194 protein-coding genes and 3 pseudogenes (2 of these 197 only partly in view) are annotated in these 230,686 nt (G+C 59.9%); 124 read left to right on the top strand and 73 right to left on the bottom strand.

All coding sequences use genetic code 11. The annotated features are described in order from the left end of the window. The 5 genes from BFP92_RS15400 to BFP92_RS15380 form a co-directional block, all read left to right on the top strand. Positions 1–1,875 carry the 3' portion of a DUF262 domain-containing protein gene (locus BFP92_RS15400; protein ID WP_065930174.1) on the top strand. The gene continues 90 nt to the left of window position 1, outside the view, so 1,875 of the gene's 1,965 nt are visible here — the last part of the coding sequence; its start codon lies off the left edge, out of view; the stop codon is at positions 1,873–1,875. A 100-nt stretch (positions 1,876–1,975) separates the two neighbouring features. Then, a complete protein-coding gene (locus tag BFP92_RS15395; RefSeq protein ID WP_065930173.1) occupies positions 1,976–2,899 on the top strand; it encodes a hypothetical protein in 924 nt (307 codons plus the stop codon). Positions 2,900–3,090: 191 nt separating this feature from the next. Then, entirely contained in the window at positions 3,091–3,987 is an 897-nt protein-coding gene (gene gcvA, locus BFP92_RS15390; protein ID WP_065930172.1) for a transcriptional regulator GcvA, read from the top strand. An 82-nt stretch (positions 3,988–4,069) separates the two neighbouring features. Then, positions 4,070–4,897, top strand: coding sequence for a DMT family transporter (locus BFP92_RS15385; RefSeq protein ID WP_065930171.1), 828 nt, complete (start codon positions 4,070–4,072; stop codon positions 4,895–4,897). A gap of 29 nt (positions 4,898–4,926) precedes the next feature. After that, on the top strand, positions 4,927–5,688 hold the full coding sequence (locus BFP92_RS15380) for an SDR family oxidoreductase (RefSeq protein WP_065930170.1): 762 nt from the start codon (positions 4,927–4,929) through the stop codon (positions 5,686–5,688). 36 nt (positions 5,689–5,724) lie between these two features. Here the strand turns inward: BFP92_RS15380 and BFP92_RS15375 are convergent, their stop codons facing one another. Then, positions 5,725–6,693: an AraC family transcriptional regulator gene (locus tag BFP92_RS15375; protein ID WP_065930169.1), complete on the bottom strand. Its 969-nt coding sequence runs from the start codon at positions 6,691–6,693 to the stop codon at positions 5,725–5,727. Positions 6,694–6,795: 102 nt separating this feature from the next. Between BFP92_RS15375 and BFP92_RS15370 the strand changes: the two genes are divergently transcribed. Then, complete coding sequence (locus tag BFP92_RS15370; protein ID WP_065930168.1) at positions 6,796–8,046, top strand: MFS transporter; 1,251 nt, start codon at positions 6,796–6,798, stop codon at positions 8,044–8,046. A gap of 96 nt (positions 8,047–8,142) precedes the next feature. On the opposite strand, the gene BFP92_RS15365 is transcribed toward BFP92_RS15370, so the two are convergent. The 3 genes from BFP92_RS15365 to BFP92_RS15355 are packed head-to-tail and all read right to left on the bottom strand — an operon-like array spanning position 8,143 to position 10,928. Continuing rightward, complete coding sequence (locus BFP92_RS15365; protein ID WP_065930167.1) at positions 8,143–9,144, bottom strand: NAD(P)H-quinone oxidoreductase; 1,002 nt, start codon at positions 9,142–9,144, stop codon at positions 8,143–8,145. Positions 9,145–9,146: 2 nt separating this feature from the next. Further along, positions 9,147–9,479: a carboxymuconolactone decarboxylase family protein gene (locus tag BFP92_RS15360; RefSeq protein ID WP_065930166.1), complete on the bottom strand. Its 333-nt coding sequence runs from the start codon at positions 9,477–9,479 to the stop codon at positions 9,147–9,149. Positions 9,480–9,491: 12 nt separating this feature from the next. Beyond that, a complete protein-coding gene (locus tag BFP92_RS15355) occupies positions 9,492–10,928 on the bottom strand; it encodes an NAD-dependent succinate-semialdehyde dehydrogenase (protein ID WP_065930202.1) in 1,437 nt (478 codons plus the stop codon). A 242-nt stretch (positions 10,929–11,170) separates the two neighbouring features. On the opposite strand from BFP92_RS15355, the gene BFP92_RS15350 reads away from it, so the two are divergent. Continuing rightward, the gene (locus tag BFP92_RS15350) at positions 11,171–12,097 is read left to right on the top strand and encodes a LysR family transcriptional regulator (RefSeq protein WP_065930165.1); all 927 of its coding nucleotides are present in this window, start codon (positions 11,171–11,173) and stop codon (positions 12,095–12,097) included. A gap of 168 nt (positions 12,098–12,265) precedes the next feature. Here BFP92_RS15350 and BFP92_RS15345 read toward each other — a convergent pair whose 3' ends face one another. After that, the gene (locus BFP92_RS15345; protein ID WP_065930164.1) at positions 12,266–12,532 is read right to left on the bottom strand and encodes a DUF2790 domain-containing protein; all 267 of its coding nucleotides are present in this window, start codon (positions 12,530–12,532) and stop codon (positions 12,266–12,268) included. Between the two features lie 456 nt (positions 12,533–12,988). Beyond that, the gene (locus tag BFP92_RS30455) at positions 12,989–13,252 is read right to left on the bottom strand and encodes a hypothetical protein (RefSeq protein WP_074854430.1); all 264 of its coding nucleotides are present in this window, start codon (positions 13,250–13,252) and stop codon (positions 12,989–12,991) included. Between the two features lie 386 nt (positions 13,253–13,638). On the opposite strand from BFP92_RS30455, the gene BFP92_RS15340 reads away from it, so the two are divergent. The 3 genes from BFP92_RS15340 to BFP92_RS15330 all read left to right on the top strand — a co-directional run bounded on the left by BFP92_RS15340 (position 13,639) and on the right by BFP92_RS15330 (position 16,107). After that, complete coding sequence (locus tag BFP92_RS15340) at positions 13,639–15,078, top strand: ATPase domain-containing protein (protein WP_065930163.1); 1,440 nt, start codon at positions 13,639–13,641, stop codon at positions 15,076–15,078. 24 nt (positions 15,079–15,102) lie between these two features. After that, a complete protein-coding gene (locus BFP92_RS15335; protein WP_065930162.1) occupies positions 15,103–15,468 on the top strand; it encodes a response regulator in 366 nt (121 codons plus the stop codon). A gap of 180 nt (positions 15,469–15,648) precedes the next feature. Further along, on the top strand, positions 15,649–16,107 hold the full coding sequence (locus BFP92_RS15330) for an Hsp20 family protein (RefSeq protein WP_056859925.1): 459 nt from the start codon (positions 15,649–15,651) through the stop codon (positions 16,105–16,107). Positions 16,108–16,223: 116 nt separating this feature from the next. Here the strand turns inward: BFP92_RS15330 and BFP92_RS15325 are convergent, their stop codons facing one another. Beyond that, positions 16,224–17,639, bottom strand: coding sequence for an amino acid permease (locus BFP92_RS15325; protein WP_065930161.1), 1,416 nt, complete (start codon positions 17,637–17,639; stop codon positions 16,224–16,226). 216 nt (positions 17,640–17,855) lie between these two features. Continuing rightward, a complete protein-coding gene (locus BFP92_RS15320) occupies positions 17,856–18,890 on the bottom strand; it encodes a histone deacetylase family protein (protein WP_056859927.1) in 1,035 nt (344 codons plus the stop codon). 119 nt (positions 18,891–19,009) lie between these two features. Here BFP92_RS15320 and BFP92_RS15315 point away from each other — a divergent pair, with 119 nt between their 5' ends. Continuing rightward, positions 19,010–19,510, top strand: a complete 501-nt coding sequence (locus tag BFP92_RS15315; protein WP_056859928.1) for an Lrp/AsnC family transcriptional regulator — start codon at positions 19,010–19,012, stop codon at positions 19,508–19,510. Between the two features lie 138 nt (positions 19,511–19,648). Here the strand turns inward: BFP92_RS15315 and BFP92_RS15310 are convergent, their stop codons facing one another. The 8 genes from BFP92_RS15310 to BFP92_RS15275 form a co-directional block, all read right to left on the bottom strand. Then, the gene (locus tag BFP92_RS15310; RefSeq protein ID WP_065930160.1) at positions 19,649–21,289 is read right to left on the bottom strand and encodes an AMP-binding protein; all 1,641 of its coding nucleotides are present in this window, start codon (positions 21,287–21,289) and stop codon (positions 19,649–19,651) included. 69 nt (positions 21,290–21,358) lie between these two features. Beyond that, positions 21,359–22,651 (bottom strand): methyl-accepting chemotaxis protein, encoded by a 1,293-nt coding sequence (locus BFP92_RS32295; RefSeq protein ID WP_065930159.1) that lies wholly within the window; start codon positions 22,649–22,651, stop codon positions 21,359–21,361. An 18-nt stretch (positions 22,652–22,669) separates the two neighbouring features. Next, the gene (locus BFP92_RS15300; RefSeq protein WP_065930158.1) at positions 22,670–23,926 is read right to left on the bottom strand and encodes a GTP-binding protein; all 1,257 of its coding nucleotides are present in this window, start codon (positions 23,924–23,926) and stop codon (positions 22,670–22,672) included. Continuing rightward, positions 23,923–24,579 (bottom strand): nitrile hydratase subunit beta, encoded by a 657-nt coding sequence (gene nthB / locus BFP92_RS15295; protein WP_065930157.1) that lies wholly within the window; start codon positions 24,577–24,579, stop codon positions 23,923–23,925. The genes BFP92_RS15300 and nthB overlap by 4 nt, the downstream gene beginning before the upstream one ends. A gap of 41 nt (positions 24,580–24,620) precedes the next feature. Beyond that, a complete protein-coding gene (nthA, locus tag BFP92_RS15290) occupies positions 24,621–25,214 on the bottom strand; it encodes a nitrile hydratase subunit alpha (RefSeq protein ID WP_065930156.1) in 594 nt (197 codons plus the stop codon). 78 nt (positions 25,215–25,292) lie between these two features. After that, complete coding sequence (locus BFP92_RS15285; RefSeq protein WP_065930155.1) at positions 25,293–26,807, bottom strand: amidase; 1,515 nt, start codon at positions 26,805–26,807, stop codon at positions 25,293–25,295. Between the two features lie 180 nt (positions 26,808–26,987). Then, positions 26,988–27,854: a transporter gene (locus tag BFP92_RS15280; protein WP_065930154.1), complete on the bottom strand. Its 867-nt coding sequence runs from the start codon at positions 27,852–27,854 to the stop codon at positions 26,988–26,990. An 84-nt stretch (positions 27,855–27,938) separates the two neighbouring features. Further along, positions 27,939–28,997 (bottom strand): aliphatic aldoxime dehydratase, encoded by a 1,059-nt coding sequence (locus BFP92_RS15275; RefSeq protein ID WP_065930153.1) that lies wholly within the window; start codon positions 28,995–28,997, stop codon positions 27,939–27,941. A gap of 566 nt (positions 28,998–29,563) precedes the next feature. Here BFP92_RS15275 and BFP92_RS15270 point away from each other — a divergent pair. The 6 genes and pseudogenes from BFP92_RS15270 (at position 29,564) to BFP92_RS15245 (ending at position 36,016) form a co-directional block, all read left to right on the top strand. Then, on the top strand, positions 29,564–30,499 hold the full coding sequence (locus BFP92_RS15270) for an AraC-like ligand-binding domain-containing protein (RefSeq protein WP_065930152.1): 936 nt from the start codon (positions 29,564–29,566) through the stop codon (positions 30,497–30,499). A gap of 385 nt (positions 30,500–30,884) precedes the next feature. Beyond that, positions 30,885–31,121 (top strand): annotated as a pseudogene (locus tag BFP92_RS31270) (type II secretion system protein GspD); the annotation flags it as partial. A 190-nt stretch (positions 31,122–31,311) separates the two neighbouring features. Then, complete coding sequence (locus tag BFP92_RS15260; RefSeq protein ID WP_065930150.1) at positions 31,312–32,304, top strand: helix-turn-helix domain-containing protein; 993 nt, start codon at positions 31,312–31,314, stop codon at positions 32,302–32,304. A 68-nt stretch (positions 32,305–32,372) separates the two neighbouring features. Then, positions 32,373–33,305, top strand: coding sequence for a SphA family protein (locus tag BFP92_RS15255; RefSeq protein WP_065930149.1), 933 nt, complete (start codon positions 32,373–32,375; stop codon positions 33,303–33,305). Positions 33,306–33,315: 10 nt separating this feature from the next. Continuing rightward, complete coding sequence (locus BFP92_RS15250) at positions 33,316–34,548, top strand: MFS transporter (protein WP_065930148.1); 1,233 nt, start codon at positions 33,316–33,318, stop codon at positions 34,546–34,548. 16 nt (positions 34,549–34,564) lie between these two features. After that, on the top strand, positions 34,565–36,016 hold the full coding sequence (locus BFP92_RS15245; RefSeq protein WP_065930147.1) for an amidase: 1,452 nt from the start codon (positions 34,565–34,567) through the stop codon (positions 36,014–36,016). 388 nt (positions 36,017–36,404) lie between these two features. Here the strand turns inward: BFP92_RS15245 and BFP92_RS15240 are convergent, their stop codons facing one another. From BFP92_RS15240 to BFP92_RS15230, 3 genes are all read right to left on the bottom strand, one after another. Next, positions 36,405–36,968 (bottom strand): cytochrome b, encoded by a 564-nt coding sequence (locus BFP92_RS15240; RefSeq protein WP_065930146.1) that lies wholly within the window; start codon positions 36,966–36,968, stop codon positions 36,405–36,407. An 82-nt stretch (positions 36,969–37,050) separates the two neighbouring features. Beyond that, entirely contained in the window at positions 37,051–38,505 is a 1,455-nt protein-coding gene (locus tag BFP92_RS15235; RefSeq protein ID WP_065930145.1) for an aldehyde dehydrogenase family protein, read from the bottom strand. Between the two features lie 27 nt (positions 38,506–38,532). Next, entirely contained in the window at positions 38,533–39,909 is a 1,377-nt protein-coding gene (locus BFP92_RS15230; protein WP_065930144.1) for an aspartate aminotransferase family protein, read from the bottom strand. A gap of 210 nt (positions 39,910–40,119) precedes the next feature. Between BFP92_RS15230 and BFP92_RS15225 the strand changes: the two genes are divergently transcribed. Further along, a complete protein-coding gene (locus BFP92_RS15225; RefSeq protein ID WP_065930143.1) occupies positions 40,120–41,136 on the top strand; it encodes a helix-turn-helix domain-containing protein in 1,017 nt (338 codons plus the stop codon). Here BFP92_RS15225 and BFP92_RS15220 read toward each other — a convergent pair. After that, positions 41,084–43,222 (bottom strand): methyl-accepting chemotaxis protein, encoded by a 2,139-nt coding sequence (locus BFP92_RS15220; RefSeq protein WP_065930201.1) that lies wholly within the window; start codon positions 43,220–43,222, stop codon positions 41,084–41,086. The two genes, BFP92_RS15225 and BFP92_RS15220, sit on opposite strands and share 53 nt — an antisense overlap. A gap of 328 nt (positions 43,223–43,550) precedes the next feature. Next, a pseudogene (locus BFP92_RS15215) lies at positions 43,551–43,838 on the bottom strand (MFS transporter); the annotation flags it as partial. 308 nt (positions 43,839–44,146) lie between these two features. Between BFP92_RS15215 and BFP92_RS15210 the strand changes: the two are divergent. The 3 genes from BFP92_RS15210 to BFP92_RS15200 all read left to right on the top strand — a co-directional run bounded on the left by BFP92_RS15210 (position 44,147) and on the right by BFP92_RS15200 (position 48,474). After that, positions 44,147–45,595, top strand: coding sequence for an APC family permease (locus BFP92_RS15210; protein WP_065930141.1), 1,449 nt, complete (start codon positions 44,147–44,149; stop codon positions 45,593–45,595). Positions 45,596–45,676: 81 nt separating this feature from the next. Further along, positions 45,677–47,098 carry an aldehyde dehydrogenase family protein gene (locus tag BFP92_RS15205; RefSeq protein WP_065930140.1) on the top strand — a complete coding sequence of 474 codons (1,422 nt, stop codon included), beginning with the start codon at positions 45,677–45,679 and terminating at the stop codon, positions 47,096–47,098. A gap of 53 nt (positions 47,099–47,151) precedes the next feature. Further along, positions 47,152–48,474, top strand: coding sequence for an alginate export family protein (locus BFP92_RS15200; protein WP_170875841.1), 1,323 nt, complete (start codon positions 47,152–47,154; stop codon positions 48,472–48,474). Between the two features lie 26 nt (positions 48,475–48,500). Here BFP92_RS15200 and BFP92_RS15195 read toward each other — a convergent pair whose 3' ends face one another. After that, positions 48,501–49,259: an IclR family transcriptional regulator gene (locus BFP92_RS15195; RefSeq protein ID WP_065930139.1), complete on the bottom strand. Its 759-nt coding sequence runs from the start codon at positions 49,257–49,259 to the stop codon at positions 48,501–48,503. A gap of 288 nt (positions 49,260–49,547) precedes the next feature. Between BFP92_RS15195 and BFP92_RS15190 the strand changes: the two genes are divergently transcribed. The 9 genes from BFP92_RS15190 to BFP92_RS15150 all read left to right on the top strand — a co-directional run bounded on the left by BFP92_RS15190 (position 49,548) and on the right by BFP92_RS15150 (position 59,018). After that, positions 49,548–51,089: an acetolactate synthase large subunit gene (locus BFP92_RS15190; protein WP_056858418.1), complete on the top strand. Its 1,542-nt coding sequence runs from the start codon at positions 49,548–49,550 to the stop codon at positions 51,087–51,089. Between the two features lie 11 nt (positions 51,090–51,100). Continuing rightward, positions 51,101–52,591, top strand: a complete 1,491-nt coding sequence (locus BFP92_RS15185; RefSeq protein ID WP_065930138.1) for an aldehyde dehydrogenase family protein — start codon at positions 51,101–51,103, stop codon at positions 52,589–52,591. A 27-nt stretch (positions 52,592–52,618) separates the two neighbouring features. Then, entirely contained in the window at positions 52,619–53,413 is a 795-nt protein-coding gene (locus BFP92_RS15180) for an SDR family NAD(P)-dependent oxidoreductase (protein ID WP_065930137.1), read from the top strand. Positions 53,414–53,425: 12 nt separating this feature from the next. After that, complete coding sequence (locus BFP92_RS15175) at positions 53,426–54,466, top strand: VPS10 domain-containing protein (protein WP_065930136.1); 1,041 nt, start codon at positions 53,426–53,428, stop codon at positions 54,464–54,466. A gap of 11 nt (positions 54,467–54,477) precedes the next feature. Further along, positions 54,478–54,936: a VOC family protein gene (locus tag BFP92_RS15170; protein WP_065930135.1), complete on the top strand. Its 459-nt coding sequence runs from the start codon at positions 54,478–54,480 to the stop codon at positions 54,934–54,936. A 15-nt stretch (positions 54,937–54,951) separates the two neighbouring features. Continuing rightward, entirely contained in the window at positions 54,952–55,554 is a 603-nt protein-coding gene (locus BFP92_RS15165; protein WP_065930134.1) for an amino acid synthesis family protein, read from the top strand. Between the two features lie 61 nt (positions 55,555–55,615). After that, positions 55,616–57,223: a bifunctional 3-(3-hydroxy-phenyl)propionate/3-hydroxycinnamic acid hydroxylase gene (locus BFP92_RS15160; protein ID WP_065930133.1), complete on the top strand. Its 1,608-nt coding sequence runs from the start codon at positions 55,616–55,618 to the stop codon at positions 57,221–57,223. After that, positions 57,220–58,026 carry a 2-keto-4-pentenoate hydratase gene (locus tag BFP92_RS15155; protein ID WP_065930132.1) on the top strand — a complete coding sequence of 269 codons (807 nt, stop codon included), beginning with the start codon at positions 57,220–57,222 and terminating at the stop codon, positions 58,024–58,026. Before BFP92_RS15160 ends, BFP92_RS15155 begins: the two co-directional genes overlap by 4 nt. A 50-nt stretch (positions 58,027–58,076) precedes the next feature. Beyond that, entirely contained in the window at positions 58,077–59,018 is a 942-nt protein-coding gene (locus BFP92_RS15150; RefSeq protein WP_065930131.1) for a helix-turn-helix domain-containing protein, read from the top strand. A 101-nt stretch (positions 59,019–59,119) separates the two neighbouring features. On the opposite strand, the gene BFP92_RS15145 is transcribed toward BFP92_RS15150, so the two are convergent. The 3 genes from BFP92_RS15145 to BFP92_RS15135 form a co-directional block, all read right to left on the bottom strand. Then, on the bottom strand, positions 59,120–60,028 hold the full coding sequence (locus tag BFP92_RS15145) for an ABC transporter six-transmembrane domain-containing protein (protein ID WP_065930130.1): 909 nt from the start codon (positions 60,026–60,028) through the stop codon (positions 59,120–59,122). After that, entirely contained in the window at positions 60,016–60,321 is a 306-nt protein-coding gene (locus BFP92_RS15140) for a hypothetical protein (RefSeq protein WP_065930129.1), read from the bottom strand. Before BFP92_RS15140 ends, BFP92_RS15145 begins: the two co-directional genes overlap by 13 nt. 134 nt (positions 60,322–60,455) lie before the next feature. Then, on the bottom strand, positions 60,456–61,280 hold the full coding sequence (locus BFP92_RS15135) for an AraC family transcriptional regulator (RefSeq protein ID WP_065930128.1): 825 nt from the start codon (positions 61,278–61,280) through the stop codon (positions 60,456–60,458). A 183-nt stretch (positions 61,281–61,463) separates the two neighbouring features. Here BFP92_RS15135 and BFP92_RS15130 point away from each other — a divergent pair, with 183 nt between their 5' ends. The 7 genes from BFP92_RS15130 to feaR all read left to right on the top strand — a co-directional run bounded on the left by BFP92_RS15130 (position 61,464) and on the right by feaR (position 68,696). Further along, positions 61,464–62,603, top strand: a complete 1,140-nt coding sequence (locus BFP92_RS15130; protein WP_065930127.1) for an ornithine cyclodeaminase family protein — start codon at positions 61,464–61,466, stop codon at positions 62,601–62,603. A 33-nt stretch (positions 62,604–62,636) separates the two neighbouring features. After that, entirely contained in the window at positions 62,637–63,059 is a 423-nt protein-coding gene (locus BFP92_RS15125) for a RidA family protein (RefSeq protein ID WP_017846980.1), read from the top strand. Between the two features lie 58 nt (positions 63,060–63,117). Next, on the top strand, positions 63,118–64,410 hold the full coding sequence (locus BFP92_RS15120; protein WP_065930126.1) for an NAD(P)/FAD-dependent oxidoreductase: 1,293 nt from the start codon (positions 63,118–63,120) through the stop codon (positions 64,408–64,410). A 66-nt stretch (positions 64,411–64,476) separates the two neighbouring features. Beyond that, on the top strand, positions 64,477–65,325 hold the full coding sequence (locus BFP92_RS15115; RefSeq protein WP_065930125.1) for an alpha/beta fold hydrolase: 849 nt from the start codon (positions 64,477–64,479) through the stop codon (positions 65,323–65,325). Beyond that, positions 65,322–66,533: a Bcr/CflA family multidrug efflux MFS transporter gene (locus BFP92_RS15110; protein ID WP_065930124.1), complete on the top strand. Its 1,212-nt coding sequence runs from the start codon at positions 65,322–65,324 to the stop codon at positions 66,531–66,533. Before BFP92_RS15115 ends, BFP92_RS15110 begins: the two co-directional genes overlap by 4 nt. 118 nt (positions 66,534–66,651) lie before the next feature. Then, complete coding sequence (locus BFP92_RS15105; protein WP_239694276.1) at positions 66,652–67,773, top strand: MFS transporter; 1,122 nt, start codon at positions 66,652–66,654, stop codon at positions 67,771–67,773. Positions 67,774–67,796: 23 nt separating this feature from the next. Then, positions 67,797–68,696: a transcriptional regulator FeaR gene (gene feaR / locus BFP92_RS15100; protein ID WP_065930122.1), complete on the top strand. Its 900-nt coding sequence runs from the start codon at positions 67,797–67,799 to the stop codon at positions 68,694–68,696. A gap of 49 nt (positions 68,697–68,745) precedes the next feature. Here the strand turns inward: feaR and BFP92_RS15095 are convergent, their stop codons facing one another. Together BFP92_RS15095 and BFP92_RS15090 are read right to left on the bottom strand one after the other, a co-directional pair. Further along, positions 68,746–70,230, bottom strand: a complete 1,485-nt coding sequence (locus tag BFP92_RS15095; protein WP_065930121.1) for an aldehyde dehydrogenase family protein — start codon at positions 70,228–70,230, stop codon at positions 68,746–68,748. Between the two features lie 137 nt (positions 70,231–70,367). Beyond that, on the bottom strand, positions 70,368–70,844 hold the full coding sequence (locus BFP92_RS15090; protein WP_065930120.1) for a MarR family winged helix-turn-helix transcriptional regulator: 477 nt from the start codon (positions 70,842–70,844) through the stop codon (positions 70,368–70,370). 194 nt (positions 70,845–71,038) lie between these two features. Here BFP92_RS15090 and BFP92_RS15085 point away from each other — a divergent pair, with 194 nt between their 5' ends. From BFP92_RS15085 to BFP92_RS15040, 10 genes are all read left to right on the top strand, one after another. Next, a complete protein-coding gene (locus BFP92_RS15085) occupies positions 71,039–72,163 on the top strand; it encodes an amidase (RefSeq protein WP_065930119.1) in 1,125 nt (374 codons plus the stop codon). A gap of 1 nt (position 72,164) precedes the next feature. Continuing rightward, the gene (locus tag BFP92_RS15080; RefSeq protein ID WP_065930118.1) at positions 72,165–72,686 is read left to right on the top strand and encodes a nuclear transport factor 2 family protein; all 522 of its coding nucleotides are present in this window, start codon (positions 72,165–72,167) and stop codon (positions 72,684–72,686) included. Between the two features lie 89 nt (positions 72,687–72,775). After that, a complete protein-coding gene (locus BFP92_RS15075) occupies positions 72,776–73,399 on the top strand; it encodes an NIPSNAP family protein (RefSeq protein ID WP_065930117.1) in 624 nt (207 codons plus the stop codon). Positions 73,400–73,742: 343 nt separating this feature from the next. Beyond that, complete coding sequence (gene iacA / locus BFP92_RS15070; RefSeq protein WP_065930116.1) at positions 73,743–74,915, top strand: indole-3-acetate monooxygenase; 1,173 nt, start codon at positions 73,743–73,745, stop codon at positions 74,913–74,915. 16 nt (positions 74,916–74,931) lie between these two features. Further along, positions 74,932–75,294, top strand: a complete 363-nt coding sequence (locus tag BFP92_RS15065; RefSeq protein ID WP_065930115.1) for an IacB protein — start codon at positions 74,932–74,934, stop codon at positions 75,292–75,294. A gap of 19 nt (positions 75,295–75,313) precedes the next feature. Further along, complete coding sequence (locus tag BFP92_RS15060; RefSeq protein WP_065930114.1) at positions 75,314–76,588, top strand: aromatic ring-hydroxylating oxygenase subunit alpha; 1,275 nt, start codon at positions 75,314–75,316, stop codon at positions 76,586–76,588. Between the two features lie 15 nt (positions 76,589–76,603). After that, positions 76,604–77,080 (top strand): aromatic-ring-hydroxylating dioxygenase subunit beta, encoded by a 477-nt coding sequence (locus BFP92_RS15055; protein ID WP_065930113.1) that lies wholly within the window; start codon positions 76,604–76,606, stop codon positions 77,078–77,080. 11 nt (positions 77,081–77,091) lie between these two features. Continuing rightward, on the top strand, positions 77,092–77,832 hold the full coding sequence (locus tag BFP92_RS15050) for an SDR family NAD(P)-dependent oxidoreductase (protein WP_065930112.1): 741 nt from the start codon (positions 77,092–77,094) through the stop codon (positions 77,830–77,832). A gap of 50 nt (positions 77,833–77,882) precedes the next feature. Then, positions 77,883–78,842, top strand: a complete 960-nt coding sequence (locus tag BFP92_RS15045; RefSeq protein WP_065930111.1) for a PDR/VanB family oxidoreductase — start codon at positions 77,883–77,885, stop codon at positions 78,840–78,842. An 11-nt stretch (positions 78,843–78,853) separates the two neighbouring features. Continuing rightward, complete coding sequence (locus BFP92_RS15040) at positions 78,854–79,351, top strand: flavin reductase (RefSeq protein WP_065930110.1); 498 nt, start codon at positions 78,854–78,856, stop codon at positions 79,349–79,351. Between the two features lie 281 nt (positions 79,352–79,632). Here the strand turns inward: BFP92_RS15040 and BFP92_RS15035 are convergent, their stop codons facing one another. After that, entirely contained in the window at positions 79,633–80,547 is a 915-nt protein-coding gene (locus BFP92_RS15035; protein ID WP_065930109.1) for a LysR family transcriptional regulator, read from the bottom strand. Positions 80,548–80,794: 247 nt separating this feature from the next. Between BFP92_RS15035 and BFP92_RS15030 the strand changes: the two genes are divergently transcribed. The 4 genes from BFP92_RS15030 (at position 80,795) to pgm (ending at position 87,120) form a co-directional block, all read left to right on the top strand. Next, positions 80,795–81,817: a zinc-dependent alcohol dehydrogenase family protein gene (locus tag BFP92_RS15030; protein ID WP_065930108.1), complete on the top strand. Its 1,023-nt coding sequence runs from the start codon at positions 80,795–80,797 to the stop codon at positions 81,815–81,817. 719 nt (positions 81,818–82,536) lie between these two features. After that, positions 82,537–83,967 (top strand): hypothetical protein, encoded by a 1,431-nt coding sequence (locus BFP92_RS15025; RefSeq protein ID WP_065930107.1) that lies wholly within the window; start codon positions 82,537–82,539, stop codon positions 83,965–83,967. Beyond that, entirely contained in the window at positions 83,964–85,370 is a 1,407-nt protein-coding gene (locus tag BFP92_RS15020; RefSeq protein WP_065930106.1) for a GntR family transcriptional regulator, read from the top strand. The genes BFP92_RS15025 and BFP92_RS15020 overlap by 4 nt, the downstream gene beginning before the upstream one ends. 106 nt (positions 85,371–85,476) lie before the next feature. Continuing rightward, on the top strand, positions 85,477–87,120 hold the full coding sequence (gene pgm / locus BFP92_RS15015; RefSeq protein ID WP_065930105.1) for a phosphoglucomutase (alpha-D-glucose-1,6-bisphosphate-dependent): 1,644 nt from the start codon (positions 85,477–85,479) through the stop codon (positions 87,118–87,120). Positions 87,121–87,237: 117 nt separating this feature from the next. Here the strand turns inward: pgm and BFP92_RS15010 are convergent, their stop codons facing one another. Next, positions 87,238–87,933: a pirin family protein gene (locus BFP92_RS15010; protein WP_065930104.1), complete on the bottom strand. Its 696-nt coding sequence runs from the start codon at positions 87,931–87,933 to the stop codon at positions 87,238–87,240. Between the two features lie 220 nt (positions 87,934–88,153). Here BFP92_RS15010 and BFP92_RS15005 point away from each other — a divergent pair, with 220 nt between their 5' ends. After that, positions 88,154–90,601 carry a UvrD-helicase domain-containing protein gene (locus tag BFP92_RS15005; RefSeq protein WP_065930103.1) on the top strand — a complete coding sequence of 816 codons (2,448 nt, stop codon included), beginning with the start codon at positions 88,154–88,156 and terminating at the stop codon, positions 90,599–90,601. Positions 90,602–90,739: 138 nt separating this feature from the next. Here the strand turns inward: BFP92_RS15005 and BFP92_RS15000 are convergent, their stop codons facing one another. Next, a complete protein-coding gene (locus BFP92_RS15000; RefSeq protein ID WP_026013572.1) occupies positions 90,740–91,012 on the bottom strand; it encodes a DUF1652 domain-containing protein in 273 nt (90 codons plus the stop codon). A gap of 256 nt (positions 91,013–91,268) precedes the next feature. Between BFP92_RS15000 and BFP92_RS14995 the strand changes: the two genes are divergently transcribed. The 4 genes from BFP92_RS14995 to BFP92_RS14980 are packed head-to-tail and all read left to right on the top strand — an operon-like array spanning position 91,269 to position 95,039. Beyond that, complete coding sequence (locus BFP92_RS14995) at positions 91,269–92,075, top strand: helix-turn-helix transcriptional regulator (RefSeq protein WP_065930102.1); 807 nt, start codon at positions 91,269–91,271, stop codon at positions 92,073–92,075. Between the two features lie 49 nt (positions 92,076–92,124). Then, the gene (locus tag BFP92_RS14990; RefSeq protein WP_065930101.1) at positions 92,125–93,531 is read left to right on the top strand and encodes an NAD(P)/FAD-dependent oxidoreductase; all 1,407 of its coding nucleotides are present in this window, start codon (positions 92,125–92,127) and stop codon (positions 93,529–93,531) included. 26 nt (positions 93,532–93,557) lie between these two features. Beyond that, entirely contained in the window at positions 93,558–93,899 is a 342-nt protein-coding gene (locus BFP92_RS14985) for a cupin domain-containing protein (RefSeq protein WP_065930100.1), read from the top strand. A 60-nt stretch (positions 93,900–93,959) separates the two neighbouring features. After that, positions 93,960–95,039 (top strand): polyamine ABC transporter substrate-binding protein, encoded by a 1,080-nt coding sequence (locus BFP92_RS14980; protein WP_065930099.1) that lies wholly within the window; start codon positions 93,960–93,962, stop codon positions 95,037–95,039. A gap of 90 nt (positions 95,040–95,129) precedes the next feature. On the opposite strand, the gene BFP92_RS14975 is transcribed toward BFP92_RS14980, so the two are convergent. After that, positions 95,130–95,915: a helix-turn-helix transcriptional regulator gene (locus BFP92_RS14975; protein WP_065930098.1), complete on the bottom strand. Its 786-nt coding sequence runs from the start codon at positions 95,913–95,915 to the stop codon at positions 95,130–95,132. Between the two features lie 200 nt (positions 95,916–96,115). On the opposite strand from BFP92_RS14975, the gene BFP92_RS14970 reads away from it, so the two are divergent. The 10 genes from BFP92_RS14970 (at position 96,116) to BFP92_RS14925 (ending at position 113,259) form a co-directional block, all read left to right on the top strand. Further along, on the top strand, positions 96,116–97,480 hold the full coding sequence (locus BFP92_RS14970) for an APC family permease (protein WP_065930097.1): 1,365 nt from the start codon (positions 96,116–96,118) through the stop codon (positions 97,478–97,480). Positions 97,481–97,489: 9 nt separating this feature from the next. Beyond that, entirely contained in the window at positions 97,490–98,593 is a 1,104-nt protein-coding gene (locus tag BFP92_RS14965) for a DmpA family aminopeptidase (protein ID WP_065930096.1), read from the top strand. 368 nt (positions 98,594–98,961) lie between these two features. After that, on the top strand, positions 98,962–100,410 hold the full coding sequence (locus tag BFP92_RS14960) for a serralysin family metalloprotease (protein ID WP_058420241.1): 1,449 nt from the start codon (positions 98,962–98,964) through the stop codon (positions 100,408–100,410). 49 nt (positions 100,411–100,459) lie between these two features. Then, positions 100,460–100,828 (top strand): protease inhibitor Inh/omp19 family protein, encoded by a 369-nt coding sequence (locus tag BFP92_RS14955; protein ID WP_065930095.1) that lies wholly within the window; start codon positions 100,460–100,462, stop codon positions 100,826–100,828. A 102-nt stretch (positions 100,829–100,930) separates the two neighbouring features. After that, on the top strand, positions 100,931–102,685 hold the full coding sequence (locus BFP92_RS14950; protein WP_065930094.1) for a type I secretion system permease/ATPase: 1,755 nt from the start codon (positions 100,931–100,933) through the stop codon (positions 102,683–102,685). Beyond that, positions 102,682–103,995: an HlyD family type I secretion periplasmic adaptor subunit gene (locus tag BFP92_RS14945; protein ID WP_065930093.1), complete on the top strand. Its 1,314-nt coding sequence runs from the start codon at positions 102,682–102,684 to the stop codon at positions 103,993–103,995. The genes BFP92_RS14950 and BFP92_RS14945 overlap by 4 nt, the downstream gene beginning before the upstream one ends. A 2-nt stretch (positions 103,996–103,997) precedes the next feature. Further along, positions 103,998–105,332, top strand: a complete 1,335-nt coding sequence (locus BFP92_RS14940; RefSeq protein WP_065930092.1) for a TolC family outer membrane protein — start codon at positions 103,998–104,000, stop codon at positions 105,330–105,332. A 30-nt stretch (positions 105,333–105,362) separates the two neighbouring features. Further along, positions 105,363–108,320, top strand: coding sequence for an autotransporter serine peptidase EprS (locus BFP92_RS14935; protein WP_065930091.1), 2,958 nt, complete (start codon positions 105,363–105,365; stop codon positions 108,318–108,320). Between the two features lie 169 nt (positions 108,321–108,489). Then, entirely contained in the window at positions 108,490–111,597 is a 3,108-nt protein-coding gene (locus BFP92_RS14930; RefSeq protein WP_065930090.1) for an autotransporter outer membrane beta-barrel domain-containing protein, read from the top strand. A gap of 231 nt (positions 111,598–111,828) precedes the next feature. Continuing rightward, positions 111,829–113,259, top strand: coding sequence for a polyurethane esterase (locus BFP92_RS14925; RefSeq protein WP_065930089.1), 1,431 nt, complete (start codon positions 111,829–111,831; stop codon positions 113,257–113,259). Here the strand turns inward: BFP92_RS14925 and BFP92_RS30450 are convergent, their stop codons facing one another. Both BFP92_RS30450 and BFP92_RS14920 read right to left on the bottom strand, forming a co-directional pair. Continuing rightward, complete coding sequence (locus BFP92_RS30450; RefSeq protein WP_239694269.1) at positions 113,260–113,523, bottom strand: hypothetical protein; 264 nt, start codon at positions 113,521–113,523, stop codon at positions 113,260–113,262. A gap of 316 nt (positions 113,524–113,839) precedes the next feature. Continuing rightward, the gene (locus BFP92_RS14920; protein ID WP_017135598.1) at positions 113,840–114,064 is read right to left on the bottom strand and encodes a YgdI/YgdR family lipoprotein; all 225 of its coding nucleotides are present in this window, start codon (positions 114,062–114,064) and stop codon (positions 113,840–113,842) included. A 187-nt stretch (positions 114,065–114,251) separates the two neighbouring features. Here BFP92_RS14920 and BFP92_RS14915 point away from each other — a divergent pair, with 187 nt between their 5' ends. Together BFP92_RS14915 and BFP92_RS14910 are read left to right on the top strand one after the other, a co-directional pair. Continuing rightward, complete coding sequence (locus tag BFP92_RS14915; RefSeq protein ID WP_065930088.1) at positions 114,252–115,895, top strand: VRR-NUC domain-containing protein; 1,644 nt, start codon at positions 114,252–114,254, stop codon at positions 115,893–115,895. Beyond that, entirely contained in the window at positions 115,892–118,141 is a 2,250-nt protein-coding gene (locus BFP92_RS14910; RefSeq protein ID WP_065930087.1) for an ATP-dependent DNA helicase, read from the top strand. Before BFP92_RS14915 ends, BFP92_RS14910 begins: the two co-directional genes overlap by 4 nt. A gap of 144 nt (positions 118,142–118,285) precedes the next feature. On the opposite strand, the gene BFP92_RS14905 is transcribed toward BFP92_RS14910, so the two are convergent. Then, complete coding sequence (locus BFP92_RS14905) at positions 118,286–119,752, bottom strand: sensor histidine kinase (protein ID WP_065930086.1); 1,467 nt, start codon at positions 119,750–119,752, stop codon at positions 118,286–118,288. Next, complete coding sequence (locus BFP92_RS14900) at positions 119,749–120,459, bottom strand: response regulator transcription factor (protein ID WP_065930085.1); 711 nt, start codon at positions 120,457–120,459, stop codon at positions 119,749–119,751. Before BFP92_RS14900 ends, BFP92_RS14905 begins: the two co-directional genes overlap by 4 nt. 140 nt (positions 120,460–120,599) lie before the next feature. On the opposite strand from BFP92_RS14900, the gene msrB reads away from it, so the two are divergent. The 3 genes from msrB (at position 120,600) to msrA (ending at position 123,751) form a co-directional block, all read left to right on the top strand. Beyond that, positions 120,600–121,100, top strand: a complete 501-nt coding sequence (gene msrB / locus BFP92_RS14895) for a peptide-methionine (R)-S-oxide reductase MsrB (RefSeq protein ID WP_065930084.1) — start codon at positions 120,600–120,602, stop codon at positions 121,098–121,100. Positions 121,101–121,138: 38 nt separating this feature from the next. After that, the gene (locus BFP92_RS14890; RefSeq protein WP_065930083.1) at positions 121,139–122,899 is read left to right on the top strand and encodes a cytochrome c biogenesis protein DipZ; all 1,761 of its coding nucleotides are present in this window, start codon (positions 121,139–121,141) and stop codon (positions 122,897–122,899) included. A gap of 156 nt (positions 122,900–123,055) precedes the next feature. Continuing rightward, positions 123,056–123,751, top strand: coding sequence for a peptide-methionine (S)-S-oxide reductase MsrA (gene msrA, locus BFP92_RS14885; RefSeq protein ID WP_065930082.1), 696 nt, complete (start codon positions 123,056–123,058; stop codon positions 123,749–123,751). Positions 123,752–123,873: 122 nt separating this feature from the next. Here the strand turns inward: msrA and BFP92_RS14880 are convergent, their stop codons facing one another. The 3 genes from BFP92_RS14880 to BFP92_RS14870 all read right to left on the bottom strand — a co-directional run bounded on the left by BFP92_RS14880 (position 123,874) and on the right by BFP92_RS14870 (position 126,773). Continuing rightward, positions 123,874–124,302 (bottom strand): nuclear transport factor 2 family protein, encoded by a 429-nt coding sequence (locus BFP92_RS14880; protein ID WP_065930081.1) that lies wholly within the window; start codon positions 124,300–124,302, stop codon positions 123,874–123,876. A gap of 108 nt (positions 124,303–124,410) precedes the next feature. After that, positions 124,411–125,361: an alpha-E domain-containing protein gene (locus BFP92_RS14875; protein ID WP_065930080.1), complete on the bottom strand. Its 951-nt coding sequence runs from the start codon at positions 125,359–125,361 to the stop codon at positions 124,411–124,413. Between the two features lie 2 nt (positions 125,362–125,363). Then, positions 125,364–126,773, bottom strand: coding sequence for a circularly permuted type 2 ATP-grasp protein (locus tag BFP92_RS14870; protein ID WP_065930079.1), 1,410 nt, complete (start codon positions 126,771–126,773; stop codon positions 125,364–125,366). 374 nt (positions 126,774–127,147) lie between these two features. Between BFP92_RS14870 and BFP92_RS14865 the strand changes: the two genes are divergently transcribed. From BFP92_RS14865 to BFP92_RS31725, 3 genes are all read left to right on the top strand, one after another. Beyond that, positions 127,148–127,693, top strand: a complete 546-nt coding sequence (locus BFP92_RS14865; RefSeq protein WP_058420258.1) for a hypothetical protein — start codon at positions 127,148–127,150, stop codon at positions 127,691–127,693. Between the two features lie 71 nt (positions 127,694–127,764). Next, positions 127,765–127,977, top strand: coding sequence for a hypothetical protein (locus tag BFP92_RS14860; protein ID WP_065930078.1), 213 nt, complete (start codon positions 127,765–127,767; stop codon positions 127,975–127,977). Positions 127,978–127,988: 11 nt separating this feature from the next. Beyond that, entirely contained in the window at positions 127,989–128,129 is a 141-nt protein-coding gene (locus tag BFP92_RS31725; protein WP_163005441.1) for a hypothetical protein, read from the top strand. Here the strand turns inward: BFP92_RS31725 and BFP92_RS14855 are convergent. The 3 genes from BFP92_RS14855 to BFP92_RS31720 form a co-directional block, all read right to left on the bottom strand. Then, positions 128,120–129,472: a cation:proton antiporter gene (locus BFP92_RS14855; RefSeq protein ID WP_065930077.1), complete on the bottom strand. Its 1,353-nt coding sequence runs from the start codon at positions 129,470–129,472 to the stop codon at positions 128,120–128,122. The two genes, BFP92_RS31725 and BFP92_RS14855, sit on opposite strands and share 10 nt — an antisense overlap. 71 nt (positions 129,473–129,543) lie before the next feature. Continuing rightward, positions 129,544–134,448: a glycosyltransferase family 32 protein gene (locus BFP92_RS14850; protein WP_239694268.1), complete on the bottom strand. Its 4,905-nt coding sequence runs from the start codon at positions 134,446–134,448 to the stop codon at positions 129,544–129,546. Positions 134,449–134,606: 158 nt separating this feature from the next. After that, complete coding sequence (locus BFP92_RS31720; RefSeq protein ID WP_163005437.1) at positions 134,607–134,822, bottom strand: hypothetical protein; 216 nt, start codon at positions 134,820–134,822, stop codon at positions 134,607–134,609. A 33-nt stretch (positions 134,823–134,855) separates the two neighbouring features. Between BFP92_RS31720 and BFP92_RS14845 the strand changes: the two genes are divergently transcribed. The 6 genes from BFP92_RS14845 to BFP92_RS32060 all read left to right on the top strand — a co-directional run bounded on the left by BFP92_RS14845 (position 134,856) and on the right by BFP92_RS32060 (position 141,176). Beyond that, complete coding sequence (locus BFP92_RS14845; RefSeq protein ID WP_065930075.1) at positions 134,856–135,611, top strand: CDP-diacylglycerol diphosphatase; 756 nt, start codon at positions 134,856–134,858, stop codon at positions 135,609–135,611. Positions 135,612–135,897: 286 nt separating this feature from the next. Next, positions 135,898–137,892: an aminotransferase class I/II-fold pyridoxal phosphate-dependent enzyme gene (locus BFP92_RS32290; RefSeq protein WP_065930074.1), complete on the top strand. Its 1,995-nt coding sequence runs from the start codon at positions 135,898–135,900 to the stop codon at positions 137,890–137,892. Between the two features lie 24 nt (positions 137,893–137,916). After that, positions 137,917–138,771, top strand: coding sequence for a transporter substrate-binding domain-containing protein (locus tag BFP92_RS14835; RefSeq protein ID WP_065930073.1), 855 nt, complete (start codon positions 137,917–137,919; stop codon positions 138,769–138,771). Next, positions 138,771–139,475 (top strand): ABC transporter permease, encoded by a 705-nt coding sequence (locus tag BFP92_RS14830; RefSeq protein ID WP_056859985.1) that lies wholly within the window; start codon positions 138,771–138,773, stop codon positions 139,473–139,475. The genes BFP92_RS14835 and BFP92_RS14830 overlap by 1 nt, the downstream gene beginning before the upstream one ends. Before the next feature lie 7 nt (positions 139,476–139,482). Beyond that, positions 139,483–140,181, top strand: a complete 699-nt coding sequence (locus tag BFP92_RS14825; RefSeq protein ID WP_065930072.1) for an ABC transporter permease — start codon at positions 139,483–139,485, stop codon at positions 140,179–140,181. Continuing rightward, on the top strand, positions 140,178–141,176 hold the full coding sequence (locus BFP92_RS32060; RefSeq protein ID WP_065930071.1) for a DMT family transporter: 999 nt from the start codon (positions 140,178–140,180) through the stop codon (positions 141,174–141,176). The genes BFP92_RS14825 and BFP92_RS32060 overlap by 4 nt, the downstream gene beginning before the upstream one ends. Here BFP92_RS32060 and BFP92_RS30440 read toward each other — a convergent pair. Next, positions 141,132–141,560, bottom strand: a pseudogene (locus BFP92_RS30440) (TetR family transcriptional regulator C-terminal domain-containing protein); the annotation flags it as partial. The gene BFP92_RS32060 and the pseudogene BFP92_RS30440 sit on opposite strands and share 45 nt — an antisense overlap. 201 nt (positions 141,561–141,761) lie before the next feature. On the opposite strand from BFP92_RS30440, the gene BFP92_RS14810 reads away from it, so the two are divergent. Further along, complete coding sequence (locus tag BFP92_RS14810) at positions 141,762–142,760, top strand: M14 family metallopeptidase (RefSeq protein ID WP_065930070.1); 999 nt, start codon at positions 141,762–141,764, stop codon at positions 142,758–142,760. Between the two features lie 188 nt (positions 142,761–142,948). Here BFP92_RS14810 and BFP92_RS14805 read toward each other — a convergent pair whose 3' ends face one another. The 3 genes from BFP92_RS14805 to BFP92_RS14795 are packed head-to-tail and all read right to left on the bottom strand — an operon-like array spanning position 142,949 to position 145,920. Next, positions 142,949–144,199, bottom strand: a complete 1,251-nt coding sequence (locus tag BFP92_RS14805; protein ID WP_065930069.1) for an EAL domain-containing response regulator — start codon at positions 144,197–144,199, stop codon at positions 142,949–142,951. 9 nt (positions 144,200–144,208) lie between these two features. Continuing rightward, entirely contained in the window at positions 144,209–144,592 is a 384-nt protein-coding gene (locus BFP92_RS14800) for a response regulator (RefSeq protein ID WP_065930068.1), read from the bottom strand. Further along, entirely contained in the window at positions 144,589–145,920 is a 1,332-nt protein-coding gene (locus BFP92_RS14795; RefSeq protein WP_065930067.1) for a sensor histidine kinase, read from the bottom strand. Before BFP92_RS14795 ends, BFP92_RS14800 begins: the two co-directional genes overlap by 4 nt. Positions 145,921–146,376: 456 nt before the next feature. On the opposite strand from BFP92_RS14795, the gene BFP92_RS14785 reads away from it, so the two are divergent. The 5 genes from BFP92_RS14785 to xylB are packed head-to-tail and all read left to right on the top strand — an operon-like array spanning position 146,377 to position 152,327. Continuing rightward, positions 146,377–147,909: a sugar ABC transporter ATP-binding protein gene (locus BFP92_RS14785; protein WP_065930065.1), complete on the top strand. Its 1,533-nt coding sequence runs from the start codon at positions 146,377–146,379 to the stop codon at positions 147,907–147,909. Beyond that, complete coding sequence (locus BFP92_RS14780; protein WP_017135608.1) at positions 147,902–148,879, top strand: ABC transporter permease subunit; 978 nt, start codon at positions 147,902–147,904, stop codon at positions 148,877–148,879. The genes BFP92_RS14785 and BFP92_RS14780 overlap by 8 nt, the downstream gene beginning before the upstream one ends. A 33-nt stretch (positions 148,880–148,912) precedes the next feature. Next, entirely contained in the window at positions 148,913–149,845 is a 933-nt protein-coding gene (locus BFP92_RS14775; protein ID WP_065930064.1) for an ABC transporter substrate-binding protein, read from the top strand. An 18-nt stretch (positions 149,846–149,863) separates the two neighbouring features. Further along, the gene (locus tag BFP92_RS14770; protein ID WP_058420329.1) at positions 149,864–150,865 is read left to right on the top strand and encodes a LacI family DNA-binding transcriptional regulator; all 1,002 of its coding nucleotides are present in this window, start codon (positions 149,864–149,866) and stop codon (positions 150,863–150,865) included. Between the two features lie 7 nt (positions 150,866–150,872). Further along, complete coding sequence (gene xylB, locus BFP92_RS14765) at positions 150,873–152,327, top strand: xylulokinase (RefSeq protein ID WP_065930063.1); 1,455 nt, start codon at positions 150,873–150,875, stop codon at positions 152,325–152,327. Positions 152,328–152,560: 233 nt separating this feature from the next. Here the strand turns inward: xylB and BFP92_RS14760 are convergent, their stop codons facing one another. The 3 genes from BFP92_RS14760 to BFP92_RS14750 form a co-directional block, all read right to left on the bottom strand. Then, a complete protein-coding gene (locus BFP92_RS14760; protein WP_065930062.1) occupies positions 152,561–153,019 on the bottom strand; it encodes an REP-associated tyrosine transposase in 459 nt (152 codons plus the stop codon). 288 nt (positions 153,020–153,307) lie between these two features. Then, positions 153,308–154,165: an NmrA family NAD(P)-binding protein gene (locus BFP92_RS14755; RefSeq protein WP_065930061.1), complete on the bottom strand. Its 858-nt coding sequence runs from the start codon at positions 154,163–154,165 to the stop codon at positions 153,308–153,310. A gap of 101 nt (positions 154,166–154,266) precedes the next feature. After that, a complete protein-coding gene (locus tag BFP92_RS14750; protein WP_065930060.1) occupies positions 154,267–154,707 on the bottom strand; it encodes an Lrp/AsnC family transcriptional regulator in 441 nt (146 codons plus the stop codon). Between the two features lie 109 nt (positions 154,708–154,816). On the opposite strand from BFP92_RS14750, the gene BFP92_RS14745 reads away from it, so the two are divergent. Continuing rightward, positions 154,817–155,722: a DMT family transporter gene (locus tag BFP92_RS14745; protein WP_065930059.1), complete on the top strand. Its 906-nt coding sequence runs from the start codon at positions 154,817–154,819 to the stop codon at positions 155,720–155,722. Here the strand turns inward: BFP92_RS14745 and BFP92_RS14740 are convergent. Together BFP92_RS14740 and BFP92_RS14735 are read right to left on the bottom strand one after the other, a co-directional pair. Then, positions 155,700–157,679, bottom strand: coding sequence for a peptidase U32 family protein (locus BFP92_RS14740; RefSeq protein ID WP_065930058.1), 1,980 nt, complete (start codon positions 157,677–157,679; stop codon positions 155,700–155,702). The genes BFP92_RS14745 and BFP92_RS14740 overlap by 23 nt on opposite strands. A 238-nt stretch (positions 157,680–157,917) precedes the next feature. Then, positions 157,918–158,298 carry a RidA family protein gene (locus BFP92_RS14735; protein ID WP_065930057.1) on the bottom strand — a complete coding sequence of 127 codons (381 nt, stop codon included), beginning with the start codon at positions 158,296–158,298 and terminating at the stop codon, positions 157,918–157,920. Positions 158,299–158,448: 150 nt separating this feature from the next. On the opposite strand from BFP92_RS14735, the gene BFP92_RS31250 reads away from it, so the two are divergent. Next, the gene (locus BFP92_RS31250) at positions 158,449–159,246 is read left to right on the top strand and encodes a hypothetical protein (RefSeq protein WP_139114069.1); all 798 of its coding nucleotides are present in this window, start codon (positions 158,449–158,451) and stop codon (positions 159,244–159,246) included. Positions 159,247–159,319: 73 nt separating this feature from the next. Here BFP92_RS31250 and BFP92_RS14725 read toward each other — a convergent pair whose 3' ends face one another. Both BFP92_RS14725 and BFP92_RS14720 read right to left on the bottom strand, forming a co-directional pair. Beyond that, positions 159,320–160,642, bottom strand: coding sequence for an OprD family porin (locus BFP92_RS14725; protein ID WP_065930055.1), 1,323 nt, complete (start codon positions 160,640–160,642; stop codon positions 159,320–159,322). A gap of 470 nt (positions 160,643–161,112) precedes the next feature. Further along, a complete protein-coding gene (locus tag BFP92_RS14720) occupies positions 161,113–161,982 on the bottom strand; it encodes an isocitrate lyase/PEP mutase family protein (protein WP_065930054.1) in 870 nt (289 codons plus the stop codon). Between the two features lie 279 nt (positions 161,983–162,261). Here BFP92_RS14720 and BFP92_RS14715 point away from each other — a divergent pair, with 279 nt between their 5' ends. Then, positions 162,262–163,203 (top strand): cupin domain-containing protein, encoded by a 942-nt coding sequence (locus BFP92_RS14715; RefSeq protein WP_065930053.1) that lies wholly within the window; start codon positions 162,262–162,264, stop codon positions 163,201–163,203. Positions 163,204–163,315: 112 nt separating this feature from the next. Here BFP92_RS14715 and BFP92_RS14710 read toward each other — a convergent pair whose 3' ends face one another. After that, on the bottom strand, positions 163,316–164,212 hold the full coding sequence (locus BFP92_RS14710) for a LysR family transcriptional regulator (protein WP_065930052.1): 897 nt from the start codon (positions 164,210–164,212) through the stop codon (positions 163,316–163,318). Positions 164,213–164,429: 217 nt separating this feature from the next. On the opposite strand from BFP92_RS14710, the gene BFP92_RS14705 reads away from it, so the two are divergent. The 6 genes from BFP92_RS14705 to BFP92_RS14680 all read left to right on the top strand — a co-directional run bounded on the left by BFP92_RS14705 (position 164,430) and on the right by BFP92_RS14680 (position 171,690). Beyond that, positions 164,430–164,828, top strand: coding sequence for a cytidine deaminase (locus BFP92_RS14705; protein WP_065930051.1), 399 nt, complete (start codon positions 164,430–164,432; stop codon positions 164,826–164,828). Positions 164,829–164,882: 54 nt separating this feature from the next. After that, complete coding sequence (locus BFP92_RS14700; protein ID WP_017135630.1) at positions 164,883–166,148, top strand: NupC/NupG family nucleoside CNT transporter; 1,266 nt, start codon at positions 164,883–164,885, stop codon at positions 166,146–166,148. Positions 166,149–166,158: 10 nt separating this feature from the next. Continuing rightward, positions 166,159–167,466 carry a thymidine phosphorylase gene (gene deoA, locus BFP92_RS14695; protein ID WP_065930050.1) on the top strand — a complete coding sequence of 436 codons (1,308 nt, stop codon included), beginning with the start codon at positions 166,159–166,161 and terminating at the stop codon, positions 167,464–167,466. After that, a complete protein-coding gene (locus BFP92_RS14690; RefSeq protein WP_065930049.1) occupies positions 167,463–168,692 on the top strand; it encodes a phosphopentomutase in 1,230 nt (409 codons plus the stop codon). Before deoA ends, BFP92_RS14690 begins: the two co-directional genes overlap by 4 nt. Before the next feature lie 68 nt (positions 168,693–168,760). Continuing rightward, positions 168,761–169,387, top strand: coding sequence for a dTMP kinase (locus BFP92_RS14685; protein WP_065930048.1), 627 nt, complete (start codon positions 168,761–168,763; stop codon positions 169,385–169,387). A gap of 167 nt (positions 169,388–169,554) precedes the next feature. Next, positions 169,555–171,690 carry a TonB-dependent siderophore receptor gene (locus BFP92_RS14680; RefSeq protein ID WP_065930047.1) on the top strand — a complete coding sequence of 712 codons (2,136 nt, stop codon included), beginning with the start codon at positions 169,555–169,557 and terminating at the stop codon, positions 171,688–171,690. Positions 171,691–171,839: 149 nt separating this feature from the next. Here BFP92_RS14680 and BFP92_RS14675 read toward each other — a convergent pair whose 3' ends face one another. From BFP92_RS14675 to BFP92_RS14665, 3 genes are read right to left on the bottom strand one after another with little or no spacing between them, the layout of a single operon-like run. Then, the gene (locus tag BFP92_RS14675) at positions 171,840–172,730 is read right to left on the bottom strand and encodes an SMP-30/gluconolactonase/LRE family protein (protein WP_065930046.1); all 891 of its coding nucleotides are present in this window, start codon (positions 172,728–172,730) and stop codon (positions 171,840–171,842) included. Between the two features lie 33 nt (positions 172,731–172,763). Next, on the bottom strand, positions 172,764–173,936 hold the full coding sequence (locus tag BFP92_RS14670) for an MFS transporter (RefSeq protein ID WP_239694267.1): 1,173 nt from the start codon (positions 173,934–173,936) through the stop codon (positions 172,764–172,766). Further along, positions 173,933–175,183, bottom strand: a complete 1,251-nt coding sequence (locus BFP92_RS14665; RefSeq protein WP_065930045.1) for an NAD(P)/FAD-dependent oxidoreductase — start codon at positions 175,181–175,183, stop codon at positions 173,933–173,935. The genes BFP92_RS14670 and BFP92_RS14665 overlap by 4 nt, the downstream gene beginning before the upstream one ends. A gap of 789 nt (positions 175,184–175,972) precedes the next feature. Here BFP92_RS14665 and BFP92_RS14660 point away from each other — a divergent pair. Next, on the top strand, positions 175,973–176,791 hold the full coding sequence (locus BFP92_RS14660; protein ID WP_065930044.1) for an SDR family oxidoreductase: 819 nt from the start codon (positions 175,973–175,975) through the stop codon (positions 176,789–176,791). Positions 176,792–176,929: 138 nt separating this feature from the next. On the opposite strand, the gene BFP92_RS14655 is transcribed toward BFP92_RS14660, so the two are convergent. Continuing rightward, positions 176,930–177,946 (bottom strand): AraC family transcriptional regulator, encoded by a 1,017-nt coding sequence (locus BFP92_RS14655; RefSeq protein ID WP_065930043.1) that lies wholly within the window; start codon positions 177,944–177,946, stop codon positions 176,930–176,932. A 960-nt stretch (positions 177,947–178,906) separates the two neighbouring features. Between BFP92_RS14655 and BFP92_RS14650 the strand changes: the two genes are divergently transcribed. The 6 genes from BFP92_RS14650 (at position 178,907) to BFP92_RS14625 (ending at position 187,785) form a co-directional block, all read left to right on the top strand. Next, positions 178,907–180,835, top strand: coding sequence for a DUF1302 domain-containing protein (locus BFP92_RS14650; RefSeq protein ID WP_065930042.1), 1,929 nt, complete (start codon positions 178,907–178,909; stop codon positions 180,833–180,835). Between the two features lie 37 nt (positions 180,836–180,872). Further along, complete coding sequence (locus tag BFP92_RS14645; protein WP_065930041.1) at positions 180,873–182,237, top strand: DUF1329 domain-containing protein; 1,365 nt, start codon at positions 180,873–180,875, stop codon at positions 182,235–182,237. Positions 182,238–182,658: 421 nt separating this feature from the next. Further along, on the top strand, positions 182,659–183,642 hold the full coding sequence (locus BFP92_RS14640; protein ID WP_239694274.1) for a WD40/YVTN/BNR-like repeat-containing protein: 984 nt from the start codon (positions 182,659–182,661) through the stop codon (positions 183,640–183,642). Positions 183,643–183,656: 14 nt separating this feature from the next. After that, positions 183,657–186,032, top strand: a complete 2,376-nt coding sequence (locus BFP92_RS14635; protein WP_065930039.1) for an efflux RND transporter permease subunit — start codon at positions 183,657–183,659, stop codon at positions 186,030–186,032. A 599-nt stretch (positions 186,033–186,631) separates the two neighbouring features. Further along, entirely contained in the window at positions 186,632–187,387 is a 756-nt protein-coding gene (locus BFP92_RS14630) for a class II aldolase/adducin family protein (RefSeq protein WP_065930038.1), read from the top strand. Between the two features lie 101 nt (positions 187,388–187,488). After that, positions 187,489–187,785: an SCP2 sterol-binding domain-containing protein gene (locus BFP92_RS14625; RefSeq protein WP_065930037.1), complete on the top strand. Its 297-nt coding sequence runs from the start codon at positions 187,489–187,491 to the stop codon at positions 187,783–187,785. A gap of 348 nt (positions 187,786–188,133) precedes the next feature. Here the strand turns inward: BFP92_RS14625 and BFP92_RS14620 are convergent, their stop codons facing one another. Both BFP92_RS14620 and BFP92_RS14615 read right to left on the bottom strand, forming a co-directional pair. Next, positions 188,134–189,570 (bottom strand): coniferyl aldehyde dehydrogenase, encoded by a 1,437-nt coding sequence (locus BFP92_RS14620; protein WP_065930036.1) that lies wholly within the window; start codon positions 189,568–189,570, stop codon positions 188,134–188,136. Between the two features lie 54 nt (positions 189,571–189,624). Next, positions 189,625–190,857: an amino acid deaminase/aldolase gene (locus tag BFP92_RS14615; RefSeq protein ID WP_065930035.1), complete on the bottom strand. Its 1,233-nt coding sequence runs from the start codon at positions 190,855–190,857 to the stop codon at positions 189,625–189,627. Positions 190,858–191,119: 262 nt separating this feature from the next. Here BFP92_RS14615 and BFP92_RS14610 point away from each other — a divergent pair, with 262 nt between their 5' ends. Both BFP92_RS14610 and BFP92_RS14605 read left to right on the top strand, forming a co-directional pair. Then, positions 191,120–191,917, top strand: a complete 798-nt coding sequence (locus BFP92_RS14610) for an SDR family NAD(P)-dependent oxidoreductase (RefSeq protein ID WP_065930034.1) — start codon at positions 191,120–191,122, stop codon at positions 191,915–191,917. Between the two features lie 1,175 nt (positions 191,918–193,092). Next, positions 193,093–193,929 (top strand): hypothetical protein, encoded by an 837-nt coding sequence (locus tag BFP92_RS14605; protein WP_065930033.1) that lies wholly within the window; start codon positions 193,093–193,095, stop codon positions 193,927–193,929. A 242-nt stretch (positions 193,930–194,171) separates the two neighbouring features. On the opposite strand, the gene BFP92_RS14600 is transcribed toward BFP92_RS14605, so the two are convergent. Next, a complete protein-coding gene (locus BFP92_RS14600; RefSeq protein WP_139114068.1) occupies positions 194,172–194,879 on the bottom strand; it encodes a hypothetical protein in 708 nt (235 codons plus the stop codon). Between the two features lie 587 nt (positions 194,880–195,466). Between BFP92_RS14600 and BFP92_RS14595 the strand changes: the two genes are divergently transcribed. Further along, a complete protein-coding gene (locus BFP92_RS14595; protein WP_065930031.1) occupies positions 195,467–195,955 on the top strand; it encodes a DUF4019 domain-containing protein in 489 nt (162 codons plus the stop codon). 121 nt (positions 195,956–196,076) lie between these two features. On the opposite strand, the gene deoC is transcribed toward BFP92_RS14595, so the two are convergent. Further along, the gene (gene deoC, locus BFP92_RS14590) at positions 196,077–196,760 is read right to left on the bottom strand and encodes a deoxyribose-phosphate aldolase (protein ID WP_065930030.1); all 684 of its coding nucleotides are present in this window, start codon (positions 196,758–196,760) and stop codon (positions 196,077–196,079) included. A 127-nt stretch (positions 196,761–196,887) separates the two neighbouring features. Between deoC and deoR the strand changes: the two genes are divergently transcribed. Continuing rightward, positions 196,888–197,646 carry a DNA-binding transcriptional repressor DeoR gene (gene deoR / locus BFP92_RS14585; protein WP_065930029.1) on the top strand — a complete coding sequence of 253 codons (759 nt, stop codon included), beginning with the start codon at positions 196,888–196,890 and terminating at the stop codon, positions 197,644–197,646. Here deoR and BFP92_RS14580 read toward each other — a convergent pair. Genes BFP92_RS14580 through rbsK form a run of 3 tightly spaced genes read right to left on the bottom strand, consistent with a single transcriptional unit; the run spans position 197,643 to position 200,963 of the window. Further along, positions 197,643–198,689, bottom strand: coding sequence for an aldose 1-epimerase family protein (locus tag BFP92_RS14580; RefSeq protein WP_065930028.1), 1,047 nt, complete (start codon positions 198,687–198,689; stop codon positions 197,643–197,645). The two genes, deoR and BFP92_RS14580, sit on opposite strands and share 4 nt — an antisense overlap. After that, the gene (gene fucP, locus BFP92_RS14575; protein WP_017135709.1) at positions 198,686–200,014 is read right to left on the bottom strand and encodes an L-fucose:H+ symporter permease; all 1,329 of its coding nucleotides are present in this window, start codon (positions 200,012–200,014) and stop codon (positions 198,686–198,688) included. The genes BFP92_RS14580 and fucP overlap by 4 nt, the downstream gene beginning before the upstream one ends. Before the next feature lie 28 nt (positions 200,015–200,042). Next, a complete protein-coding gene (gene rbsK / locus BFP92_RS14570; RefSeq protein WP_065930027.1) occupies positions 200,043–200,963 on the bottom strand; it encodes a ribokinase in 921 nt (306 codons plus the stop codon). Positions 200,964–201,170: 207 nt separating this feature from the next. Here rbsK and BFP92_RS14565 point away from each other — a divergent pair, with 207 nt between their 5' ends. Together BFP92_RS14565 and BFP92_RS14560 are read left to right on the top strand one after the other, a co-directional pair. Beyond that, the gene (locus BFP92_RS14565; RefSeq protein WP_065930026.1) at positions 201,171–202,367 is read left to right on the top strand and encodes a multidrug effflux MFS transporter; all 1,197 of its coding nucleotides are present in this window, start codon (positions 201,171–201,173) and stop codon (positions 202,365–202,367) included. 104 nt (positions 202,368–202,471) lie between these two features. Next, the gene (locus BFP92_RS14560; protein WP_065930025.1) at positions 202,472–203,329 is read left to right on the top strand and encodes an SDR family oxidoreductase; all 858 of its coding nucleotides are present in this window, start codon (positions 202,472–202,474) and stop codon (positions 203,327–203,329) included. 84 nt (positions 203,330–203,413) lie between these two features. On the opposite strand, the gene BFP92_RS14555 is transcribed toward BFP92_RS14560, so the two are convergent. After that, positions 203,414–204,328, bottom strand: coding sequence for a site-specific integrase (locus tag BFP92_RS14555; RefSeq protein ID WP_065930024.1), 915 nt, complete (start codon positions 204,326–204,328; stop codon positions 203,414–203,416). 120 nt (positions 204,329–204,448) lie between these two features. Continuing rightward, positions 204,449–205,267: a M949_RS01915 family surface polysaccharide biosynthesis protein gene (locus BFP92_RS14550; RefSeq protein WP_065930023.1), complete on the bottom strand. Its 819-nt coding sequence runs from the start codon at positions 205,265–205,267 to the stop codon at positions 204,449–204,451. Positions 205,268–205,739: 472 nt separating this feature from the next. Between BFP92_RS14550 and arnC the strand changes: the two genes are divergently transcribed. The 12 genes from arnC to BFP92_RS14495 all read left to right on the top strand — a co-directional run bounded on the left by arnC (position 205,740) and on the right by BFP92_RS14495 (position 218,762). Continuing rightward, positions 205,740–206,774: an undecaprenyl-phosphate 4-deoxy-4-formamido-L-arabinose transferase gene (gene arnC, locus BFP92_RS14545; RefSeq protein ID WP_056860018.1), complete on the top strand. Its 1,035-nt coding sequence runs from the start codon at positions 205,740–205,742 to the stop codon at positions 206,772–206,774. After that, positions 206,771–208,762 (top strand): bifunctional UDP-4-amino-4-deoxy-L-arabinose formyltransferase/UDP-glucuronic acid oxidase ArnA, encoded by a 1,992-nt coding sequence (gene arnA / locus BFP92_RS14540; protein ID WP_065930022.1) that lies wholly within the window; start codon positions 206,771–206,773, stop codon positions 208,760–208,762. The genes arnC and arnA overlap by 4 nt, the downstream gene beginning before the upstream one ends. Then, positions 208,762–209,646 carry a 4-deoxy-4-formamido-L-arabinose-phosphoundecaprenol deformylase gene (gene arnD, locus BFP92_RS14535; protein WP_065930021.1) on the top strand — a complete coding sequence of 295 codons (885 nt, stop codon included), beginning with the start codon at positions 208,762–208,764 and terminating at the stop codon, positions 209,644–209,646. Before arnA ends, arnD begins: the two co-directional genes overlap by 1 nt. After that, a complete protein-coding gene (gene arnT / locus BFP92_RS14530) occupies positions 209,643–211,298 on the top strand; it encodes a lipid IV(A) 4-amino-4-deoxy-L-arabinosyltransferase (protein WP_065930020.1) in 1,656 nt (551 codons plus the stop codon). The genes arnD and arnT overlap by 4 nt, the downstream gene beginning before the upstream one ends. After that, on the top strand, positions 211,295–211,642 hold the full coding sequence (gene arnE / locus BFP92_RS14525; RefSeq protein WP_056860014.1) for a 4-amino-4-deoxy-L-arabinose-phosphoundecaprenol flippase subunit ArnE: 348 nt from the start codon (positions 211,295–211,297) through the stop codon (positions 211,640–211,642). The genes arnT and arnE overlap by 4 nt, the downstream gene beginning before the upstream one ends. Beyond that, positions 211,639–212,052 (top strand): 4-amino-4-deoxy-L-arabinose-phosphoundecaprenol flippase subunit ArnF, encoded by a 414-nt coding sequence (gene arnF / locus BFP92_RS14520; protein ID WP_065930019.1) that lies wholly within the window; start codon positions 211,639–211,641, stop codon positions 212,050–212,052. Before arnE ends, arnF begins: the two co-directional genes overlap by 4 nt. Then, positions 212,049–213,428: a UDP-glucose dehydrogenase family protein gene (locus BFP92_RS14515; RefSeq protein ID WP_065930018.1), complete on the top strand. Its 1,380-nt coding sequence runs from the start codon at positions 212,049–212,051 to the stop codon at positions 213,426–213,428. Before arnF ends, BFP92_RS14515 begins: the two co-directional genes overlap by 4 nt. A gap of 4 nt (positions 213,429–213,432) precedes the next feature. Then, complete coding sequence (locus tag BFP92_RS14510) at positions 213,433–215,055, top strand: ArnT family glycosyltransferase (protein ID WP_065930017.1); 1,623 nt, start codon at positions 213,433–213,435, stop codon at positions 215,053–215,055. Positions 215,056–215,334: 279 nt separating this feature from the next. Then, positions 215,335–215,511: a hypothetical protein gene (locus BFP92_RS31245; protein ID WP_122527087.1), complete on the top strand. Its 177-nt coding sequence runs from the start codon at positions 215,335–215,337 to the stop codon at positions 215,509–215,511. Positions 215,512–215,672: 161 nt separating this feature from the next. Further along, positions 215,673–216,386, top strand: coding sequence for an HPP family protein (locus BFP92_RS14505; RefSeq protein WP_065930016.1), 714 nt, complete (start codon positions 215,673–215,675; stop codon positions 216,384–216,386). A 117-nt stretch (positions 216,387–216,503) separates the two neighbouring features. Next, positions 216,504–217,607 carry an enoyl-CoA hydratase/isomerase family protein gene (locus BFP92_RS14500; RefSeq protein WP_065930015.1) on the top strand — a complete coding sequence of 368 codons (1,104 nt, stop codon included), beginning with the start codon at positions 216,504–216,506 and terminating at the stop codon, positions 217,605–217,607. Between the two features lie 3 nt (positions 217,608–217,610). Then, entirely contained in the window at positions 217,611–218,762 is a 1,152-nt protein-coding gene (locus BFP92_RS14495; RefSeq protein ID WP_056860008.1) for an acyl-CoA dehydrogenase family protein, read from the top strand. Between the two features lie 139 nt (positions 218,763–218,901). Here BFP92_RS14495 and BFP92_RS14490 read toward each other — a convergent pair whose 3' ends face one another. The 5 genes from BFP92_RS14490 to BFP92_RS14470 are packed head-to-tail and all read right to left on the bottom strand — an operon-like array spanning position 218,902 to position 224,455. After that, positions 218,902–219,675, bottom strand: coding sequence for an enoyl-CoA hydratase (locus tag BFP92_RS14490; RefSeq protein WP_065930014.1), 774 nt, complete (start codon positions 219,673–219,675; stop codon positions 218,902–218,904). Between the two features lie 10 nt (positions 219,676–219,685). Then, positions 219,686–220,813, bottom strand: coding sequence for an acyl-CoA dehydrogenase (locus BFP92_RS14485; protein WP_065930013.1), 1,128 nt, complete (start codon positions 220,811–220,813; stop codon positions 219,686–219,688). A gap of 9 nt (positions 220,814–220,822) precedes the next feature. Further along, on the bottom strand, positions 220,823–222,007 hold the full coding sequence (locus tag BFP92_RS14480) for an acetyl-CoA C-acyltransferase (RefSeq protein ID WP_065930012.1): 1,185 nt from the start codon (positions 222,005–222,007) through the stop codon (positions 220,823–220,825). A gap of 12 nt (positions 222,008–222,019) precedes the next feature. Continuing rightward, the gene (locus BFP92_RS14475; RefSeq protein ID WP_065930011.1) at positions 222,020–222,787 is read right to left on the bottom strand and encodes an SDR family NAD(P)-dependent oxidoreductase; all 768 of its coding nucleotides are present in this window, start codon (positions 222,785–222,787) and stop codon (positions 222,020–222,022) included. A gap of 21 nt (positions 222,788–222,808) precedes the next feature. Next, positions 222,809–224,455 carry an AMP-binding protein gene (locus tag BFP92_RS14470; RefSeq protein ID WP_065930010.1) on the bottom strand — a complete coding sequence of 549 codons (1,647 nt, stop codon included), beginning with the start codon at positions 224,453–224,455 and terminating at the stop codon, positions 222,809–222,811. A gap of 226 nt (positions 224,456–224,681) precedes the next feature. Between BFP92_RS14470 and BFP92_RS14465 the strand changes: the two genes are divergently transcribed. The 4 genes from BFP92_RS14465 to BFP92_RS14450 all read left to right on the top strand — a co-directional run bounded on the left by BFP92_RS14465 (position 224,682) and on the right by BFP92_RS14450 (position 230,032). Then, positions 224,682–225,575: a bestrophin family protein gene (locus tag BFP92_RS14465; RefSeq protein WP_065930009.1), complete on the top strand. Its 894-nt coding sequence runs from the start codon at positions 224,682–224,684 to the stop codon at positions 225,573–225,575. 77 nt (positions 225,576–225,652) lie between these two features. Continuing rightward, a complete protein-coding gene (locus BFP92_RS14460) occupies positions 225,653–226,711 on the top strand; it encodes a HEAT repeat domain-containing protein (protein WP_065930008.1) in 1,059 nt (352 codons plus the stop codon). A 151-nt stretch (positions 226,712–226,862) separates the two neighbouring features. After that, a complete protein-coding gene (locus tag BFP92_RS14455) occupies positions 226,863–228,365 on the top strand; it encodes an ATPase domain-containing protein (RefSeq protein WP_065930198.1) in 1,503 nt (500 codons plus the stop codon). Then, a complete protein-coding gene (locus BFP92_RS14450) occupies positions 228,362–230,032 on the top strand; it encodes an ATP-binding protein (protein ID WP_065930007.1) in 1,671 nt (556 codons plus the stop codon). The genes BFP92_RS14455 and BFP92_RS14450 overlap by 4 nt, the downstream gene beginning before the upstream one ends. A gap of 26 nt (positions 230,033–230,058) precedes the next feature. Here the strand turns inward: BFP92_RS14450 and BFP92_RS14445 are convergent, their stop codons facing one another. Further along, positions 230,059–230,436: a response regulator gene (locus BFP92_RS14445; RefSeq protein ID WP_017738124.1), complete on the bottom strand. Its 378-nt coding sequence runs from the start codon at positions 230,434–230,436 to the stop codon at positions 230,059–230,061. 78 nt (positions 230,437–230,514) lie between these two features. Beyond that, a protein-coding gene (locus BFP92_RS14440) for a hybrid sensor histidine kinase/response regulator (RefSeq protein WP_065930006.1) crosses the window boundary here: on the bottom strand, positions 230,515–230,686 show its 3' portion. The gene runs 1,022 nt beyond the window's last position; 172 of the gene's 1,194 nt are visible here — the last part of the coding sequence; its start codon lies off the right edge, out of view — the gene reads right to left on this strand; the stop codon is at positions 230,515–230,517.

The raw sequence follows: 230,686 nt of genomic DNA, 5'->3' as shown, positions 1-230,686 counted from the left end.
TATGTATGGCCCAGCGAGGATGTGGAGGTACTGTTGGAACAGATCATCCTGGCGAGCGAACTCGATGCGAACGGTCAACCCGCGCAGGCGCATTACTTCATAGGCACGGTGCTGACCAGCGAAGTCACTTCGCCGACCTCTGATGCATTCATGACCTATGAAATTATCGACGGCCAGCAACGCATGACGACATTGATGGTGTTGGCGCTAGCGTTCTGTGCGCTGATGCCCTCATCGCTACTGCGATCGCTTGTGGTCTTGGGCAATGCGCCGAGACTCACTTTCAATATTCGTGAAGAGGTTCAGTCACGGTTGAGCGCGTGGGCAGGATTGACGGCGGACACACATTCGGACGAAAAGGAGGCTTCGAATCCCTATCTCATACACTTGATTGGTGCTCGAAAGGTCGCATGCGACAGGCTGAAGAGATTGCAGGCAAAAGGTGGGGATCAAGCCCTTGAACGGGTTGCTGACTATTTGTTCAACCAGGTCACCTGGGTCAACAATGTCATGCCCATGGGCATGGACCTGAACAAACTGTTTGCGACGCTGAACACCAGTGGCGTGCAGCTTGAACAGACCGATATCCTCAAAGCCCGCCTGATGAAATGTATCAAGCAGAACCGTGCCACGTATGAAGGCATTTGGCAGGCATGCGAAGATATGGGGAATTACTTCGAGAAGAACCTGCGTGATGTCTTCGCGGGTGCCCATTGGGGTGGCTTGAAATTCAACGACCTCACAGATCACTCCTTCGAGCACTTTTCCCTGGATCGCCCCGCAGCCGGTTACGCGAAAGGCCGCACGATCAGCGAAATAATGTCAATGAGAGTGACTGACGACGCCACGATTGAGGCGCTTGGGGAGAAAGATGAGGCGCGTTATCAGTCGATCGCAAGCTTCGGTTTGCTGCTCATGCATGCTTTTCGAATCTACCGATTCGCTCAGAACTGGCGTGACATCGGCTCGCGGCTCAACGACAGCAACCTCAATGATTGTTTCTTCCAGTTCGCCGAAAACGCTACTGCAGCGCAAGCCAAAGGGTTTATGGAATGCCTCTGGAACGTAAGGTTTCAGTTCGACCGCTGGGTCGTCAAGTGGGTGCGCCTGGGCGAGGAGGATGAACGAACCCTGCGCTTGAGTTCCATCAACAATCGAAGCAAAGGCAATGGCCCTGATTGGCGCTCCATCACTCAGGAGACTGGCGATCTTAGCCAGCTACAGAGCATGCGCTACCTTACTGGCGAGCGCAGTGCCCAGTATTGGTTAACGCCCTTTCTTGGCAGGCTGGTCAATTCGCCAGGCATGGCGGAGCATGAGGTGCTGGCGCTGCTCGAACATATCGATAACCAACTCTCGCTTACGGCAATGACGCAGAAGGAGGCGAGTTATCGGCTCTTGTACAGTGACAACGCTGAACCTGAACCCATCGCCGCGAAAATCGCTTACCTCAAGGAATCTCACGGCACCAGCTTTGAACACTACTGGTTCCAGAAACTGGAATACATTCTTTGGCGTGAACGTCGCACGTCCAACTGGTTGGATCCTGACAAGCTGCAGCTATACAGGATTACTTCGAAGAATTCAGTCGAACATGTGCACCCTCAAAATGAAGAGTTCGGCAGGACATTATCAGACGATCTACTCCACGGATTTGGTAATTTGGTATTGCTCAGCCCGGGTGAGAACTCCTCCTATAGCAACCTGGCGGTCATCAAAAAACAAGCAGCATTTCGCACCAAACCCAAGTACGACTCGTTGAAACTGGCTCATATGTTTCATGTACTGGGCAAAGGCGACGACTGGGGGCAGCATCAGATTAATGAACATGCGCAAGTGATGCTCTCACTCCTTGAGACGCACTACGACGCCTAAGCAGTTGCCTGTCAGGGGCGGCCTGTAAAAACCAGACGGGCCGCGACAGATTCAGTGACGCTCGTAACGATCCACTTCAAGTCAAAGGAAGGAACATAGTATGGCCGGTGCTTCGCATTTTGCACGTGCTGTTGAAGCGTATTACACGTGCGACCAGAATATTATTGAATTCTATTCAAATCTTTATAATGAAATGCATGAAAATAAACTGCTGGATGAAAACTTTATCTCGCAAATGAGTGACGCGGACAAGACCATGCAGCGGCTGTCGGAGCTGGTTGTTCTTAAATATTGCACCCGGCGTATCAAGGGTATTTCCAGCGAGAAAAAAGGTCCTGATATTACGTTTAGCTTTGAAAGTAAAAGAATAAATATTGAAGTGATAACACCTGTTCAGGTGGTACAGAAAAAAACTCAGTACGCCCAATACTTCTTTCCTCGCCGACCGGAAGACCCCGCGCCAGGAAGCTCAGTAGACGCCTACACCCCCGAAATGGACAGCTTGCATGCAAGAATAACGTCGGCGCTTAAAGAAAAAGCAGGAAAGTATGAGGCTTACCTCAACAATGAAACCACCCAGTCCGACGATATAAATATCATCTGTATTAATGTTGGATTTATTCAGGGAAATGAACTTATTGACTATGCCTATTTAAAAAATCTTTTCATCCGGCAGGCGACGATCTATATAGATATTGACGAGCAGAAAAAAATCTCACCAAAAATCGTGGATATCGACTTTCAGGTCACCAAGGAAAACAGCACAATCCTCACCACAAGCTATTTCGATAACTCAGCGTACGCGCACATTGACGGTGCTTGGATTATCAGTTGCAACGAAAAAAACTTCGATAGCCTGGCGCAAGTATCTCACCCCGCTAACATGGACAGGAACGTGATGCATCAAAATATGAACTCTAGAATCCCGTCTTCTCTGCTGTCAGCTTTACACATAAATAGCCCGCAGCAAGAGGAGAGTTTTGTTCAGCATATCAGGACGCATGGTCAACTCCCAAACGCCTAGCAGCGAGCCCACGATGGTGAGGGTTGGGGGCGGAGTAGGGCAAGCGAACGAATACCCTGGATGCTAGTGGGTTATCAACCGCTACTGAGCTACTGTCCCGCCAGCGAGGCGACGTTTACAGTGAACTTCGCCGCTGCATGAGCTAACGTTCATACACGTGCTTTTGCGAAAACTCGCTGGATACCGCCCCTATGAGAGATCTGCCGCCCACCGCGACCTTGCGCGCTTTTGAAGTTGCGACCCGCCACCCGACGTTTACAGCCGCTGCACAGGAGTTGCATGTGACTCAAAGCGCGGTCAGTCACCAGCTCAAGCACCTGGAGGCGCTTTGGGGCGTGCCGTTGTTTGAGCGTGGCAAGGCGTTACGCCTCACGGCAGCGGGGGCTACGCTGGCGCCCATCGTGCGGGAGTTTTTCATCAGTCTGGAGGCGACGTTGGGTGACTTGCGCGAGCAAAAGGGCAGGGTGCGGCTCAGCGTCAGCACCACCTATTCCTTCGCGCTCAAATGGTTGCTGCCACGCTTGCCACGCCTGGCTCGTCAGCACCCCGAGCTGTTGGTGTCGCTGGACACCACGGATAAAATTATCCATTTCTCGCACGGCCAGGCGGATGTTGCGATCAGGCTCGGCAAGGGCAATTACCCAGGTCTGCATTCGGAGTTCCTGTTTGGGGAGCAGGTATTTCCTGTGGCCAGCCCCGAACTGCTGCGACGGGTGGGGACGCCGCAGAGCCCCGCAGACTTGTTGCACTTCCCGCTGCTGACGCGCGATGGCGCCGAGCTGGTGCCAAAGTGGGAGGCGTGGTTTCAAACCGTCGGCCTGGCCTATTTGCCGCTCAAGGAGAGCGTCAGGTTTGGCGATACCAACATGACGGTCGAGGCCGCCTTGCTCGGCCAGGGCGTTGCATTGGTGCGCAGCGGGCATGTCGAGAATGAAATCAGCGACGGCCGTTTGGTACGGCTGTTCGACATACCGTTGCCATCGCCGCTGGCTTACTACTTCGTCTGCCCCAAGGGCATCGAATCGCAGCCGCACATCGCCAGCTTTCGCCAATGGCTGGTCAGCGAGGCGCTGAAAGTACAGGCATAGACCCTCAAATTATGAGTATTTGCTCATGGCCCAATGAGGAGACTTCGCTTTAGCCCCGGCGCCGCATTGCCTAAAGTGGCGCATGCCTATTCATCTCGTGTTCCTTGTGCTGTTCGCCGCGCTCCTGCATGCCAGTTGGAACGCGCTGCTGCGTAGCGGCGCCGATCGGCTGTGGTCGATGACGGTGATGTGCGTCGCCATCGCCATTACCAGTGTGGTTGCTGCGACATTCATGGCGCCCCCGGCGATTGAAAGCTGGGGCTACGCGGTGGTCTCGGGGTTGCTGCATGTGGGCTACAACCTGTTTCTGGTGCGCAGTTACCGGGTCGGCGATCTGGGGCAGGTCTATCCGATCTCACGTGGATCGTCGCCGGTGCTGATCACCTTCGGTGCCGCCGTGTTCGCCGGAGAGAGCATCACCCCTGGCGAGCTCGTCGGTATTGCGCTGGTGTCGGGCGGGATTATTTCGTTGGCCTTCAGAGGGCGCAGTCTGTCGGTTCCCAGCTTGCCCTATGCGCTGGGAACGGGCGGCTTTATCGCGGCCTACAGCGTGGTCGACGGCATCGGTGCGAGGCTCTCCGGTGCGCCGCTTGCCTACACGGTATGGATGTGCGCCCTGTGGGGCGTGCTGATGCCGGTGGTCTACATCGGCCTGCGCGACAGCCGCAGCTTGTTCTGCGTCCGGCCCGGAACAGTGACCGCGCTGGTCGGCGGCCTGGTCTCATTGCTCGCGTATGGAATGATCATCTACGCCATGAACGAAGCGCCCCTGGGCGCGGTATCGGCACTGCGCGAAACCAGCGTGCTGTTCGCGGCGTTGATCGGCTATGCGTTTCTCGGCGAGACGCTCACTGCACGCCGGATACTGGCGTGCGTGGTGATCGCCGGCGGTACTCTTATCATCGGCTGATACAGCCAACAGCTCAGGAGCTATGTTCAATGGTCAATGTCTCGCAGGCACCGCTGATTCTAATCACGGGTGGCAGTCGTGGAGTGGGGGCCGCCACCGCCCGGTTGGCCGCTGAAAGGGGTTACGACGTGGCTATCAGCTACGTTGCCAACGAATCCGCAGCGCTGGCCGTGGCTGCGGATGTAGAAGCGTTGGGGCGCCGGGCGTTGGCGATGCGGGCCGACAGTGCGGACCCCCAACAGGTGGCCGATTTGTTCGCGGCCATCGACCGCAGGTTCGGACGTATCGACGTGCTGGTCAATAACGCCGGGATGCTGGGGCCTCAGTCTCGCCTGGAAGACCTTGGCGTGGAGCGGATGCAGCGCATCTTTGCGGTCAATGCCATTGGGCCAATACTCTGTGCCCAGCAGGCGGTGAAACGCATGGCTTACCGCCACAACGGCCCGGGCGGTGTGGTGATCAATGTCTCTTCGGCCTCGGCGCGCCTCGGCAGCCCCAATGAGTACGTCGACTATGCGGCGTCAAAGGGCGCGTTGGAGACGTTCACCATTGGGTTTGCAAAGGAGGTGGCGCGCGAAGGCATACGCGTCAACTGTATTCGCCCCGGGCATATCTATACCGACATGCACGCCAGTGGCGGTGAGCCGGGGCGGGTCGACCGGGTCAAGGATTCGATCCCCATGGGGCGCGGTGGTCAGCCCGAGGAGGTGGCGCGCGCGATTCTATGGCTGGCGAGCGCGGAGGCATCCTTCGTTACCGGTACATTCCTCGACGTGACGGGTGGTAAATGAGCCGGCGCCACGGATCATCGGCTGCTTACGCTCGGTTCAAGTCAGCGCGGGCTGCCTGACCTTGCGACTCAATCCCGGTGTCTGCCCCGTAATGCGCTTGAATGCACGACTGAAGGCGGCCTGGGAGGTATAGCCCAAGCGCTGCGCCACCTCTTCAATCGGCAGCCTTTCGAGGGTCAGCCACTGGCTTGCAAGGCGCATTCGCAGTTCGGTGACATAGCGCAGCGGGGTCATGCCGATAGTCACTTGAAAGCGCTCGGCGAACACCGAGCGCGAGGTATTACAGTGCTCGGCCAACTGCGCAACGGTCCATTCGCGACCCGGTTGTTGGTGGAGCGCAAGCAGCGCACCGGCCAGGCGTGGATCGCGCAAGGCGGCGACCAGCCCAGAGGCGTTGCCGCAGGCGCACTCCGCCCAGCCGCGAACGACCATGGCCGCCACCACGTCGGCCAGCCGCGCGAGGATACCGGCGAAGCCGACACGGGCGGCGCTGACCTCGCGTTCCATGGTGGTCAGGATCGGCACCAGTCCGGGGTAACGCTGGCCACCGGCATCAATCAGCATCAGGCCCGGCATCAGCCGACCAAGCCCATGGATGCTGCCCAGTTCAAACTCCATGCAGCCACTGAACACGATAGTGCTTGGGGTGGGGCTGCCATCGGTCCCGGTATCCAACGCGCTGACGGTGTCGCCCAGAGGGGCGCCGTCTAAACGGTCGATGTCTTGAACCGGCACGTCCGTATGGGAAAACAGTTGATGGGCCGCGCCATGGGAAATAAACACGGCGTTGCCGGCAGACAGCGCGTAAGTGGTGCCGTCCTCCATTTTCAACACTGCAGTGCCGACGGCCATGAAATGGAACCAGGCGTGCCCGGGTTTTTCCGCGAAGCCCAAACCAAAGGTCGGGCCCGTTTGGATACGCCGGTATTCGACCCCACGCAGGCGCATGCCGCGTAACAGCTCGTTGATGAGATCTGAGGAAAGCGCAAACTGATCTGTAGGCATCGTTCAGGTGTTTTGATCAAAAAGTAGAGACTTAAGATCATAGATCATCCGGATTCCCGCGCCTAGACTGCGGCTCGCAATGAAGATTGGGAGATCCGTGCAATGACTGACTGTGTGTGTAATACCGTTTCCGATAGCCCGTACGGCGTCGACTCGGACCTAGAACCTGCAACCCCCGCGTGGATGGCAGTATTTTCCCTGGCCATGGGGGTGTTCGGATTACTGACCGCTGAGTACCTTCCAGCCAGTTTGTTGACGCTGATGGCGACTGACCTGGGCGTGTCCGAAGCGCTGGCTGGCCAGGCAGTCACTGTGACGGCCGTGGTGGCGCTGTTCGCCGGCTTGTTGGTACCAGGCCTGACCCGTGGCATCGACCGACGGTGGGTGTTGCTGGGTTTTTCCACGTTGATGGTTGCCTCCAATCTGTTGGTCGCCGTTTCCTCCAGCTTCGCGGTGCTGTTGTTGATGCGCATCTTGCTGGGCATTGCCCTTGGCGGGTTCTGGAGCATGGCGGCGGCGGTAGCGATGCGCCTGGTACCGAGTGCCTTGTTGCCCCGGGCGCTGTCGATCATTTTCAGCGGCATCGCCATCGGCACGGTCGTTGCGGTACCGCTGGGCAGCTACTTGGGTGGGCTCTATGGCTGGCGCAGCGCGTTCTTTGCGGCGGCAGCGGTAGGCATGGCGACCCTGGCTTTCCAGGCGTTCACGCTGCCGCGCCTTGCGCCGCGCCGGCCGGCACGCCTGCGTACGGTACTTGAGGTGTTGCTGCGCCCGGGCATCGCCATGGGCATGTTCGGTTGTGTGCTGGTGCACAGCGGGCACTTCGCGATGTTCACCTATGTTCGGCCCTTCCTCGAGGGGACTACGGGTATCGGCGCCCAAGGGCTGTCACTGATGCTGCTGGGGTTCGGTGTCGCAAACTTCGTCGGCACGCTGTTGGCCGGGAGGCTGCTGGAGCGCCACCCGCTGGCCACACTGGTGTTGATGCCCGCACTGGTCGGCGTCGCCGCACTGGCGTTGGTGCTGTTGCCGGCCTCGGTGCCGGGGCAGGCGGTCCTGCTGGCGATCTGGGGCCTGGCCTTTGGTGGCGTGCCGGTGGCATGGTCGAACTGGGTCGCCAGCGCGGTGCCTGACCAGGCGGAAAGCGCCGGGGGCATGGTGGTGGCCTCGGTGCAGTCCGCCATCGCAACGGGCGCCGCCGCAGGCGGTGCGGTATTCAGCCTCGGTGGCAGTGCAGGCGTATTCGTCGCCGCGGCCGTGCTGATGCTGCTGGCCGCGTTGCTGATTGCGCTGCGTGTTCGCGTCCCCTCCGCCCATGGCATCCGCCAGTCCAAGCCCGCGTTGCATCTTTGATCCGGTTAGCCAAATGAACAATAAGACGTCTCACGCAGGACGCCAAGGTGCACACAAAGAGCACCTTGTCGGTGTATTGGCAATCTACAGCCGAACTCAAACAATATCCTCAGGCTGCATCGTTAAAATGATTTTCCCAACGTTTTCGGACGATTCCATTCGGCGATGGGCATCGGCAGCTCGTGAAAGCGGGAACGTGCTGTCAACCACCGGCTCCAGACTTCCGGCGCCTTCAAACCGATCAAGCCAATGCTCGCGGAAGCGCTTGATCATGCCGTGCTTCTCTGGCTGTGTGCGGGACTTCATGACAGTACCGATGATCTGCAAGTGACGGTAAAGGATATGCTCCAGCTCTACGTTCACCTTACCGCCTCCGCCCAGGATGCCGACCTGAATAAGCCGGCCTCCCTTGGCCAGGCAGGCGATATTGCGGGCAAAGTAGGGCTCGCCAACGAAATCGATGACGATATCCACACCTGTACCCTTGGTTTTGTCTGCGATGACTTCGGCAAAATCCTGGGTCTTGTAGTCAATGGCGATATCGGCGCCTAAATGCTCGACACGCGCCAGCTTGCTGGCGTCGGTGGTCGCGTACACCGTGGCGCCGGTGGCGTATGCCAACTGGACGGCAGCAGAACCCACACCTCCCGCGGCCGCATGGATTAATACCGAGTCGCCGGCCTTGAGCCGAGCCAGATGCATCATTGCTTCATGGGCGGTGACGAAGACTTCGGGAATTGCCGCTGCATGCACATAGTCCAACTGCGCGGGGACAGGCATGGCCATGCGGTAGTCGATGCGTGCAAGCTCGGCATAGGCCCCACCTCCGACGACGCCCATCACTCGATCACCAATCTCAAAACCCTCGACCCTATCACCTTTGCCAATGACCTCGCCGGCGATCTCCAACCCCATGATCAGTGAATCACCAAAATTAGGCTGACCGTAGCCGCCGGTTCGGTGGGTCAGATCTGCTCGGTTCACACCCGCGGCATAAACCCGTACCAGCAGGTCAGTCGGGCGCACTTCGGGATCGGCAACATCTGCTAGCTCGAGTACGTCCGCCGCGCCGAATTCTCTAATATTGATGGCTTTCATGATCAGTTTTTCTCCGGTTCGCTAAACGTGGCATTGGCGATGGCAGACGCGGTGATGGCGCCTGGGAAGCCTACGTAGAACGCCAGATGAGTGATCGCGGCGGCAATTTCTTCATGGGTCAGCCCATTGCTGACCGCCCGCCGCAGATGCGCAGGCAGCTCTTCAGAGTGACCGTCGGCAATCAACGCGGCCACTGTGATCAGGCTACGGTCGCGTGGGGACAATGTTGGATCACTCCAGATTTGCGGGTACAGCGTCGAATCAACGAACTGCGACAGCTTCGGTGTAAACGCCCGAGCCGCTTCACGAGGGCTGCTGAAATTGAGAGTGGACATGATGATGCCTCCTTAAGCCTGGCTGATGAATTTATTGGTGAGGTAGTGTTCGATGCCTTCAATGCCACCTTCCGAACCATGGCCGCTTTCTTTCACGCCGCCGAAGGGGAGTTCGGTGGCGACGATGCGGTATTGGTTGATACCGATCATCCCGGCCTCTAACCCGTCAGCAACGTCAATGGCCGTTCGAGCGCTAGCAGTGAATGCATAGGCTGACAGCCCGTAGGGCAGGCGATTAGCCTCCTTCAAGCCATCCGGCAAATGATCGAATGGCATCAGCACGGCGATGGGCCCGAAGGGTTCTTCATGCATGACTCGGGCGTTCATCGGCACATCCGCCAACACCGTCGGCTCAAAAAAGTAGCCGCTGCATTTCAGGCGCTTACCACCGGCCAACACCCTTGCACCTTTGGCGACGGCATCAGCCACCAGCTCTTGCATCTTGGCGAGCTGCCTTGGATTGGCGAGCGGCCCGACCTGGGTGCCAGGCGTGCGGCCATCGCCTATTTTCAGCGCGAGTGTGGCCCTCACAAAATGATCTACAAATCGTTGATAGGCGCCACGCTGAACAAGAAACCGCGTTGACGAGATGCAGACCTGGCCCGTCCCGCGAAACCGATTGGCAACACCTTCGACGGCTGCTTTTTCGATGTCTGCGTCATCAAATACCAACACCGGCCCATGGCCTCCCAATTCAAGGGTGATGGGTTTGACGCCCTCGGCCGCGCGGGCTGAAAGCAGGCGACCGATAGGTACCGAACCCGTAAAGGTCACCTTGCGGATGATGGGGGACGCGATCAGGTGGCTGGACACTTGATCCGGTACGCCGAAAACCACCTGCAACACGCCTTTGGGCAACCCTGCATCGTCGAGTGCCCGCGCCAGGGCCAGCGCTGTGGAGGGGCTTTCTTCCCCGGGTTTGAGAATGACACTGCAACCGGCGGCCAGTGCCGCCGAGAGTTTGCGAGCTGGGGTAATGGCCGGGAAATTCCAGGGCGTGAACGCAGCCACTGGGCCGATGGCTTGACGTTTGACCATTTGCAGCACACCGGGGCGGTTGGCCGGGACTACACGGCCATCGATACGGCGTGCGCTTTCGGCAAACCACTCGAAGTATTCAGCTGCACGCGTTACTTCATCCAGGCTTTCTCCAAGCGGTTTGCCTTCTTCAAGCGTCATTTGTTCGGCAATGTGTGGCGCCCGTTCGAGGATGAGATCGGCAGCGCGCTTGAGAATTTTTGCGCGCTGGTCAGGGACAGTCTGGCGCCATTGTTCAAAGCTCACTTGAGCCACTGCGAGTGCGTGATCAAGGTCGCCTGCGGTGGCGAGTGGCACGCGGCCTATCTCAAGTGCGGTTGCGGGGTTAACGACAGCGGCGGTTGCGCGGCCCTCGGCACTGATCCATTCACCACCGATAAAAAGATAAAGCGGGTCGTAAGACGTGTTCATGGGGTTGCCCTTCGGTTGGTTTATCAAAAGTTCGTACAAAGCTCGGCGCCTGAAGTACCAGGGGTAGTGCCTGGGGAACTGCGTGGGTAGTTCAGGCGCCCTGTGCAACCGAGTCTATGGAGTACGAGCGGTTTGATTTAGCCGGCCAGGAGGGAATCATTGTTGTGCGGGGAGGTAATATCGAGGACAGGCCGGAGCGTGTAGCATCGAACGCCTGGAATCAGATCGACAGGTAGCGTTGGATGGATAAACTTACGAACATGTCCGTGTACGTCAAAGTTGTTGAGATGGGCAGTTTTACTGCGGTGGCGAACCATCTGGACTCTACGGTCGGCAATGTTTCGCGTGCGGTTTCCGCGCTTGAAAACGTGCTCGATGCCCGTCTGTTGCAGCGCTCGACCCGGCGCCTTTCAGTGACAGACGCTGGCCGGCGCTTCTATGAGCGCTGTACCAAAATTCTGGCAGACCTTGAAAATGCAGAAGCCGAAGCGAGCAATGCGGCGTTGAACCCCAGGGGGACATTGCGTGTGCATTGTGTGCCGGGGCTGGCGCGGCAGTTGGTCACCTCAGCCGTGCTGGAATACCGCAGGGAATTCCCCGATGTTACCGTGGATTTAATGCTTTCTCAGCGAATGCCTAACCTTCTGGAAGACCAATTGGATGTCTCGATTCTGATTGCCCGAACGCTGCCGGATTCAGCGTATGTCAGCCAAAAGATCGGCGTTAGCCATTGTGTGCTGGTTGCTTCTCCTGAGTATCTGGAGCTGCACGCGGCCCCCGTGACGCCGGAAGATCTCCATGATCATCAGTGTTTGCTGTTGGGCACTGTCGATTATGTGCGGGATGAATGGCAATTGAAGAGCAAGACGGGGGATGCCACGTTTGCTCCGAAAGGCCCGAGTTTCAGCGTCAATGATATGGAAGCAATGGCGGTTGCCGTTCGAGAAGGGGCAGGCATAGGTTTGCTGGCCGGTTTTTCAGCCATAGAGGACTTGCGGTCAGGCAAGCTCGTCCGAGTTCTGCCCGAGTACCATACCTACGAGCGTAACGTTTACGCCGTCTACACATCGCGCCAGTTTATCGATGCAAAAATTACTCGCTTCATCGATACGCTGAAAAAGCGGGTAGGTACTGAGCTTATGATGACCGCTGAGGAACTCATCGCTTGAAGGACGCCGAGTGACGCTTTGCCGGGGGAAAGTAGCAGGTCTGGTGGAAGTTCAAGGATGTCAGGAGTAAATCGTTTTGCCGAAGCCGGTGCAAACGTTGCAAGTCTCTAATGTAATTAGCGCCTCAGTTTAACCCGCTGAGGCGCAATTGTTTTTAGGGACCATTAATCAACCATTGCTGCAACCGGTGCCCATCACTTCGTATGCCAGGATATGCCGCTTGCCTTGTGAATCTTCATAGGTCATGCGCATCGGTACAACACCGCACACATCGGCGACTTCAGTTTGAGAAATCACCTTGGCGACATCAAGATGCGTGGAGTAGCTGTATTGCTCAACAGGCACGTGTTGATCTTGAACTGGAGCAGTGCCTTCCTGCGCCATTACCATCGTACTAAAGCCGAAGAGTGCGAGTATTGCGATGGACATTTTCATGGAGACTATCCTTTAATTGAATTTCAATTTTTCAAATTAATAGTTTGGTTTTCCAGGCGCACAGAATCGCCGATCGCTATAAGCAAAATGTGTTGCTTACTGAAGATTTCGAGCGACTTGCCTGCCAACTGAAAAGCTGCTGGCTATCGGCGGGTTGCTGCGCTGACAGGACAAACTTTATGCCCGTCGCCCCCACGGAAATAGGCGCGAATCTGGTAAAGACTGTTTTGCATTCAGGCAATAATCGCGGGATAAGCCACTACAGGCGATGAAATGGCGGTCGCCCGCAGAGACCCTGACGTTCTCTCGGGCGATGGCATCAGTACGTCAGACTCGCGGCCTGGGGGTAGCAACAAGGGGGCGGCTGCACGCAATCGTTCAGCCGCAGGCTGCCGCGTTTTTTGCTCTCGCGTGTTCCAAGCTCAAGACGTGATGCCCAGACGGATATTCGGCTGGTTACTTACCCAGGTTTTGATTCATCAAGTTATCAAGAACAGGTGATTTGTTGGCAACCTGCCATTCGTGTAAATGCTTGCAGCCCGCCTCATTAAGCTCGGCGAGATTGCTACGCAAGTCGCATGTCGTGAACCAGTGCTGTCGAAGAGAAGGGTATTTTGAAAAGTCTTCGCGTGTAGGCGGTTGGAGGGTGGATAAGCGCGATGCTGCCAGCACTAAAAGAACAGCTGCCCCAATGCCAATAGAGTAGTCTTTATAATTCATTTGGATTTCCATGAATGAGGATTTATAACGCTTTGGCTGAGTGAATAGACTCTGGTGCTGCCCAGGGTAGGGGCTTACGATAGTTGATAAATGGTTCGATAAAAGATCCACTTTCGAGGTGTTTCATAGTGCCATTGAGTACGATGTGCCCTGACTGGCGCACCTCGGTAAACTCGGGAGGCTGTAGGGCCGAACTTTTCGCGACTCCAGCCGCCTTTCAGCATGAGGTGCTGATGAAGGTCGCGCACGGGATACACGATCTGGGACTTCATTCCTCGTTGATTGACCCACCGCGCTCCAGGTCTGAATGGCTCTAAAGCGTAAATGGCGTTAGCATTCCCATCATTGGGCTTAAACAGCCTGTTTTTTCAGATCAGGGTCGCATTGTGGAAAAGCTAAAACGCCTCCAAAGTGGAATCGAAGGGCTCGACGCTCTGCTCAAGGGAGGGCTGGTCGCGGGCGCCTCCTACATAATCCAGGGGCGGCCAGGGTCTGGCAAAACGATCCTGGCCAACCAACTTGGGTTCCATCATGCGAACAATGGAGGCCGGGTTCTGGTCGCCACACTGCTGGCCGAGTCACACGACCGCCTGTTTCAGTTTCTTTCTACTCTGAGCTTTTTCGACGCATCCAAAGTGGGCGCCGACATTCAGTTTGTCAGCGCGTTTGACACGTTGGAAAACGAAGGGCTGGACGAGGTGGTGAAACTGCTTCGGCGCGAAATAAGTCGCCAAAAAGCTACAGTGATGGTGGTCGATGGCTTGCTCAATGCTCGCTCAAAAGCCGACTCGCACATCGACACCAAGAAATTCATTTCCGAGTTGCAAGGGCACGCCGCTTTCGCGGGTTGCACGGTGCTATTTCTGACCAGCTCCCGTCTCGACGACGGCAGCCCTGAGCACACCATGGTTGATGGCGTCATTGAAATGGGCGAAGAGCTGTTTGGCACCCGCTCGGTACGTCGTATTCAACTGCGTAAAACTCGCGGCAGTGGAGCCATGACAGGCCTTCATGAGTGTGAAATTACCGACAATGGTTTGGTGGTTTACCCTCGGCTCGAAAGCCTTTATAGCCACCCGTCCGCCCCCGACAGCGCCGACATGACGCGTATCGCCAGTGGTATTGGTTCGCTGGACGGCATATTGGGGGGAGGCCTTTACAGTTCCAGCGTGTCTCTGGTCATGGGCCCCTCCGGCATTGGTAAAACGACGCTGGGCCTGAAGTTTCTGGCCGAGTCGACGGTGGAGGCTCCAGGACTGCATTTTGGCTTTTATGAGAGCCCACAACGGTTACGACTCAAAGGCCAATCACTGGGTATCGATATCCAGGGCATGGAGGACAGCGGCGCCCTGAGCATTGCCTGGCAGCCGACGACTGAGGGGTTACTGGATGGGTTGGGCGCTCGCCTGTTGAGTCTTGTAGAAGAAAAGGGCATCAAGCGCCTGTTCATCGATAGCCTCAGCGGTATGACCCGAGTCTCTACAAACCCGGCGCGAACTACTGACTTCTTCAGTGCGCTGATGAATGAGCTTCGATCCAGGGGCGTAACCGTATTCGCATCCTGGGAAATGCGTGATCTATTTGGCTCCGAGGTCAGCGCGCCGAACTCTGACCTGTCCAGCATCGTCGATAACTTGATGCTGATGCGTTTCTCTGAGAATCACTCTGAACTAAGCAGGACGCTTTCCATTCTTAAGGTACGAGATAGCTCTTATGACCCCTCCAGATTTGAGGTTGTCATCCAAGAACGCGATGTTTTCCTGAAAAAGGCTTCGAGACATGAACCTTCAGCCCCCACTGAGACATCGCCCGGTTCACTTTCTTAAGCTTTTTGAGTGGGTTGAATTAACATGACCACCATCCTGGTCGTCGACGACGAGTACTTGATCGCTGACATTCTCAGCTTCGCACTGGAGGATGAGGGGTTCATGGTGGTGACTGCCAGCAATGGTCGAAAAGGACTGGAAGTGCTGGATAGAGAAAGGCCAGCCTTGATCATCACCGATTTTATGATGCCCGTGATGGACGGCCTGGAATTCGCCACAGCCGTTCGAGCCCTCCCTTGCGCGAATCAATTGCCGATCATTCTGATGAGCGGTGCTCAGGCACACATCGGCATGCAGAGATCGGATCTGTTTGATGCGGTAGTGTCGAAACCATTCAACATCGACTTGATCATTGCCGAAGTTAAAAAGCTGCTCGCCTCTGATCAGTGAGTACTGCATCTACCTACCCGGAGCCGCGCAGGATCGGGCTCCGCCTGCCCAAACAATCGAGTTGAAAAAAATTTTCGAGGGGCTCTTGAAAACGTTTTGGTAGCACCTATTTTCGGTTCTACGCGATGCCGCAAACGGGTCGCGTCTTAAATCACTTGGAGAACACTCAGGAGATTTACTATGGCTACTACTCTTTCTTTGGCCCCTCTGTTTCGTCAATCTGTGGGTTTTGATCGCTTCAACGACCTGTTTGAATCAGCGCTTCGTAGTGAGGCTGGTAATACCTATCCACCGCATAACGTGGAGAAGCATGGTGAGGATCAATACCGCATTGTGATTGCAGTGGCGGGTCTTACTGAGGAGGACATAGACATTCAGGTTGAAAATGGCGTATTGAGCGTTTCTGGTGGAAAACGTGAAAACGACGAGAAGGTGACTTACCTGCACCAAGGGATAGCGCAACGCGCCTTCCGCTTGTCCTTCCGGCTGGCTGACCATATCGAAGTGCAAGGTGCAGCGCTCACCCACGGTCTGTTAGCCATCGAGCTGCTTCGGGTCATACCCGAAGAAGCCAAGCCAAAACGTATTGAGATCGGTACTGCCGGCAAGCCAGACCAGCGTCAAGTAAGCCTGCAATAAGTGTGTTTAAGGCGCTCTGCGGAGCGCCTTTTTTATTTTGTTTTAATCAACCGCTGAGGCGTGCCCGTGTGGGGTTCTGCGCCGTGGTCGTTGCCGGTTGAAGTCCGCCTTTTGACTCAACCGAATTGACCTGCCGATTCAACGGCGGTTTTTGGTTTCCTGCTACGTGTCAGCTGATAGGCAATTGCCAGCCATATGAACCACCCCGGCATGACCATCAACGCAACGCGTGTGTCAGGTCTCAATGCCAGCAGGCAGAGCACGAAGCCCATAAAAGCCAGTGACAACCAGGCCATTGGCACGCCGCCTGGCATCTTGTAAGCAGATTTGGCGTGAAGCTCAGGACGTTTTTTGCGATAGGCAATGTAAGACGCGAGGATGGTCGACCACGTGAAGATCACCAGAATCGCCGACACGGTGGACACGATGGTGAATGCCGTCATGACTTCCGGAACGATGAACAGCACGAGCACGCCTGACAGCATCAACAGTGTCGTGAAGGCCAGGCTCAACAGAGGCACGCTGTTGCCCGATAGACGCCGAAAGACACCCGGAGCGTTGTCTTGATTGGCCAGCCCGAACAGCATGCGGCTGGAGGAGAATACGCCACTGTTGGCCGATGACGCGGCGGATGTCAGGACCACGAAGTTAACGATGCCGGCTGCTGCGGGAAAGCCTGCGACGAGGAACAGTTCGACAAAAGGACTTTTTACCGGTGAAACCTGTTGCCAGGACGTCACGGCAATAATGCAGGCCAATGCCAACACGTAGAACAGGATGATTCGCAGCGGAATCGAGTTGATTGCCTTGGGTAACGTCCTCTCCGGAGCACGGGTTTCCGCTGCAGCGGTGCCGATCAACTCGGTGCCGGCAAATGAGAATATCGCCATCTGAAAACCGGCAAAAAACCCAAGCAAGCCATTAGGGAATGCAGCCTGCTTATCCACCAGATGGCCCAGGGACGCGGTGACGCCATTGGGCGAAACGAACGAGCTGGCAATCAGTACGATGCTGACCCCGATAAGCGTCACGACGGCGATGATCTTAATGATCGCGAACCAGAATTCGACTTCACCGAAAAGCCTGACCGTCAGCACGTTCAAGGCAAACAGTGTCGCCAGCATCCCGATCGCCGGTATCCAGGCAGGCAGATAGGGGAACCAGTACTGGAAAAACCCGCCGACAACGACGGCATCGCCGATCACTGCAACGCTCCAGCTCAGCCAATAGGACCAGCCGAGAAAAAACGCAGCGCGAGGCCCCAGGTAGGCGCCGGCAAAATCCGCAAAGGTCTTGAAATTCAAATTGGACAGCAGCATTTCGCCCATGGCACGCATGACGAAGTAAACGAACAGGCCAATGATCATGTAGATAAGGATGATCGAGGTGCCGGAGAGGGCGATGATCTTGCCGGAGCCCATGAACAAACCTGTACCAATGGCTCCGCCCATTGCCATTAACTGGATGTGACGATTACTGAGCGTGCGCTGCAGCGCAGGCTGCTCAACCTGCTCTGATAGATTCGATTTCATTTCAAAACCTCTTGATTTTATGTTTTTGAGTTTTGGCAGAAAAGTGCATAACCAGCGCCATTGTCAGGATGCAATGGCGGGTGACGGTGTTGGTTTATGGTGGACAGCGCCGGCCCCTTGCACATGCCTGGGGGCGGCTTTGGTCGGCTGCTGATCAAGTCTCTGGAACAGGGTTTTTATATGTTCAGGTTGATCACGCCGTCTTCGGGCGGATGCTCAAGCGCGCTTGCTCTCGAAGCCATGCAGTACGTTCACCGCGTTGATTCCGATTTCATCGACCATATAGCCGCCTTCCATCACAAACAGGGTGGGGCAACCCACACTCGCTATCAGTTCGCCGATCCCGATGAAATCCTCGCTTTCCAGCAGGAAGTGACTGATCGGGTCGTCCTTGAAGGTGTCGACCCCCAGTGAGATCACCAATACCTGCGGTGAGAATTGCTGGAGTTTCCTGCAGGCATGCAGCAGGGCGTCGCGGTAGGTATCCCAGGCGGTGTTTTTCGGCAGCGGGTAGTTGAGGTTGAACCCTTCGCCAACACCTGCGCCGACTTCATCGCTGAACCCCGAATAGTAGGGATAGGACACTGCCGGCTCGCCGTGCAGCGATATGAACATCACGTCATTGCGCGGGTAAAAAATGTTCTGGGTGCCGTTACCGTGATGAAAATCGACGTCGAGTACCGCGACGCGTTTGGCGCCCTGGGTGATTGCCTGCTGTGCAGCAATGGCCGCGTTGTTGAGATAGCAGTAACCCCCCATGTATTCACGCGCCGCGTGATGGCCCGGCGGACGACAAAGGGCAAAGGCACTGTCATGGCCTTCATCGATAAGTGCCAGCCCCGTCAGGGCGATATCGGCACTGGTCTTGACCGCCTGCCAGGTGGTGGCAGTGATCGGCGAGCCGGCATCCATCGCATAGAAACCGAGTTTGCCGTCAATGAACGTCGGCACCTGATCGTTGGCCAAGTCACGTACAGGCCACACCAGTGGCAGCGCATCATGGGTGCGCCCTGTGGCGCACCATTGCGACCAGGCGCTCTCCAGGAAGCTCACGTAGCGCTCGCTGTGCGCGTTGACGTAACACGAGCGGTCGAACGCGCGCGGTTCGACTATCTGGCCAAGGCCAACTTGCTTGACGCGGTTGTGAACAGTGTCGGCCCGACTGGGCTGCTCGAACGACGGCTTGAGCACGCCATCCTTCAACTCGGTGCCATGGTGCAGACGGTGTGAATCACTGAAAACTGTAAACATTCTGCGCATCCGTTAATGTGGGCCAGTGCAAATATTCTGTTCTGGTCAGGACGCGATTTCTTTGCTTTGTTTCTGAGCTTTTGTATATTTATCGGGCGATTTAACTCAGGAATAGCGTAATGAAGAAAAATATATCCAGACGCATCAGCCTCGATGAGACCGATCTGGCCATTCTTGAGTTATTGCAGGAGGACGCGAGCATTTCCAATGCCGAACTCAGTGAGCGGCTTTCATTGAGCCTTACGCCTTGCTGGCGACGGCGCAAGAGAATGGAGGAGGCGGGGGTGATAAAGGGCTATCAGGCAACGCTTGATCGAAGAATGCTGGGGCTGGATATCATGGCATTCGTGCACATCCGCTTTTCCACGCATGCCGATCACGCGCCGGACGCCTTTGAGGCAGTGATTGCGCAATTGCCGGAGGTATTGGCCTGCCACAAGATCACCGGAGACGCCGACTACGTGCTCCAAGTGTTGGCGGAGGACCTTGATAGCTACAGCGACTTTATCGAACAAGTACTGAGGCGCCAGGTGGGTATCGCGTCTATTCAGTCGAGTCTGGCGTTGCGTGAAATCAAAGCGGGCAGCCGTATGGCCATACCCAAATTGAGCAAGGATTGAATCTCGGCGGTTCTGGCCTGGACAACCTGGGCTTTGAACGACTGGGTATAAGCGCTCCGTTCGCGCATTTAAGGGCTATCGCGTCCGCTTAAAAACAGGCGGACACCGCCGTCCTTGATTTGGGCGTTCGCCCGTGAGTCATGTGTCGAGTGCCTGCTGTTTGGCAATTTCCTGGTTGCGCAGAATGAACCGCTGCAACTTGCCACTTGGGGTCTTGGGCAACTGTTCGACGAATTCGATTTCCCGCGGGTAAGCATGTGCAGCTAGACGCTGTTTGACATGCAGGCGCAGTATTTCGGCCAGCTCGGCGCTTGGCAGGTACCGGTGGGTCAGCACGACAAACGCCTTGATCAGCTCGGTGCGTTGCGGGTCGGGCTTGCCGATCACCGCGGCTTCGACGACTGCCGGATGTTCGATCAGCGCACTCTCGACATCGAAAGGCCCCACGCGGTAGCCGGACGTGGTGATCACATCGTCGTTACGGCCTACAAAGCTGATACTGCCGTCCTCATTAAGCTCCACGATATCGCCGCTCAAGTAGTAACGGTCGACGAAGGCCTTGGTGGGCATGCCGAAGTAGCCATTGAACCAGCACAGGGGCGAGCGCTCGCGATCCACCGCCAGTACGCCCGGCTGACCGGTCGGCAGTTCCCGATGCGCATCATCCAGCACGACAATCCGGTACCCCGGCACCGCATAGCCGGCAGAACCCTCACGTACCGGATGGCGCAGCCCATGGTGATTGCACAGCACCATGCCGATTTCGGTTTGGCCGTAATGATCATGAATGACCACGCCGAGCTGTTCGGCGAACCAACGGATGACTTGCGGGTTGAGTGGTTCGCCGGCGCTGCTGACGATACGCAGTTGACCACGCACGGCGGCGGCAAACTCGTCCCCGGCAGCAATCAGCAGGCGAAAAGCCGTCGGCGAGCCGGCCAGGTTGCTGATCGCATATTTGACGATAATCCGGCAGGTGCTTTCCACGGTGAAAGGGCCGTCATGCAACAGCGTGGCCCGGCCGCACGCCAGCGGCCCGGTTACTGCGTAATACAAGCCATATGCCCAGCCGGGGTCGGCGAGGTTCCAGAAATGGTCGTCCTCGCGCAGGTCGATTGCATCGCGCATATACCCTTTGAAAGCCCGAATGGCGCTCAAAGGCACCTCAAGCGGCTTGGCCGGCCCTGTGGTGCCCGAGGTGCACATCAGCAGGAAAGGCGCGCTGGCGTCCAGCAGCTCAGGTGTGCAGTCGGTGTGTTGACGACCCAGCACGTCCCAGAAACCGTAATCGCTCGGATGCTGCGCAGGGCCGTCGGTCACGATTGCGGGTGGGCAGCCAGGGATTTCATCCAGCTTGGGACGATTGTGGGAGTCGGTCACGATCCAGCGTGCCTTGGAGCAGTCCAGACGCTGCTCGATCGCCTTGGGACCGAATGCGGTAAAGAGCGGTTGGTAGACCGCGCCGATGCGCCAGGCTCCCAGGAGGGCAATCACCAATTCAACCGTGCGTGGCATAAGGCCGGCAATACGATCTCCCGGCTGCACTCCCTGCGCTCGCAGAAAGTTGCCAAAGCGCGCAGCATGCGCCTGCAGTTCGCTGAAGGTGTAGTGCCTGGCGCGGCCATCGCGCGTTTCGCAATACAACGCCACAGCATTGCCGTGAGCGTGCCGGTCGCAGCATTCGATGCAGGCGTTCAAGGCGCCCGGTTCGCCGTGCAAGTCCTGGTCTGCCGGCTGTAGATAGTCGAAGGATGACACTGCTGAGTCGTAATCGCGCATAACGTACCTGATTATTATTGTTGGAAGGTGTCCTGTGCCCACGCAGGCCGCGCAGGCGCCTGGATGTCGCTAGTTGTCCATCATCTCGGCTGCTTGCTGGGTCGCTTGGCTGGTACGCGTGGCCAGCTTGCGCACTTCATCGGCGACCACCGCAAAACCGCGACCGGCTTCGCCTGCGCGCGCCGCCTCAATGGCGGCATTCAACGCCAACAGGTTGGTCTGGCTGGCAATGCCCTGGATGGTGGCGACAATCTGCGTCAGCTTGGTGAGGGTTTCCTGCATCACCCGATGTTGTTGCGCCTGCGCCTCGCGCAGGGTGCTTTCTTCATGGTGGGCATGGATGTCGGTGATGGCTCCCACCACCCTTTGCGGGGAACCGTCCTGCCCACGGCGCGTTTGCCCACGGCCGCGAAACCAGCGGTAAGTGCCATTTTTATGTTTGAGTCGATAATCCACATCAAACGGCGTCTTGCCGCTGCGGTCGTCCACATGGGCGACGAACGCGCCGATGGCCCGTGCGCTATCGTCGGGGTGCAAGCGTGAGGTCCAGCTTTCGAGGGTGTCAGCAAACTCCTCAATCGTGTTGCAACCCAGCAGCCGGCGCATTTGCGGCGACCACCAAATGGTATTTTTCGGGTTCGCCGGGTCGCCGGCCACTATCTCGATATCCCAGAGCCCGTCATGCAGCATTTCCCGGGAAATGTCGAAGCGTGTGGCCGCCAGTTCGAGCGCCTCGTTGTGCAGGTACTGTTCATGAATGTCACGAACGGTTCCTCCGATGGCAAGCGCGGCACCTTGCGCATCGCGTCGCGCGACACCGCTGATTCTGTACCAGCGATAGTCACCGTCTGCTGCCGGTTTCATTCGCACGTCCAGGGCCAAGGGCGTGCGCCCGCTTCGATCGGCAAGGTGCCTGGCGAGCGCTGCCAGATGCGCTTGCCGGTCACCCGGGTGCAACTGTTTGCTCCAACTGCCGAGCTGATCGATAGCCTGGGCCAGGTCCGACTCATACCCGGTCCACGTCATCACGCATTCCGGTGCGGGTGCCACGGTTCCATCCAGTTCCAGCTCCCAGAACAGTTCCCCTGCGCCCAGCGTGACCAGTGCCCAGCGCGCCGCCCATTGCCGCAACAGCGTGTCATTGCAGGCCAGGCGCTCTTCCAGTTGGTTGACGTCCAGCGTCAGTGCGCGGGCTTGCTCCTTGAGCGCTCGTCGCTCTTGCAGCAGTTGTTCGACGCTTGCCAGGATACGGCGCAATAACCGGTTGTTCGACGACAGGGGAGGGCTCGCCTGGTCAGGCTGCTCCAGGCGGTCGGCGAGCAGCGTCAATGCCCAGCGGGTGGTTCGGCTGAAAAAAAGCATGGGACACCTCTGCCTCGGTCAAATGGGATCAGCCTGCAGCGATTGCGTCGCAGCTGATAAGGCCAGCGAGTCAAAGACTGTCGCCCCCGACAGGGCTTGCCAGGTTGAAGGGCCGGCGCTGATTTCCTGAGCATTCAACAGGCAGTCGTCGAGCGCGTGCTGTAACGCGTGGGTATCCAGGTCCTGGCCGATAAAAACCAACTCCTGCCGGCAATCGCCGACAATGCTGTCCCACTTGGTCATGATGCTCTGCAACCGATATTCATCCCGTGGCCATTGCGGCTGCTCGATGAAGGTCCACCAGCGCCCGACATAGTCCCACTGGAACTGTTTGCCGCTTTGCACCAGCAGGCCGGTTTCCAAGTGCCGGCTGGCGAGCCAGAAGTAACCCTTGCTGCGCAACAGGCGCCCGTTGCGCCAAGGGCGCTGGAGAAAGTCGAGTAACCGCTGCGGGTGAAATGGAGCGCGCTCGCGGTACACCCAGGACGTCACGCCATAGGTGTCCGACTCGGAGGCCGGTACGTCGTTGGCCGCCATTTTTTTCATCCAGCCGGGCGATGCCGCAAGGCTGGGTAAATCAAACAGATGGGTGCCGAGAATGCCGGATAATTCAACGTTACCCTGAACCATCGGCAGGATCCGCGCGGTCGGGTTAAGGCCGGCGAGAATCGCGTGCACGGCCTGGTAACCAGGCTCGTCGATCAGGTCCAGTTTGTTGACGAGAATGACGTTGGCGTATTCCACCTGCTCGATCAGCAGGTCTGCCAAATGGCGTTTAGGCGTATTTTCCTGTGCGTCGTCGCGGGCCACGGTGTCCGGCGACTCGAGCAACGCCTGAAAACGACTGCCGTCGACCACCGTCACCAAGGTATCGAGCCGCGCCAGTTCGCTGAGGCTGAAGCCTTGCGCGTCAAGGAACGCGAACGTCTCGGCGACCGGCATTGGCTCAGAGATCCCCGTGGATTCAATGAGCAGGTAATCGAAACGCTCCTGACGTGCCAGGGCACTGATCTGCTCGAGCAAGTCGGCGCGCAGCGTGCAGCAGATACAGCCATTGCTCATTTCAATCAACTCATCGCGACCACGGTGCAGCGCCACGTCGCGCTGCACCTCTTCGGCATCGATGTTGACGTCGCTCATATCATTGACGATGACTGCCACTCTCAGGCCTTCGCGATTGCGCAGGATATGGTTGAGCAGCGTGGTCTTGCCGGCGCCGAGGAAGCCGGAAAGCACGGTCACCGGCAGTCGGCCTTTCAAGGCGCCGGCCATCATACGTTCACCGTGCTATCGGCATGGTCCAGATAGCTTTCGAACAGATCGACCACCACGAAACCGTCGTCGGCCGCGTCTCCCCACAGGTCCTTCACGCGAAACTCGACGTGGTAGGTCGGCTGATGCGCCGCGTTCAAGTCGCCATGCCCGATCGCGTCCGGGAATGGCCATTTTTCGGATGTTCGGTGCAGGACTACGCCATTCTTGCCGCGCACATAGGCCGGCATGCGGATATGCCCGGCCACATACTCGTCTCGCACGGTAACTCGGTCGCCGATCTCAAACGGCGCTCGACCGGTGATCGCCGGTCTGCCTTCAGCCTGCGCAGGGTTCGCCAGCTTGAAGTGAGAACCCAGGGCCTGATCGAGCTCCGCCTGGGTGATGACACCGGTTTCGACCAGCAGGGTGGCGGTAGCGATGACATAGCGTTCGTAGTACTCGGTACCGACATGTTGGCGGACATCCAGGCGTTCGACGGCGTGGCGCACTTCGTCCACGCTGAACTTCTTCAAGTGATCGGCACCGATAAACATCAGGCTGTAGGCCAGGTGCTCCCAGTCCTGCTTGAACACCGGTTGGTAGCTCAGGCTGTTGATGGTGTGAGGGACTTTGCCAAAGCCCTGGAAACCGCCGAGATCGTGAAAGCCATCCATAATAGAAACTCCGGAAAATGAACGATGACGCGCTGTTTTTCTCAGTCAACGCGGGGCAGGGCGACGCCGATCAGCACGTCTTTGGTCACCAGCGTCTGAAGCTGCTCCTCACTCATGTGTTCGGAGCCTTCAGGCCTGACCGGCAACACCAGGTAGCGGCTTTCGGCGCTGGTATCCCAAACCTTGACCACCACTTCGCTCGGCAGCTCTGTGCCCAGTTCGCGCAGTACGGTGCGTCCCTCCCGGACCAGGCGCGCACGAAACTCGAAGCCCTTGTACCACTCCGGCGGCAGCCCCAGGACGGGCCAGTTGGTGCAGGAGCACAGGCTGCACACAATCACGTTTTTCACACCCGGCGTATCTTCCAGCGCAACGATGTATTCACCCTGCGGGCCGGTATAGCCAAATTGGGCGCACGCAGCGGTACCGTCCTTTAGCAGCAGTTCGCGAAACTGTGGGTCGGTCCAGGCCTTGGCCACTACTCGAGCACCGTTCTGCGGGCTCCATTCGTGTGCCATCAGCTGTGTCATGTGCTCAATGTAACCGTCGGGGATCAGCTCTTTTTGCTTGAGCACCTGCAGGAGTGCCTGTGCTCGTTCGCCCGGCGTTGATGGGTTCTTTTCGTACGTGGTCATCAGGTTGACTCCTCATCGTTGAGCTTCCAGACAGCGCCTGGCGGCTTATTCTTTTTGCGCTGCAGGGGACAAAACCAGCTATCTGTTTTTCCAGTCAAACGACGCCTCGAACGCCGCGGCCGCCTGGTAAATCGTGCCTTCGGCATAGTGCTTGCCAACCAGCATCAGCCCGACCGGTAAGCCGTCTACCAGCCCGCAGGGAATCGACATGGCAGGATGGCCGGTGATGTCCTGAGCGCAAGCATTGCCGATCATTTCCAGCGCTCCGGCCACGTACTCGGTGATCGAGCAGCCTGGCTGCGGGTGGGGCTGGGCAAGGATCGGGACGGTCGGCATCACCAGCAGGTCATAGCGCGCCAATGCCGCGTCATAAGCGGCGCGTGTCAGGCGCCTGAGGTTTTGCGCCTTGGCGTAGTAACGGCCGTTGTAGCGCTCCAGACCGTATTGACCGACGAACATGCACAGCTTGAGAGAGGCGGACAGGTCATTCGCCTGATCGCGCCATCCGGCCTGCTTGTCCAGCAACCCGAGGTCATACAGCCCTTCCCAGTTAAAGCCGGCCCCATTGCCGTGCATCATTTGCATGGTCAGGCCTTCACAGCCGATGGGGTGCCACAACGAACCGGCAATCTTGTGCTCAGGCACCGAGACCTCTTCGACGTGCGCGCCCAGCCGCGAAAACGCTGCGATGGCAGTGCGCACAGAGGCGGCCACACGCGGGTCCTGGTTGGCCAATTCAAACCCTTCTCGCAGGACGCCGATCCTCAACCGGCTCACACCGCGTTCCAGGTAATCGCTGTAAGCGTCGACCCGGGGCGCAGCTTGTCGCGGATCCAGCCCATCCGATCCCGCCATGACCTCCAGCATCAAGGCGTTGTTGCGCACGTTTGCCGTGATGGGGCCGGCATGATCGATAGTCGCCTCGATGGCCATGATCCCGGTGTAAGGCACCAGTCCGTGGGTGGGCTTCATCCCGTAAGTGCCGCAGAATGCGGAAGGAATTCGGATTGACCCGCCCTGGTCACCGCCGACTGCCAGGTCGACCTCGCCCGTGGCAACCAGTGCTGCGCTGCCGGAAGACGAGCCACCCGAGGCGAATCCATGGCGATAGGGGTTGTGCACCGGCGCAGGATCGGAGGTGTGACTGCCACCGGACAGGCAGTAATGTTCGCAGGTTGCCTTGCCGAGAATGGTTGCGCCGGCATCCAGCAATCGGGTGACTACCGTGGCATCGAATGATGGAATGAAGCCCTCAAGTGGCTTGGCACCATTCATCATGGGCACGCCCGCCAGTGAAATATTGTCCTTGAGTGCAACCGTTTTACCCGCCAGTTTGCCTTCGCGGGCGCCGTTGACTTCTGTTCGGAAGTACCAGGCGTTGAGCGGGTTGTGTGCGGGCGAGGGGCGATAGCCCGAGCTGCGTTCGTAACGAACCGGCGGGATGAAGTCGGGCAGCTCGTCAACCAGGTCATAAGCGTCGAAGCTGGGTTGCATAAGCGCCAGGTATTCACCGGCTTGCTCCGCGCTGAGCTGCATGTGCAGGCCGCTCGAGATATCCAATAGTTGTTCAAGGGTAGGGCGTACGATTGCCATGGTTGAGCTGTCCTTATCGTAAGTGGCCGAAGAGCACTGCATGCTCTCAATATCAGCGGGCCAGGGGCTCAAGATAATCCGCGCATCCAGTCCCAGGCTTGGTTGAGAAAGACATCGACTTGGCTGAGGCGGACACCCCTGCGCAAAGGCGCCAAGTGGGCGCGATCGCGGACCCTTGCGTTAAAAAATGTGCGCGTAACGCATATTGATGCGCAAGTCTTCATGGGTGCCGTTGTCCACCGAGAGGTCCTTGCCCAATTGCAGTTGGATCTGGTCCTGTGGGGTGACGAATTTGGTGGCGGTGAGACGCAAGTTGGTGGTGCCCAACTCGTTATCCTGATTGACGTGCTCGACGTTCGTCTCACCGCCCCAGGTGCGCCCGAAGCCGATACCAAACGTGGTGGTGGCGTCTGGCATGTAACGCCCCATGATCTGTGCTGCATAGGAAACGTCCTGCTTCAAGCGGTCGGCATTTGCACCGTAATCAGTGTTGTCGCCATACCAGGTAGCGCCGCCGACCAGGTCCATAGCCCATTTTTCGGTGAAGTGTTTGACGTAGGCACTCTGCAGTTCGAATTTCCAGCGGTTCTCTCCGATATTGAGCGGGTCGTCCTTGTCATATGTGCCCGTCGGCACATACAGGTAGGGGGCGATACTGAGCGTGTCGCGGGCTTCGTTGAACCGCCATTTGACCGGGGCGGTGAGGGTCAAGTCGCCAACGCCGCGAGCATTGCCCAGCGCTGAGGCGTCACCTGCGCTGGAGACGTGCCCGAAAGGCAACAGGAATTGCGGGTCGATGGTGACGGTGTCACTGAGTGCGTAGACATGGAGCAGACGAAGGATGCCGATGTCCGAGCTCACCTTGAAGTCAGAGCTGACCTTGTGTCCGTTGGTGTAGGCCGAGTCCGTGGTGGCGTGCTGGTAATAAATCACACCGATAGTAGCGCCGACCGGATATTGCTCATAATCGCCGGGAGCGACTTCACCGGCGTTCGCGTGAAGCGCGGGCAACAGGGTGGAGAGTGTCAGCAGGCGGATCTTATTCATCGTCTATTCCTCGCACAGGGAGACCGGGCCACCCGAGAAGGGTGGCTGGGAGGCAGAAGGTGGGGTGTTAAACGCCGATGGCGCTCAGGCTGTTGGCGGCAGTGCGTCGCGCAACATGCCGGTCTGCGAGTGACAGTTGATGTACTCGAATACCTGGCTCTTGGCGTCCGACACGGACACTTCGTGGTACAGCCTTAACTTCTTCAAGCCCGCGGCCACGCGGAAGAACGTCACGAAGATACGCAGGTGAGTAGGGTGGGATTCTGCCCAGCGTTCGAGTTTCTCCACCGAGCGCCAGTGACCGATGTTGTAGCTCAGGTCTAGAAAATTGCCGTCCAGATCGATATTGCGTACGAACCGGTTGCTGTAGCAGCCCAGCGGCTGGCCGTTGTCACGCAGGAAGTCCATACCGTCCTGCAAGGTCGGCAAAATTTCGTCAAGGTAGAGCGAGCGTTCCTCGGCCTCGGCGTCCGCCCAGTCCTGGCCAGAACGAATCAACGTGAGGTTGTCATGCCCCAGGACGACGACCCTTCCGCCCTGGGCAGGGTCGCCCGCGATCACTTGCAGTTCGCTCGTGGGCTTCATCCAGTCGGTCTGGGAGATCGGGAAGCGGTCGCGCATCGAGCCCCAGTAACCGTGCTCTTCGATCTCTCCACTGGTCGCATCCATCACCGCGCCGACACCGGGCAGGTTCTCCTGGAAGGCGTACAGCGTCTCGAACTGCTCGGCGCGCGGGGCGGTGATTTCGCGGAAATAGCCAAGGCCTTCACCGAGGCGCTGCGGCGAGCACCACCAGTCATTCACCTGGGCTGAGCGCAACCAGCGACAGTGGGCTGCAGGATCTCTCCAGTACCCGACCACAATCAAATTATCAAAGCCGCTGCTGTCGGTGTGATGGGTCAAATCATGGGTGTGCGGGCCATCGACCAGGCCGAAACTGCCGACGATGTGACGCATTGCCTGCAATGCAGGCTCGCGCTGGGCGTCGCCGCGATATTGCACGCCGAGATAAGCCATCACCACGTGTTCCAGTTGTTCGTCAGCGCGCGCGACCCACATCGGGAACGGCGGTTGATACTCGTCGGGCACACGGCGGGACAGGGTGCGTGGGCATTTGAGATGTGTGTCGATTGCAGATTCCATCTTGAGCTCCTCGTTATTTTCGTTCAGGCCTGCGGGGGGGCATCAGCGCGTCGGCGGCAGGTCGTGCTTGGCGACCTGCCGTCGGTGCAGCAGCTTCATGGCCCCCCATTCAATCAACCAATAAGCCGACGCTTCAGGCGCGAGGTCGCGCCTTTGCAGAAGCCAAAGGGAGTCAGCCAGTCGTTGTGAAGAGTGTTGGTGCATGGCGTGCCTCATCAGCGGGGTATGAGCTGCTGTGAGGTGGAAATTAGGCTGGGTGATGAGGCGGCGCTTTGTTCGGCGAGACAATCGTTTGGTTGGCAAAGACAACGCTGAAACCGACGTTCCCCGTGGCCCGCACTGGTGCACCTGAGTCGCTGGGGTGAGGTGCTGTGCCCTTAAATGGTGAAGGCCGTGGAGCGCGACAGCCTCCCGGGCACAGCGAAAGTTGCGATTGACATCATACGGCAGCGCACCTGCGCAGGCCTGCCACTGCGCTTGGCCTGTTATTTGCTGCGCATGCCTGAAAATGGGCCGCACGTTTCAACTTCTCAAGCGCCTGTTGCATCGTTGTCGAGGTCAGTGTCATGAATCCGAGCGCTCAGTATTCGACCCTTGCCGTTCCCGCAGCACGTCGGTTTGATTATTGGAAAGAAGTGGTCTGCCGGCATTGCCTGGCGGCCGATAGCAAACCCTTGTCCCAGAGCAGCTTTGATGGCGCGCTCGCCATCAATACGGTCGGCGAGCTGGACATCTGTTCGCTGTCATCGCCGATGCATCACTGGGAGCGTTCCGAGCGGCACCTGCGCAGCGGTCCGGCCGAGGATTTATGGTTGGGTTTCGCTCGAAATGGCCACGGCCAAATAGAACAAGGTGCCAGAAAAGCCAGCCTGGCAATGGGTGATTTGTTTCTTTATGACGCAACTCAAGCGTTTCGCTTCAGCCTGGGTGGTACCGAAAACCACTTGATCCGTATTCCGCGAGCGTTGCTTACCGAGCGTTTGCCGCGCATTGCGGAGTTCACCGCAATGGTCCTCGACGACCGGCGCCCTGGTGTAGTTCCGTTGCGCGAAATGTTGCATCAGGCCGCGAGCACGCCAGCGTCGTTGCAGGATGAGCGCATCTCCAAGCGTTACTCAAGTGCTTTGCTGGACCTGCTTGTGATCAGCCTGGAACTCCAGGACCTGAAGACGAGCCATCAGGAGATGGACCTCTACGGCCGCATTATGAAGTACATCCAGCGACACCTGGCCGAGCCGGACCTGTCCATTGAAGCCATCGCCAAGGCCCACAACGTGTCCACCCGAACCGTTACGCGGGCCTTCGCACGCTACCAGAAAACCCCCGTTGCAGAGATCTGGAAAGAGCGCCTGAATGCCAGCCGTGAAGCAATTGAACGCGGCCAGGTACGCAGTGTGTCCGAGGCGGCGCTGGACTTCGGGTTTTCTGACTTTTCTCATTTCAGCCATGCGTTTCGCAAGGCGTTTGGTGTGGCGCCGAATACGCTTTTACGCCGCAATTGAAGGAAGTGCTGGGGCTTAGACAGGGAGCATCTTTTTCAAACCATCCAAAGCAAGCCTCCGGATGTGCCCCGAACCTGGTCATCCACTGGAAGGGTATGGATTTCCCTGGTTTATGGAAAAGCAGAAAGAAATAGATGCTCAGCCTGCTCGGGCAACGCCTAAAGGCTTTCGGGGTCGTGAGTACATTTCAACTTGCGACTACGGAATGGGCCTGTGCCACTTGTGTATTGCTAAGGCGGCCCCTGAAGACGAAAGGTATGGTCCTAGTATTGAGACCAATTATGAAAGCTACCTCGATCAAGTGATGTTTGATCTGAAGGTAGATCAGAGAACCGCTCGCGCCGAGGTGATGCACGTCCTGAGGTTAAGCCGGTGGCGGCGGGATGGGGGGCGGGTCAAGCAGGACAATGCTGAAAGCGGCACGTCGGTACCTTATCCTGGCAAAATCCCCGACCTGCGCTGGTTGTTTGGCGCTGCCAGCAAGTCCAAGGCGCGTACCGAACTGATCGTGCTGATTACCCCGCGTGTCAGCACCAGCAGTCAGTCACGCCAGGTCACGGATGACTATCGCCAGCAGATGCAGTTGCTAAAGGTTGAGCCGCTTCGCGCTCGCCTGCGATGATCCAGGCAGAGTAATAGGCAGGTAGCCTCAACGGTGAGGCTTTGGTGAAATGAGACGTCCTACAAAAGGCGAGCGAGCTTGCCTGTCTCACTATCCATTTTCGGCACAAATGCGCTGCCTGTCCTGAGTTCGGAATGGAACTTGCGTTGTAGGTGACCTGTAAGCCTTGTAACTGAAAAAGGTCAGGTCCATGCACAACAAAAATGAGCTGATGCCGACGGTTTCCAGCAAGGTGCGGACGGCATCGCCCCTCCAGCGTTTCCTGACGAGTGACATCGATGAGCACGCTCGGAACATGCCCGGCTGGGAGCTTCGCTATGATCAGTTATCGCCGGGGATCTTTGAAGGCGAGCTGACCGAGTTCCGTTTGGACTGGATGCAACTGGCACGCGACCGCTCTAATCAGGCCATGATCAAGAGCGGATCGGCTTGGGAAGGGTCAATCACTTTCAGCTTGCCGTTGAGTGCTGACGGCCCGGTGTACTGCTCGGGGCATCCGATTCACGACCCCAGCCTATTGGTCGTCCACGGGCATAACCTGCCCGAGATACACACTCCCCAACACCTTGACTTGCTCAACGTGGCGATTGACGAGCGCGTGCTGGAATATGTCCTGGAGCGCCAGGGCAACGCCTTTCGAATTACCGATATTCCCAAGTGTTACCGCCTGGGTGACTCGACTGTGCAGTATGAACTTACGGCATTGTTCGATGAACTGGCCGGTCGCGATCAAGGGCGTGATGCATTGCTGGGGCACGACGCGATCCGCCGCGGCATACGCGACACAGTGATGCTGCATGTGCTGGAACTGATTGCGCCGGATCAGGCGCCGCCCCTCAACCCCACCGCGCGTAAAAGGATGGTCGACCGCGCTCGCGAATACGCGCTGAGCCATCTCGACGAGCCGTTGTCGATCCTGGACCTGTGCAACCACATCGGCGCCAGCCGGCGCAAACTCCAGTACTGTTTCCAGGAAACCCTGGGGATCAACCCGGTGGCATATTTGCGTGCATTGCGCCTCAATGCAGTGCGACGTGAATTGCGAGCGGGCACGCCATCGGAAGGTGTTCAGGCCGTGGCGGCACGCTGGGGGTTCTGGCATCTGAGCCGGTTCTCTGGCGATTACCGCACCCTGTTTGGCGAAAGCCCTTCGCAGACCCTGCGGCGTACTCAACTCTGCTGAAAACGGATAACCCGCTCACGGCGTTGCTCAATAGGATGGCCCACACCACTTGATGGGAGGGGTATTCGATGATCAACAACAATAATGCAAACGCCGTACGTCTGACGCTGTTCACCCTGGGCCTGCTCGGTTGCTGTGCCGGCGCCCAGGCCACCGAGAACGGCGCGCCGACCACAGCGGTCGGTGTGTATGACTTCGGTGCAGGGATGATGCCACCGGCCACGCCTTATGGGACCGTTGGGCTGCGAACGGGGTTCTATTCGGCCAATGTGCAGAAGGACCGCAGCGGGCGCGCGGTCGACAACCATCTTTCACTGGATGTGCTGTCCATCGCAGCGGCCTATATGCACATGACGGATCACACCGTGTTGGGCGCAAGCTACGGCTACGGGATGGTGGTGCCGTTTTTCAAGATGGACGCTTCCATGAAGGTCCAGACATCGGTCGGGCCGTTGCACCTGGAAGCCGACCCGTTTCGACTGGCCGACGTGCAGTTTTTGCCGGTGATCCTGCAATGGAATCTATCGCCGAATCTGTTCATCAACACCCAATTGCAGCTCCAGGCGCCCACCGGCGACTACGACAAGAATCGCCTGGTATCTCCAGGGCTCAACCACTGGGCGTTCTCGCCGATCGTCAACGCTACTTACATCACCGACAGTGGCTTCGAGGTGTCTTCAAGCTTTGAAGTCGACGTCAACACCCGCAACCCCGCGACCGACTACAAAAACGGTGTCGAGTACCGCCACGAATTTGCTGTGGGCCAACACGTGGGGCCTTGGACCCTGGGCCTGGGCGGTTACTACTACCGCCAATTCAGCGATGACGACGCGCCGGGGCTGCAATCGGGCAACCGTGCACGGGTGTTGGCGGTCGGGCCAGCGGTGAGCTACATCGCGCCCGGGCTGCCGCCCATCTGGCTGCATGCCTACAAGGAAACAGATGCCCGCAACCGCGCCGAGGGTTACACCGTGGCGCTGCGTATTTCTCAAAGTTTCTGAGGGGCTGGCCATGAACCCATTCCGTTCTGATTGTGCGTTACCCCGTCAAGCCATCGGGCGTCGCGAAGGGCTGGTGCTGATGCTGGGCAGTAGCTTGACCGTCATGGGCGCGGTCATGGTGGCGCCGGTGCTGCCCAAGCTTGGCGCCGAGTTTGGCCCGCTGGAATCGCGCGCCGACTTGCTGGTGCCGCTGGTGGTCACCGGGCCGGCACTGGCGATTGCATTGTGCGCGCCGTTGGCCGGATGGTTGGCCGACCGGGTAGGGCGCAAGCCCCTCCTGATCATCGCCACTCTCTTGTATGCCGTGCTCGGCGCGCTGCCGGCAGTACTCGATCATTTGCCGACCATCGTGGGTATACGTCTGTTGTTCGGCTGCGCCGAAGCTGCGGTCATGACCTGCTGCGCTGCGCTGATCGCCGACTATTGGCACGGCGAGGAGCGCATGCATTACGTCAATCGGCAAGTGGTGACCATCGGGCTGGTGGGGGCGCTGTTCTTCGTGGTGGGTGGGGCGCTGGGCGAACATTCCTGGCGCCAGCCGTTCCTGCTGTACCTGCTGCCGTTGCTGCTGGTGCCCGCGATGTTGAAGGTGCTTTGGGAACCCGGGGCCAGCCGGCAATCCCTTGATGTGCCTGACGAGGGGCGGGTGGCGATGCTGTCCTTGGTGCTCGGTTACCTGCTGATTCTCAGCGGTATGGTCCTGACGTTTGTCGTACCGATCCAGGCGCCGATTCTGCTGGTCGGCCTGGGCGTGACGTCGAGCACACTGATCGGGCTGTCGGCGGGGTTGAGCCTGCTGGCGACCCTCGGCGGTTCGCTGGCCTGGCCGCTGCTGCGCCGCCGCATCGGTATCGCCGGTTGCAATGCGTTGCTCCTGACATTACTGGGGGCGGGACTGTGGCTGCTGATGCGCGGGCAAAGCTACAACGCGGTATTGCTGGCGGTGCTGATTCACGGCCTGGGCGCCGGGCTGCTGGTGCCCAACGCGATGGCACCGGTGATGAATGCCTTGACTGCCAGGACCCGCGGGCGCGGTTTGGGCGGCTTCACCGCCTGTCTGTATTTCGGCCAATTTGTCAGCCCGTTGGTGGTGGCGCTGCTGAGTGCCTACTCGGGCGACCTGCGCCTTTCCATCCTATGGCTGGCCTTCGCCAGTGTGGCTTCGGCCCTGGTCTGGGCGCTCGCAGGCCTGCAAGCGCGACGCAAGACGGCTCCCCGTACTTTCGGCTCAAGTCATTCGTAATCAAGAGGAGATCAAAATGGACATCCACAACCTGCTGGACACCGAAGACGCCACGGGATTGGCCGAGTGGCTCCGGCGCGGTGAGCTACAACCCGGCGAACTGCTGGAGGCGGTCATCGATCGCATCGAACGGGTCGAACCGCAGCTCAACGCCGTGGCCGAGCGCTTGTACGATTCGGCCCGTGAGGCCGCACGCACAACGCGGTCCGGTGACGGGGTGTTTGCCGGCGTGCCGACCTTGATCAAGGACCTGTTCTCACCGGTCAACGGCGCGGCGATGACCAATGGTTCCCGGGCGCAGGGAGGCGCGCGCGCCCACTTCGACGCAGAACTCGTGACGCGTTTGCGCCGTGCCGGTTGTGTGATTGTCGGCACCAGCACCTCGCCCGAATTCGGCACCTCGTACTCCACCGAGTCCACGCGCTTTGGTGCCACCCGCAACCCCTGGAACATCAGCCACAGCGCGGGCGGCTCCAGCGGCGGCGCGGCAGCCCTGGTGGCGGCGCGCGTCGTGCCGTTCGCCCATGGCAACGACGGCGGTGGGTCTTTGCGCGTACCGGCTTCGTGCTGTGGGGTGTTCGGCCTCAAGCCGAGTCGCGGGTTGTTGCCTTCGGGGCCGATGATCGGCGAAGGCTGGGCGGGGATGGGCACGCCCCATGCCATCACCTTGTCGGTACGGGACAGTGCCGCGTTGCTGGATGCGACGGCGGGTATCGACCTGGGCGCGCCGTATGCCGCGCCCTTGCAGGCACAGCCCTATGTCTCGGCGCTGCAACGCGATCCACGGCCGTTGCGTATTGCGCTGGTGGAGCAACTCGGGCCGTGGTCGACGTCCAGCACGGTGCTTGAGTCCGTGCGCGCGACGGCCAGGCTGTGCGAATCTCTGGGTCATCGTGTCGAGCCGGTGAACCTGCCGGTGGTGCTGACGGAATTTCTCGATCAGGTCTTTACCATCATTGGCGCCAGCACCCGTCACTATGTCGACGTCTTGGGCCAGATGCGCGGCTTCGTGGTGCAGCCCGAGGAACTGGAAGCCCGTACTCGGATCATCTTGCGCAGCAAGGGCGAGGTCAGCGGAGCGCAGTACGCCGGCGCGGTGGAGTGGATCCATGCCTTGGGCCGTCAACTGGCGGTGTTCATGCAGGACTACGACCTGATCCTCACACCCACCCTGGCCCGTGAACCCGTATTGATCGGCGAGCTGGACCTGCAGGATGACCGCCTGAGCCTGGATGAGTTGATCGAGCGCTTCCATAGCTACTCGCCGTTCACCGCGCTGTTCAATGCCAGCGGGCAACCGGCGATGTCGGTACCGTTGCACTGGAGCGCGGCCGGGCTGCCGATGGGCGCGCACTTCGCCGCTCGTTTCGGAGAAGAACATACCCTGTTCGCCCTCGCCGCACAGTTGGAACGGGCCCAGCCCTGGCGGCAGCGGATACCGCCGATCAATGCCTATACCGCGCGCTAACCGGCCGGTTGGATTGGCAGCCCTTGCTAATGCCCGTCAGTTAAGGAGGAACACTGTAACTGTGGCAAACCCGCTCGCTACAGGTTATTAGTCGCCCGTTCTATCTCTTAACTGACCGGGCATAGCTTTCCCGCCGCCATGAGCTGGATTTCGCTGCGCAGGAGGTCGATCTGTTGGTGGATGGGGCCGTCGCGGATAACATCACGCTCTCGTCGCTGGTCGGTTTCTACAAGTCGCAGCAATGGCTGGGGAACGGTGGCCGGCAGAGCCGCGACGCATCCACCAGCACGTACATGCAGTTCATTGCGTGGGCGACGTTCTGAGTCGTCATTGAGGTTTGTTGCGGGTCCGAGCAGGCGTTGACGTTTTGCGTCAACGCTTCATCCTGTCAGAGCATGCGGCGCAACACGTCGTTGCGCGGGTCGCGGTCGTAGAAGCGGTGCTTGAGGGCGCCCGCCACATGCAGCACGATCAGGACCAGCAACGTGTAGGCGAGGACTTTGTGCAGCCATTGGAACACCGCGAACCAATCGTCATTCTTTGGCAACAGCTCCGGCAGGTTAACCCCAAAAAAGAACACCCCGTCGCTCATTGTGTAGGTGCTCGACATCGAATAGCCCATCAACGGCACGATCACCAGCAGTACATACATGACGCGCTGGGTCAGGCGGGACAGGAACCGTTCATACCCCGCCAGGGTTTCCAGTGGCTGCGGCAGCTTGGGGGTGCGAAAACGCACGGCGAGCTGAGTCAGGACCACCAGGAACGTCAACACCCCGAAGGACTTGTGCCACGGATAATAGAGCTCGAATTTGCTCGCCACTTCATCGTTCATGCCGGTCATGTGCCAGCCGACCCACAGCAAGCCCAGGACGAGCACGGCACGCACCCAGTGCAACACGCGCAGGGAGGTCGGGTACCGATCGATTGTCGGTTGATCTATTGGGTTCATATCAGGCTCTCCACGGAGCGAAGCACGGTTCAATGGCCACCCTCAATGTTGAAGGGTGGCTCGGTCAGGACAGCGCGTGCGCTCAGCCCGGCAGCAGCACGGTGATGACTTTCTCCTCGGTGTAGGCCAGCGCGCCGCTGAGCCCGCCTTCGCGCCCGATGCCGCTGGTCTTGACGCCGCCCCAGGGCAGATTGGCGTCCAAGGGGCTCCAGCAGTTGATGCCCACGGCGCCGGCTTTAATCGCCGCCGCGACACGGTGCGCCCGCACCAGGTCGCTGGTCCAGACCGTGGCCGCGAGGCCGTAGCGGCTGTCGTTGGCCAGGGCGATCGCTTCATCTTCGCTGTCGAACGTAATGAGTGTGCCGACGGGACCGAAGATCTCGTCTCGGGCGATGTCCATGTCGTTGCGGGCGTTGGCGAAGATGGTCGGCCGCACGAACCAGCCCTGCTCAGGGGCCGATACGCCGCCGGCCAGCAGCGTTGCGCCTTGGTCGATGCCCAATTGAATGTAGCGGTTGACGCGATCGAATTGCGCCTTCTTGGCCACCGGACCCATCTGTACGCCGGGCGTTCGAGGATCGCCGACGTTCACCGCCTGTGCGGCCTCGGCCAGCGCGGCGCCGAAACGTTCGGCGAGGCTGCGCTGCACCAGGATCCGCGAACCGGCTGCACACACCTGGCCCTGGTTGGCGAAAAGACCGAGCGTACAGCCGCGCAGGGCGTCGTCGAAGGAGGCATCGTCAAACACAATCTGTGGGCTCTTGCCGCCCAGCTCCAAGGCCACGCGCTTGAACAACACACCGGCGGTGCGCTGGATCTCGCGCCCGGCCTCGGGGCTGCCGGTGAAGCTGATCTTGGCGACATCCGGATGCTCGCACAGGGCGCGACCCACTTCATTGCCGTAGCCGGTGACCACGTTGATCACGCCGTCCGGGAAGCCGGCTTCCTGCGCCAGCAGTGCCAGGTGCAAGGCTGACTGCGGGGTTTCTTCCGATGGTTTGATCACGACGGTACAGCCTGCCGCCAGCAACGCGGCGAGCTTCCACACCGTGATCATCAGCGGCGAGTTCCAGGGCACGATGGCACCCACTACGCCAACGGGTTCGCGCACCGTGTACGACAGGGTTTTGGTGCCGAAGTAGCCACCGGTGGGAATGGTACGACCTTCGAGTTGGTTGGCCCAGCCGGCGGCGGCGCGCAGGTTGGCAATCGCGTTGGGCAGGTCCATTCGGCGCGGTTCGATGGGGGAGCGTCCGATAGCGTTGGCGTCCAGATCGGCCAGCCGTTCACTGTCGCGCTCAACCAGGTCGGCCAGTTTTGACAACAGTCGGCCACGCTGGGCGCCGTCGAGTTGGCTCCACTCGCCACCATCGAGTTGCCGGCGTGCAGCCGCCACGGCACGGTCCACGTCCTCGCGGGTGCCGCGCGCGGAGCTGCCATACACCTGCTCGGTCACGGGGCTGACCAGGTCGATACGACGACGGTCGAAGGCCTCGCTGGGCGTACCTTCGATGAAATGATTCAAGTGCTCAGTCATGTTGCGGTCCTCGAATAGTGGGCAGGTTCACGCCTTGAGGGACGCCAGGGCGTCGCCGAAGATGTCCAGTGCCTTGAAGAACAGTTCGCGGGAGATCGTCAGCGAGGGCATCACGCGCATCACGTTGCTGTAGCGGCCGCAGGGAATCATCAGCACGCCGTGGTTGAGCAGGTAGCCCATCAGTTGGCCGATCTTCTCGCCCGCCAGGGGCGCCTTGGTGAGCGGGTCTTCGATCAGTTCGATGCCGATCATCAGGCCGCGCCCGCGCACTTCACCGACCAACGGGCTGTTGAAACCACGAATATGCGCTTGTGCCTCGAGCCCCAGCGTGTGGGCGCGGTTGAGCAGGTCGAGTTCGGGATCCTGGAGGATGCTGATGTTGGTCAGTGCCACCGCGGCCGACAACGAGTTGGCGGCGAATGTGTTGGGCATGGAACCGTCGGGGATCTTCGCCGCCAGGTCGGAGCGCATGATCAGGCCGGCCATAGGCAGGTCGCTGCCGATGCCTTTGCCGAAGGTGAGCATGTCGGGCTTCACGCCGGAGTGTTCGACCGCCCACATTTTGCCGGTGCGGCCGGCGCCGGACTGTACTTCATCAACAATCAGCAGTGTGCCGCTGCGGTCGCAGGCTTTGCGCAGCAACTGCAGGAATTGCGGCGATGGGGGCACGTAGCCGCCTTCGCCCTGTACCGGTTCCACGATCACGGCCGCCACGTCATCGGCGGCGGTGTAGGGCGTGTTCAACAGGTAGTCGATGTACTCGCCGGCGATTTGCTCGGCGCTTTTGTGGGTGGTGTCGAAGGGGAAGCGGTAGGCGTAAGGGTAGGGCGCATGAATCACGCCGCCCATCTGCGCGCCAAAACCCTTGCGGTAGGCCGTGCCGGTGGTCAGCGAACCCGAAGCGTTCCACACGCCGTGGTAGCCGCCATGGAAGGCGATGATCTGGTGCCGCCCGGTGATGCGCTTGGCAAACTTGATCGCCGCCTCCAGCGCATCACTGCCGCTTTGTGTGAAGAAGGTGATGCAGTCGCCACGCAAACCGTCGGGCGCGATTTCGGACAGCTTGGCGGCCAGCTCGGTACGCCGGGTGCTGTTGATTTCCAGGGCATGCATCAGCACTTCGGACTGTTCGCGAATCGCCTGCACCACTTTGGGGTGGCAGCGGCCTACGCTGCTGACACCGACGCCGGCGGACAGGTCGATGTAGGTGTTGCCGTCCGGGTCCTTGAAGGTTGCGCCGAAGGCACGGTCCATGGCGATCGGCATGCGTCCGCCGCCGCGTGCCATCGACTCGGTACGCGCCGAAAGCGCCAGGGCCTCGCACGTTTTGGGGCCGGGGAGCGTGCTGGAGGTGATGTGCGGTGCTTCGGCGAAATGCAGGGCTGCAAGCTTGGCTTCACTCATGACGGATTCTCTGCGATGTTGATTGATGTGGCCTGATCATCTACGCGACGCGGGTAAGGCTGGTAGCCCGAATCGGCACATGTGGGGCGCCGACGCAGGTGAGCCGGCGTGAGCTGAAGCTCTGACGAAATTTGCATTAATTGCGCTATGTGAGAATATCTATAAATAAATCGACCTTAAAATAAAAAATATCCGAGGGTATCGCTCATTATGAGAAATAACAGCGTCGGTCATTTTAAGGATGTTCACGTTCATGCGGCCAACGTGCAGCAGTGGAACCAGGACTACAGCCAGTTAACCGCCGGTTCGACCGAGAGTTCGCTGATGCAGTTGACCACCGGCGGTTGCCACGTTTTCCTTGAGCAGATCAACCAGCGTGTCGTGCAGCACGGTGTCGCGCCGCGGGGCAAGATGTGCTTCGCGGTGCCGATCAACGTGCCCGGCTCGATGCGAATGCAGGGGCGCGAGGTGGACGACAGCAGCCTGTTCTTTCTGCGCGGTGGCGAGGAGTTCATGTTTCATATGCCGATGGGCATGCAGCTGCTGTCCATCACGTTCGAGCGTGAATTGTTCGAGCAGGCGCTGGCGCAAACCGCGTCGGCCAAGGATGTGAGCCTGTTGCTGCGTCAGCCGGTGATCAGGGTTTCCAGCCAACGTTTCGCCGATGCCCGTCGGCGCTTGCTGGCGGTGTTCGCCCAGGCGATGGCCAGCGATGCTCACGACAGCGCGCAAGAGCGGCAACACGACGAGGCGCTGGAGCAGGCCATGCTCAGCGAGTTGATGCAGCTCATGACCGATCCGGCCTGCGATAAGCAGCAGCGCACGAGCAGTTCCACGCGCAGTTTTATCGTCGAGAAATGCCACCGCATGGCGACCACCGGACTGTTCGACGTGCCCAGTGTGTTCGAGCTGTGCGAACGCCTCCAGATCAGCCGGCGCACGGTGCAGAACAGCTTTCGCGCCGTGGCCGAGACCACGCCGCTGAACTACCTTCGCTGTGTGCGGCTCAATGGCGTACGCCGCACCTTGATGTCCACCCAGGCCGCGCACCTCTCGATTGGCGATGCCGCGGCCCAGTGGGGGTTCTACCACCTCAGCCATTTTGCGGCTGAGTACCATGCGCTGTTCTCCGAATTACCGTCCCAGACATCACGCGCCGCCATACCGCCGTGTGTTACACGCGGAACTGATCCATCAGCTTCATCTGTTGATTGGCCCGCGCGTTGAGCTGACTGCTGATCTGCGCCGACTCGGCGGCCTGTTCCGTCAGGGTCTCGGTCACGCCACGGATGGTCGAGACGTTGCGATTGACCTCTTCGGCCACCGCACTTTGCTCCTCCGCCGCACTTGCAATCTGCAGGTTCATGTCGCTGATCACGGTAACCGCGTCGCTGATCTTGCCAAGCGCCTGCACGGCCTGATGGATCTGCCCGGCGTTGTCGTGGGCGAGCGTCTGGCTGGAATGCATGGTCGCCACCACGCCCCGCGTGCCGGTTTGGATGCGTTCGATGACCATGCGGATTTCCTCGACGGAGTCCTGGGTGCGCTTGGCCAGGTTGCGGACTTCATCGGCCACCACCGCAAAACCCCGGCCGCTTTCCCCGGCACGCGCCGCTTCGATCGCAGCGTTGAGTGCCAGCAGGTTGGTTTGCTCGGCAATGCTGCGGATCACTTCCAGCACCGAACCGATCTGCTCGCTGTTGACCGCCAGCGCTTCGACTTCCGTCACGGCCTTGCTGACCTCGCGGGCCAAAGCATTGATGTCCTGGGTGCTGCGCTCGATAAGGGTGATGCCCTCTCTGGACGCCTGGTCGGCACCGCGCGCTGCCTGGGCGGCACTCGAGGCGCTGTGGGCGACTTCATGGGCGGTGGCGCTCATTTCGTTGGACGCGGTTGCCAGTTGATCGATCTCGCGAAACTGCACCTGCATCCCTTCACTGGTCAGCCGCGCAATTTCCGAAGACTGGTCGGCGGTACCGCGCGCATCGGTAATGCTCTGCTTGATCTGCGCGACGGTGGGCTGCAGTTTGTCGAGAAAACGGTTGAACCAACTCACCAGTTCGCCCAGTTCATCTTTCTTGCGGTAGTGCAGGCGTTGGGTCAGGTCGCCGTCGCCACTGGCAATTGCCTTGAGCATCTGCGCGACACTGTTGATCGGGCGCGTCACCCCGGAGGCAGTGAACCAAATGAGCAGCAGGCCCAACAGCCCGGCGCCGATGGCCACCAGCAATGACTTCAGCGTGTCGCGGGTTTGGGTCTGGTCAAGCAAGGTCTGAAGTGCTGCCGAGTCGGCCAGCAGTACCTGTTTGGGCAAATCAATGACCACTCCCCAGGCCGGCGCGTCGGGGATAGGCGCGACGGGGTAGACGGCGCGGATCAAATCATCCTGGGCCAGCACCAGCGGTTTTTTTTGCGTCAATGCCGCGAGTATCGCCTTGCTTTGCTCACCCAATGTGACGCTGAGCGGCTTGGCGACCTGGCCGGCATCCTTGCTGTAGGCCGCGAGCACGCCGCTGTCGGACACAATCAGCATGCTTCCCGAACCGTTGAACAGCATGCGCTGGGCATCGCTTGCGGCCGCTTGCAGGGCGCCGAGTGCGAGGTCAACGCCCAGGGCGCCGATCACTTTGCCATTGGCAATCAACGGTATCGACAGCGTGGTCATCAGTTGTACCTGCCCGGCCTGGGTGTCGGCATAGGGCGCCATCAGGCAGGTGCGCCGTGTGTCGCGCGGGCAGGTGTACCAACTGTTGTAGGGGGTGCCGCTGATGCTGAGATCGGTCTTATGCAAATCGCTTTCGGGAATCAGTATGTTCACCGACTCGCCAGCGCCCCGGTTCCAGGCACTGGCAAAGCGGCCGGTTTCGTTGGAGGCGCGCGCGGCGTCGTTGGCGAATGCGCTGTCTTGACCCTCCAGCGCATTCGGCTCGAAAACCAGCCACAGCCCGAGTATCTGCGGATTGCGCTCGAAGGTTGCCTTGAGACTCTGGTTCAGCTCCTCACGCAACGTCGCGGCCGGCAATCCGCGCTGCGCGGCCATGTTACGCAAATGTGCCGCCTGGTCGGACAGGGCGGTAATGAGCAGCAGGCTGTTGCCGAAGACCCGCTGCAGGTTACCCGTCTGCTCGGCGGCCTTGGCCAGCAGCAGGGTCTCGCCGCTCTCGGTGAGCATCTTGCTGCTGGACGTACTGATCAACCGGTTGTTCTGGTTACTCTGATAGAGGTTCAGGCTGACGATCAGACCGATTACGCCCAGAAGGCACAGGCCGGAAAGCAGGATGATTTTCAAACGGATGGAGAGGGCGTCGAGCATCGGAGTATCTCGCAGGTGAACAGCATGCTTGTTGACCATCAGTTGGCCCGGGCCACTGACTTCTTATTGGGTATGTCATATATCGGCCGGTCTCGGGTGTTAGCGAGGCCGGTTCGGTAATTCTCTCTTTATCGCGCTATGACGGGCGTCTGCCGGCTGAACTTGACCAGCAGCGCCGCAACCAACAACAGGCTGCCTGCCAGCGTCACTCCGGCGGCACCGCCCAGCTCGAAGGAAACCTCCTCGATAGACGCGGCCATACCGGCCTTATCGGTGGGGACGCTGAGCATGAGTTGCACAGCAACACGTACGCCAGCATGCCGGTGGCCGAGAGCAGCAGCGCCGCCAGCACAATCGGAACGTTGATCAAAAACACCGAGCCCCACCAGAAATGCTCCAGCAGCAAGCCGCCCACGACCGGACCGAGCGCCGCACCGCCGGAGGCCACCGACGCCCAGATACCAAATGCCATGGCCTGTTCGCGCTCGTCGCTGAACGTCAGCCGGATCAGGGCCAGGGTGGGCAAGGCGGTGTACAGCACGGTCATATCAATGACGATGAGCAGCAATGCGCTGGACATAATGGCGAGGATCAGCCAGCGGTGCTTGGAGGGCATAGTGTGGGCTCGATAATTGAATGGCCAACGCCGGCAGCTTCAGGTCAGCCAGGCATAGGACGGGTGAACCTAGCATGCACGAGCGCGCACCCGCGGCGTTATCCCAAATCGGCGGGGGAATAAGTCGGCCCTGACCTGTTTTGGGGCGCTGACCGCGATGTTACCGATTTGGGATAGCGAGGGTTGTGTGGGCGGGCATAGGATCGAATCCAGCGTGCAACCTCAAGAATAAAAGCGCTACCCGGCACCGATAGCGGCTGGATCGGGGCCACCCCACAGCGACTGCCTCATACAATAAGGTCAAGAACATGAGTGTAACTATGCCGGTCAACAGCTCTACAGAGCTCAAGCGTGGCGCCCTGGGTGTCGGCTTCATCATCTTCTTTGTGATTTCGGCGGCAAGTCCGCTTAGCGTGATTGCGGGTGGGTTCCCCATTGGCATCATGCTAGGCAACGGTGCCGGCACCCCAGCGTTACTGCTGCTGGCCTTGCTGGTGCTGTTGGCGTTCTCGGTGGGTTACACCACCATGTCCCGCCATGTCACCAACGCGGGCGGTTTCTACGCCTTCACCTCTCGTGGCCTGGGCGGCCTGGTCGGCGGCTCGGCGGCAGTGCTGGCGATGTTCGCCTACAACATCCTGCAGATCGCCCTGTATGGCATGTTCGGTGGCGTGGTCGCCGGCACCATGGAAAGCGTGGCGGGTGTGATATTGCCCTGGTGGTCCTATTCGCTGATGGCGATGGCCAGCATTGCGTTTCTCGGCTATCGCAAGATCGACCTCTCGGCACGGGTACTGTCGTTGGTGGTGATCGCTGAATACCTGGCGATCCTGATCCTCGACTTCGCCATTCTGAAAAACGGGGGAGACAGCGGCGTCAATCTCGACTCGTTCACCCGTCAGCATGTGTTCAGCGGCACTCCGTCCATCGGCCTGCTGTTCTGCTTCGCCGCCTTTATCGGCTTCGAGGCCACCACCATCTACGGTGAAGAAGCGAAAGACCCCCAGCGTACCATCCCGATCGCCACCTACAGTTCGGTGTTGCTGATCGGCGGGTTCTATGCGCTGTCGGTGTGGTCGATGGTAGTGGGTGTGGGCGCGGACAAGATCGTGCCGATGCTGCAAGCCATGCAAGACCCCACCACCTTTATCTACGGCATGTCCGATCACTTCGTCGGCCCGCACCTGACCCAGGTCATCCGCGTGCTGTTCATGGTCAGCATCTACGCCGGGCTGTTGGCGTTTCATAACGCTGCGGCGCGCTACTTCTACGCTATCGGCCGTGACGGCCTGCTGCACAGCATGCTGGGCACCACTCACCGCGTGCACCAGAGCCCGCACATGGGGTCTGCCTTGCAGAGCCTGATCGCGGCCGTGGTGGTATTGATCTTCGCCGCGATGGACGCCGACCCGATCCTGCAGCTGTTCGCCTGGTTCTCCAACCTGGCAACCCTGTGCGTGATCCTGCTAATGGCGATGACCTCGTTCGCGATCTGCGTGTATTTCCATCGGCACCCCGAACTCAAGGTCGGCCTGCTGCGCGGGCGCATTCTGCCGGTGCTGTCGTGCCTGGCATTGCTGAGCGTGCTGGTACTGGCGGTGGCGCATTTCGATGTGCTCACGGGGGCCAGCCAGCTCTTGTCCTACAGCTTGTGCGCGGTGATTCCCGCAGCCCTGATGGGCGGCCTGTATCTCGCCGCGCGCCTGCGCAAGGTGTCGCCGCAGCGGTTCCTGGCCCTGGGCAGTCACAAGCTCTAAGGCCTGGTTCGAAACCTCTCTCCTGTGAATTGTTCGCTGCCGTTGTGCGGCAGGGCTCGTCTGCGTTAAAGGAAATTGCATATGCACCATTACAAGATGCTCATCAACGGCGTTTCGGTTGCCGGTGAAAACGGCCAGTTTGACGTGATCAATCCGGCCACCGGCGCCGTATTCGCCCAATGCCCGGCCGGCTCGCTGTCCCAGTTGGACGAGGCGGTGGCCGCCGCTCAGGCCGCTTTCAAGACCTGGCGCCACAGTACACATGGGCAGCGCTGTGAGCACCTCAATGCTATTGCCGATGCGATTGAAAAGGACGCTGATGCACTGGCCCGGCTGATCGTGCAGGAACAAGGAAAACCGCTTGAGCTGGCGTTTTCCGAAGTCATGGGCGCCGCCGCCTGGACCCGCTACGCCGCCGGGCAGGAGATCGCCGTGGAGCTGGTGGAAGAAACCCCGACCCAGCGCATCGAACTGCACCGCAAGCCCTTGGGTGTGGTGGCGTCCATCACGCCGTGGAACTGGCCGTTCATGATCGCTGTGTGGCACATCATGCCGGCGCTGCGCGCGGGTAACTGCGTGATCAGCAAGCCATCGAGCCTGACGCCGCTTAGCACGTTGCGCCTGGTCGAAATCATCGGGCGCCATGTGCCCCACGGTGTGATCAACTGCGTGACCGGCGAGCAGGGTTTCGGCAGCGCGATCACGTCGCACCCGGGGATCCAGAAGATTGTGTTCACCGGCTCCACCGCCACCGGCCAAAGCGTGATGCGCGGGGCCGCCACCAACCTCAAGCGCCTTACCCTGGAACTGGGCGGCAACGACGCGGCGATTGTATTGCCGGGTACGTCGGTGGAGGAGGTGGCCGAAGAGATCTTCCAGGCCGCCTTCCTCAACATGGGCCAGACCTGCGCCGCACTCAAGCGCTTGTACATTCACGAATCCCAGTACCAGGCGTTTGCCGAGGCCCTGACGCGGATTGCCGAGCGCCAGGTGGTCGGTGATGGCCTGGAGCCCGGCGTCAACTTCGGCCCGGTGCAGAACCTTGATCAACTGCAACTGGTGGACGCCCTGATTGCCGATGCGCGGGCACACGGTGCGCGGGTGCTGTGTGGCGGCGCACGCCTGGATCGTCCTGGTTTTTTCTACCCGCCCACACTGGTGGCGGATGTGACCGATGGCCAGCGTCTGGTCGACGAGGAACAGTTCGGGCCGGTATTGCCGCTGATCGCTTATCAGGATGTCGAGGATGTGTTGCGTCGCGCCAATGCCGGCGACATGGGCCTGGGCGGTTCGGTCTGGGGCCCGGACGTTGAGCAGGCGCAGGCATTGGCCAGCCGTCTGGAGAGTGGCGTGGCCTGGGTCAACTGCCACGCGCGCATTCAGCCGAACACGCCGTTCGGCGGCAGCAAGATGTCCGGCTTCGGCGTCGAGTTCGGCCTGGAAGGGTTGCTGGAATTTACCGGCCAGCAGTTGCTGTTCGTCAACAAGCGCGCAGCCGAATAACGCCTCAACAACTAAGACAGCCTCTCAAAAGGCGCACCCAAGGAGCTTCGATCATGCGGTATCCCTCCACGTCATTTCTCAGCGGTACGTTGGCCTGTACGTTGACGCTTTGCGCCATCAGCCAGGCCCAGGCCTATGAGTTGTACAGCGATGAGAGCCGGCATCTGAATGCCGACATGACCGCCGTGTTCGGCATGTTCAACAGCCGTAAGAACTATGACGGCACGCCGGGCGGTTCGACCTGGCGCGAAGGTTTCATCAAGTATGGTTTGAGCGGCGACCAGTCCCTGGCCGGCAATGGCACCGCCTATGGCGCCTTCGCGCTCGTCAGTTCCGCGACCTGGGGTGACGGCGACCCGGCCGGCAATACCCTGGGCAGCGAACGCACCACCAAAATCGAAGATGCGTACCTGGGTTGGCGCTCCGGCGACCTGTTTCCGGCCCTGGGCAAGGATGGCGTGGACATTTCCGGCGGTCGCCAGGTGGTCAAGCTCGGCAGTGGCTTCCTGATCAACGACGACGGTCCGAACCTGGGCAAGGGCCCGGCCAATGGCACGATGAACCGTGGCGGTGCGTATTACCTGGCCGCGCGGCACGCCTTCGATCAAACCGCGTTCCTGCGGCTGGGCGGCAAGGATGGTCTGCACGGCAGCCTGTTGTGGCTCAAGTCCGATAACCGCGCCCAGGCTGAAACCGAAGTGGCCGCCGGTACCCTGGATTACACCACCAAGCCGGGCACACTGGGCTTGACCTGGGTGCACGGCATCGATGTGAACGAACGCTGGGCCAGTGATTTTCAGCGCCAGCGCAAGGGCATGAATGTCTACAGCGTGCGCGGCGAAGGCGACGCAGGTCTGCCGAATGTCAGCCTGGCGTTCGAATATGCCTGGCAGGACAAGGACACCGGCCCCGAAAAAGCCTGGTACGGCGAAGCCGGCTACACCTTTGCCGATGTCGCCTGGGCGCCAAAGGTCAGCTACCGCTACACCCGCTACTCACAGCAGTGGGATTCGCTGTTCACCGGCTTGAGCACTGGCTATGGCACCTGGCTGCAGGGCGAAGTCGCGGGCAACTATGCCGGGCCGTTCAATAGCAACACCAGCATCCAGCACGTGGCCCTCAAGGCCACGCCTCTGGAAAACCTGACCCTGGGTGCGCTGTACTTCGACTTCGACACCGTGCGCAAAAGCAATGCGCTGAATCTCAATGCTCGGGAGCTGGATGTATACGCCGAGTGGGCCGTCAACCCGCACCTGATCGTCACGCCGCTGATCGGCCTCTACAAGCCCAAGCAGGACGCCACCACGGGCGGCAACCAGGTCGCCGGCAACGGCACCAACGTTTACAGTCAGTTGACCATCGCCGTGCCGTTCTAGCCCACCGCCGCCGCCGCGCCTGAACCTCAGGATGCGGCGGCGCCCGGCGGATTGCGCAGGTTCTCGGCAATCCGGCGGGTGGTGTCCATGACCATTTCAATCACGGTTTCCTGGCGCAGCAGCTTGAAGCTCTGGGTGCTGCCGACGGCGGACAGGCTGCCGATCACCTCGTCGATATCCGGCTGGATGATGGGCGCGGCGATGCCGGTCAGGCCGAGGTTGAGTTCATCATGGGTCATGCAGTACCCATCCTTGCGAATCTTCTTTGTGGCCTTGGCAAAGCTGGCCCAGTCGTACGGGCTTTCCGGGTCGCTGGCCATATGCTCTTCGAACAGACGCTGCAGGCGTCGACCTTTCTGGAAAGCGATCAATACCTTGGACTGCGCGCCGCGAAAAAAGGGCAGCGGATGCCCGCGCCCGAAGGAGAAGTGATACGTGTCGGTGGGTTCGGCAATGTAGGTGTTGATGATGCGCCCGTCGTAGAAGACGCTGGCGAACACCGCCAGGCCGGTCTGCGCCGACAGCTCGTGCATCAGCTCGCGCCCCGCCAGAAGGATGGGGTCGTACTGGCGCATCATCCAGTCCAGCTCGATCACGCGCGGCCCCAGGCCGTAGTGGCCGGCGTCCACGCGGGTCAGCAGGCCGGCGTCGCACAATTCCTTGACATAGCGATACGCGGTGGCGCGCGACAGGCCCATGCGCTCGGCGATGGTGTCCGGGTCGATCTTCAACGTCGCCGGACCGAACAGGTCCAGGACATTCAGCAATTTACTCAGGCTGCTCATTTCGTTCCTAGAGAAGGGATGGCATGCGGGTAAGCACTATAGGCGAAAACAGCGCAGATCCAATGCGGGAGCGGTCTTGCGCGTGAAAGCGGTGGGCCAGTGATGGAAGTTACTGACAAACCGCATTCTCGAACAAGCCCGACCCTGCAGGTCGACAGACTAAGCTTTTCAGGTTTTAAATTCACTTAAATCTCACATAAAGAGATTATCTGCATTAAATTCTTGCTTGGTGAGATATATTGTGTGATAAATCTCAACAAAGAAAACGCTCAAGCGAGAGGGCTGACAATGAATGGCGCGCAACTGATAGTGAATGCGGCAGCGGCAAGCGGTATCGAGTACTGCTTCGCCAACCCCGGGACCACCGAGATTCCTCTGGTGGCCGCCATGGCCAGCGCACCTGCTCTCAAGCCGGTGTTGTCGCTGTTCGAAGGGGTCTGCACCGGCGCCGCTGACGGCTATGGCCGGATCGCCGGCAAGCCGGCAATGACCCTGACTCACTTGGGCCCGGGCTTTGCCAATGGCATCGCCAACCTGCATAACGCGCGTCGGGCCAATACGCCGATCGTCAACGTCATCGGCGATCACGCCTCTTGGCATGTCAACTACGATCCGCCCTTGGCCAGCGACATCCAGGCCTTGGCCGGTGCTGTCTCCGGCTGGGTGCGCACCTCGCGCACCGCGTCGGGAATCGGTGAGGATTTACAGGAAGCCGTGCGTGCGGCTTGGCAGGCCAAAGGCCAAATCGCCAGTTTGATTCTGCCCATGGACCTGCAGGCTCACGCAGTGACGCACAACGGTGTGTTCGCACCTCTGCGCGCACCGGTTCGCCGGTTTGCCAGTGACCGGATCGAAACCGTGGCGCAGGCATTGCGTGACGGCAAGCGGCTGGTGTTCATCGTCGGCGATGAGGGCTTATCAGTCGCGGGACTGGAAGCGGCGGGGCGCCTGGCGCAACTGCCCGGCGTGCGCCTGTTTGCCGAGACCTTTCCGCGCCTGAGTTACCGTGGCGGTGGCTTGCCGGACCTGGATCGCCTGCCGTATTTCCCGGAGGTGGCGATTGAAATTCTGGAGCAGTACGACCTGGTCATTTGTGCAGGCGTACCCGAGCCCATCAGTTACTTTGGCTACGAAGGTATCCCGTCGCGCCTCGCCGAACGTGAACGCCTGCTGACGCTGGCGGAAGTCGGTGACGATGTTTCGGGCGCGCTGACGGCGTTGGCCGATGCCCTGAACGCACCGGCCTATGTGCCGACCCCGGAGGGTATCGAACTGCCGCCCGGTCATGCCGAGCTGACGCCACAATCCATCGGCCAAGTGCTGGCCGCGTCACTGCCCGAAGACAGCATCGTCTCGGTTGAGGGCGGCACCTGCGGCTATCCGTTCTTTACCGCCTCCGCCCGCGCCGCGCGGCATCGGGTATTGACCAATACCGGTGGCGCGATTGGCCAGGGGATTCCGGTGGGGTTCGGTGCCGCCTTGGCGGAGCGCGGCAATAGCGTGTTCTGCCTGCAATCGGACGGCAGTGCCCAGTACACCATTCAAACCCTGTGGAGCATCGCTCGGGAGCAGTTGCCGGTGGTGATCCTGATTGCCGCCAACCATCGCTACGCGATTTTGCAGAACGAGCTGCGCCGTTTCGGCATGACCGAAATGGACCCGCAAGCCCTGCGCCTGACCGTGCTCGACAGCCCGCGTATTGACTGGAAGGCCCTGGCCAAAGGCTACGGGGTACCGGCCTGCACGGTACAGACCAATGCCGAACTGCAACGGGCGCTGGTCAATGCCAAGGCCGACCGTGGTCCTTGCCTGATCGAAATGGCGCTGTGAAGGAGTCGACTATGTATCAGCCCGAATTATTACCTGCCGTCCAAGCGTTCCTGGCGCAGCCCGGTCGCCTGTTCATCGGCGGTACGTGGCAGGACGCCGCCAGCGGTCGCCGCTTTGCCGTGGAAAACCCGGCCACTGAACAGACCCTGGCCGAAGTCGCCCAAGGCGATGAGCGTGATGTGAATGCGGCCGTTGCGGCCGCGCGCGCAGCCTTCACCGGCACCTGGGCCTTGCAGTCACCGGCGCAGCGCGGCCTGTTGCTGTTTCGCCTGGCCGATCTGTTGGACCAGCACCGTGAGGAACTGGCGCAACTGATCACCCTGGAGAACGGCAAACCTATCGCCAACGCGCGCGGTGAAGCGGCCAGCGCGGCGAATATCATTCGCTACTTTGCCGGCTGGCCCACCAAGATCGAAGGCAGCACGCTGCCCGTATCACCGGCCAGCGGCGCGCCGATGCTCAACTACACGTTGCGCGAACCGGTGGGGGTCTGCGCGCTGATCGTGCCGTGGAACTTCCCGTTGACCATGTGCGTTTGGAAGCTCGGCCCCGCGTTGGCCACCGGTTGCGTGGCGGTGCTCAAGCCCGCCGAGCAGACGCCGCTGATCGCGATCCGCCTGGTGCAACTGATCGAGGCGGCAGGCTTTCCCGCCGGCGTCGTCAACCTGATCACGGGTCTTGGCGCCGACACTGGTGCACCGCTGGCACAGCACCCCGACGTAGACAAGATCGCCTTTACCGGCTCGACCCAGGTCGGGCGGCTGATCGCCCAGGCGGCCACCGTCAACATGAAAAAGGTCTCGCTGGAGCTGGGCGGCAAGTCGCCGAACATCATCCTGCCCGACGCCGACATTGCGCGCGCCGCCAAGGGGGCCGCCGATGGGATTTTCTACAACCAGGGCCAGGTATGCACGGCGGGCTCACGCCTGTACGTCCACGCCAGTGTGCTCGACCAGGTGCTCGAAGAACTGCAGCGCCACGCCGCCGCCTATGTCCTGGGCAATGGCCTGGACCCGGCCAACAGCATGGGGCCGTTGGTGTCCGCGCGGCAGTTGAACACCGTCAAGGGTTACCTGCAGCGGGGCCAGGAGGAGGGCGCCGAACTGATCTGCGGCGGCGGTCGTCCGGATCACCTGGAGCGTGGTCACTTTATTGCGCCGAGCGTTTTCCTCGACCGTGCCGAGCGCGCCTGTGTGGCCCGCGAAGAAATCTTCGGCCCGGTACTGACCGTCATGAGCTGGACCGAAATCGATGAACTGGTGCTGCGCGCCAACGATTCGCCGTATGGCCTCGCCGCTGGCCTGTGGACCCGCGACTTGCGCTCGGCGCACCGCGTGGCTGCACAGCTCAAGGCTGGCTCGGTCTGGATCAACTGCTGGAACGTGGTCGATCCCTCTTCACCGTTCGGTGGCTACAAACAATCCGGCTGGGGCCGGGAGATGGGTAAAAACGTGATCGATGCCTACACCGAGACCAAAAGCGTGTTTGTCGATCTGGCCTGAACTGAATAATCACACGAGGTAATTGCTATGGATCTGGAATTGAAAGGCCGCGTGGCCATTGTCACCGGTGGCGGTATGGGCATCGGCAAGGAAGTCGCGCGTTTTCTCTCCGAGGAAGGCTGCAAGGTGGTGATTTGCGCGCGGCGCATGGCGTTCCTGCAACTGGCGGCCGAAGAGATCACTGCACAGACCGGCAATGAAGTACTACCGCTGTTCTGTGACACCAATGACATGAAGGCCGTGTCGGAGATGGTCGAGGCGGCGTACAAGCACTTCGGCCGTATCGACATCCTGGTCAACGGTGCGGCAGCGCCATCGGGTGTGGTGCGCAATGACATCGAACACGCCGGCGATGATGAGTTGCTGTCGGACCTCAACACCAAGGTGATCGGCTACTTCCGTTGCGCCAAGGCCGTGACCCCACACATGAAGGCGGGCGGCTTCGGTCGCATCATCAATATCGGCGGCCTCACCGGGCGCAGCAGCAAAGTGCTTTCGGGCATGCGCAACCTGGCCATCGCCCACATGACCAAGACCCTGTCCGACCAGCTCGGCCCGTCGGGCATCACGGTCAACCTGATTCACCCCGGCGTCGTCGATACCCCGCATATCCAGGAGCTGTACGAGCGCGAAGCAGTCAAGCAGGGCAAGACCGCTGAGCAGGTGGAGCAGGCCTACATCGACGCCACACCGATTCGCCGCACCCTCGCACCGATTGAAATGGGCTGGCTGATTGGCTTCCTCGCGTCGCCAAAAGCGGCGGCGGTGACCGGCGAATCCATCGGCATCGACGGCGGTTTGACCCGTGGCATCTATATCTGAGGAGTATCACAGATGAGTAATGGAACCCTTCTGGTCGCCACCGTCGGGCAAGCGGTGATCCGCAGCGCCGACGATGGCAAGACCTGGCATCGCCTGGGCCTGGGGCAGGACCTGGAGTTCGATGCGATCACCCGATCCTTGAGCCTGCACCCCGATGCGCCCGAGCGGATCTATGCCGGAACCGATGTGGGCTTGTGTGTGAGCCACGATACCGGTGGGCATTGGCAACGCATCGATTCGCCTTTCAACGGGCAGACCGTGTGGAAAGTTGCGGTTGACCCGCAGGATGCACAACGGATTTTCGTCGGCACCGGCGCGCCTTCGCGTGCCGTGTTGTGGCGCACCCTGGACGGCGGCCTGAGCTGGGATCGCGCCCCGGTGGATATCCCCGAGTTCTGCGATGGTGTCAGTCGTCCGCGCCTGCTGGCCTTCGCCTATGACCCCACCGACCGCAATCAGCTGTGGTTTGGCCTGGAAGAGGGTGGCCTGTTCCATTCGCGCGATGGCGGCGACAGTTGGACCCGCGTCGATGACCGACTGCTGTGGGACTACAACTCGGACATCCACAACATTGTGGTACTGCCCAATCACGGCAAGAAAGTCATCGTGGTGGTCTGCGTGAATGCGGTCTACCGCAGCCTGGACGAGGGTCTGACCTGGACCGGCATTATCGGTCGCGAAGCCTTCGGCCTGTACTACTTGCGCGCCATGAATGCGCCGCTGGGCACGCAAGACGAGCTGTACCTGAGCATTTCCGATGGTACGCCGGGCACCACCAGCAAGATCCTCGTCTCCCATGATGCCGCCCTCAGCTGGAACGTGCTGCCGTTACCGCAGCAGCCCAATTCCTGCGTCTGGGCGATTGCCTTCAACCCGGCCAACCCGCGCCAGATGGTGGCGGGCACCAAGTATGGGCACTTGTTTACGTCCGACAACGGCGGTGATGGCTGGCAGAAGCACTGGCGCGAATTCAGCGAGATCGCAGACGTGCTATGGACGCCTGCCGTGGCGCAAATCAAGGCCGGGCATCAATCCATCGTCAAGAAAAACTGAGGTAAACAGTGATGAAAGTCGAAATCCTTCGAACTCACTTATCGCTCTGGGTGAGTGATCCTGATGTGTCGGCGCGCTGGTATGCCGACATTCTGGGCATGCACGAAAGTGCCCGTGGCGAGAGCTGGGTGATGATGGCGTTTGGCACCAAGCATCACGACATCGCGTTGATTCGCGCAGAACCCGGCGCCCACCAGGGCGGGCTGGGGCTGCAGCACTACGGATTGGAAATCGCCGGTGACATGACCACCTTGCGCCAGCTCTACGGCATGCTGCTGAAGAAGGGAGTGGAGGTGGTGAAAATTACCGATCATGAAATCGGCAACGGCCTGTATTTCAACGACCCCGATTGCAATCGCATGGAGTTTTTTCTCGAAACCGAGCACGACGACGCGTGCGGCAAGGCCCGTTTCAAGGCCGCCGGTGCGCCGAGTCGCAACATCACGCTTGACCCACTCGACCCCCTTTGAACAGAGGCAGCCCCGATGAAAACCGCAAATTTCGCCAGCTATCACATCCGCAAATGGTACAGCTTCGTTGAAGAGACCCTGGCCAATGAAACCGGCCAGTTGGCCGATGGCGAGCCGGTGTTCAAATACGCCGTCGCTGCAGTGATCGCCAACCCGTATGCCGGCCGTTACAGTGAAGACCTTTCGCAATTGATCGAGCCGTCGCCGCTGCTGGGTGAAGAGTTCGGCCGGCGCATCCAGGCCCTGGCCGGTTCGCGTCAGATTGAAAGTTACGGCAAGGCCATCCTGGTGGGCAGCGCAGGCGAGTACGAGCACGGCAATGCGTTCCTGACCAACCCGGCCGCCGATCCGATCCGCGTCGCCCTGGGCGGTGGCAAGTCGTGGGTGCCTTCCACCGGCAAGCGGGGTGGCCCAGGTTCGACCATCGACGTGCCGCTGGCGCACAAGGATGCCCTGTACGTGCGCTCGCACTACGACAGTTTCTCGGTGACCTTCGGCGACGGCCCTTCGCCGGATGAGATCGTCGTGATCTGGGCCTTCGCCACGCGCGGACGCCTGCATGCGCGGTTGGGCGGGCTCAAAGCCGAAGACGTAAAGGGCCTTGACGGTCTGCACTGATAAGCGCACAGGATCAAGCGGTGCTGGACCCAAACCACAACAAGAAAAGCGGTGAATAGCGATGAAGCAGGAGAAGACCCAGGTTGTCATCGTGGGCGGTGGCCCCAACGGCATTACGGCCGCGCACTATATGGGAATGTACGGTGTCGACTGCGTCGTCCTTGAGCTGGCCGACGGCATCCTGCCTTATCCTCGTGCAGTGGGCATGGACGATGAGGCGTTGCGTGTGCTGCAGGGCATCGGCATCGCCGAGCTGGCGGTGCGCGACATGATCTGTGACGTGCCGCTGCGCTATTACAACGCACGCGGTGTGTGTTTCGCCGAGGTCAAGCCGAGTGCCGCGCAGTACGGCTGGCCGATGCGCAATATCTTCATGCAGCAGTTGCTCGAAGGTACCCTGCGTGAACACCTCGGCCAGCATGCCAGCGTTGAGCTGCGTCAGGGCCACCAATTGCTGGAACTCGAGCAGGATGCCGAGGGTGTGACCCTTCAGGTGCGCGATGCCGAAGGCGAGATCTACCAGCTTCAGGCCGACTATGTGATCGGTGCCGACGGCGGACGCTCCACCGTGCGCAAAAAGCTCGGCATCGAACTGCTTGGGCTGACCCATCCGCGCAAATGGGTGGTGGTCGACACCGCCAACGACACACTTGATGCGCCCTACACAGCGCTGCATGCCGACCCGCAGCGGCCCTTCGTGTGCATCTACCTGCCTTACCAGCAGCGACGCTGGGAATTCATGCTGATGGAGGGCGAGGACGAAGCGAAAATGTGCGAAGAGGCGACGATTCGCAAACTGATCCACGGGCATATCGGCGATGCCGTGAACAACCTCAACATCATCCGTATTCGTGCCTATACCCACCACTCGCGGGTCGCGGCGCGCTTTGTCGAAGGGCGTGTGGCACTGGTGGGCGACGCCGCGCATATCTCCCCGCCGTGGGCCGGGCAGGGTCTCAACTCGGGCCTGCGCGACGTGGCCAATGTGGCCTGGAAACTGGCAGCGATCATCCAGGGCCGCGCGGCGCCGTCGATCCTCGCTACCTACGACCAGGAGCGGCGTGGTCACGCGACTGAACTGGTGGCTCTGGCCGACAACATGGGGGCGGTACTCGGCTTGACTAACCCGCTGATGGCTGGCGTGCGCGACTGGCTGTTCCAGGCGGTGAACAGCGTGGATAACCTGCGCTCGCACTTGCTGGAATTCAAGTTCAAACCCAAGGCCACTATCACCAAGGGCTTGGTTTATCACGAGCGGACCGAGTTGCGTGAGGACGATCTGGTCGGGCAGTTGTTCATCCAGCCGAACATTGAAGACGACCAGGGCCAGCGGCGGCGCCTGGACGAGGTGCTCGGCAATGGTTATGCCGTGCTGGGGTATCGCGTGAACCCGCGTGAGCATCTCAGTGAGGCGATGGCCGAGTATTGGACGCGCTGGGATACACGTTTCATCCAGGTCAATCGTTCGCGCAGCGGCGTCGGGCGGAACCAGCCGTTGAAAGCCAATGATGCCTTGAGTGTGGAGGACGTGGATAACCGCTTGGGCGAATGGTTCTCCAAGGTGCGCGACTGCATCGTCGTGGTGCGTCCGGACCGCTTCGTCGCCGCCATCACCACGCCTGAGCGGCTTGAGGGCGTGCTGCGCAAGCTGGCGGAGCAACTGTCATGAGTGGCGTTGATGAGTTGCTCGACCAACTGCACGAGGCCGGGCATAGCGCCCGGGCCATCGCACCGTTGCCGCCCGAGGCACTGGACAAGCAGCAAGGTTACTCCCTGTTGCGCCAGGGCTTGGCCCAGCGCCTGGCAGGTGGCGAGCGCCTGAGCGGTTGGAAGGTGGCCTTTGCCGGCCGGGCGGCGCAGGCGCGTTTTGGCCTCGACGAACCGGTGTATGGCGCGCTCACGTCGGCCATGGCGGTCGAGCCGGGCAGCGCGGTGTCGTTCGAGCGGCTGATCCAGCCCAAGCTTGAGGTTGAACTGGCGCTGGTGTTCGGGCGGCCCCTGGCGCCAGGCGATTACCCTGACGAGGAGATTCTGGCGGCAATTGCCGAGGTGGCCCCGGCCTTCGAAATCGCCGACTGCCGCTGGCAGGGCTGGGCTTTCGGGCTGGGTGCGTTCCTGGCTGATAACGCCGCCGCAGGGCTTTACTGTGTCGGGCCGCGCGTGTCGTTCGATGCGGTGCGGCATGCGTGCGTGGAGTATCGCCTGGAGCATGACGGCGCATTGCTCGGCAGCGGTGATACCCAGGCGCGCGAAGACAACCCTCTGTTCAACCTGTGCTGGCTGGTGCGGCGTCTGTTGGCGGACGGTTATCCCGTGGACGCCGGGCAGGTCGTGTTGTCCGGTGCATTGCTGGCACCGCTGGATATACGACCGGGCGCTTATCGTTTGCGCATGCTTGGCACGGAACTGGCTTTGGATTTCCACCCAGGCCTCGTGCCTGCGCAATCGCCAGCGACTGTTATGGATGACTGAGCCCGCCTTCAGGCCAAAAACAACAATCTGGCCGCCGAGGAATGACGCATATGCTCGCCGAAGTCCGTACCTTCAATGACTCTCAACAGCACGCCGGCTCGATCCAGGGCTGGCAGCAGGTGTATGACCAACTCGGGCGTGGTTGCCTGACCAGCGAACTGTGGCAGTTGTCCGGCGATCGTTTCCAGATCTTCCAGGAGGTGCTGGACAAGCGCGTGGTGCAGCATGGCCGCTCGCCCAAGGGGCGCTTGTGTGCGGCCATGTCACTGGGCAGCCCGCCGGTGGTTCAAGGCCAGCAGGTGAGCGCGCAAAGCGTGGTGCTGTTGCGTGACGGCGAAGAGTTCGTGTTGCATGCGCCGCAAGGCACGCACTTTTTCGCACTCAATGTCGATGCCGTGCGCTTTGCCAAACTGGCCGCCTTCGAACTATCCAACGATCAGCTCAAACGCCTGACCAGCGTGTCTGCGCTCAGCGTGGATGAAACGTTACTGTTGCGCATTCGCCAACGCATCCACCCGCTGTTTCGTCACTTTTTGGAACATGCAGGCGCTATAAGCCCGGCCTCGGAAAAGATGCTGGAAGACGAATTGCTTGGCGCGTTCCTCGATCTGTTCAGCCATGCCAGCGACGAGGTGCGCTGCCGGCGTGGCAATTTCGCCGTCAGTGCCTACCTGGTCAGGCGCAGCCAGGAATTGATCATTGCCAGCGGCGATACGCCGTTGAGCATTCTTGATCTGTGTGAACAGCTGCACGTCAGTCGCAGGACCCTGCAAAATAGTTTCCAGGCCGTCACCGATATGCGACCGGTCGAATACCTGCGCAATTTGCGCCTCAACGCCGTCAGGCGACAGTTGATCGCAACCCCTGCGAGCGAGAAAAACATCGGTGAGATCGCCGTGGCCATGGGTTTTTTTCACCTGAGCCATTTCGCCACGCATTACCGTGAGCTGTTCGGTGAATCGCCGTCCGAAACACGCCGAGCGTCATACTGACACGACAAAGCGCGTGCCAATGCGGGTGGATCTTCAACGTTGCCAGGATGACGCAAGGAAACACACATCGGCGCAAAGTGCATCGCCCACCGGTCACGGCCTTACGCCAGCCCCGGGTCCACGCGCTTGCCGATATCCTTGAGCCGCGCCAGTTGGTCGATCGTCGACGGGGCTTCATCCAGGCAACTGACGAAGGTCCACAAGTAGGTCATCACCGCATAGATATGCCCGGCGTTTACCTCCGGCGCCAAGGCCAATTGGCTGATGGCAACCACGAACAGCAACGCTGCCAGCAAGCCGATGGACAGGAAGGCGACGGCCTCGCGGTCGGACAACCCGATTCGTAATCGCGACAGCACGTGGTAGTGACGGCGCAGGGTGTTGGCGCCGACTTTTTCCACCAGGCCGATTTCCTTTTCCAGGCGATTGTTCAAGCGTTCATGCAAGCGCTGGTTGCGCCGTGCGAAGCCCGGCATGAGGGTAACGCACAGCAGCAGTGCGAGCAGGCAGGCCAGGCCGACCCAGGGCTCGATCACCAACAGCATGCCCGCTGCGCCGACAACCGACACCAGCGCAGTGGCTATGGTGGGCACATGTTTTTCGAAAAAATCGACGAAATCCCGCGCCAGTACCACTCGCGCCGCCGCCCTGGAGGTACTGTGGCGTTGCAGGCGCTGGTTGAGAATTACTGGCACCGCGAGGTCGGCATAGATGCGCGTGAACGTGCGCGTATCCACGGCCCGGCGAGCCGCGCCGACCACCCAGAAACCGAGTACTACGACGGCGTACCACACGGCACTGCCGACATCGCCACGGATGATCGAGTCGACGGCAAACCCGGCGAACAACGGGTAGGCCAGCAGTAAAGCATTCTCCAACCCAACCAGCGACAAGGTGCCGAACAGTTTGCCGGGATAGGCTTTGGCGATCGCCTTGAGGGTCTGGCTGGCGGATTGCTGCCCCAGTCTTTTACTCTCTTCGAGCAGAATCGGCGGCGTTACGGGCTGCATGGGGCACCTGCGGCGCGCGTAGTGCGCTGATAGATGCCACGGGTGAGATCGAGCAAATATCGCGCTTCATTGGTCATCAATAAAAGATCGATCTGTACTTCTTCGATAATGATTTTCACGGTGATCAACATACAAATAGCGGGTGCGATGACCCGCCAGTGGTAATACGACAGCGTCACTAAAGAAACGCCCACGCCGATCAGCCACAACGCCAATACACACCGCGGCGCGTACTTCTGCAGGGGAATCCAGAAACCTTGCAACTTTCTCAATTTAAACGTGTAGAGCGTCATGGTCTGCTCGGTGGGTGCACGGTTTTTCAGCAACGGATTGAATAATGCACCGCAAGCATGCACGTTCGGCGAAGGTTTTATGGAGAAGTGATGGAGAGGGGAATTAATTTTTCGCGGAACGGGGGGGAGGGCACTCAGGCGAAGCGGATGCGCTCGGCGTAGGCGCTCTGCAGCATTCGGCGCTGGTAATCGCAGGGCGTCGTACTGACCAGCTTCTTGAAGTCGCGCAGGAAATGCGACTGATCGGAAAAGCCCAGGTCCAGGGCCAGGTCTGAAAACGACACATCGTGCCGGGTGTTCAGGGTTTCCAGCGCCGCCTGGCAGCGAATGATCCGGCAGAACGTCTTGGGCGACAGGCCGGTGTCCTGGCTGAACTGGCGATGAATCGTGCGGCTGGTGTACCCGCTGAGTTCTTCCAGTTGCTGGATACGCAGGTCACCGCGATGTGCAAGCGCCTGTTGGATGACCATGGTCGTGAGTTTCGAGCTTCGGCCGATGAGGCGCGGGGCCAGGTAATCGCTGAACAGCTTTATCTGCTCCTGCAACTGTGGGGCCTGGACGATGCTTTCGAAAATGCGCTGGGCAAACGTCGATACTTCCAGCAGATCCCATTCCTGTTCGGTCAGGTCCTCGGCCACGACGTTGATGAAACCTGGGATAACCCCCGGCGCAAAGCGCACGCCGAAGTAATGGTGACCCTGCAGCAGTTCGACCTGCTGCGCCTCCAGCGGGGTACCACAAATCCTCACACTTGGGCGCGTGGCGTCACAGTCGAAAACGATATCCACGCAGCCGTCCGGCACCGCCAGCAGATCAGCTGAGTGAGCGACATCGAAGGCGTAGAAATGCGAAATCGCCGGGTGCTCGGAAGGCATTACCGAATACCGTGAAGAGTTGAGTACGAACCAGGGTTGTTCGTAAGCGGTTTGCCGCAGCGATGGTGAACACAGGTTGGGCATGGCCGGACCTTGGCGTGGTATATGCGGGAATATTCACGCATTTATCGCGCCAACTCTGCGGACGGGGACGAACCTTGATGTCCGAAATTTACAATACCGTCATGAAACACTCACTGATACTCGACCTCGATAGCGTGGGAGCAGCGCCTACCGCAGCGACTTCATCTTCAGTCGAGAATAATAATGTCCACTACCACAAAAATTGACTTCATCTATCTGTCCGAGCAGGACATGATTCGCGCAGGCGTAACCGACATGCTTGCCTGTGTGAATACCATGGAAGAGATGTTCGGCCTGCTCTATAGCGGCGACTACCGCATGGCTGGGCCAAACAACGATTCTCACGGCGCGATGGTGGTGTTTCCGAAGGATTCGCCTTTCCCGAACATGCCCAAGCCCACCGCTGACCGCCGCATGATGGCGATGCCGGCCTACCTGGGCGGCAGCTTCTGCACCGCAGGCGTCAAATGGTACGGCTCCAATATCGCCAACCGCGAAAAAGGCCTGCCACGTTCGATCCTGATGTTCACCCTCAACGACCCCGACACCGGCGCACCGTTGGCGCATATGTCTGCCAACCTGCTGTCGGCCTACCGCACCGGCGCGATTCCCGGCGTGGGCGCGCGCCACTTGGCACGCAAGGACTCGAAGGTGGTCGGCCTGCTCGGCCCCGGCGTGATGGGCAAGACCACGCTCGCCGCATTCATCGCCGTTTGCCCGCAGATCGATACCTTGAAGATCAAGGGCCGTGGCGAGAAAAGCCTGAATGATTTTATTGGCTGGGTGAGGGACACCTACCCACAGGTGACCACGATCACCGTGGTCGACAGCCTCGAAGAGGTGGTCCGTGATTCCGACCTTGTTACTTATTGTAGCTCCGGTGAGACAGGCGACCCCTCAAACTACCCAATTGTGAAGCGCGAGTGGGTCAAGCCGGGTTGCTTCATGGCCATGCCGGCATCCTGCTCGTTGGACGAGGGGATGGAACGCGCCGACGTGCGCAAGGTGCTGGACAACACCGGCCTCTACGAAGCCTGGTTCGAAGAATTGCCCAAGCCTGCGCACCACTGCGTGCCGGTGATCGGCGTGCGGTTCATGGACATGATCGCCGAAGGCACGATGCAGCCCGAAGAGCTCGAAGACATCGGCAAGATCGTCGCCGGTGATGCCCAGGGCCGTCGCAACGATGAAGAGATCATCATCATGTCGGTGGGCGGCATGCCTGTGGAAGACGTGGCCTGGGGCACCGTGGTGTATCGCAATGCCGTGGAAAAAGGCATCGGCGTGAAGCTCAACCTGTGGGAAACCCCCGTCCTGCGCTAAGCCATCCTTTAACCCACTGACGAGACTTACGACATGACCAAAATCATCAAGCTCAAGACCGGCTCACCCTTTGAAGACCAGGCCAGCTATTCGCGCCTGGTAGTGGTGGACAACTGGATCTATGTGTCCAATACCGCCGGGCGCAACCCGCAGACCAAACTGATCCCGGAGGATATCCTCGAGCAGACGCACCAGGTGTTCGCCAACATTGAAACCGCGCTGGCCGCTGTCGATGCAAGCCTGGCCGATGTGGTGTGCTCGCGGGTATTTATCCAGGACCCCAAGGACGTGCCGGCAGTGATGGGCCTGATCGGCGAAAAATTCCGTGGTGTCGACCCGGCCAGTACCGTCACCTGCCCGCCGTTGGGTTCGACGGTTTACAAGGTGGAGCTGGAAGTGACGGCGTATCGCAACGCCTCCAAGGCCCAGGTCGAAGTGATTCGCCTGTCGCAATAACCCGTCCTGCGGCCGCGCCCTCGCGCGGTCGACCTCTATAGTTTTGCGAGTCTTGATCATGGCCCCGACTATTGCGCCCGTGAATACGTCCACCGAATTTCCCTCCACGACCGCCGTCGTCATCATCGGCGGCGGCATCATCGGCTTGACTGCCGCACTGACACTGGCCGAACGCAATATCCCGGTGGTGGTCCTGGAAAAAGGCCGTATCGCCGGCGAGCAGTCTTCACGCAACCTGGGCTGGGTACGCAAGACCAGTCGCCACGCTCACGATATTCCGCTGGCCCTGGCCGCTGACCGCTTATGGGCGCAAATGCCCGAGCGCGTCGGTGTGGATGTGGGTTATCGCCAGGAAGGCATCATGTTCGTCGCCCGCAACGAGGCGCAAATGGCGATGCATGAAAGTTGGCTCAAATCGGTCGAGCACCTGTCACTGGATTCGCGGTTGCTGAGCAACCGCGAAATCGCACAGAAAGTGCCGGGCGGCGCGGGTGAGTGGGCCGGCGGCATCTACACACCATCCGACGCGCGCGCCGAACCGACCCTGGCCAGCAGCGCGATCGCCAAGGCCGCCATGGCCCTGGGCGTGGTGATCATCGAGCAGTGTGCGGTGCGCACGCTGCAGATGTCCGCCGGCAAGGTCAGCGGCGTGGTCACTGAAAAAGGCGAGATCCGCTGCGACCAGGTGTTACTGGCTGGCGGCATGTGGTCGCGGCGATTCCTGGGCAACCTCGGGGTGTCGTTGCCGACCCTGGCCTTGACCTGTTCGGTGTTGCGCACCCATCCGATGCAGGGTCCCACCGAGATTGCCGTGGGCGCGCCGGACTTTTCGTTTCGCAAGCACAAGGATGGCGGCTTCATCATTACCCAGCGCGGCAAACTGGATGCTTTCCTGACCCTCGATCACCTGTTGCTGGCCAAGCAATATATGCCGCAATTTCGCGCGCAGCGCAGCGTATTGAACGTGTCACTGGGCAAGTATTTCTTCAATGACCTGGCGCTTTCGCGACGTTGGTCGGCCGACAGTGTCAGCCCCTTCGAACGCGTGCGCGTACAGGACCCGGCGGCCAACCCGCGGCTCAATAACGACGCGATGAACAACCTCAAGGCGGCCTGGCCGGTGTTCGAACAAGCCAGGATTGCCCAGGCCTGGGCGGGCACGATCGATGTGACGCCGGATTCGAACCCGGTGATCGGGCCGATCGCGCAAATCCCCGGCCTGACCGTGGCCACCGGTTTCTCCGGGCATGGCTTCGGTACCTCGCCGGCGGCCGGCCACTTGGCCGCCGATATGGTCAGCGGGCATACCCCGATCATCGACCCGAGCCCTTATCGGTTTGATCGTTTCTAGGTCGCATGCACCGCGACAGTCCCAGAAAAACGGTGTTTCTCCTTTACTGAGTGGCGGAGCCAGGCAATGTCCCCAGACAGCATTTTTTTCACCAATCGCGCAGGCTTGCGTTTGCATTTTCTACGCTGGGGCAAGCCGGGCGGCGTGCCCTTGGTACTGCTGCATGGTTTGCGTGCTTATGCCCAGACCTGGGAGTCGCTGGTAGAAGCGCTGGGCGATGGCTATTGCATCTATGCCCTGGACCAGCGCGGACGCGGGCTGAGTGACTGGGCACCGGCCGCCAGTTATCACACGCAGTCCTATGTGGAAGACCTGCAGGACTTTGTCGCCTATGTCGGCTTGCAGCGGTTCGTATTGCTGGGCCACTCGCTGGGGGGCGCCAACGCATTGGAATACGCACGTCAACACCCGGGGCGCTTGATTGGCCTGATCATCGAAGACATCGGGCCAGGTTCCTCCAGCCAGGGCGACGGTGCGGCGCGCATTCGTCGCGAGATGAACCAGACCCCGTTGCGTTTCGAAAACTGGGACGCCGCCCGTGCGTTCTGGCAGGCGTCGCGTCCTGGCTTGTCGGCGCAGGGCCTGGCGTCGCGGCTGGCGCACTCGATGAAGGACAGCGCGGGTGCGATCACCTGGCGCCACGATCAACAAGGCATCGCCGAGGCACGCCTGAGTATTGAGCCTACCGATCTGTGGCCGGCGGTACGCGCCCTGGATTGTCCGACGTTGTTCATTCGCGGTATGCGCTCGGACTTTCTGCCGGCGGCGACGCTGCAAGCCATGCGCGACAGCAATGCGCACGTGCGCACAGCCGAAGTCGCGGACGCCAGCCACTATGTGCATGACGACCAGGGCGAGGCGTTCAACCGGCTGGTCACCGCGTTTCTTGACAGCCTCGCGATCCCCGGCCGATGAAACCGCGGGCGCGCTTGATTGTACTGCTCTCATCCCTGACGGCCTTCGGGCCATTTTCGATTGATACTTACCTGCCCAGCTTCCCGCAAATCGCCGAGGACTTGACGACAAGTACCGCGCAGGTGCAACACACCATCAGCGCGTTTCTCGTCGGGCTGTGCCTGGGCATGTTGTGCTACGGGCCGCTGTCCGACCGCTATGGCCGGCGCCCGTTGCTGCTCGGCAGCCTGGTGCTGTACGCGACAGCGACCTTGGGTTGCCTGTTTGCAGGTAGCGTCGAGCAACTGATTGCCTGGCGCTTCTTCCAGGCGCTGGGTGGAGCGGGTGCGCTGGTGCTGGCGCGTGCCGTCGCCCGGGACAGGGTAGGCCTGGCGGAGGCCGCCAAAGTGCTGTCGTGGATGCACGTGCTGACGATGATGGCGACACTGGTCGCGCCGATGATCGGTACCTGGCTGGTCTTGATCCAGGGATGGCGCACGATCTTTGCCACTTTGTTCATTCTGTCCAGCCTGTGCCTCTTGCTGGTGGCCCTAACCCTGAAGGAAAGCCTGCCGGCGCAGGATCGCGGGGCGTCCGTTGAGGCGGCCTTCGCGGCCTACCTGACCATCGCCCGGCAACCCAGGGCGATGGCGCTGATCCTGTGCATGTCCCTGGGGTTTGGCGGCATGTTCGCCTTCATCACTGCTTCGCCTTTTGTGTACGTCGTGTATTTCGGCGTCTCGCCACGGGTGTTCAGCGCATTGTTCGCCCTGAACATCCTCGGCATCATCCTCGTGACCTTTATCAACGCGCGTTGGGTGGGCCGTTTTGGGCCGCAACGCATGCTCGGCGTGGGGGCGGTGCTGGTGAGCGGAGCAGGGTTGGCGCTGATGCTGGTCGGGTATACCGAATGGGGCGGGCTGGCGAGCATCGTGTGTTGCATGGTGCTGTACATGGGCGTGACCGGTTTGATCGGCGCCAATTGCATGGCCAGCCTGATGATGCTGTTTCCGCGCCAGGCCGGTGCGAGCGTGGCGCTGGGGGTTTCGGTGCAATTCGCCACAGGGGCGTTGGCCAGCCTGTGGGTCAGCCATTTGGCTGATGGAAGCGCCTGGCCGATGTGTTGGGTGGTGGGGTGTTGCGGGCTGGGCTCGTTGGTCGCTTATTGCGTGACCCTTCGCACGCCTGCCCGGGCGGTCGCCGTGACGGCCGTCGTTAAGCAAACGTGAGCCGCAGTTAAAAAAACAGGATATTCGAATGAAAACTACAAAAATAAATCCGATCGATACAACCTCCGTCTACGTGTGTGCAGGCTTGGTTTCGGGTGCAGGTGCCTTGTTATTGAACGTGCTACCTGTGCTGTTTGGCGCGTTTTCCGAGCGTTTCGGGCTCGGCGAGCACCAACTGGGCAACCTGGCCATGGCCATGAACCTGGGGTTTGGCGCATTCGGGCTGGCGTCCCTGCTGTGGATTCACCGGCTCAGCTGGCGAGTCATATCGGCACTGTCGTCGGCGCTGGTGGTGGGCGCGCTCGTGTTTGTGCTGCGCGATCCTTCCTATGAAGCGCTGCTGGCGATCATGGCCCTGGCGGGCGCCGGTACCGGGGCCTTGTACGCGCTGGCGATGACGATCTTCGGTGACAGTTCGCAGCCTGAACGAGCGTTTGGTTTCAAGCTAGGTATCGAGACCGTGCCGGGCGCCTTCCTGCTCATCGTGTTACCCGTGGCGGTGGCGCCGGTGTGGGGCTTTGATGGCATGCTGATCACCATCGCCACTGCCATGGTGGTGATGGGTATCCTGCCGCTGCCTTGGGTGCCGCGCCGTAGCGAGCGACACCTGGAGGCGTCCGATACCGCCGTGCGGATTGCCAGCGCCGAGAGTCGCACCATCGTATGGTTGAGCCTGGTGGCCAGCCTGGTTTTCCTGACCGGCATCATGTCGGTGTGGGCGTTCCTGGAGCTTATGGGGAAAAAGACCGGCCTGGCCTCCGACACCATCGGCATGGTGCTGGCGCTGGGGTTTCTGATCAATGCCGGCGGCGGCTTCATCGCCTCGGCGATCGGCTTGAAGGTGGGACGCTTCATGCCGGTGGCCGTGATTATCCTCGCCGAGTTACTGGGTCTGGTGGCACTGGCGCAGTTTTCTTCCCTGACGACCTACGTCGTAGGCGTTATTTGCTTTCTCTTTTCGATCGGCTTCGTGCTGGCTTATACCTTCGGCGTCATGGCTGAGTTCGACCTGTCGGGCAAGCTTGTCGCGCTGGGCGCGCTGTGCCTGTCCCTGGGGGCGGCGTTCGGGCCAGCCATCGGCGGGTTTCTGATCGAGGCATTCGGCTACTCGGCGGTGTTGGTGTTCTCGGGCGCCTGTTCGGTGGCGGTGCTGGTCATCTATGGCGCGGCGGTGTTGAGAGCCCAGTGGGCGTTCCAACGCATGCGGGCTTCGGGTACCGCCGTGATGTCCGGGTTGTGAGCGAGTGAAGAGGGGGAACACCGATGCGTGGTCAAGCGTTGTCGACCTGGAACGAATGTGTGCGCGCGATCTGCGGTCGTTTCGACACGCGCTATGACCATTGCCAGAGCCTTTTCATCGGGGAAATGCAGCAGACGCTGGTGGGCACCACGGCGGTCGCCCACATTCGCAGCAATGCCAGTGTGATTGCCAAGGCCGCTGGCTCAAGCGGGCGCAGCTCATCGGCCCGGTGTTTTCTTGTGTTGCAACAGCAGGGCTCGATGGTCATTGAGCTGGGCGACAAGGTGCTTGAACTGCACGCAGGTGACCTGGCTTTGCTGGACTTTTCCGGTGCGGTGAAAATGACCCCCAAGGGGTTGTTCGCCCATGTGTCGATCCCGTTGCCGTGTGAGTTGCTCAAGGGGCTGGACCGTAGCCGCTTCGGCAAGCTGTCGACCACGGGGGTGTGTGGCCAACTGCTTGGCACGCTGGTACGACAGGTCGCTGCGGGTGCGCTGGCCCAATGGTCTTGCCCGCAGGATGGTGATGGTTTGCAAAGGGCGTTGGTTGCCTTGCTGGCCTCGGTGTTGGAGTACCGTGCGAGCGACCATTCGCCTGGATGGCAGCTGCATGAGGTGCAATCCGTCATCCAGCAGCAGCTTGACTCACCCCGGCTGTCGCCGGCGTCGCTGGCCGAAGAGCTGGGCATCTCCAGCCGTCAGCTCTACAGGTTGTTTGAGGCGAGTGGCGACAGCGTCTGCCGCTATATTCTGCGTGAGCGGCTGTTGAAGGCCGCGCAGGACCTTCGCGATCCCGTTTGCGCACAGCGCTCGATCACCGATATCGGCAGCTATTGGGGCTTTGCCGATTCGGCGCATTTTTCCAAGACGTTCAAGAAGCAGACGGGGCTGACACCCAGCAGCTATCGGCGCCGCGGGCACTGAGCCTGGTTGCGGCGAGGGAGCAGGCTCCCTCGCCACAGATCCGATGTGGTCAATAACGGATGATCACGGATTTCAGCTCGGTGTAGTCGTCGATAAACGCACTGCCGAATTCACGCCCCATGCCAGACGCCTTCATCCCGCCAAACGGCACGCTCGGGTCGACAAATGTGTGCATGTTGACCCACACCGTACCCGCCTCGATTCGCGGGATCAGGCGCAAGGCCCTGGACAAATCGTTGGTCCAGATACTGGCCGTGAGGCCGAACGGGCTGTCGTTCATCAAGGTGACCAGTTCTTCTTCATCGTCGAACGCCAGCACGCAAACCACCGGGCCGAAGGTTTCCTCATGCAGCAGCGGATCGTCCTTGCCGTTGGCGATGATCAGCGTCGGTTCCACGTAGTAACCGGCACGGTCCACGGCACGCGCACCGCATACCACCTGGTTGCTCTGCAGGGCACGGTCGAAAAAGCCGAGGATCTTGTCGAAGTGCGGCTTGTTCGACAGCGGGCCGAACTGAGCATGTTCATCCAGAGGCGAGCCTATGACCATCTGCGACAACATCGCCGCCATCTTCTGCGTCACCTGCTCGGCGATGGAACGGTGCACGAACAAACGCTCGGGGGCCGCGCACACCTGGCCCTGGTGCACATAGGCCGATTGCACGAAGCGCGCTACGGCGTCATCGACATTGGCATCGGCCAGCAGCGCGGCGGCATTCTTGCCGCCCAGCTCCAGGGTGACGCGGGTCAGGTCGGCGGCCATGGCGGCCTTGCCCACCGCGATGCCGGTGGGCACCGAACCGGTGAACGACACCTTGCGCACGGCCTGGTGTTCGATCAACTGCTGGCCCACCTGGCCGCGCCCGTTGACCACGTTGATCACGCCCGGCGCAATTCCCGCCTCGATCGCCAGTTCCGCCAGGCGCAGCAGGGACAGCGGTGTGTATTCGCTGGGTTTGAGCACCACCGTGCAGCCGGTGGTCAGCGCGGCGCCCAGTTTCCACACGCCTATCATCAGCGAGAAGTTCCACGGCACGATGGCCGCTACCACGCCTACGGGCTCGCGCAGGGTGTAGGCGCTGTACTGCTCACCCGCCATGGAAGGGAACGACGGGGTCATTGTCTGGCCGCCGATCTTGGTCGCCCAGCCGGCGAAGTAGCGCAGGAACACCGCGCTCTGGCCCACTTCGATATGCCGCGACAGGTTGATCGATTTGCCGGAACTCAGGGTTTCCAATTGCGCCAGTTCTTCGCCGTTGGCTTCTATCAGATCTGCCAGACGGTTGAGCAGCACGCCGCGCTGGTAGGGGGTGACTTGCGCCCAGGCGCCCTTGAAGGCAGCGGTGGCGCTGTCGACGGCCAGGTTCACATCCTCGGCCTGGGCGTCACGCAACTGCGCGACGGTCTCGCCGGTTCCGGGATCGACCACGCTGATGCGCTGGGTGGAGGCGCTGGTGTGCGCGACGCCATCGATGAAGTTGGAATGGTCGCGACCCAGGAAGGCAACGACTGAGGGCAGCAGGGCAATGTGCATGATGGCGCTCCAATGAAGGATTCGTCGCGCCCGGGGGCGCTCGAAAGACCTTTGCATTAAAAACCGATGCACGCGTGGCTGCTTGTTCGAGCCTGCCAGGAAATTGGTTATGCCTGACAGGCTGGGCCGCCGCTGACCTAGGGTTCGCCGAGGTTGTCGAACACCGTTTCGAGCATGCGGTTCAGGCGCTGGATCTGCGCTTCGGTCATACCGGTGAAACTGCGCTTGAACAGGTCACCCGTGGCGACCTGGATACGTTCAATCGCCTCGCGCCCTTGTTCGGTGATGCGCACCTGCGTCACGCGGCCGTCGTCCTCGCAGGGCGCGGTGTCCACCAGGCCGTCTTCCTTCATGCGATACACCGTCTTGGTGATGGTCGAGAGCTTGGCGATGGCGTGGGTGGAAATTTCGGAAATGCTCGATTGGCCGTTCTCCTTGAGAATGAACAACACCCGCCAGCGCGGGATATCCAGGCCGATTTTCTTCAGTGCCTTTTCCATGTACTGGCTGTAGCGACCATGCACCATGGCCAGCCAGTAGAACGGAAAATCCTCTTTGTGAAAGTCTTCACTGCCGGGGTCGTAGCGGCCTGCGTGTTTTTTGGGTGCGCTCATGGTCTGCTCATGTCGAGGGCGGCGGCCAATCATAGACTTTTCTCGTGAATTCGGCACGGCTTTTGCCGTGACGTCAGCCTGTTTTGTTCTGCGGGATTTAGTTGACAATTCACGTAATATTCGGTGAGTGTGAAAAAAAGGAAAGGGCGCATCGGGCGCCCCCATTCCGCATTTCACAGTGAAGGTAACCCGACATGACCCTGTTGATTGAACGGCTTTTCCTTGGCGGCGATGGGCCGACCGTGATGGTCAAGGACACAATCGATCTGGCTGGCCTGCCTACCCGCGCATCGAGCCAGGCCCTTGAGGATGCCGCACCTGCCACGGTCCACGCCGATGTGGTGCAGGCGCTGCTGGAGAAGGGCTGTCGCCTGGTGGGGAAGACCAGCCTGCATGAACTGGCGTTTGGCACCACGGGCATCAATCACTGGACCGGCACTGCGCCCAACCCGCGTTTCCCCGGGCGGATTCCGGGCGGTTCCTCCAGTGGCTCGGCAGCTGTCGTGGCGGCCGGGCTGGCAGATTTTTCCCTGGGAACCGACACGGGCGGCTCTGTGCGCATCCCGGCGTGTTGCTGTGGGGTGTTCGGCTTCAAGCCGACGTTCGGGCGGGTCAGCCGCCGTGGCGTAATGCCGGCGCACAGCAGCCTCGACTGCGTCGGTCCGTTTGCCGCGAGCCTGCCGATGCTGGTCACGGCCATGCAGGCGATCGACGCCAGCTTCAAGCCGGTGTCGGCGCCGGACTCGCCGCGCCTGGGCGTCGTGACGGTGCAGGCTGGCGCCGCCGTACAGCGAGTGATCGATGCCGCCATCGCGGTGATCCGTCTACCCGGTGAACGTCTTACGCTGCCCAGCCTCAAGGCGGCCTATGACGCTGGCATGGTGGTAATCAACCGCGAAACGTTCGATGCCTGCGGTCACTTGCTGGAAACCGGCAAGGTGGGCGCCGACATTGCCGCGCGCCTGGCCGCCGCCGGCAATACCACGGCGGCCGCGCTGGCCGAAGCCGAGCGGGTGCGCAGGCAGTTCACGGCCGAAGTCGACGCCGCCTTGCAGCATGTCGATGTGCTGGTACTGCCGACCATGCCTGACTTCCCCTTGACCCTGGCCGAGGCCACTGACACCCAGGCAGTGCTCGGAATGACCGCCTTCGTGCGCCCGTTCAATCTGTCGGGACACCCGGCGCTGAGCATTCCGCTGGCCAGCGTCGAAGGACTTCCGGTGGGCCTCCAACTGGTGGGGGCCAAGGGTGCCGATGAGCAACTGCTGGCCATTGCCGGCCGCCTGCTCGAGCGCCTGTATGCCGGGGGAGAGGTCTGAAATGAACGCAACCATCCCGCGAGCGGACCTGGAGCGACGCCTGCGCCGTTTTGAAATCGAAGCCTGCGCCCGTGCCTGCATGAACCGCTACATGGTGCTGTGTGATGCGCTCGATGCACGCACGCCACTCCTCGAACTGGCCGGTCTGTTCACCCTTGATGCGGTGTGGGAGGGCAAAGGCGCGAAGTACGCCCACAGCTTCGGTGGTTATCGTGGACGCGAAGCGATTACCGCGATGTTCGCCGGTTACATGAAAACCCCGGCGCACTTTGCCCTCAACGTGCACTTCCTCACCAGCGAGCTGATCGAGGTGCAGGACGATACCGTGCTCGGCAGTTGGGTGATGCTGCAGACGTCCACCTTTGCCAGCGGCGCCTCCCACCTTAACGCCGCGCGCCTGAACGTGCGCTTTGCCGAGGAAGACGGGCAGTGGCGCATGGCGCACTTCCAGACCGAAAACCTGTTCAGCCGCCCGGTTGAAGCATGGAACAGCGACGCCGAGTTACCGGTGCCTCGCCAATAGCGCTCACTTCCCCCCCCACCCGTTTTGCACGCTCCCGCGACTGCCCGACAAGGACGGTCGCGCCGTGCGCGTAGTCCCTGGAGATTGCCTTGAAACTGTTCGAATTATTGACCTTTACCCTGCGTGTTCGCACCGTGCCTCAAGCCTTGCCGCGTCTGGAGCGGAGCTTGCGCGAAGCGGGCGAGGGCGTGCATTTGATGGGCTGCTGGGTGTCGGAAATCGGCCAGCAGAATCGCATCGCGGTCCTGCGCGGGTTCGACGATGGCGGCGCTCGCGAACGCGAGCGCGAACGGTATCTACTGGCGGCCGATGGGTTTGCGATTGGCGAATTTCTGCTTGACCAGCAGGTGGACGATTACAGCGCCTTCGCCTTCGTAGAGCCGTTGCCTCCCGGGGCTCACGGCCCGTTCTACGAATTGCGCGAATACAACCTGGTACCCAGCGGGCTGGCACCGACGTTGCGCGGTTGGTGCAAGTCCATAGAGCGTCGCACCAGGACGGATTATTCCCGGGTATACGCCGCGTTCTATGCCACCAGCGGGCAGATTCCGCGTTATCTGCATATCTGGCCCTACAGCTCGCTGGAGCAGCGCCTTGAAGTACGTGCTCGCGCCGTGGTCGACGGCGCCTGGCCACCTGAAGATTCGGCGCCGCAGCTCAAGCAGATGCATTCCACGGTTTACCTGCCGGCGCCGTTCTCACCATTGCGCTGAAAGCGTGACGAAAAAATAGCTTTTTTTTCGATAACTGAAAAATAATTTATTGAGTAATCCTCAGAGGATAAGGGAATATTTAAATGAATATAAATCAATAAAAACAATCACTTAAATATTTTAATTCTTGATTTTTCACTGAATTATTACGTGATTAGTGTTGTTTATAATCGCGACAAATCAATTGACAATTCACGTAATCAAGCTCAGATTCACCCCAACGGCACCCACAAAAACAAAGGTAACCACTATGCCGATCCATCGCCCCCGTTCCGTCTCCCGTCCCAGCTCGACACTGCCTTCCTGCTCAGCCCAATACCGTTCCTGACAACGGAGTAAATGTATGCATTCGCTAAAAAAACCAGCGGTCGATACCGTGAGCTCGCTTGCCAGTGGCCCGACCTTCGACGCCTTGCTTGTCGATGTGCGTGAGCGTGCCAGGGCCGGTGAATTCGACCGTCAGCGCCACATCTCGCGGGATGTGATCGAGTCCTTCAAACAGCACGGCGTTTACCGGGCGCTGGTGCCCAAGCGCTTCGGTGGCCTGGAGTGTTCGCCGGCCGAGTTCTGCCAGTTGATCGAGCGTATTGCCCAGGCCGATGGTTCTGCCGGCTGGGTTGCCAGCTTCGGCATGAGCCCGGTTTACCTTGCCGCACTGCCGCTGGACAGCATCGCCAAGGTGTATGCCGATGGTCCTGACCGGGTATTCGCCGGTGGCATCTTTCCGCCGCAACCGGCGGAAGTGGTCGAAGGCGGCTTTGTGGTCAATGGTCGTTGGAAATACTCCAGCGGCTCCCTGGGCGCCGACATTGTCGGCGTCGGTATCGCCCCGAAGAACGGCGACACCTTCGGCCTGCCACGCATTGCAGTGATGCCGCGCAGTGAGATCCGCATCGACGAAACCTGGGACACCGTCGGCCTGCTCGGCACCGGCAGCCATGACTTGGTGGTGGAAAACGTGCGGGTCTGCGAGGAGTGGACCTTCGTGCGCGGCGGCCTGCCGAACCTGGACGAGCCGTTCTTTCGTTACCCGTCGCTGTCGTTCGCCACCCAAGTGCTGTCGGTCGTCGGCCTTGGCGTCGCCCGCGCGGCACTGGATGCCCTTTCGGACATGGCCAGCGGGCGCGTCTCGGTCACCGGCGCCCCGGCGATTGCCGACCGGCCCCTGGCCCAGGTCGATATTGCGCGGGCAGAAGCCGAGCTGCGAGCCGCGCGGGCGTTTTTCTACGAGTCCATCGACTGCGCCTGGAACTACGTACTGGCCGGCGATGCGGTGCCGGTGGCCGCAACCAACCTGCTGCGCCTGTCGTCGACCCATGCCACCCGCGTCGCTGCCGATGTGGCGCGCACCGCGCAGATGCTCTCGGGCATGAGCGGTGTGTACAACGACAGCCCGCTGGCACGCTGCGTCAACGACGCCCAGGTGGTGACCCAGCACGCCTTCATGGGCGACATCACCTATCAAAATGCCGGAGCCATGTTCTTCGGCAAACAGCCTTTGCCTGGCTACCTCTAACCGTCGAGGAAATGAAATGAGCGATAAAAAGACCTTGCGCGTGCTGTTCTGCATGGGCATCAACCAGAATTTTTTCGATGCCCCGCGCGATGAACAATTGCAGGTGTGGGCAGCGTTCAGTGCAATGTGGAACGGTATCCACGACCTGGCCGGGGTCAAGGTGCTGGGCAATATGGATGACGACCAGAGCATGGTCGGGCCGTCCGATGGCTTCCCCTGGACCACCTACCTGTTGGCCGACGTGCCGGATATCGAGACCGTGCATGCCGCGTGCAACCTGTTTCGTAGCACCCCGGTGGGCAATGGCCCTTACAAGCTGTGGCGCTACACCAAGGTTGAAGCCCGGGTTGGGCGCGAGCTGATCATTCAGCGTACTTGATGCCGACGAGGATACTTCCATGAGCATGCTGATTCCCGCTGTAAACCTCGCCGTCGACCCCGCTGAACGGGTGCAGGCCGATCGCGTCCACACCTCGATGTATACCGATGCGCAACTGTTCGACGCCGAGCTGGAGAAGATTTTCTATAGCACCTGGATCTGGGTCGCCCACGAAAGCGAGATACCCGACAACGGCAGCTACAAGACCACCTATATCGGCAAGCAGCCGGTGATCGTGGTGCGTGACCGCAAGAAAGACGTGCACGTGCTGCTCAACCGTTGTCGCCACCGTGGCGCCACTGTGTGCGAACACAAAAAAGGCAAGACCAACAGCTTCGTCTGCCCTTACCACGGCTGGGGCTACGCGCTCGACGGCTCACTGCGTGGCATCCCACACCCGGAAAGCTACGGCGACTGCATCGACAAGGCCGAGCTGCCACTGGTCAGCCTGCGTACCGAAAGCTACGCCGGCATGATCTTCGCCACCTTCAAGGACGACATCGAGCCGCTGGAAGACTACCTCGGTGCGGCGAAAAAATGGATGGACCTGTTCATGAAGCAGGGCGCCGGTTATGGCATCAAGGTGCCGGGCGAGCACCGTTTCCGCTTCCCCGGCAACTGGAAGATCCAGCTGGAAAACACCACCGACGCTTACCATTTCCCGTTGGTGCACAAGAGTTTTCTGTCGTCGGTGGATGAGCAGACCCTGGCGCTGTTCGACTTCGTCAAAGGACCTGGCTACGTCGAGGACCTGGGCAACGGCCACAGCGTGATGGTGATGATTCCCGACTTGATCGACCTCGAAGCCGACCTGGACAAGCCGATTCCCGAGCGCTTCGAAGAGCTGGCCGCCGAGCTGCGTGACGAGGGCATCGAGGAGCAGCAGGTGCGCCGGATCGTGCGTGCGGTCGGCGGCACCGGCTTCAACCTCAACCTGTTCCCCAACGTTGCATGCTCGATGGCGTTTTTCCGGGTGCTGCAGCCGATCTCGGTGACCGAGACCGAAATCCACCATTCGGTGATCACCATGGACGGCGGGCCGGCCGTGGCCAACCGCTATCGACTGCGCCTGCATGAGCACTTCCAGGGGCCGATGGGCTTCGGCACTCCGGACGATTCCGAGGCTTGGGAGCGGGTACAGAAGGGCGCCAGCGCCGGTGAAGATCTGTGGATCATGCTCAACCGTGGCTTGCCCGGCGAGCAGGCCAGCGCAGACGGGCTGGTATCCGACGTGAGTGCCGAAACCGGTATGCGCGCCGCCTATCAGCAGTGGAAAAAGATGATGTCGGCCTGATCCGTGGAGAACCTTATGAACCTGCAATTACTGCAAGAAGTGACCGCTTTCATCTGGCAGGAAGGCGACATGCTCGACCACGGAGAATACGACGGCTGGTTGAAGATGTGGACCGAGAAGGGCACCTACATCATTCCCATCGATCCCAAGGAAACCGACTTCGAGAACACCCTCAACTACGCCTACGACGATCATCATATGCGTGAACTGCGGGTGCGGCGTCTGACCGGCGGCGAATCGATCTCCACCAGCCCGCAACCGCGCACGGTGCGCATGCAGTCGCGGTTCCGGGTGTTGGCCGATGACGGCGTGCAGGTGACTGTGCGCTGCGCGCAGAACATCCGTGAGTTCCGCAAGGAAAACCTGAAGTTCTACAGCGCCGACCTTACCTACCAACTGATCCGCAGCGAGGGTGGTTTCAAGATCCAGCGCAAAGTGGTCAGCCTGATCAACAGTGACGATGCCCTTGCCGGTATCGGCTACATCCTTTGAGGCGCGCCGAAATGAGCCATATCGCATTGGTGACGGGCGCGGGGCAGGGGCTGGGGCAGCATTTCTGCGCCAGCCTCCTGCGGGCCGGGTACTCGGTGGCGATCACCGACCTCAACCTTGAAGCCGCACAGGCGTGCGCCCACCAGTTGGACCCGGGCGGCGAGCGCACGCTTGCGCTGCAACTGGACGCCGGGAGCAAAGCCGATTTCGAAGCGGGCCTGGACCAGGTGCTGGTGCGCTTCGGCGCGCTGCACGTGGTGGTCAATAACGCTGCCGTCACCAAGACCACGCCGCTGATGCAGATCAGCCCCGAGGAATTCGACGCCGTGGTGGGCCTGAACCTGCGCAGCGTGTTCCTCGGCTGCCAGGTGCTGGGCGCGTACATGGCCGAAACCGGCTATGGGCGGATCATCAACATGGCGTCCCTGGCCGGCCAGAACGGCGGTACTGCGACCGGCGCACACTATGCCGCGAGCAAGGGCGGCATCGTGACGCTGACCAAGATCTTCGCCAAGGAGTTTGCCGCCCGCGGGGTGACGGTCAATGCCATTGCCCCTGGCCCTATCGAGTCGGCGGCGGTGCGCGCAGCCATACCGGTCGAACGCCTGCCGGGACTGCTCGCCAATATCCCGGTGCAGCGCCTGGGAGATGCAGATTTTCTCGGTGACCTAATTGTGCAGTTGGCCCGGCCCGACGCCTATTTCACTACCGGGGCGACGTGGGATGTGAATGGCGGTTTGTTCATGCGCTGACTGATAGCGGCCGCCACGGCGGCCTTTGCGAACTCCATGGAATAACGGCCATGACTGAAGAACTGTTGGACGTAGTCGTGCGCAAGCGCGAGCTGCAAGGGGACGGCGTTGTCGTCCTGGACCTGACCCGTCGCGACGGCGCACCGTTGCCCGCGTTCGACGCCGGCGCGCATGTGGATATCCATATTGCCCCGGGGCTGGTGCGCCAGTACTCGTTGTGCGGCAACCCTGCGGATTCGAGCCTGTACCGCCTGGGTGTGCTCAAGGATCCGGCATCGCGCGGCGGTTCGGTCGGGGTGCATGACACCCTGCTCGAAGGCTGCGAGGTGCAGATCAGCGTACCGCGCAATCTGTTCGCGCTGGCACCGCAGGCGCGGCGTTCGGTGCTGCTGGGCGGCGGGATCGGCGTGACCCCGATGATCGCCATGGCCTACGCGCTGCACGCGGCCGGCCAGACCTTCGAGCTGCATTACTGCGGCCGTGAGCGCGGACGCAGTGCGTTCTTGGCGGAACTGGCCGACGCACCGTTTGCCGCGCAGGTGTTTACCCACTTCGACGATGAAGGGGCCGAACAGAAGCTCGACCTGGCCAAGGTGCTGGGCGAGGGCAAGACCGGCGTGCACATGTACACCTGCGGTCCCGCCGGCTTCATGGATTGGGTGATTCAGGGCGCCCGCGACCAGGGCTACACCGAAGCGCACATCCACAAGGAATATTTCCACGTGGAAGTGGACAGCTCTGGGGGCAGCTTCGAAGTGGTAGCGGCCCGCAGCGGCAAGACCGTGCAGGTGGCAGAAGGGCAGAGCATTCTCGCCGCACTGGCGCAGGTCGGGATCAAGATCGAGATTTCCTGCGAGCAGGGTGTGTGCGGTACCTGCCTGTGCGATGTGCTCGAAGGCGAGCCGGATCATCGTGATGTGTACCTGACGGACGATGAGAAGGCCGGCAATGATCAAATTCTAGTGTGCTGTTCACGAGCCAAATCTAAAAAACTCGTGCTGGATATCTAAGGGGAACGACAATGGTAGACGTAGGCAGCTTTCGCAATGCAATGGCCATGCTGGGCGGTGCCGTGTCGGTCATCACCACTGATGGCGTGGCGGGGCGGTTCGGCTTTACCGCCTCGGCGGTGTGCAGCGTGACTGATTCACCGCCGACCCTGTTGGTATGCATGAACCGTTCCTCTCATTCCAACGAGCATTTCAAGCGTAACGGCACAGTGTGCGTAAACACCCTGTGCGGCGATCATCAGCATTTATCCGGTGCTTTTGCCGACCGCACGTTGAGTATGGATGAGCGCTTTGCCGTCACAGGCTGGACCACGCTTGAAAGCGGTGCGCCCGTGATGCTGCAAGCGCTGGTGAATTTCGACTGCCGGATCGTGCAGGTCCATGAAGTGGGCTCCCACAGTATTTTCTACTGTGAGGTCCAGACCATTCGCCAAAGCGGCGCGGACGAAGGCCTGGTGTATTTCAACCGTGCTTACCACCGCTTGGGCGAGGCATCGAAGGCCTGCTGAGCCTCAGCGATACCCAGTGCGTACGCCTTCAGGGAAAAATTCTGTTGGAAACGCTAGAAGAGTTGGTGACGGCGGGGGCGTGGATGGAGGCTACTCTTTGGCTTGGGCGAGAGTGATTTCGAGAGAGGCTTTTTGCGGGTCGGGCTGGGGGCATCCTTTTCAAACCACCCAAAGCATGCCCTCAGATGTGCCCCCAATGTAGCCATCCACTGGAAGTCAATGGAGCTCCATGGTTTGTGTAAGGGCAGAAATGATCAGCCGAACAGCCTGCCAGACAACGCCTAAAGACTCTCAGGGTCCCCAAAAAACATCTGAATCCTCGACCTCAACCACCGCTCCCCCGGATCATTATCCTGCGACCCGCGCCACGCCATATGCAGCTCAAACGTGCGCACCGGCAACGGTGGGTCTTCGGCGCGCAACCCGCCCGCTGCGGTCAATGCCTCGGCGGCGTAGTCCGGTACGGTGGCGAGGATGTCGGTGCCCGCCAGCAATGTGCCCAGTCCGTTGAACTGCGGTACAGCCAATACCACGTGGCGTTTGCGATCGAGTTTTTCCAGCTCTTCGTCGATAAACCCGCTCAGGTCGCCGGCGAAGGACACGAGGGCGTGGGGGCGGGCGCAGAAGTCGTCCAGGCTCAAGGAGCCGGGTACGCTGTCGGCGCGCAGCAGTTTCGGCAGGCTGCGGCGCAGCACCTTGCGTTTGGCGTTGGCGGGCAGGTCGGCGGTGTAGCTCACGCCGATGGAAATTTCCCCGGAGGCCAGCAGGCCAGGCATCAGGATGTAGTTGACGCGGCGCACCACCAGCACGATGCCTGGCGCCTCGGCGCGCAGGCGTTTGAGCAGTTGCGGCAGCAGGGCGAATTCGACGTCGTCGGACAGGCCGATACGGAACACTGCGGTGCTGGTGGCCGGGTCGAATTCGGCGGCGCGGCTCACGGCGGTGGAGATCGAGTCCAGGGCCGGGGAGAGCAGGGCGAAGATTTCCACGGCGCGCGCCGTCGGCTCCATGCTGCGCCCGGTGCGCACGAACAGCGGGTCATCGAACAGCCCGCGCAGGCGCGACAACGCCGCGCTGATGGCCGGCTGGCCAAGGAACAATTTCTCGGCAGCGCGGGTCACACTGCGCTCATGCATCAAGGTTTCGAATACGATCAAGAGGTTAAGGTCGACACGACGCAGGTCGTTACGGTTCATCTTGTGTCCTGGAAGAGTCAGCAAACTTGACGTGAGCGGCCACATGTAAACAATGACCGGCATGAATCTTACGGGGAAAGGCTGGTACTCTGCACCGGATAATTGAGTTTTCCTACGATACTTGAGGTGAATGCCTCACTTGCGGAATCAATGACAGACATGTCGACTATTAATGGCGACCGGTGGCCTTACCCGGAAAGCCCAGATAGAGTTCATGGCATTAGAGGTTACTTTGACGAGGTTTGCGATGTCCCGCACGATCCGTTTTCACAAGTTTGGTCCGGCCGAGGTGCTCAAATGCGAAGAGCATGCAGCCGCACAGCCCGCACCGGGCGAAGTGCAGGTGCGTGTCGAAGCGATTGGCATCAGCTGGTATGACATTCTGTGGCGCCAGAACCTGGCGTCCTCCCATGCACGCTTGCCGTCCGGCCTTGGCCATGAGATGGCCGGTGTGGTGGTGGCCCTCGGTGAGGGCGTGGATGACTTGGCGGTAGGCGATAAAGTCGCCAGTTTTCCGGCCGAAAGCCCCAATGATTACCCGGTATATGGCGAGCAAATCGTATTGCCGCGCTCGGCATTGACCCGTTATCCGGATGTGCTGAGCCCGATTGAAGCCAGCGTGCATTACACGCCGCTGTTGATCGCCTACTTTGCCTATATGGATCTGGCGCGGGTCAAACCCGGCCAGTTTGCCCTGGTGACCGACGCCAGCCACTGTGCCGGCCCCTCGTTTGTACAATTGGGCAAGGCGCTGGGTGTTCGGGTAATCGCCGCCACCAAGGACAGCGCCGAGCGTGAGTACCTGTTGTCGCTGGGGGCCGAGAAGGTCATCGTCACCGAAGAGCAGGACCTGCTGATGCAAATCAACAAGTTCACCGATAACCGCGGCGTGGATGTGGTGTTCGATGGCTTGGGCGGCCCGCAGATGTCGATGCTCGGTGACGTGCTGGCGCCCCGTGGCAGCCTGGTGCTCTACGGTTTGCAAGGCGGCAACCAGACGCCGTTCCCGGCCTGTGCAGCGTTCCAGAAGAACATCCAGTTCTTTGTGCACTGTATCGGTAACTTCACCGGCAAGCCGGAACTGGGCATCATTCAGGACCATGTTGCCTTGCAACGCGCATTGCGTGACATCAACCAACTGACGGCCGACCGCGTGTTGGTGCCACTGAAAACCACCGTATTTGCCTTCAACCAGTTTGTAGAAGCGCACCGTTACATGGATGAATGCCCGTGCCGCGAGCGTGTTGCGTTGCAGGTTGAGGCTGTTTGAGGTGTAGGAAGATTCGTAAATGAGTTTTGCAAACCCTGGGCGCATGGGGCAAATGCGCCATATGACAGGGTTGAATCCGCGCGTTGTCTGAAACGCGCAACGGCCGTCCGGTCCCGCAAACGATGCCCTTTTCCCCGCCGCCGCCCTGAAATTCAGCGCGGCGTTGTTGTGTCTGCGCCCTGCGCATTTGCCCCCGTCATTATCTGAACTGCTTTTTGGTCAGCTTCTGTATCTGTTAATCATTATTTCAGCCCTGATAATTGGCACTTCACTTTCAACTCAAGGACTGAGTTATGAATGATTTTCGGATTCATCAGCGGGCACTTCCTGCAACTACGAGTGCTACAGCCTCTGCCAGGACGCGAGGCGGTCGGCCCTCCAAGGGCGGATTTCAAACGATGCATGACTGGAGATTTAAGTTTGACAATTTTTATTTGTCAGATGGATCTTTGAATTCAAGGTTAAAGCGTTGTAGGAGCCTGTCTGAATATTCCTAGGAGCATTGCTGCCAATCGCCAGGATGCTGTGGTACGGCGCTTTCGACCCAAAGATGCTGGGAGACGAGCCGCCTGAGCAGCACTTATCGATTTGTAACCGGGTGCTAGTGTTTATCTGTCGCACACACTGCACCGCAGGCAACTTTCTTACACATGCAATAGATCGGGCAACTACGCTCGGTAGTTGTTTTGAACTGATATTTCAACTCAGGTAGTAGAACTATGAGCGCTATTCACGAGCAGGCCATGAATTATGTTTACCAGCAAGTTCAACAACGCTTGGTTGGGTATTTCACACGCGCGGAGCGCACTGCACTTCAATTGTTGATTCAGCGTATTGTCGTGGCCGCCGGCGGCATGGAACAAGTGGGTGATTACAAAGTGCTGGTGGCCCATGGCGGTGGTGAAGTCAGCAGCTACACCCTGGCGTTACTGCGTGCCGCACAGTTGAGTATCGCCGCGCGTGCGCCCAGGACCTTCCAGTTACGGGTGGCGACGCTACGCCACGCGGGTATGACGCAAGACACCCTCGAGGCGATTCATCGCGGTTACAGCCGGCTGTTTTTCCATGATGACGACCGGGTCGAGTTGTTGATGGTCGAAAACGAACAGGTGTTGCCCTTCAACCATCAGCGCCCGGCCTCCAGTCGCGGCTGTGAAGCTCACCAGCGCAACATGTTGATGGTGGGGCATCTGACCTCCGGCGATGTGCGCGCCACGCTGTGCAACGATGCCTACCTGGCACTGGGGGATTTCTATCAGCGCGTCACCGCCTGGAACGGTGGCGTGCACGCACTGGTCAGTGGCGACTCCGCGCGCAAACAGAGCCAACTGCTGGCCTGGCTGAAAAAAGCCGCCCAGGCTAAAACCGTCAAGGCTGCCAAGGGTAAACCGACGTCGCTTGGCGGGTTGTTTACGCGCATGGATGAGTGGAGCGGCGATTTCTACCGTGACCTCTACGGCGAGCACTATGTGCCCAAGGCTGACGTCAGCCCGGGAGGGTATCGGCACCTGGCCTATATCGGTATTGCCGACTTGCTTGAAGGCATCGACCGCGCCAGTGCACCGTTGCTCGTCGATTTCATGGCTTATACGCCAGATCTGCTGGGCTTTCACTTCAGCCACCCAAGCTTTGCCAACCCACCGTTGATGGCGCACCTGCGCGGCCTGCAAGCCGAATGCCTGCGCGAGCTGCATTACGAGGAAGGTGTCGAGGAGTTCCTCGAGCAGGCGCGCAATTACCTGCGGCGTCGGCGGGTGCCCGAAGAGCTGGTAAGCCAGGTGGCCGATCGCGGGGAGCGGGCGTTGGCGAGCAGCCTTGCCCAGCAATTTTTCGGCTTGGACGAGAACCAACTGGTCTGCCTGCTGTTTTCGCCTTTCATTCATCACGGCGAACGGCTGGAAGGCTATTTGCGTCAGTGCCACCCCGGCATGCTGGTGGCATTGCCTGAACTGCACAAGGTCTTGCAGGGCAAACCGGCAGCCGAGATGCTGCAGCAATGGGTCGCCGATGCCAGCGGGTTGCCGCTGCCTTTGCTCCAGCATCTGTACCGCAAGCGGCCGATGAACCTGGCCCTTCGCGGTGCCCACAATGCACCCGTGCAAAGGTCTCAAGCCCGTGACGGCATGGCCTTTCAGCTGTCTGGGCGATGACGCTGCGGGGCGCACGGCAGGCTGACTTTGCTTATCAGGCGGTTTATCGCTACATGATCAACCTGATTAACGAGGTCAGCACGGATACGCGCGTAAAGCTGCCGTCGCTGCGCCAGTTATCCCAGCGACTCAATGTGTCGATCTCCACCATCCAGTATGCGTATTCGCTGCTGGAAAAGGAGGGCAGGGTGTATTCGGTGGCCAAGTCGGGATACTACGCTTGGCCGCTTGCCGGTGGCCCAGTGGCGTGTCCCAGCGGGGATTTGCTTGAACGCCTCTATATGGCGTCCCGGCGCCCGGGCATGACCGTGCTCAGCGGCGATGAACCGGCCTTGCTGGCCTCACTGGACGGCACCTTGCTGCGCCTCGAGCGCGAGCTGGTGCGTCAATATCCAGGGCACCTGCAGCCCTGGTCGCAACCCTGCGGGGTGTGGGAGCTGAGGGCGGCGCTGGCGGCTCGCTACACTTCGTCACCGACCCGCTGCTGGCAGGCTGATGACGTGTACATCGGCGCAGACGTGCGCGGTGTGCTCGAGATCCTTATCGAGGTATTGGGCTTGCGCGGCGCCTCGGTGGTGGTCGAATCGCCCTGCGAGTGGTCAATCCTGCGCCTGCTGCAGGATGCCGGGGTGCGTATCCTTGAGCTGCCCTGGGGCAACGATGGCCGCCTGGAGCTGGCCTTGCTCGAAGGGATGCTGCGTAACGAGTCGGTGCAGCTGCTCGTGCTCTCGTCGTCGCTCAGCCTGCCGTCCGCCTTTGCCTTGCAGCCTCAAGACCGCCAGGCGGTGGCGCAACTGCTCGATCGGTACGATTGCTGGCTATTGGAAAACGACACCTGCGGCGAATTGGGATTCAAGCCGGCACCGGTTGCCCTGCGCGACCTGGTCAACCCTGAGCGGTTGGTGGTGTTTGCCTCTTTCGAGAAAATACTCGGCCCAGAGGCGCCGTTTGGCTACGCGTTGTCGCGGCACTTGAGCGGTGAATTGCAGCGACAGTTCCTGCTGCGCTCGTTCCGACTGTCCGCCATTCGCCAGCGCGCGATTGCACGCTTGTACCTGAGCGGCAAAATCGACCAGCACCTGCACCACTTGCGCGGGCTGCTGCTGGAGCAGGCAGGCGAAATGAGCAAACTACTGGGCCAGCACCTGGGTGATCAAGTGACTTACCGAATGCCGGCGGGCGGGGCGACCTTTTGGTTGGGCGTCACCCGGGCGGTGGACATGCGCAAGGCTTTCCACTACCTGCTGGCGCGTCAGGTCGTCATGGCGCCCGGTGAGCTGTTCAGCGTGTGCGGCCTGCACCACCAGCATCTGCGGTTAAGCAACACCTTCCACGGGCTGCCCAACCTGGACAGTGCCCTGGCATTGGTGGGCGAGGCGCTGCGTGATGCACAGATCAGCTAAATGCATGAAACTTCTCTGTGGCTTGTAGGATCAATACCGTCGCGCAGTAGTCCAACTCTCAGTAAACTGTCATTTTTTCCGAATCCTTCTTCTTCGAGGTTTATGCATGACAATCAGTCCTTTTGCGGGCAAGCCGGCGCCAGCTCAATTGCTGGTGGATATCCCGCGACTGGTCACGGCCTATTACACCGGCCAGCCTGATGCAGCGATCTCCACCCAGCGTGTGGCCTTTGGTACTTCCGGGCACCGTGGCAGCTCGTTCGAGCTGAGTTTCAACGAATGGCACGTGCTTGCCATCAGCCAGGCCATCTGCCTGTACCGTGAAGCCCAGGGCATCAACGGGCCCTTGTTCGTCGGCCTGGACACCCACGCGCTGTCGACCCCCGCAGGCGCCAGCGCCCTGGAAGTGCTGGCCGCCAACGGCGTACACGTGATGCTGGCCGAAGGCGATGAATACACGCCGACCCCGGCCATTTCCCACGCCATCATCTGCTACAACCGTGGCCGTACCAGCGGCCTGGCAGACGGTATCGTGATTACGCCGTCGCACAACCCGCCACAAAGCGGCGGCTACAAGTACAACCCGCCCAATGGCGGCCCGGCCGACACCCACGTTACCAAGTGGATCGAAGCCAAGGCCAACGAGCTGCTGGCCAACAAGCTGGCCGGGGTTAAACGCATTACCCACGCCCAGGCGCTCAAGGCCGATACCACCCATCGCCATGACTACCTCAACAGCTACGTGGCCGACCTGGTCAATGTGATCGACATGGACGCCATCCGCAGCGCCGACCTGCGTCTGGGCGTGGATCCGTTGGGCGGAGCAGGGGTGCGCTACTGGTCGGCGATTGCCGAGCATTACCGTTTGAACCTGGACGTGGTGAACGCTGAGGTCGACTCCACGTTCCGCTTCATGAGCGTGGACTGGGACGGTCAGATCCGCATGGACCCGTCCTCCAGCTATGCGATGCAAGGCTTGATCGGCCTCAAGGAGCGTTTCGACGTCGCCTTCGCCTGCGACCCGGACCACGACCGCCACGGCATCGTGACGCCATCCGGTGGCCTGCTGGCACCGAACAACTACCTCGCCGTATCGATTGATTACCTGTTCCAGAACCGCCCAGCGTGGCGCGCCGATGCAGCCGTGGGCAAGACCGTGGTCAGCAGCGGCTTGATCGATCGTGTTGCGGCGCGTATCGGCCGGCGCCTGTTTGAGGTGCCAGTCGGCTTCAAGTGGTTTGCCGATGGCCTGTTCGAAGGCTCGCTGGGCTTTGGCGGCGAAGAAAGCGCCGGTGCCTCGTTCCTGCGCAAGGACGGCACGGTCTGGAGCACCGACAAAGACGGCTTGATCCCAGCGCTGCTGGCTGCCGAAATGACCTCGCGCAAAGGCCAGGACCCCAGCCAGATCTACCGTGGCCTGACGGATGCGCTGGGCGAGCCATTCGCGATTCGTGTCGACGCCAAGGCGACCCCGGCGCAGAAAGCACTGCTGGGCAAGCTGTCGCCTGAGCAGGTCACTTCCACGCAACTGGCCGGGGAAAGCATCGAGCAGATCCTCAGCCATGCGCCGGGTAATAACCAGGCAATCGGTGGTTTGAAGGTGATGACCAAGAACGGCTGGTTCGCCGCACGGCCATCGGGCACCGAGGACATCTACAAGATCTACGCCGAAAGCTTTGTGGGTGAAGACCACCTCAAGCAGTTGGTGCAAGAGGCGCAGGTGCTGGTAGACGGCGCCATCTCTCAGTAACACCGCAGATCCAACCATGTGGGAGCGGGCTTGCTCGCGAATACGGTGTGTCAGTCGCTGGATATATTGACTGAACCACCGTATTCGCGAGCAAGCCCGCTCCCGCATTGTTTTTTGTTAAGCCAGATCTACCAAGACGATTTCACTGTCTTCAACCGCTGTTACCCGCAACACCTGCTCATCTTCAACCGCCACCCCGTCTCGCGCTTGCGCACGCAGGCCATTGACTTCAATCACCCCCGTCGCCGGCACCAGATACGCACGGCGCCCGCTGTCCAGCCGATACTCGGCGCTTTCCCCAGCCTTCAGGTTAGCCGCCACCAGGCGTGCATCTGCCCGAATGCGCAAGCTTTCAGTGTCACCGGCCTTGCCACTGGCCAGGGTCACAAAGCCCTCACGATTGCCCTTGGGAAATGGCTTGGCACCCCAGGACGGCGGCAGCCCGGCCTCATTCGGGATGATCCAGATCTGGAAGATCTTGGCCGGCGTGGCTTCCAGGTTGTATTCGCTGTGGGCAATCCCGGTGCCGGCACTCATGACCTGTACGTCACCCGCTTCGGTGCGGCCTTTGTTGCCGAGGTTGTCGGCATGGCTGATGGCACCTTCACGCACATAGGTGATGATTTCCATGTCGCGATGCGGGTGCTGCGGGAAGCCCGTGCCGGGCGCAATGATGTCGTCGTTCCACACCCGCAGGTTGCCCCAGTGCATGCGCTTGGGGTCGTGGTACTCGGCGAAGGAAAAGTGATGATGGGCATCGAGCCAGCCATGATGGGCGCCGCCCAGGGAAGTGAAAGGTCGAAGTTCGAGCATGATGGGTCTCCTGTGGATGGTGGCTATCATCCAGCAGCGCATGATCGATAAAAAGCGTAAAAAATGCCGGATTCCAATCAGTTTATTCGATTGGTTGCTGGCGTTTTGACTTTTACTTCATCGCCTAACTGCATGACAACAAAGCAATTGGCTGGAACTGTGCGCCGATTCCGGCGACCATGGCACCTTCGCCAGAACCAACCTCATCGCCGGAGTCCGCGTGCCGCAACAAACGCCTGATCTGCCCCCCGAACTGCGTCCCCTGGCAGAAATGCCCCTGCTCAAACGGCTCGCCGCCCGTTTGTTTGGCCATGGCCTGACGCGTTTGCGTGCCCAGCATCGGTTTTCCTGGCTGCACGGCCAGGCGGACGGCTTTCGCAGCGGGCACGAAGCCGGTGTGGAATATGGCTACCGCGAGGGCAAGGCCGACGGCATCGAGGAAGGCCGCCAGGTGTTGCTGATCCGCGACTTTCGCCCCGACGAGCACCGCGCGCCGGGTGTGGATGACAGCCTGTTCGACGATTGGCGCCTGCCGCTCACGGCCGACGTCAAAAAGCGCATGAAGGCTGACGTAGCACGTTTGCTGCCGGCCCACGCCCAGCCCAGTGCCGCGCAGTGGAAGATGATCTTCAGTGACACCCCTTCAACCTCGGTGATTGCCGGTGCCGGCGCGGGTAAGTCCACCTCGCTGGTGCTGCGCATCCTTTTGCTGACCCACTACCTGGGCTTTGAGCTGAGTTCCATGACCGTGGTGACCTTCACCCGCGAATCGCGCAAAGACTTCATCAACAAGCTCATGGAAATTCTCGGTTTGTGGGGCCTGCCCCTTGACTTCAAAGAAGCTCAGGCCGTGGTGCGTACCTTTCATTCACGCATCTTGCCGATGGTGCGCAGCCTGCCAGGCTTCGAACGGCTGCAAGCGTTTGAAAACCTCAGCAGCGGTTTCGAGGATGCCGACAGCAACCCCTTCGACCTGCGTATCAGCGACGCCCAGCGCCAACAGATGAATACCTGTTATCACCGGCTGCATGGCCGCCACGCACGCTTTCGCGAGCTGATCGCACCGCTGGCTCGCCATGGCCTGCAACTCAAGGAGCTGGAGCGCGACCACCCCGACGTGCAGAAACGCATCGCTGTCACCGAACTGGCGGCCAAGCGCGATGAAGAACTTTGCGACGTGATCGAGGACCTGTGGTTTCGCGCCGGCGCCTGGCCGATCAAGGGCATAGAGCCGAGTCGCCAGACCTTCGAAATCAATGGTGCGCAATTTCACTGCCACGGCTACATCCCGGATCTGGATGCCTGGGTGGTGCTGGGGTTTGATCCACGGGAAAACCCTCAGATCAACCGGCCCAATTCAAAGCTTTCGGTGCGGGCCGAATGGGCGGTAAAGCGCACCCTCTTTCAAGCTTTCTGTCGCAAATCATTGATATGGTTAGATAACTACGAGTCATCACGGCGCCTTTTAAGCAGCCTGGCGGGCGACGCCAGCGCCGGGCCTGGGTTTGATTACAAGGTCAAGGGCGAGCTGGCCTCTGCGCCGCTGCTGGACAGTTTCGTGATGGCCGCCGGGTTTATCGAGAACCTCGGGCTGGATGTGCCCACGGCCGTTGGCCAAATGAGCTTCGCCAAGGACGACCCGGACCGCGGCTACTTTGAAGCCTTGAGCATTTTCTGGAAGGCCCTGGAAGATCACTTGCTCGATCAATCGCCGCCGATCATGACTTACAACCGCATGTTCTCGCTGTTCGGTGAGAACACCCCGGAAAACCTCAAGCTGCTCAGCGATCCGCTGCTGCGGCCGATGTCGCACCTGATGATCGACGAGTTTCAGGACGTATCGCCGCAGATCGTCTCGTGGATTCGCGCCAGCCTGCGCGAGATCCGCAGCCGTGGCCCGGCGATGCATGTGGGGCGTGGCGCGCAACGCTCCTCCTTGCTGTGCGTGGGCGATGACTGGCAGTCGATCTATGGCTGGCGCGGCAGTTCGCCCCAGTACTTCATGGCGTTCAACCAGGAATTCCCGTCGCCCAGCACCACCCGTGTGATGCTCAGCGAGAACTATCGCAGCCACCAGCACATCATCGACGCCGCCGAACATGTGGTGCGCGCAGCCCCGGCTATCCCCGGCAAGAAGGCCAAAGCCAGTGGCGAGCCCAAGGCTTTGCAGCCCGTGGTGGTACTGGAGCGGGACGACGCCGCACTGGGACGACAGTTGCTGGAGCACTATCAACGCGGCAATACAGTGCTAATGCTTTATCGAAAAAGTAGCGATAAGTTATTGATTCAAGAGCATATTCAGTCTGTAGTTAATGTAGATTCCAGCTTGCCGCCACAGGACCGGCGGCTTAAACAGCTGACTTATCACAGTGCCAAGGGCCTGCAGGCGGACGCCGTTTTCCTGCTTGGGGATTGCCAGCACGTCACCAGCTCGCCTTACAAAAACCAGGTTTACCGCATGGCGGGCCTGGGCAAGGACGGCGACAGCGAACCCTACGATACCGCGCAGAAAGACGAAGTGCTGCGCCTGGCGTATGTCGGCATTACCCGCGCGGTCAGCCATTGCTATTGGTATGTGGAAAAGCCGGAAGGCCAGGGCGTGAACGTGCCAAGGGCTTCGGAGCGGGTTGATGGGCGAAAGGCGTTTTTTGATGATCGGCGCAGCTAGCAGCTATACACAATTCCCACTGTGAGAGCGGGCTTGCTCGCGAAAGCGGAGTATCAGTGACAGCTGTATCAACTGACAAAACGCCTTCGCGAGCAAGCCCGCTCCCACATTAGATAGTCATCGGCTTATAAATGAGCGTCACGCCCGCAACGACAGCGGCGGCACAAAACACTCCAGCTCATCCTCCACCGCTTCGATAATGCGCTCCACATCCGCCGCATTCATCACCGTGGCGCAAGGAATGCCGGCAATCGCGATCAACGTCTCGCCGCTGGCCCGGTCGAACAGGCGTGCGACCATACTGCCGGGGGCGTCCATGCTCCCCTCGAAGCCCATCGGATGGAAGTGCCAGCGCATCAGTTGGCAGGCATTGGGAAATGTCACTTTGTTCATGTTGCCCACCTTGTTCATTGAGCGCTTCCTTTAGCTCGCGGCAGGGGGCCATGACCTTCACTGGTCGTGGCATCAAGAGGTTAAAAATAGCATTCGTTCGCAAGCGCGCGTTGACTTTTTAAGGGCCGTTCGGCAGTTCTTTCGCGATTATATGACATGGGTCATGTCTTACTCGTGACTAGGCAAAAGGCCATTAGTCAGAAGTTCCGATTGACCATTGAATGCCGCCGGCAAATTCGGCAATCTCCCAGGCATTCCCGCCGCAGAGCCGTCCATGCAGCCCGTTTTGAGTGAAGAGTGCGAACAAACCCAAGCCACCGGCGATCTGGTGTTGCGCCATCACCTGTGCTGGCGCCATCGCGACCTGGAGGGCGTGATGTCCTACTACCACCCCGACATTCAGTACCACGACTTCTTCCAAAACCGCGTGGTGGGTCAGGCCGAGTTGCGCGAGTATCTGCAGGCCAGCATGCCGCGTGGCGCCGACGAGGCGATCGAGCACATCGACCGCATTCGCGCCGACGGTGACACCGCGTTTATCCAGTACCGCATTACCCTGCGCGGCGGCCAGGGCCTGGTGTCATTTCGCACCAGTGAGGCAATCACCGTGCGCGATGGGTTGATCTGGCGCGTCAACGAGTACGCCTCCCTGGTGCATGAACAGCCGGCCCAAGCCCTGCGCCCGACGGTCAGCCGCCTGGGCTTGTCGCCCCAGCAATTGGGGCATATGGCCAACGATCTGCAGCAGTACTTCGAACTCAAGCAACCCTATCTGGACCCGGCGCTGGACCTGCAACGTGTGGCCAATGAGTGTGGCTACAGCCGTAATCAGATTTCCTACCTGCTCAACCAGGTGCTGGGCCAGAGCTTCTACCGCTACGTCAACCAGGCTCGGCTCCAGCACCTGCTGGCCTCGCTGGACAAGGCCGTGCCGCCGATAAAGGTCGATGACCTGGCGTTTGCCGCCGGTTTTAATTCGCTGTCGGCGTTCTACAGCGCGTTCCGCCAACACACCGGGCAATCGCCCAAGGCCTACGTCAAACAAATTTCTCTGCGTGCACGCGCGCAAGACACTCCCTGACGCCACGCTCTAGGATCCAGCCTATCGAAACGAGGTTGGGGAGCTTGGCATGCCGGCATGGCGCAACATCAGTTTATGGATGGACCAGTTGGACGACCCGCTGGTGGCGCGGCCGTCCCTGGCGCATGACCTGGACGTCAATGTGGCGATTATCGGCGCCGGCTACACCGGGCTGTGGACCGCCTACTACCTCAAGCGCCAGGCCCCGGAGCTGAAGATCGCGATTATCGAAGCGCAGACCGCAGGTTTCGGTGCTTCGGGCCGCAATGGCGGCTGGCTGATGGGCAACCTGTTGGGCGAAGATCGCCTGCTGGCCGGCCTGTCACCGCCACAACGGCGCGCCTCGTTTGACCTGCTGCATGGCATCCCCGACGAAGTTGCCCAAGTACTGGCCCGTGAAAGCATCGACTGCGACTACCGCAAGGGCGGTGTGCTGTACTGTGCGGCGCGCTACCCCGAGCAGGAAGGCAGCCTGCGCCGTTACCTGGACACGCTCCACGCCCAGGGCCTCACCGAAGCGGATTACCGCTGGCTGAGCCCGCAACAGCTGGCCGAGCAGATCCGCATCGCCAGGCCGTATGGCGGCATCTATGCGCCCCATGTCGCGACCATCAACCCGGCCAAACTGGTGCGCGGCCTGGCGCGGGTGGTGGAGAGCATGGGCGTGACAATCTATGAGAACAGCCCCGTCACCCATTGGCAGTCCGGCAGCGTGCGCACGGCCAACGCCAGCGTGCGCGCCGCGTGGGTGGTGCCGGCGGTCGAAGGTTACGCCACCACGTTGCCGCCGTTGGGGCGCTATCAATTACCGGTGCAAAGCCTGATGGTCGCCACCGAACCGTTACCGGCCAGCACCTGGGATGAGATTGGCTTGAACCGGGGCCAGGCCTTTGGCGAAAGCAGTCGCCAGGTCACCTACGGCCAGCGTTCGGCGGATGACCGCCTGATATTCGGCGCCCGTGGCGGCTATCAGTTTGCCGGCAAGTTGCGCCATGACTTCGACCTGAGCACCGACGAAGTGGCGCTGCGTCGCTACCTGTTCAGCGAACTCTTTCCGCAGCTCAAACACGTCAAGATTACCCACTCCTGGGGCGGCAACCTCGGCATGTCGCGCAACTTCCGACCGCACATGCTCTGCGATCACATCACCGGCATCGCGCTGTCCGGCGGTTATGGCGGGGAGGGCGTCGGCGCCACCAACCTCGGTGGTCGTACGCTCGCCGACATGATTCTGGGCCTCGATACGCCGCTGACCACCCAGCCCTGGGTGATTCGCGAGCGTGGCCTGGACGCGCTCAAGGCCTGGGAGCCCGAGCCCTGCCGCTGGCTGGGTTACAACGCGATCATTCGCAGTTTTGTCCATGAAGACCAAGTGTTGGCCAACCCCAACAGCGCGCCCTGGCGGCGCAAATTGGCGACCGGCGTGGCCGGGTTCATGGAAGGTTTCATGCACTGAGATGTTTCACTCACACGGGAAAACCCATGAGCATCACTCACTTCAAAGACGCGCTGAACGCCCATCTGCCGGACTCGTCACCGGTAGCCGTGCCCTTGGGCGAGCCCATCGCCGTGGCCTCGACCTTAAGTGTTGAGCGCAACGATGGCGTCGAAACCGGCATCTGGCAATGCACGCCAGGCCGCTGGCGTCGGCAGATCACATCCCAGGAGTTTTGCCACTTCATCCAGGGCCGCTGCACCTTCACGCCGGACAACGGCGAAGTCGTTCACCTACAAGCCGGCGATGCACTGATGTTGCCGGCCAACAGCACCGGCATCTGGGACATCCACGAGACCGTGCGCAAGACCTACGTATTGATCCTGTAACGCTTTGATCCTTGATCGCCTGCCATAAAAACAGCCCTAAAACCGCCAGGAAATCGAACCATGAAAGCCATTGCCCTGTTGCCCTTGATGTGGGTGGCCGCTATCAGCCAGGCCGCCGAGACGGTCAAGATCTACAACTGGTCGGACTACATCGCGCCGGACACCACCAAAAACTTCCAGAAAGAAACCGGCATCGGTTTCACCTACGACGTATACGACAGCAACGAAACCCTTGACGGCAAGTTGATGACCGGCAAATCCGGCTATGACGTGGTGTTCCCCTCCAACCACTTCATGGCCCGGCAGATTCAGGGCGGCGCCCTCAAAAAGCTCGACAAGAGCCAGCTGCCGAACTGGAAAAACCTCAACCCGGTGCTGCTTAAGGCCCTGCAAAACAACGACCCGGGCAATGAGCATGGTTTCCCCTACCTGTGGGGCAGCACCGGCATCGGCTACAACATCGACAAGGTCAAGGCAGTGCTCGGCGATAACGCGCCCGTGGATTCCTGGGACCTGATCTTCAAACCCGAGAACATGGCCAAGCTGCAAAAATGCGGCGTGGCGATTCTCGATAACGGCCCGGAACTGCTGCCGGCGGCGCTTAATTACCTGGGCCTGCCGCCCCACAGCAAGAAGGCCGAGGACTACAAAAAGGCTGAAGGGCTGCTGATGAAAGTGCGTCCGTATGTAGCCTACTTCCATTCCTCGAAATACACCGCTGACCTGGCCAATGGCGACATTTGCGTGGCCGTCGGCTTCTCCGGCGACATCCTGCAGGCCGAAAGCCGCGCCAAGGAAGCCAAAAACGGCGTGAACATCGGCTACAACATTCCCAAGGAAGGCGCCGCCATCTGGTTCGACATGGTCGCCATGCCCGCCGATGCCCCGGACGAAAAAGGCGGTTACGCGTTCATGAACTACCTGCTGCGCCCGGAAGTGATGGCCAGCATCACCAACTATGTGCACTACGCCAACGGCAACGCGGCGGCTGACAGCCTGGTAGACCCTGCGATCAAGGCCGACACCAAGGTGTACCCGAGCCCGGAAATGATGGGCAAGTTGTTTGCACTGGAAGCAATGCCGCTGAACATCGACCGGATTCGTACGCGGGTGTGGAACACCATTCGTACCGGGCGCTAGGCGTTACACCGAGCCCCCTGTGGGAGCAGGCTTTGATCGTTCCCACGCTCTGCGTGGGAATGCAGCCAGGGACGCTCCGCGTCCCGGTTTTCAGGGATTTTCCAAATCATGCCCCAACGACTGGATAAACAACGAAAACAGTTCCGGCTGTGACGAAATATCCAGCTTTGCGTACAGGTGCCGCCGGTGCACCTTCACGGTGTCCGGCGAGATCTTCAAACGCTCGGCCATGGCCTTGGACGAGAACCCACGCAATACCAGGCGCGCCACTTCCAGCTCACGCTCCGACAGCACCCCACTGCCAAAGTGGCTCAACGCGTCGCGAATCTGCGTGTCCATCGCCGGTGCACGCCGGGTGCTTTGCTGCCAGTGCTGCTGCATCAGCGGCAGCACCCAGGCCGCCAGGGTGGTCATCAACCCGGTTTCTTCAAAGTTGAAGCGCCGCTGCATGCCCAGCGATAACGACAGCGTCCCCGTACCCGGCAATTGCAGAATGAATTGCACCTCGTCTTCCAGCACGTTGTCGTGGAAGTAGTTGAGGAAGTATTCACTCTGGCGAAAATGGTCCGGTGCCACTTCCTCCAGGCGATACACGCCGCTGGCATAACCTTCGCGGTAAGCCTGGTAAAACGGGTCGATCAGGTACAGGCCATTGAGGTACACCAGCATCGAGGCCGGTTTGCTGGTGGGCTGGGCGTCGAATTCTTCCAGGGCCACGGGCGGGCCATCGAGGGGATAAAAAATCGCCAGGGCGTTATCGAACGGCAGGCATTGGTGCAGCAACAGCACCAGCTGTTTCCAGAAGCGCTCGCTGCCCAGGTGTGCAACGGTACGGCCCAGGCCAGCATGCATGCCGACCTCTCTGAACAGGCTCATAAACACGGCTCCAGCCCTCAATAGATCGGCCAAGGGTTCGGCTTTTGCCGCGTATCGTCAAGGGGAGTACGCCAATAGGGGAATTGGCCTGCATAAACACAGCGTTTACTTTTCTGTCATCCAGCGAGAAACATATCTCGCAAGCGCCTGACTTTTTTCGTTTCTGCCTCCTACCAAAAACAACGATAGAGGATAACGATATGAGTGCTTCCCTCGCGCCAGACGGCGTGCTCAGGCCAACCCTGAGTGTGTTCGATGTGGTGGCCATTACGGTTTCGGCGGTCACGCCGGCCAGCTCGGTATTCGTGATTGCACCCTTTGCCATCCAGCAGGCGGGCAGTGGTGTGTTCCTGGCGTTTGTGATGGCGGCCTTGCTCGCGCTGATGTTCGCCTTCTGTTACGCCGAACTCGGTCGCGCCCATAACAGCGCCGGTGGTGAATACGTGTATGCCAAACGGGTGTTTGGTGGCATGGCCGGTTATGCGACGTTTCTGACCGTGCTGGTGATGCTGTTGTTTATCCCGCCGGTCTTGGCCACCGGTGCAGCGACGTACCTGAATAACGCCCTGGGCACTAAATTCGACTCGCAAACCGTGGCCCTGGTCATCGTGGTGTGCAGCTACGCCCTGGGTATCCTCAATATCAAGCTCAATGCCTGGATCACCGGCACGTGCCTGCTGCTGGAAGTAGCGGCGTTGCTGGTGATCGTTGTTATCGGCTTTGGCAACCCGGTACAACCGGCCAGCGTGCTGTTCCAGCCGCAGATCGTCGAAAACGGCGTGTTGCACCTGGCGCCCTGGGCGTTGGTGATCGGCGCCGTGGGCATCGGCCTGTTCTCGTTTAATGGGTATGGTCCGGCGGTATTGCTGGCCGAAGACATGAAGTGCGGTGGCAAAGGCGTGCACAAGGCTGTGCTGTGGTCGCTGGGGCTGGTGGTGGTGATCGAACTGGTGCCGATCACGGCGCTGTTGATCGGCGCGCCGTCGCTGAGCGAGATGATCAGCAGCCCCGACCCGATCGGCTATCTGCTGAGCAGCCACGGCAATGAAACCCTGTCACGCCTGGTCAGCGCCGGGATCTTCCTGTCGGTGTTCAACGCGATTGTCGCCATCGTCATCCAGATTGGCCGGGTGGTGTTCAGCAGCGGCCGTGATGCCCTGTGGACGCCGCGTATCAACGCGCTGTTTACACGTATCCACCCGCGCTGGGATTCTCCATGGCTGGCGACATTGTTTCTGGCCATCCCTTCGGCGCTGCTGAGTTTCAGCTCGAACCTGGCGGACCTGACGTCCTTCAGTGTATTGCTGATCATCCTGGTGTACCTGGTGGTGGCGTTGAGCGCGCTGATGAGCCGGGTGCTGCTGCGTGATCGCGAGCATCCGTATCGCATGCCGTTATGGCCGCTGCCGGCAGTGCTGGCCGTGCTGGGCGCCGGTTACCTGCTGGTGACCCTGATCGCGGCGGCGTCGGTACGCGACATCATGATCATCATCGGCTTGCTGGCCTTGTCGGTGATTTTGTATTGCATCAGTGGCCGGACGAGTCCGGCGTTTCAGAAATTGTAAGGAGTGGGTATGCGTGCACGTCAATTGGGCATTACGTTGGGGCTGGGCACGCCCGGCGAATTGAATGCCATCACCGATGTTCCCGGCGTCCGCGTGGGCCACGCCACGCTCAAGGCGAGTGTCGACGGCAAACAGGTGCGCACCGGCGTCAGCGTGATCCAGCCGCGCGCCGGGGAGGCACGCCGGCAACCGTGTTTCGCCGGCTACCACGTGCTCAACGGCAACGGCGACGCCACCGGCCTTGAGTGGATCAGCGAAGCGGGGCTGCTGACCACGCCGATCGCCATCACCAACACCCACAGCATCGGGATTGTGCGCGACAGCCTGATCGCCCTGGAGCGCGAGCGCCTGGCGGACCCGGCGGTGTACTGGTGCATGCCGGTGGTGATGGAAACCTACGACGGCCTGCTCAACGATATCTGGGGCCAGCACGTCAAACCAGAACATGTGCGCCAGGCGCTGGAGGCGGCCGAGGGCGGCCCGGTGCAAGAGGGCGCCGTCGGCGGCGGCACCGGCATGATCTGCCATGAGTTCAAGGGCGGTATCGGCACCGCCTCCCGGCGTGTGCCGCAGGAGCAGGGCGGCTGGACCGTCGGCGTGCTGGTGCAGGCCAACCATGGCAAGCGCCAGGAGTTACGCGTGGATGGCTACCCGGTGGGGCGCCAGTTGATGGACATACCCTCGCCGTTCGCCGAGCGGGGCACGCCGGGCATGGGTTCGATCGTAGTCATCATCGCCACCGATGCGCCGTTGTTGCCCCATCAATGCCAGCGCCTGGCACAACGCGCGTCCATCGGTATCGCACGCACCGGCGGCGGCACCGAGGATTCCAGTGGCGACCTGTTCCTGGCCTTCGCCACCGGCAATCACGGGCTGCCACCGGCAGACTACGGGCGCAAGGACCTGGCACTCAGCAGCGGGTTGCGCATGGTCAACAACGACCACATTTCGCCGTTGTTCAGTGCCGCCGCAGAGGCGGTGGAGGAGGCGATCATCAACGCGATCCTGGCGGGCGAAGACATGACCACTGAAGACGGCGTCACGGTGCCCGGACTTGCCGACGAAGTATTAATCGGCGCGTTAAACAAGTGTGGTTGGAGTCTGGCCCGGTAATGGGGGACATGCACTTTATTAGTGCTGGTAGTGGCTCTTTAATATTGAACTATGACACCGTGTCAATATATTGGATCCATTATTCGAGAGCGTTGCTCATCAAGAGCGGCTTTACCGCTATTTAATATTTAAATAACACTGGGCGGCGATTTGCGACGCAAGCGCAATGCCCCCCAATAAACGCTGTGTGCGACTTCCTCAAGTTGAATCCACGTCACATTTTTGTTGCTGAAATATGTGTAGACGAAAGATTTCAAGTTGTGTCAGTTTCGATACGCCTTCAAAAGAGGCGAGTGATAGGACGATCCTCGCCCGCGAGGTTCCTGTCGAACAAAGACTGATGCACTTGCAAACAAGGAAGTACGTTTATGTCAAAAGTAAAAGACAAAGCTATTGTATCTGCCGCGCAAGCCAGCACTGCTTACTCGCAAATCGATAGCTTCAGCCATCTGTATGACCGTGGCGGTAACCTCACGGTCAACGGCAAGCCCTCGTTCACCGTGGACCAGGCCGCCGACCACCTGCTGCGCGAGAACGCTGCGTATCGGGACATTGATGGCAACGGCAAGATCGATCTCACCTACACCTTTCTGACCTCGGCTTCCTCGGCCACCATGAATAAACATGGCATCTCCGGGTTCAGCCAGTTCAACACCCAGCAAAAAGCACAGGCCGTACTGGCCATGCAATCCTGGGCGGATGTGGCCAAGGTCACCTTCACCGAGAAAGCCTCGGGCGGTGACTTCCACATGACCTTCGGCAACTACAGCAGCGGCCAGGACGGCGCAGCGGCCTTTGCTTACCTGCCTGGCACCAATGCCAAGTACAACGAGAGCGGGCTGGACGGTACCTCCTGGTACCTGACCAACAACAGCTACACGCCGAACAAGACGCCGGACCTGAACAACTATGGCCGGCAGACCCTGACCCATGAAATCGGCCACACCCTGGGCCTGGATCACCCTGGCGACTACAACGCCGGGACCGGCAACCCTTCCTACAAAGACGCGGACTATGGACAGGACACGCGTGGCTACAGCGTCATGAGTTACTGGAGCGAGAGCAACACCAACCAGAACTTCAGTAAAGGCGGGGTCGAAGCCTATTCGTCCGGCCCGCTGATCGACGACATTGCCGCGATCCAGAAGCTCTATGGCGCCAACTACGCCACCCGCGCCGGCGACACCACCTACGGTTTCAACTCCAACACCGGGCGTGACTTCCTCAGCGCCACATCCAATGCCGACAAGCTGGTGTTCTCGGTATGGGACGGTGGCGGCAACGACACCCTGGACTTCTCCGGTTTCACCCAAAACCAGAAGATCAACCTCAATGAGGCCTCGTTCTCCGACGTTGGCGGCCTGGTGGGCAACGTGTCCATCGCCAAGGGCGTCACCATCGAAAACGCGTTCGGCGGGTCGGGCAATGACTTGATCATCGGCAACAACGCGGTCAACGTGATCAAGGGCGGTGCCGGCAACGACATCATCTACGGCGGTGGCGGGGCGGACCAACTGTGGGGCGGCGCCGGCAATGACACCTTCGTGTACGGTGCCAGTTCCGACTCCAAGCCGGGTGCGGCGGACAAGATCTTTGACTTCACCTCCGGTTCGGACAAGATCGACCTGTCCGGGATCACCAAAGGTGCAGGCTTGAGCTTCGTCAATGCATTCACCGGGCATGCCGGCGATGCTGTACTGAGCTATGCCTCGGGTACCAACCTGGGCACCTTGGCGGTGGACTTCTCCGGGCACGGCGTGGCGGATTTCCTCGTCACCACCGTCGGCCAGGCAGTCGCCAGCGACATCGTAGCTTGATGTAAAGCGCGCGGCGCCCCGGCGCCGCGCGCTCAGGATGGAGCAGCAGATGCCGCGTTTTTCTCATTTGATCGCCTGTGCTTCACAGGTGTTGTTCGTTTCGGCAGGAGCCCACGTCATGGCGAGCAGTCTTGTTTTACCCACCACCGCGCAACTGGCCGGCCATTGGGAGTTGAAGCAGCAGGATCAGGTGTGCGCACTCGATCTGTTGGACCAGCCCAATGCCCTGGCCGGTGATGTCGCCTGCGCCGAACGTTGGCTGGGGGATAAACCGATCAGTTGGTCGCCGACCCCAGACGGTATCTGGCTGTTTAACACCGAGGGCAGCGGGATTATTCATTTGAACCGCGAAAAAGACGGCGAATACAAAGGGCATACAGCTTCAATCACGGAACTTGTGCTGCAGCGAACACCTTAATTAAACGTTATAAGCTTATAACTAGAGATTAATAGTTGGCCGTCCCACTTCAGGGCTGGGGCAACTATTGCGCGTCATTTGCTTTGGGGAAGATCAGACACTATGGCGAAGTCCCATGTGGTTGCGCCCTTATTCAGGGCGTTGGGTGAATACAAGAGTATTTTAATCAGCATCGGCTGCTTTACCGCCCTGATTAACCTGTTGATGCTGGTGCCGTCGATTTACATGCTGCAAGTGTATGACCGTGTGTTGTCCTCCCAGAATGAAACCACTCTGGTGATGTTGACGCTGATGGTCGTGGGCTTCTTTGTCTTTATCGGCACCCTGGAAGTGCTGCGCAGTTTTGTCGTGATACGCATCGGCAGCCAGTTGGAACGGCGCTTCAACTTGCGCGTGTACAAAGCCGCATTTGAACGCAACCTGCAACGCGGCCAGGGGCATGCCGGGCAGTCGCTGGGCGATTTGACCGTGATTCGCCAATTCATCACCGGGCCTGCGCTGTTTGCGTTCTTCGATGCGCCGTGGTTTCCCATCTACCTGTTTGTGATTTTCCTCTTCAACGTGTGGCTGGGCGTGTTGGCCACGGCAGGCGCTGTGCTGCTGATCGCACTGGCGTGCCTGAATGAATACCTGACCAAAAAGCCCCTGGGCGAGGCGGGGGCTTTTTCCCAGCAGTCGACCCAGCTGGCCACCAGCCACCTGCACAACGCCGAGACCATCCAGGCCATGGGCATGCTCGGTGCGTTGCGCAAACGCTGGTTCGCGGTGCATTCGCAGTTCCTCGGGTTTCAGAACAAGGCCAGCGACACCGGTTCGGTGATCACCTCGCTGAGCAAATCCCTGCGCCTGTGTTTGCAATCCCTGGTGCTCGGCCTGGGCGCTTTCCTGGTGATCAAGGGCGAGATGACGGCGGGTATGATGATCGCCGGGTCTATCCTGATGGGCCGCGTGCTCAGCCCCATCGACCAGCTCATTGCAGTCTGGAAGCAGTGGAGTTCGGCCAAACTGGCTTACCAGCGCCTTGATGACCTGCTGCGTGAGTTTCCACCCGAAGCCGAGCCCATGACCTTGCCGGCGCCCAAGGGCCAGGTGAGTTTTGAGCAGGTCAGCGCTGGTCCGCCGGGGCGGCGTGTGGCGACGTTGCAGCAAGTCAGTTTCAGCCTTGGCGCCGGTGAAGTGCTGGGCGTGCTCGGTGCCTCGGGTTCGGGCAAGTCGACCCTGGCCCGCGTGCTGGTTGGCGTGTGGCCCACCCTGGCCGGCACCGTGCGCCTGGACGGCGCGGATATCCATCGCTGGAACCGCGACGACCTCGGCCCGCATATCGGCTACCTGCCCCAGGACATCGAGCTGTTCAGCGGCAGCATCGCCGACAACATTGCGCGCTTTTGTGACGCCGACCCGGAGCGGGTGGTGAAAGCCGCGCAACAAGCCGGAGTGCATGAATTGATCCTGCGTCTGCCCCAAGGCTACGACACCGTGCTGGGCGACAACGGCGGCGGCCTCTCCGGTGGCCAGAAGCAGCGGGTGGCGCTGGCGCGTGCGCTGTACGGCGCGCCGCGTTTGATCGTGCTGGATGAACCCAACTCCAACCTCGACACCGTGGGCGAGGCCGCCTTGGCCAGCGCCATCGTGCAAATGAAAGCCCAGGGCAGCAGCGTGGTGCTGGTCACCCACCGTTCCTCGGCGTTGGCCCAGGCCGACAAGTTGCTGGTGCTCAGTGAAGGCCAATTGCAGGCCTTCGGGCCCAGCCAGGAAGTGCTGCGCGCGTTGTCGGGCCAGCAGCAGGAAGCGCCACGGGAAAAGGCCGGTGTGAGCCTTAGCCGTCAGTACCAGACCGGAAGGAATCCAGGCGCATGAGCAGCCTTACTGTTGAACCCCGTTTTAAAGAGCGCGACGCCGGTTTTTTCGTGAAAATGGGCTGGTGGCTGACGGTTGTCGGCGCCGGTGGGTTTTTCCTCTGGGCCAGCCTCGCGCCCTTGGACCAGGGCATCCCGGTGCAAGGCACGGTGGTGGTCTCGGGCAAGCGCAAGGCCGTGCAAACCTTCAGCCCTGGCGTGGTCAGCCGCATCCTGGTGAAGGAGGGCGAGCGGGTCAAACAGGGCCAGCCGCTGTTTCGCCTCGACCAGACCCAGAACCAGGCCGACGTGCAGTCGCTGCAAGCCCAGTACCGCATGGCCTGGGCCAGCGTCGCGCGCTGGCAGAGCGAGCGTGACAACCAGGCCGCGATTACCTTTCCTGCTGAGCTGAGCGCCAACCCCGACCCGGCCCTGGCCCTGGTGTTGGAAGGCCAGCGCCAGCTGTTCAGCAGCCGCCGCGAAGCCTTTGCCCGTGAGCAGGCCGGGATCCGCGCCAATATCGATGGCGCCACCTCGCAACTGAGTGGCATGCGCCGTGCGCGCACCGACCTGTCCGCCCAGGCGCAATCGCTGCGTGATCAATTGGCCAACCTGCAACCCCTGGCCGACAACGGTTATATCCCGCGCAACCGCTTGCTGGACTACCAGCGCCAACTGTCCCAGGTGCAACAGGATCTGGCCCAGAACAGCGGCGAAAGTGGCCGAGTGGAGCAGGGCATTCTCGAGTCGCGCCTCAAGTTGCAGCAGCACAGCGAGGAATATCAGAAAGAGGTGCGCAGCCAGTTGGCCGACGCGCAACTGCGCAGCCTGACCCTGGAGCAGCAACTGACCTCGGCGGGTTTTGATTTACAGCACAGCGAAATCAATGCGCCGGCCGATGGCATTGCGGTCAACCTCAGTGTGCACACCGAGGGCGCCGTGGTGCGCGCCGGTGAAACCCTGCTGGAGATCGTGCCTCAGGGCACGCGCCTGGAAGTGGAAGGGCGCTTGCCGGTGAATCTGGTCGATAAAGTAGGCACCCACCTGCCGGTCGATATCCTCTTCACTGCGTTCAACCAAAGCCGTACTCCGCGCGTGCCGGGCGAAGTCAGCCTGATCTCGGCCGACCAGATGCTCGATGAAAAGACCGGCCAGCCTTACTACGTGCTGCGCACCACGGTCAGCGAGGCGGCATTGGAAAAACTCCACGGCCTGGTGATCAAGCCGGGCATGCCCGCCGAAATGTTTGTGCGTACCGGCGAACGCTCGCTGCTCAATTACCTGTTCAAGCCGCTGCTCGATCGCGCCGGTTCTGCGTTGACTGAGGAATGAGCATGCGCGTTGTGTTCATCACCTTACTGTTGAGCTGCACCAGTGCCCACGCCGCCATGGGCCCGTTTGATGTGTACGAGCAGGCATTGCGTAACGATCCGGTGTTCCTCGGCGCCATCAAGGAGCGCGACGCCGGCCTGGAAAACCGCACCATCGGCCGTGCCGGGCTGTTGCCGCGCCTGTCGTACAACTACAACAAGGGCCGCAACAATTCCGAAGCGCACCTGCCGGACGGGCGCGGCGGCAGTTACCGCGACGACCGCAACTACAACAGCTACGGCTCGACCTTCAGCCTGCAACAACCCTTGTTCGACTACGAAGCCTACGCCAACTACCGCAAGGGCGTGGCCCAGGCGCTGTTTGCCGATGAGAGCTTTCGCGACAAGAGCCAGGCGTTGCTGGTGCGGGTGCTGAGCTATTACACCCAGGCGCTGTTTGCCCAGGACCAGATCGACATCGCGCGCGCCAAGAAAAAGGCCTACGAGCAGCAGTTCCAGCAGAACCAGCACCTGTTCCAACAGGGCGAAGGCACGCGCACCGATATTCTCGAAGCCGAGTCGCGCTATGAGCTGGCCACCGCCGAAGAGATCCAGGCGCTGGATGAGCAGGACGCGTCGTTGCGCGAGTTGGGGGCGTTGATCGGCGTGCAAAGCGTCGACATCCACGACCTGGCGCCGCTGAACCAGAGCTTTGCCGCCTTCACCCTGACCCCGGCCAACTACGACACCTGGCATGAATTGGCGCTGAGCAATAACCCCACGCTGGCGTCGCAACGCCAGGCCGTGGAAGTTGCGCGTTATGAAGTGGAGCGCAACCGCGCCGGGCATTTGCCCAAGATCACCGCGTATGCCAGCGCGCGCAAACAGGAGTCCGACAGCGGCAACACCTACAACCAGCGCTACGACACCAACACCATCGGCGTCGAAGTCAGCCTGCCGTTGTATGCCGGTGGCGGTATCTCTGCCTCCACCCGTCAGGCCAGCCGTGGCATGGAACAGGCCGAGTACGAGCTGGAAGGCAAAACCCGTGAAACCCTGATCGAACTGCGCCGCCAGTTCAGTGCGTGCCTGTCGGGCGTGAGCAAACTGCGTGCGTACCAAAAGGCGCTGACCTCGGCCGAGGCGCTGGTGGTGTCGACCAAGCAAAGCATCCTCGGCGGCGAGCGGGTCAACCTCGACGCGCTGAACGCCGAGCAGCAGCTGTACAGCACCCGTCGCGACCTGGCCCAGGCGCGTTACGACTACCTGATGGCCTGGACCAAATTGCACTACTACGCGGGCAACTTGCGTGACACCGACCTGGCGAAAGTCGATGAGGCCTTCGGCCCGGTGAAATGAGCATCCATAAGAAGAATAAGGAGGGGTCAGATGATCACCCATTCACCACGTTTCAAACCGTTTACCGCAGGCTCGTTACTCCTGTTGTCCGTTGCGGCGCAGGCGGCCTACACCGAAACCGGCCAAGCGGGTAACCCGGCCAGTTGGCGCTCCGCCGAATTCCAGAGTGACTGGGGCCTGGGGCGCATGAAGGCCGACGAAGCCTATGCAGCCGGCATTACCGGCAACGGGGTCAAAGTCGGCGCGCTGGACTCGGGTTTTGACCCCAACCACCCCGAAGCCTCCAAAGACCGCTACCACGCGGTCAGCGCCAGCGGCACGTATGTGGATGGCAGCGCGTTCAGCACCACCGGCGCACTCAACCCCAACAACGATTCCCATGGCACCCATGTCACCGGCACCATGGGCGCGGCCCGTGATGGCGTGGGCATGCACGGCGTGGCGTACAACGCGCAAATCTACGTGGGCAATACCAACGCCAACGACAGCTTCCTGTTTGGCCCGACCCCGGACCCCAAGTATTTCAAGGCGGTGTACACCGCGCTGGTGGATTCCGGCGTGCGCGCCATCAACAACAGCTGGGGCAGCCAGCCCAAGGATGTCAGCTACCAGACCCTCGGCGACCTGCATGCGGCCTATGCCCAACATTACAACCGGGGCACCTGGCTGGATGCCGCCGCGGATGTGGCCAAGGCTGGCGTGATCAATGTGTTCAGCGCCGGCAACAGCGGGTATGCAAATGCCAGCGTGCGCTCGGCCTTGCCGTATTTCCAGCCGGAACTGGAAGGCCACTGGCTGGCGGTATCCGGCCTGGATAAGGCCAATAACCAGAAATACAACAAGTGCGGGATTGCCAAGTACTGGTGCATTTCCACGCCCGGCGCACTGATCAACAGCACCATTCCCGACGGCGGTTACGGGGTCAAATCCGGCACCTCGATGTCGGCACCCCATGCCACCGGCGCGCTGGCGCTGGTGATGGAGCGCTACCCGTACATGACCAACGAGCAGGCGTTGCAGGTGCTGTTGACCACCGCCACGCAGCTCGACGGCGCTGTCACTCAGGCACCGAATACCATCGTCGGCTGGGGCGTGCCGGACCTCAGCCGGGCCATGCACGGGCCGGGGCAATTGCTCGGCGCAATGAACGTCAACTTGGCGGCCGGGCAGGGTGATGTATGGAGCAATGGCGTCTCCGACCAAGCGTTGGTCCAGCGCCAGGCCGAAGACCGCGCCGAACACAGCGCTTGGCAGCAAACCCTGATCGACAAGGGCTGGCAGAACGGCGTGGGCGCGAATGCCAGCCAACAGGACCAGACCGATTACGCCGTTGGCACTGCCCGCGATCAGGCCGCGGCCAACCGCGTGTATGAAGGCAGCCTGATCAAATCCGGCGCCGGCAGCCTGGTGCTCAGCGGCGACAGCACGTATCGCGGTGCAACCAGCGTCAATGGCGGCCTGCTGGCGGTCAATGGTTCGCTGACCTCAGCGGTGACGGTCAACAACAGTGGCACCCTCGGCGGTTCCGGGCGCATCGGCGCCTTGAACGTCAACAGCGGCGGCACCGTGGCACCGGGCAATTCCGTGGGCACCTTGCAGGTGGCCGGTGATGTGAACCTGGGCGCAGGCTCCACCTATGCGGTGGAACTGACGCCCACTAGCAGCGACCGCATCGTCGCAGGCGGCAAAGCCGTGCTGGGCGGCGGCACCGTGACCCTGGCACTGGAAAACAGCCCGACACTGCTTAGCCAGAGCCAGGTGCAAAGCCTGATCGGCCGCCAGTACAGCATCCTGCAGGCGGCGGGCGGCATTCAGGGCCAGTTTGGCCAGGTGCTGCCCAATTACCTGTTCCTCGGCGGCAGCCTCGATTACGCCGCCAACGGCGTGCAGTTGGACGTGGGGCGCAACAACGCTGCGTTCGCCAGCGTTGCCGCCACGCGCAACCAGCGCAATGTCGCGACGGCGGCCGAGCAACTGGGCGCCGGCAACCCGGTGTATGAAAGCCTGTTGCAGTCGGACTCGGTGGCCACGGCCCGCCAGGGTTTGCAGCAACTGTCGGGTGAGATCTACCCGGCGATTGGCGCGATGCTGATCAACGACAGCCTGCAACTGCGCGATGCCGTGGGCGAACGCCTGCGCCATGTGCCGGTAAGCGGCGAAAGCAACCTGTGGCTCAAGGCGCTTGGCGCCTGGGGCAAGACCGACAGCCGCAGCGAAACGGCAGGCTCGACCACCTCGATTGGCGGTTTGCTCGCCGGTGTGGACGGCGCTTTGGACGAGCAGACCCGCGTGGGTGTGGTGGCCGGCTACAGCGACAGCTCGCTGAACATGGGCAGTGGCACCCATTCATCGGCGTCTATCGACAGTTACCACTTGGGTGCTTACGCCGGGCGTGAACTGGGCGACTGGCGCGTCAGCGTGGGCGGCGCCTACAGCTGGCACCGCGGCGACGTAAAGCGTGACCTGCAATACGGCGAAGTCAGCGGCAAGCAAAAGACCAGGCTGGATGCGCGCACGGCGCAGTTGTTCACTGAAGCTGCCTACCGCATTCACCTGCAACCGCTGGCGCTGGAGCCGTTCGCCAACCTGGCCTATGTGCACCTGGACAGTGATTCCTTTCATGAAAAAGGCGCTGCGGCGGCGCTTGAACGTGGCAGCGATCGGCGCGATGCGGTGCTCAGCACCCTCGGCGTGCGGGCCTTGAAAACCGTGCCACTGAACGACCATCAACAGCTGGAGCTGTCCGGTTCGCTGGGCTGGCAGCACAGCCTGACGGCGGTGGAATCCGAAGAACACTTGGCGTTTGTCGCCGGCGGGCCGTCCTTTGCCGTGCGCAGTTCACCCTTGCTGCGCGATGCCGCGCTGGTCGGTGTGCAGGCCAGCCTGGCGCTGAGCAAGGCCACGCGGGTCAACCTGGATTACAACGGCCAGTTGGGCGGGAGCGCGAAAACCCAAGGCGTGGGGCTGAGCCTGAACTGGCAGTTCTAAAAACACCGCAGCGATGATCGTTCCCACGCTCCGCGTGGGAATGCCTCGTGTGACGCTCTGCGTCACGCTTTGGACGCAGAGCGTCCTGGGCTGCATTCCCACGCGGAGCGTGGGAACGATCGGGTTGGATTTCCAAAAAAGTGCAATAAGAAAACTAAGGAAGGTCACCGTGAACAAACGCAAACCAGGGTTAATGATCGCCACTCACACAGGCCCGAGCTACCCGCTCAAGGCTTTGAGCTGCGTGCCATACGGCGCGTTGCTGTGCTGCCTGGCAAGTCTGGGGACCGCCCAGGCCGCACCCTATGTGGAAACCGGCAAACTGGGCGATGCCGCCAGTTGGCGCAGCAACGAGTTCAAGGCCGACTGGGGCCTGGGCGCCATCCATTCAGACACCGCGTATGCCGCCGGCTACACCGGCAAAGGCGTCAAACTGGGCATCTTTGACCAGCCGGTGTATGCGCAGCACCCGGAATTCGCCAGCCCCAACAAGGTGGTGACGATTGTCACCGAAGGCATCCGCCAATACACCGACCCGTATATCCCGGTGAAGGCCGGCGATGCGTTCCGCTATGACGGCACGCCGTCCAAGGACTCCAACGGCAAGCTGGGTAACCACGGCACCCACGTCGGCGGGATTGCCGCCGGTAACCGTGACGGCGGGCCGATGCACGGCGTGGCGTTCAATGCGCAAATCCTCAGCGCCGAAAACGGCGACCCAGGCCCGGAAGACGGGATCATCCTCGGTAACGACGGTGCGGTGTACAAGGCCGGCTGGGACGGGCTGGTGGCCAGCGGCGCACGCATCATCAACAACAGCTGGGGCATCGGCATTGGCGATCAATACGCCAAGGGCGGCCGCGATCCGGCGTTCCCCAACTTCACGGTCAATGAAGCCCAGGCGCAGTTCAACAATATCCGGCCGATCCTCGGCACTATCGCCGGCGGCGCCTACCAAGGCGCAATCGATGCCGCCCGCAGCGGCGTGCTGACCATCTTTGCTGCCGGTAACGACTACAACCGCAACAACCCGGACGCGATGTCGGGCCTGGCGTACTTTGTGCCGGAGATCGCGCCGAACTGGCTGTCGGTAGCGGCCTTGCAGCAAAACCCGGACACCGCGAGTGCCAACCCGTACGTGATCAGCACCTTCTCGTCGCGCTGCGGTTATGCGGCAAGCTTTTGTGTGTCGGCGCCCGGCACCAAGATCTTCAGTTCGATCATCAACGGCACCGACCTGAGCAACCTGACCAGCGATTGGGCCAACAAAAACGGCACCTCCATGGCGGCGCCCCATGTGGCCGGCGCAGCGGCGGTGCTGATGGAGCGCTTCCCCTATATGAGCGGCGAGCAGGTCGCCACGGTGCTTAAAACCACCGCCACCGACCTTGGCGCGCCGGGCATCGACGCGTTGTATGGCTGGGGCATGATCAACCTGGGCAAAGCCGTCAACGGGCCAGCAATGTTCGTCACCGCCGAGGATATTCCTGCTGAGTTCCGTATCGACGGCGCCTACGGCGGCAGGCAGTTTGTCGCCGACTTGCCAGGCATCGGCGCCGTGGTGGACGCCGGCAAACCGACCCAGCGTCTGTGCACCGACGTGCATTGCGGCCTGGATGTATGGAGCAATGCCATTTCCGGCCATGGCGGCCTGACCAAGCAAGGCATCGGTACGCTGGTGCTGAGCGGCACCAACACCTACAGCGGGCCGACCCTGGTCAACCAGGGCTTGCTGGCGATTAATGGTTCGGTCACGTCCGACGTTACCGTCAGCCAGACCGGTGTGCTCGCAGGCTCCGGCCGTATCGGCTCGTTGACCGCCAAAAGCGGCGGCACCGTGGCGCCGGGTAACTCCATCGGCACCTTGAATGTGGCGGGCAACGTGACCTTTGACGCGGGTTCGACCTACGCGGTGGAGCTGTCGCCCACCAGCAGCGACCGCATCGTTGCCGGCGGCACCGCCACGCTCAATGGCGGCACCGTGACCCTGGCCCTGGAAAACAGCCCGACACTGCTGACTAACGCCCAGGCACAAAGCCTGATCGGCCGCCAGTACAACATCCTGCAAGCCGCAGGCGGTATTACCGGCAGCTTCGGCGCGGTGCTGCCCAACTACCTGTTTATCGGCGGCACCCTCAACTATGCCGCCAACGGCGTGCAGCTGGACGTGGCGCGCACCAACAGCTTCGCCAGTGTGGCGGTCACGCCGAACCAGCGTGCGGTCGCAGCAGCGGCGGACCAGTTGGGCGCCGGCAATGCGGTGTATGAAAGCCTGTTGCTGGCGCCGAATGCGGCCTCGGCCCAGGGCGCGTTCCAGCAGCTCTCCGGCGAAATCTACCCGGCGCTGCAAAGTGCGTTGATCAACGACAGCCGCTACGTGCGCGAAGCCGTGGGCGAACGCCTGCGCCATGGCGAGATGGGCGCCGGCAGCGACACCCTCGACAGCCGTGGCAACGTGTGGGTCAAGGCCTTGGGCGCATGGGGCAAAACCGACAGCCGCAGTGACACCGCGGGCTACACCACGTCGCTTGGCGGCATGCTCGCCGGCGTGGATGGCGCGCTGGATGAGTCGACGCGTATCGGCTTGGTTGCCGGCTACAGCGACACCTCGTTGAACATGGGCAACGACACCCACTCCCGTGCCTCGGTCGACAGCTACCACTTCGGTGCCTATGCCGGGCATGAGATCGGCGCCTTGCGCCTGAGCGGTGGGGCGACCTACAGCTGGCATCGTGGCGATGTAAAGCGTGACCTGCAATACGGCGACGTGGCCGGCAAGCAGAAGGTCAAAGTCGATGCGAGCAGCACCCAGGTGTTTGGTGAAGCGGCCTACCGCGTCAACCTGCAACCGCTGGCCCTGGAGCCGTTCGCCAACCTGGCCTATGTGCATCTGAACACTGATGGGTTCACCGAAAAGGGTGACGCCGCCGCGCTCAAAGGCCACGACGATACGCGCGATGTGGTGTTGAGCACCCTGGGCGTGCGCGCCTTGAAGACCTTCAACGTGAACGATCACCAGCAACTGGACGTGTCCGGCACCCTGGGCTGGCAGCACAACCTGAGCAGCACCGATTCCGAGCGGCACCTGGCGTTTGCCTCGGGCGGCCCGGCGTTCGCAGTGGAAAGTGCGCCGATGGTGCGTGATGCCGCATTGGTCGGTGCGCGGGTCAGCCTGGCGTTGAGCAAGGATGCGCGGGTGAATTTTGATTACAACGGCCTGCTGGCCAGCAAGGACAAGGTCCACGGGGTGGGGTTGAGCCTCGATTGGGCGTTCTAAAGGGGGACGACACTTCTTAAAGTGAGGACCGGATTTATGTGGGAGCGGGCTTGCTCGCGAAAGCGGTGTATCAGTTAACCGATTCATTGGCTGAACCACCGCATTCGCGAGCAAGTCGAATCGTCGCACCGCCGCTCCCACATTTGGATCGCGGGAGATCAGATAGAGCTGCTCCATAGCCACACGTGTTTTTCGCTTTCTCTACAAATCCAACAACAGAGAGGCACTACCATGGGTATCTTTGACTATAAAAACCTCGGCACCGAGGGCTCCAAAACGCTGTTCGCCGATGCCATGGCGATCACGCTGTATTCCTACCACAACCTGGATAACGGCTTTGCCGTGGGTTACCAGCACAATGGCCTGGGGCTTGGCTTGCCGGCCACGTTGGTGGGGGCGCTGCTCGGCAGCACGGATTCACAAGGTGTGATTCCCGGCATTCCCTGGAACCCCGACTCGGAAAAAGCTGCGCTTGCGGCGGTGCAAAAAGCCGGCTGGACGCCCATCAGCGCCAGCGCCCTGGGCTATGGCGGCAAGGTCGATGCGCGCGGCACCTTCTTTGGCGAAAAGGCCGGCTACACCACGGCCCAGGTCGAGGTGCTGGGCAAGTACGATGACGCCGGCAAACTGCTCGAAATCGGCATCGGCTTTCGTGGCACCTCAGGGCCACGGGAAAGCCTGATCACCGACTCCATCGGCGACGTGATCAGCGACCTGCTGGCGGCCTTTGGCCCCAAGGATTATGCCAAGAACTACGCGGGCGAAGCCTTTGGCGGCTTGCTCAAAAATGTCGCCGACTATGCCGGTGCCCATGGCCTGAGCGGCAAGGACGTGGTGGTCAGCGGCCACAGCCTGGGCGGGCTGGCCGTCAACAGCATGGCGGATTTAAGCAACAACAAATGGTCGGGGTTCTACAAGGACGCCAACTACGTGGCCTATGCCTCACCGACCCAGAGCGCCGGCGATAAAGTGCTGAACATCGGCTACGAAAACGACCCGGTGTTCCGCGCGCTTGACGGCTCATCCTTCAACTTGTCGTCCCTGGGCGTGCACGACAAACCCCACGAGTCGACCACCGACAATATCGTCAGCTTCAACGACCACTACGCGTCGACGTTGTGGAATATCCTGCCGTTTTCCATCGTCAACCTGCCGACCTGGGTCTCGCATTTGCCCACCGGTTATGGCGACGGCATGACGCGCATTCTCGAGTCCGGCTTCTACGACCAGATGACCCGCGACTCCACGGTGATTGTCGCCAACCTGTCCGACCCGGCGCGGGCCACCACCTGGGTGCAGGACCTCAACCGCAATGCCGAACCGCACAAGGGCAATACCTTCATCATCGGCAGCCACGGCAATGACCTGATCCAGGGCGGCAAAGGCGCAGACTTTATCGAAGGCGGCCAAGGCAATGACACGATCCGCGACAACAGTGGGCATAACACCTTCCTGTTCAGCGGCCATTTTGGCAATGATCGGGTGATCGGCTACCAAACCACGGACAAGCTGGTGTTCCAGAATGTGGAAGGCAGCAACGACCTGCGCGACCATGCCAAAGTGGTCGGTGCCGACACGGTGCTGACCTTTGGCGCCGACTCGGTGACCCTGGTCGGCGTCGGGCACGGCGGCCTGTGGGCGGACGGCGTCAGCATCGGCTGATCAATGCCAGTGTTGCCCCCGCCAGCCACCGCCCCAATACGGCCGGTGGGGGTAGCCGTAGCCATAGCTGTAAACATGATGGGGATAGTAGTAAGGCCGTGGGGCGTAACCCCAGTGCCCGTAATAAACCGGCGGCGGCGGAGGAGCGACCACGATGACCCGCGGCGGCTGACGGATGATGAGGGTGTCGGCAAACGTCGGTGCACTGGTTAGGGCCGCCAGGCTCAGGGGGATGAGTAACAGCGCGCGTGTCGTACGGGACATGAGTGCCATGGCCGTCTTTCTCCGTTCTACCGCCTTCGAAGATGAAGGCGGCTTATCGGTTAAACGCCGGGTTGGCGAAAATCCTTCGGTAAATAAATCTTCATCGATCAGCGGCGCAGCGCTGCGACGGGGTCGGCAGGCCTCACGCGTACTGATCGTTCCCACGCTCTGCGTGGGAATGCCTCTTGTGACGCTCTGCGTCACGCCTTGGGACGCGGAGCGTCCTGGGCTGCATTCCCACGCGCAGCGTGGAAACGATCAAGCAGGCAAGAAAAAGCCCCGCATGGCGGGGCTTTTCATGTTCAGGCGTTTGCTTTCACTTTTCGCTGCGTACCGTGGCTACGTCATCAGCCTTGATGCGGATGTGCTTGCCGGCGATGTCGGTGAATTCATAGAACCCATCGGCTGTCTTGGTCTTGGGGGTGTCCTTGGTCAAATACTGCGTGCCATTTTGCAATGTCACTACGGTTTGCGTGGAGCAACCGGCCATCAGCAGAAAAGTGAGTGCAACCAGCGGCAGACCCAAATTCTTCATGTTCATTACCCTTACCTTTAACCCTGAAAAGTCCCGCGCCTGAGGCTTCGGGCCACAAATGTTACGCCATCAACTGTCCTATCTGATCACTTTTATACAAAAAGTTGCGTGGGCCATTTATCTATTACTGATTGCAACAGCCCGCCACTGGCGGCACTCTGTATGCATAACCAGTATTTGATCAGTGCGCGACATGGCCAACCCCCTCGACGACCCCTTGTATTACCTGCATAACTTCCGCCAAGTACTGCTGTGGCTGGGGCAGCGTTATGCCGATTTGCTCGACCCGGACGAAATGCAGTTTATTCAGCAATTTGACAGGTTGCCGCAGCCGTCCCAGGCGTTATTGGTGCGCATGGTGATGCGCAAAGGGGTGCATTTTCGCGGGAGCAAGCTCAATTACCTGGAAATCGGCTGCACCCACACGGCGGCGCTGGCGCTGGTGCAGCAGGGCTGGGTCGAAAACCTGAGCCCGGTGAGTGTTGATGAGCTGTTCGCGCTGCTGCAAAAAAGCGAAATCCTCGCCGCCTTCGCGCCCTGGATTGACCAGCCCAAAGGCAAGAAGGCCGACTGGCTGCAAGGGCTGGCGGCGCAGTTCCCTGAGTCACGCAGCTTTGCCCAGTGGTGCCCCAAGCTGAGCGACACGCTCTACAGCCTCACCGTGATGGACCTGTGCGACCGCCTGCGGCTGATGTTCTTCGGCAACCTGCACCAGGACTGGTCGGAGTTCGTGCTGGCGGACCTGGGCATCTACACCTACGAAAAAGTCGAGTTCTGCGCCGAGTCCCGTGGCTTGCGTAGCCGTGACGATGTGCACGGTTTTCTGTTCCTGCACCAATGCCAGCAAGCCTTCGAAGCCGGGCAGGCGTTGGACGAGGTACTGGCGCAGATCGTGCGGCTGGCCACCGACAACCCGTGGCTGGAAAAGCGCCGGGCTAAATTGCTGTTCCAGATCGGCCAATATTGCGAGCGCAGTGCCGAGCTGGAATTGGCGGCGCAGATCTACCGTGATTGCGCCTATCCCGGCGCGCGCTCGCGCTTGATTCGCGTGCTCGAACGCCAGGAGGATTACGCGCAAGCCATGGCCCTGGCGTGTGCGGCGCAGCAAGCACCGCAAAGCGCTGCCGAACAGCAACACCTGCTGCGCGTGCTGCCACGCCTGCGGCGCAAGCTCGGCGAGCCGGCGCTGCCCAAGGTCAAGCCGCGTGAGGTCACGCGCCTGGACCTGGCGCTGGTGCAGGCGCCGCTGATGTCGGTGGAATCCTGCGTGCAGGCGCATTTGAGTGAGCCCGATGCGCCGGTGCATTACGTCGAAAACGGGTTGATCAATTCGCTGTTCGGGCTGTTGTGCTGGGAGGCGATTTTCGCGCCGCTGCCGGGGTCGTTTTTTCACCCGTTCCAGCGTGGGCCGGTGGACCTGCACAGCGAGGACTTTCACCAACGTCGCGCAGCGTTGTTCGCCGCCTGCTTCGAACAGCTCACGGATGAGCGTTACAAAACCACCATCCGCCAGCGCTACGTCGACAAATGGGGCATCCAGTCGCCATTCGTGTTTTGGAACCTGCTCAGCGAAGAGCTGCTGGAACAGGCCCTGACCTGCCTGCCGGCTGAACACCTGCGTTACTGGTTTGAACGCCTGCTGCTGGATATCCGCGCCAACCGCGCCGGCATGCCGGACCTGATCCAGTTCTGGCCGGCGCAAAAGAGCTACCGCATGATCGAAGTCAAAGGCCCCGGCGACCGCCTGCAGGACAACCAGCTGCGCTGGCTGGAGTTCTGCGGCGAGTACCAGATGCCGGTCACCGTCTGTTATGTGCGCTGGGCGCAAACCGCTTGAGCTACAACGTTGCGGTGCGCGCGCTGTGCGAGTTCACGGCCAAGGTCGGCGACCTGGACCTGCGCTTTACGCCGTCGCCCAGCGCCCAGGAAGGCATCATCGGCCATCGCACCGTAGCCTCGCGCCGCAGCGCCCATTACCAGAATGAAGTGGCGCTGGAAGGCGAGTACCAGCAGCTCAAGGTGCGGGGCAGGGCAGACGGCTACGACCCGGACAGCAATCGCCTGGAAGAGGTCAAAACCTATCGCGGCGACCTCGATGCCCAGCCCGCCAACCACCGCCAATTGCATTGGGCACAGGTCAAGGTGTACGGCTGGCTGATGTGCCACAAACTCGGCCTGCAAGCGATCGACCTGGCGCTGGTGTACTTCGATATTGTCGGCGAAGGCGAGACCTTGCTGAACCAGCGTTTTCAAGCGGCCGACCTTGAGCAGTTCTTCAACCGGCAATGTGCGCTGTTCCTCGGCTGGGCTCACCAGGAAATGTTGCACCGCGAGGCGCGCAACCATGCCGCCCAGGCCCTGGCGTTTCCCCATGCCGCGTTTCGTACCGGCCAGCGTGCATTGGCCGAGTCGGTCTACAAGGCCGTCAGCACCGGCCGTTGTCTGATGGCCCAGGCGCCTACCGGGATTGGCAAGACCGTCGGCACGATCTTTCCGATGCTCAAGGCGTTGGCGCCGCAGCAGCTGGACAAGGTGTTTTTCCTCACCGCCAAGACCCCCGGCCGCAAGCTGGCCCTCGACGCCGCGCACGTGCTCTACACCAGCAGCCCCGACTTGCCGTTGCGCGTGCTTGAACTGGTGGCGCGCGACAAGGCCTGCGAGCACCTGGACAAAGCCTGCCATGGGGATTCCTGCCCGTTGGCCAAGGGCTTTTATGATCGCTTGCCGGCGGCACGCGTGGCAGCGTCCAAGGTGCGCCTGCTGGACCAGCGCAACCTGCGCGAGGTGGCATTGGCCCATGAGGTGTGCCCGTATTACCTGAGCCAGGAAATGGCACGCTGGGCCGACCTGGTGGTCGCCGACTACAACTATTATTTTGACTTCGGCGCCATGCTGTTCGGCCTGGCCCAGTTGAACCAATGGCGCGCCGCCGTGCTGGTGGACGAGGCCCACAACCTGGTGGAGCGCGCCCGCTCGATGTACAGCGCCAGCCTCGACCAGTACAGCCTCAAGACCCTGCGCGACAGCGCCCCGCAGCCGCTGAAAAAACCTTTGCAGCGCCTGAACCGCGAATGGAACGCCGTGAACAAGGACCAGCTCGCGCCGTACCAGGCTTACGCCGGCAAACCCGACAAATGGCTCCAGGCCTTGAGCCTGTGCAGCAGCGCCATGGGCGATTATTTCAACGACCACCCCGAAGCCCTCAGCGGCGACCTGCAAGCCTTCTATTTCGAGGCGCTGCAGTTTGCCAAGGTGGCGGAGCTGTTCAATGAACACTTCATCTTTGATATCAGCAAGCGCCAGTTCGGCAAGCACAGCGCCTCGACCCTGTGCCTGCGCAATGTGGTGCCCGCCGAATTCATCCGCCCCAGGTTGACCGCCGCCCGCAGCAGTGTGCTGTTCTCCGCGACCTTAAGCCCACGCCACTATTACGCCGACTTGCTCGGTTTGCCTGGGGATACCGCGTGGATCGATGTGGAGTCGCCGTTCCAGGCCGAGCAACTGCAGGTGCGCATCATTGATGCCATCTCCACGCGTTTTGTGCATCGCCAAGCCTCCCTGGCGCCGATTGTCGAGTTGATTGCCGAGCAGTTTGCCAAGCAGCCGGGCAACTACCTGGCGTTTTTCTCAAGTTTTGATTACCTGCAACAGGTGGCGCAGTTGATGGCCGAGCGGCACCCGCAGATTGCGCTGTGGTTGCAGTCACGCGGCATGGCCGAGGCCGAGCGCCAAGGGTTTCTGGACCAGTTCACCCAGCACAGCCGGGGCATCGGCTTTGCGGTGCTGGGCGGCGCGTTTGGCGAAGGCATCGATTTGCCCGGCACACGCTTGATCGGCGCGTTTATCGCCACACTGGGCTTGCCGCAGCTCAACCCGGTCAACGAGCAGATGAAAGCGCGCATGGGCGCGATTTTCGGCGCGGGTTACGACTACACCTATTTGTACCCCGGCATTCAAAAGGTCGTGCAGGCGGCAGGCAGGGTAATCCGCAGCCAGCAGGATCGGGGCGTGGTGATGTTGATCGATGACCGCTTTGGCGAAGCCCGTGTGCGGCAGTTGTTGCCGCGCTGGTGGGCGGTGTAAGGGATGTAACGGCTGGAACATTAGTTCAGGCCGAATTCGGTGGAAAATGTGGGAGCTGGCTTGCCTGTGATGCAGACACCTCGGTGTGTCAGGTACACCGAGTTGATGCTATCGCAGGCAAGCCAGCTCCCACAGGAAAGCCAGTCAACGCACGGATGCGCGGGTTTCCAGGGAGAACCTGAAGGTTGCACCGTGCCCAGGGCGTTCCACCAACTGGATGCTGCGCCCATGCAATTGCAGAATGCGGTGCACGATGCGCAGGCCCAAGCCGCCATCGCGGCGTGCGCCGCCGATGGTGAACGCGCGCAGGAACAAGCCTTCGCGCAGCTCGGCATCGATTCCCGGGCCGCTGTCGCTGACGATGACCGCCACGGCACCGGCCTCGGGGGCCAGGATCACCTCGACTTCGCCATTCACCGGCGTATGGCGCAGCGCATTGTCCAGCAGGTTGGTGAGTACCCGCTCGATCAACCCCAGGTCGGCCAACACCGTCGGCACTTTGGGCGGTAGCGTGGCGGTGAGGGTAATGGCGCGGGCTTCGGCGGTGAGTTCGAACTTCTGGAAGATGTCCTGCACCAGATCCGGCAGCGAAAAGCCCTCAATCACCGGCTGCACAAAACCATGCTCCAGGCGCACCAGCTCCAGCAGTGACTGGGCCAGCCCGCCGACTTTGCGGCTCTGGTCCAAGGCGATGCCGAGGTAGCGCCGGCGTTCTTCGGGGCTCAGGCTCGCGTCCTTGAGGGACAGGGTTTCCAGGTAGCCATGCAAGGATGCCAGTGGTGTGCGCAGGTCGTGGGAAATATTGGCGACCATCTCGCGGCGTTCCTGATCCTGGTGGGTAATGGCGCGCCATTGTTCGCCCAGGCGGTTTTGCATCTGCACGAAGGCGTGATCGAGCACCGCGATTTCATCGCCGCTGTCGAGTTCGGGAACCGTCGTTTCGGCGGCTTTCGGCGCGCCGTTAATGTCGAACCGGCCGACCTTGTCGGTCAGTTGACGCAGTGGCCGGGTGATCCAGGCAAAGGCAAGCAGGCCAGCCATCAGGCACAGCAGGGCGATCAGGCCGATGGACCACAGGGCGATCTTCAAGGCCATGCCGGTGGCGTCCTTGGCGTCGTACACATCATGGGCTTCGCCCAGCAGCACCACGTACAGAAAACCGGTTTGCTGGCCGCTGGCCTTGAGCGGCGCAGCGCTGAACACTTTGCGCCCGTCGACGCTGCGCGGGTCGTCGCCAAGGATCGGCAGCATGGCGCCGCTGAGAAAGCGCCGAACCGGCGCGAGGTCCACATGGTCACGCAGCAAATGCCCGCTGGGGGCGGCGTTACCGACCACGCGGCCGTCGATATCAAGCAGGTACACCTCGACACTTGGGTTTACCAGCATCAATTGGCTGAACAGGTTGCGCACGGCATCCGGCTTGAGGCCGTCGGCGTCCATCAGTTGGGTGTCGCGGGCAATGTGCGCCGCCAAGTCGCGGGACAGACCTTGCACCACTTCCAGTTCATGCATGTGGTTGGAGCGCACCTGCAGCCAGGCCGAGGTGCCGCTGCAGATCACCAGCAACACGGCAAACACCACCGACAGGCGTTGGGTCAGGGTCAGCTTCATGGCGCGCTCTCGGCGAATTTGTAGCCACGGCCCCACACCGTGAGGATGCGCGCCGGGTTGGCCGGGTCGACCTCGACCTTGGCGCGCAGCCGGTTGATATGGGTGTTCACGGTGTGCTCATAGCCTTCGTGGCTGTAGCCCCACACCGCGTTGAGCAGGTCCATGCGCGAAAAGACTGTGCCGGGCTGGCGGGCAAAGAAGTACAGCAGGTCGAATTCCCGCGGCGTGAGGTCCAGGCGCTGGCCTTGCAGGGTGGCGTCACGGGTCAGCGGGTTGATGAACAACGCGCCCAGCTCAAGGCTGCCGGCGTCCATCTTCAGGTTGCGCGCCATGGCGTCGACCCGGCGCAACAGGGCCTTGACCCGTGCCACCAGCTCCGGCATCGAGAACGGCTTGGCCAAGTAGTCGTCGGCGCCCAGCTCCAGGCCGAGGATGCGGTGCAGCTCGCTGGAGCGTGCGCTGGTGATGATGATCGGTGTATAGCGCGCCATGGCGCGGGCGCGGCGGCAGATTTCCAGGCCATCGACGCCGGGCAGCATCAGGTCGAGGATCAGCGCATCCCAGCCACCTTGCTCGAGCAGGCCCAGGCCTTCGGTGCCGTCGGCGCTGTGCACCACCTCGAACTGCTCGTCGCGCAGGTGCAGGCAGATCAAGTCGGCAATATGGGCATCGTCCTCGACCACCAGGACACGTTTGGGCTGATCCATAACAGAAAACCTTTGCTTGTAGTCCGCGCATTGTGCGGGTTTTGACACAGTGTAGTTATCACGAATTGTTTAACTCTGCGTGAGGATTTCGCGACCGTCCAAGGCTCAGGATGGCGACATTGCTCATTGAGGAGAACGCCATGTACTCACGTCGACAAATGCTGCTGGCCGGTGGTGGCCTGGGCGTCGCCGTCTTGGCCGGAGGCCTGCTGAAACAGCTGAACATGGTCACCGAGGTCGAAGCGGCCGAGACCTTTGAGGTCAACCACACCCAAGCCCAGTGGCGCAGCGTGCTGACGGCCGAGCAATTCGACGTGCTGCGTGAGGAGGGCACCGAACGCCCTTACAGCAGCGCACTCAATGATGAACACCGTGCCGGCACCTTTGCCTGTGCCGGTTGCGCATTGCCGCTGTTCTCCTCGACCACCAAGTTTGACAGCCACACCGGCTGGCCAAGCTTCTGGCAGCCGCTGGACAACGCGGTCGCCAGCCATGTCGACACTGCCTATGGCGTGGTGCGCAAGGAAATCCACTGCTGCCGTTGCGGTGGCCATCAAGGCCACGTATTTGACGACGGCCCGGCGCCTACCGGGCTGCGCTATTGCATGAATGGCGTCGCCATGACGTTTACGGCGGCTTAAGCCGATGTCTATTTTTAATTCGTATAAGGGTCGATCCCATGTGGCTGCTGGTTCTCGCGTATCTGGGCGGCGTGCTGACAATTGTCAGCCCGTGCATCCTGCCTGTTCTGCCTTTTGTCTTCGCTCGCACCGGGCAGCCGTTTATGCGCAGTGGCTTGCCGCTGTTAGCGGGGATGGCGGTGACATTCGCCCTGGTGGCCTCACTGGCTGCGGTGGGCGGCGGTTGGGTGGTGCAAGTCAATCAATACGGGCGTTGGCTCGCGTTGCTGTGCGTTGCCCTGTTCGGGCTCACGCTGTTGCTGCCGCACCTGTCGGAGCGCCTGACGCGGCCCTTGGTGGCCGCCGGCAGTCGCTTGTCGGAAGCCGCCGGGGCCGATGCCAAACCGCGTCCGGGCGCGTCGTTCCTGATCGGCGTGGCCACCGGTTTGCTCTGGGCACCCTGCGCCGGGCCCATTTTGGGGCTGGTGCTGACCGGCGCCGCGCTGCAAGGGGCCAGCATCGGCACTACCTTGCTCTTGCTGGCTTACGCCGCCGGGGCTGCCACCTCCCTGGCCCTGGCCTTGCTGGTCGGCGGTAAAGTCTTTGGCTTGATGAAAAAATCCCTCGGCGCCGGTGAATGGCTGCGCCGTGGCCTGGGTGCGCTGATGCTGGCCGGTGTGGCTGCCATCGCCCTGGGCCTGGACACGGGCGTGCTGTCACGCTTGTCGACCGCCTCAACCGGCGGCCTGGAACAAAGCCTGGTGGATCAATTGAGCGCCAAGCCCGCACAGAAGAGCGGGGCGATGATGGCCGGTGGCGCCATGATGGCGGCGGCCAACCACAGCGACACACTGCCGATCGAAGGCACGCTGCCGCCGCTGGAGGGCGCGGTGCAATGGCTTAACAGCCCGCCGCTGACGGCCGAGGCCCTTAAGGGCAAAGTGGTGCTGGTGGATTTCTGGACCTACTCCTGCATCAACTGCCTGCGCACCTTGCCGTACGTCAAAGCCTGGGCCGAGAAATACAAAGACCAGGGTTTGGTGGTGATCGGCGTACACGCCCCGGAGTTTGCCTTTGAACGCGATGTGAATAACGTCACCAAGGCCATGAAAGACCTGGGCATCACCTACCCGGTGGCGATCGACAACAACTACAAGATCTGGCGCGCCTTCAACAACCAATACTGGCCGGCGCATTACTTCGCCGATGCCAAGGGCCAGATTCGTTATCACCACTTCGGTGAAGGCGACTACGCCGAGTCGGAGCGGGTGATTCAGCAACTGCTGCGTGAGGCCGGTGCAAGCCACGTCGCCGGTGGCTTGATCGAGGCTGATGCCAAGGGTGTGCAGCAGGCGCCGGACATGAACGAGGTGCAATCGCCGGAAACCTACCTGGGCTTTCAGCGTGCGGAAAATTTCGTCACTGCCGGCACCTTAGGCACCGACAAAGTCGTGAATTACCCGGCGGCCGGCCACCTGGCCCTGAACAACTGGACCCTGGAAGGCCCATGGAATGTCGGCGGCCAGCAAGCCACCCTCGACCAGGCCGGTGGGCGTGTGGTTTACCGCTTTCATGCCCGTGACCTGCACCTGGTGCTGGGGCCTGGCGCCGATGGCAAGCCGGTGCGCTTTAAGGTGACGATTGATGGCCAGGCGCCCGGCGATGCTCATGGCACCGATGTGGCGCCGGATGGCAGTGGCACGGTGACCGAGCAGCGTCTGTACCAGTTGGTGCGTCAGCCAGCCGGCGTTAAAGACCGCACGTTCAGCATCGAATTTCTCGACCCGCATGTGTCGGCGTATGCCTTCACCTTCGGCTAAGCCTGACATGAAGTGATAACCCAATCAGTGTGGGAGCGGGCTTGCTCGCGAAAGCGTTCGATCTGCCAAAGCTTTTGTGACTGTTGGACCGCATTCGCGAGCAAGCCCGCTCCCACATTTTGGCCCTGTTTATTCAGTTGCATTGGAGTGAATGTGATGAAGCTGCTCAAATTTTTACCCGCGCTGGCCTTCGCCGCTTTCGTCGGCCAAAGCTCGGCGTTCTCCTTCGGTGGTGCCGATGACGCGGTGATGATCGCACCACCGGCCATGGACCTGCCCGCCGAGTCCGACAACCTGCAAACCGCGGTGTTCGCCGGTGGTTGCTTCTGGGGTGTGCAAGGCGTGTTCCAGCATGTGCAAGGCGTGAAAAACGCCGTGTCCGGCTATGACGGCGGCGCGGCAAACACGGCCCAGTACGAGTCGGTCAGCGACGGCGATACCGGCCACGCCGAGTCGGTGTCGGTGACTTACGACCCAAGCAAAGTCAGTTACGGCAAGCTGTTGCAGATCTACTTCTCGGTGGCCCATAACCCCACTGAACTGAACCGCCAGGGCCCGGACAGCGGCACCCAGTACCGTTCGGAAATTTTCGCGCAAAATGCCGAACAGCAAAAAGTCGCCCAGGCCTATATCGCCCAGTTGGACGCCGCCAAAGCCTTCGACAAGCCGATCGTGACCCTGGTCGAGACGGGCAAGACGTTTTATCCGGCGGAGTCCTATCACCAGGACTTTCTGACCGAGAACCCGTCTTACCCTTACATCGTAATCAATGATTTGCCCAAGGTGGCGCAACTCAAGAAACTGTTCCCCGACCAGTACCGCGCCGAGCCGGTATTAGTCAAAAACCAATAACCACCCGGACTGATCGTTCCCACGCTCTGCGTGGGAATGCAGCCCAGGACGCTCCGCGTCCCAAGACGTGAAGCTCCGCGTCACAAGAGGCATTCCCACGCGGAGCGTGGGAACGATCGTCATCAGGATTTGGCCTTGGCCAGGTACGGCGCCAGCCGGCGGCCCATCTCTTCACCCAGTGCCTGCAGCCCACTCAAGGGGCGCACCATCACTTCAAACTCGACGATCTGCCCCTGTTCGTTGAAGCGAATCATATCGATGCCCTTGAGCTGTTTTTCGCCCACGCGTGCGCTGAACTCCAGCACCACGTTAAGCCCGTCGGCACTCGCCAGTTCACGGTGATAGGCGAAATCCTCGAACACCTTGATCACCGTGTTGAGAATCATCGACACCACCGGCGCGCCGGGGTAGGGCGTGTGGGCCATGGGCGAGCGGAATACCGCGTCAGGCGCGAGCAGTTCGGGCAGGGCGGTGAGGTCGCGAGTGGCCAGCATGGCGTGCCAGCGTTGCAGGGTGTGGGCGGCGGCGGGATTCAGGTGGAGTTCGGACATGGGCTGTACCTGTTCTTATGTTGGGAAGGTCGTTCACCTGCCCAACATAAGAGCGGCACTCAAGCAGGGTCAATCACCCGAATTGACAGATAAGTAACCCGAATGCACTCACACCACTTCCAGGTAGGAGCTGTGAATCGCCCGCGCCAGTTCGCGCACGGTGTCGATAAAGTCCGTGAGCCGACTGTGCAAGCCGTCCTCCAGGATCTCATCGATGCCGGTATAGCGCAGGCGCGCTTCGAACTCGGCCGCCAGGCGCTGGGCTGTGCGCCCGTAACTGCCGGGCAAATCGGCGAGGATATGGCTCAACTCCTCGATGCACGCATGCAGTGAGCGAGGTACATCACTGCGTAACAGCAGCAGCTGCGAAACCGAGCGCGCATTCAGCGCATTCGGGTACAGCTCGGTATAGGCTTCGAACGATGAAAGCGCACGGAGCAGGGCGCTCCACTGGTAGTAGCCGCGTGCCGAAAGGTCGCTGACTTCCTCCGATTCCTCGCCAAACATCTCGTAGCGCGCATCCAGCAGGCGCAAGGTGTTGTCCGCACGCTCGACAAAGGTGCCCAGGCGAATAAACCGGTAGGCGTCATTGCGCATGATGGTGCCGGAGGTGGCCCCGCGAAACAGGTGTGAGCGCTGTTTGACCCAGTCACAGAAGTGGCTGATGCCATGGCGCGCCAGGCCGCCGGCGGCGATGCTGCGCATTTCCAGCCAGGTGGCGTTGAGGTTTTCCCACATGTCGGCGGTGATGCGCCCGCGTACGGCGTGGGCATTGCCACGGGCCGCGCGCAGGCAGTTGTAGATGCTGGCCGGGTTTTCTTCGTCGAGGGCGAAGAAGTGCAGCATGCGTTCGGCGTCCAGTTGTTTATGGCGTTCGAGGTAGCTGTCCAGCGTGCCGCTGCTGAGCAGCGACATGGCCAGTTCATCCAGCCCGTCACTGCGCCCGGCCTGGGGCATCAACGACAGCGAATAACTGACTTCCAACATGCGCGCCAGGTTCTCGGCACGTTCCAGGTAACGGGACATCCAGTACAGATCTGCGGCGGTTCTACTCAACATACTCAGCCCTCCACCACCCAGGTGTCCTTGGTTCCGCCGCCTTGCGACGAGTTGACGATCAACGAGCCTTCCTTCAACGCCACACGGGTCAACCCGCCGGGCACCAGGCGGGTTTCCTTGCCCGAGAGCACGAACGGGCGCAGGTCGATGTGCCGGGGTGCGATGCCGTTTTCGACGAAGGTGGGGCAGGTGGACAGGCTCAGGGTCGGCTGGGCGATGTAGGCGTGAGGGCGTGCCTTGATGCGTTGGCGGAAGTCCTCGATCTCGGCGGCGCTCGACGCCGGGCCGACCAGCATGCCGTAGCCGCCGGAGCCCTGGGTTTCCTTGACCACCAGTTCGGGCAGATGGGCCAGCACGTGGGACAGTTCATCCGGCTTGCGGCACTGGAAGGTTGGCACGTTTTGCAAAACCGGTTCTTCGTCCAGGTAGAAGCGGATCATTTCCGGCACATAGGGGTAGATCGACTTGTCGTCGGCCACGCCGGTGCCGATCGCATTGGCCAGCACCACATTGCCGGCGCAGTAAGCGGCGACCAGGCCGGGCACGCCGAGCATGGAATCCGGGTTGAAGGCCTTGGGGTCGAGGAAGGCGTCGTCGATACGCCGGTAGATCACGTCCACCGGTTTGGGCCCGTCGGTGGTGCGCATGAACACTTTCAGGTCGTGCACGAACAGGTCGGCGCCTTCGACCAGCTCCACGCCCATTTCCCGCGCCAGGAACGCATGTTCGAAAAACGCGCTGTTAAAGCGCCCCGGCGTCAGTACGACCACGTTGGGGTTATCGAGCCGGCTGGCGCTTTTAAGGGTTTTGAGCAGCAGGTTGGGGTAGTGGTCCACCGGCGCGATGCGCTGCTTGGCGAACACTTCCGGGAACAGGCGCATCATCATCTTGCGGTCTTCGAGCATATAGCTCACGCCGCTGGGGGTGCGCAGGTTGTCTTCGAGCACGTAGTAGGTGCCGTCGCCGTCGCGTACCAGGTCCACGCCGGAAATATGCGAGTAGATATCGCGGTGCAGGTCCAGCCCGACCATGGCCTTCTGATAACCCTCGTTGCCCAGCACCTGGTCTGCCGGGATGATCCCGGCCTTGATGATGCGCTGGTCGTGATAGATATCGGCGAGGAACATGTTCAGCGCATTCACGCGCTGGATGCAGCCGCGTTCGATCACGGCCCATTCACTGGCGGGGATACTGCGCGGGATGATGTCGAAGGGGATCAGGCGCTCGGTGTCTTGTTCGTCGCCGTAGAGGGTGAAGGTGATCCCGGCGCGGTGGAACAGCAAATCGGCCTCGCGACGCCGTTGGGCCAACAGTTCCGGCGGCGTATTGGCCAGCCAGCGGGAGAAATCCTGATAGTGCGCACGGCAGGCGCCGTTTGCGTCATTCATTTCATCAAAGAAAGATCGAGCCATTCCAGTACCTTGTCAGTGCCCAGGGTTGCCTTGGGTGGCACTGCCGCTTAAAAAAACGCATATTTTTATGAGCCTGTGGCTGACGGTGCCAACGGGCCTGGTCCTTACTTTCTTATGGGGTCGGCTCTGGGTCGGGGGGTAACGAATGCTCCTGTATCCGGGCAGATGAATGCATTAAGCAATGCCTGTGCCGGAACGGTGTCAAGGGAGTGATTACCTTGTGGCGAGCAAGCTCACTCGCTACAAAAGCGCTCGCCGCACTAGCCCGCTCACTACAAGGGTGCAGTGCATGCGCTCAATTGGTGCAGGAACAAACTTGAACTTCACCCAGGCCCGATTCTTCTAACAAGTTTCGTCACCTTGTGGAGCACGTCGTGCCCAGAATCATCTCTGCCAATACCCCGGCCGCTGCCGTGGACGATCACAGCGAACACAATGCCAAGATCTTCGGTTCGCCCAAGGACCGCCTCGACTTCTACCGCCGTGAAATCCAGTACGAAACCAGCATCCTGGCCAACCGCACCGACGCTTACCTCACGGCCCAGTCGTTCCTGGTGATCGCGTTTGTCTCCGGCATGGGCAACCTGAACCCGGAGTGGGGCAAGTTTTTTACTTTGATCGTGCCGGCGTTTCTGGCCGCCCTCGGCATTCTCAGCTCACTGAACGCCTGGCCGGGTATTCGTGCCGCCTACGAAATCATCGACCACTGGCACTACAAGCAGAGCGAGTTGCTGCGCAGCGAGCCGGTGATGGGCCTGGCCTATGACGATTCACCGCTGTTCTGCGAGACCGAGTCGTCCCATAAGGGCTATCGCAAGTCGCTGCTGTTCTCCATGCGTGCGCCGTGGCTGTTCATGGTGTTCTGGGTGCTGCTGGGCGCCTATGCGTTTTATATCCAGGTGGATAACCCGGTGTCTTAAGCAATTTGAACTTCGTGGCGCTGGCTGGAACCTTAACTTTACGCACTGTGCGTTTTACACAGAGGTGATTTATGAACACCAGCAACGACCCCCAAACCAGCAACCGTAACGACCCGGCCATCGATGGCGGCGAGCCGGCGCCCGGCACCGCTGCCCATGCGCCCAAAGACCCGAAGCCTGCCAGCGACCCCAAAGCGCGGGAAAACGACTACAGTCCAGACTTCAAGCCTGAGCGTGCGCCCAAGCCTGAAACCGATGCTGATATCGACACCCAAGGCGGTTAGAGGAGACAGTCATGTCCCAGGAACTCGATGATGAAGAAGAACTCAATGACCCGGGCAACGAAGACCCGGGCTCATTGATGGATGATGCAGAAGTACCGCTCAACGATCTGGATGATGCCGCGGATGTAGGCAACACCGAACATCAGGACTGAGGGTTCGCCTTGGCGCGTCGTTCATACCAGGCAAGCATCGGTTGGGTGCTCAGGCCATGAACGACGATGCTCAAGGCGACCACTGAAATCGTCAGGTTTACCGCCAACGCGCTGCTGGTGCCGACCAGCCCGTGGTTGAGCGCGTAGAACAGGTAGTAAATGCTGCCGATACCGCGAATGCCGAACCAGCCCATCAAGCCGCGCTGCCGCGTGCTGATCAGGCGGCCCCAGGGTATGACCAGTACGCTGAATGGCCGGATCACGCAAAACAGCAGCGCAGCCACCGGCAGCGCGCGCCAATCCCAGTGGCTGGCCAGCACAATGCCCAGCACGGTCACCAGGAATACTTCCATCGAGCGCTCCACCAAACTGCCGAACGAGAGCATGTCGCCCATCATCACGCCGGCAGCAATTTGCGTATCTTGCAGTTCGCTGACATCGCCTTGCAGGGCCCGCTCAGGTTCCACTTCCAGATGGCCCACCACCGGCAACGCCAAATGCTCCGAGGGCGTCTGCGAGTGCCCCGTGGAGCGGAACTCCGCCTGGCGCAAACCCAGCCCGGCGGCGAACACCGACAAAAAGCCGTAACCGCCCACGGCCTCGGCGGCCACATAGGCCAGGGCAATCAGCGCCAGGGTCAGGTAGTCGTTGGGGGACAAGGTGCTGTCGGCATGGGTGATACGCAACCACAGGGTCACACGGCCGATACCACGCCCCATCCAATAACCGATCAACAATCCGGCGGGGACCGCCCACACCAGGTTTTTCAGGACCCAGCCACCGAACCAGTCGCCATCAAATCCGCCGTGTTGCATAAACAGCAGGGCAAAGATCACAAACGGAAAGGCGGTCCCGTCATTCAAACCGGCCTCACCGGACAAGCCGAACCGCAGCGCGTCATAGTCCTGGGCATTATTGACCTGGACCAGCCCGGCCAGTACCGGGTCGGTCGGTGCCAGAATCGCGCCGACCAGCAGCGACACGCCCCAGGACAACGCAAACACATAATGCAGCGCCAGGCTTACACCAAGGATGGTCAGCAGCATCACCGGCCCGGCCATGCCAAACGCTACGCGCCAGGTACGATGCTTGAGCGGCAGGCGCAGTTTCAAGCCGCTGACAAATAGAGAGAACAGCACCGCGACTTCGGTCAGGTGCTCCATCCAGCGCGCCGAGCCTTTGATATCCAAGCCCAGGAGGTCGACGCCCAGCGGGCCAATGGCAACGCCCAGCAGCAGGCACACCGCCGAGGTGGTCACCGGCATCCAGCGCAGGTAGGAGGAGGTGAGGGCGAGGGTGAGCAGTACGGCGCCGAGTACGGCCATCCATAAAATAAACGTCATCGAGCATGTACCGGGCCGTGGTCTATCTCGGTTGGAGGACCACGGCTCGGTGCAGGTTCAATCAGATTCGATCAGGTATTGATCCAGGAATGGTCGGCCCCCACTTTCACATTGAATTTGTAGCGAAGCGGGAAGTAATGCTCCTTGGTCTGCTTGATCTGTACGGGCGCTATGATTGGCACCACCATGCCCTGATGCGCATAGGCCTCACTCATCCTTTGTTGAATGTTGACGACCGGTCCCTGCGACACGAGTTTGCCATCGACCAACGTTGCTTCTTTAGTGAGGCCATCCAAACCCAAGTCGTACATGTCGGGCCTTTTCGTTTTAAGCGTGTCGTTAAACATATTCGGCCCTACGGTATCGAATATTTTTGCCTCGTATTCCTTGAACTCCGGGGTGAATTGGACGCTGCCATCGGCGCCGCGGGTGACCGTCGGTCGATTGTTCGTAAAGTAGGATTTGTTAGCCGAAAACCGTTTATTCATCTCCCTGATCATCTCGTCAAGCACCGGGTTGCCGGGGCGCGTAGCAAAGTTACTGGTGTTATAGAACGTTTTATAATCGGCCACTTGATGTGTCACGGGCAAACCGAGCAGCACATCGTCGGCACCTGCGGCTATATCGACGGCATCGACGTTGCTTTGGATGAGATCATCGGTGTCCAGATAAAAACCACCGTGCTTATTCATGATCGGGTAGCGGGCTACATCCGAAGCGGCGGCCAGATTCTTCCCTTGGCCTTGTCGGAAATAGCTGTACATTTCACCGTTCTTCAACTGTTTGAATGCGGCATCTTCATTAAGGTTCAGCACCGTCACGCCAGGCACTTTCTCCTTCAATTTGCTTTCGATTTGTTTAAAAACAGCAGGGCTGTCGGCGTCCACGTGCAGGACTGATTTATACCCGGGGGCTCGGGAAGCGTTTTTGGCCATGTTTTCCACCAAGTGGGCGGGGATTTCCTGGCCCGCCCAAAAGTAATTCAGTGTTTTGGGCACAGGAGCCAGTTGTGTGGGAATTCTGGGGATCGACGAAATATCAACAAAGTTATAGTGGTGGTCGGTGGCTTTTTTAGCCTTTCTGGATTCTTCAAGTGTTCCCCGTTGCCATTGGCCTTTGGCGCTTCGCCAGTAATAGTGCTTACCTTGTTCGTGGGTACTTCTCCATGCACCGGCTGTGCTGTCGAAGAGAACTTCCTGATCAACGTTTTTGTAATTGACCCTGAAAGGATTGCCTGAAGTTTCCACGCGTTTAATATCGTCCATCGGCACGACGAAGACCCCATCCCCCAATCTGAAAGGCGTCGGTGCTCCACTGGCGCCTCCCAGCAGGCGTTCGGAGCGGGAGATAGGGGCCCACCCTGAAGGGCCAAGATCCTTGACAGGTATGGCGGGGCTCGTGCCGTCCGGGTGGCGGATGACGCGCTGGCCGTCTTTGACCTGGGACTCAAAGAGCCTGCCATCAACCTTCACATATTCCCGTTTACTGCGCCCGACAAACACGTTGTTCTGCAAGCCCGTGGTCGATAACTCGTCCGCCGCGATGTAGCGGGCTTCATAGCCGTGCAGGTCGTCCAGCGAGCGTACATCTCCACTGGCAGCCACGCGGTTGGGTTGAAAGTCTTTCAAGGGGGGGCCAATCGCGCGCTGCTTCACCGCATCGTATTCATGCCAATTGCCCTGAAACATTACGGCTTGGCGCTCGACTGTCGCTTGCCCCACCCTGGTCGTCCCGGTGGCTGCCAGGCCGTGCTGCTGGCTTGCGGTCCGGATGGCGTCGTCGCTGGCGATTGCGCGCAAACTGTTCGCGTCGCCGGGCGTGGGCACGGCCGGGACAAAGTTCTCCAGCGGTGTGCCATAGGCCTGTTGCGTGCGCGGATCCACGGCGTACCACTTCCGGGTCGCCTCATCGAATTTAGCCAGGGCCTTACTGGGGTGAGCACTGTTGGTAGCCCTGAATGTTCCTTCAGCGATATCGGCCTTTTTTGCCAATTTCAACAGGTCGACATTGCGGTAAGAACCGCGCAGGTAATTGACGCCTTTGTGGGCGTTGCCCGCTACAAACTTCACCCCCCTTGCAGCCCCGCGCGCGAGGTCATCAACACCCCCCAACGGATTGAGCGAGCTTGCTGCCGCCCGTCCAACAATCTTAAACACCTTGGCAGCTTTCGACAGCGCGGAAGCACCGGCGAACGAAGCTCTCGCGGCCCTGGCGGCGGAGCCGACGCCGACCACGAAACCAAAGATATCGAACGCCAGGTCGACAACGCCGTCAGCCGTCCTGCCTTCGTTGAAGTTCTTAATGGCGGACCTGAACGGGATCAGGCCCAGTATGACCTCGCGAATAGTTTCGACAGTGCGGTGTTCAGTCTGAAAGGTCGTGGTTCCCCTGGAGTAGGCGCCCAACGCAGGCAACTCCATGTCCTCGACCATTGCATCGACCAGGTACTGGGTTCTGGCGCTGGCAAAGTTCTTCGGTACGCCTGTAGCGCCTTCGCGTTCTTGCGTTATCCCTGCGGGGTACTCACCCTCGGGTTTTATTCGGTCGTATCGTTTGCCTCGGGCAGAATACCAACCCTCGGAGGGTTGGCTTTCTTTATAAACCTTGCCCGGCCGCCGGGTGACAGTGCCCTTCAGTCGGTCGATGGCGTAGGTCATGACATTGATTTGGCCGTTGACAGTGCGTCGGGTCTCGACCAACAGCACCCCTTCTTCAGTACGCAGGGGATGACTGGGGCTATCGTAGTCAATTTCTCTGCGCACGGCGATTTCACCGAACTCCAGATTCTGCCGGTCTTCCAGAGGCAGTTTGGAAATCAGAAACTTGAGTTGCGCCGACGTGATCTTCTTCACGGAATCAGCGTACTCGCGAAAGTCCGCGTTGAATTGCTTGACGGGATCCGGCAGGGGTTTGAGTTTTGCCAGTGCATCGTTGATATCAATTTTGTCTGATGATGAGACCCACGCCCCGCGCTCACCTCTGTCGGAGTCCGGTGGTGGGGACCTGAGCGCTCTGCCATCGATGTACAGGTCCAACAGTGAGTAGGGGCCGGGGAATTGGTAGGTGTAGGGTTTGGACTCAATGCACTTTTGCTCAAACAGCGCGGGGTCCATGTCGGGGAAGGTTTTTTTCAGATGTTCGAGCGCAATGGCTTTGGTGGTCGGCGCCTCGGGGGTTGGCAGTGCGGCCGCTTCGCTCATTTCGCCGACATGCAGGTCGTAGGCCTTGCGCACCTCATCCAAGTCGGTATCACTCGTTGGATAGCCCAAACCATTGGCAACAGCCCATGCTTTGATCCCTTCGTTCTGGGCAGCATATTCAATCTGCCTTTCCTCGTGCGAGATCGGTGCAGTGTCGGCCGCCAGCATGATTTGCGCATAGTCCATTTTGGCTGTCGCGCCCGGCGCTTTTGCTTCCACGCGGGCAACCGCCGTGGTGAAGCTGACCCAGCTGTGTGAGCCCACCGTCACCTCTTTGGGGATACCCTCGACCAGAAACTGCGGCGCGCGACTGGCAAGCATGGCGTAGGCCTGTACTGATGCTGTTTGCGCGGAGTCGGCGCGGCCGCCGGCGAGCATATGCGACTCCAGCTCCTTGACCACCGTCGATGGCGATTTGTGGCTGTTGTTCGCCGACACCAGTGGGTAGCCATCAATACTTGTTGCACCGCCGCCATTGGGGTATTTCCCCACGCCCAAGGCTGCCAGCAGCCAGTCGTTGGCACTGCCTTTAACGGAGCGCGCTTCGAATGTGGCTTGAATGGCCTCGCCCAGTGCCGCGCCCCGGGGTGAACTGATCAAACTGTCGATCAGTTGTCTGGGATTGCGCTGTTCCTGCGCGGAGACCGCTCGGCCGTTGAGCAGATAGTCCAGGACATTCTTGAAGGGTTTTAAACTGAGGTCGCCGAATTTCCCCTCGCTGATATAACTTCTCAGTCGTGTCTGGTCGTCCGGCGCGAGCGGTTCGGGCCACGCCAGCGCGCCGCCCAGGTTGCCATGGGGGGCGGCCTTGAAATTCGGCGTGAGGAGGGCACTGGCCAGGTTCTCCAGTTGCTCGGAGTTGGTGGGGATATCCCAGCCATGATCCTGTAGAAACTGCTGCAGGCTGACTTCGTTTGAGGCGCCAATGCCGGGGGCCCGATAGGTGCTGACTGCCGACAGAGGCAGCGCCTGTTTCAACTCGGTCTGGAGTGCCTCGATCTCTTTACTGCCATCTTCCAGGGCCATCGCCAGGCGTTGCAGTGCAGCGCCTGCCCGGTGCCAGTTGTGAATGTCACCCAGCGCCGCTTTCTGATGCTGAAGTGTTTCTTCGCTGCGCGCCTGGATCTTGTCCGCAAAGCGGGTTGGGTCGAGGGGATTGAAGTTATACGTCCGGTGGCTGATTTCGTCCGCTCGCTTGAGCATGCCGGACTGCGTCAGGTTCTGTGGCTCCTGATAAAACCGACCGACCAGCCTCCAGGGCACGGGTGCGTCCGGGCTATTGACGGGAGGTGCAAAAGGAATTTCGCCCTCTATGACGCTTGCGGCCTCAAGGATAGGCCCGCTCAGAGCAGCCCACTGGCTGTCGTCCTGACCCAGCGTGTGCAACGTGCGTAGCGGGTCAAGAGAACGCTCAAGGTAAAAGGATATCTGACCTGATTTGGCATCGATTTTTATCGAGGCGGGGTCAATTCCGGAGGCCTTGATCCACTGCTGAACATCGGGCGATTGGAAGGCATCATGCAAGTGCCGCCACCATTGGCCAAAGGTGGAGTGGGGAGGAATGTGATCGAAGTCGTTAACCTGAGTACGACGGCCAGCCAGGTTCAGGGCGATCGCGTATTGCATTGCCAGTTCGCTGTCTCCATTGGCACGTGGGGTGGCCTGCTCTTCCTGCGCGGCAGATGTGTCACGCTTTTGCCTTGAGAGCGGGGGGAGCAGAGGCAACGTTGGAGCAGGCGCAGGGCGTGCGATGACCTGACTGGAAATACTGTTCATAGGGGGGCTGACCTTGTGCGCGTGGGAATAGAGCCTCGACGTTGAACTAACGAGGTATTTCCCTTACGTAACAGCCGCTTCAGTTTGATTCCCTGCTCGCGCCGATTCAGTCGTTACCCTATATTTCGCCCCCCTGGGCCAGCCTGCCCGACCTAGGTTCAATGTGTTTCCATTAACTGCGAACCGATGGTTTTCATGCGGATCATGTCCATCAATTGGCGCAGCCCCGGTTTAAAGGGGTGTTTGGCTGGCACCTGACGGCCGATGATCTGACACATATCGACCGTATTCTTGTCAGCGCAATAAAAGATCCAATCGGGTCGGAATTTTTCGCCCCCGCCAAACGTTAGCCTTAACGACAGGGATGTCGGCACAAAAACACCCTCCCTGCTCGTCGAGGTTTTTGCATGAAGCGCGGTACCGTATTCAAGATCGCTGGTGGTTTGCTCGCTGTGCTGGCATTGCTGGGGGCCTGGCAATGGCGGGGCAACCCCGACGCGTTGTGGCGTATCGTCAGCCGGCAATGTGTACCCGACCAGCAACAGCATCAAAACCCCGGCCCGTGCCTGGCGGTGGATCTGGACCGAGGCTACAGCCTGCTCAAAGACCGCAACGGCCCGTTCCAGGACCTGTTGATTCCCGTGGATAAAATCACCGGCATTGAAGACCCGGCCTTGGGTCGTCACCTGCTGCCGCATTACTTTACCCAGGCCTGGCGGCACCGTGCGGTGCTGTCGGCGGGCCTGGTAGCAGCAATCCCGGACGCTTTCGTCTCGGTGGCGATCAACTCCCGCTACGGGCGCTCGCAGAACCAGTTCCACCTGCACATCGCCTGCCTGCGCCCGTATACCTTCGCTTTCCTCAACCAACAGGGCGACAGCCTCGATGAACAGTGGCGCGTACTGCCCACGCGCCTGATGGGGCACACCTACAGTGCCCGCACGTTGTCGGCGGCGGACGCGGATGCGCGCGACCCCCTGGAGGTGTTGCGTGACTACGTCGATGCCCAGGGCGGCAGCATGAGCCAGTACAGCCTGCTGATGGCGCCCCGCGACGATGGCAGCTTTGTGTTGCTCAGCACCCACGTCACCTTGACTGAACTGAACCTGGGTTCAGCCGAGGAGTTGCAAGACCCTCGCTGTGACCTGATGACCCAACGGTAAGCCTCTATCAATCTGATCCTTACCCCCATCAATGTCGAATTCCGCAAGGGTGTAAGGGCCAGAGCGACAGCGGAGTCACACTCCCACAAAAAAGCAGCTTTTCAGCTTATGCAGAATTCAGGCTCCCATCCCCAGGAAATGTTATTCACGACCTGTTCACTCGATAAACGACACCCCCTCAAACATACCCATTGAACGACTGTTCAGTTTGCACTATGTTGACCCCATCCACCCGTTAGCACACCAACGGGTTTGCGCTTTTTCTTCTTGAACGAGAGGCTCTGGCATGCGGTTTTCCCCCTTCGTCGAACGAATTGCAGGGCAGGGCGTCGCCGCCTGGGACATCCACCACGCAGCGTTCCAGGCCGCAAGCCAGGGCGAAGACATCATCATCCTCAGCGTCGGCGACCCCGATTTCGCCACGCCGTCGTTCATCACCGACGCCGCTGTCAGCGCATTGCACAGCGGCGACACCCACTACACCGAAATCCCGGGCCGCAGCGCCCTGCGCGAGGCCGTCGCAGCGCGCTACAGCAAGACCCTGGCGCGCTCACTGAGCGCCGAAAACGTGATCATCGTGCCCGGCGCACAAAACGCGTTGTTCATCAGTTCCCTGTGCCTGCTGCAAGCCGGTGATGAAGTGCTGGTGCTCGACCCGATGTACGTCACCTACGAAGCCACACTCAACGCCAGCGGCGCCACGCTGGTGCGCGTACCGTGCTCGCCGGAGTCCGGGTTTCGCCTGGATGCACGCATGCTCGCCGCCGCCATTACCCCGCGCAGCCGCGCCATCTTTTTCTCCAACCCCAACAACCCCACCGGCGTGGTGCTCAACCCGCAGGAACTGCAAGCGATAGCCGACCTGGCCATTGCCCATGACCTGTGGGTCGTGGTGGATGAGGTCTACGAAAGCCTGGTGTTCGACGGCCAATACCACAGCCTCGCCGCGTTACCCGGCATGGCCGAGCGCTGCATCGTGATCGGCAGCCTGTCCAAATCCCACGCCATGACCGGCTGGCGAACCGGCTGGCTGATCGCCTCGCCGGACATGATCAGCCACGCCGAAACCCTGGTGCTGAGCATGCTCTACGGCTTGCCGGGGTTTGTGATGGAAGCCGCCACGGCGGCGGTGCTGGCCCATGATGAAGTGACGGTGGGCATGCGCGATATCTACCGGCGCCGCCGTGACCTGGTCGTGGCCGGCCTGAGTGCGTGCCCCGGCATCAAGGTGCAGGCGCCCCAAGCCGGGATGTTTGTGCTGGTGGACGTGCGCGGCACGGGCCTGGGCTCACTGGATTTTGCCTGGCGCCTGTTCCGCGAGGCGGGCGTGTCGGTGCTGGATGCCGCGGCGTTTGGCGAGCCGGCGCAAGGGTTTGTGCGGCTGTCGTTCACCTTGGGCGAAGCCCGCCTGGCTGAGGCCTGCCAGCGTATCGCCGGGTTTGTCGCCAAGCTTGCCGGTGAGCCGCGTGTGGCGCCGACGCCAAAAATCGAAGTGCTGGCGCCGGTCGAAGCGCGCAAGATGATTGAGGTGATCGACCTGCATAAGCGCTTCGGCAATATCGAAGTGCTCAAGGGCATCTCGCTTACGGCCAACGAAGGTGAGGTGATTTCGTTGATCGGTGCCAGCGGCTCGGGCAAAAGCACCTTGCTGCGCTGCATCAATATGCTTGAAGTGCCCGACCAGGGCAGCATTCATGTCGACGGTGAAAGCATCAAGCTCAATTACGGCATGCCCGGTGCGCCACTGGTGGCCGATGCCAAGCAACTGGTGCGCATCCGTTCGACCCTGGGCATGGTGTTCCAGAACTTCAACCTGTGGCCGCACCGCACCGTCCTCGAAAACCTTATCGAAGCGCCCACCCAGGTGCTGCGCGAAAGCCGTGCCGAAGCCATCGAACGCGCCGAAGCCTTGCTCGACCGCGTTGGCCTGGCCGCCAAACGCAACGAATTCCCGGCGTTCCTGTCCGGCGGCCAACAGCAGCGTGTGGCGATTGCCCGTGCGTTGGCCATGCGCCCCAAAGTCATGCTGTTCGATGAACCCACCTCAGCCCTGGACCCCGAACTGGTGGGCGAAGTGCTGCGGGTGATCCGCTCCCTGGCCGAAGAAGGCCGCACCATGATCCTGGTCACCCATGAAATGGCCTTCGCCCGGGATGTGTCGTCCAAAGTGGCGTTTCTGCACCAAGGCTTGATCGAAGAAACCGGCACGCCGGACGCGGTGTTCTTCGACCCACGCAGTGAGCGTTGCCGACAGTTCGTCAACGCGCATCAAACTCGCTAACTCCAGAAAAAGACGGGGCAAATCATGAAATGCAAACGCATGGCAACGTGGTTGGGCAGTGCAGTGTTGATGTTGACCGCAGGTTTTACCCAGGCGGCAGAAAAACCCATCGTGTTTGCGGTGGCGGCCGAACCCTATCCGCCGTTCACCGTAAAAGGTGGGAACGGCCAGTGGTCGGGCTTTGAAGTGGACCTGATCCACAAGCTGTGTGAAGGCATGAAAGCCGAGTGTCAGATCAAGGAAGTGGCGTGGGACGGCATCATCCCGTCGTTACTGGCGAAGAAAATCGACGTGATTTTCTCTTCGATGTCGGTCACCGATGAGCGTGAAAAACAGATCGCCTTCAGCCGCGCCTATTACGATTCACTGCTGGGCGTGGCAGGCCCCAAAGGCGCCACGGTGGACATCACCCCCGAAGGCCTCAAGGGCAAGCTGATCGGCGTGCAGATCTCCACAGTCAGCGCCAACTACCTGAAGAAGTACTACGAAAATATCGCTGACCTTAAGTACTACGACACCCAGGAATCGGCGAATGCCGACCTGATCGCCGGGCGTATCGACTACATGATGGCCGACGACACCGCCATCGCCATGATGGTCAAGACCCCGGAAGCCAGCGGCCTGGCGCATATCGCCAGCGTGCCCTACGACCCGATCATCGGGCGCGGCGTCGGCGCCGGTTTGCGCAAGGAAGACACCGCGCTCAAGGCCCGCCTGGACAAGGCCATCGGTGAGCTGCTGGTGAGCAAGGACTATGACGACTTGTCCCAGCACTACTTCGGCCTGTCGGTCAGCCCGTGCAAGCGCGGCGACACGCCGGCGTTTGTGAGCAAGACCTGTGACAGCCCCTACCAGCCAATCGCCCAGAAGACCGAATAATGCTCGATCTCCTCAGCTTTGGTGACCAAGGATGGGGCAACGCACTGCTCAAAGGGTTATGGATGACCCTGCAAATCTCCGTCGGCGCATTTGCCGTGGGCTTGCTGATCGGCCTGGTGGTGGCCTGCGCCAAGCTCAGTGCGCCGCGCCCGATTGCGCTGTTGATGCGCGGTTACACCACGGTGTTTCGCGCGGTGCCGGAACTGCTGCTGATCCTGCTGCTGTATTACGCAGGCTCCATGGGCCTAAACGCCTTGATGCTGTGGCTGGGGTTTGCCCAGGTCAACATCAGCGGGCCGTTGGTGGCGATCCTGGTATTGGGGCTGGTGCAGGGCGCCTATGCGTCGGAGATTTTCCGCGCGGCGATCCTGGCGATTCCCCACGGCCAGATAGAAGCGGCGCGAGCCTTTGGCTTGAGCGGCGTTGGCCTGTTTCGCCGGGTGACCTTGCCGATCATGGCGCCGTACGCGCTGGCGGGCATGTCCAACCTGTGGATCAACCTGATCAAGGACAGCGCCTTGATCAGCGTGGTCGGCACCAACGAGCTGCTGTACACCGCCAAGCAGGCGGCGGGTTCCACACGTCATTATTTGCTGTTCTACCTCACGGCCGCCGCCTTGTATTACCTGGTGACGCTGGCTTCCAACTACCTGTCCGGGCGCCTGGAGCGACGTATTCGTCGCTGGATGCCGGTTGTCGAGTGAGGCGCGCATGCCTGAGTGGATAAGTTACTATGCGGGGCTGATCGCCAAGGGCTTGCAGGCCACCTTGTCGTTGCTGTTGATCAGCGCGGTGCTGGGTTTTGCCCTGGCGGTGCTGGTGGCGCTGGCGCGGTTGTCACGCCGTAAGTGGCTGGCGCGCAGTGCGCTGGCCTACACCAGTGTGCTGCGCGGTACGCCGCTGCTGATCCAGATCTACATTTTCTACTACGGCCTGGGCAGCCTGTTCGCCCAGTTCCCGATGATTCGGGGCAGCTTTGTGTGGCCGTTCCTGCGTGACGGCTACTGGTACATTGTGTTTGCCCTGGTGCTGTCGGTGGGCGCCTATGTCGGTGAAGTGATTCGCGGAGGCCTGCTGGCGGTGCCCAAGGGCGAAATGGAAGCCGCTGCGGCGTTCGGCATGACCCCGCGTCAAGCGCTGCTGCGGGTGCGCTTGCCACGGGCGATGCGCCTGCTGTTGCCGACCCTGGCCGGTGAGACGGTGATGCTGCTCAAATCCACCGCGCTGGCGTCGACCATCGCCGTGGTCGACCTGCTGGGCGCGGCTAACGTGGTGCGTGCACAGACCTTGCAGATCTATCAACCCTTGCTGCTGGTGGCCAGTGTTTACCTGTGCCTGACCTTCCTGATCGAGGGCATTTACGCCATCGCCGAACGGCGCGGCACGCCGTTGCGCAGGTCGGCGGGATGAAACAGGACCGCGCGCTGCAGGGAATTGCCCTGTGCTCACTGGCCTACGCGTTCCTGGCGTTGCAGGACGCGGCGATCAAATGGCTGGTGGCCGATTACTCGGTGTTCAGCATTCTGTTCTGGCGCAGCCTGGTGGTGGTCGGCGCCTGCGTGATCGCCGGCCGCATGGGCCTGTTGCGCAGGGCATGGACCTCGGTGAGCCGCAAGCGGCTGATCATTCGCGGGCTGCTCTCGCTGCTGGCGTGGTTGCTGTATTACACCGCCGCCAAGGACTTGACCCTGGCGGAAATGACCACCTTGTATTTCTCCGCACCGATCATGGTCACGCTGCTGGCTGCGCTGATCCTCAAGGAGCGTGCCAGTCGTGGGCAATGGGTGGCGCTGATCATCGGCTTTGTCGGCGTGGTAATCGCTTGTCGCCCGAACAACATGGTCGATCCGCTGCCCATCATGCTGACGTTGGCCGCCGCCTTGTGTTGGGCGTTCACCTATATCCAGCTGCGCCAGGTCGACCCGGCTACCTCGGTGCTGGAGCAGATGCTGATCACCAACGTGGTATTCGTGATGTGCATGGCGGTGACCTTGCCCTGGACCCACACCCCGGCGCCGACCCCGGCCTGGCTGGGGATGCTGGCCGCAGGTCTGGTCGGCGGCATAGGTCAGTTCCTGTTGTTTGCGAGTTTCCGCCGGGCCACGGCGACCTTGCTGGCGCCGTTCGAATACACCGGGTTGATTTGGGCGTTTTTGCTCTCGAGCCTGATCTGGGGCACGTCGATGGATGTGTCGCTGATCATCGGCGCGGTGTTGATCGCGGTCAGCGGCACCCTGGCCATGCTCAGCGCCCGCCACCCGGAATCACAGGACGTGGTCGGCGCCGAATGCGCCGTGACGCAACCCCTGTACCCAGCAGCGACAAATGTGCAGCCCGTTGGCGGGGCTGAAAGTGCCGGGGTTCAGACACCCCTCGAGCCAAAGCCCGTCGAGCATCGCCGATAGGCCGATGGCGGCCAGGTGGCTGTCGTCGATCTTGAGGTTTTCGCTGCGGGCCAGGTCGTCCAGCAGTTGCTGGATCAGCGCCAGGTAGGCGCGGTAGCTGTTTTCGTGGGACTGGTTTACGTGGGGCGAGTGGCGGATCAGGCTCCAGAACACCACCCACACGCCGAGCAGGTCGGGGTCCATCACCCGTGGTGAAAACGACGCGCGCAGAAACGCGTCCAGACGCGCGGCGGCGCCTTCGGCCAGCTCGACTTGCGCCCATAACGCGCTGGTCAGCTCATTGGCGAGCTTGTGGTAGGTCTCGGCGATCAACGCGTCGATGCTGCCGAAATGGTGGTTGAGCAAGCCCACCGACACCCCGGCTTGGGCGGCGATGCGCCGCACCGAAATCCCGGCGTGGCCGTCGCGGGCCAGGCAGGTGAGGGTCGCGGCAACCAATAGGTCACGGCGTTCATCGGGGTCGGCGCGGCGCAGTTTGGGAGGCTCGACAGTCACGGGAATGCCTTTGATGTAAGACCGGAGTGCTCAGGTTAATTGAACGTGTGTTCAATCTCTAGCGATTAAATGATCAGAGGAGGGCAAGGCATGGCGAAAGACCTTTCGTGGCAGGTGCCAGGCGATGCCGGCAACACGCTGCACATCGGCGCCTGGCGCTTTGAAGGCGACGGCAGTGGCCCCAAGGTGCACCTGCAGGCTGGCGTACACGCCGATGAAATCGCCGGAATGCTGGTGCTGCATCATCTGCTGCCGCGCTTGCAGGCGTGCCAGGCCCAGGGCCGTCTGCGCGGCAGCGTGACCGTAGTGCCCCAGGCCAACCCGTTTGGCATTGGCCAGTTTCGCCAGGGCAAATTGCTCGGGCGTTTCCATGAAGCCACCGGGCAAAACTTTAACCGCGCCTTCGATCATTCCCTGTCCATGGAACGCCCGGCGAGCAACCTGGCGCAATGGCAAAAAAGTCTGGTGCAGTTGGCGGCCGATGCCGACCTGGTGCTGGACCTGCACACCGACGATGAGGCCCTGCCGTACCTCTACATTCATCGCGGTTTCTGGGCCGACCACGGTCTGGCACTGGCGGCCGCATTACAGGCCGAGGTGGTGATTGTGTGGGATGAAGGCGGTGACGGCTCTTTTGAAGAAACCATCATCAACCATGGCGCGCCGCGCTTGGTCGCGACTGTCGAATTGCGCGGGCAAGCCGATGTCAGCGACGCGCTCGCGCAACAAGATGCCGACGGGCTGTGGGCGTGGCTGTGCATCAATGGCGTAATTGATGAAGTCGCCACGATCAGCGAATGGCAGGGCGAGGTGGTGGACATGGGCTGCATGGAAACCGTCCTGGCGCCCTGCGCCGGCGTGCTGGTGTTTGAAAAAAATCTAGGTGACCCGGTTGAGGAGGGCGAGCGTTTCGCGCGCATCATCGGCCGCCCTGGCGACCCGTCTTCGGAAGTGATTTTACGCGCGGCACAAACCGGGCGGATGGTGACAGGCCACCGCGAACGCCTGGTGGCCCAGGGTTCGGTGGTGGCCAAATTTACCGGGACGCGGTTGTCGGACAGCTACAGCGGCGGGGTGCTGGACCCTTAGATTCCCAGATACACACACACCTTGTGGGAGCGGGCTTGCTCGCCAAAGCGGTGTATCAGTGAAGGATGTATTGGCTGACACTCCGCTTTCGTGAGCAAGCCCGCTCCCACATTTTCAATTGTGGTGTGGCTCACGAACCCAGGGACCTGAACAGCTCAGGCACGCCGTCGAGCCTCGCCACAACGGCATCACCAGCCTCGTCCCAGGCTGCGTTTTTCCAGGAGCAAACGCTCAAGCTCTTGCATCGGCAACGGCCGGCTGAACAAGTAGCCCTGGATCTGATCGCAGCCGGCCGCCTTCAGAAACGCCAACTGCGCCTGGGATTCGACGCCTTCGGCCACCACGCGCAATTCCAGGCTGTGGGCCAGTTCAATGATGGTGCGGGTAATGGCTGCGTCCTGCGGGTTGCTGGTGACTTCGCGGATAAACGCAATGTCGATTTTCAGCGTGTCGATCGGGAAGCGCCGCAGGTAGGCCAGGCTGGAATAGCCGGTGCCGAAATCGTCGATGGAGATTTTCACGCCCATCGCGCGCAGGCGTTGCAGGCTGGCGATGGTGTGCTGGGTGTTTTCCATCAGTGAGCTTTCGGTCAGTTCCACTTCCAGCCAATGGGCTTCAACGCCGGTATTTTTCAGGCTGCTGGCGATATCGGCAATCAGGTCGCCTTCAATCAATTGATGCCCGGAGACGTTCACCGAGACCTCCACCGCACCAATATCGCTGCGTTGCCACGCGGCGATCTGGCGGCACACGTTGTCGATGACCCAGCGGCCGACGGGCACGATCAGGCCCAGGGTTTCCAGCAACGGCACAAACACCGCCGGCGACACCGCACCATGGCCGGGGCGGTCCCAGCGCAGCAGGGCTTCAAGGGCACACACGGCACCACTGGCCAGCTCGACCTTGGGTTGGTAATGCAGGGTGAAATCGCTGCGCTCCACCGCCAGACACAGGTCGTTTTCCAGCGCCTCACGGGCCAGGTCATGCACGGTTTCGCGGGGTTGATTCTGCAGTTGCTGTTCGAGCATCAGGCTATGGGTTTTCAATTGATCGCCATGGGCCTTGAGCCGCAGCAGGTTGCGCACCCGCAGCCATAACTCGATATGCTCCACCGGCTTGCTTAGGAATTCTTCGGCGCCGGTTTCCAAGCCGCTGATCCGCGCCTCGGACTCGCTGAGCGCCGTGAGCATGATGATCGGGATATTCGCGGTGGCGGCATTGCCCTTGAGTTGGCTGGCGACTTCATAGCCATCCATGCCTGGCATCATGATGTCCAGCAGGATCAGGTCGGGCGGTTGCTGCGCCACCAATTGCAAGGCTTCTTCGCCGCTGCTGGCGGACAGGGTCTGGTAGCCCTCATGTTGCAGCAGGGTTTCCAGCAGCTTGCGAACCTGGGGTTCGTCATCAACGATCAACAGCGTTGCGGGTGAGCTGGCCATGGAGAGGACTCATGCAGAGGGTGTGGTGTGTGGGGGCAGCAGGGTGGCGATCACGCGGTACAGCTCTTTGTAGCTCAGGGGCTTGCTGACATACGCGTCGCAGCCGGCCTGGCGGGTTTTTTCGCAGTCTTCCTTCATGGCCATGGCGGTCAGGGCGATCACCGGGATGTGCGCGGTGTGGGGGTCTTGTTTGAGCAAGCGCGTTGCCGCCAGGCCGTCCATGCCGGGCAATTGGATATCCATCAGGATCAGCGCCGGTTGCTGTTCGCGGGCCAGGGTCAGGCCGGTTTCGGCGTCGGCGGCCCACAGCACGTTGTACCCGGCATTGACCAGTAACAGGCGCGCCAGGCGCATGTTCGCCTCGTTGTCTTCGACGATCAGGATGTCGGTCATTCGCTGGCCTCCCTGGCGCGATGCAATGGCAACCACACCACAAAGCGTGCGCCCAGGTCGGGTTGGCTGGCTACCGCCACGCTGCCGCCCTGCAATTCGGTCAACTGCTTGACCATGGCCAGGCCCAGGCCAGTGCCTTCGAATTTGCGCGCCAGGCTGCTGTCGATCTGGCTGAAGGCCTTGAACAGTTTGCCCATGTTGTCCACGGCAATGCCGATACCGGTATCGCTGACGCTCAATTCAAGGAACTGCTGCTGCACACTGGGTGACAGGGCGAAGCTGTGCACGGGCCAGTCGCCGGCAATCCGCCCGACTTGATCGCGGCTGACTTCACGCACGGTCAGGGTCACGCAGCTGCCGTGCGCGCTGAACTTCACCGCATTGGCCAGCAGGTTGTAGATGATCTGCTTGGTCTTGCGCACGTCCAGCGCCAGGGTGCCGAAGTCACCCTGGCTGTCCAGTTTCAGTTGGATGCGTTGCAGGGCGGCTTTTTCGCGCACGATCAACAAACTGTTGGCCAGCAAGCCTGCGAGTTCAACCGGCTCCAGTTCCAGGTCCATCATCCCGGCCTCGACTTTGGACAGGTCGAGAATGTCGTTGATCAGCGACAGCAAGTGCTGGCCACTGGTGAAAATATCGCCGATGTATTCGCGCTGGATATCACTCATGTCGCCCACCAGGCCGTCCTTGAGCGCCTCGGAAAAGCCGATTACCGCGTTCAGCGGGGTACGCAATTCATGGGACATGGTCGCGAGGAACTCGGACTTCATATGGTTGGCGTGTTCCAGCTCCAGGTTCTTTTCTTCCAGCGCGCGTTCAAAGCCCTGGCGCTCGAGCTCTTCCTGCTTGCGCGCAGTGTTGTCGGTGCCGATCAACAGGTAGCCGATGATCGTATCGTGGCGATTGCGCAAGGCGGTGACCGAGACCATGGCCGACAGGCGACTGCCGTCCTTGCGGATATAGGTCAGCTCGTAGATGTCTTCGATGCCCCGCGAGGCCTTGAATACCAGGGCTTCGAAGCCTGGGGTGATGGGCGTGTCGAGTTCCTGGCTGAGGGCGGCGGCGCGGGTGATCAACTCGGCGGGGTCGGAGATGTCGGCGGGAGTAATGCGGTTGACCACGTCACCGGCGGCATAGCCGAGCATGCGTTCAGCGCCGACGTTGAAGATCTGGATCACGCCTTTTTCGTCAGTGGCGATGCTGGAGAAATACGCGCTGTTAAAGATGGCGTCTTGCAGCGCGCCGGTCTTGAGCAGGGTTTTCTGGCGCTTGAATTCGACGATCTTTTCTGCGCGCGATTGCGGCGGGTCGGGTAAGGCTGAGTCCATCGCTTGGCTTCCGTGACATTCAGGTCCGACACCGGTGCGGCGGTGTCGCAGAGCATGCTCACAGAAGATCGCGTTGAAGCGATGAGGAGGAGATGAGGTCTTTGGACAATAGCAGAGATTATGGCGATTCAAAGGCTGAAAGCGTCCCTCCGGAAACTTTCTGCCTTCAAACGGATAGATCAACGCGCCGTGGCCAACGTCTGCACCCTTGGGATCCCCGATGTGAACAACAACGCTTGCATTGGCGGTCAGAGCGGGCAGGGCGGAAGGCTTATTCCGGGGGGCTTTAAAATTCATTGCATCTGGGCGCGCCTGGCATGCATTTCAGTGTTTTTCGCCTGATGAAACGTTTAATCAAACCAAAAAATGCTCACGCAAGCGCTTGCGTACGCAAATGCATCTGGCATAGAGTCGGCAACACTCGATTACAAAAATAATAAATCCAGGAGCTCATCCATGAGCCTTGAACCCTTGCTTGAGATGCAGGGCATCAGCAAAACCTTCAACGGTTTGCGCGTGCTCAAGAATGTCGGCCTGAAGGTTTACCCCGGTGAAATTCACGCCTTGATGGGTGAGAACGGCGCCGGCAAGTCAACCTTGATGAAAATCCTCTCCGGCGCTTACCAGGCCGACCCCGGCGGCGAAATCCGCATCGACGGCCAGCCCGTTGCCACCTTTGACCCTGCCACTGCGAAGACCCTCGGCATCGCCGTGATCTACCAGGAACTGAGCCTGTGCCCGAACCTCAGCGTGGCCGAGAACATCTACCTGGGCCGTGAACTGCGGCGTGGCTGGACCATCGACCGCAAGGGCATGCAAGAAGGCTGCGTCGAAGTGCTGCAACGCCTGGGCGCCGAGTTCAAACCCGCGACGCCCGTCAGCAGCCTGTCGATTGCCGAGCGCCAATTGGTCGAAATCGCCCGCGCCCTGCATGCCCATGCACGCATTCTGGTGATGGACGAACCGACCACGCCGCTGTCATCGCGTGAAACCGACCGCCTGTTTGCCTTGATCAAACAACTGCGCAGCCAGGGCCTGGCGATCATCTATATCAGCCACCGCATGGCCGAGATCTACGAGTTGTCGGACCGGGTCTCGGTGCTGCGCGACGGCCAGTACATCGGCGAACTGACCCGCGATGCGCTGTCGGCCGAAGTATTGGTAAAGATGATGGTCGGCCGCGACCTGTCAGGCTTCTACAAGAAGGAACATGCCGCGTACAACCCCGGCAACGTGGTGATGCGCGTGCGCGATATGGCTGACGGCAAACGCGTGCGCAATTGCAGTTTCGACCTGCACGCCGGTGAAGTGTTGGGCATTGCCGGGCTGGTCGGGGCTGGGCGCACCGAACTGGCGCGGCTGATTTTCGGTGCCGACCCGCGCACCTGCGGCACTCTGGAAGTGGTCGGCAAGACCGTCACCCAACTGCGAAATCCGGCGGATGCGATTCGCGCAGGCGTCGTGTACCTCACCGAAGACCGCAAGGCTCAAGGCCTGTTCCTGGACATGAGCGTGGCCGACAACATCAACGTGTGCGCCTGTGTGCCGGATGCACATGCCGGTGGCGTGCTCGACCGTGGGCACGCGGCGCAACGCGCTAACGATGCGATCAGGTCGCTGTCGATTCGCGTGGCGTCGGGCAAGGTCAATGTTGGCGCGCTGTCCGGTGGCAATCAGCAAAAGGTGCTGTTGGCGCGGCTGCTGGAGGTCAAGCCGCATGTGCTGATCCTCGACGAACCCACCCGTGGTGTCGACATCGGCTCAAAGTCCGAGATCTACCGCATCATCAATCAACTGGCGCTGGCCGGTGTGGGCATTGTGGTGATCTCCAGCGAGCTGCCGGAAATCATCGGCACCTGCGACCGTGTGCTGATCATGCGCGAAGGCCAGTTAGTGGCCGAAGTCGGCGGGGCTTCGGGCCACGTCATTTCCCAGGAACGAATTATCGACCTCGCCACTGGTGGCGATCAGGTGGCTGCCCATGGCTGATTCAATGATTGCAACAACCGGCAAGGCCGAACGCGTGCGTGAGCTGATGCGCACCGTCGGCATGCTGCCGGTGCTGGTCTTGCTGCTGGTGGGCTTTGCCCTGGCCAGCGAAAACTTCCTGACGGTGCAGAACCTGTCGATCATCACCCAGCAAGCCTCGGTGAATGTGGTGCTGGCTGCGGGCATGACCTTTGTGATCCTGACGGCGGGTATTGACCTGTCGGTGGGCGCGATTCTGGCGGCGTCTGCGGTGGTGGCCTTGCAGGCATCGATGTCGCCGCAGTTCGGCATGTTCGGGATTGCGGCGGGCATTGGTTTCGGTCTGTTGCTGGGCCTGGTCAACGGCGGGCTGATCGCCTTCATGCGGCTGCCGCCGTTTATCGTCACCCTGGGGGCGCTGACTGCCATGCGTGGTTTGGCGCGTTTGCTGGCCGATGACAAAACCGTGTTCAACCCCGACCTGCCGTTTGCGTTTATCGGCAATGACTCCGTGCTCGGCGTGCCGTGGCTGGTGATCATCGCCGTGGCCGTGGTGCTGCTGTCGTGGTTCATATTGCGCCGCACCGTGATGGGCGTGCAGATCTATTCGGTGGGCGGCAACCCGGAAGCGGCGCGGCTGTCGGGCATCAAGGTGTGGAAAGTGCTGCTGTTTGTGTATGCCATGTCCGGCGCACTGGCCGGGCTTGGCGCGGTGATGAGCGCCTCGCGCCTGTTCGCCGCCAACGGCCTGCAACTGGGGCAATCCTATGAGCTGGATGCGATTGCGGCGGTGATCCTGGGTGGCACCAGTTTTACCGGCGGCGTGGGCACCATCGGCGGCACGCTGATCGGCGCACTGATTATCGCGGTGCTCACCAACGGCCTGGTGCTGCTGGGGGTATCGGATATCTGGCAGTACATCATCAAGGGCATCGTGATCATCGGCGCAGTGGCGCTGGATCGCTATCGCCAGTCCGGCGCACGTACCTGATTCACCTCAACAACAATCACAAGAGAGACCGGTATGAACTTCAAACGTATCTTTCCCGTTATGGCCTTGGCTGCCCTGATGTCCCATGGCGTCGAAGCCCGCGAACTCAAAGCCCTGGGCATCAGCATGGGCTCGCTGGGCAACCCGTATTTCGTGACCCTGGCCGACGGCGCCGCCGCACGGGCCAAAGAGCTGAACCCCGCTGTGAAAGTTACATCGGTGTCGGCCGACTATGACTTGAGCAAGCAGTTTTCCCAGATCGACAACTTCATCTCATCCAAGGTTGACCTGATCCTGCTCAATGCCGTCGACCCATCGGCCATGGCCTCGGCGATCAAGAAAGCCAGGGATGCCGGCATTGTTGTGGTGGCGGTGGATGTGGACGCCAAAGGCGTGAATGCCACGGTGCAAACCGACAACGTCGAAGCCGGCAAGCTGGCCTGCCAGTTCCTGGTGGACAAGCTGGCGGGCAAGGGCAATGTGATTATCCAGAACGGCCCGCAAGTGACCGCCGTGACCGACCGCGTCAAAGGCTGCAAGGCGGCATTCGCCGGTGCACCGGATATCAAGGTGCTGTCCGATGACCAGGACGGCAAAGGCTCGCGGGAAGGGGGCTTGAATGTGATGCAGGGTTACCTCACGCGCTTCCCGAAAATCGATGGCCTGTTCGCGATCAATGACCCGCAAGCCATCGGCAGCGACCTGGCGGCCAAACAGCTCAAGCGCAGCGGCATTATCATCACCTCGGTGGACGGTGCGCCGGATATCGAAAACGCGCTGAAGGCCGACACCCAGATCCAGGCCTCTGCCAGCCAGGACCCTTGGGCAATGGCCCAGACTGCCGTCAACGTCGGCAATGACATTCTCAATGACAAAGCCCCGGCCGAAGCGGTTACCCTGCTCACGCCAAAACTGATCACCCGCGACAACGTTGCGACGTACAGCGGCTGGTCGAGTAAACATTGAGTTAAAGGGGAAAGCGTCGTGGTCACCATGGATGACGTGGCAAGCCGGGCCGGGGTGTCGACCTCGACCGTGTCCCACGTGTTGAACGGCACCCGCAAGGTCAGCCCGGCCACGGTGCAGGCGGTGCAGCGCGCGATTCAGGCATTGGGTTATATCCCCAACACCCTGGCGCGCTCGCTGGCGCGTTCGAGCACCAATACCATTGGCGTGGCGATCTCGGCGTTATCCAACCATTACTTCAGCGAAACCGTGCAAGCGATTGAAACCGAGTGCGTCCGCCACGGCTACATGATGCTGTTTGCCGACCCGCACGACGACCCGGAGCAGGAGTTGCGGGTGGTCACGGCGCTGCATCACCGGCGGGTCGACGGGATTTTATTGGCGCCGTCGACCGGCTCCAGCGCGTTGGAATATCTGCAGGCCAACGAGATGCCGACGGTGCTGGTGGACCGCATGATGAGCGCGCAGTTTGATCAGGTCGGGGTGGAGAACACCCAGTCCACCCAGGCGCTGGTCGCACACTTGATTGAGCATGGGCACCGACGCATCGGCTTTATTGCCGGACGCGAAGGGCTGAGCACTACCGATGAACGCGTGGCCGGTTACCGTGCGGCGTTGCAGGCCGCGGGGTTGCTGTTCGACCCACAGTTATTGGTCAACGGCGGTTCCAACAGCGAGCCTGCGCGGCAAGCCACCGTGCAGTTGTTGGCGTTACCGGTGCCACCCACGGCAATCATGGCCGGCAATAACCTGATGACGCTGGGTGCCATGCACGCCCTGCGTGATGCGCGCATTGAGGTGCCAGGCCAGATGGCCCTGGTGGGGTTTGACGATTTTGACTGGGCGGATTTCTTCGTGCCACGCCTCACCCTGATCGCCCAGCCGGTCAAGGAACTGGGCGCCCGCGCGGTGCATATGCTGCTGCAACGCATGGCCACGCCCGGCGCACCCACCCAAAGCGTGCGCCTGGCGCCGAGCCTGCAACGGCGTGACTCCTGTGGCTGTATTGAAGTGGAATAACTGACGTATGCGCAACCCTGTTTCCCTCGGCATAGACCTCGGCACTTCAGAGCTCAAGGCGGTCCTGATGGACGTCGACGGCAGCGTACTGGCCCACGCCGGTGTGCGCCTGAATGTTTCACGGCGCCACAGCGGCTGGTCCGAGCAGGCCCCCGAAGCCTGGTGGCAGGCCTGTTTGCAGGCGCTGGCGCAGTTACGTGAACACGCGGCATTTGCGCGTGTGGCGTGCATCGGCCTGTCCGGGCAGATGCATGGCGCGGTGTTGCTGGGCAAGGATAATCGTGTGCTGTACCCGGCCATTCTTTGGGATGACGCGCGCGCAGTGGCCCAGGCCGAGCAACTGGGCAGCGGCTTTGCCGACACCACCGGCAGCCTGCCGATGGCCGGGCTGACGGCGCCCAAACTGCTGTGGTTGCAGCAGCACGAACCCGAAATATTCAGGGCGATTGAGTGTGTGCTGTCGCCCAAGGATTACCTGCGGTTATGCCTGACGGGCGAGCGCATCAGCGATATGTCGGATGCCGCCGGCACCCTGTGGCTGGACGTCGCGCAGCGTGAATGGTTTGCGCCGATGCTGCACGCCACCGGCCTGACGTTGGCCCACATGCCCAGGCTGGTGGAAGGTGGTGCGGCGGGTGGTGTACTGAATGTCAGCGGGTTGGGCCTGTTGCCCGAGGTGGTGATTGCCGGTGGCGGCGGCGATAACCCGGTGGCGGCGGTGGGTATCGGTGCGGTCAATGCCGGTGACGGCTTTATCACCCTGGGCACCAGCGCGGCCATCGTCGCCATCACCGACCACGCCGCCGGCAACCCCGCCAGTGCCGTGCACAGTTTCTGCCACGCCTTGCCCAACCGCTGGTACACCATGGGCGCCATGCTCGCCGGGGCCAGTTGTCTGCGCTGGGTGACGCGCTTGACCGGCCAGCCGGATGAACAAGCATTGCTGGATCAGGTGCAGGCGCAGTTGCCCATCGAGCAGCCGGTGCCGCTGTCGACGCCGTTGTTTCTGCCGTACCTGGCCGGTGAACGCACGCCGCACAACGACCCGTTATTGCGCGGTGGGTTTATGAACCTGGGGCATGACTGCACCCCTGCGATGCTCGGTTATGCCGTGATGGAGGGCGTAGGTTTCGGCCTGCTCGATGCGCTGCGTGCGGTGCAATCGACCGGTGCCGACGTGACCGCCTGCGCCTTGGTCGGCGGCGGGGCCCGCAGTGAGTATTGGGCGCAGTTGCTGGCCAACATTCTGCAGCGGGAGATCTTCACGCTGCACGGCAGTGAACTGAGCGCGTGCGTGGGGGCGGCGAAGTTGGGGTTTATGGCGCTCGGCATCGACCTGTTGGCGGCGGGGATGAAGGTGAAGATGCGCTACAGGCCGGATGCCCGGCAACAAACGACGCTGAAGGCCCGGTATTGCAAATTTCAAGGCTTGCTGACTGCTGCAAAAGCGCTGCACGACTAACACTGCGAACACAGCTCTTTGTTGCCAGCAGGCTTGTTGTAGTGAGCAGGCTTGTTGTGGCGAGCAGGCTTGCCCTGCGTTGGGGCGCGAAGCGGCCCCTATACCTGAAGACGCAATACACCTGGAAATACGCGGTGGCTGGCTTGGGGCTGCTGCGCAGCCCAGCGCAGGGCAAGCCTGCTCGCCACAGGGAGCCTGTTTGCTGGAACAGGTCGGTGCATCCAGTAAGCTTTTTATAACCAGGCCGCATCCCATAGCGGGTAATCACCAATGTGCTCGACCAGCCCGGCTCGCAGAGGGTTGGCGATGATATAGCGGGCCATTTTCAGAACATCTTCATCGGCTCGAACGGCGCGGTCATGGTAACCACGCTGCCAGAACCGTTCTCGGCTGCTTCGGGCTCGATTGATACTGAGCGTGCTGCGTGACTTGGTCTGGCGCATCACATCGCGCAGTGTTGAGTTGTTCAGGTCGAACAACCAATGAAAATGATCCGGCATCACCACCCACGCCAGTGAGTTGACCAGGCCCGCTTCATGAGTTCGTTTAAATTCTGCGACCAACAAACGGCCCAGCTGAAAATCCCGAAACAAGGGCAGACGCTGATGCACCACGGCAGTGACCAAATACGCTCGACCATTTTCTGAATAGCGGCCACGACGTAACAGATGGGAATTGGGTTGAGGACACACTCCGTTGTTCCTTGCATGAATAAGAGACTTTGACGCTAGCAGCGCAATCGCCCCAGCCCGGCACATTTGCGTGTCCCGATATGTCTACGCCCATCTCCCTGTGTTGAATCGTCCTCCGGTGGTGAGCAGGCTTGTTGTGGCGAGCAGGCTTGCCCTGCGTTGGGGCGCGAAGCGGCCCCTATACCTGACGACGCAATACACCTGGAAATACGCGGTGGCTGGTTTGGGGCTGCTGCGCAGCCCAGCGCAGGGCAAGCCTGCTCGCCACAGGAAGCCTGTTTGCAACACTCAGCGGGTGTTGTCGGCCAGTTCGCGCAGCACCGTCAGCAACGATGTTTGCCCTTTAAGCACCTGCTCCTGCTCAAAACAGATCCAACCTTCATTGAACCCATCGACCATACGCATACGTGGCAAGGGGTTCTGGGCGCCCTGGGCACGCAACAAGGCTTCCCACGTCTCACGCGCCACCGCTTCAGCGTGCACGTCGCGGTCGAGTACCTGCGACAAGCCCTGGGCGATGTCGTTGGGGCTGACCCACTGGCCCTCCAGTTCAACCACCCGATGGCCGGCCCACGCCTGTTGCAGCAGCTGCGCGGCGAGGGTGCCGATATCTGCGGTGGCGATCATCGGCACGGCTTTGTCCAAAGGTTGCAGGAAGCTGTGGATCACACCGGTTTCCCGCGCGGCAATCAGGTCGTACCGCGCGTTTTCCATAAACCAGGCGGGCCGCAGAAAGGTCACCGGCATGTCCAGCGAGCTCAGGGCTTGTTCCATCAGGGTGCGTTGGGTCAGCAGGTTGACCTCCGCGGCCTGGGCGCCGATGGTCGACAGGCACAGCACCTTTTTCGGCGTGGCCGCCTGCAGCGCCTGGCTGACGGCGGCAATCACTGCACGGGCTTCGGGAAAACCCGGCTGCGGATCAAACCCGGGAGGCGGCAGGATAAACACGCCGGTTGCGCCCTTGAACGCCTCGGTTAATGCCGGTGCGTCATCCATTTGCGCAAACACCACGTCGCAACCTTGATCGGCCCAGTAGGCCGCCTTGCCGGCATCGCGCATCACCGCGCGCACCGGTTGGCCTGCCTTGATGAGGTTGCGCGCCAGGGCGCCGCCGACTTTGCCTGTAATGCCTGTTATCACGTACATGAGCTTTATACCTGTGGGTTCCAATCAGTGGAGCCCAGCATAAAGATCGGCCAGTGATGACAGAATAGCGATTGCGTCACTGCGTTAGTGACGCGAAATCACTAATCACCCAAGGGCGGCAAACGGCGTTTTACCGGGGTTTTCTTGACGATGGCCGTATTGGTTTCGGCATAAGCGTTGAGACGGTCGAGCAGGCTGTCGAGCTGGTCCATGGTGCGCACATGCAGGCGTGCGATAAAGCAGTCATCGCCGGTGACTTTGTCGCACTCGGTGAACTCGGGGATCGCCTGGATCTGGCGCTCCACCTCCTGCAATTTGCCCGGCAAGGGGCGGATGCGCACGATGGCTTGCAGCAGGTAGCCAAAATGCCTGGGGTCGATATCCACCGTGTAGTGGGTCAACACGCCGCGCTCTTCAAGGCGCCGCAAGCGTTCGCCGACGCTGGGCGATGATAACCCGGTAATGCCCGCCAAGGCCTTGAGCGACAGGCGCGAGTCGTCCATCAAGGCGCTGATCAGTTGCTGGTCGATGGTGTCAATCATGCTGTCTGCCTAATAACAAAAGGTGAATAGAGTTTTTTGCCTTTTTATGTCGCTGGAGCCCTTAAGCAGCAGATTGCCATAATTGTGGCTCACTTGAGGAGCTTTCATCGTGGACACATCTATCCGTCGCGGGTCGTGGGAAATGGTCGCCGCCATGCTGATCTCGGGCACCATTGGCTGGTTTGTATGGGTCTCGGGTGTATCGGTGATCGAGGTGGTGTTCTGGCGCTGCGTGATCGGCGCAGTGGCCTTGTTGCTGGTCTGCGCATTGTTGGGTTATTTGCGCCTGGAACTGCTCACCTGGGCCAAGTTCGGCCTGGCGATGCTCAGTGGCGTGGCCATCGTCGGCAATTGGCTGCTGTTGTTCGAATCCTATTCCCACGCGTCCATTGCCATCAGCACGGCGGTGTACAACGTGCAGCCGTTTATGTTGGTGATGCTGGCTGCAGTATTTCTAGGTGAGAAAATCACCGTGCAGAAACTGGCGTGGTTGAGCATCGCGTTTCTCGGCATGTTGGCGATTGTCACCGCCCATGGCGAGCAGCAAAGCGGTGGCGCCGATTACCTGGCGGGGATTGCCCTGGCCCTGGGCGCGGCGTTTTTGTATGCGGTTGCCGCGCTGATCATCAAGCGCCTCAAGGAAGTGCCGCCGCATCTGATGGCGTTGATCCAGGTGACAACCGGCGCACTGTTACTCGCGCCGCTGGTGCCTTGGAACAGCCTGCCGGTGTCCACCAATGCGTGGGCTGCACTGGTGACGCTTGGCGTGGTGCACACCGGTTTGATGTACGTGTTGTTGTACGGCGCGATCCAGAAACTGCCCACCGCCATTACCGGGGCACTGTCGTTTATCTATCCGATTGCGGCGATTTTTGTCGACTGGATCGCGTTCGGCCATCGCCTGGGCTGGCTGCAATGGCTGGGTGTGGCCGCAATCCTGCTGGCGGCAGCGGGGTTGCAGCGGGGCTGGTGGTGGCCCCGCGCCTCAAGGGCTAGTGCGTACCCTGAAAGATGATGTTTTCCGGGTTGAAGTGCTCCACCTTACTGCCCGGCTGCGGCAACCCAAGGATATGCCCCTTGATCTTGCCCACCACGTGCATCTCGCACGGCTTGCAGTCGAACTTGAGGGTCAGCACTTCGTCGCCGTGAATCAACTGCATCGGCGCCACCTTGGTTTTCACGCCGGTCACACCCTTGGCCTGTTTAGGGCACAGGTTGAACGAGAAACGCAGGCAGTGTTTGGTGATCATCACCGGCACTTCGCCGGTTTCTTCGTGGGCTTCGAAGGCGGCGTCGATCAGCTTGACGCCGTGACGGTGGTAGAAGTCGCGGGCCTTCTGGTTGTAGACGTTGGCCAGGAACGACAGGTGCGCTTCCGGGTACACCGGCGGCGGCGAGGTTTCCGCTTTACGCCCGCCACGCGGGTGCGCGGCAACGCGTGCGGCAGTCAATGCCTCGATCACCTCACGGCGCAAGGCCTTGAGTTGCGAGTTGGGGACGAAGAACGCCTGCGGTGCATCCAGCTCGATGTGCGTGGCGTGGTACTCGGTGGTGCCGAGTTGGCCAAGCAGATCGCGCAGGGTGTCGAGCGCCTGTTCCGGCTTGTTGGCCACGCCAAACGGGCCGGGCAGGGTGACGCTGGCGTTGATGCCTTCTTCGCTGGTGGCGGTGACTTCAAGCTGGTCTTCACGCAGGCGTGCCACCCAGGCCAGGCCGATGCGGCGCTCGGCGGAGGTTTTGAGCAGCGCTTGTTGCCAGTTATGGTCGAGGTTGCGGTTCAGCGGATGGTTCGGGCGCAGCTGATGCAGGCCGGCCGGCATTTCATTTGGCTCAACGCGGTAGCGATAGCGCTTCTGGCCATCTTCCTCAAACTCGCCCTTGGCTTCGGCGATGTTGGCACGGAAACCCACAACCTCGCGCTTGACCAGCACATTGAGGCCATCGCCATTGGACAGCGGCTCATGGGTGACCACCTGCAGGTCACGCTTGCCGGCTTTTTCCACTACTCCCACCGGCAGGCCGGTAAAGGTCGGGGTATCGAAAGCGCCGATGTCGACCTTGCGGTCGGTGACGAAATAGTCGGTGCTGCCCCGGTGGAAGGTTTTTTCCGGGTCGGGCAGGAAGAAATGCGCAGTACGGCCGCTGGAGGCGCGGGCCAGGTCCGGGCGGTCTTCAAGCACGTCGTCAAGGCGCTGGCGGTAATAGGCGGTGATGTTTTTCACATAGCCCATGTCCTTGTAGCGCCCTTCGATCTTGAACGAACGCACGCCGGCTTCGACCAGGGCGCGGATGTTGGCGCTCTGGTTGTTGTCTTTCATCGACAGCAGGTGCTTTTCAAAGGCCACGACGCGGCCCTGGTCATCTTTCAATGTGTAGGGCAGGCGGCAGGCCTGGGAGCAGTCGCCACGGTTGGCGCTGCGGCCATTTTGCGCATGGGAGATGTTGCACTGCCCGGAGAACGCCACACACAGCGCACCGTGGATGAAGAACTCGACGGCCGCGTCGGTCTCGTCGGCGATGGCGCGGATCTCTTGCAGGTTCAGCTCACGGGCCAATACCAACTGCGAAAAACCGGCCTGGTCGAGAAATTTGGCGCGAGCCAGGGTGCGAATATCGGTCTGGGTGCTGGCGTGCAGCTCGATGGGCGGAATATCCAGCTCCATCACGCCCAGGTCTTGCACGATCAAGGCATCGACACCGGCGTCGTACAACTGATGGATCAGCTTGCGCGCAGGCTCCAGCTCGTTGTCATGCAGGATGGTGTTGATGGTGGTGAACACACGGGCGTGGTAACGGCGGGCGAATTCGACCAGTTGAGCGATATCGCTCACCTCGTTGCACGCATTATGGCGTGCGCCGAAGCTTGGGCCGCCGATGTAGATGGCGTCGGCGCCATGCAAGATAGCCTCGCGCGCAATGGCGACATCACGGGCCGGGCTGAGCAATTCCAGGTGGTGCTTGGGCAAGGACATAGTTTTTTTAGTCAGGCTTGTCACGGTTGAGGCGCGCATTGTAGCTGTGAAATGCCTGACCGGCATCTACCGCAGGGCTGCCTCGCTGAGGGAGAGGCTATTGAAGCCTCGTCCGGCGCAACCTGTGGGAGCGGGCTTGCTCGCGAATGCGGTGTGTGAGTCGCCACATGCATCAACTGACACGCCCTCTTCGCGAGCAAGCCCGCTCCCACAGTGGATCTGTGCTGTGGCTTGGAATTCAGGCTCTGGCTGCCATCGCGGTGACTTCCACGCGCATGCCTTCTACCGCCAACGCAGCAACGCCAACGGCTGCACGCACAGGCCAGGGCTTGGCGAAAAAGCGCTTGTAGACTTCGTTGAATGCCGCGCGATCAGCCATGTCGGTGAGGTAGATGGTCAGGTGCATCACCCGGTCCATGGAGCTGCCGGCTTTCTCCAGCGCGACCTTCAGCGCTTGCAGGGTGCATTCGCTTTGCAGGGTGATATCGCCCAGTTCCAGGCTGCCGTCGGCGTGGGTCGGAATTTGGGTGGAGACCAGGATGCCATTGAAACCGATGACGTCGCTGGAGATGGAATCGGCATCCGGGTCGGGGGTGAAGGACAGGTCGTGGTTGGCCATGGGCGCCTCATAAAAAATTGGAACGAATGTTGGTGCGCAGTTTAAACACAGGGGGCGGCAAGGTCACGGCGTCCGTGACGGTGGTCGCTCACAACGTTGATAGGTAAGCTGGAGGGCTAAACAACGCTAAGTAAAGGGTAAGCACACCTGATGGCAAAAGAACTGATGACGGAGGCAGTGTGTTGGGACATGGACGCGAAGGTGTCAGCCCGCTTTGCCCATAGCGACAGAGCACTTTTTTATTTTTGCGAATGTTGCCTCGAAGAAGTTGTGGCTTCAATTTCGCAAAGGGATAACTTTTTTTTCAAAGCCCTGAATTCACATAAGCCAGGCTGCGCGCACGAAAAGGAAAAAACTCAAGCGTCCGACGTTCCTGTGCAACTCACTCCAAGAACTGCCCATATAGCACCGCCATTGATTCCCAGTCATCTGGGCAAACTGACCAAACGACGTAAAAGCGCCAAACCTTCGCAGGCGCAAATGCAAGCGTTGGTAGCGCAAGTGAGTGAGGCGCCTGCCATGCACCCGGGCACCCTGGCCGAGGTGGTTGACGCATGGTCCGCGATGTCAGTGAGTCAACGTCACCGAGCGCCGTTATCGATCGCTGGGCGGCAACTGGCTTACTTCGACGCTTTCGCTCAGATGAACGCCTCCCAAAAGAACATTGCGTTACTGGAATGTGATCAAAAGGTCATTTATGCCCAAGCGACTGCCACTGTCCTGGACAAAGCCATCCTGGTCGTGACGTGGCTTAAGTTCGAGACAGCCAATAAGCCCGTGCCCATCCGGGTGAAAATCAAACCCACTGACCCTGTGGCCGAAGGATGGACCAGTGGCCAGCACGTAAGATTATTCCTCCACGGTCCTGTTCCTGCGCTTAATGCTCAGCAGACTCACTTTGAAATGCAGCCGTCGACCGATTACAGCGGGTTCATTGTCAGGCCCTGAGACGTTCTAAAACGCGCGGCATAGCGCCTGAATGCGCGGGCCACGAAACCATAGGCCCGCGCAACCAAGCCACTTACAACAGGGTAAACGGGTAGTCGACGATCACCCGCAGTTCATTCAACTTGCCATCGCGTTGGTCAGCGTTGGATGAAACCATGGCGTCACGCACGCGAAACGACAGGTTTTTCGCCGGGCCGCTTTGCAGCACGTATTTGGCTTCCACATCGGTCTCGTGGTGGTCGCCGTCGGCGCCGTAGTCCCCGGCATAGGCGCTGTTGGTCGGGGTGTGAGTACCGTTGATATCCGAGCCGTTGACGTAACGGGTCATGAAGCTCAAACCCGGTACGCCGTAGCTGGCCATGTTCAGGTCATAACGCACGCCCCACGACTGTTCGCCCGGCCCGTTGAAGTCGCCCCATTGGATCGAGTTGGCCAGGAACACCGAGTCGCCGCCTTCGCCCGCGCCGTTGTTGCCGGTGCCGATGTAGTCGAACGGCGTGTCGCCGTGGACTTTCTGGAACGACAGCGTCAGGGTATGCGCCGCCAGGAACGAGTAGGCCGCCGCCACCGAGTAGGTGGTGTTGTTGATGGCCCCGGCCTTGGCGCTGCCGGTGTCGAGGGTGCGGTACAGGTTGCCGTCCAGCGCCAGTGACTGGTCATGCCCCAGCGCGATCACGTAGTTGAGGTTGGTGTAGTACTGGCGCCAGATGTCCTCCAGCTCGCCGGCATACAGGGTCGCGCTCAACGACGGGGTGAAAGTGTATTTGCCGCCGACAAAACTTGCGCTGTTGGCCGCCACGTTGGCGTAGGTCGCGTAGATATCGTGGTCATGGTTGCTGGTCATGCCGCTGTTGGTGCTGGTGAAGTGCCCGGCTTCCAGGTCCAGGCCGGCGATTTCGCTGCTGGTCAGGTCAAAGCCGGTGGCGGTCTGCGGTAAAATACGCGTACCGCCGGTGGCGAATACCGGCGCGGTGGGTTGCATGTCACCGAATTTGAGCTGGGTCTTGGAGACCTTGATCTTTACCGCAGCGCCCACCGAACCGTAGCCATTTTCCGGGTCGCCATTGCGGTTGGTCGGCAATTCACCGGTGCCGGCATCGGCATGGGTGGCGTCGAGTTTCATCGCGCCGTAGGCGTAGGCATCCACACCAAAGCCGATGGTGCCCTGGGTAAAGCCCGAGGCGTAGTTGAGCATCGCGCCTTGGGTCCAGTCGCGGTTGTCGGCCTTGCCACTTTGGCGGTCGCGGTCGAAGTAATAGTTGCGCAACAACCCGGTAATGCTACTGCCGTCGATAAAACCTTTGGAATCGGCCTGGTCGCTGACCGACTCGGCGAGGGCCGCTTGGCTGATACTGGCGCACACCGCCAGCGTTAACAGGCTCCACTGTTTGATCATGTTGTTACTTCCCCAGAATAATTAACGCGTGCACAGAAACACCGCATGCTTGGAGTGCGCTTAAGGTTGTATGGCAGATGTTTCAGGTAAGCGTAATGCTGTTTTTATTGTGCTCGACGTGGTTGTCGAAGCTGATTTTTATCACATTTTTCGAGGGTTTCAGCGGTGGCGGGGATTAAACTGGATTAATTAAACTTCACCTCGTTTAATTTTTTAAAGGTGTAGCGTTGATGGGGTCTTAGCCGCTCTGCTTCGACAAAAACCTTTGGTTTGCCGCCGCAGGCTCTGCGGCGGATTTTTTATTAAGTTAAACGCACTTATATAAAAATTCATCATCGCCATCGCTTTATCAATCATGGCTATATAAGTGTGCTGAATTTAATTCGGGTGTGTAACAACACTGTTGCATGTGCCTGGCTGCGGTCAGAGGTGGGAGCAAGCCCCTCCCGCCTAAAACCGATCTGCATCAATTACTCTTTTACATCCATAAACTCTTCAGCCCAGGCCACATAGCTTTCCGGCAATGTGTACGTATGGGTCAGCTCCGTAGCGCTGAGGTTGGAGGTGCTGCCGGTCAGCTTGCGCTGGGCGCGCAGGCTGTCGTAAGTGGCTTTGATCGACGCAAAGTAGGCGCCGTGGCCGGCCACCACAATGCGCACGCCCAGGGCCGCCAGGCGCTCGCTGTCATTGAGCTGCGGGTTGCCGTAGGTCACCAGCATCAACGGCACCGTCAGGTTGGCGGCGATCTGCTCAAGGTGGTCGAAGTCTTTGACGCCAACCATGCAGATGCCGTCCGCGCCGGCTTTCTCGTAGGCCTTGGTGCGTGCGATCACATCTTCGGTGGGCAGCACGCCGGCATTGGTGCGCGCAATGATCGACAGTTCAGGGTCGACACGCGCTTCCAGCGCCGCCTTGACTTTGCCGATGCCTTCCTCGACGGAAATCAAGTCGGTGGACTTGCGCCCGAACTGCGCCGGCAACAGCGTGTCTTCAATGGTCAGCGCGGCCACACCGGCACGCTCAAGTTCTTCGACCGTGCGCATCACGTTCAGCGCATTGCCGTAACCGTGGTCGGCGTCGGCAATAAACGGCAGTTGGGCGACGCGGCCGATGCGGGTGGCCTGTTCAACGAACTCACTCAGTGTGATCAACGCAAAATCGGGGGCCGCCAGTACCTGCAACGAGGCGACCGAACCACCGAGGATGCCGACTTCAAAACCCAGGTCGGCGGCGATGCGCGCGGACATGGGGTCGAAGACGGAGGCGGTTTCAACGCAGATGTGTTTTGCAAGCAGTTCACGGAAGTTGCGGCGCAACGCTGAGTGAGAAATCTTTGGCATGTTCTTTCCTGGCTTTGGTCATCGTCATGTGACGATCAATGTCTATTCGTGGTGGCGCCAAGATTACCACGCAGAGGAACCGGGGATTATGACGTTTGAGCATGAGATAACGCCGAACATATGGATCATCGGTTCACGCTCAGGCGCTGGACAGACCGATTGCACCGTCGCAGGGCGGAGCCGCCCCATCCTGCACAACTGCTGTGCCGACACAGTGCTTAATCCCTGCAGACGCACTGCCTATAGTGGATTCAAACCCGCCCAAGCCTGAGGTGATTGATGAACCGCGAATTCAAACCCGACCTGACCGATGCAGTGCCAAACGAGCAAGTGGACGCCGAGTACTTCGAATACAGCAAGGCGGCCAACCCGATCAGTGCCAACCTGATTACCCGCATTCCCTACCACAGCTTCCCGGCCTCGCTGTACGACAGCGGCGCCTCGCGGGTGGTCGCGCTGGACCTCAGCGACGCGTTGGGCTGTGAAGGCCCGGCGACCGGGCCGGGGTTGTGTGCCAACTTTATTCGCTTGAACGCCGGTGATGCCCTGGACCTGCACCCCAATGCGACCTCACAGGTGTTTTATGTCATCGCAGGCGAGGGCCGGGTGGTGCAGGGCGAGCATGATATCCCATGGTCCAGCGGTTGCTTTATCGCGCTGCCTGGCCTGCAGCCCGCGCGTTTCAGTGCGTCACAGGATGCACGCCTGTACTACGTGCATGACGAACCGCTGTTGCGCTACCTGGGCGTGACGCGCAGCGCTGATCGCTTCGTGCCGACGCTGTATCCCGCCGCGCTGGCCAACCAGAAGCTGCGGGAAGCGGCGGATGATCCCCGCGCCCAGGACCGCAGCCGCATCAGCATTTTGCTCGGCAACCGCAATTTCCCCCAGACCCGAACGGTCACGCATGTGCTTTGGGCCATGTACGGCATTCTGCCGCCGGGCTCGATCCAGAAGCCGCACCGGCACCAGTCGATTGCGCTGGACTTCATCATCGACTGCCCCAAGGGCTGTTATTCACTGGTGGGCACGGAGCTGGACGCCGACGGTCAGATCCGCAACCCGGTGCGGGTGGACTGGTCGCCGGGCCTGGCGTTCGTAACGCCACCGGGCTATTGGCATGCGCATTTCAACGAATCGGACACCGAGGCATTCCTGATCCCGATCCAGGACGCCGGGCTGCAAACCTACCTGCGGGCGCTGGATATCCGCTTCAGCTGACAGTACTCGGTCAAAATGTGGGAGCTGGCTGGCCTGCGATTGCATCAACTCGGTCTGCCTGATGTACCGAGCTGCTTGCATCGCAGGCCAGCCAGCTCCCACAGGTTTTGCCTTATTTCCAATACGGCGTTTCGCCCAGCTGTTCGACAATAAAGTCGATAAAACAGCGGACCTTGGACGACACGATGCGCTTGGGCGGGTAGACAAACCACACCGCAAACGCCTGTTCAGCCCCCAGGATGTTCCAGTGCGGCAACCAGGCCTGTAGCTCGCCCGCCTCAAGGCTTTTGCTCACCAGCCAATCCGGCAGCAAGGCAAAGCCCAGGCCTTGGCGTGCAGCGAGCAGTTGCGCGTCCAGGTCGTTGATACGGATACAGTCACCGTATACCAGCGGCAACACTTCACCACCGGCCTCGAAGGCAACATCCTGCAGGCTCAGGATGGCGGGCAGGCCGGCCAGGTCTGCCGGTGTCGCCGGGGCCGCGTGCTGCGCGCAAAACCCTGGGCTGGCCACCAACAGGTACTTTCCCGTGCATATCTTGCGCGCCTTGAGCGTGGAGTCGGGCAGGGCGCCAATCCGAATCGCCAGGTCTACGCCTGAATGAATCAGGTTGACCTGGGCGTTATCCAGTACCAACTCCAGCTTGATTTGCGGGTAGCGCGCCAGGAACCGGTTCAAGACCGGCAGGATATGGTGTCGGGCAAACGCGGGCGGCAAATTGAGTTTGAGCACCCCACGGGGTTGCTGGTTGAGCGCCGAGGTGGCGGCCTTGGCTTGCTCAAGCTCATCCAGTACACGGCGGGCGTGCAGCAGAAACGTCTGGCCGCCTTCGGTCAGGTGCAGCGTGCGTGTCGAGCGGTTGAACAGGGCGATGCCCAAATCCTGCTCAAGATCCTTCACGTAGCGCGAGACCGTGGATGCCTTGATGCCCAGTCGCTCAGCCGCCCGGGAGAAATTATTGCCTTCGGCGGCCTCGACAAAGGCGGTTAGCGCAGCGAAATAATCCAAGTGCCGCCTCGGTGGTCAGCGTGGGTAAGCGCTCAGGTTACCGGCTGTGGTCAGGCACCGCCACGGGCACGGGGCCCGATTGTTGAGCCTCCTTGTGATTTTGTTCATGGGCAAAAATAAAGATTGAGTATTCACATCGAATGTTATTTTAATAACACCTATAAGAGCGTCACGACCGTCCTGGACGTGCTCGCAAAAAATGGGATGCACCCTGTAAATGACAATTGAACAGCGTTTGATGGAACAGGCCAAGCGGGCAGCCGAGCGTACGTATTCGCCTTATTCCAAATTTCCGGTCGGCGCGGCGTTGCTGACCGCCGACGGGGAAGTCGTACAGGGCTGCAACGTGGAGAACATCTCCTACGGGCTGACCAATTGTGCCGAACGCAGCGCTTTGTTCAGTGCCATCAGCCAGGGCCATGCGCCGGGCAGTTTCAGGGCCATCGCGGTTTACGCACCCAACGTTTCACTGATAAGCCCTTGCGGTGCCTGCCGCCAGGTGATGCTGGAGTTGATGGCCAAGGATGCAGTGGTGATTTGCCAGGGCAGTGACCCGGCCGCCACGCGTACCTGGACCCTGGCGCAATTGCTGCCGGGCGCCTTCGACGCTTTCTAATCCTGGGCAGGCCAACCGGCCTGCGTCCGCTTGGTACCTTGTTGAGACGCCTGCATGATCAGTCTTGTCGGAATAGCGACCCTTATTGTCATTGCCATTGCTTTATCCCACCAGCGACGCTCGATCAATTGGCGCACGGTTTCGGTGGCCTTTGTGATTCAGGTGTTGATCGGCGCTTTTGCGCTGTACGTGCCCTGGGGCCAGACCGTGCTCGCCGCGCTGTCGGGCGCGGTAGCGTCCCTGCAGCTCTACGCCAACAAAGGCATCGAGTTTCTGTTCGGCGGTTTGAGTTCACCGCATATGTTTGAAGTGTTCGGCAATGGCGGGTTTGTATTTGCTATCCGGGTATTGCCGATGATTGTGTTCTTCGGCAGCTTTATCTCAGTGCTGTATTACATCGGCGTGATGGGCTGGATCATCCGGCTGGTGGGCGGCGGCCTGCGCCTGTTGCTGGGCACCAGTCGGGTCGAGTCGATGGTGGTCACGTCGGCGATTTTCATTGGCCAGTCGGAGGTGCCGCTGGTGGTTCGGCCGTTCATTGCCAAGCTGACGCGCTCTGAGTTGTTCGCGGTGATGGTCGGTGGTTTTGCCGCGGTGGCAGGTTCGGTGCTGCTCGGTTACGCCGGGCTGGGGGTGGAACTCAAATACCTGATCGCGGCGTGTTTCATGTCGGCGCCGGGGGCGTTGTTGATGGCCAAGCTTATGGAGCCGGAAACCGAAGCGGCCCGCACCGACGAGGTGATTGAAGAGCTGGGGCAGGCCGAGAATCGTCCCACCAATATCATCGACGCGGCTGCCGAGGGCGCACAGGTCGGCTTGCGCCTGGCCTTGGCGGTGGGCGCGATGCTGCTTTCGTTTATCGCGTTGATCGCCTTGTTCAACGGGCTGCTGGGCTGGGCGGGCAACTGGTTCGGCTACCCGCAACTGACCTTGCAACTGGTGCTTGGGCACGTGTTGGCGCCCATCGCGTTTCTGCTCGGGGTGCCGTGGCATGAGGCGGTGCTGGCCGGCGGCTTTATCGGGGAAAAACTGGTGCTCAACGAGTTTGTCGCCTATGCCGACCTGGCCAATTACCTGACCGCAGACAAGGCCGCCGCAGCCGGGGTGCCGCTGTTGTCGGCACACACCCAGGTGATCGTCACCTTCGCCCTGTGCGGCTTTGCCAACCTGTCCTCGATTGCGATCCAACTGGGCGGCCTCACGGGCATCGCCCCGCAACGGCGTCAAGAACTGGCGCGGCTGGGCCTGCGGGCCATGATCGGCGGCACGCTTTCCAACCTGATGAGCGCGGCGATCGTCGGCTTTTTCATTTCGCTGTAAGGAGCACAGTATGTGGTTGCCACAAGAAGTGATTCGCCGTAAGCGCGACGGGCATGCCCTGGCTGCTATCGACATTCAACGGTTCGTCGCCGGCATTGCCGACGGTAGCCTCAGCGATGGGCAAGTGGCGGCGTTCGCCATGGCGGTGTTCATCAAGGGCATGGACGTGAGCGAGCGCATCGCCTTGACCGAGGCAATGCGCGACTCCGGCCAGACACTGAAGTGGGAACTGCCGGGGCCTGTAGTCGACAAGCATTCCACCGGCGGCGTCGGCGACATGATCAGCTTGTTGCTCGCGCCCTTGCTGGCGGCCTGCGGGTGTTACGTGCCGATGATCTCCGGGCGCGGCCTGGGGCATACCGGCGGCACCCTGGACAAGCTCGAAAGCATCCCCGGCTACGACTGCCACCCCAGCACCGAACGCCTGCGTGCGGTGGTGGCCGAAGTCGGATGCGCGATCATCGGCCAGACCGCCAACCTCGCGCCGGCGGACAAGCGCTTGTACGTGATCCGTGATGTGACCGGCTCGGTGGAGTCGATCGACCTGATCACCGCGTCGATCCTCGGCAAGAAACTCGCCGCTGGCCTCGATGTGTTGATCATGGATGTGAAGACCGGCAACGGCGCCTTTATGGCTGAGCCTGAGCAGGCGCAAGCACTCGCCGCCAGCATCGTCGCAGTGGCCAACGGTGCCGGAGTCAACACCCGTGCCCTGATCACCGACATGGACCAGCCGCTGGCCCGCAGTGCCGGCAATGCCCTGGAAGTGGCCGAAGCGGTAGCCCTGCTCAAGGGCGAGGTGCGCAGTGAACGCCTGTGGGCGGTGACGTTGGCGCTGGCCACCCAGGCACTGACGATGGCCGGCCTGGCGAGGGACGAGGCTCAGGCCCGTGATCAATTGCTTCAAGCCTGGCAGAGCGGCGCGGCCTTGCAGCGCTTTGAACAGATGGTGGTTGCCCTGGGCGGCCCGCAGGGTTTTACCGACAAACCCGATGAACATTTACCCAAGGCGGTCGTGTCGGTGCCGGTGTGGGCCGAGGAGGATGGCTGTGTCACCGAGATCGACACCCGAGCGGTGGGTTTGGCGGTGGTGACATTGGGCGGTGGACGCAGCCATCCGGACGATGTGCTGGACCTGTCCGTGGGCTTCAGCGAGTTGGCCTTTGTCGGCGAACACGTGAATGCAAAACGGCCCCTGGGTTGGGTGCATGCGCGTACGCCAGAACAGGCCGAGCAGGGCGCATCCGCCTTGCGCGCAGCCTATCGGCTGGGCGGTGAAAGCCCGGCCGCGCGCGAATTGATCCAGGCAATCCTATGAGCAAGGCCATCGTATTAGTGCTGGACTCATTGGGCATAGGCGCGAGTGCCGACGCCGCGCTGTTTGGCGATACCGGCGCCGACACCTTGCGCCATATCGCCGAAGCCTGTGCCCGGGGTGAGGCCGATGGGCCATTGCGCCGGGGGCCTTTGACCCTGCCGAATCTGGGCCAGTTGGGATTGGGCGCCGCAGCGGCGGCCAGTGGCAATGGCCCGCTGCCAGGCAATTGGGGCGACGCGGCACCGATCGGCGCCTTTGGCCATGCGCGCGAGCAATCATCCGGCAAGGACACGCCGTCCGGGCATTGGGAGATGATGGGCGTACCGGTGCTGTTTGACTGGGGTTATTTCGAGCGACCGACCGAGTCCTTTCCACCGCAACTGCTCGCCGACCTGATTGAGCAGGCAGGGTTGCCGGGCATCCTGGGCAATTGCCATGCCTCGGGCACCACGGTGCTGGACGATTTGGGTGAATTGCACATCCGCAGCCGGCAGCCGATTTGCTACACCTCGGCCGACAGCGTGATGCAAATCGCCGCCCATGAAAGCCATTTCGGCCTTGAAGCGCTGTACCGGGTGTGTGAAATCGCCCGCACTTTATGTGATGAATACACGGTCGGCAGGGTCATCGCCCGGCCCTTCACCGGCGAACACGCGGGCCAATTCCGCCGCACCGGTAATCGCCGCGACTACACCGTGCCGCCGCCGTCAGCGACGTTGCTGGACAGCCTCTGCAACGCCGGCGGCAGCGTGCATGCGGTGGGCAAAATCGGCGATATTTTCGCCCATCGTGGTATCAGCCGCTTGTACAAGGCCGATGGCAACGATGCACTGTTCGATGCCACGCTCAAAGCCTACCGGGAAGCACCCGACAACAGCCTGGTGTTTGCCAATTTTGTCGACTTCGACATGCTCTACGGGCATCGCCGAGACTTGGCCGGCTATGCTGCCGCGCTGGAAGCGTTCGACCGCAGGCTGCCGGAGTTACTGGCGTTGATGGACCCGCAAACGTTGCTGATCATCAGCGCCGACCACGGCTGCGACCCCTCGCGCCCGGGCAGCGACCATACCCGCGAGCATGTGCCCGTACTGGCTTATGGTGCAGGCGTGGCGAAGGGCTGGTTGGGCGAGCGAGCCAGCTTTGCCGATATCGGCCAGACGCTGGCGGTGCACCTGGGGTTGGAGCCGTTGGCATGGGGCACGTCTTTTTTGCTGCGTGAGCCATAGCATCGCCAAGCGTCATTCACCCTAAACTACGTTAAGGTGTTGATCACTTATCCATCATTACGTGAAGCATGAGTCGTCCATTATTTGTCTCCCTGGATGGCCCAAAAGGCACGGGTAAAACCACGCTGTTGGAAGCCGTTACCCAAGCACTGCGGGCCGACAACAAAAAGGTGATCCGTCTTTGCGAGAGAAAAAGCGATCCTTACAGGGCCGAAACCATGGCCCTGGTCAACGCACACGCCAGAAACCCCACCGATGATTCGGAGTGGAGCGTGTGTGAGCGCTTTGCGGATAGCCGGCTCTGGATTTCCCGGCACGTGCTGACTAAACAACCAGCCGACAGCATTATCCTGATAGACCGTTGGTACCCTTCAGATGCCGCGTTTCGCCGCACAGTCCCGTTCGCAGACATATTGCAGTTAAACCTGGGCCGACACGTGCGAGTGCCGGACCTGCACGTGGGCGTTATCACCGACCCCGATATTTCATGGTCGAGGGCCGCGCAGCGACGGCGCGGATTGGGCAGTACGTTGATCCATACGTTGCAGGAGCATGTCGAATGTACCCAGGCGTTCGTGCGAGCGGCGGGCGAACAGGGGTGGGTTTTGTGTCGTAATGAAGGGGCGATTGAACAGGCGACGGGGCAGGTGGTTTCCGAGATCTACGACGTGCTTAAGGCAGTCGAAGCAGGTTAGAGAAATAGCTGCTGCCATCCCAGCCCTGGGATGGCAGAGATACAAAGCCGATACTCGAAAGATTGCAAATGAGAATGAGTGGCAAATGAGATCCGTTGGTATATCATGCCTCCCGAATTCCAGGCAGGTTTACCTTCCCGTCCGCTCATCCATTAGGTCCAAAATCCATGCGTCATACCCTGATTTCTCTCTGCGTACTTCAGGCGGTTGCCCCTGTTGCCTGGGCGCAGGTGGCCGGCAGCGAAAATGCCAGCCTTGAGTTGCAAGCCATCAATGTCACGGGAGACGTAGACGCCGAGACGGCTCAGGGGCCTGTCAAAGGGTATCGCGCCACACGCTCTGCCAGTGCCACGCGCACTGACACCTCAATTCATGAGACGCCACAGTCCATCACCGTAGTGCCCAAGGACGTGGTCGAGGACATTGGTGCGACTCGCCTGCAGGAGGCCCTGGACTACGCCGGCGGCGTCGGCCGAGCGAACAATTTCGGTGGCCAAGGGCTTACCAGCTTCACGGTGCGTGGGTTTACAACCGCAGAGTTCTACCGTAACGGTTTTCCGATTAACCGGGGCTACCCCACCATGCCGGACGCCAACAGCATTGAGCGCCTTGAAGTACTTCGCGGGCCAGCGACGATGCTCTATGGGCGCGGCGATCCCGGCGGTACCTTCAACGTGGTCTCCAAACAGCCTTTGCCTGAACGTACGGTCACATTGGGTAGCCAGGTGGATGATCAGGGCATGAAGCGCGGCACCCTCGATGCCTCCGGCCCGCTGGATGAGCAAGGCCGCCTGGCCTATCGCCTCAACGTGGTGGGAGAGGGCGGCGACACCTTCCGCGACCATGTCTCAACCGAACGCTATGGGGTCACACCGGTACTGAGCTGGCAGGTCAATGACGACACCAAGGTGATTTTCGAAGGCGACTTCATGCGTAACAATCATCCGCTTGATCGAGGCCTGACCCGCTTCGCCAACCAGGGTGGCACGCCGTCCCGTGAGACCTTCTGGGGTGAAAAGTACGCCGGTTACCTGCACAACGATAACAACATGGCTCAGTTGCGCTTCGAGCATCTACTCAACGACAACTGGACGCTGGGCGGTGGTGTGCAGTGGTTGGACGGTACGATGAAGGGCAATGGTGTTGAGGCAAACAATGCCACCAGCCTCAACGCCGATGGCCGAACACTCCAGCGCAACTTCAACTACCGCAAGCTGGACTGGACCGACCAGGACTATCAACTGAACCTGACCGGGCGCTTTTCCACGGGCGGCCTTGATCACACGTTGCTGACCGGCATCGAGTATGAGAACTACGACTACAAGTCGATCATCCAACGCTCCAGCGGCGCGGCGGGAGCTTTCCCAATCGATATCTTCAACCCGGTCTATGGCCAGCCACGTCCGGCGCTGACGCGTACGCCGACCCACGACAAAGAAAACCTCAAGACTTACGCCGCCTTTGTCCAGGATCAAGTGGCGCTGACCGAGCGTTTAAAGGTGCTCGCCGGTGCGCGCTTTGAGCGCTTCGAGCACCAGTACGAATCCTACGTGCCCGGCGTCAGGAGCTGGAACGCCGCCGACAACGCCGTCACGCCGCGCATCGGGGTAATGTATGACCTCACTGACACGGTTGCGATCTACGCGGACGCCGCGCGCTCGTTCAAGCCCAACACGGGTGCCAGTCGTCAAGGTGGCGGATTCGAGCCGGAGAAGGGCAAGTCCTACGAAGTGGGGGTTAAGTGGGAAGCGCTGGACCGTCAATTGAGCGTCGATGCGGCGATCTATCAGATCGAGAAGAAAAATGTCCAGGGTGTCGACCCGGTTGACTCGGCCTTCAATGTCGCGACAGGGCAAGTCCGCAGCCGCGGCTTCGATCTGAACGTGGCCGGCAATCTGACGCCCGAGTGGCGCATGATCGGCGGCTATGGCTATGTGGATGCCGCAGTGACCCGGGACACTACCGTGCGCTCCGGAACACGGCTGGCGAATATTCCGCGCAGTAGCTTCAGCCTGCTCAACGTATACGAATTTCAGGATGGCGCGCTTAAAGGGTTTGGCCTCGGCGCAGGTGGAAAATACGTAGCCGAACGCGCCGGGCAGACCGCCAATAACACGTTCTCGATGGGGGCTTACACCGTTGTCGACTTGCTCAGTTATTACAAGGTCAACGAAAAGGTCAGGCTCAACCTCGACGTGAAGAACCTGTTCAACCGTGAGTACGACGAAGGCTCGTTCCTGAACTTCTACGCTTACCCTGGGGAGTCGCGTACGGTGCAAGTGGGGATCTCTTATACTTTGTAACCCGCTGATCAATGAGCTGGACGACCAGTACGGCGTTAAAAAAAGCAGAGCGCCAGAGGTACCCGCCGGTTTACCGGCAGGACCTCTGGCATACTGTTATGCAACGTTTTATGCGAGCCGCAGTGGAATAAGATCCGTCGTAATGCCTGTCAACTCAGCGTAAGGTCAGCGACGCTGAACCTGTATGAAGGAACACCTGCAACGTCGATCTCGCATGAAAGTAACGTCCCTTCTTGTCGCACATCATCAACATCCGATGCTAAAGATGTCACAAAAAGAGTTGGGACATCATCTCCCCCCAAACAAGGCATCGTTGTAGCTAAAACGGGCATTTGCAAGCTGCGTAACAGTTTTCCTTCGGGAGAAATCTGATTTATTTTTCCTCTGAAAATACCGGCACTCCAGTAATTTCCATGTACATCCATAGTCGCGCCATCGGGCCAACCAAACTCTTCATGATCGAACGTGAAAAAATCTCGCTCGTTCGAAATCGTACCGGTCGCAACATCAAAGTCAAACGCCTTGACTGTTGAACTTAACCCGTCCGAGTGATACATGATTTTTCCATCAGGACTCCATGCGAGCCCGTTGGAGATAAAAATCCCATCCTTAACCAGGGTTACTTCTCCGGATGCGGTAACACGGTATAACGCGCCGGAAATATTCATGCTGTTCTCGTCCATACTGCCGACCCAGAAGCAGCCATCCGGCCCAACTTTTCCGTCATTTAGCTGATTACCGGGACGGTCTACTTCCGGGTTCACGATAAACTCAAGTTCGCCCGTTGCAGGATCAAACAGATGTATGCCTGTTTTAAGCGCCGCGACTAGACGCTCGTCCTCAGATAAACCGATACTTCCAACAAGGGCGGGCATCTGATAACGATTGAGTACACCACTTTTTGGGTCGTACGAATGAATGGCATGGTTGTTGATATCAACAAACCAAAGCAATGACCGCCTATCATCCCATAGTGGGCTTTCCGCAATCTCAAAAGGCAAATTGGTACACACAGTCATCTGAGGGGACATATGATTCATTTTATTTTCCTTCACAGGTAAGTGAGAAACAACTCAGCTCGAATAGCTTAAAGGTTGCTTCCTCCGTTCTCGAAAAGCCGCCCAAACAAAAGGAATAGCTAGAACGATACCGATCCCCAGCAAGATCGCGAACTGGCGGCCACCAAATGAATGATAAAGTTGTCCAGCTATTGCTGTGCCGATGCCCGCGCCTACGAAGGTCAGTACAACCGTTCGAGCCACCAAGGTCCCATCGGAGTCTATTTCTGAAAGCAACCCGGTGAGAAAAGGAATAACTACAAAGAAGGAACAATTCAAAGCAACTTGATTTAGAAATAGGTATAGCAGCGTGTTCGACTCGAAAAAACCTATCAGTGCCACAATCATCACTAACTGCGCCAGGATTATAAGTACTAAACGATGAGCCTGGCTTCTACTCATGGCCGGAAATATCGCGCCGAGAAAACCGATAAGCGACGAAAGCGAAAGAAAGATACCGATGGTGGAGGTCGTCAGTCCGGCACGCTCACTCACCAGACCGGCAACTGCCCATTGAGAAGCCTGAACGCCATAAATCAGTATCGTTACAGCCCATATCGCAAAAATCAGCGCTCTTGACGGCTTACCCGTTGGTAACGTTGATCGCAGTCTATCGCCCTTTTCAGCAAAACATCCTATAGGCAGTACGTACTTTGATGTCACAATAACCAGGCAGAATACCGTAAAGAAAATGCCTCGATTAATCCACGCATCCGGTAGAAGCGAGACAAAGATCAGAATACTGCCATTCAATCCGCCTGCGATCAGATTGATTTGCCCCCAAACGCGTTCCGCACAAACGCGTTGTGAGAGAGCCGATGCAATCACTACGAAGATCATCCCCTCGAACAGGCCCGCCATGCTCCGTGCAGCCCCCATTACTTCAATGGTTGGAGCAAAATAACTTAAGGCCTGTGCGAAGCCCGTGCCGAGTACACCGATAACCACAAATAAAGGTGCGGCCTTGGCTATCAAGCGAGGAAATACAGCGCAGCTAATCGCGATGCCTATAATTTCCAGACCTGCAATCTGTGTTGCAACACTTTCATCTAAACCGAAACGGGACATCACCGCCGCAACCAGAAACGGTATAAGAACCAGGCCATTTGTCGCAATTGCGTAGCCTAAGGCCAGGCGAATTATTGATTGGATCGTCAATGCTTCCCTTACAATCAATTGCGCTTTCACCGCAAGGTCTCCGCGGAAGTCGTGTTCTCTGTTGGATTTGCACTGTAGTAGTTGGCATAACGAGAACGGCACTGTTCGAGCATATCGCTTTCGGGCAGTTTCTCAACAAACCGGGAGGGGAGCATTCGCGACAAGTTCATAGAAGGCTCACCCGCAATGATCCAGTGCGCCAGCAATTCACCTAGCGCCGGAGACACCGAGAAACCGCCAACATTGCAACCGCCGATAGCATACAAGCCTGCTACGCCGGGTACCGGGCCCAGAATATGATCGCCATCGGTTGTCATAGTAGGCAGCCCACCACGGTGTTCTTTTATAGCTGCATCACGAAAAACCGGGAATTGTGCTTCAACAGATTTCGCCAGGCGCTTCAATACATCAATATCCAACTCCAGATCTTCGATGCGGAAATCCTTGCCCATTGAGTTTGCACCGTAAAAAACTGGATCGGATTCATAACCGCCAAACATTAACCCGCCCCTGTCGGGACGGATGTATATATTGGCATCGAGAATTCGGACGGTGGGCTGCGCTGACGTGACTTCAGCGAGTGGCTGGGTAACCATCAACTGATGTCGAACTGGAAATGCCGGCAAAGCGACACCTGCGAAGGATGCTACAAGCCTTAGCCAGCCACCGGCTGCATCTACCACGACAGGGGCTTTGAGATCACCTCGGGAAGTAGCCACCCCAGTTACCTGCCCGCGCTCCACGATGATCTGCTCTATCTCGGTATGAGGCAATAAAGTAGCGCCTAACTTCTGTGCGGCGCGCGCATAGCCAAGCGGGAGTTGTCCTGGGTCTAAATAGACATCACTGCGCACGTAACCTGCCGCAAGAATATCCTTTGGATTCAAGAAAGGCATTAATTGAGCGGCTTCCTCGGCGGAAACAAGGTCAACGTCCAACCCCATATATTTGCCGAGCTCAACACCTCCGTGAATCAAGGCGGCATGTTCCGCAGTGCGAGCCAGCGTAAGGCTGCCTGATTGAAAATACTCCAGTGGCTCGCCAGTTTCTTCGGTAAATTCGATGATCTTTTTAACTGAGTGCGACGCGATATGCGTCATCATTTCTGAACGACGAACCTGACCTGTCAAGCCTGCAGCCCGAGGAGAAGTTTGGGAAGCGATCGCTGCCTGATCGACCAGAGCTACGTTACGACCCGCAGCAGAAAGATGGAACGCCACGCTAGCACCAAAAGCACCAGAGCCAATAACTACAACATCAAAGTTGCCGATTGTCATTCAACTATCTCCGTAATTATTATATAGGTAATTGAGACTGATGAAGCCTTAAACATTTATCTTGAGACGCCGTGGATGTTACGCCAGTATCCATGTTTAACTTTCTGCATTTTTAATAAAATATAATATCCTCGTCCCGAGGACGATAGAGCGCTTTCGGCCAGAGAGGGGTCTGCCAAGGCCATAAAAAAGGAAGACGATGTCGCCATTGGACCAGCGGTGGCGTCCTGTCTCGGCTGAATAGTGACTTGTTATCCGCAGGGGCCATGATGCCCAGGTCACTACGATGATGGCCGCTATGGATCAGTTAACCTTTTGCGCACGTGGCATTTAACCCTTGTCGCCGCGAACGAACGACCTGCCAAACCACTTCTGCCAAATACCCTTGCGAAGTTGCAATCGGTTTAAGACTGCCCCGAACTTAGTGAGCCGCATGCGCCGGGAGCTTACTGGCCTGACCGAACCCCTAAAATGGCCTTATTCCCCCTTGGTGGCTAAGCAGTCGCCCTCATAATCTCTTGAATACGGCGGACGGCCCTGCCATGCCGCTTCATGAACACCCACCCGGTGACCACCTCCCTTTGAGGAGGTTAGTAGGCGCAGTCGTTGCGGCTCCTATTCGAACAGTCACGTCACCTACACCTGGAGAAAACCATCGCTCAAGACGTCATAACGATCGGATTACGCTGACTGAAGAGGTCATTCGTTGGCAAAGCATCAGGAATCATCTTTTAGCCATTCCCCCTATTTTGATTGCCTTGCGTTGTGGCAATTGCAGGAGTAATACCCATGAAGAAAAAAAATAACCAGGTTATGTTGTTAACGGGTGCCGCCAGCGGTATTGGTGCAGCTACTGCGAAGCTCGCTATCTCTCAGGGTTATCGTGTCATGCTGGCAGACATTAATAGTAAAGGGGCACGCGAACTGGCGGCATCCTTGGGCGTTAATGCGGGCGCTGTGGGTTTGGATATCTGCTCGGAAAAACAATGGACGAATGCCATTGAGGCGACGATCAGTAAATTCGGCCAGCTTGATATACTCGTCAATAATGCGGCAATCGTTTATACCGGTTACGCACGTGACGTGCCCCTGGCACAACATCAGCGCACACTTGATACCAACTTCATGGGGCCACTTACCGGCACCTTGGCAGTCCTCAAACAGTTTAATGAGCAAGGTCATGGCCACATCGTTACGGTGTGTAGCATGACCGCGTTCATGCCTTTTCCCGGTATCGCCAGCTATGGTGCTTCAAAACAGGCGCTTCGAGCATTTCACCATGCACTCGCTCTGGAGGAACGCCATGGCCCAATCGACTTCACCATTTTGCACCCAACGTCAACGGAAACACCGATGCTTGAACAGGAAGCTAATGACGACGCTTCGTCTTTCGCCTTTGCCAGCGAGCCCGTCACTGCAGAATTCGTCGCACAGACACTGCTCACTGCCATTAAGAAAAAATCAATAGAAGTATTTATGCCGCCCGAGCAAGCGCGTGCAGTACGCATGCTAGGCACCGACCCGAAGAAGATGCGCGCCTTGTTCGATACCATGGAGGAGATCGGCAGGCAAAGCCAACGTGCACGCCGTGCAGAGGCGGGTGCGTAGGTTTCGGTAAACGCGATGCCACTATAGGTCTTGCTGCGAAGAGGGGCTCAACCACATGGGCTCCTCTTGCAATAAGACGAGGTCAATCAAGTGGTCAGGGGCTACTTCATTACCCCGCGGTGCCGGGAGACCTACCGCTTATTGGGACTTCCGAGGCCCATGTCCGGTCCAGCGCTTGAACGCTCTGCGAAAGTTGTGTGCGTCGCTGAAGCCCACTTCATACGCCACTTCGTCGATGGTCAACCGTGGGTTGGTGAGCAGGGCGACTGCGTGCACCATTCGAAGTTGATCCAGAACATTCTGGTATGACCTCCCTTGGTCTGCCAGACGCCTTCGCAAAGTCCGATCACTCATGCACAGTTGCGTAGCGACCGCCGATAGGGACGGGGTCTGGCGCAGATCTCGGCGTACGATGCGTTCTATGGATTCGATGAACTCATCCTCCATCGACTGTTTGGCAACATTCATCTGAAGAAAATCCAACACCTGCCGGTGGCTAAGCGGGTCGTAGGTCGCTATGCGTTTTTCTGCCCAATGGGCGTCGCAGGCAAAAATATTCTCCGACTGGTCATAACGTATAGGGCATTTGAATACCTGGTCGTAATGGGCTGAGTACGACGGCTTTGAATAACTCAGCTCAACAAAGCTGGGAGTGAAGGTATCGCCTGCCAGTGTTCGTACCAGGTTTAGAAAGACACCGAAGCTTTCTTCCACCAAAAACGGTTGGAGATCCGGCTCGTGAAACAGGCTTCTGGCACGAATCGTCAGGTATTTACCACTATCGACCCGTTCCAGTTGCAACAACACGCCCGCATGGCGCTGCATTTTGATGCCCAGATCGATCGCATTACCCAAGGTTGGACTGGTGAGCATTGCGTAACCCACCAACCCAATCGAACCAATGGTTTCCTGGGTGCCTATATCAAGCCCCAATCCACGTTCGCGATCCTTGGTGCATGCAAGTGCCCGGCGGATCAGGGACGCTGCCTGACGAAAGGACACCAGGCAGTCCGGGCTTGAAAGGTCTTCTATCTCAAAGCCCAGGCCCATGCATAAACGTACCGGGTCAATACCAAAGTCTTTGCTCATGCCGGTAATGCATCGCAAAAGATAAGTATGAAAATTGGCTGTGGTGTAACGCGCAGAACCGTCCATCTGAGCCCCTTTTTTGTTTGATTCTAAAGCCCTGTTCATGGTCGCGTGCAAGTATTTATCAACGCAACGGTGGCGTCCGTTCGAAGCGATGGGTTTGCAGCTGTTCAGCGTGACGGTTGGACAAGTATGGCCGCCATTGCCCCCATTATGGTCTCGGCTACCCTGAACAATGGCGGACGCCTGCCTTAATTTGGAGTGGAAAAGAGGCGTTTTCGAAGTAATCCTTTAGTGCGTCGCAGGGCAGGGTGTTCGCGGCCAAACTGGGGGCCTATCGGGAGAGTCTGCACGCGCTGCGGGAAACCTCCTATGACGTCCCCGGTGAATCTGATGCGGCTTATTGAGCTGGAGCCCTGAATATACGGATAACCATCAATCAGCACCATGAGCGCGTACTGGTGGGGGATCGAAGGCGCTGTTGATAGTGACCAAGAGTAAAAAAGACCGCTCTACGGGTCGGAACAGGCCAGACCAATCGGCATCTGGATGGCCGGGACTGACCCCAAACTGGCCTTTAGGCCTATGCACTTGTGGGTGGGTCCGGTTCTACACTCGAGTCCAACGACAAGCCCGCATAACCAGACACCAGGCAGGTGATGTAATGCTTTATGCATTGATTACGGGAGCCTCAGGCGGCACCGGAACTGAGTTGCCAAGCGAGTTTTTCATCAACAACGCAGGGGGCGGTAGTGTCGGCCTGATTTACCAAATACGTATTCCCAGTTCCTCGGCAGGATAGGTGGTGCCTGCTTCCAAGGGCTTGAGTTATCAGCGTGTCTGAAGCGTTGCCCCATGACTTGAGGCATACGGGCGTGACCTGTACGCATTAGATGTAAGCAGGTGTCTTTGGATCTGAATAAGTTCGTCCGCAGGCTCACATCAGGGTGAGCCTGAGAGTACGCGCACTCATCCAAAGAGATAGGGCGTGAAAAATAATAATAACTGCCTCGGAGCAAAGTGAGCATGAGCAAAGACGTTGAGGAATTTACGAAAGTGCGCGTTCGCGCCGGAATCAGTCGGGTATTGGCTGGCTTATTGCCCTCGGTCCTAGTTATTCCGTCTGTGGGAGCCGTTGAGTTCAGTTTTATGGACAGCCAAGTCAAGGGCTCCCTCGACTCGACCGTGTCCTATGGGGCGGCGTGGCGAGTGCAGAGTCAGGACAAGAATAATGATGCGTTTAACGGTAATGACGGCGATCGCAACTTTAGCCCAGGCCTAATTTCGCAAGTTTATAAGCTGACGTCGGAACTAAGTGCCACGTATCAGAATTACGGTGTCTTTGTTCGTGGCTCGGCTTTTTATGACAGCCAGATCATGAATAATCACACCGATTACTATGATCATTCAGACATTGTTGAGCCAAGCCAGAACTACCCCAAAGACAACCGTTTCACCTATGAAGCGCGACGGGATGCCGGACGAGGCGGGCAACTCCTCGATGCCTACATCTATGGCAAGTGGGATCCCTTTGATCATCCCCTGTCAGTACGAGTGGGCAAGCAGGTATTCAACTGGGGCGAAAGTGTATTTTATCGAGGCGGCGTAAATACCACCAACCCCTTGGATGTTACTAAATTCCGTTTACCCGGCTCGCAACTCAAGGAAGTCCTGGTACCGGTCGGGGCCCTAAGTTTCAACCTGGGCCTGACCGACAACTTATCCATGGAGGCCTTTTACCAGGTCGACTGGAAGGAAAGTTCTCTGGATCCGGTGGGCACCTATTATTCGACGACGGATCTGTTTGGTAAAGGCGGAAAGCAAGCCTACGTACAGGTACCCGAGCTGTCGCCTGCGTTCGCCGCATATCAAGGCATCGCTGCGGCGGTTCCGGGTATCGGCTTGGGTGCCGGACCCCATGGAATTAACAGTTTCATGGACGCCAACACCGGTATCTTCAAGGTGGCCAACGTTGGCAAGGATATCAAAGCCAGGGACAGTGGACAGTTTGGGATAAATCTTCACTACATAGCGCCAGCGCTTAATTACACGGATTTCGGTTTTTACTTTGTTAATTACCATACCAAGGAACCGTTGGAATCCCTCAGTCTCGCAAACTATAAAGGTATCGACCTCGCCAGCTTGTCTGGCGTGGCAGGCAGCAATGCGGGGGCGATAGCGACTCTGGATATGGTGGGTAACGCCGTGGTACAGCGCGCGTATGTGGAAGACGTCCACATGTACGGCTTCAGCTTCAATACCACCTTGGGTAATGCTTCATTGTTTGGCGAACTGGCGTATCGACCTAACATGCCCATCAGTATCAGCGCAACCAATGATTTACTGGGTGACATCCTTGGCCAGGGCATCGCAGGCACTACTAATATTTATGACTCCTCGGTGGCAGGTGGCCAGGCCTGCGTTCAGGTGTCAGGCAAGTCGCTGTGCCGTGACGGTACGTTGAATAACTATAAGAGGGTAGAGTCCTACAATGCGTCTGTAGGGACGATCTACAACTTTGGCCCCGCACTGAGCTTTGATTCGGTAATCGGCATTGCCGAGTTGGCAGGCGAACACTTGGGTGGAAACTTGACCTATACCGCCTTTACACCGACACCGGAAGTTCGAAAGTTTGCCGGTTCACCAGACTTATCTGATTCACCGATTTCCCGTAACTCCTACGGTTATACACTGGTGATCACGGGCACCTGGAATGATGTGTATGCCGGTGTCAATCTCTCGCCCTCTATTAACTATTCCGATGACGTTAAAGGCAATTCCGATCTGACCGGTAACTTCATGGAGGGCCGAAAAGCTTACACCTTTGGTGTCAAGGCAGATTATCGCGGCGGCCTGGAAACTGAGCTTCAATACACCACCTTCAGTGGAGCCGGTAAGGGCAACACTGTACGCGACCGTGACAATGTGAGTTTCGACGTCAAGTACTCCTTCTGATACACCATTTTTTAGATACTGCTTGCGGAGATTAACGATGTTTAAAGTAGCCTCATTGTTGAGCATGGCCATGATGCTCGGGACTGTTGCCGTCACCGCTCAGGCGGCAGTTCCTGCGCAGGAAGCGCAGCAACTACGTACGGTTTTAACGCCATTAGGTGGAGAAAAGGCCGGGAACGCCGATGGCAGTATCCCCGCGTGGACGGGTGCCGGCGTAACCCCACCGACCCCTTACAAATCTGGCGACCATTACGTCGATCCGTTTCCACAGGACAAGCCGTTGTTCACCATAACTTCCGCTAACCTGGCGCAATACAAGGACAAGCTGACGCCCGGCCAGATAGCGATGTTCAAGACGTATCCCGACAGTTATCAAATGCCGGTTTACCAGACTCGACGTACCGCTAGCGCCCCACAGTGGGTTTATGACAATACCCTGAAGAATGCGACCACCGCGCAATTGCAAGAAGGCGGCAATGGTTTCACCGATGCGTTCGGCGGTATCCCCTTTCCTATACCAAAGAGCGGCGTCGAAGCCGTCTGGAACCACCTCGCCCGTTACCGCGGAACCCATTTGGTCCAGCCACTTAATGAGGCTTCCGTAGAGGCTAACGGTAACTTCACTATGTACAAATTCCAGCAGGAAATTCTGTTCAATTATTATGATCAGACGTCCAACTATGCGGACTTGAAAAACGTCATGTTTCACTATTTCAGCACCGCCATCAGCCCTCCGCGAAGTGCTGGCGAGGTTGATCTGGTCTATGAAACCATGGACCAGGTCATGGAGCCACGGCTGGCTTGGGCTTATGAACCAGGCACCCGTCGAGTCAGGCGCGCGCCTACGCTGGCTTACGATACGCCCGGCGATAACGACGGTATTATGACCCTCGACAGCAAGGACATGTTTAATGGATCACCCGACCGTTTTGACTGGAAATTGATCGGGAAAAAGGAAATCTATGTTCCCTATAACAATTACAGAATGATTGCCGCCGGCGTTACCTACAAAGATCTGTTCAAACCCGGTCACCTTAACCCGGCTTACACCCGTAACGAGTTGCATCGTGTATGGGTAGTGGAAGGGACGCTTAAGAAAACGGCGCGGCATTTATATTCCAAGCGCACCTTGTACTTTGACGAGGACAGCTGGCAGATCGTCCTGGCTGATCAGTACGATGGGCGAGGGGAGTTGTGGCGCGTGTCGATTGCTTATCTGATTAACTTCTACAACCTGCCCACTATCTGGTCGGCCGTGGACGTGTTTCACGATCTGCAGTCTCGTCGCTACGTGGCACAGAAGATGGGCAGTGAAGAGCCGCGCAGCATTGACTTCGACCAGCCCAACCCCTCAAGCGATTACTTCAACCCTGCAGAATTAAGGCGGCGTGGTACGCGCTGACTGAGCGGTTGTTAGCAACGACAGTTCGCAGGCTTAACGCCCCGTTCTTGGCCCAATACCTGGGTTTGTGGGCGGCCGTGCCTGCGGGCTGATCGCATTGGGTTTAACTGGCCTTCGTCAGTGGAACAGGGATGGATATTCAATGACATTCAGAACACTTCCGTTTAGCCGCCGTGCTCATTCTTAAGTTGGACTGAAATTGAGGTTTCACGAGCGCCATAACGACCGTTGGGCACTGCTGGATTAAAGGTTCTCATCGCCTCTCGGCATACAAAACCAGGCGATATGAACCTGGCTTTCAAGAATGGATGACTCAATGAATGAATGTTTAAACAAGCGAGCTCGGCTCAGAATGAGTGGGGTATCCGGCTTATCACCAGCGTTAAACGTTCCGCCTTGCCTAATTGCTGTCTTGCTGCTCATGGTCTTCACGCTATTGGCTTTCAATGTGCCTGTTGCCGCCGCCAGCGACAGCATTGAAAAAACTCAGGGCTCGTCTGATTCCATTGAGTCCGCCAATGCATGGCGCAATTTATTGCTCGACGTGGTGCATGCTGGCGACCGACTGGTGGCCGTCGGTGATCGCGGGCATATCGTTTTTTCTGACGACCAGGGCGGCCACTGGATTCAGGCGTCGGTCCCGACTCGGCAAATGCTCACGGCGGTTTACTTCATTGATGCCAGACGCGGCTGGGCGGTAGGCCATGATGCACAGATCCTCGTGAGCGTTGACGGTGGAAGCACTTGGGCCCGTCAGTTCGAAGACCTCAAACGTCAGGCGCCCTTGCTTGACGTCTGGTTCAAGGACGCGAACTACGGCTTTGCCGTGGGTGCTTACGGGATGGCGATGGCAACCAGCGATGGCGGCCAGCACTGGAAGGACATCAGTGATCGATTCGACAACCCCGATCAGCTCCATTTCAACGCGATCACAGCAGTCAGGGACGCCGGGCTATTCGTGGTCGGAGAACAGGGCAGCATGTTTCGCTCCTACGACTCGGGGCAAACCTGGCAGCGTGTCTACGGGCCTTACTCCGGCTCGCTGTTCGGCGTAATCGGCACGGGCCAGCCGGCAACCCTGTTGACGTACGGTCTGCGCGGCAATCTTTACCGTTCCATTGACTTCGGCAGCAGTTGGGCACCGATAGCGCTTGAGGCCAACCATGGTCGCTTGGAGTTCGGCCTGTCCGGCGCGACTTTGCTGGTAGACGGTTCGCTGGTGATTGTCGGCAACGGTGGCAGCGTGATTCGCAGCACGGATGGAGGGCGGACCTTCAGCGTGTTTAACCGGCCCGACCGGATATCGTTGTCCGCGGTGACATCCGCCGGAAGCGGTCATCTGGCGCTAGTCGGTCAGAGCGGTATCCACATCACCACGCTGAACGGCGCTGAGCTGGGTCAATAACAGGAAACGCAGAAATGTCCATGAGCAGTCAAGACGGGGCGACGTTTCTCGAACGCCTGATTTTCAACAACCGTCCGGTAGTCATCTTTATTTGCCTGTTGGTGAGTGCGCTTTTGTTCTGGCAGGCCACACTGATTCGACCGTCCACCAGTTTTGAAAAAATGATCCCGCTCAAGCATCCCTTCATTGAGAGGATGATGGAGCATCGCGACGACCTGGCGAACCTGGGCAACACGGTACGTATTTCGGTGGAAGCCAAGGATGGCGATATTTTCACGAAGGCGTACATGGAGACCCTGCGCCAGATCAACGATGAGGTGTTTTACATCGCTGGCGTCGACCGCTCGGGGCTCAAGTCGCTGTGGAGCCCCAGCGTGCGCTGGACTGAAGTCACCGAAGAGGGCTTCGCTGGCGGTGAGGTGATTCCGCAGAGCTACGATGGCTCGCCGCAAAGCCTCGATCAGTTGCGCAATAACGTGCTCAAGTCCGGGCAGGTAGGGTGGCTGGTGGCCAACGACTTTAAGTCGAGCATCATTGAAGTCCCGTTGTTGGAGTCTTATCCAGACCCCAACGACCATGGCAAGTTGCTGGCCCTGGATTACCAGACGTTTTCCCATGACCTTGAAGAGAAGATTCGCAGCAAGTTCGAAGTGCAGAACCCCGACGTGCGCATCCATATCGTCGGCTTTGCCAAGAAAGTCGGTGACTTGATCGACGGTTTGACCCTGGTGCTGCTGTTCTTTGGTATTGCATTCATCATTACTCTGGTGTTGTTGTACTGGTTCACGCGCTGCGTATACAGCACTGTCGCGGTACTGATAACCACCCTCGTGGCGGTGGTCTGGCAACTGGGGCTGATGCACGCTGCCGGTTTCGGCCTGGATCCTTACTCAATGCTGGTGCCATTCCTGATCTTTGCCATCGGCATTTCCCACGGCGTGCAGAAGATCAACGGTATCGCCTTGCAATCGAGTGACGCCGATAACGCCCTGACGGCCGCACGCCGAACTTTCCGCCAATTATTTCTGCCGGGGCTGATCGCGATCTTTGCCGACGCAGTGGGGTTTATTACCTTGCTGATTATCGATATAGGCGTGATTCGGGAGTTGGCAATTGGTGCGTCTATCGGTGTCGCGGTGATTGTCTTCACTAACCTGATTCTGCTGCCGGTCGCCATTTCCTATGTCGGCATCAGCAAACAAGCTATCGAACGCAGCAAGAAGGACGCGATCCGCGAGCATGCCTTCTGGCGTCTGTTGTCCCGGTTCGCCAGCCCCGAAGTGGCGAAAGTGTCAGTTATCCTTGCGTTGATCGCGCTCGGCGTCGGCCTTTGGTACGGTCACGACCTGAAGATCGGCGACCTGGACCAAGGTGCCCCGGAGTTGCGCCCGGATTCGCGCTACAACAAGGATAACAACTTCATTATCGACAATTACTCCACCAGTTCCGATGTGCTGGTGGTGATGGTCAAGATGGCGCCCGAAGCGTGTTCACGTTACGCGGCGATGGCGCCCATCGATGAACTGATGTGGAAAATGCAAAATACTGAGGGCGTGCAATCGGCGATCTCCCTGGTGACGGTGGCCAAGCAAATGATCAAGGGCATGAACGAGGGCAGCCTGAAATGGGAAACTCTTTCGCGCAACCCTGATGTACTGAACAGCTCCATTGCCCATGCCGACGGCCTGTATAACGCCGATTGCTCCCTTGCCCCGGTGCTCGTGTTCCTCAACGACCATAAAGCGCAGACGCTTGAACGCGTGGTACAGGCCGTCAAGGACTTTGCCAGGGCGAATAACAAGGACGGCTTGGAGTTCATTCTCGCCGCCGGAAACGCGGGTATAGAAGCGGCTACCAACGAGGTGATCAAGGCGTCGGAACTGAGCATTCTTGTGCTGGTGTATGTCTGCGTGGCAACTATGTGCATGATTACATTCCGCTCCTGGGCGGCAACGCTGTGTATCGTACTGCCGTTGGTACTGACCTCGGTACTGGGGAACGCGCTGATGGCGCTCATGGGAATTGGCGTCAAGGTCGCGACGTTGCCGGTTATAGCGCTGGGTGTAGGGATTGGCGTGGACTATGGCATTTACACGTACAGTCGATTGGAAAGTTTTCTACGCGCCGGGTTGCCGTTGCAGGAGGCTTATTACCAGACGCTGAAATCCACCGGTAAAGCAGTGCTATTTACCGGGCTCTGCCTCGCTATCGGTGTCTGCACCTGGATTTTCTCGGCCATCAAATTCCAGGCCGACATGGGGCTGATGCTGACCTTCATGCTGCTCTGGAACATGGTCGGTGCGCTGTGGTTGTTGCCTGCATTAGCACGATTTCTGATTAAACCCGAAACGTTGGCGGGCAAGAAGAAGCGTTCGCTGTTCAGCCACTGAGTCATTGGGGGGCGTATCGCTGATGTGCTGGGTGAGCAGTTGCTGAGCTATACGGTCCATCCCGGACGGCTGCACGGGGATCGGTGTTCAAGGCGCGGAAATGACGGCCCAGGATTCTGCTGCGCGGCTATTTCAATTGATAGCAGCGCGCCCTGATCCTTCAATGTCTTACAGCTTGGAGCATGAGCAAGCGCAAACCCTACCTTGGTAACAGGCCAGTAATTCATGTTTGAGCGTCCGGGGTACACCCCATGCGTAGTTAAACGGCCACCCACTCATGCAGTCAGAAGTCGCGAGATGATCACCCTCTTTTCTAGTGCGCGCTTGGGTGTAACTAGCACGGGGACGAAGTCCGGCAGAGTTACGGGTGATTAATCCTAGTAAATCGGTGACCACTTGCGGATCACGTTGGCGTTGATTGCGTGATGGATGGCTACGCTGGCGCTGCAACGGCGAACTCACGTGCACGTGTAATTCTGAGTCAATGCTGACCTGAAATGACTCCCGACTGTCCCTTTGAGCAACGAGGAGGTTCTGGGTCTGGCTTTATGCTTGCCGTGCGGAACTGACAATAAGAACCACACGGTAAGGAGATTCAAATGCACATCCCTTCGCTCAAGGCGCAAGTGAGTGAGCAGGAGTGGCAGCTGCGATGTGATCTGGCGGCATGCTATCGACTGGTTGCGTTATATGGCTGGACGGACATGGTCTTTACGCACATCAGTGCCCGTGTTCCAGGCCCGGAGCACCATTTTCTGATCAACCCGTATGGGCTTCTGTTCGAGGAAATCACAGCGTCTTCACTGGTGCTGGTGGATCAGGAGGGTAATCAGGTTCGCGAATCCGGGTTCAATGTGAACCGAGCGGGTTTTGTCATCCACAGTGCGGTCCACGCCGCGCGCAACGATGTGCAGTGCGTGCTGCATACGCACACGCGCACGGGCGTTGCCGTGAGCGCACAACGGGCCGGCGTGTTGCCGGTGTCGCAGCAGGCGTCATTCGTCCTCAGCGGGCTTGGCTATCACGATTACGAAGGGGTCGCCCTGCGTGATGAAGAGAAGCCGCGGTTGCAGGACGACCTGGGCCCGAATACGTTCCTGATGCTGCGCAACCATGGGCTGCTCACAGTGGGCCGAACCATCGCCGATGCGTTCCTGGCGATGTACATGTTTGAGAGTGCCTGCCAGATCCAGATCAGTGCGCAGGCCGGTGGCGACTTGCTGAGCATTGATCCGCAGATCCTCAAAGGCGTGGCTGACGCAGCGCGGGTGCAGACCGAAGGTTTGGGGGGCGGCTTTGTCTGGCCTGCATTGCTGCGCAAGCTTGATCGCCTGGATACCCGCTACAGGGACTGATTGACGCCCTTGCACGATGTGCCGTTCGACCTCCCGGCGCAGGTCCGGGAAATCATGTTTATCTATCCCAAGTGCTTTGAGCACTGCATTGGAGTTTCAATATGGAATACCTCACCGAAGTGACCGAGAAATTCAAGTTGTCTATCGCCAGCGGCCCTGTTCCCGCTACTAGCCTGAAAGTGCACCTCAAGGACATAGGGTTCCTTTGCGTGTCGGGCAGCACGGTGTCGAACGACGATATCGAAGCCGATACCACCATCGCCATTTCACGCAAGGATTTCGAAAGCCTGGTGGCGGGCAAGTTGAATGCACCGGTGGCGTTCATGCAGGGCAAGATCAAGATCAAGGGCGATCCGGGTGCCGCCTTGCAATGGCTGCCGGTATTTCAACGCGGTTGAAGACAAGCCATGGCGATCGGAGTCGCCATAGTCCCAGGTCCTCAATAGCACCGACAGTTCGGTGATATTGAGGACCTTTTTGCTTTATGAGGGGTTTCGGCTCGCCATGCCTGCTGGGCTTTCTGCTCCAGCATAGGGGTTTGCGTGGAAGGCGGGGCGAAGGAGGGTGAAGTCACTGGCCCGTGACGCTGCTCCAGGGCGAGCGCCTGCAACGCCTGCCTGGACGCACCATAACTGGCGATCCCGGGGAAGGGTATGCGTCATGCTGCATACCGTCCCCGGTAGATGCCTGCGGAATTGAACAGAAATTCAAGCTCACGCATCTGCGGATTTTTCAGGGGTGAAGCGTTATTTCCCCAGCATCAGACGCGTGATCAAACGCGTCAGCTTCCCGTAGGGGGCTGCGATCCGATGTGACATGTTGAAACGGCTCAGTTTGAATACGCCGCGGGCATGGGACATTTGCACAAAACCATCAAAACCGTGATAAGCCCCGGTGCCGCTTTCGCCGACCCCGCCGAATGGCAAATCTTCCTGTGTGGCATGCAGCATCGTGCCGTTGATCGTGACCCCGCCGGAGCGGGTCCGGTCCAGCACATGTTCAATGCTCGTTTTGTCATGGGCAAAGCAGTAGAGCGCCAGGGGCTTAGGTCTATCGTTGATCAGTTTTATGGCGTCATCCAGCGTGGCATAACCGATAACCGGCAGGATGGGCCCGAAAATCTCCTCACGCATGACCGTACTGGTCAAAGACACATTGGTCAGGATCGTGGGTGGGATTTTGCGCGCCTGCTTTGCGTTGTCATCGTTCGGCTGCCAGACCTTGGCGCCTGTAAACACGGCCTGCTCGATCATGTCATCGAGCCGTTCGAAGTGACGTTGGGAGATGATTGATGTGTAGTCCGGGTTAGCGCTGATGCTTGGGTAAAGCGCGTTTGCCGCTTCCTGCAAAGCGGCGGCGAAGGTATCGACCAAATCGTCGGGCACCAGAACGTAGTCCGGCGCCACGCAGGTCTGGCCAGCGTTGAAGAGTTTGCCGATGGCAATGATTCTTGCCGCTTTTTCGAGAGAGTAATCGCGGCAGTACACGACTGGCGATTTACCGCCCAGCTCAAGCGTGACCGGTGTCAGGTTGACAGCGGCGGCCGCCATCACTTGGCGGCCGATGTGTGTCGAACCGGTGAACAGCAAATGATCGAAGGGCAGGGTGCTCAGATGGGCTGCCACTTTCGGGCCACCGGTGACAACGGCAACCTGATCTTCCGGGAAGATCGCGCTGATCAGTTCCTTCAATAGCTCAGCGGTATGTGGCGTCAGCTCCGCCGGTTTGATGATTGCGCGGTTACCAGCTGCCAACGCTTCGATCAAAGGGACCAGTGTCAGCGTTAACGGGTAGTTCCAGGGCGCCATGATGCCGATCACGCCCAATGGTTGATAGACCACTTTTGCGCTCGCGGGTTTGAACGCCATCCCTACCTTGCGTTTCTGGGGGCGCATCCAGCCTTTGAGATGCGCACGCACATACTTGATGCTGTTCAGAATCGGCATCAGTTCGCCTAGCTCGGTTTCGCTGAAAGAGCGGTTGCCGAAGTCCAGGGAGATTGTTTCCAGAAACCGCTGTCGGTTGTTTTTGACCATCAGCTCTAATTTTTTCAGCGCTTCGATGCGTTGCGGGTAGGACGGTGCGCCATTGACACGCACAGCGCGCTGCTGGGAATCGAATATGGACTGCAACGCGTTGGCTGGATCCAGTAGCGAGGGATTTGAAAGGGTTATCTGGTTCATTGTTATTTTCCGGTAGCGATTCGCAATGGGGCGGGGTGGGCAACTGGCTGCATGTCAAAAGAAGCTTTTTCTATCGCCTCGGTAGGTCAATACCTTATCGATGACCTTGCCATCCTGGATAAGCAACAGCTCATTGAACCGCTCGCACAACTCACCGGCCTTGGCGTGCCGAAACAAGATCGGCTCGCCAATCGAGGGCGCGGTCGCGAGAGAATGGCGCAACGGTGTCTGCACTTCACCGACGGACTCGTTGGGGATCAGGCTGCAACCCGCAGGCAGCCACGGCAGCGGCAAACGATCCAGACCCATGGGGCCGGAGGCGATGTAGCCCCCACCCGAACATGTCACTACACCTGGCTTGGGCACTCGCGTAATGGGTAATGCAAAGCCTGCCGCAGGGAGCGCTTTGAACGCTTTGTAGTGATCGAACAACGTAGGTGCATATAGCCCGGAGCCTGCAGCCAACTCGGTGACCGATGCGTCTTCACGCGTACTTTCAAAACTGCCGGTGCCACCACCGTTGACGAAACGCAGGGCATGCCCATCCTTTTTCAGAGCTGCAACCACGTCCCTGCGTCGTGCATTGACCTCGCGGATCGACTTGCGCTTGAGGTAACGGATCACCGCATTTTTTAACGCCTGTCCTGGTATATCGTCCATCAGGCCTGCGATTTGTCCTTCGTATCCCATCAGCCCCTCCAGCACTACTCCTTGGCGTTTGGCGATGAAGCGCGCAAGGGCCAGCGCGGTCGGCACGTCATGCACCGGTGAGCGGTGTACGCCGAAGTAAACACCCGGAAAACGCGAGGACATATCCAGATCCATGGCTAGCGAAATCACCACGCCTTCTTCCCTGGCGATCTGGCTGATCTTGATTACCTGTTCCGTGCAATCGACCATCAGCGTAATCGATCGGCCCTTTTTTATCTGAGCTGCAGCCGCCCTGATATCGGCCGGCTCAACGCTGGGGTAGGCCACAACAATATCGTCGAAGCCTTCGCTGGCCAGCCACGCGGCTTCACCCACCGAATAACACAGCAAGCCTTGCATGAACGGTCCGGCCTCAAGGATCCGGCGAATGATTTGTACTGAACGCACTGACTTGGTGACCAGCCGCACAGGCAGGCCGCCTGCACGCAACCGCAGTCGTTCAAGGTTGACGGAGAATTGGTCGAGATCGATGAACGCGGCGGGCAGTGGCTGATCGGCCAGGGCATCGCGGTAATAGAGATAGTCGCGAGACGGTACTTCAAGGCGTGTTGTTGTTTTTGTTTCTACACGGCTCATGGGGTGCTCTCTGGATGAAACATAGGGTTTTGGCGAGAAAATACGGCGCCGTATGGGGCAAGAATATAGGGGGCGGGTGACGACCACCTAGGCTATAGATGGCCGCCAATGGGTCGGAACAGGCCAGCCCACTCGGGCATGCATGGCCGCTACAGACCCGAAACTGGCCTTGGGGCCTGTGCGGGTATTTCCGGGCGGGCCCCTACACTCATCCCTGGCACGCAGTGCTCAATAATGGATAACAAGAACTGAGGTGGAAGGCATGCGTTACGCACTGATTACGGGAGCATCGTCTGGGATTGGCGCCGAGCTCGCCCGGTTATTCGCGCGGGACGGCATCGGCGTAGTGCTGTGTTCCAGTCCGCGTAGTCGTGACAAACTGCAGGCGTTGGCCACGGAGTTGAAACGACTGCAGTCGATCGACGCTTACGCTCTGTGTGAGGATCTGTCGTTGCCGGGAGCGGCAGAGCGCTTGATTCTCCAGGTTAATGAGTTGGCACTGCCGATCGAATACCTGGTTAACAACGCGGGTGCCGGCATTGTTGGCCAGTCTTTTCAAGACCACGACGCCACTCAGATGACCGGCATGTTGCAACTGAACGTCGTGACCCTGTCGCAACTGACCTTGCACTATGTGCAACCGATGATCGAGCGTGGTCGCGGCCGCATACTCAATCTCAGTTCTTCGGCCGGGTATGTGGTTCCCCATGGTCTGGAGGCGGCTTACGCTGCCTCGAAGGCCTACGTTATCAGTGTTTCCGAAGCCTTGGCCCATGACCTGCGAGGCACGGGCGTAAGCTGTACTCATATTGCCCCTGGGCCAACACGTACCAACTTCTTCAATGCCGCAGGGTTGATCGATGAGCGCCGTATGGCCAAGCTTGGCTACAGCCAACCGCACGACATCGCGCTGATTGGTTATCGAGCCATGCACGCGGGTCGAACGGCGGTCATACCGGGCATCAGCAATAAATTTGTCACTTGGATGGCCCGCATTTCACCGTCCAGAACCCTGACCGGGATCATTTCTGCGTACGTGGTTTCGCGCAATTTAGATTGAGCCTGACTGCGCGCCATGACTAGTCCAAGGCGTGTTCAACCAGAACGGGCAAATGCGCCGCAAAGCGCTTCTGCGCTGTTGCTTGTGGAGGAGGGCGCGCCCTAACCCGTGTGCCTTGCAGGTTCTGCGGCACTGGCAGCGCGAGCGTCATTGAAGGCGGCCAGCGTGGTCTGGATCTGCACAAACTCCCGATTAAAACCGGAAAAGAAATCAACGAGCGGCTCGGTTGATTAGGTTAAGTACTCGAACAACCAGCTCGGCTCTAGCACGGACATATAATTTAACAAGTGGGCGATGTCATATGTTCATAAGTCGCATGCATGCCTACCACTGTTGGTTGAATATTCCCGAAATGAATGTAGATGTTCATCGTTTTATGTTCATAGACTCCTTTTCAACCTGTATAGGCCTCGCCGCTCGGACCTCTGGCGGTCACACATGAAGTGAGAACGAGGCATGCTGGTCTTCAGAAAACGCGCGCTTTGGGGGCTTGTATTGGAAATCGATGGCGGGTGGCGGTGGGGTAGGTAGGAAGTTGTTCTCTTTGCAACCGAAGACCGCTGCTTCCGCTTTTGTACTAACCAAAGGGGTTTTATTTGACTGATCAGTCCGTCTGAAAAGCTTCCCGTGTCTTAAAGCAGAGCTGTGGCAACCGCGCAGCACCGAGCCATGCCGAGGGCTTCAGAATCCCCCGCAGGGCTCTAGCCATGGTGGCTAAAGCTTATACTTCGTCAGAGGCCATGCCGCGATCGCGGCTTCAGGGTTAGTACGATTTCAACGCGCGTACCCGTTGGGCAGTGGCTAAACGTCACAGCCGGCGAAGGATGGTGTAAGAACGAGGAGGGCCTAGGCGAAACCTCAGTGCGGGTGATGTCGCGTGGATTCCGACCAGGGTGAAGCATTGGCATGATGCGGCGGACACGAGCTCCAGGAGTCATGCTGCGATCACGCGAACGAGAACAGTACCGTGCTTGAGTGGTTGGAACCTGGCAGAGATCATGGCTACTATACGTCCGACTCTAAATGAGCCCAACGGCTTAGCCAGCCGATTGCGCGGTCGGCGTTACGGCCAGTTCTTGCTGCCTGTGTAATAGCTTGTTAGTGATGCGGCTGTAGTGTTTAGGGTTTCAGTTAAATTTTCATTCGTCGCTACGCATATAAGGATATTAGAAGATATGTTTCATCAAACTCACCTGCAGCGTTACATGCCCGGAGAGCGAGCACTAAAAGTCCTAGAGGACGAGGGATTGTATCTTCGAAGGACAGATGAATATCCCGATGATCCCACGGAAGGGGATCGTGAACATTTTGGGCACAACGAAAAACGCATTCTAGAAATTTTGAATATGCAGGTACCTGAGGAGCTCCGAATATCTCAGCAAGAGGCTGCGACCCTCAGTCATGGTCAGATGGTCAGTGAGAAAAAAGACCAGTTTATTCAGAGTTGGTATTGGGATAAATATATGTCTCGATTCATGTGGGATAGCTATGGGGGCTACGCAAAGTCAACCGATTGCGTCCTGTTTGTGGCTGATAGACTTAAGCTTGGGGATTATTTGGATCACGCACTGCCTATCGGATATAGATTTGAGCCCGTTAGGTATGTTGTGAACAAACAAGGTCAGAAAGAGGCGTTTTTTACAAAAGATCCTAAATTTGGTATTGAGAAAGAGTATCGTGTAGCTATTGATGTCCGACAGTTGATATTTTTTAATCAGAAAATCCTACCGGACTTCAAATGGATCAACCGGTATGAAGGGCGCGATGTTTCTAAGGAAGGCGAAAACTATCGTAATGGCGGCGTGGCCTCCGAGAATCTATTCCGGTATGTCGATGGATCTGGTTTTATTCTCAGCGCCCCATTCACCCAATTTCTAGCAGCAGTTCTTATACCAGAAGATGCAAGCAGCGAATTCGTGACTCGAATCGATGAACTACTTCTCCTTAAAGGGTGCCAACTCAAGGCCCAGCGAGTCAAGGTTCCCGAGCCGGAAGTTGCATGTAACAGCTAAGCGGATGTGTCTGCTGCTCGCATGGTAGAGCCCGAGATTGTGTTGCAGCGTCTGCGCTTGAAGTCTTACGAGTTGAGTACGAATTGGGGTAAGCGCTCCGTAAACTCCACCTGATCAAAAGTGGGGCGGTGCGCTTAGCTCGATGATACGGTTGAGCAGTTGCATGGTAGAAGGCATCGTAGCCTTCGACAGAAGTAGCTTGTGGCAGGCGCTCATCAGTAACCCAGAAGCGTATTTTTTGGTTAAAGTGTGTCAGGCGCTAACATCCATGACTCCAAAACTTCGATCACATAATCCTCGACACCAACACCATCTGTATGAAGTTTAAGAATCTCGCGAGCCAAGTTCTTATTGTTTTTTAACGTTTCGTTTGAGTAACCTCCAAAGTACGAGCCCTCGCTAACCTGCGGCGGGCGGATATTTACTAAAGTCTGCCGGAATGAAGCTGGCGCCATCTCCTCGTTATAGTGAACATTAACCTGAATGAGATAAAGCGACAATCCGTCAGGATCTGCGCTAAATTTCGAATGGAGCTTAAACCTAATTCTATCTGTTTCCTGGGGCTTGATTTCATGATGGATTTTCTTCTTTGCCAAGCTTCCGGTTTTCTCGGAGATAGAAATATCATACGTCGCTGAGACATCCACAGCCCGATGATTTCTATCCGTCAAGAGTTGCCAATGCTTAACAGTGTAGAAGGTGACTTCCTTCACAAAAGCGACTTCAGAGCCCGCATTTCTGAGCTTCAATTCGACTTCGGTAGCTGCGTCAGCCCAGTCATTTTGGTCGTCGTTCTGCACCTCGTAAAAGTCCACCACCTTGAGATTGTGAGCGGGAGGTGTAGATTCAAAGGAGTTCAACACTTGCTTTATTTGGTCGTTACTCAGCACGAACAGCTTACTTTCTAGCTGGCTTGCCAAAAACACCTCAGCAATGTCTAAGCCATGCATGCTCTTTAGTTGGTCCATCGCTTCATAAATGTGAGGAGAGATGCCTTTGAATTTATCGTTTATGACGAAATAAAATTCTCGCACAGACGATATGTGCTCTCGCCAAAGCTATGATTTTATTGAAAAAAAATGCATGTAGGCCCGGTCGATGTTCGTATAAAGAAGAAATTCCGCCAAATTATCTTAATTAAAAATCTTTAGCCGTTTGAGGAAAGGGCTTGCGAGTATAGTTTTTTATTCTCTATAAGATTTTTTCTGCTCATGCTTCGTTTGCTCAGCAAGAAAACCCATATTAATTTCTTGATTTATATGGATTATTCTTTTTAAGAATTTTTCTCTTTTTTAAGGATCGGTGACAACCAGCTCGGCTCTAGCACGGACATATAATTTAACATAATATACATTATGCGTAACACGGTGTTACGTAATCAGGAGCAGTACGCGTCAGATTTGGAATCAGCTACTCCAGGTTTTTCACCTTCTCACTCATCGCTGCCACTCGGCTGCTTAAGCGCCTCAACCTCATCTTTTTAAAGCACCACAATCTTTACTCGTCCCAACGCCACCTGTGCTCAAGGAAGATCTGCATGAAGCTCTATGCCGCCGTATTGCTCGCCGCTGCGTTGCTTGGCGGTTGCGATGTGAGCCTCAACAAACCATCGCCCAAGGTCGTGGCCTCCGATCCCGGAACCCCGCAGCAGCAACACCAGGTATTCGACAACGCCGCTGCGTTTCTCATGCTGCTTGATGCCGGCGAACCTGCTAAGACCTGGGCAGCCGCGAGCCCGGTTATGCAAGCGAAAACCTCTGAGCTTGCGTGGGTGGCCGGGCTCAAAACGTTGCGTCTCGGACTGGGTTCGTTACAGGCGCGAAAACCCGAGAGCATTGGCTTTATTGTTGATCTGCCCGATGCGCCTGCAGGACGCTACGCAGTGATCGAGTTTGCCTCGACATTTGCCACCACCAACGTCAAAGAGAAAGTCATTTTTCGAGACGACGACACGCGCTGGGGGGTCGTGGGCTACTTTGTGCATAAGAACGTCACCTTTGGCGATGATGACAAGAACGCGCCCTAGCCTTATAGCTGAGGTTTTTTAGGAGGTTGCTCCTACACGGGTGAACTAGCTTCCTCCTTTTTTATATCCGTTAGATATAACTCAACTAAATGTATATTTAGTTGAGTTATATAAACAGTCTTCAGTAACTACCCACCGCCGCCATATCCCCACCCACAATCGCAACCCCCGAGCTGCTGCCCAAGCGCGTAGCCCCGGCCTCAATCATCTTCACCGCCGTCGCATAATCACGTACGCCGCCGGACGCCTTGACCCCAACGCCAGCGCCTACTGTCTTGCGCATCAAGGCCACGTCTTCAAGCGTGGCACCACTGCGGCTGAACCCCGTGGACGTCTTGACGAATGCCACCCCCAAATCCCGGCAGATTTCGCAGGCCTGGACCTTCTGTTCGTCGCTGAGCAGGCAGGTTTCCAGGATCACCTTCAACGGCACGGCGCCGCAGGCTTTATGCACCAAGGCAATGTCTTCACGCACGGCCTCAAGCAGGCCGTCCTTCAGCCAGCCGATATTGAGCACCATGTCGATCTCCCCTGCCCCGGCGGCTATCGCCCGTTCGGCTTCGAAGGCCTTGGTGTCGCTCAGGCCGGCGCCCAGCGGGAAGCCCACCACCGCACAGATCACCACGCGATTGTCGCTCAGGCAGGACGCGGCGTAAGGCACCTGCCCCGAGTTCAGGCACACGGAATAGAAGCCGTGCGCCTGCGCTTCCTCGCACAGGGTGCGAATCTGTTCACGGGTCGCATCGGGGGCCAGCAAGGTGTGATCGATGTACTTGGCCAATGCTGCGGGTTGAAGCGTATTCATATAACGTGCCCTTGCCTGTATGTTGCCAATGGTGGTGTGCCGCGTGTTGCGGCGCTCACATTAAGCGTTACAATATTCACAATTAATGTTACTTAATTAACACAAACAATCAAGCCCTGGAATGCCCGTGGACAGTAAAAAAGCCGAGCGACTCAAGCTTATCCAGCAAGCCCTGCAGGACCAAAGCGCCATTCACCTGCGGGAAATGGCGGCGCTGCTGGATGTTTCCGAGATGACCCTGCGTCGCGACCTCAGCCACTTCAGCGAGCATTTGCGCCTGCTCGGTGGCTACATCACACGGGTCGGCAGTGAGGCCGGTGATTACCGGGTCGCCGACCAAGGCACGCGTCACGTCGAAGAAAAACGCCGCATCGGCAAACTCGCTGCGCGATTGATACAGCCCGGTGACACGGTATTTTTCGACTGCGGCACCACCTCGCCGTTTGTGATTGATTTCATTCCCGACGAGCTGGAATTCACGGCGGTGTGCAGTTCGTTGAACGTGCTGCTCAAGCTGCAGAACAAGCCCAACTGCCATATCGTGTTGTGCGGTGGCACCTTTCACCGCAAGAACCAAGTGTTTGAAAGCAGCGCCGAAAGCAGCATTCTCGACAGCGTGCGTCTCACGTGGGCCTTTGTGACGGCGGCGGGCGTCAGCCAGGAATTTGGCGTGACCTGCTTCAATTTCAATGAAGTCGAGGTCAAGCAAAAAGTCCTGCGCCAAGCCCAGCAGCGTGTATTGCTGGCGGACTTCAGCAAGTTCGACACGGTGCGCACGGCGCACTTTTCCAGCCTTGCAGACTTCCACTACGTGGTCAGCGACAAGAAAATCCCCCCAGCCTACAAAGACGCCCTCCAGGCCAGCGGCGCGCAATTGCTGGTTTAACCCAACAACATCTGGCGCTCCCGCGCATTCAAATAGCCGGTGGTCACGCTGAACGAAGCGCTGGCCCCGGGCGCCAGTACCCGCACGTGGCCTTTGGCTTTTTCGGCGGCATAACCTTCGGGTTCACAGGTTGACGGCAGTACGAACGCCGCCACTTGCTGGTCCGGCGAGTGCAGGATCCAGCGTGCGGCGTGCTCGAACTCCTTGGGGCGATAACGGGTGTAAAACGCCGCACCATTGGGGTGGTCCAGCAGAAAATGCGCATGGCCAGTGGCATCTGCGCCCACATCGTCGAAGAAAAACACGATTTCAGGGTCGTATAACGCCGGTGTATCGAGACACGCCAACTGCGTCGGATGCTCGGCCAGTTGCGCCATATACGCGCTCCAGTCCGGCGTTGGTTTAACGTGGTCCGGCACGCTGGTGCGCAGGCGCAAGCGCTGCATCCCCAGTGGCTCGACAAACTGCGCGCCGGCCACATAGGCGTAATTCATGTGGGCCATATACATCAGTTCCATGGGCTTGCCGGCCAGATTGGTGACGTCCAGGTCGATATCGAACAGGGCCGAATCGGCGCGTAGTGTCACGCTTGGGGTTGCCCTGTAGCGATCGCCAAAGCCCTTGGCATATTGGTAGGTGCCACCCAGGCGCACGACGCCCTCGCCCGTTTCCAGCCAGGCCGTGTCCATGGGCGCGCAGGGCATTTCGCCGTGCAAGGCATGGGTGTCATCCGGCGCCGGGCAGCCGTTGCGCAGCAAGCCACTGTGAAACATGAAGCAGCCGTAAGTGTCGATTATCGTCGGGCTGGGCCTTGGCTGCTCGAAGAGGTTAGTCATGGTCAGGTCGCAACCGTCGAACACCGCTGACCAGATCATCTGTCCCTGATAAGGCAACACCACCAGGCGTCCACGGCTGTTCTCCAGGCTCACGGCCAACACGCCGGACGGGTAAACCCAGGCACTGACCTTGAAGTCGTCGGATTGCAGCAGGACCTTTTCCTGCTCGCTGAACAGCACCGGATACAGCGGGATACGCGCGTTCATGAGGCCACCGCCGCGGCACCCGACGGCACGCTGTCCGACTGGCGCATACACTTGAGCGCATACATCACGATCACGATAAAGCACAGCAACGGCACGCTGTAGGCCAACTGCATGTTGCCACCGCTGGCGTCAGACAACAGGCCCTGGAAGATCGGAATCACCCCGCCGCCGACAATGCTCATCACCAGCAGTGAACCGCCGACACCCGTGTCTTCACCCAGGCCATCGATGGTCAGGCCGTAGATGGTCGGCCAGCACGGGCCGAGAAAAATGCTCACGCCAACCGCCGCATACACCGCGGAAATGTTCGGCACCAGGATGGTGTAGGCCAGCAGCACAATGCACAGCACGCCATATATCGCCAATACCCGGGCTGGGTGCAGGCGGCGCATCAGCAGGTTGGCGATCATCTTGCCGACAAAGTAGGCGGCAAACGTGGTCAGCAAAAACCACGACGCGCTGCGCTCATTCATGCCGCCCATTTGCATGGCCAGGCGAATGGTGAAACTCCACACACCAACCTGCGCGCCCACGTATAGAAACTGCGCGAGTACACCAAAGGTAAAGCGCGGGTTGCGCCACAGTCGGCCCAGGCTTTGGCGCAGGCTGCCGGATTTATTGTCGACGGGCTTATTGCCCTTGCAGGCCGGGAAGCGGGTGATGGCGATCAGGATAAACATCAGCACCAGTACGGCGATCATCCACTTGTAGGGCAACAGCGTGGACTGGATCATCTGCAACTGCTGCACCGCCGCCTCGGAGGCGCTCATTTGCGTCAGTTGCTCGGTGGTGGCATCGGTGTCCTTGAACATCACAAAGCTGCCCACGTACACCCCGGCCATGGCGCCGAACGGGTGAAAAGTTTGCGAGATGTTCAAGCGCCGCGTCCCGGTTTCCCGTGGGCCCATCAGGGTTGAATAGGTGTTGCACGCGGTTTCCAGGAACGACAGGCCCGCCGCGATCACAAACAGCGCCAGCAGGAACATGCCGTATTTGGCGGTGGACGCGGCTGGGAAGAACAGCAGGCAGCCCAGCATGTACAGCAACAGGCCGATCAGAATCGTGCTTTTGTAGCTCAAGCGGCGCACCACCATCGCGGCCGGAATCGCCACGAAAAAGTAGCCCAGGTAAAACGCCGACTGCACAAAGGCGGTCTGGAAATCGCTGAGCAGAAAGGCTTTCTTGAAGTGCGCGATCAACACGTCGTTCATGCTCGCCGCTGCGGCCCACAGCGCAAAGATGCTGCACAGCAGGATAAAGGCGAACCAGGGCGTGCGGTTCAGATAGAAGCCATCGGGTGTCTGTTGCAGCGCAGGTTTGTTCATTATTGTTCTCCGGGCTGGGTTGAATGTATTACCGCTGTTGCTGGAAACGGGCGAACGCTTCGGCGTCGGGATAGGAGGTCTGCGTACCCAGCGCTGTGACCGAACAGGCCGAATATGCCACTGCCTGCTCCATGGCCTGGCGAATAGCGCCGTCGCGGCTCCAGTGCTGGATGAAACAACCGATAAAGGCGTCACCGGCGCCGGTGGTGTCACGGGCAACTACCCGCTGGCCAGGCACCTGGAACTCGCCCTCCGCGCCCACGTAAAGCGCGCCTTGCTCGCCGAGGGTGACGATCACGTGGCGAATACCGCGGGCGACCAGTGACTGTGCGGCGCTGCGGGCCGAGTCCGGCGAGTCCACGACTTTGCCTGCGATCAACGCCAGCTCCGATTCGTTGGGAATCAGGAAATCCAACTGCGCCAGGTGCTCGGCGCTCAAGTCGGCCAGGGCCGGTGCCGGATTAAGCAGCACTGCAATGCCATGGCGGCGGGCGAATTCGATGGCGTAGTAGACCGTGTCCAGGTTGATCTCCAGTTGCAGCACGATCAGCGTGCATTCACGCAGGTCGGCAGCCGCTGCCTCGATATCCGCCGGCAACAAATGCGCGTTCGCGCCTTTGACGATCAAAATGCTGTTATGGGAATCGGCCCGCACGAAAATCGGCGCCACGCCGCTGGAGACGCCCGGCACCCGCTGCACGTAGCGGGTGTCGATACCAAACCGCTGGAAGTTGGCCAGGGTGTTGTCGGCGAACATGTCGTCACCGACCTTACTCAGCATCAGCACATCCGCGCCAAGCTTGGCCGCCGCCACCGCCTGGTTGGCGCCTTTGCCGCCGCACCCCAAGGCAAAGCCCGGCGCTTCCAGGGTTTCGCCCTGATCCGGCATGCGGTCGATGTAAGTAATCAAATCCACCATGTTGCTGCCGATGACTGCGATCTTGCCCATTGCTATCTCACCTTGTTGCGGCACGACCAGGCAGGTCGTAGCGCTCTTGTTTTGTTATTTAAATAACATTAAGTGTGATTATTCAATCTTTATTTTATGAAGATCCGTCAAGCCGCAGGAAAATGTAGCGTCTGTGTAAGCATCACCTTGTGTGCCCAGGTACAGCTCACTAAGCTGGCCGATCTTTTGCTTTGACCCGGAATCCCCATGTCTCGAAGTATTGCCCACCTGGCCTTGTTGCTCGGGTTGATCACCGCCATTGGCCCTTTCGCCATCGACAGCTATCTGCCTGCGCTGCCCACCCTGGGTGCCAGCCTGCAGGCGTCGCCGGCGGCCGTGCAGATGAGCCTCACGGTGTTCTTCATGATCATTGGCGTGTGCCAGTTGTTCTACGGGCCTATCAGTGATGTGTACGGGCGCAAGCCGCCGATTTACGCGGGCCTGGCGATTTTCGCGGTGGCCAGCGTCGGCTGTGCGCTGGCGCCGACGATTGAAGTGCTGATTGGGTTTCGTGCCCTGCAAGCCTTCGGCGCCTGCGCCGGTATGGTGATCCCGCGGGCGGTGGTGCGTGACCTGTACACCGGCCACGAAGCGGCGCGCCTGATGGCCCTGCTGATGCTGGTGATGAGTGTTTCGCCGATCCTCGCGCCCCTGGCCGGCAGCGTGGTGATTTCACTCTGGAGCTGGCGTGAAGTGTTTGCGGTGCTCGCGGTGGTTTCGCTGTTGTGCCTGGTGATGACCTTTGTGCAACTGCCCGAAACCCATCCTGCCGAACGCCGCCTGGGCAAGACCCTGGGCAGTGCGATCGGCAGCTACGGCGCCTTGCTGCGCGACCCGGTATTTACCGGCCTGTCGGTGGTGTGCGGGTTTGGCCTGGCGACGTTCTTTGTGTTTATCGGCAGCGCGCCATTCGTGTACATCGAGTATTTCGGCCTCACGCCCACGCAATTCAGCCTGTGTTTTGCAGTCAATGCCGCGTCGTTCTTCGCCATGAGCCAGCTGACCGCACGCCTGAGTGCGCGTTTTGGCCTGGCACCGCTGATTCGCGGGTCGGTGATCGGCGTGGCGGTGGTCATGAGTGCGCTGGCCGTCACCACCTTGTGGAGCGACAACCTCGCCTTGATGATGGTGCTGCTGTTTATCGGTTTCGGTTTCCTCGGCCTGCTGCTGCCGGCCGCCGGGGTGTTGTCCATGGAGGATCACGGCGCAGTCGCAGGTTCTGCGTCGGCGCTGCTCGGTGCTATCCAGATGATCACGGCGGCCGTGTCGATGACGCTGGTGGGCGTGTTTGCCGACCATACGCCTGCGCCCATGCTGGTCGGCATTGCGCTGTGCGCGGTGGCGGCGATGCTGGTGACCTTGTGGACCCTGCGCCGTTTGCCGGCTGATCTGGCGCGTGCTTGACGCGTGGCTGACGCCATTCGTCGGGGCCTTCGCCGATCCGTTACAACTATCCCGGGCGGCAAAACAACTAACTCCATAGGCCCTCAAGACCTATGGAGACTGAAATGACCGACTACCCTCGCCCACCCTTCGCGCCTCAAGCCCAGTCCGTGCCAGGCACCCAGAAGAAAATGGACCCGTACCCCGACTGCGGCGAGAAGAGCTACAAAGGCTCCGGCCGGTTGGCCAACAAGATCGCCCTGATCACCGGCGCCGACAGCGGCATTGGCCGCGCGGTGGCCATCGCCTTTGCCCGTGAAGGCGCCGACGTGGCTATCGCGTATCTGGATGAGCATGAAGACGCCCGGGAAACCGCGCGCTGGGTCGAAGAAGCCGGCCGCCAATGCCTGTTGTTGCCGGGCGATATCGCGCAAAAAGCCACCTGCCAGGCGCTGGTTGACAAGACCGTCGAGCAGTTTGGCCGCATTGACGTGCTGGTCAACAACGCCGCGTTCCAGATGACCCACGAAACCTTCGAAGAAATCGAGGATGAAGAATGGGTCAAGACCTTCGATATCAACATCACTGCGATGTTTCGAATCTGCAAGGCGGCCCTGCCGCATATGAAGGCCGGCAGTTCGATCATCAACACCAGTTCGGTCAATTCCGATATGCCCAAGCCAACCCTGCTGGCCTACGCCGCCACCAAAGGCGCGATCGCCAACTTCACCGGTGGCCTGGCGCAGTTACTGGGTGACAAGGGTATTCGCGTCAACAGCGTGGCACCCGGGCCGATCTGGACGCCGCTGATTGTAGCGACCATGCCCGACAAAGATGTGCAGAGCTTTGGCAGCGAAACACCGCTCGGCCGGCCAGGCCAGCCTGTGGAGGTGGCACCGATCTATGTGCTGCTGGCCTCGGACGAAGCCAGCTATATCTCCGGTTCACGCTACGCGGTCACCGGCGGCAAACCGATTCTCTAACTTGTTGCGACTATGTGGCAACGGCGCTCTTGTGGCGAGCAGGCTCGCCACAGGGGGGCTCCAAAATCTTTGCTGTGTTCAGAACTACAAATCAAACCGGTCCACCGCCCGACGCCGCTCGTTGTCATCGCGCACGTCATAACTGGCGGTGGTCTGGATATTGGTGTGATGCGCCAGTTTCTGCGCAATCGATAGATCGTGTTCTTCAATCACCCGCGTGATAAACGAGCGCCGAAAGTCATGGGGCATGATCTTCACGCCCACCTGCTCACCGCGTTGACGGGCGATGTAGTAAATCGCGTGCTTGGTGATGCGTTCACGGGTGATATGGCTGCCACGGCGGATACGGTTGAACAGGAAGCTATCGTCCTGCTCGCCTTCCTTGAGTTGCTCGCGACGAAACGCCAGCCAGGCCTGCAGCTTGTCAAACGCCCAGGCCGGGGCGTACTTGATCAGTTCTTTGTTGCCTTTACCAATCACCCGCAGGCTGCGTTCATCGAAGTTGATCTGCGCCAGGTCCAGGTTCACCGACTCGGACTTGCGCATGCCTGAACCATACAAAATGCCGATCACGGCGGCATCCCGCAGGCCTTGTGGGCGTGGGTCGGCGGCACAGACTTCCATCATTTCGCGAATCAGGCTGCGGCGCAGGTTACGCCCCTGGCTGAGGCGCGTGCCCGGAGTGGCCTTGACCGAGCGCATTTTCAACAGATGATCCTGGCTGATCAGGCTCATCCGCCAGGCCTCGTTCATCACCCCGCGTACCGCATTCACATACAGCGACGACGTGTTCGGCGCACAACCGTCCTCGCGCAAGGCGCCGACCAGGGCAATCACCTGTTCGGGTTGCAGCAGGTGCCAGTCGATCTCTTCCAGGTTGATGTCTTCATAGCCCAGGCGGTCGGCGGCATCTTGCAGCACGTAGCGCATGGTCAGTTGGCTGGAGGGCGCCAAGCGGGTGAGGTAAAGGGTCAGTGGGTTGCGGATAGACTCAGTCAAGGTAGATCAGCCTTTGGATTAAATACCTCGCTCAAGCCTTTGTTTAATCGAGGTATTTAGTGAATTGGCGAAGGCCGAGTCTAACCCGGGACCGGGCCTGGCACCAAATCGCGACACACATCACGGGGCCGATTCGTCGTCCTCGGTCGGGGGTTCACCCTGAGGCTGCGCCTGGGATTGGCTCCAGTCGGCGTCCTGTTTCTGCATCAGTGCAAACCAATGCTGACGCATGAACGCCAGGTAGCTGTCCGGCGCCTTGGCAAAGTCACTTTCATCGCCGTAACAGCCCGGCAGCGGCAACTCGGTGCCCTGCTCCTTGTACTGGCTGACCAGTGCCTGCTGCGCGGCAACGCTGCAGTCGGTAGGCAGCGGCATACCCCGCAGGGCACCGGCATCCTCGTCCCACCAGCTTGCGCCGACGCGATCGACACCGCGCAGGCGGTACTTCTGCGACTTGCCCACATGCATGATCAGCTTGAACTCGCGCGGGCTGACATCACTGGTGCAGGTGCGCGAATAGCCCACCGTGGCCTGGGTAATGCCATCGCCGGCAAGGTCAGTGACCTTGGTTGCCGTCATATCAAAACGCAGCCCTGCGTCGAATTCGCAATGCTGCACATCGTCATAAAGCATCCAGACCCGCTTGGGGCGGTCGCCGCCGAGCAAATACTGGGCCGCGTAGACAAACGCCGATTGGGTGCCGTCATCATCGCGTTCGCTGACCTGCTCGGCGAGTACCAGCAAGTTCTTGCCCTGGTGGTCATCCCAGGTATAGGCCGCGACCTGTTTGCCACGCACTTCCACGCCGTCCGGCACCTGCTCGACGCTGGTCAGCGCCACGCCATCGTCGGCTCGAACGGTGGTGACACAGGCCACCGCCATCAACACGCCCATCAATGCAGGCCGCAACTGGCCGCGCAAAATCCGCACACTATTCATCCGACTACCCTGGCAAGAGATGGCTTACTTTACCGGCACTTGAGGGCCAATGCAGAGAAGTTTGTTGAATTACCCTGCGCGTGAGCGCAACGGTGCAGAATCCGTTGCGGTTTTGCCCGCAGAACCAATCCCCAGGCGCCTCAGCGGTTTAGCTGAACCCTACCTGTCTACCTGTCAAATAAACGAGTTTTTCATCCGCCTTTCATATTCGTTCAACAATTTTCCGCTTAATCTTGGCCCCAGGACTTGAGAACGAACCGCGTCTTCCCCGACTAACCTGTTGATTACGCTTTACCTTTAGTAGTTTTCGTCTTTAATCTGCTAGCCCATGGAAGAAACCGTTGCCCGTCCTCAGGAAAGTCGAATGAATGCCGCATACCCACGCTACGTTGTTTAATCTTTCGGCGTTGTTTAACGATGGATTACTGCTGTTTTCACGCTCCAATTGTTCTAGCCCCGAGGTCATGAATCTTTGAAACCCTACCCTATTCATTGCGTGTCGATCGTTATCCCGGTCTACAACGAACAAGAGAGCCTGCCTGAATTGCTGCGTCGCACCACCGCAGCTTGCAAGCAACTGGCTTACGAATACGAAATCATCCTGGTGGATGACGGTAGTCGCGACAATTCCGCCCAATTGCTGGAAGACGCTGCCGCAGAAGACGGCAGCAACGTAGTGGCGGTGATCCTCAACCGCAACTATGGCCAGCACGCGGCGATCATGGCCGGCTTCGAGCAGTGCCGTGGCGAGGTGATCATCACCCTCGACGCCGACCTGCAGAACCCACCCGAAGAAATCCCGCGCCTGGTCGAGCAAGCCGCCCTGGGCTACGACGTCGTCGCCACCGTGCGTAACAACCGCCAGGATTCGGCCTTCCGCCGCTGGCCTTCGCGCCTGATCAACCTGGCCGTGCAACGCTCCACCGGCGTGGCCATGACCGACTACGGCTGCATGCTGCGCGCTTACCGTCGCACCATCGTCGACGCGATGCTGGCCTGCCGCGAGCGCAGCACCTTCATCCCGATCCTGGCCAACGGCTTTGCCCGCCACACCACCGAGATCCTGGTGCACCACGCCGAGCGTGAGCATGGCGAGTCCAAGTACAGCGCCATGCGCCTGATCAGCCTGATGTTCGACCTGCTCACCTGCATGACCACCACCCCGCTGCGCCTGCTGAGCATCGTTGGCTTCAGCCTCGCGGCACTGGGCATGCTGTTTGCCTTTGCGCTGGTGTTCCTGCGTTTGGTGTTCGGCGCCGAATGGGCCGGTTCAGGCATGTTCGTGCTGTTCGCGGTGCTGTTTGTGTTCACCGGCGGCCAATTCATCGGCATGGGCCTCTTGGGCGAATACCTGGGGCGCATGTACAGTGACGTGCGTGCCCGTCCACGGTTCTTTATTGAAAAGGTGCTGCGTAACCAACCCGCAGAACCGGCTCCGGTCGTCGTCGTCGACGGCCTGGCAACTTCCCACTCTCCTACTTCTCCTTCCGATCAGGTTTCGTCATGAATTCAAAAGCTGTTGTCTTCGCTTATCACGATATTGGCTGTGCAGGTATTGAAGCCCTGCTGACCGCCGGCTACGACATTGCTGCCGTGTTCACCCATGCCGACGACCCCAAGGAAAACAACTTCTACGGCTCCGTCGCCCAACTCTGCGCCCGTAACGGCATCCCGGTGCACGCACCGGAAGACGCCAACCACCCGCTGTGGATCGAGCGTATTGCCAAGCTGAACCCGGATTTCATCTTCTCGTTCTACTATCGCAACCTGCTGAGCGAAGCCCTGCTGGCCACCGCCAAAAAAGGCGCGTTCAACCTGCACGGTTCCTTGCTGCCTAAGTACCGTGGCCGCGCTCCGGCCAACTGGGTGCTGGTCAACGGTGAAACCGAAACCGGCGTGACCCTGCACCGCATGGTCAAGCGTGCCGACGCCGGCGCGATCCTGGCCCAGCAAAAAGTCATCATCGACCGCACCGACACCGGCCTGACCCTGCACGCCAAACTGCGTGAGGCGGCCACCAACCTGCTGCGCGATGCACTGCCACAGCTGGCCCAAGGCAAATTGGCCGAAACCGCCCAAAACGAAAGCCAGGCCACCTACTTCGGCCGCCGCACCGCGGCTGATGGCAAGCTGGACTGGAAAAAGCCGGCTGAAGAACTGTTCAACCTGGTTCGCGCGGTGACCCAACCGTACCCAGGCGCATTCTGCGCTGTCGGCGAGCACAAACTCATCGTTTGGCAGGCTGAAGTAGTCAAGGGCAACGAAGGCCTGGCCCCAGGCCGTGTGATCAGCGTCAACCCGCTGCGCATCGCCTGCGGTGAAGATTCCCTGGTGGTCAAGTTCGGCCAGCGCAACGAAAACGGCCTTTACCTGGCCGGTCCTTCCCTGGCTGACGAACTGGGCCTGGTCGACGGTTCCGTACTGCGCGGCGCCGAGTCCGGCCGCAAGCCACGTCGCACCCGTGTACTGATCCTGGGTGTTAACGGCTTTATCGGTAACCACCTGTCCGAGCGCCTGCTGCGTGACGACCGTTACGAAATCTACGGCCTGGACATCGGCTCCGACGCCATCGAGCGCCTGCGCAGCCACCCGAACTTCCACTACGTGGAAGGCGACATCAGCATCCACTCCGAGTGGATCGAGTACCACATCAAGAAATGCGACGTGGTCCTGCCGCTGGTGGCCATCGCCACGCCGATCGAATACACCCGTAACCCGCTGCGCGTGTTCGAACTCGACTTCGAAGAAAACCTGAAACTGGTTCGCTACTGCGTCAAGTACAACAAGCGCGTGATTTTCCCGTCGACCTCCGAAGTCTATGGCATGTGCCAGGACCAGTACTTCGACGAAGACACCTCCAACCTGGTGGTCGGCCCGGTCAACAAGCAGCGCTGGATCTACTCGGTTTCCAAGCAACTGCTGGACCGCGTGATCTGGGCTTACGGCGACAAAGGCCTGAACTTCACCCTGTTCCGTCCGTTCAACTGGATGGGCCCACGCCTCGACCGTCTGGACTCGGCACGTATCGGCAGCTCCCGTGCCATCACCCAGTTGATCCTCAACCTGGTGGAAGGTACGCCAATCCGCCTGTTCGACGGTGGTGAGCAGAAGCGTTGCTTCACCGACATCGCCGACGGCATCGAAGCCCTGGCCCGCATCATTGATAACGACAACGATGTCTGCAACGGCCAGATCATCAACATCGGCAACCCGGAAAACGAAGCCAGCATCCGTCAGTTGGGCGAAGAACTGCTGCGTCAGTTCGAAGCTCACCCGCTGCGCAGCAACTTCCCTCCGTTCGCCGGTTTCCGTGACGTAGAAAGCAAGGCGTTCTACGGCACCGGTTACCAGGACGTGGCACACCGCAAGCCAAGCATCGAAAACGCCAAGCGCCTGCTGAACTGGGAGCCGACCGTTGAGATGAGCGAAACCATCGGCAACACGTTGGACTTCTTCTTGAAAGAAGCCATGCTCGAAATCGCGGACAAGAAGTAATGCAGGCAGGCTTGCGAATCGACGTCGACACCTACCGTGGCACCCGTGAAGGTGTGCCGCGGTTGCTTGAATCCCTGGATGAAGCCGGGGTTAAAGCGACGTTCTTCTTCAGTGTCGGGCCGGACAATATGGGGCGCCACTTGTGGCGCCTGATCCGCCCGCAGTTTCTGTGGAAGATGCTGCGTTCCAATGCCGTCGGTTTGTATGGCCTGGATATTCTCCTGGCCGGCACCGCCTGGCCAGGCAAGCCGATCGGCCGTGACCTGGGGCACTTGATGCGCCAGGCCAAGGCTGCCGGCCATGAAGTCGGCCTGCACGCATGGGACCATCACGGTTGGCAAGCCAATACCGGGCGCTGGAGCGACGCACAGCTGGTCGAGCAGATCCGTCGAGGTGTGGACACCCTGAGCGACATCCTGGGTGAGCGCATCGACTGTTCAGCCGCCGCCGGCTGGCGTGCCGATGAGCGCGTGGTGCAAGCCAAACAAGCTTTCAACTTTCGCTATAACAGCGATTGCCGGGGCACCAGCCTGTTTCGTCCGACCCTGGACGATGGCAGCGCGGGCACCCCACAAATTCCGGTAGACCTGCCGACCTTCGACGAAGTCGTCGGGCCGGTAGTGGCTGCCAAAGATTTCAACGGCTTCATTCTTGACCGGTTCGCCGAGTCGAAGCTCAACGTTTATACGATCCACGCAGAAGTAGAAGGGATTCTGATGGCTGAAGATTTTCGCCAACTGCTCGCCCAGGCCGGGCAGCGCGGCATCGACTTCAAACCCTTGGGCGACTTGTTGCCCGCGGATGTCTCCACCCTGCCCCAGCAACAGCTGGTGCGCGGCGCGCTCAGCGGCCGTGAGGGTTGGCTCGGAGTGCAAAAGGCATGATCCGGCGCTGGGCATTGCCCCTGCTCCTGTTGGCGTTTGGCGTGTTTTACCTGTTGCCCCTGGCCAGTCATGGCCTGTGGATCCCGGATGAAACCCGCTATGCGCAGATCAGCCAGGAAATGCTGCTGACCGGCAAGTGGGCCTCGCCACACTTCATGGGCATCCGCTACTTCGAGAAACCCGCTGCGGGCTACTGGATGATCGCGCTGGGCCAGGCGATCTTCGGGCAGAACCTGTTCGGCGTGCGCTTTGCGTCGGCCTTGAGCACCGGGCTGAGCATCCTGCTGGTCTATCTGGTCTCGCGCCGGTTGTGGAACGACCCGCAAAAAAGCCTGGTCAGCAGCGTGCTGTACATGAGCTTTGTCAGCGTGGCCTTGCTCGGCGGTTACGCCAACCTGGACCCGCAATTCACTTTCTGGGTCAACCTGACGGGCGTGGCCTTGTGGTTTTGTTTCGACAGCACCACACGCAACGGCCGCTTGGGGGCCTGGGCCTTGCTGGGTTTTGCCTGCGGCATGGGCTTTATGACCAAAGGCTTCCTGGCCTGGCTGCTGCCGGTGTTGATCGCCCTGCCCTACGCGATCTGGCAGAAACGCTTTCGTGAGTTGCTGGGCTATGGCGTGGTGGCCGTGGTCGTCGCCATTGTCGTCAGTCTGCCCTGGGCACTCGCCGTGCACCTGCAAGAGCCGGACTACTGGAACTTCTTCTTCTGGCACGAGCATATCCAGCGCTTTGCCGGCGATGACGCCCAGCATGCCGAGCCGTTCTGGTTCTACCTGCCGCTGATGGTCGCGTTCTCGTTGCCATGGATCGCCCTGCTGCCGTCCACGGTCAAACAGGCCTGGCTGGAAAAGCGCCTGCCCAAGACTGCGTTCCTGCTGCTGTGGCTGTTGATGCCCCTGGCGTTCTTCAGCCTGGCCAAAGGCAAGCTGCCGTCCTACATCATGCCGTGCCTGCTGCCATTGGCCTTGCTGATGGGCTCCACTCTCAGCGACAAGCTGACCAAGGGCCATGGCCGCGCCTTGCGCATCAACGGCTGGTTGAACCTGGCTATTGGGATCGTGGCGCTGCTGGCGATCAGTTGGTTCCAATTAAAGAAGCCGGTCTACGAGCCGGGCCAGGAAACCTTCAGCCTGGTGCTGGTGTTTACCTTCCTGTTCGGCTGGATCCTGTTCAACCTGCTGCAAGCGGCGCGCCCATTGAAACTGTGGGCTGCGCCGGTCATCGGCAGCTGGTTGCTGGTGGCCCTGGTGCCGGCCGCCCTGCCCCATTCGGTGGTTTATAACAAAACCCCGGACCAATTCATCATCGACCACTTGCCCGAACTGCAACCGACTACCGCCCTGCTCAGCAATGACCTTGGCGCTGCATCGGCGTTGTCATGGCGCCTGGGTCGCCCGGACGTTGCGCTGTACAACACGATCGGCGAGGTGAAATACGGCATTGCCTATCCGGACACCGCCTATCGCAAGGTCGGCACCGCCGACGTCCAGCAATGGATGAGCGAAGCGCGTAAAAAAGGCTCGGTTGGCGTGGTCATGCGGGTCAAGGGCGACGATGAAGTAGCCGAAGTGAACCTGCTGCCCCAAGACGGCAAGCGCTACGAGCAAGGCAATATCGTCATCCTGATTTTCCCACAGGCTGCGCAATGATCACTTTGCTTCTCCTGTTGGGCGCCTGTCTGCTCACCTGCATGGGCCAGGTTTCGCAAAAGTTTGCGGTGGAAAGCTGGCGTGACCAGCCCGACGGTTGGGCACCCAAATTGCGCTCGCCGTGGCTGTGGTCGGCGCTGGTGTGCCTGGGCCTTGGCCTGCTGGTATGGCTGCTGGTGTTGCAGCGCCTGGAAGTGGGCATCGCCTACCCCATGCTCAGCCTCAATTTTGTGCTGGTCACGCTGATGGCGCGGTTTGTATTCCATGAACACATCGATGGCCGTCACTGGCTGGGTGTCGCCCTGGTGATCGGTGGCGTAGTGCTGCTGGGGCGTCACGTATGAGCCGCGCGCAAGGGTTTGCCCTGGCTTTGGGCAGTGTCGGCCTGGTCAGCGCGGCCCAGTTGGGCATGCGCTGGAGCATGACGCGCCTGCCATTGCCGACCGAATGGTTGAATGCGTTCAACAGCAACGCCATTGATCCGGGCGCCCTGGGCGTGGTGATCCTGGCGATTATCGCCTATGCGCTGTCGATGCTGTGCTGGCTTGGCGCGCTCAAACACCTGCCCCTGGGCCGCGCCTATTCGCTGCTAAGCATCAGCTACGCGCTGGTGTACCTGCTGGCCGCCAGCCTGCCGGTGTTCAACGAACATTTTTCGCTTTCAAAAACCCTGGGAGTGGCCTTGGTCATTCTCGGTGTTCTGGTTATTAACTCTCGTCGTGCTAGCGTTGCAAGCCCCAGGAATGCCCCATGAAAATCAGTGTATTTGGTAGCGGTTACGTCGGTCTGGTACAGGCCACCGTATTGGCCGAAGTCGGTCACGATGTGATCTGCATGGACGTGGACAAAAGCAAAGTCGAGTCGCTGCAAAAAGGCCACGTGACCATCTTCGAGCCGGGCCTGGCGGCCATGGTCAAGGAAAATCTGGAAAGCGGGCGCCTGCACTTTACCTTTGACGAAAAACTCGCTGTAGAACACGGTGAAGTCCTGTTTATTGCCGTGGGCACACCATCGGACGAAGACGGTTCGGCCGACCTCAAATACGTGCTGTCTGTGGGCGATGCCGTGTCCCGCCATCGCGTGGAGCCGGTGATCCTGGTGGAAAAATCCACCGTGCCGGTCGGCACTGGCGACACCCTGCGCGCCCATATCGAAAAAAACCTGCACATTGCCGGTCGCCACCTGGCGTTCGATATCGTCTCCAACCCGGAATTTCTCAAGGAAGGTTCGGCCGTTGCCGACTGCCGCCGCCCGGACCGCATCATCATCGGCTGCGAGCGCGAAGAGGTGCGTGAAGTCATGCGCGACCTCTACGCGCCGTTCAACCGTAACCATGACCGCATCATCTTCATGGACCTGCGCAGCGCCGAACTGACCAAGTACGCCGCCAACTGCATGCTGGCCACCAAGATCAGCTTCATCAACCAGATCGCCGAGCTGGCCGAACACCTGGGCGCCGACATCGAAGCCGTGCGTTTGGGCATCGGCGCCGATTCACGCATCGGCTACCACTTCATCTACCCAGGCTGCGGCTACGGCGGTTCGTGTTTCCCTAAAGACATGCGCGCCCTGATCCACAGCGCCAGGGAAGCCAACTGCTCCAGCGACCTGCTCGAAGCCGTTGAAGCGATCAACCAGCGCCAGAAGAGCAAGCTGTTCGAACGCATCAACGCTTACTTCAAGGGCGAGCTGCAAGGCAAAACCTTCGCCTTGTGGGGCCTGGCTTTCAAGCCCAACACCGATGACATGCGCGATGCCCCAAGCCGCGTGCTGATGGAAGCCCTCTGGGCGGCCGGCGCCAATGTCCGTGCGTTCGACCCCGAAGCCATGCAGGAAACCCAGCGCATCTACGGTGACGAGTCGCGCCTGACCCTGCTGGGCACGCCGGAGTCGGCCTTGAGCGGCGCCGATGCGTTGATCGTCTGCACCGAATGGCAGCAATTCAAGGCGCCGGACTTCGAACTGATTCACGCCCGCCTGAAAAACCCGGTGATCTTCGACGGTCGCAACCTGTACGACGGCGAGCGCCTGGCGCGCAAAGGCTTCAAGTATTTCCCGATGGGCCGTGGCGACTCCTGCGAGCTGCCGATTCCCCAGCAAAACTGGGTCGCGCCAGCCAAGGAAGCCTAAAGACGTGAACAAAGCTCAACCGCCGCTGCTTACAGCAACGCTGCGCAACCAGTCGCTGGGGCTTGGGCTCCTGGCGCTGGTGCTGTTTATTGTCGGCAACTGGCACCAGGCAATCATCGGCTTTGACTCGCGCTTTGTGGTGTTTGCCCAGGAAATGCTGCGCCATGGGCCGAGTTTTTTCCCCACCACCTATGGCCAGCCTTACGCTGACTACCTGGCGACCTCGACCCTGCTGACCTGGCTGTTGTCCTTGCCGTTCGGCGAGGTCAGCAGCCTGACGGCGTGGCTGCCCACGTCCATCGCCTCGGCGCTGATCGTGGTGCTGGTGTATCGCCTCACGGCGCCCTACTCCACGCGTTGGGGCCTGCTCAGCATCGCGATGTTGCTGCTCAGCAGCACCTTTATCAGTGAAACCCGCGCGGTGTCGCTGGACCAGATGCTCGCGGCCATTGCCTTGACGGTGTTCTACCTGGGCTATGCCCATGACCACTTCGGGGCGGCCAAACGCTTGCATTGGCTGTTCTTGCTGCTGATCCTGGGCTTTGCGGTGCGTGGGCCAATCGGCCTGGTGATCCCCACCGGCGTGCTGTGCAGCTACTACCTGATCAACCGCCAATGGCGCCAACTGTTCACCTTCGGCTTTATCGCCCTTGCCGTGCTGGCGGCGTGTGTCGGCCTGTTGCTGCTGTTGGCCAAGCTCAGTGGTGGCGAGGACTTCATGCAGGACGTGATCCGCATGCAGTTCCTGGGTCGCATGGACGGCACCGAAGGTTCCAGCGGCGTTTTGTATTACTTCACCAGTTCCATGGGCAACTACGCGCTGGCCTATCCACTGGCGTTGCTGGTGCTGCTGGCAGTCGCCATCGGCGGTCGCCGGGCACCCGACCCGGCACTGAAACTGGTGCTGTATTGCGCCGCGGCGGGTTTGCTGGTGATGCTCGGCCTGTCGGTCCCTCAGGCCAAAAAGGCACGTTACATCCTGCCGATGCTGCCCATGGCGGCGATTATTGCGGCCTATCCGTTCCAGGTCAGCCAAGGGCGGTTGTTCGCCTGGCTGCGCGGCTTGATGCTGGGCATCTGGACGCTGCTGCCGGCGCTGCTGGTGATCGGGCTGGTGGTGGCGCGCAAGCGTTACCCGGCGCAGTTGGACAACCTCGGGCTGATCTTCGGAGCACTGGGTGTGCTTCAAGTCGTGGCCTTGCTGTCACTGCTCAAGGTGCGTCTACGCCCGCTGGGGCCTGCACTCGCGGCGGTGCTGGCGCTGTGGTCGACCTACATTGTGGTGGTCGAACCGCTGGAACGCACACTCTACGACACCCGTACCTTCAGCCTCGGCGTCAAAGAACAGATCATGCAGCAACCGGCGCCGGTGGTTCTGCACGGATTAGGCAAAGATGCAAAAGCCATCAAGTTCATGGTCAACTTCAACTGCGATAAGGTGCCGCTGTTTACCCAGTCGGCCGCCGACCTGGCGCCGCTGCAAGGCCCGGCGTGGCTGGTGATGAGTGCTCAGGACTTCGAAAAACTGCAGGATCCGCGCTTGCGTTCGATCACGCCGACGCTCACCGGGGAATTCGACAAAGACCCGTATGTGTTGCTCCACCTGGAGAAAGTCAGCGCGCCGTAATCACGCTGACAGCGGTCTGACGGAAACGGCGCCCACTCCTTCGAGAGTGGGCGTTTTTCGTTATAACCGCCCGGAAAGCGCCTACACAGCTATGCGTAAACGCTGGCGCACTTTGCCTTCCGATGCCCGGAACCCAAATGTAGACTCCTTTTTCATGTGCGTTAACTATCTACTACCGGGCGCAGTCAGCCTTCCACGCACACCGACCTGCTTGATCAAAAGGGCAATGCCGTGCCAGAAGACCTGTTGCTTATCCCTGCGCCGAGGCTGGATCGATTGATGGCGTTGCGCGACGCCTTGGTGGCATTGAAGGGGCCGCTGGCCGACGACCCTGCACTGCAGGAGAACCTGCAAAGACAGCTGTTCAATGAGGAGACGGACAGTCGTGTACTCGGGCGCATCTGCACGCCACTGCCGCAACCGACGCATCGCATCATCTATAACGAGGGCAACTAACTGCATAATTTTTGCATTTAACCTTCATTAATATGCATTGGCGCCAGGGCAGCAAGCTCGGCACACTGCACAGGTTCCCCCAACTGTTGGAACGTTCAAAGGGCTTATCCGGGCAACCAGGCGAGCCTTTTTTTTCGCCTGCTGCTTTATGGATCGTGTCGATGCTCGCTCGCTGGTTACCCGCTGCAATCAATACCCGCCCCGCCGAATGGAGCCGCGCCGCGATTGGCATGGCCGTGGGCACGCTATTGAGCGTCTGGGTGTGTGCCCAGGTATTCGGTATGGAAGTCGCCTTGCACCTGCTCGGACCGCTCGGTGCATCGGCGGTTTTGCTGTTTGCCGTGTCGTCCGGTGCGCTGGCTCAGCCCTGGTCGATTATCGGCAGCTACTTGTGCGCCGCCGTTGTGGCCTTGCTGGTGGCACGGGTACTTGGCCGCACATTGGGCAGCGCTTGCCTGGCGGCGGGCATGAGCGTGGTCTTGATTTGCTGGCTGCGCTGCCTGCACCCGCCCGCCGGTGGCCTGGCGATGACGCTGGTACTCGCAGATCCGGCCTCGATTGCTCTGGGTTGGCAGGAAGTAGGCCCAGTGATGCTCGGTGCGGGCGCGCTGCTGGCCTGTGCACTGGCCTATAACAACCTGACACGTACGCGTTACCCCAAAGGTGCAGTCGAGCCGCCTGCCATCGTCTTGGGCAACGCCACGCCGCTGACCGACGCGGCCATCACGGCAGCCGATCTTAAGCTGGCCCTGGCTGACATGGAGCAGTTCTTTGATGTGGAGCCCACCGAGCTGGAACAACTGATCCACGCGGCGGAAGGCCATGCCCGGCGCCGTAGCATCGGCGAAGTGCTCGGCAGCCGCAGCGCTGCATAAATGCAAAAACGACCTGCATGATTCCGGGTTGTACTGGGCAAATTTGCACTGGTACGATCGCGAGATGGTTCGTACGCGAACATCTTGATAAAGAACAATAAAAGCAGGGAGTTAGTGATGACTGCTCAGGTTTCATCCGAAGCAAGCCAGGCCGTAATTCTTCAAGACGAGGTACTGGCTGAAGTCCGCAACCATATCGGCCACCTCACCCTTAACCGCCCCGCCGGTTTGAATGCCATCACCCTGGACATGGTCCGCAGTCTGACCACGCAGTTGCAGACCTGGGCGGATGACCCGCAGGTGTATGCCGTGGTGCTGCGCGGTGCCGGTGAAAAGGCGTTCTGCGCCGGTGGCGATATTCGCTCCCTCTACGACAGCTTCAAGCAGGGCGACAGCCTGCATCAGGACTTCTTCGTCGAGGAATACGCCCTCGACCTGGCGATTCACCATTACCGCAAACCCGTGCTGGCGCTGATGGACGGGTTTGTCCTCGGCGGCGGCATGGGCCTGGTGCAAGGCGCCGACTTGCGTGTGGTGACCGAGCGCAGCCGCCTGGCGATGCCGGAAGTGGCCATCGGTTATTTCCCGGACGTGGGCGGCAGCTATTTCCTCTCGCGCATCCCTGGCGAGCTGGGGGTTTACCTTGGCGTCACCGGCGTGCAGATTCGCGCCGCCGATGCGCTGTATTGCGGGCTGGCCGACTGGTGTATCGACAGCGCCAAACTCGCCGAACTCGACCAGAAGCTCGACCGCCTGCAATGGCAGGATTCGCCGCTCAAGGACCTGCAGGGCGTACTGGCCAAGCTTGCGGTTCAACAATTGCCCGACGCCCCACTGGCCGCGCTGCGCCCGGCGATCGACCACTTCTTCGCGTTGCCGGATGTGCCGAGCATGGTCGAGCAACTGCAGCAAGTCACTGTCGCCGACAGCCACGAATGGGCGCTCACCACTGCCAGCCTGATGCAGACCCGCTCGCCGCTGGCGATGGCCGTGACCCTGCAGATGCTGCGCCGTGGCCGCCGCTTATCGCTGGAGCAATGCTTCGCGTTGGAGTTGCACCTGGATCGCCAGTGGTTTGAACGCGGCGACCTGATCGAAGGGGTTCGCGCGTTGATTATCGACAAGGACAAAACCCCGCACTGGAACCCCGCGACGGTCCATGAACTGGACGCCAGCCATGTCGAGAGCTTCTTCAGAAACTTCACGCAGAGCGAGAAATAAGCCATGCAAGATATTGAATACACTGAAGAACAAGTGATGATTCGCGACATGGCCCGCGACTTTGCCCGTGGCGAAATCGCCCCGCATGCGCAAGCCTGGGAAAAAGCCGGCTGGATCGATGACGCCCTGGTCGCGAAGATGGGCGAACTCGGCCTGCTGGGCATGGTGGTGCCTGAAGAATGGGGCGGCACCTATGTTGACTACGTGGCGTATGCCCTGGCCGTCGAGGAGATTTCCGCCGGTGATGGCGCCACCGGCGCACTCATGAGTATCCATAATTCAGTCGGTTGCGGGCCAATCCTCAACTACGGCACCGATGCGCAAAAACACACCTGGCTGGCCGAACTGGCCAGCGGCCAGGCCATTGGCTGTTTCTGCCTCACCGAGCCCCAGGCCGGTTCCGAAGCCCATAACCTGCGCACCCGCGCCGAATTGCGCGATGGCCAGTGGGTAATCACTGGCGCCAAGCAGTTTGTCAGCAACGGCAAGCGCGCCAAGTTGGCCATTGTGTTTGCGGTGACGGACCCGGAGCTGGGCAAGAAAGGTATCTCGGCCTTCCTGGTGCCCACCGACACGCCGGGCTTTGTGGTCGATCGTACCGAACACAAGATGGGCATTCGCGCTTCGGACACCTGCGCCGTCACGCTCAACCAATGCACAGTACCCGAAGCCAACCTGTTGGGTGAACGCGGCAAGGGCTTGGCCATCGCCCTGTCCAACCTTGAAGGCGGGCGTATCGGCATCGCCGCGCAAGCGTTGGGCATCGCCCGTGCGGCGTTTGAGGCGGCGCTGGCGTACGCGCGTGATCGGGTGCAATTCAACAAGGCGATTATCGAGCACCAAAGCATTGCCAACCTGCTGGCCGACATGCAGACCCAACTCAATGCCGCCCGCCTGCTGATCCTGCACGCCGCACGCCTGCGCAGCGCCGGCAAGCCGTGCCTGTCGGAAGCCTCCCAGGCCAAGCTGTTCGCCTCGGAGATGGCCGAAAAGGTCTGCTCCTCGGCGATGCAGATTCATGGCGGGTATGGGTACCTTGAGGATTACCCGGTGGAGCGTTACTACCGGGATGCGCGGATTACGCAGATTTACGAAGGCACCAGCGAGATTCAGCGGATGGTGATTGCCAGGGAGCTGAAGAACTACCAGCTCTGACTGCCAGTTGCTCGTTCCCACGCTCTGCGTGGGAATGCATCCGGTGACGCTCCGCGTCACGCCTCAAGAGCTGACGCAGAGCGTCAAGGGCGGCATTCCCACGCAGAGCGTGGGAACGAACATCTTCAGGGTTTTCGGGTTACTGGTCCTTGAACTCAGGCGCGCGCTTGGCCACAAACGCCGCCATGCCTTCCTTCTGGTCCTGGGTGGCAAACGCGGCATGGAACACCCGCCGCTCAAAGCGCACGCCTTCAGACAAGCTCACCTCAAACGCACGGTTCACGCTTTCCTTGACCATCATGCTGATCGGCACGGACTTGCCGGCAATCAAGGCCGCGGTTTTCAGCGCCTCTTCAAGCAGATCATCGGCCGGCACGATACGCGCCACAATCCCGCAACGCTCCGCTTCGACGGCGTCGATAAAGCGCCCGGTCAGGCACATTTCCATGGCCTTGGCCTTGCCCACGGCGCGGGTCAGGCGCTGGGTGCCGCCCATGCCCGGGAGTACGCCGAGGTTGATTTCCGGCTGGCCGAATTTGGCGCCGTCACCGGCCAGGATAAAGTCGCACATCAAGGCCAGTTCACAACCGCCGCCCAGGGCGAAGCCGTTGACGGCAGCAATGATCGGCTTGCGGCGGTTGGCCACGCGGTCGCTGTCACTGAACAGGTCATCAAGGTAGATCTGCGGGTAGGTCAGCTCGGCCATCTCTTTGATGTCGGCGCCGGCGGCGAAGGCTTTTTTCGAGCCGGTCAGCACGATGCAGCCGATCTGCGGGTCGGCTTCCAGGCCGTCCAGCGCCTGGTTCAACTCGCTGACCAGCTGCGCGTTCAAGGCGTTCAGGGCTTGCGGGCGATTAAGGGTAATCAGCCCGACGCGGCCCTGGACTTCAAGCAAAAGGGTTTCGTAACTCATTATCGGCTCCTTAAAGGTTGCGTGAGATGACCATGCGTTGAATATCGCTGGTGCCTTCGTAAATCTGGCAGACCCGCACATCGCGGTAGATCCGCTCCAGTGGGAAGTCGCTCAGGTAACCGTAACCGCCCAGGGTTTGCAAGGCGGCCGAGCAGACTTTCTCGGCCATTTCCGAAGCAAACAGCTTGGCCATCGACGCTTCGACCAAGGCCGGCTTGCCGCTGTCACGCAGAGCCGCGGCGTAATGCACCATTTGCCGGGCCACCGCGATTTGGGTCGCCATGTCGGCCAACCGGAAGGCCACGGCCTGGTGTTCGATCAACGCCTTGCCAAAACTTTCGCGCTCGCGGGCATAGTCACGGGCGGCTTCGAAGGCGGCGCGGGCCATGCCCACCGATTGTGAGGCGATACCGACGCGGCCGCCTTCGAGGTTGGCCAGGGCGATCCTGTAGCCTTCGCCCTCCTCGCCCAAACGGTTGGCGAGCGGCACTTTTACGTCTTCGAAGAGGATCTGGCAGGTGTCGGACGCATGTTGGCCGAGTTTGTCTTCCACTCGCGCCACCGTGTAGCCCGGCGAGTCGGTGGGCACGATGAACGCGCTGATCCCGCGCTTGCCTGCGGCCGGGTCGGTGACCGCAAACACAATCACGATCCCGGCGTTCTGCCCGGAGGTGATGAACTGTTTGCAGCCATTGAGCACGTAATGGTCGCCCTCAAGACGGGCGCGGGTTTTCAGGCTGCTGGCATCAGAGCCGGCCTGGGGCTCGGTCAACGCGAAGGCACCGAGCATGGCGCCGCTGGCCAGCGGCGTGAGGAACTGGTGTTTCTGCTGTTCGTTGCCGAATTTAAGGATCGGCACGCACCCCACCGAGTTGTGCACGCTCATGATGGTCGAGCACGCGCCATCGCCGGCAGCGATTTCTTCCAGGGCCATGGCGTAGGCCAGGTAGCCGGTGTCGCAACCGCCCCACTGTTCCGGCACCAGCATGCCGAAAAAGCCCAGCTCGGCCATTTCGCCGATGGCTTCCTTGGGGAATCGGTGCTCGCGGTCCCACTCGGCGGCGAAGGGTTTCAGGCGTTCCTGGGCAAATTGCCGGGCCGCATCGCTGATTTGCAGTTGTTCGTCATTGGGCAGCATGTTGAGTCCTTAATACAGGCATTCGACGGCCATGGCCGTGGCTTCACCGCCGCCGATGCAGATGGCGGCAACCCCACGCTTGAGGCCTTTCTGGCGCAGGGCCGAAAGCAACGTCACCAGGATACGCGCGCCGGAAGCACCAATCGGATGGCCCAGGGCACAGGCGCCGCCGTGAATATTGACCTTGCTGTGGGGGATTTCCAGCTTGCTCATGGTCACCAGGCTGACCACCGCGAAGGCTTCGTTGATTTCAAACAGGTCAACGTCGCCCAGGTTCCAGCCGGTCTTGCTCATCAGCTTGCGAATCGCGCCCACGGGTGCCACCGGGAACAACCCGGGCTCATCGGCAAACGCCGCGTGCCCGTGGATCACCGCCAAGGGTTTGAGGCCACGCTGTTGCGCCTCGGACTGACGCATCAGCACCAACGCCGCCGCCCCATCGGAAATCGAGCTGGAGTTGGCCGCCGTCACCGTGCCGCCCTCGCGGAACGCCGGTTTCAGGCTGGCGATCTTGTCGAGCTTGGCCTTGGGCGGCTGTTCGTCATGCAGGATGGTCTTTTGCTCTTTGCCGACGGTGACCTGCACCGGAACGATTTCGGCGGCAAAGCTGCCGTGGGTGATGGCCTCTTGCGCGCGGGTCAGCGAGGCAATGGCGAAGGCGTCCTGGGCTTCACGGGTGAAACCGTTGTGCTCGGCGCAGTCTTCGGCAAAGGTGCCCATCAGGCGGCCCTTGTCGTAGGCGTCTTCGAGGCCGTCAAGGAACATATGGTCGAGCACCTTGCCGTGGCCCATGCGGTAGCCGCTGCGCGCGCGGTCGAGCAGGTACGGCGCGTTGGACATGCTTTCCATGCCGCCGGCGACCACCACGTCGACACTGCCGGCCAGCAGCGAGTCGTGGGCGAGGATGGTCGCTTCCATGCCCGAGCCGCACATCTTGTTCAAGGTGGTGCAGCGCGTGGCCTTGTCCAGCCCGGCGCCCAAAGCGGCCTGACGCGCGGGCGCCTGGCCCAGGCCTGCGGGCAGCACGCAGCCGAACAGCACTTCGTCCACGGCATCCGGGGCAATCCCGGCCCGTTCGACGGCGGCGCGGATCGCGGCAGCGCCCAGTTGCGGCGCGGTCAGGCCTTTGAGGTCGCCCTGGAAACCGCCCATGGGCGTGCGCGCGGCGCTGACAATGACAATCGGATCGTTCATGCGGTGTTCTCCTTACTTGGCGGCCATGCGCAAGGCGCCGTCGAGACGGATCACCTCGCCGTTGAGCATGCTGTTTTCGATGATGTGGCGTACCAGCGCGGCGTACTCGCACGGTTTGCCCAAACGCGGCGGAAATGGCACGCCCGCGGCCAGTGAATCGCGCACTTCGGCGGTCATGCCGGCCATCATCGGGGTTTCGAAAATGCCCGGAGCAATAGTCATCACGCGAATGCCAAAACGCGCCAGTTCGCGGGCGGCGGGCAAGGTCAGGCTGGCGATGGCGCCTTTGGAGGCGGCATACGCCGCCTGGCCGATCTGCCCGTCAAACGCGGCCACCGAGGCGGTGTTGATGATCACGCCACGCTCACCGTCGGCATTCGCCTCGGTTTCAGCGATGGCCGCCGCCGCCAGGCGCAGCAGGTTGAAGCTGCCGATCAGGTTGACGTTGATCACCTGGGCAAAGCTGGCCAACGCGTGTGGGCCGTTCTTGCCGAGGATCTTCTCGCCACGTACCACCCCGGCGCAGTTCACCAGCCCGTGCAGGCCGCCAAAGGCTGCAACGGCGGCGTGTACGGCCGCTTCGGCGGCGGCTTCCTGGCTGATATCGGCCACGGCGCTGCGGGCGTTGTCGCCCAGTTGCCTGGCTTTGGCCGCCACGGCGTCGGCGTTCAGGTCGACCAGCATCACTTTGGCACCGGCGGCAATCAGCATTTCAGCGGTGGCCGCGCCGAGGCCCGAAGCACCGCCGCTGACCAGGAATACCTTGTTTTCAATCTGCATCATTGTTTCCTTAAAAGTGGATCAGGCGATGGCCTGTGCCTTCGCAATTTCCTGATTACGCAAAATAAAGCGTTGCAGCTTGCCGCTCGGGGTCTTGGGCAAGTCGCTGACAAATTCGATTTCCCGTGGGTAGGCGTGGGCCGCCAGGCGCTTGCGCACGTGCAAACGCAGCTCCTCGGCCAGCTCCGGCGTGGCGCGGTACTGTTCGTTGAGCACCACAAAGGCTTTGACCAGTTCGGTGCGCTCCGGGCAGGGTTTGCCGACGACGGCGGCTTCGACCACGGCCGGGTGTTCGACCAGTGCGCTTTCGACGTCGAATGGCCCTACGCGGTAGCCGGACGTGGTGATCACATCATCACTGCGCCCGACGAAGCTGATGCTGCCGTCCGGGTTCAGCTCCACGGTGTCGCCACTGAGGTAATACTTGCCGACAAATGCCTTGGTCTTTACCCCGTCGTAGCCGGCGAACCAGCACATCGGCGACTGTTCACGGTCAATGGCGAGGATGCCCGGCTGGCCCGCCGGCAGTTCCTGGTACTCATCATTGAGCACCACGATGCGGTGGCCCGGTGAGGCAAAGCCCGCCGAACCGACGTGCACGGAGTGCGCCAGGCCATGGTGGTTGCACAGCACCATGCCCAGTTCGGTCTGGCCGTAATGGTCATGGATGACCACGCCCAGGTTGTCGGCAAACCAGCGGATCACTTCCGGGTTCAGCGGTTCGCCGGCACTGCTGACGATACGCAGCTTGCCCTTGATCGAGCGCGCGAACTGTTCGCCGCCGGCGATCAGCAGGCGGTATGCGGTGGGCGAACCGGTGAGGTTGGTAATCCCGTATTTATTGATCACCCGGCAGGTGCTTTCCAGGGTGAACGGCCCATCGTAGAACGTAATCGGGTGGCCCATGGACAAAGGCCCGGTTACGCCAAAATAGATACCGTAAGCCCAGCCCGGGTCGGCGACATTCCAAAAGGCGTCCTCGGGGCGCAAGTCCACCGCGTCGCGGGTGTAGCTCTGGAACGCGACGATGGCCTTGAGCGGCACCGACAGCGCTTTTGACGGGCCGGTGGTGCCCGAGGTGAACATCAGCAGGAACGGGTCTTCTGCGCCCAGTAACACCGGCTCGCATGTATTCGAGTAATTCGGCAGTTCGGCCCAGAAGCTGTAGTCGCCGCGCACGATGCCTTCGCCCTTGTCCCCGGCCACCGTGACGATGGTCGGGCAGCCCTCGACGTCTGCCAGCTTGGGGCGGTTGACCGCATCGGTGACCACCACTGCGGCGCCGGAGCTGTTCAGCCGATGCTCGATGGCCTTGGGCCCGAAGGCGGTAAACAGTGGCTGATACACCGCGCCGATACGCCACGTGGCGAACACCACCACCAATAACTCTGCCGTGCGTGGCAGCAGCCCCGCCACCTTGTCGCCGCGTTGCACGCCTTGGGCCAGAAGGAAATTGGCAAAGCGCGCCGCCTGGTCCTGCAATTGGGTGAAGGTCACGCTGGCACTGCGCCCGTCCTTGCCTTCCCAAAACAACGCAATGCGACCCGGCAGCGCGTGGCGGTCGCAACACTCCACGCAGGCATTCAAGGCTTGCAGGTTGCCGGACAGGGCGGCGTCGACGGTGTGCTGGTAATCGAAGGCAGTGGTGGCAGCCAAATACTCACGCATGGTTCCAAATCCTTGTGTGTTTTTATTTTCAGGACATTTTCACGACGAGAATCGTGGAAATAATCGCCCTGGCGCGCGGTGGCGGCAATGGTCAAAGCCTTCAACTTGGCTGACTGGTTTGGCTAATCATTGATCCGGCCTATCAGCCGGTCAGCCGCAGTGATTGGACGCTCGGGGCGCAACCTCCTAATCTCCAGGCCTGTGCCGCCGAAGAAGCCGTGTCCCGATGATCGTCCGTCCCAAACCCAACCTCATGGGTATCCTGTTTTCCCTTAAAGGTTCGATTGCCAAGCGCATCGCCTTGCGCAGCCTGATGGTCACGTTGCTGGCGTCGGTGATCGTGCTGGTGGAGACTCTGCACCCGGCCTACTTCTCCAAGGTCAATGCCACGCCGTTTACCTTGCTGGGGTTGTCGCTGTCGATCTTCATGAGCTTTCGCAACAACGCCTGCTACGACCGTTGGTGGGAGGGCCGCAAGCAGCTGGGGCAGATGGTCATTGAGGTGCGCTCGCTGATTCGCGAAACCCAGGTGCTGGGCGACTCACCTGAACGCGCCAGCCTGCTGCGTGGGCTGTGCGGGTTTGCCCACGGCCTGGTCGCGCACCTGCGCCGTGAAGATCAAGCCCGCGTCATCACGCCTTGGATGGCTGTCGACCCGGCGCATCCCAATCTCCCCGACCACGTGCTGCAACAATTGGGCGCGCGCTTTTCGCGGCTGGCCGAACAGGGCGTGATCAGTGAATGGCGCTACACCCAGCTGGAAACCCGGCTGGTCAGCCTCAGCCTGGTACAGGCCGCCTGCGAGCGGATCAAAACCACGCCGCTGCCCTTCCCGTACACCTTGCTGTTGCACCGCACCATCTACCTGTTCTGCATTTTGCTGCCGTTCGCCATGGCCGAGCCGTTGGGCTGGTTGACGCCGGTGTTCACCGCCATCGTCAGCTACACGTTCTTTGGTTTGGATGAAATCGGTGATGATCTGGAAGACCCGTTCGGTTTCGATGAAAACGATCTGCCCTGCAATGCGATAGTGCGCACCCTGGAGCGCGAGATTATCAAAGCCCTGGGCGAGATCGACCTGCCCCCTGCCCTGGAACCGGTGGATTACGTGCTGGGCTGATACGGGTTTGACACTCGTCGTGGTCTGGCCGAAGCTTGAGGCTTTGCGATAGCTGCCCCCAGCTTTTGGACGCCTGCATGTCAAAGTCACGCCGTTATTCCATCCTCGGCCTGTGCGCCCTGTTGTTGCTTGTGTTGGTCACCTGGTTTTTCTCCCGTTCCACTCCGGTGGCCGTGCCGCCGGCGATTGCCCATGGTTACGCCAAGGCATTGAAGCAGGCGCGCAACGGCGAACCCGGCGCCGCCCGTGTGCTGTATCAGCAGCTGGGTCGCCCGGACCTGTCACCTGAACGCCGCGCGGCGTTACACGCGGAACTGCCCAATTACCCAAGCCCTCAGGCGTTGAAGCTGGCGGATAAAGACCTGGCCGATGAGTCGCCGTTGGTTCGCGAAGCGGCGATTCACAGCATTGTCGGCCTGGTACCCAGCGGCCAACGCACCTTGCTGCTTGGCCCGGCGCTGGATGACCCAGAGCAGGAAGTTCGCTTTGCCGCCGCCAACGCCCTGCTCGGCCTGTCGCCGGATACCCTGGGCCTGTATTTCGGGCCTTTGCAGCAAGTGCTCGATGAGTTTGTGAAAAAGCTCAAGGCTCAGCCCGAAACCGCCGAGGGCTGGATTCAGCTGGCGCGCCTGTACATCCACAGCTCCTTGCTGCCGGACGCACAACATGCATTGGAGCAGGCCATGCGCCTGCAGCCGGACAACCTGCAAGCCGTGGTGGCGCAGATCGAATTGCTTGATAAACAGGGCAAGACCGACGAGTCCCGCCAGTTGCTGGCGCGGCAGTTGGCAGCGCATCCGGAGTCGGCCTACCTGCAACACGCTCTGGGCATGTGGCTGTTGCACCATGGGGAGCGGCCGTACGCGTTGCTTGGCCTGTCCAAAGCCGTGGAGCTTGAGCCCGACAATCAGGATTACCGTTTCGACCTCGCCACCACCCTGCACGCCCAGGAAGAAGTGGACGCCGCCCAGCGTCAACTGGAAGAAATCGTTCAGCGCCACCCCGCCAATCGCAAGGCGCGTGTGTTGCTGGTCAACTATTGGAAAGAAACCGGGCAGTTGCAGAATGTGCAGGTATTGCTGGCGCAGCTGGAACAACAGAACCCGGATGATCCGGCGTTGCAGCAAGGGCTTTAGCTCCCACACAAAAACAGCGCTTTGGCACAGGTCACAAATCCACCACGATTTATACGACAGGTTGAACCGCCACAAACCGCCACGGTCAAGTAAATATGGCGCGCCCGAGGTGACGCGCCCCCATTACATGTACGTGACCCGAGGGCACTTCTTGTCTACATCCAAAGAGCTGTTCAGTGAAAAGGCGGCCACCGGCATCGAAGGTCTTGATGACATTCTTTCCGGGGGGCTATCACGCGGCCACCTGTTCCTGCTGGAAGGCGAACCCGGCACCGGCAAAACCACCGTAGCGCTGCACTTCCTGCAAGCCGGCGCAAAAAACGGTGAGCGATCCTTGTACATCACCCTGTCCGAAACCGAGCGCGAGTTGCGCCAGGGCGCCAAGTCCCACGGCTGGGACCTGGACGACAACATTCATATCTTCGAGTTGACCCCACCGGAAAGCTTGCTCAACCCCGAGCACCAGCAAAGCCTGCTGTATTCCTCCGACCTGGAACTGGGTGAGGCCACCCGGCAGATTTTTGAAGTGGTGGAACGGGTCAAACCCACCCGCGTGGTGCTCGACAGTCTTTCGGAAATCCGCCTGCTGGCGCAAAGCTCGCTGCGCTATCGGCGCCAGATCCTGGCGATCAAACACTATTTTGTGCGCTATGACGCCACCGTGCTGCTGCTTGACGACCTGACCACCGAGTCCCTGGATAAAACCGTGCACAGCGTGGCCCACGGCGTAATTCGCCTGGAAGAGCTGACGCCCACTTACGGCGCCGAACGCCGCCGCATCCGCGTGGTGAAGTACCGTGGCCAGAAATACCGTGGCGGCTTTCACGACTTCACCATCATGCAAGACGGCATCCACGTGTTCCCACGCCTGGTGGCCGCCGAACATCGTGGTGGTTACGTGCGTCAGACCTTGAGCAGTGGCATCCGCGAAATGGACGCCTTGATGGGCGGCGGCGTAGAAACCGGCTCCAGCACGCTGATCCTCGGCCCTGCCGGTACCGGCAAATCCCTTATCTCGATGATCTTCGCCGCCGCTGCCGTGTCGCGCGGCGAAAAAGCCGCGCTGTTCATTTTCGATGAAGAGCTGGGCCTGTTGTTCGAGCGCATGAAAAACATGGGCATTGACCTGGCCGCGCTGCAAGACACCGGCAACCTGCTGATCGAGCAGGTGGACGCGGCGGAGCTGTCGCCTGGCGAGTTCTCCCACCGAGTCAGGCGTTGCGTCGATGAACGTGGGATCAAAACCGTGGTCATCGACAGTATCAACGGCTACCAGGCGGCGATGCCTGAGGAAAACTCTCTGATCCTGCATATGCACGAGTTGCTGCTGTACCTGAACCGTCGCGGTGCGGCGACGTTCATGACGGTGGCTCAACATGGGTTGGTGGGCGACATGCAGGCTCCCGTCGACATTACTTACCTGGCTGATACTGTGATCCTGCTGCGTTACTTCGAAGCACTCGGCAAGGTCCGCCGGGCTATTTCGATCATCAAGAAGCGCACCGGCACCCACGAGTCCACTATTCGCGAATACCGTATTGGCAGCACGGGTTTGACGGTGGGCGAGCCTCTGGACAACTTCCAGGGCGTACTGCGCGGTATCCCGACTTATATGGGCGCCGGTTCCCCCCTGCTCAAGGAAGAGGGCGTGTGACCGGTCTTTCTCCCGTCTCCGAGCGCGCAATTATCCTCGCGCCACTGGGCCGTGACGGCTCCCTGGCGCTGATGATGCTCAAGGAAGCCGGCTACAACGGCATGGTTGCCGCCAACCTGACCGTACTCTGCGAAGCACTTGAGCACGGCGTCGGTATGTTGGTGATTGCCGCCGAAGCCCTGCGCGGTGTCGATCTGGAGCCGCTGCTGACCTACCTGCATGAGCAGCCGGCCTGGTCCGACTTGCCCATCGTGCTGCTCACCCACCATGGCGGCAGTGAACAGAACGGCTCATCGCACCTGAGCGGTTTGCTGGGCAACGTGACCTTCCTGGAGCGCCCTTTCCATCCGGTGACCCTGATCAGCCTGGTGAGTGCTGCCCTGCGTGGTCGGCGCCGGCAATACGAAGCGCGTGACCGCCTGATCGACCTGAGCGAGAGCGAACTGCGCCTGCAACGCACCCTGGAAACCCTTGAGCAGCAGGTTGAAGAGCGCACGGCGCAACTGCGCAACAACGAAGAAGCGTTGCGCCAGTCACAGAAAATGGAGGCCGTCGGCCAGTTGACCGGTGGTATCGCCCATGACTTCAACAATATGCTCACCGGCATTATCGGCAGCCTGGAGCTGCTGCGCAGGCGGGTGGCCCGCGGCAAACTGGACGACCTCGACAGCTTGATCGACCTGGGCGTGACCTCGGCCAACCGCGCTGCCGGCCTGACCCACCGTTTGCTGGCGTTTTCACGCCGTCAGTCGCTGGACCCCAAGCCCGTGGAGATCAACCAGCTGGTCAGTTCCATGGGCGAATTGCTGCAACGCAGTATCAACGAAAGCATCGCTTTGGACATGCGTCTGAGCGATGAACTGTGGACCGCCGAGGCCGACCCCAATCAGCTGGAAAGCGCCCTGCTCAACCTGGTGATCAATGCGCGCGATGCCATGCCCAGCGGCGGTAGCCTGACTGTAGAAACCGCCAACCGCCACCTCGACAATGTGTTTACGGCCGCCTATGGCACCTTGCTGCCAGGCGATTACGTGGAACTGAGCGTCAGCGACACCGGCTGTGGTATTCCCGAAAGCCTGTTGGGCCGGGTCTTCGACCCGTTCTTTACGACCAAGCCGATCGGCCAGGGCACCGGCCTCGGCTTGTCGATGATCTACGGCTTTGCCCGGCAATCCCATGGCCATGTGACCATCCACAGTGAAGTCGGCAAGGGCACGACGGTCAGCCTGTTCCTGCCGCGCTTTATCGGTGAGCGCATCGCGGACGCCGTCGTCAACCCGGCGCTGCTGCCCTTCGCCAATGCCGGCGAAACCGTACTGATCGTCGAAGACGATGCCGCCGTGCGTCTGTTGGTCAGCGCTGTGCTCAAGGAATTGGGCTATGCCTTTGTCGAGGCCGGCGATGCCAATACCGCCGTGCCGATCATCCAATCCGACCAGCGTATTGACCTGCTGATCAGTGATGTGGGCCTGCCCGGCATGAACGGGCGGCAACTGGCAGAAATCGGGCGGCAATTGCGCCCGGAACTCAAGGTCTTGTTTATCACTGGCTACGCCGAGCATGCGGCGGTGCGCGGGGGGTTCCTGGACCCGGGAATGCAGTTGATCACCAAGCCGTTTACCTTCGATTTGTTGACGGCGAAGGTGCGGGAGATGATCAAGCAATAGGGCTGCTGCCAGGCAGCCCTGGTGATTCAGGCCAGCAGGCGCTGGATATGCTCGTGCAAGGTATCCAGATCAAACGGCTTGGCCAGAATCGGCGCATTGCGCGTGATCGGGCTGTTGCAGTCGAGGATCTCCTGCGGGTAACCGCTGATAAAGATCACTTTCAATTCAGGTCGCAGCTTGATCGCAGGCTCAGCGATCTGCACGCCGGAAATCCCGCCCGGCAGGCGGTAATCCGTGACCATCAGGTCCAGGTGCGGCTTGGTGGCCAGAATCTCGAAGGCCTGCTCCCCATCGATCGCCTTCAGTACCCGGTAGCCAAGGCCTGCCAGGTATTCACCCAGCACAAACATAATGGATTCGTCGTCTTCGACGATCAGTACGACATCTTGTGCATCTTCACTCATGGGAAGCCTTTGTCCGGTCAGTTGCTGCAAGTACGACCATGGGGTCACGCAGAGGTTGCGTCGAGCTGACGATTGATTTCATTGCGGCTCTCCAAGTGGCAGGCACACCCGGAACAGCGCGCCCTCGCCTATCTGGCTCTCGACCTCGATGGTGCCGCCATGGGCCGTCACGATCTGCTCGGAAATAAACAGCCCCAGGCCCAGACCCGCCGCGACGTGGCTGGCCGAAACGCGTTCGAATTGCTGGAAA

Source organism: Pseudomonas sp. 58 R 3, assembly GCF_900006605.1.
Classification (GTDB): Bacteria; Pseudomonadota; Gammaproteobacteria; order Pseudomonadales; family Pseudomonadaceae; genus Aquipseudomonas; species Aquipseudomonas salomonii.
This window is presented reverse-complemented; position numbering and strand designations above follow the sequence as displayed.

Excerpts from the sequence above, each read along its gene's own strand:
- BFP92_RS15395 (WP_065930173.1), top strand. The coding sequence starts at position 1,976 with ATGGCCGGTGCTTCGCATTTTGCACGTGCTGTTGAAGCGTATTACACG.
- gcvA (WP_065930172.1), top strand. The coding sequence starts at position 3,091 with ATGAGAGATCTGCCGCCCACCGCGACCTTGCGCGCTTTTGAAGTTGCG.
- BFP92_RS15385 (WP_065930171.1), top strand. The coding sequence starts at position 4,070 with ATGCCTATTCATCTCGTGTTCCTTGTGCTGTTCGCCGCGCTCCTGCAT.
- BFP92_RS15380 (WP_065930170.1), top strand. The coding sequence starts at position 4,927 with ATGGTCAATGTCTCGCAGGCACCGCTGATTCTAATCACGGGTGGCAGT.
- BFP92_RS15375 (WP_065930169.1), bottom strand. The coding sequence starts at position 6,693 with ATGCCTACAGATCAGTTTGCGCTTTCCTCAGATCTCATCAACGAGCTG.
- BFP92_RS15370 (WP_065930168.1), top strand. The coding sequence starts at position 6,796 with ATGACTGACTGTGTGTGTAATACCGTTTCCGATAGCCCGTACGGCGTC.
- BFP92_RS15365 (WP_065930167.1), bottom strand. The coding sequence starts at position 9,144 with ATGAAAGCCATCAATATTAGAGAATTCGGCGCGGCGGACGTACTCGAG.
- BFP92_RS15360 (WP_065930166.1), bottom strand. The coding sequence starts at position 9,479 with ATGTCCACTCTCAATTTCAGCAGCCCTCGTGAAGCGGCTCGGGCGTTT.
- BFP92_RS15355 (WP_065930202.1), bottom strand. The coding sequence starts at position 10,928 with ATGAACACGTCTTACGACCCGCTTTATCTTTTTATCGGTGGTGAATGG.
- BFP92_RS15350 (WP_065930165.1), top strand. The coding sequence starts at position 11,171 with ATGGATAAACTTACGAACATGTCCGTGTACGTCAAAGTTGTTGAGATG.
- BFP92_RS15345 (WP_065930164.1), bottom strand. The coding sequence starts at position 12,532 with ATGAAAATGTCCATCGCAATACTCGCACTCTTCGGCTTTAGTACGATG.
- BFP92_RS30455 (WP_074854430.1), bottom strand. The coding sequence starts at position 13,252 with ATGAATTATAAAGACTACTCTATTGGCATTGGGGCAGCTGTTCTTTTA.
- BFP92_RS15335 (WP_065930162.1), top strand. The coding sequence starts at position 15,103 with ATGACCACCATCCTGGTCGTCGACGACGAGTACTTGATCGCTGACATT.
- BFP92_RS15330 (WP_056859925.1), top strand. The coding sequence starts at position 15,649 with ATGGCTACTACTCTTTCTTTGGCCCCTCTGTTTCGTCAATCTGTGGGT.
- BFP92_RS15325 (WP_065930161.1), bottom strand. The coding sequence starts at position 17,639 with ATGAAATCGAATCTATCAGAGCAGGTTGAGCAGCCTGCGCTGCAGCGC.
- BFP92_RS15320 (WP_056859927.1), bottom strand. The coding sequence starts at position 18,890 with ATGTTTACAGTTTTCAGTGATTCACACCGTCTGCACCATGGCACCGAG.
- BFP92_RS15315 (WP_056859928.1), top strand. The coding sequence starts at position 19,010 with ATGAAGAAAAATATATCCAGACGCATCAGCCTCGATGAGACCGATCTG.
- BFP92_RS15310 (WP_065930160.1), bottom strand. The coding sequence starts at position 21,289 with ATGCGCGATTACGACTCAGCAGTGTCATCCTTCGACTATCTACAGCCG.
- BFP92_RS32295 (WP_065930159.1), bottom strand. The coding sequence starts at position 22,651 with ATGCTTTTTTTCAGCCGAACCACCCGCTGGGCATTGACGCTGCTCGCC.
- BFP92_RS15300 (WP_065930158.1), bottom strand. The coding sequence starts at position 23,926 with ATGATGGCCGGCGCCTTGAAAGGCCGACTGCCGGTGACCGTGCTTTCC.
- nthB (WP_065930157.1), bottom strand. The coding sequence starts at position 24,579 with ATGGATGGCTTTCACGATCTCGGCGGTTTCCAGGGCTTTGGCAAAGTC.
- nthA (WP_065930156.1), bottom strand. The coding sequence starts at position 25,214 with ATGACCACGTACGAAAAGAACCCATCAACGCCGGGCGAACGAGCACAG.
- BFP92_RS15285 (WP_065930155.1), bottom strand. The coding sequence starts at position 26,807 with ATGGCAATCGTACGCCCTACCCTTGAACAACTATTGGATATCTCGAGC.
- BFP92_RS15280 (WP_065930154.1), bottom strand. The coding sequence starts at position 27,854 with ATGAATAAGATCCGCCTGCTGACACTCTCCACCCTGTTGCCCGCGCTT.
- BFP92_RS15275 (WP_065930153.1), bottom strand. The coding sequence starts at position 28,997 with ATGGAATCTGCAATCGACACACATCTCAAATGCCCACGCACCCTGTCC.
- BFP92_RS15270 (WP_065930152.1), top strand. The coding sequence starts at position 29,564 with ATGAATCCGAGCGCTCAGTATTCGACCCTTGCCGTTCCCGCAGCACGT.
- BFP92_RS15260 (WP_065930150.1), top strand. The coding sequence starts at position 31,312 with ATGCACAACAAAAATGAGCTGATGCCGACGGTTTCCAGCAAGGTGCGG.
- BFP92_RS15255 (WP_065930149.1), top strand. The coding sequence starts at position 32,373 with ATGATCAACAACAATAATGCAAACGCCGTACGTCTGACGCTGTTCACC.
- BFP92_RS15250 (WP_065930148.1), top strand. The coding sequence starts at position 33,316 with ATGAACCCATTCCGTTCTGATTGTGCGTTACCCCGTCAAGCCATCGGG.
- BFP92_RS15245 (WP_065930147.1), top strand. The coding sequence starts at position 34,565 with ATGGACATCCACAACCTGCTGGACACCGAAGACGCCACGGGATTGGCC.
- BFP92_RS15240 (WP_065930146.1), bottom strand. The coding sequence starts at position 36,968 with ATGAACCCAATAGATCAACCGACAATCGATCGGTACCCGACCTCCCTG.
- BFP92_RS15235 (WP_065930145.1), bottom strand. The coding sequence starts at position 38,505 with ATGACTGAGCACTTGAATCATTTCATCGAAGGTACGCCCAGCGAGGCC.
- BFP92_RS15230 (WP_065930144.1), bottom strand. The coding sequence starts at position 39,909 with ATGAGTGAAGCCAAGCTTGCAGCCCTGCATTTCGCCGAAGCACCGCAC.
- BFP92_RS15225 (WP_065930143.1), top strand. The coding sequence starts at position 40,120 with ATGAGAAATAACAGCGTCGGTCATTTTAAGGATGTTCACGTTCATGCG.
- BFP92_RS15220 (WP_065930201.1), bottom strand. The coding sequence starts at position 43,222 with ATGCTCGACGCCCTCTCCATCCGTTTGAAAATCATCCTGCTTTCCGGC.
- BFP92_RS15210 (WP_065930141.1), top strand. The coding sequence starts at position 44,147 with ATGAGTGTAACTATGCCGGTCAACAGCTCTACAGAGCTCAAGCGTGGC.
- BFP92_RS15205 (WP_065930140.1), top strand. The coding sequence starts at position 45,677 with ATGCACCATTACAAGATGCTCATCAACGGCGTTTCGGTTGCCGGTGAA.
- BFP92_RS15200 (WP_170875841.1), top strand. The coding sequence starts at position 47,152 with ATGCGGTATCCCTCCACGTCATTTCTCAGCGGTACGTTGGCCTGTACG.
- BFP92_RS15195 (WP_065930139.1), bottom strand. The coding sequence starts at position 49,259 with ATGAGCAGCCTGAGTAAATTGCTGAATGTCCTGGACCTGTTCGGTCCG.
- BFP92_RS15190 (WP_056858418.1), top strand. The coding sequence starts at position 49,548 with ATGAATGGCGCGCAACTGATAGTGAATGCGGCAGCGGCAAGCGGTATC.
- BFP92_RS15185 (WP_065930138.1), top strand. The coding sequence starts at position 51,101 with ATGTATCAGCCCGAATTATTACCTGCCGTCCAAGCGTTCCTGGCGCAG.
- BFP92_RS15180 (WP_065930137.1), top strand. The coding sequence starts at position 52,619 with ATGGATCTGGAATTGAAAGGCCGCGTGGCCATTGTCACCGGTGGCGGT.
- BFP92_RS15175 (WP_065930136.1), top strand. The coding sequence starts at position 53,426 with ATGAGTAATGGAACCCTTCTGGTCGCCACCGTCGGGCAAGCGGTGATC.
- BFP92_RS15170 (WP_065930135.1), top strand. The coding sequence starts at position 54,478 with ATGAAAGTCGAAATCCTTCGAACTCACTTATCGCTCTGGGTGAGTGAT.
- BFP92_RS15165 (WP_065930134.1), top strand. The coding sequence starts at position 54,952 with ATGAAAACCGCAAATTTCGCCAGCTATCACATCCGCAAATGGTACAGC.
- BFP92_RS15160 (WP_065930133.1), top strand. The coding sequence starts at position 55,616 with ATGAAGCAGGAGAAGACCCAGGTTGTCATCGTGGGCGGTGGCCCCAAC.
- BFP92_RS15155 (WP_065930132.1), top strand. The coding sequence starts at position 57,220 with ATGAGTGGCGTTGATGAGTTGCTCGACCAACTGCACGAGGCCGGGCAT.
- BFP92_RS15150 (WP_065930131.1), top strand. The coding sequence starts at position 58,077 with ATGCTCGCCGAAGTCCGTACCTTCAATGACTCTCAACAGCACGCCGGC.
- BFP92_RS15145 (WP_065930130.1), bottom strand. The coding sequence starts at position 60,028 with ATGCAGCCCGTAACGCCGCCGATTCTGCTCGAAGAGAGTAAAAGACTG.
- BFP92_RS15140 (WP_065930129.1), bottom strand. The coding sequence starts at position 60,321 with ATGACGCTCTACACGTTTAAATTGAGAAAGTTGCAAGGTTTCTGGATT.
- BFP92_RS15135 (WP_065930128.1), bottom strand. The coding sequence starts at position 61,280 with ATGCCCAACCTGTGTTCACCATCGCTGCGGCAAACCGCTTACGAACAA.
- BFP92_RS15130 (WP_065930127.1), top strand. The coding sequence starts at position 61,464 with ATGTCCACTACCACAAAAATTGACTTCATCTATCTGTCCGAGCAGGAC.
- BFP92_RS15125 (WP_017846980.1), top strand. The coding sequence starts at position 62,637 with ATGACCAAAATCATCAAGCTCAAGACCGGCTCACCCTTTGAAGACCAG.
- BFP92_RS15120 (WP_065930126.1), top strand. The coding sequence starts at position 63,118 with ATGGCCCCGACTATTGCGCCCGTGAATACGTCCACCGAATTTCCCTCC.
- BFP92_RS15115 (WP_065930125.1), top strand. The coding sequence starts at position 64,477 with ATGTCCCCAGACAGCATTTTTTTCACCAATCGCGCAGGCTTGCGTTTG.
- BFP92_RS15110 (WP_065930124.1), top strand. The coding sequence starts at position 65,322 with ATGAAACCGCGGGCGCGCTTGATTGTACTGCTCTCATCCCTGACGGCC.
- feaR (WP_065930122.1), top strand. The coding sequence starts at position 67,797 with ATGCGTGGTCAAGCGTTGTCGACCTGGAACGAATGTGTGCGCGCGATC.
- BFP92_RS15095 (WP_065930121.1), bottom strand. The coding sequence starts at position 70,230 with ATGCACATTGCCCTGCTGCCCTCAGTCGTTGCCTTCCTGGGTCGCGAC.
- BFP92_RS15090 (WP_065930120.1), bottom strand. The coding sequence starts at position 70,844 with ATGAGCGCACCCAAAAAACACGCAGGCCGCTACGACCCCGGCAGTGAA.
- BFP92_RS15085 (WP_065930119.1), top strand. The coding sequence starts at position 71,039 with ATGACCCTGTTGATTGAACGGCTTTTCCTTGGCGGCGATGGGCCGACC.
- BFP92_RS15080 (WP_065930118.1), top strand. The coding sequence starts at position 72,165 with ATGAACGCAACCATCCCGCGAGCGGACCTGGAGCGACGCCTGCGCCGT.
- iacA (WP_065930116.1), top strand. The coding sequence starts at position 73,743 with ATGCATTCGCTAAAAAAACCAGCGGTCGATACCGTGAGCTCGCTTGCC.
- BFP92_RS15065 (WP_065930115.1), top strand. The coding sequence starts at position 74,932 with ATGAGCGATAAAAAGACCTTGCGCGTGCTGTTCTGCATGGGCATCAAC.
- BFP92_RS15060 (WP_065930114.1), top strand. The coding sequence starts at position 75,314 with ATGAGCATGCTGATTCCCGCTGTAAACCTCGCCGTCGACCCCGCTGAA.
- BFP92_RS15055 (WP_065930113.1), top strand. The coding sequence starts at position 76,604 with ATGAACCTGCAATTACTGCAAGAAGTGACCGCTTTCATCTGGCAGGAA.
- BFP92_RS15050 (WP_065930112.1), top strand. The coding sequence starts at position 77,092 with ATGAGCCATATCGCATTGGTGACGGGCGCGGGGCAGGGGCTGGGGCAG.
- BFP92_RS15045 (WP_065930111.1), top strand. The coding sequence starts at position 77,883 with ATGACTGAAGAACTGTTGGACGTAGTCGTGCGCAAGCGCGAGCTGCAA.
- BFP92_RS15040 (WP_065930110.1), top strand. The coding sequence starts at position 78,854 with ATGGTAGACGTAGGCAGCTTTCGCAATGCAATGGCCATGCTGGGCGGT.
- BFP92_RS15035 (WP_065930109.1), bottom strand. The coding sequence starts at position 80,547 with ATGAACCGTAACGACCTGCGTCGTGTCGACCTTAACCTCTTGATCGTA.
- BFP92_RS15030 (WP_065930108.1), top strand. The coding sequence starts at position 80,795 with ATGTCCCGCACGATCCGTTTTCACAAGTTTGGTCCGGCCGAGGTGCTC.
- BFP92_RS15025 (WP_065930107.1), top strand. The coding sequence starts at position 82,537 with ATGAGCGCTATTCACGAGCAGGCCATGAATTATGTTTACCAGCAAGTT.
- BFP92_RS15020 (WP_065930106.1), top strand. The coding sequence starts at position 83,964 with ATGACGCTGCGGGGCGCACGGCAGGCTGACTTTGCTTATCAGGCGGTT.
- pgm (WP_065930105.1), top strand. The coding sequence starts at position 85,477 with ATGACAATCAGTCCTTTTGCGGGCAAGCCGGCGCCAGCTCAATTGCTG.
- BFP92_RS15010 (WP_065930104.1), bottom strand. The coding sequence starts at position 87,933 with ATGCTCGAACTTCGACCTTTCACTTCCCTGGGCGGCGCCCATCATGGC.
- BFP92_RS15000 (WP_026013572.1), bottom strand. The coding sequence starts at position 91,012 with ATGAACAAGGTGGGCAACATGAACAAAGTGACATTTCCCAATGCCTGC.
- BFP92_RS14995 (WP_065930102.1), top strand. The coding sequence starts at position 91,269 with ATGCAGCCCGTTTTGAGTGAAGAGTGCGAACAAACCCAAGCCACCGGC.
- BFP92_RS14990 (WP_065930101.1), top strand. The coding sequence starts at position 92,125 with ATGCCGGCATGGCGCAACATCAGTTTATGGATGGACCAGTTGGACGAC.
- BFP92_RS14985 (WP_065930100.1), top strand. The coding sequence starts at position 93,558 with ATGAGCATCACTCACTTCAAAGACGCGCTGAACGCCCATCTGCCGGAC.
- BFP92_RS14980 (WP_065930099.1), top strand. The coding sequence starts at position 93,960 with ATGAAAGCCATTGCCCTGTTGCCCTTGATGTGGGTGGCCGCTATCAGC.
- BFP92_RS14975 (WP_065930098.1), bottom strand. The coding sequence starts at position 95,915 with ATGAGCCTGTTCAGAGAGGTCGGCATGCATGCTGGCCTGGGCCGTACC.
- BFP92_RS14970 (WP_065930097.1), top strand. The coding sequence starts at position 96,116 with ATGAGTGCTTCCCTCGCGCCAGACGGCGTGCTCAGGCCAACCCTGAGT.
- BFP92_RS14965 (WP_065930096.1), top strand. The coding sequence starts at position 97,490 with ATGCGTGCACGTCAATTGGGCATTACGTTGGGGCTGGGCACGCCCGGC.
- BFP92_RS14960 (WP_058420241.1), top strand. The coding sequence starts at position 98,962 with ATGTCAAAAGTAAAAGACAAAGCTATTGTATCTGCCGCGCAAGCCAGC.
- BFP92_RS14955 (WP_065930095.1), top strand. The coding sequence starts at position 100,460 with ATGCCGCGTTTTTCTCATTTGATCGCCTGTGCTTCACAGGTGTTGTTC.
- BFP92_RS14950 (WP_065930094.1), top strand. The coding sequence starts at position 100,931 with ATGGCGAAGTCCCATGTGGTTGCGCCCTTATTCAGGGCGTTGGGTGAA.
- BFP92_RS14945 (WP_065930093.1), top strand. The coding sequence starts at position 102,682 with ATGAGCAGCCTTACTGTTGAACCCCGTTTTAAAGAGCGCGACGCCGGT.
- BFP92_RS14940 (WP_065930092.1), top strand. The coding sequence starts at position 103,998 with ATGCGCGTTGTGTTCATCACCTTACTGTTGAGCTGCACCAGTGCCCAC.
- BFP92_RS14935 (WP_065930091.1), top strand. The coding sequence starts at position 105,363 with ATGATCACCCATTCACCACGTTTCAAACCGTTTACCGCAGGCTCGTTA.
- BFP92_RS14925 (WP_065930089.1), top strand. The coding sequence starts at position 111,829 with ATGGGTATCTTTGACTATAAAAACCTCGGCACCGAGGGCTCCAAAACG.
- BFP92_RS30450 (WP_239694269.1), bottom strand. The coding sequence starts at position 113,523 with ATGTCCCGTACGACACGCGCGCTGTTACTCATCCCCCTGAGCCTGGCG.
- BFP92_RS14920 (WP_017135598.1), bottom strand. The coding sequence starts at position 114,064 with ATGAACATGAAGAATTTGGGTCTGCCGCTGGTTGCACTCACTTTTCTG.
- BFP92_RS14915 (WP_065930088.1), top strand. The coding sequence starts at position 114,252 with ATGGCCAACCCCCTCGACGACCCCTTGTATTACCTGCATAACTTCCGC.
- BFP92_RS14905 (WP_065930086.1), bottom strand. The coding sequence starts at position 119,752 with ATGAAGCTGACCCTGACCCAACGCCTGTCGGTGGTGTTTGCCGTGTTG.
- BFP92_RS14900 (WP_065930085.1), bottom strand. The coding sequence starts at position 120,459 with ATGGATCAGCCCAAACGTGTCCTGGTGGTCGAGGACGATGCCCATATT.
- msrB (WP_065930084.1), top strand. The coding sequence starts at position 120,600 with ATGTACTCACGTCGACAAATGCTGCTGGCCGGTGGTGGCCTGGGCGTC.
- BFP92_RS14890 (WP_065930083.1), top strand. The coding sequence starts at position 121,139 with ATGTGGCTGCTGGTTCTCGCGTATCTGGGCGGCGTGCTGACAATTGTC.
- msrA (WP_065930082.1), top strand. The coding sequence starts at position 123,056 with ATGAAGCTGCTCAAATTTTTACCCGCGCTGGCCTTCGCCGCTTTCGTC.
- BFP92_RS14880 (WP_065930081.1), bottom strand. The coding sequence starts at position 124,302 with ATGTCCGAACTCCACCTGAATCCCGCCGCCGCCCACACCCTGCAACGC.
- BFP92_RS14875 (WP_065930080.1), bottom strand. The coding sequence starts at position 125,361 with ATGTTGAGTAGAACCGCCGCAGATCTGTACTGGATGTCCCGTTACCTG.
- BFP92_RS14870 (WP_065930079.1), bottom strand. The coding sequence starts at position 126,773 with ATGGCTCGATCTTTCTTTGATGAAATGAATGACGCAAACGGCGCCTGC.
- BFP92_RS14860 (WP_065930078.1), top strand. The coding sequence starts at position 127,765 with ATGAACACCAGCAACGACCCCCAAACCAGCAACCGTAACGACCCGGCC.
- BFP92_RS31725 (WP_163005441.1), top strand. The coding sequence starts at position 127,989 with ATGTCCCAGGAACTCGATGATGAAGAAGAACTCAATGACCCGGGCAAC.
- BFP92_RS14855 (WP_065930077.1), bottom strand. The coding sequence starts at position 129,472 with ATGACGTTTATTTTATGGATGGCCGTACTCGGCGCCGTACTGCTCACC.
- BFP92_RS14850 (WP_239694268.1), bottom strand. The coding sequence starts at position 134,448 with ATGAACAGTATTTCCAGTCAGGTCATCGCACGCCCTGCGCCTGCTCCA.
- BFP92_RS14845 (WP_065930075.1), top strand. The coding sequence starts at position 134,856 with ATGAAGCGCGGTACCGTATTCAAGATCGCTGGTGGTTTGCTCGCTGTG.
- BFP92_RS32290 (WP_065930074.1), top strand. The coding sequence starts at position 135,898 with ATGCGGTTTTCCCCCTTCGTCGAACGAATTGCAGGGCAGGGCGTCGCC.
- BFP92_RS14835 (WP_065930073.1), top strand. The coding sequence starts at position 137,917 with ATGAAATGCAAACGCATGGCAACGTGGTTGGGCAGTGCAGTGTTGATG.
- BFP92_RS14830 (WP_056859985.1), top strand. The coding sequence starts at position 138,771 with ATGCTCGATCTCCTCAGCTTTGGTGACCAAGGATGGGGCAACGCACTG.
- BFP92_RS14825 (WP_065930072.1), top strand. The coding sequence starts at position 139,483 with ATGCCTGAGTGGATAAGTTACTATGCGGGGCTGATCGCCAAGGGCTTG.
- BFP92_RS32060 (WP_065930071.1), top strand. The coding sequence starts at position 140,178 with ATGAAACAGGACCGCGCGCTGCAGGGAATTGCCCTGTGCTCACTGGCC.
- BFP92_RS14810 (WP_065930070.1), top strand. The coding sequence starts at position 141,762 with ATGGCGAAAGACCTTTCGTGGCAGGTGCCAGGCGATGCCGGCAACACG.
- BFP92_RS14805 (WP_065930069.1), bottom strand. The coding sequence starts at position 144,199 with ATGGCCAGCTCACCCGCAACGCTGTTGATCGTTGATGACGAACCCCAG.
- BFP92_RS14800 (WP_065930068.1), bottom strand. The coding sequence starts at position 144,592 with ATGACCGACATCCTGATCGTCGAAGACAACGAGGCGAACATGCGCCTG.
- BFP92_RS14795 (WP_065930067.1), bottom strand. The coding sequence starts at position 145,920 with ATGGACTCAGCCTTACCCGACCCGCCGCAATCGCGCGCAGAAAAGATC.
- BFP92_RS14785 (WP_065930065.1), top strand. The coding sequence starts at position 146,377 with ATGAGCCTTGAACCCTTGCTTGAGATGCAGGGCATCAGCAAAACCTTC.
- BFP92_RS14780 (WP_017135608.1), top strand. The coding sequence starts at position 147,902 with ATGGCTGATTCAATGATTGCAACAACCGGCAAGGCCGAACGCGTGCGT.
- BFP92_RS14775 (WP_065930064.1), top strand. The coding sequence starts at position 148,913 with ATGAACTTCAAACGTATCTTTCCCGTTATGGCCTTGGCTGCCCTGATG.
- xylB (WP_065930063.1), top strand. The coding sequence starts at position 150,873 with ATGCGCAACCCTGTTTCCCTCGGCATAGACCTCGGCACTTCAGAGCTC.
- BFP92_RS14755 (WP_065930061.1), bottom strand. The coding sequence starts at position 154,165 with ATGTACGTGATAACAGGCATTACAGGCAAAGTCGGCGGCGCCCTGGCG.
- BFP92_RS14750 (WP_065930060.1), bottom strand. The coding sequence starts at position 154,707 with ATGATTGACACCATCGACCAGCAACTGATCAGCGCCTTGATGGACGAC.
- BFP92_RS14740 (WP_065930058.1), bottom strand. The coding sequence starts at position 157,679 with ATGTCCTTGCCCAAGCACCACCTGGAATTGCTCAGCCCGGCCCGTGAT.
- BFP92_RS14735 (WP_065930057.1), bottom strand. The coding sequence starts at position 158,298 with ATGGCCAACCACGACCTGTCCTTCACCCCCGACCCGGATGCCGATTCC.
- BFP92_RS31250 (WP_139114069.1), top strand. The coding sequence starts at position 158,449 with ATGGCAAAAGAACTGATGACGGAGGCAGTGTGTTGGGACATGGACGCG.
- BFP92_RS14725 (WP_065930055.1), bottom strand. The coding sequence starts at position 160,642 with ATGATCAAACAGTGGAGCCTGTTAACGCTGGCGGTGTGCGCCAGTATC.
- BFP92_RS14720 (WP_065930054.1), bottom strand. The coding sequence starts at position 161,982 with ATGCCAAAGATTTCTCACTCAGCGTTGCGCCGCAACTTCCGTGAACTG.
- BFP92_RS14715 (WP_065930053.1), top strand. The coding sequence starts at position 162,262 with ATGAACCGCGAATTCAAACCCGACCTGACCGATGCAGTGCCAAACGAG.
- BFP92_RS14705 (WP_065930051.1), top strand. The coding sequence starts at position 164,430 with ATGACAATTGAACAGCGTTTGATGGAACAGGCCAAGCGGGCAGCCGAG.
- BFP92_RS14700 (WP_017135630.1), top strand. The coding sequence starts at position 164,883 with ATGATCAGTCTTGTCGGAATAGCGACCCTTATTGTCATTGCCATTGCT.
- deoA (WP_065930050.1), top strand. The coding sequence starts at position 166,159 with ATGTGGTTGCCACAAGAAGTGATTCGCCGTAAGCGCGACGGGCATGCC.
- BFP92_RS14690 (WP_065930049.1), top strand. The coding sequence starts at position 167,463 with ATGAGCAAGGCCATCGTATTAGTGCTGGACTCATTGGGCATAGGCGCG.
- BFP92_RS14685 (WP_065930048.1), top strand. The coding sequence starts at position 168,761 with ATGAGTCGTCCATTATTTGTCTCCCTGGATGGCCCAAAAGGCACGGGT.
- BFP92_RS14680 (WP_065930047.1), top strand. The coding sequence starts at position 169,555 with ATGCGTCATACCCTGATTTCTCTCTGCGTACTTCAGGCGGTTGCCCCT.
- BFP92_RS14675 (WP_065930046.1), bottom strand. The coding sequence starts at position 172,730 with ATGAATCATATGTCCCCTCAGATGACTGTGTGTACCAATTTGCCTTTT.
- BFP92_RS14665 (WP_065930045.1), bottom strand. The coding sequence starts at position 175,183 with ATGACAATCGGCAACTTTGATGTTGTAGTTATTGGCTCTGGTGCTTTT.
- BFP92_RS14660 (WP_065930044.1), top strand. The coding sequence starts at position 175,973 with ATGAAGAAAAAAAATAACCAGGTTATGTTGTTAACGGGTGCCGCCAGC.
- BFP92_RS14655 (WP_065930043.1), bottom strand. The coding sequence starts at position 177,946 with ATGGACGGTTCTGCGCGTTACACCACAGCCAATTTTCATACTTATCTT.
- BFP92_RS14650 (WP_065930042.1), top strand. The coding sequence starts at position 178,907 with ATGAGCAAAGACGTTGAGGAATTTACGAAAGTGCGCGTTCGCGCCGGA.
- BFP92_RS14645 (WP_065930041.1), top strand. The coding sequence starts at position 180,873 with ATGTTTAAAGTAGCCTCATTGTTGAGCATGGCCATGATGCTCGGGACT.
- BFP92_RS14640 (WP_239694274.1), top strand. The coding sequence starts at position 182,659 with ATGGTCTTCACGCTATTGGCTTTCAATGTGCCTGTTGCCGCCGCCAGC.
- BFP92_RS14635 (WP_065930039.1), top strand. The coding sequence starts at position 183,657 with ATGTCCATGAGCAGTCAAGACGGGGCGACGTTTCTCGAACGCCTGATT.
- BFP92_RS14630 (WP_065930038.1), top strand. The coding sequence starts at position 186,632 with ATGCACATCCCTTCGCTCAAGGCGCAAGTGAGTGAGCAGGAGTGGCAG.
- BFP92_RS14625 (WP_065930037.1), top strand. The coding sequence starts at position 187,489 with ATGGAATACCTCACCGAAGTGACCGAGAAATTCAAGTTGTCTATCGCC.
- BFP92_RS14620 (WP_065930036.1), bottom strand. The coding sequence starts at position 189,570 with ATGAACCAGATAACCCTTTCAAATCCCTCGCTACTGGATCCAGCCAAC.
- BFP92_RS14615 (WP_065930035.1), bottom strand. The coding sequence starts at position 190,857 with ATGAGCCGTGTAGAAACAAAAACAACAACACGCCTTGAAGTACCGTCT.
- BFP92_RS14610 (WP_065930034.1), top strand. The coding sequence starts at position 191,120 with ATGCGTTACGCACTGATTACGGGAGCATCGTCTGGGATTGGCGCCGAG.
- BFP92_RS14605 (WP_065930033.1), top strand. The coding sequence starts at position 193,093 with ATGTTTCATCAAACTCACCTGCAGCGTTACATGCCCGGAGAGCGAGCA.
- BFP92_RS14600 (WP_139114068.1), bottom strand. The coding sequence starts at position 194,879 with ATGCATGGCTTAGACATTGCTGAGGTGTTTTTGGCAAGCCAGCTAGAA.
- BFP92_RS14595 (WP_065930031.1), top strand. The coding sequence starts at position 195,467 with ATGAAGCTCTATGCCGCCGTATTGCTCGCCGCTGCGTTGCTTGGCGGT.
- deoC (WP_065930030.1), bottom strand. The coding sequence starts at position 196,760 with ATGAATACGCTTCAACCCGCAGCATTGGCCAAGTACATCGATCACACC.
- BFP92_RS14580 (WP_065930028.1), bottom strand. The coding sequence starts at position 198,689 with ATGAACGCGCGTATCCCGCTGTATCCGGTGCTGTTCAGCGAGCAGGAA.
- fucP (WP_017135709.1), bottom strand. The coding sequence starts at position 200,014 with ATGAACAAACCTGCGCTGCAACAGACACCCGATGGCTTCTATCTGAAC.
- rbsK (WP_065930027.1), bottom strand. The coding sequence starts at position 200,963 with ATGGGCAAGATCGCAGTCATCGGCAGCAACATGGTGGATTTGATTACT.
- BFP92_RS14565 (WP_065930026.1), top strand. The coding sequence starts at position 201,171 with ATGTCTCGAAGTATTGCCCACCTGGCCTTGTTGCTCGGGTTGATCACC.
- BFP92_RS14560 (WP_065930025.1), top strand. The coding sequence starts at position 202,472 with ATGACCGACTACCCTCGCCCACCCTTCGCGCCTCAAGCCCAGTCCGTG.
- BFP92_RS14550 (WP_065930023.1), bottom strand. The coding sequence starts at position 205,267 with ATGAATAGTGTGCGGATTTTGCGCGGCCAGTTGCGGCCTGCATTGATG.
- arnA (WP_065930022.1), top strand. The coding sequence starts at position 206,771 with ATGAATTCAAAAGCTGTTGTCTTCGCTTATCACGATATTGGCTGTGCA.
- arnD (WP_065930021.1), top strand. The coding sequence starts at position 208,762 with ATGCAGGCAGGCTTGCGAATCGACGTCGACACCTACCGTGGCACCCGT.
- arnT (WP_065930020.1), top strand. The coding sequence starts at position 209,643 with ATGATCCGGCGCTGGGCATTGCCCCTGCTCCTGTTGGCGTTTGGCGTG.
- arnE (WP_056860014.1), top strand. The coding sequence starts at position 211,295 with ATGATCACTTTGCTTCTCCTGTTGGGCGCCTGTCTGCTCACCTGCATG.
- arnF (WP_065930019.1), top strand. The coding sequence starts at position 211,639 with ATGAGCCGCGCGCAAGGGTTTGCCCTGGCTTTGGGCAGTGTCGGCCTG.
- BFP92_RS14515 (WP_065930018.1), top strand. The coding sequence starts at position 212,049 with ATGAAAATCAGTGTATTTGGTAGCGGTTACGTCGGTCTGGTACAGGCC.
- BFP92_RS31245 (WP_122527087.1), top strand. The coding sequence starts at position 215,335 with ATGGCGTTGCGCGACGCCTTGGTGGCATTGAAGGGGCCGCTGGCCGAC.
- BFP92_RS14505 (WP_065930016.1), top strand. The coding sequence starts at position 215,673 with ATGCTCGCTCGCTGGTTACCCGCTGCAATCAATACCCGCCCCGCCGAA.
- BFP92_RS14500 (WP_065930015.1), top strand. The coding sequence starts at position 216,504 with ATGACTGCTCAGGTTTCATCCGAAGCAAGCCAGGCCGTAATTCTTCAA.
- BFP92_RS14495 (WP_056860008.1), top strand. The coding sequence starts at position 217,611 with ATGCAAGATATTGAATACACTGAAGAACAAGTGATGATTCGCGACATG.
- BFP92_RS14490 (WP_065930014.1), bottom strand. The coding sequence starts at position 219,675 with ATGAGTTACGAAACCCTTTTGCTTGAAGTCCAGGGCCGCGTCGGGCTG.
- BFP92_RS14485 (WP_065930013.1), bottom strand. The coding sequence starts at position 220,813 with ATGCTGCCCAATGACGAACAACTGCAAATCAGCGATGCGGCCCGGCAA.
- BFP92_RS14480 (WP_065930012.1), bottom strand. The coding sequence starts at position 222,007 with ATGAACGATCCGATTGTCATTGTCAGCGCCGCGCGCACGCCCATGGGC.
- BFP92_RS14475 (WP_065930011.1), bottom strand. The coding sequence starts at position 222,787 with ATGCAGATTGAAAACAAGGTATTCCTGGTCAGCGGCGGTGCTTCGGGC.
- BFP92_RS14470 (WP_065930010.1), bottom strand. The coding sequence starts at position 224,455 with ATGCGTGAGTATTTGGCTGCCACCACTGCCTTCGATTACCAGCACACC.
- BFP92_RS14465 (WP_065930009.1), top strand. The coding sequence starts at position 224,682 with ATGATCGTCCGTCCCAAACCCAACCTCATGGGTATCCTGTTTTCCCTT.
- BFP92_RS14460 (WP_065930008.1), top strand. The coding sequence starts at position 225,653 with ATGTCAAAGTCACGCCGTTATTCCATCCTCGGCCTGTGCGCCCTGTTG.
- BFP92_RS14445 (WP_017738124.1), bottom strand. The coding sequence starts at position 230,436 with ATGAGTGAAGATGCACAAGATGTCGTACTGATCGTCGAAGACGACGAA.